We start from the raw sequence: 168,146 nt of genomic DNA on the forward strand, positions 1-168,146 counted from the left end.
GAAGATTATATAGCGGACCAAATAAGTTTGAAAGAGTATATAAACCCATTTACTGGGAAAAAGAATAAAAAATAAAAAGAAGAAAGAGGCGCTTTAGCGTCAATTGAGAATGTAGTGCAGCTGTCGGACATTCAATATGCACAAGGTGCATTGCAGGCAACAGCCCCTTATAGGGGCAGAGCAAACCACCAGCTAAGCTGGTGGTTATGATTAGATTATTTCAATAAATTGAATTTTAAAAATATTTAAAACTCTTTACAAATTCTTAAAATAGTGTATAATATTATTGTTGTGGTAAAGATATGCGCCTTTAGCTCAGTTGGTAGAGCAACTGACTCTTAATCAGTGGGCCCAGGGTTCGAGTCCCTGAAGGCGCACCACTTTTTTAAATTTAATATGCGCTTTTAGCTCAGTTGGTAGAGCAACTGACTCTTAATCAGTGGGCCCAGGGTTCGAGTCCCTGAAGGCGCACCATCTAATCCGGGATTGACTCGGATTTTTTTGTTTTAGAAAATAAATTATCTTAAAAGATCAATATATATGATATAATAAAAAAAGGAGGATTAACATGAAATCAATTTTATCTGTGGTATGGAAATACAAAGGTTTTACGTTTTTATTTTTCGTATTTGTAGCTATACTAATGATTATAGTGCATTTTTTACATAATAAATTACACAATAAACAAAAAAAATATATATTCACAACTGCTATTTTTATTTTATCAGCTGTTCTTTTTGTAATGTCGATGTTGTCGATTTTAAATAAATTTGGACTTACATTGTTAATGATGTTTACTTTTACATTTGCATCGGCTGTAATTTGCTTAGCGTATTCTTTGATTTTGGATATTATAAATCCTATTCCTCAAAAGAAAAAAAGCTTAGAATTTCGCAATATAATTGAAAAATTTGACAGATTAGTTGAAGAATCTAGGAGTACCAAACAATGAAAATAGGCGCTTTTTTTGATATTGATGGAACAATAGCTAGAGATTCACTAATGATTGAGCATTTCAAAAAATTAGTAAATTTTGAAATAATAGATCAAAAATTATACTACGAAAAAGTTTATCCAGCATACCAAAAATACGAAAAAAGAAAAATCGACTATGATGAGTATCTCAATCAATTGGTTGATGTGTATAAGTACAAACTCAAAGGATTTAGTAGCGAGTTCAATGAATTTATATCTAATCAAGTAATCAGCCAAGTTAAAGAGAAAGTTTACAGATATACCCGTGAGATGATAGAATTTCACAAAGAAAATAATCATCTGATATTTTTTATTTCAGGAAGCCCTGACTTTTTGGTAAAAGAAATGGCTGAGAGTTATGGCGTAACAGAATACAGAGCATCCTTGTATTTGAAAAAATCGGGAATGTACACTGGAGAAGTGGTGCCAATGTGGGATAAAAATAGTAAAAAGGCTGTAATTGATGAAATTGTTCAACGTTATGATATTGATGTCGATAATTCATACTGCTACGGTGATACTTCTGGTGATTTTTCTATGATTAATATGATGGGAAAACCAACAGCGATTAATCCTACAAAAGAGCTATTTGAACTTATCAGAGCAAACGAAAAAATAAATGAAAAAACCAAAATAATCATTGAAAGAAAAGATGTAATATACGATTTTCCTAAAAATGGTAAAATTTTAGATATTTAAGAAGCGTAACAGACTCTCTTCACAGTTGTGAGGAGAGTTTTTTATATGCAAAGACCACAGAAGAATTTTGAAGTTCATCTGTGGTCTAAATTTTTGTTCTAATTTTGTTTGAAATAATTTTTGTCGTATTTAAAAGATCTAACAAGTTTTCCTATTTGGAATACTCTGTTATTAGGATCATTTGGCATATCACATGTCATCAAAGAAAGAATAGGTTTATTATCATAATTTTCAATTCTATAGTCTTCTAACATGTAAAACGCATACGAGTCAGTAACTTTTCTATCTACGATTTCATATTCGTAGATGTTCTTCTTATCTGTAATGTAAACTTTAGTACCTTTAGTTAAATCATACACTTTACTAAACAAAGAGCCGTTTCTTTTCATGTAGTGACCTGTTAGTGTGTAATTTTTTTCTCCCATTTTTTGATTTTCTTTCATTGTGGCTGCACCACTTAATAAGTGTTCGTCAGTTACTCCACGATGAATAGGTAAACTCAAATTATAATCAGGGATAATAATTTGTCCAATAACATTTTCTCCGCTTATAGCTGTAAAATTAAACAACGATGTAGTTGTGCTAATGGAGTTTACAGCGTCAAAGTCGTTTTTGAATTCCTTTTTGTTGTTTTGTTCCATTTCTGTGGATGATATATCTTTACTTATATCATTTTCACTATAATAGGTAGGTATTAATCTGGCTGCGAAATATAAAGCAAATAGCAGAATACCTATCGTCATTAAAAAAATTCCAAATTTCTTTCTCATATTCATCCTCTTTAATTTTTATTACGTAGAGTATTTTAACATATATTTAAATTTAAGTAAATATCAATAAGAACGTATATTCAGAACGTATAAAAACATTGAAAGCATCATATATAAAAGATATTATTAATGTAGTGGAATGAAAGTGGAACAAAGTGGAGGGAAAAATGTTTATTAACGAATATTTTCATAATATTGACTCAAAAGGTCGCGTTATTATGCCCTCAAAGTTTAGGGATGAAATAGGAGAAGAATTCTACATTACAAAAGGTATGGATGAATGTCTTTTCGTATATCCTGTATCTGATTTTATCCAAATGACTGAAAAGCTTAATAAATTGTCATTAACTAGAAGACAAGCAAGAGCGTTTTCAAGGGTGTTTTTCGCTGGTGCTAGTAACCAGGAAATTGATAAACAAGGAAGGTTTTTGATTCCGCAATCCTTGAGAAACTATGCAGATATCAAAAAAGAAGTTGCCATTATTGGAGTATCTAATCGTATTGAAATATGGGATAAGGAAAAATGGGAACAATATTCTAATGACTCTTCATTAAACTATGACGATTTAGCTGATGATTTAAATGATCTTGATTTGTAGGTGAATTATGGAATTCAAACATGTGCCAATTTTATTAAATGAATGCATCGAAAATTTGAATATTAGAGACGGTAAAATTTATGTGGATTGCACTGTTGGAGGCGCTGGACATTCCAGAGAAATTGCAAAAAGAATTGGGAATGGTAAGCTAATTTGCTTTGATCAAGATGAAGACGCATTAACAGTGGCGAAAGAACGCTTAAAAGAACATGGAGATAAGGTTATCTTTATAAAGGATAATTTTAAAAATATAAAAAGTGATTTACAAAATATAGGAATTGAAAAAGTTGATGGAATATTAATGGATATAGGTGTTAGCTCTTATCAAATAGATGTAGATAGTAGAGGATTTTCTTATATGCACGATGCGGTTTTGGATATGAGAATGGATCAATCTAATCCGATTAGTGCCAAGGATATTGTCAACACGTATTCACAAGAAGATTTAGAAAATATTATTTTCAAATATTCAGAAGAAAAATGGGCTAAAAGAATTGCTGAATTTATATGCAATGAAAGAGAAGTCAAACCTATTAATACTACTTTTGAATTAGTAGAAGTCATTGAAAAAGCGATTCCTAAAAAAGTAAGAATGAATCAAAAAGGCCACAGTGCAAAGAAAACTTTTCAAGCAATTAGAATTGAAGTTAATAAAGAATTAGACGTTTTAGAACAAGCAGTTGGAGATTGCATAGATTTATTGAATCCTGAAGGTAGAATTTGTATAATAACGTTTCATTCTTTGGAGGATAAAATTTGCAAAGATATTTTCAAACAAAGACAAAAAGGTTGTATATGTCCTCCAGAAATTCCAGTATGTGTTTGCAATCATAAGCCTGAAATTAAGATTATTACTAGAAAGCCGATAGAGCCTTCAACAGAAGAATTAAAACAAAATTCTAGGGCTCGAAGTGCAAAGTTAAGAGTAGCTGAAAAGATTATTTGATAATTATATGATTTGATTAATAAATGGAGACAAAAATGGGTAATGCACAAAGAAAAATTGAAGTTTTTCCACAGTATGTAGAAAAAAAAGAATTTGAAGTCAAAAAAATTGAACAAACAAAAAAATTAAATAGACCTAGTAGGAGAACAAATCTTTTTTCTACTTTTAATAAAGTAATGATATGCGTGGTTATTTGTTTATCCATTTTGGTGATGAATCGTTATTCTAAGATTCAAAGCATGTCCAGTGAATTAAAAGAAGTAAAAAATCAAGTAATGCTTACAGAAGGCAACCGAGATGTGATAAAATCTAATATAGAAAGTAAATTAACTAATAAAAATATTGAAGAAATAGCAAAAAATAATTTGGGTATGCAATTTCCCGAAAATGCTCAAATTATGTACTTAAAATTAGAGGAAAAATAATGAGAAGGCGCAATTTAAGCAAAGAAAAAATCAATAAAAATTTCAATAAAAACTACAATTCTCGTATTGTAGTTTTATTTTGTATATTGACAATTATTGTATTATTAATAGTTGGCAAACTGATTTATTTACAATTGACCCCTGCTGGAGATAAATATCGAAAACTTTCAGCAAAACAAAGCACCAATACTATTAATATTGATGCTGAAAGAGGAAAAATATTAGATACAAATGGTGAGACATTGGCAGATAATGTGGTATCTAATAATTTGTATGTAAATGCTACTTATTTAAACGATCAATCGAAATCAAACTTAATTGATTCGTTAGGAAAAACTTTAAGCATGAAACCTGAAGAACTAAGAAAAGTTTTAGATAAAAAGAAAACAGTTCTAGTTAAACCTTCATTATCGAAAACAGAAATAGAAAACATAAAAAAACTACCTATTAGTAATCAGAAATTTATTAGCATCGTTTCTGAGAAAAAGAGATATTATCCGAATAAAGAAATGTTAGCACAAGTTTTAGGATTTACAAATGTAAATAATGATGGTGTTGTCGGATTGGAGAGCTTTTATAATGCTAAATTAAAAGGTAAACCAGGAAAAAGAATTCTGAACAGTTCAGTTAATCGATCGATTGATTTATCAGATGATAGTTCTGTGATTATTAATCCAGAAAATGGATATGATTTAAAAACAACTATAGATAGTACTATCCAAGGCTTTGTAGAAGATAGTTTAAAAGACATAGAAAATAATTTTAAACCAAAATCTGCGACGATAATCGTTATGAATCCAAATAATGGAGGTGTTTTGGGTATGGGATCTTTCCCTAATTTTAATCCCAATGATCCTAAAACTCCGCTTTTAAAAGATCAAATAAATGAATTAAATGATTTAAAAAAAGAAAATGATCAAGATAAAATCAGTAAATTTTATTTTAATATGTGGGAAAACAAAGCAACTTCATGGACTTATGAACCTGGAAGTGTATTTAAAACTATAACTAGTGCAGCTGCAACTGAAGAGCACACCGCAACACAAGAATCACATTATTTCTGTAATGGATTTATTAGAGATATTCCAGGTGTTGTCATAAGATGTGAAAGATATTGGAATCCCCATGGCGACGAAACATTCCAAGAAGCTTTCAACAATTCTTGCAATATTGCATATGTAAATATTGGTAGAGATTTGGGAAAAGCAAATATGCAAAAATACGTAAATGGATTTGGTTTTAATCAAAAAACAGATATTGATTTACCGGCTGAAGAATTGGGAATAGCTCCGAAAAGCGTTAAAGACATCGACGCAGCAAGACTTGCTACTCTTTCTTATGGTCACGGTATTTCAGCAACGCCGATTCAAATGATAACTGCTTTAAACTCAATAGTAAACGGTGGAATGTTGATAGAACCACATGTTGCAAAGGAATTTATTTCAAAGGATACAAAAAAGATAGAAAAAGTTCAGCCAAAAGTAAAAAGACAAATAATTTCAGCACAATCTTCAAAGCAAATTAATAAAATGTTGCAAGGAGTTGTAGACGATGGAAGTGGTAAAAAAGCTGCAATTCAAGGATTTGGAATCGGTGGTAAGACGGGAACAAGTATAAAAATCGAAGACGGCAAATACACTGACAGTAAAACAACTGCATCATTTTTTGGATCTTTTCCAACAGATCACCCGGAATACACTGTTTTAATTGTTGTAGATGAGCCTCAAAGAAAAAACGGCGGAAGTGCTGTATGCGCACCTTCTGCAGGAAAGATTTTTTCAAGAATTATCGAATATAAGAGAATAAATAAAACCAGACTGGATGCTGACGATTCAGATAAGGTTACTGTTCCAGAATTAGAAGGGCTTACATTGAAGTTAGCAGTTGATAAATTAAATTCGTTGGGATTAAAGTCTAAGGTTACAAATTCAAATTCGAATTCAAATTCAATTGTAAAATCTCAAGAAACAGCTGCATATTCTAAAGTGAATAAGGGAGATATAATTGAACTTACAACAGGAAGTGTTGAGGACTCAATGATTAGAATTCCTGAAATAGTAGGATTCACAGTTGAAGATGCTGTAGATACTTTAGAAAAATACGGTATTAAAAATATCGAAATCAAAAATGGTAAAAAAGGTAAAGTAGTAAAAACTGATCCTGAAGAAAACAAATTGATGGATCCAAAATCTTACATTAAAATTTATACTGAACAAGAGAAAAATACTGAAGAATAATTTTTTCGTGTGGTATAATAAATACTTATGAGGTATAAAATTGGACATAATTAGTGTTCATTATTTAAGGAGATAAATATGAATTTTAAAAGTGAAATTTTAATGTCGATGTTATTATCAATTGTAATTTCATTGATATTAGGAAAGTTTATAATCAAGATTTTAAGACAAAAACATATTGGTCAAGAAATCAGAGATGACGGCCCCAAATCACACTATTCGAAAGCTGGAACACCAACTATGGGAGGTATTATATTTATAATATCTACGTTGATTACGGTGATTGTATTTAGATTATTTAATAGTGAAGTTTTGTTGGCGATATATGGAATGCTTGCATTTGGAGCAATTGGCTTTATAGATGACTTCATGAAATTAGTAATGAAGCGTTCATTAGGATTAAACGAAAAACAAAAACTTGTGTTACAACTTTTGTTTTCCATCATAGCTTGTTTTTTGATAAAACAAGTGAATCCGAATTTCACAAAACAAGTCATTCCTTTCTTCCATAAAACAGTAGATTTTGGAATAATAACTTATCCATTCTTGATTTTCGTAATGATGGGAACATCTAATGCTACTAATCTTACTGATGGATTAGACGGACTTGCAACTTCTGTATCAATTCCCGTGTTCATTGCTACAAGTATTATTTTGTATAACTTAAATTCGACAGCTAGTATATTCAGTATTATCTTTGCAGGAAGTCTATTGGGATTTTTGGTGTATAATTCAAATCCAGCTAAAGTTTTTATGGGTGATACAGGTTCGATGGCTATAGGTGGCGCTTTGGTTATGATTATGGCTATGTACGGTTTAAGTTTGTACTTAATCATTTTAGGATTTGTGTACATGATTGAAGTATTATCTGTAATAATTCAAATGACAAGCTACAAATTGAGAAACAAAAAAAGAGTATTTTTGATGAGCCCAATTCATCATCATTATGAATTAAAAGGCTACAAAGAACAAAAAATAGTATCAACTTTTATGGTTGTATCAGTAATTACAAGTTTAATTACACTAATAGATATATTGTAGGTGAATTATGGAAAAAATATTAGTATTTGGATTAGCCAGAACAGGAATATCAGCTCTAAAAACATTAAAATTAAAAGAATATGATTTGGGAGCTATCGATGATAATATTGACGAAGAAAAAACAAAAATATTAAAGGAATTAGACGTTCAAATAGAATCAATCGATACTATTGATAAATACGATATTATTTTAAAAAGTCCTGGCATTAGAATGGATAATCCAGTGATATTGAAGGCTAATGAATTAAGTATCGAAGTTGTGAGTGATTTGGAATTGGCGCAAAGAATTTTTGATGATATTAAAATTGTTGCTATTACTGGCACGAATGGGAAAACAACTACAACTTCGTTGATGACTAAAATGTTGAATGATTCAGGAAGAAAAGCTATTTCAATAGGAAATATTGGAGTAGGAATGTTATGGGAAATCTACAACAGCGACAAGGACACATATTTTGTTATTGAATGTTCAAGCTTCCAACTAGAAAGCACGAAAAACTTTAAACCACAATATTCTTGCATAATCAATATAACTCCAGATCATATTGATTGGCACGGAAGTATGCAAAATTATGTAAACGCTAAAAAAAATGTATTAAAAAATCAAGACGATAATTGTTATACTGTACTTAATGTTGATGATGAATACTACGAAGAATGCAAAAAATTTACAAAATCAAACGTATATGATGTATCGACTTCAACCGATGTTAAAAAAGGTTCATTCATAAAAGGCGATTCAATATATTTTTCTGATTCAGATTGTAATAAAATAATTGATTTAAAAGATGTTAAATTAATAGGCTATCATAATTATCAAAATGTTCTATTCTGTGTTACTTTAGCAAAGTTGATAGGTATTAATGATGATAGTATCAGACAAACTTTAATGACTTTTTCTGGTGTAGAACATAGACTAGAATTTGTAAGGGAAATGTCTGGAGTAAAATACTACAACGATTCTAAGGGAACTAATGTAGATGCTAGTGTTAAAGCAATAGAATCTTTTGATAAGAATGTTATTATATTAGCTGGTGGATACGACAAAAAAGTAAGCTTGGATAATTTTTTCATAGCTGGTAAGAACAAATTTAAAGCGTTGATTTTAATGGGTCAAACTAGAGATTTGTTTGAGAAAAAAGCAAGAGAATATGGATTTGAAAATATATTTTTGGTAGATGATATGAAACAAGCTGTTAATCGAGCTAATAAAATAGCCGAAAGTGGTGACGTGGTGCTACTTTCTCCTGCTAGTGCAAGTTGGGGAATGTACAATAACTATGAAGAAAGAGGAAACGAATTTAAAGAATTAGTTAATAATTTGCGAGGATAGAAGCATGAAACTTTCAAAAGATGGGAAAGGTATCTTGTATATAACAATTTTCCTGACGATTTTTGGAATAATTATGGTACTAAGCTCAAGTTGGCCAACCGCAGTTAGTGAGCATAGAGCTTGGTATTATTATGGCCTAAGACAGGGGATTTTTGCTTTGCTTGGTTTTATTTTCATGAAATTTACAAGTGTATTTAATAACGAAAATTACAAAAAAAATGCATTATGGATATTTATTTTTGCAATATTATTGTGTATGTTGGTCTTCACACCGTTGGGAAAAGAAATAAATTACGCAAAACGTTGGATCAAGATTAAATCGTTTAGCTTTATGCCATCGGATATTCTTAAATTTGCATCGATTAACTTAGCAGCGGCTATTGTATCGCAAAACATCAATAAAATAAAAACCTTCAAAGAAGGATTTTTAAGAATGATTATATTAGTTGCGATATCGGGAGGAGTTGTTTTTATGCAACCTGATTTATCAACTGCAATAGTAATCATAGGAAGTGTATTTTGCGTATTCATGGTTAGCGGTTTAAATATTAGATATATTGTGTCTACTTTTATAACTGCTCTTGTTTTTGGATACGTAGCGATATTTAAAGTAAAAATAGGATACAGTAGAATTGACAGGATTATAGCTTTTATTGATCCGTTGGGAAATTTAGAAGATCAGGGATGGCAATTATCCCAATCGTTAGCTGCTGTATCTAACGGTAGTTTTCTGGGCAGCGGATTGGGCATGAGTAAACAGAAATTTTTGTATTTGTCACAAGCACACAACGATTTTATCTTTGCGATTATTTGTGAAGAATTTGGATTTTTGGGAGCTTTGATTTTAATTATTGCTTACTTTGCATTCCTAGTTTTTGGAATTAGAATTGCGATGAAAACAAAACAAATTTATTCAAGATTATTGGTTTCTGGAATACTTTTCGTAATAGGAATACAAGCTTATGTTAATATGACAGTGGTTACAGGATTAATTCCTCCAACAGGATTGACGTTACCGTTTATATCTTACGGTGGAACATCGTTGATGATTATGTTGGCATTAGTAGGAATAATTTTAAATGTAGACAGAAACAATGAAGAGGAGAGACAATGAATATAATAGTATCTGGCGGCGGAACTGGTGGACATATATATCCAGCCATTTCATTAATTGAAGAATTAAAAAAAAGAGATGAAAACAATAAAATACTTTATGTAGGAACTGAAAAAGGATTAGAAAGTAGCATTGTTCCAAAATTGGGAATAGATTTTAAAACTATACATGTTAGAGGAATTCCTAGAAAAATCAATGCGAATTCATTTAAAGCTTTAAAAGAGTTATTTAAAGGATTAAAAGAAGCAAATAAAATACTTAAAGAATTCAAACCAGATCTTGTTATTGGAACTGGTGGATATGTGAGTGGTCCAATTTTATATAAAGCTACTAAAACTAAAGCAAAGGTAGCTTTTCACGAACAAAATAGCTTCCCTGGAGTAACTAATAGGATACTATCAAGATATGTAGACAGATATTTTGTAACATTTGAAGAATCTGTTAAATACTTTAAAAATCAAGAAAAAGCAGTGGTAACGGGCAATCCAATCAGAAATAGATTTACTGATATTGAAAAAAATAAAGACGCAGCAATTGAACAATACAAAATATCGGATAATAAAAAAGTTGTATTCATATTTGGCGGATCAAATGGTTCTGAAATATTAAACAAAGCAACACTTGATATGGTTGATAAAATATCTAATCAAGATGTATTTGAGGTAATTTTAGCCACAGGTAAATTAAATTACGATGAGTTTATACAAAAATCAGGAAATGACATTAGAAATTTACACATCTATCCATATATAGATGACATAGATAAAGCTTATTCTGTGTCTGATTTGATCGTTACAAGTAGTGGGGCTATAACACTAGCTGAATTATCATTCTTGGGAAAAGCGTCAATACTTGTTCCAAAAGCATATACAACAGAAAATCATCAAGAACACAACGCAAGAGCATTTGAAAAAATAGGAGCAAGTAAGGTTATATTGGAAAAAGACGTGAATGCTAATACCCTATTTGACCAAATAAATGAAATACTAAGTGATGATAAATTGTTAGAAGAACTATCAGAAAACTCGAAGAAAATGTCTTATCCAACTGCTTGTAAAGATATTGTAGATGAACTTTACAGATTGGTAGAACAAGATGAGAAAGCATAGAGTAGTAATTATTGTAGCAATATCGCTATTGATTGGACTCATAGCGTATTTATGTGCTACACTTGACTATTTTTCAATAAAAAAAATCACAGTTAAAAACAATAAAATAGTAAAAATATCTGAAATACAAAATTATGCTAATTACTCATTAGGAGAAAATATTTTTAGATTTAATAAGAAAAAATTACAGGAAAAGATTAATAAAGATATTTATATTAGAAATGCAAATATCAAGAAGATTTATCCAAATACTATTGAAATAACAGTGGAAGAGGCAAATGATATTTGTTATTTTGAAGTTGGAAAAGATAAAATTTTCGTAGATTCAGATTTTAAAATTGCAAAGAACAAGGATAGAATAGACTATTCAAAAATTGTTAAAGTTGTTGGAGCTAATGAAAATCTGTTAAAAATTAGTAATTTAAAGTCAGACGAAAAATTTTATGAGTTTTTGTATAATCTTTATTCACACAAAATTTTAGAACAATTAACTGAAATTAACGTCGTAAATTCAAACGATGTAACCATGGTTACAAAAAACGAAATAAAAGTGTTTTTTGGAGATTTAAATGACTCAGAGAAGAAATCAAATAATATTTCGAAGATTTTAAAAGAAATTAGTACTAAAAGTATAAACACAAAAATGCTAGATACTAAAGATCCTCAAAAACCATTTTTGATAAAAGAAAATCCAGAACAAACTGAGTAATTACAGTTTTGGAGCTTGCTTAGTAAAAAAGATTCTATAAGATGCATAAAAAATATGGTGTATTTATAATACATTGGTGTATTATCAGTTTTATGATTTAAAAATTACATCACACTCAAAGAAAAAGCAATAAACTGTAAAAATGTTATAGATACAAAGAAAAATCGCTAAATGTAGCCGGAAACAAATAAATATAACGAAAATTATACTACAAGTACAATACAGATAAGAAGTGAAGAAACGCTAAATGTCATTAAAAATATTGTTGAACTTGTAGTATAATTAAGTTAAAGAGATTAAAAGGAATTTTAATTACAAATTAGGAGGATGTTATGACTTTTGATATGGAACTAGAAGATAATGATTTAGCCAAAATCAAAGTAATTGGTGTTGGCGGCGGCGGAAATAACGCCGTAAAGAGAATGAAAGAAGAAGGTTTGCAAGGTGTAGAATTTGTTGCAGTTAATACAGACAAACAAATTTTAAATAATTTAGATATTAATACTAAATTGCAAATTGGAAGCAAGATTACAAAGGGTTTGGGAGCCGGAGCTAATCCTGCAGTTGGTATGAAAGCTGCTGAAGAAAGTAGAAACGAAATCGAAGAAGCACTTGACAAAACAGACATGGTATTTGTAACTGCTGGTATGGGTGGTGGAACTGGTACTGGTGCTGCACCAATAGTTGCACAAATCGCAAAAGAAAAAGGAATACTTACAGTTGGTGTTGTAACAAAACCATTTACATTCGAAGGAAGAAAAAGACAAATGCAAGCTGAACAAGGTGTTGAAGCTTTGAAGGGAAAAGTTGATACTTTGGTAATTATTCCTAACGATAAATTGTTACAAATTTCAGACAAGAGAACTACAATGTCTGAAGCTTTCATGATGGCTGACGAAGTTCTTATGGACGGTATTCAAGGCATCTCCGATTTAATCGCTGTACCTAACTTAATCAACTTAGACTTTGCTGATGTTAGATCAATTATGTTAAACCAAGGTATTGCTCATATGGGTATTGGTAAAGCAAACGGAGATAATAGAGCAATGGAAGCTGCTAAACTTGCAGTTAAATCTCCTTTATTAGAAACTTCAATTGGTGGAGCAAAAGCTGTGTTAATTAACGTTACTGGAAAAGAATTAGGATTATTCGAAGTTAATGAGGCTGCAGAATTAATTAGAGAAGAAGTAGATCCAGATGCTAATATTATATTTGGTGCTGGTATCGATGATTCACTAGGAGATGACATCAAGATTACTGTTATTGCAACAGGATTTGATTCTGACAATCCAATGGCTAACAAATTAAAATCAAACAAAAAAACTGATTCAGTTTCTCAAAAATCAGAAGAAACTTCTGAAAAAGATCACGACGATATAGAAATACCTTCATTCTTGAAGAGAAGAGGATTCTAATGAAATGTCCGTTCTGTAATGCATCTGATACAAAAGTTGTAGATACTAGAGCATCGGAAGATGATAAGATAGTTAGACGAAGGAGAGAATGTATTTCTTGTCACAAAAGATTTACCACTTATGAAAGATATGATTTTAATAACCTTACAGTGGTAAAAAAAGATAAAAACAGAGAAGCTTTTGATAGGGATAAAGTGTATCGTGGAATGAAAAAGTCTTGTGAAAAAAGACCTGTTCCAGATTCAGTGTTGCTTGAGGCTACTAAAGAGATAGAAGTTGAATTAACACATAGCAATAAAAGGGAGGTAGATTCATCTGAGATAGGTGAATTAATAATGAAAAAGCTTAAGAAGATTGACAAGGTGGCATATATTCGTTTTGCTTCTGTGTATAGAGAATTTACAGATGTTAAATCTTTTAACGAGGAAATATCAAAATTAGATAATGAATAAGGTCGGGTAATTATCCGGCCTTTAATTTTTATTTAACGATATTTAGTTTTTGTGGTAAGATATAAATAAAATAAATGTTAAAGGGGAAATATTTTGGATTTATTTGAATATAATTTACAATTACAAAAAGAAAATAGTTCGCCGTTAGCAAATAGACTCAGACCTAAAAGTTTGGATAAGTATTTTGGTCAATCCCATGTGGTTGGTGAAGGAAAGCTTTTGAATAGGTTGATAAAGGCTGATAAAATTCCTTCCATGATTTTTTATGGTCCTCCTGGAACTGGAAAAACAACATTGGCAGAAATAATCTCAAATCAAACTAATTCATTGTTCGAAAGATTATCTGCTATTTCTAGTGGAGTTAAAGATATTAGGGAAGTCATCTCAACTGCAAAAAATAATTTGAGCATGTATAACAAAAAGACTGTTTTGTTTATAGACGAAATTCACAGATTTAATAAATCACAGCAAGACGCACTTTTAGGATATGTTGAAGATGGAACAATTACTTTGATAGGTGCCACTACAGAAAATCCATTCTTTGAAGTTAACAAGGCTCTTTTATCTAGATGTCAAATTATTGAGTTAAAACCGTTGACTGATACAGATATTAGAAATATCATAGAAAATGCTCTTACAGAAGATAAAAAGATAAGAGAAATGAACATTCAAATTGATGAAAAAGCTATTGATGTTCTTGTCAATTCTGCAAATGGAGATGCAAGAAGTGCCTTGAATGCTTTGGAAATTGCAGTCGAAAGTACAGACCAAGTTAATGGATGTTTGATCATAGATGAAGATGTGATTAAAAATTCAGTATTTAAACCTGTGTTAAAATATGACAAAGAAGAAGATCACTATAATGTAATATCGGCATTCATTAAATCTATGAGAGGTTCTGATATTGACGCAGCTTTGTATTACTTAGCAAGAATGATTGAAAGCGGAGAAGATCCCAAATTCATCGCTAGAAGAATGGTGATTTTCGCATCAGAAGATATTGGTTTGGCAAATCCTGAAGCTTTAACTGTAGCCATTAATGTGTTCAACGCAGTTAATTTAATAGGATTACCAGAATGTAGGATAAATTTATCGAATGGTGTAATATATCTTGCATCTAGTGAGAAATCTAATACGTCTTATGTCGCAATTGACAAGGCTTTGGAAGATATTCGACAAAACAAGATTTACGATGTTCCTAGTCATCTAAAAGACGCACACTATAGTGGGGCAAAATCATTGGACAGAGGAATTGGATACAAATATCCACATAACGATGATTCATATCAACAATATTTACCAGACGAATTGAAAAATCAAAAATATTACGATCCAAAAGATATTGGATATGAAAGCAAAATATATAAAAAAACGAGGAGTAAAGAATGATATTAATTAGAGATTTGATTAAAGATTACGAAAAGTATTCTGACAAAGAAGTTGAAGTTGGAGGTTGGATTAAAAACTCAAGATTCAGTAAGAATGTTGGTTTTATTGAACTAAACGACGGAACTTTTTTCAATCCAGTTCAAATAGTAGTAGGAAAAGATAATGAAGATTTTGAAAAAAGTGAAAAACTAAAATTAAGTTCAGCAATTATTGTCGTAGGTAAATTAGTTTTGACTCCAAATTCTAAACAACCATTTGAAATTCAAGCATCAAAAATTATAGTAGAAGGGGAATCTACAGATGATTATCCACTACAAAAGAAAAGACACACTTTTGAATTTTTGAGAACAATATTACATTTAAGACCAAGAACAAATACATTTAATGCTGTATTTAGAGTTAGAAGTAGATTGGCGTTTGCTATTCATAAATTCTTTAATGAAAGAGGATTTGTATATGTTCATACTCCAATAATAACAGGCAGTGATGCTGAAGGTGCTGGAGAAATGTTCAGAGTTACAACATTAGATTTAGATAATATTCCAAAAGATGACGATGGAAATGTTGATTTTTCACAAGATTTCTTCTCAAAATCTACTAACTTAACAGTAAGTGGTCAATTACAAGCAGAAGCTTATGCATTAGCATTTAGAAATGTGTATACATTTGGACCAACTTTCAGAAGTGAACACTCTAATACTCCTAGACATGCTGCAGAATTCTGGATGATGGAACCTGAAATATGTTTTGCTGACTTGGATGATGTATGTAATTTGGCTGAAGATATGGTTAGATATATCATAAAAGATGTTATGGAAAATTGTGAAGAAGAAATAAAATTCTTCAACAGTTTTGTAGACAAGAACTTAATTGAAAGATTGACAAAAGTTGCAAACAAATCATTCAAAAAATTAACTTACACTGAAGCTGTTGAAATTCTACAAAAATCAGGAGAAAAATTCGAATATCCTGTTGAATGGGGAATGGATTTACAAACAGAACACGAAAAGTATTTGAGCGAAAAAGTTGTAGATGGTCCAGTATTCGTTACTGATTATCCAAAAGAAATCAAGGCGTTCTACATGAGACTTAACGACGACAACAAAACAGTTGCAGCAACAGACCTTTTAGTTCCAGGAATTGGTGAATTAATTGGTGGAAGCCAAAGGGAAGAAAGATACGAATTGTTAGATAAGAAAATGGATGAATTAGGATTCAACAAAGAAGAATACAAATGGTATCTTGATTTAAGAAAATACGGCGGAGTAAAACACGGTGGATTTGGATTAGGTTTCGAAAGAATGGTAATGTATATGACAGGAATGTCAAACATAAGAGATGTCATTCCATTCCCAAGAACTGTTGGACATTGTGAATACTAATATTGAATTTAATTCTATGATGTGATATCATAGTAATAAGTTTTTATAATAATATTTGAATAAAAGTAGTAAATAATTAAAAATTTTCAGAGAATTGATGGTTGGTGCGAATCAATATTTGAGATTATTGAACTTGTTTATTAATAGAATATTCGTATATCTGCGTTAAAGATTTGAGTGGGATTAACCAATAAGAGTGGTACCGCGGAATTTTATTTCGTCTCTTCTATGTAAGAGGCGAATTTTTTATTATTTGGAGGTAAAAATGGATAGATATAATCCGAATTCAATTGAGAAAAAGTGGCAAAAATATTGGGAAGAAAACAAAACTTTCAAGACTTCTGATGACAAGTCAAAAGAAAAATTCTACGCATTAGTAGAGTTTCCTTATCCTTCTGGACAAGGACTACACGTAGGTCATCCAAGACCATACACTGCATTGGACATCGTTTCAAGAAAAAGAAGAATGCAAGGATATAATGTTTTATATCCAATGGGTTGGGATGCATTTGGACTTCCTACAGAAAATTTTGCTATTAAAAATAAAATAAGACCAGAAATTGTTACTGAAAACAACATCAAAAACTTCAAAAGACAAATGCAATCAATAGGTTTTTCTTTTGATTGGGATAGAGAAATAAATACAACAGACCCAGATTATTATAAATGGACTCAATGGATTTTCATCCAAATGTTTAAAAAAGGACTTGCTTACAAAAAGGAAATGCCAATTAACTGGTGTCCTTCATGTAAAACAGGACTTGCAAATGAAGAAGTAATTAACGGTCACTGCGAAAGATGTGGCGGAGAAGTAATCAGAAAAGTTAAGAATCAATGGATGCTTAAGATTACTGAATACGCTGATAGACTTATAGATGATTTAAAAGATGTCGATTATTTGGATAGAATAAAATCGCAACAAATCAACTGGATTGGAAGATCATACGGTGCAGAAATTAATTTTCCTATAAAAGAAGTTGACGAAAAAATTACTGTCTTTACAACAAGAGCAGATACTATATTTGGTGCAACTTACATGGTTATTTCTGTTGATCATCCTTTGATTGAAAAGTATAGCGATCAAATTAAAAATATTGAAGAAATCAGAAGTTACAGACAAGAAGTTGCTAAGAAATCGGAATTGGAAAGAACAGATTTATCTAAAGAAAAGACAGGATATAAAATTGATGGATTAACAGCGATTAATCCTTTGACTAACAAAGAAATTCCTGTTTATGTATCAGATTATGTATTGATGACTTATGGAACAGGTGCTATTATGGCAGTTCCTGCGCACGATGACAGAGACTATGAATTCGCTAAAAAATTCAACATTGAAATGATTCCTGTAATTGAAGGATCCGACATAGAAAATTCTGCATTCACCGAAACAAACGAAGGAAATCTTATTAATTCTGAATTCTTAAATGGTTTGAGTGTAGACGAAGCAAAAGAAAAAATGTATGAATACATTGAAGAAAAAGAAATAGGTCACAAGAAAACAAACTATAAATTAAGAGACTGGGTATTTTCTAGACAAAGATATTGGGGAGAACCAATTCCATTGGTTTATTGCGAACATTGTGGATGGGTTCCTTTGGAAGAAAAAGATTTACCATTAGTATTGCCTAAGGTTGATAATTATGAACCAACAGATAATGGAGAATCACCACTATCTAATATAGATGAATTTGTTCATACAAAATGTCCAAAATGTGGTAGAGATGCTGTAAGAGAAACTGATACTATGCCACAATGGGCAGGATCTTCGTGGTATTATTTGCGATATACTGATCCACACAATGATGAAGCGATAGCAAGTAAAGAAAATTTAGACTATTATGTTCCAGTTGATTGGTATAACGGTGGAATGGAGCACACTACACTTCACTTATTGTATTCAAGATTTTGGCACAAATTTTTGTATGATATTGAAGTAGTTCCTACAAAAGAACCATATATGAAGAGAACTAGTCATGGAATGATTTTAGGTGATAACAACGAAAAAATGAGTAAGTCTCGTGGTAATGTAGTAAATCCGGATGATATCGTCAGAGATTTTGGTGCAGATACTTTGAGATGCTATGAAATGTTCATTGGAGATTTTGAAAAATCAGCTCCCTGGTCTGAAAATGGGGTTAAAGGTTGTAGAAAATTCTTGGATAAAGTTTGGAGAACGCAAGAATTAGTTGATGGAGATTCTAATTTTGAAAAAATGGAAACTTTGGTTCATCAAACTATTAAAAAAGTTTCAGAAGATTATGAAAACTTGAAATTTAACACTGCAATCGCTCAACTTATGACATTATTAAATGAATTCAACAACTTAGATAAAATTTCCGAAGAACAATTCAAGATATTCTTGATATTATTAAATCCAGTTTGTCCACATATCACAGAAGAAATTTGGCAAAGAATGGGATATGAAGGATATGTTCACGAAGCTAGTTGGCCAGAATATGACGAGTCGAAAACTATTTTGGATGTAATAGAGCTTCCTATCCAAGTAAATGGTAAGCTAAGAGCAACTGTAGAAATATCTAGAGATGCTTCTGAAGATGAAGTTTTTGAAAAAGCTATTGCTGATGATGTTGTGGCAAAATATCTTGAAGGCAAAAACGTAGTTAAGAAAATTTATGTTAAAGGTAGAATTTTTAATATAATTGTAAAATAATTTTGGTAATAGTAGATTGAGTTTTCTTAATCTACTATTATTATTGCAATAGGATATTTACACAACTATTTTACTATGATAAAATTTATCATAAATAGGAGGGCTTATGAGATTATCTACGAGAGGAAGATATGGACTTGCGGCTATGATATATTTAGGCAAAAAATATGGAGATAATCCAGTTAGTTTGAATGAAATATCTAAAGCCACAGGACTTAGTAATAATTATTTAGAACAACTTATAAGAGAATTGAAAAAACAAGATTTGGTGATTTCAGTCAGAGGTGTGCAAGGTGGTTATTTATTGAAAAAATCTCCAAAAGAAATTTCAGTGGCTGAAATTTTGGAGTGTTTGGAAGAATTTTTTGGAGTGACAGAATGCTCTGTAGTTCCAGGACTTTGTTCAAGAGAAGACACTTGTCCATCTAGGCTTATTTGGACTCAAATGCACGATGATATGATTAACAGCATTAAAAACGTGAGTTTGCAAGATTTAATTAGCAAAGAGAAATAGATATGCTTATTAATTCTGAATTTTTGCGAAATGCATTAATATTTATAACTATTATTTTCATGGTTTTTGGAACTTATTTTCTGATTACTGTGGGAAATAGTAAAGTAGACGAAAAATACAAAATTGTATTTAATTTTCATAAAATAAAAAAGACTACCATATTAATACTTATATTGCTGGGAATTGCAGCTTTATTTTCAAAATATCCAATCATATATCATACAATTAATACTTTATTGATAGGAATAGTGCTTTCATATATTATAAATCCTTTGGTAAAATATATTGAAAAAAAGGGAGTTAAAAGGTCAATAGCTATTTTAATCATTTACGTTATAGTAATCCTCTTGATTATTTTATTGGGGATGATTGTCGTTCCACAAACTATACAACAAATTAAAAAAATGATAATAAGCTTACCTGGCTTTATGTCGGATATTTCTGTTAAACTAAATGCTATCAACAATAAAATATTTAAAGAATATCCTAACGTCAGCAAAATTATGTCCAATGCAATGCAAACAATTAACCAAAAGCTTGGAACTATCCAAACTTCTATACTGGACAAATTATCCCAAACTGGAGATGTTACGGGAAATATATTCAGCAATTTACTCAGAATTGTTTTAGTTCCAGTTGTAAGTTTTTATATGTTATTAGATAAAGAAAAGTGCATTGATTTTATTATGGGATTTATACCGAATGAAAATAAAGATAAATTCTTGAGTATTTGTTCTGATATGGATAAAGCTTACAGTGAATTCATTCGTGGTAGATTAATTATGGCAATTTTCGTTGGAGTATTGACTGCTATTGCATTAATCATTATGAAAGTCGATTTTGCAATTATAATTGGAATACTTACTATGGTAGGAGATATTATTCCGTATATTGGTCCTTTTATAGCGGTTACTCCAGCCTTTATCTTGGCTTTTTTGGACAGCCCTTTAAAAGCAGTGGTTGTAGTAATTGTGTTCGTTTCTATTCAATGGGTTGAAAATAATATTTTAGCTCCTAAATTATTAGGTTCAAAAATTGGAATTAATCCATTGTTAGTAATTGTTAGTTTGATTATAGGTGGAGGAATGTTTGGAGTTGTAGGTATGATTCTTTCAGTTCCATTCGTTGCTACAGTTAAAATATTATATTTACATTTTAAAGATAAGATTAAAATGTTTTTTAAAAATTAGTGAGGTTATAATGAAAGATTACGGTTTAAATGAAATTAGAAAAAAATTCTTAGATTATTTTGGGGAAAGAGGACATCTTGTTATCAAATCATTTCCTCTTATACCACAAGATGATAAAAGTCTTTTACTTATAAATGCTGGAATGGCACCTTTGAAAAAGTATTTTACAGGTGAGAAAAAATTAAAAAAAGACAGGGCAACATCTTCACAAAGATGTATCAGAACAGCAGATATTGACGAAGTAGGAAAGACTCAAAGGCATGGTACATTTTTTGAAATGCTCGGTAATTTCTCTTTTGGAGATTATTTTAAAAAAGAAGCCATTACATGGGCTTGGGACTTTTTAACAAATGAATTAGAAGTTCCAAAAGATATATTATGGATAACTGTATATGAAGAAGACGAAGAAGCCTATAATATTTGGGTAAATGAAGTAGGAGTAAGTCCAGAAAGAGTTGTTAAATTAGGAAAAGCTGATAACTTCTGGGAATTAGATCAAGGACCTTGTGGACCCTGTTCAGAAATTCACGTAGATAGAGGATTTGAATTTGACCCTAGAGAAGATGCAAAACCAGGTGATGAGGGCGAAAGATTCTTGGAAGTATGGAATTTGGTATTCACACAATTTAACAAAACTGCTGACGGAAAATACGAAAGAATTGCTCATCCAAATATAGATACTGGTATGGGTCTTGAAAGAATTACAATGGTTTTGGAAAATGCTGATAATATTTTTGAAATTGGACTTGTAAAAGATATAATCAAAACTATTGAAGAAATTTCAGGCGTAAAATACAAAGAAAATCATCAAAACGACGTATCAATCAGAATTATTGCTGACCACGTACGTGCCATGACATTTTTAATATATGATGGTGTTATTCCAAGCAATGAGCAAAGAGGATATGTACTAAGAAGACTTATAAGAAGAGCTTGTAGACACGGAAAATTGTTGGGAATAAACGACAGTTTTATAGAAAAAGTTATAGATTCTTGCATTAAAGTTTATGAATCTGGATATCCTGAATTAAAAGAAGAAAGAGATAGAATTGTAAAAATAGCTAATGCTGAAGAAAAGAAATTCCAAGAAACTTTGGATTTAGGCTTGAGCATTTTAGATTCTATGTTAAAAGAAACTAATTCAGATGTATTCAGTGGAGAAAATGCATTTAAATTATATGACACTTATGGATTCCCTATAGATTTAACTAAGGAATTGGTTGGTGAAGTCAACAAAACTGTAGATGAAGATGAATTCAAAAAATTAATGGAAGAACAAAAAGAAAGAGCCAGAGGATCAAGAAATGAATCCAATATGGGTTGGTCTTCTGACAAAAAATATGGCGAAGGACTTCCTGAAACAAAATTTGATGGATATGATTCCTTAAAAGATGAAAGTGAAGTTATCGAAATCTACGGTGAAAATGATAATAATTTAAATGCTGAAGATATGGGTATAATAGTATTAGACCGTACAACTTTCTATGGAGAAGGTGGAGGTCAAGTAGGTGATAAGGGAATTATCTATAATGATAATTTCAAAGCTGAAGTTTACGACACGAAAAAAACTGGAAAGAAAGTATTCTTGCATTACGTAAAAGTTATCGAAGGAAGCTTAAATGTAGGCGATAAAGTTACAATCGAAGTAGATGAACTTAATAGAAGAGATATTATGAAAAATCACTCTGCTACACACTTATTGCATCAAGCATTAAAGGATGTTGTAGGAGATCACGTAAATCAAGCTGGTTCTTATGTTGATGGAGAAAGATTAAGATTTGATATAACGCATTTTGAAGCAGTTACTAAACAACAATTAGAAAAAGTTGAACAAATTGTAAATGAAAAAATAGCTCTAGGTATTCCTGTTAAAATTGATGAAATGTCATTAGAACAATCTCAATCAATTGGAGCTAGAGGTCTTTTCGAAGATAAGTATCAAGATGTTGTAAGGGTTGTTCAAATGGGAGATTATTCTAAAGAATTATGTGGAGGAACTCACGTAAGGACAACAAGTGACATTCAAATGTTAAAAATACTTTCTGAATCAAGTGTAGCTGCAGGTGTTAGAAGAATTGAAGCAATTACTGGTCGTGCAGTTTACAAATATTTAAAAGAAAGAGATAGTTTGATTGATACTGTTAAGCATTCATTAAAGGCATCTAATGAAGATGAAATCACAAGAAGAATTGAAATGAACACTGAAGAAATTAAAGAATTGAAGAGAAAACTTAAAGATATAACAAATAAGGATTTATCTTCAAATATTGATTCAGTCATTGAGGACGCTGTAGACATTGACGGCACAAAAGTTTGTGTATTTGCGTTAAGTGGTTTGGACAATAATTCTTTTAGAGATTTTGGAGAAAATATAAAATCAAAATTAGAAGATGGTGTTGTAATACTAGCTAATTCGGATGAATCAAAAGTATCATTTATAACTTTAGTAACGGACTCAGCAGTTAAGAAAGGTGTATTTGCCGGAGATATTGTAAGAGAAGTTGCCAAAGTATGCGGTGGTAATGGCGGAGGACGTAAAGATTTTGCACAAGCTGGCGCAAAAGATAGTTCCAAAGTTGATGAAGCACTACAAAAGGGAATTGAAACAGTAAAATCAAAAATTAATGCTTAAAGGAGGCAAAAAATGGAAGGAAAGGATTTAAACCATACGGTTAGATTTGAGGCATCAAAACTTGAACAGAAATCAATAAAGGAAACTTTGAAGAAAGTTTACCTAGCTTTAGAGGAAAAAGGGTATGATCCTAAAAATCAAATTATTGGATATATATTATCAGGAGATCCTACTTACATTACAAGCTTTAATAATGCGAGAAATTTGATTAGACAAATAGATCGAGATGATTTATTGGGAGAAATGTTAGAAGTTTACTTGAACGAAATAGATAAATAGAGGATAATGTAGAGCTGTTACTTGTAACAGCTCTCAAAATATGTAAATAATTATGGAAAGATATATTGGACTTGATGTGGGAGATAGAACTATCGGTATCGCGATAAGTGATCCATTTTTATTGACTGCCCAATCATTGATGACTATTAAGAGAAAAAGCAAGATTGAAGATATAGAAATCATAAATGATATAATCAAAGAAAAAGAAGTCAGTAAAATTATAGTAGGACTACCTAAAAACATGAATAATACTATTGGCCCTCAAGCTAAAAAAGTTAAAACATTTGTAAAAGAACTAAGAAAACACACTGATTTGGACATAGAATATGTTGACGAGAGACTAACAACTGTCAGTGCTACAAGAGTATTGATAGAACAAAATGTATCAAGAAAAAAAAGGAAAGATGTAATTGATAGTGTTGCAGCTACTTATATTCTGCAAACTTATTTGGATATGGGAAGATGATTATGGAAACTATAAAATTATACGATGAAAACAACAATGAAAAAGAATTTAAAATAATCAATACATTTGGTATGGACGATGATAATTATTGCGTATTAGAAGATGTATCAAATGGTGAGAATGTTATTTTGAAATATATTGAAAATGATGAACAAGTTGAATTTATTGGGTTAGAAAACGAACAAGAATTAAACGATGCTATCGAAATATACGAAGATCTAATGAATTCACAAAAGGAGCAATAATGAACATAGAAACATTGAAAACTAGGCTAATTAATGCCGGATACAAAGTTACTAAGCAAAGAGAAGTAATTTTTGAAGCATTGTTAGAAAATATGGATTCACACCTATCTCCGGAAGAATTGAACGAAATAGTAAGCAAAAAAGATCCGGAAATTGGTATAGCTACGGTTTATAGAACTTTATTAATTTTTGAAGAACTTAACTTGGTTTACAAGTTAGATTTTGATGATAAAAGATATAGATATGAATTGGTTGATGAGGATGAAGACCATCACCATCACCATATAATATGTACAAATTGTGGTAAAGTTGACGAAGTGAAATACGATTTATTGGAAGATATCGAAAAGCAAATCAGCAAGGATTACAACTTCGATATCCAAAATCACGATTTAAAGTTTTATGGGATATGTTCTGATTGCCAAGAAAAAATTAAAAATGAGGAGAAATAAATGGCAAAAAAGAATATTGATAAATTAAAAGTTATTCCACTAGGAGGACTTAACGAAATCGGAAAGAACATGACAGTAATTGAATACAAAAATGATATTATTGTTGTGGATTGTGGAATGACATTTCCAGATGAAGAAATGTTGGGAGTTGATATAGTAATCCCAGATATTTCTTATCTAGAAAAAAATAAGGAAAAGATCAGAGGTATTGTAATTACTCACGGCCACGAAGATCACATCGGAGCAATTCCTTATGTATTAAAAAAATTAGATGTTCCTGTGTATGGTACAAAACTTACAATGGGACTTTTAGAAAATAAAATATTGGAGCACAAGTTAAGCTTGAAGTCACTTCATACGGTCGACTACAAAAAATCAATAAAACTTGGGGCATTTAGCGTAGAATTTGTAAAAGTATGTCACTCAATTCCTGATGCTGCAAGTTTATCAATAACAACTCCTGTGGGAGTTTTGTTCTTTACGGGTGATTTTAAAATTGACTACACTCCAATTGATAACAATAGAATGGACTTTGGTAGAATAGCTGCTATAGGAAACAAGGGTGTACTTGCACTTTTTGCGGATAGTACAAATGTTGAAAGGCAAGGTTATACTTTAAGCGAAAAAAGCGTTGGAAAAACATTTATTAATTTATTTGATGATGCACCTGCTAGAATAATTGTAGCTACATTTGCGTCTAATGTCCACAGAATTCAACAAGTTATTTCAGCGGCTGAACATTTCAATAAGAGGGTGGCGCTTTCGGGTAGATCAATGATTAACACTGTTAATGTTGCGCGTGAATTGGGATACATTAAAGTTAATGAAAAAACTATTATTGATATAAATGATATCAATAGGTACCGTCCAAACGAAATAGTTCTTCTAACAACTGGTTCTCAAGGGGAGCCTATGAGTGCAATGACAAGAATGGCTAATGGAACTCATAGAAAAGTTCATTTGGATCCAACGGATACAGTTATTTTATCTGCAACACCAATTCCAGGAAATGATAATCAGGTTAGCTCAGTTATCAATAAATTAATGGAAATGGGAGTAAAAGTTATTTATTCTTCATTGGCTGATGTGCACGTAAGTGGACACGCTTGTCAGGAAGAATTAAAGTTGATGCATTCATTAGTTAGACCTAAATTTTTTGTTCCACTTCATGGTGAAATGAGACATTTGAAATGTCATGCGAATTTAGCACTTAATCTTGGAATGAAAGAAAAAGATATAGTTATCGCTGATAATGGTAATACTATAGAATTTACAAGAAAAAGTATTAACCTTGTTGACACTAAATTTGCAAGTAATATTTTAGTAGATGGACTTGGAGTAGGCGATGTAGGAAATGTTGTATTACGAGATAGACGACATTTATCAGAAGATGGACTAATAGTTGTAGTAATTACTTTAGATGCTAGAAATAAAGAAGTTATAGCTGGTCCTGACATCATTTCAAGAGGATTTGTATATGTTAAAGAAAATAATGATTTAATGGAAGATTGCAAATTTGTTGTCCAAAAAGTCCTAGATGAATGTTATACAAAAAATATATATGACTGGTCTACTCTTAAACACAATATAAGAGAAACACTAAAGAAATTCTTGTATCAAGAAATTAAGAGAAATCCAATGATATTGCCAGTAATAATGGAGGTATAATATGGAATATAAGAAAAAAGCTGAAGAATTAGCACAAATGTTGAACAATTCTCAAGAGTTTCAAGAGCTCAAAAAACTTCACAAAGAAGTTTATAAGAAGAATGAAACTAACAAAAATATGATAGATGATTTTAAAAAGCATCTTTTTGAGTATCAATTAAAAATTCAACAAACAGGAAAAGAAGATCCTGAAGATGTACAAAAACTTCAAAACTTACAAAATATTATCATGACAAATCACGATATAGCAGCTTATTTACAAGCAGATGCAAGATTTTCTATGATTTTGAAAGATGTCTACGATGCATTAGAAGGTGGCATAAAATTAGAAGATGAATAGCATTGTAAATGAACAACTACAAGATTATTTAAGACAATTATCAAAAAGTAACGATGAAACTATTTTAGAACTAGAAGAATTTGCTAAGAACAATCATATACCGATAGTTGAACCAGAAGTTAGACAGCTATTAAAGATGATTTTACTGACGGAACAGCCAAAATCTATTTTAGAAATAGGCACAGCTATTGGATATAGTTCAATTGTCATGAAAAAAACATGTCCTGATGCAAAGATTACCACAGTTGAAAATTACGAAAAGAACGCAAATTTTGCCAGAGAAAACTTTGAAAAGTATGGCTATGACGATATCGAATTAATATTTGGAGACGGATATGAAGTAATGAAAAATATGGATACAAAATTTGATTTGATATTTATCGATGCTGCTAAAGGACAATATATAAAATATTTTGAAGAAGCTGTACGATTATCTAACAAAAATTCAGTTATTGTATGTGACAATGTTTTGTTTAGAGGAATGGTATGCGAAAAAGAATTCTATGAACATAGACACAGAAAGATAACAATTGTTAAGAGATTAAGAGAATTTTTAGAAATTATTTCTGATAGTTCAAAATACGATACAACTATAATTCCAATAGATGATGGAATGAGCATAACTAAATTAAAATAGCGATAGTCGGAAGTCTATGATTTCCGACTATTTTTGAGGAGATTAAATGAAAAAAGTTGAATTATTAGCACCAGCAGGTGATTTAGATAAATTAAAAACAGCCATAGACTATGGCGCAGATGCAGTGTATATGGCAGGTCCTGACTATGGTTTGAGAACTGCATCTAAAAATTTTACATTAGATGATATGAAAGAAGCAGTAGAATACGCTCATAGTAGAGACAAGAAAATATATATAACTATGAATATATTAGCCCACAATGACGATTTGGAAGGGATTGAAGATTACATTCAAAGCTTAATCGATATTAATGTAGATGCACTTATTGTTTCTGATCCAGGAATTTATTCTATTATTAGAAGTATTAATCAAGATATTGAAGTTCACATGTCAACACAAGCATCTGTGACAAATTTTAGAACAGTAAAATATTGGATGGATCAAGGAATCAAAAGAATTGTGTTAGCTCGTGAATTATCTTTGAAAGAAATTCAAGACATCAAGAAAAACATTCCTGATTCTGAATTAGAATGTTTTGTACACGGAGCTATGTGTATGTCTTATTCAGGAAGATGTTTATTGAGTAACTACATGACAGGAAGAGATGCTAACAGAGGGGACTGTGCACAAGCTTGTAGATGGAAGTACAGACTTGTTGAAGAAAAAAGACCTGGAGAATATTTCCCAATCGAAGAGGATGAGAAAGGAACTTTTATTTTCAATTCAAAAGATTTGTGTATGATTGAGCACTTAGATAAATTAATTGCAGCAGGAATTGATAGTTTGAAAATAGAAGGTAGAGTAAAGAGTCAATATTATGTAGCTACGGTAGTTAGAAGCTATAGGATCGCCATCGACAAGTACTATAATAATGAATTTGATGAACAAACAGCGAAGAGACTTTTAGAAGAGATAAAAAAAGTTTCTTATAGAGATTTTACTACAGGATTTTTTGAAAAAAAACCTGATGAAAATGACCAATTGTACGAATCATCTTCTTATATTAGAAAATATGATTTTGTAGGGTTATTATTAGATTATGATGAAGAAAGTAAAATTGCTACTTTTGAACAAAGAAATAGAGTTTTCGAAGGAGACGAAGTAGAAATTTTTGGCCCAGAAGATGGGTTTATTACAACTAAGATTGAAAAAATGTATGATGAAAAAATGAATGAAATTGAAGTGGCAAATAAGGCTCAACAAATTTTTAAAATTAAGATTGATCAAAAACTTCAACCGAATTCTATGATGAGAAAAAAGAGCGATAATTAATTTTGGAATGTAAATTATACTATGATATAATCAGATTATGAAAACGAAAAAACTTAACAAAAAAGAAATTTTTATAATAATTATTTCTGTTTTATTATTAGTATTTATTGTTCACAATTTATTAGGTTTTTTATTCAAACGAAACCTATATCTTGTGAACGATATTTCAAAAATAAAAAACGAAATAAATGTAAATGCTCTTGTTCTAAAAGATGAGTACATTTATTTGAACGATGTGAATACGAAAGCAGCTGAAAATGTCAAATATCCTGTGGGATCTAATGTAATAAACGTACCGAAAGACATCAATTTACAAATGAGTACGAAATATATAGATGATAAATTGAATGATTTGGAAATAAATCACAGCGATAAGACTACAAGTAAATTTGAGATAAAAGATACAGACATTAAAACACTATCAAATTCGATAAGAAATAGAAACTTTGATGATAAGTTTTTATCTGAATATGATAAGAAAAAGAATATCACAGAAGAAGAGTATTTTCATTCTAAAAAAGAATTAGAGATATTGAAACAGGTTTTAAACTCAAAATCATCTACAGTTAAAACAACAGTTAGTGGAGTGTTAAAAAACAATATTGATAACTATGAAAACTTTGTAGGATATAACTCTTCAAGTATTCTAGGTAGTGATTTTTATTTAAGAGATATTGATGAAAATTATACTACTCAAGGCTTATCAGTTGTTGATAGTATGAATTTATCGCTGGTATTTGATGTGGAAAGTTCTAAGTTGAATCGAAATTTGAAAAATAACGACGAAATTGAAATCAATGTTGACAAAAACGGTTATTCAGCGCACATAAAAGACATAAAAGTAAATGGGAATATCATTACAATAGTATGCGATATGAATGATGGTATTAATGATTTAATGAATAAAAGATTTGTGCCTATAACTGTGATTGATAAAAAAACAAAAGTATTCAAAATACCTAAAAAATCAATTATTACGAAAGATTCTACACAAGGCGTTTACATCAAAAAAGAAACAGGAATTATCAAATTTGTAGCTGTAAAAGTTTTGAAAACTGACGATAAATTTGCCTACGTTTCAACGGGCACTGATGGACAGATTGATGTTAATAACAGAAAAGTAAAAACTTTGGAGCTATACGATTATATTGTCAAAAATCCAAGATTTGTTAAAGAGGGGGAACTTTTAAAATAATGAGTATAAAAGATAATCTAAATGAAGTTAATAAAAATTTGAAAAAATTCGCTTCTCATGGAGAAACACCACATCTTATTGCTGTTACAAAAACTGTGGACATTGATAGAATTAAAGAAGCTATTGATTGTGGAGTAACTGATATTGGCGAAAACAAGCCCCAAGAAATGAGCTGGAAATATGATGAATTAAAAGATTGTGTTAATTATCACATGATTGGTCATTTGCAATCTAATAAAGTAAAAGATGTTGTAGGAAAAGCTTGTTTGATTCATTCATTAGATAGAATGAGTGTTTTAAAAGAAATAGAAAAAAGAGCTGGTGCAATTAATAAACCACAAGATTGTTTGATTCAATTAAATGTTGCAGAAGAAGAGCAAAAATCTGGTTTATATCTTGATGATTTGGATTCTTTTATTGAAGAAATAGAAAAAACAGAGTTCGTCAAAGTAAAAGGATTAATGAGCATTGCTCCATTTGCAGAAGATCCAGAAGAAATTAGATGGGTTTTCAAGAAAATGAGAGAAATTTATGATAAAATAAAAAATACAGAATACAAAAATATAGAAATGAAATACTTATCAATGGGAATGAGCCATGACTACAAAGTGGCGCTTCAAGAAGGATCCAATATGGTAAGGGTTGGAAGCTTTATTTTTGGTAAAAGAAATTACAATTAGGAGGACATTATGTCATTTATGAATTCATTTAAAAAATTAGTAGGGGTAGAAGACGATTACGACGAATATTACGATGATGAATACTACTATGATGACTCAGATCATGTTGAAGCTGAATCAAACGATTATGAACCAAAACAAAATTACGAAACAAAAAACAATATAGTAAGCATGAATAATTCGACAACTAAACCTGTGGAATCAAAACCTTTAAATAGAGTTAAAATCAATATTCACGAACCAATCAGTTTTGATGATGCACCAAAAGTGATTGATGTTATACTAAAAAACGAGGTTGCTGTATTAAATATTGAAATGCTTGAAAAAGACGTAAAACAAAGAATATTTGATTTTGTTAGTGGTGCTATTTATTCACTTGATGGTAAAATGCAAAAAGTAACTAAAGATATTTTTGTTTTGGTACCAAAAGGGGTAGAAATAGACGGAAAGATTAAGGATCAAATCACAAAAAATAATGGATTTTTCCAATTATGATAAATGGATTTAGTATTGTTAATTTTTTCTTAACCATTTTGAAGCTAATAGAATGGTCGATATTTATTAGAGTTATATTGTCTTTTGTTCACATATCAAGAGACAATGCCTTAGTCGATTCGATTTATTTGGTTACTGATTATATAATGTATCCTGCCAAGAAACTTTTAAATATGTTTGGACTTGATAGAGGCATTATAGATTGGTCTCCACTAATCACATTGATATTTCTTCAAATTATTGGATCGTTAATAGTAGGATTGATTTAAAATGAGTTATGAATTAAATTACATTCAAGATATAGAAATTAAAAAGACTATCGATAGATTTATTGATAGTCTTATTTCAGTTAAAAGGACAAAAACTATCTATGCAACTGATTTTATGAATCCTAAAGAAATAGAGTATGCTACTTCAATATTGAACACAGAGACTGATGTAGGATATATGGTTACAAATTGTCCTGTAAATTGTGAAAATAAGATTATTATAATGTGGGATAGATATTGCTACTCGGAAGAATATATCAATATGTTCGATTACATTGGCCTTTTGGAAATACAGACTGATCAGGAAATAACACATAGAGATATTTTAGGAGCTGTATTGAATTTAGGAATTAATCGTGAAAAAATTGGAGATATTTTTACACATAATAAAAGATTTTATCTTTGCGCTACAAATACTATGATTAAATTTTTAAATTTGAATTTAACAAAGATAAAAAAGTTCAATATTTCGACATCAATTATTGAAGAAAATATAGAAAAAGATGAAGAAATGTTTAAATCATTTACAGGAATTATTAATTCAGAAAGATTGGATTGCTTGGTTTCTGAGATGGCAAATATTTCCAGGAAAGATGCTCAGATTATTATAAAAAACAAGAAAATCAAGCTTAATTATGAAGTAATATCCAATACAAGCAAATCAGTTGAAGAAAATTCTCTTGTTTCAATAAGAGGATATGGTCGATACAGGCTTTTAGAATATTTGGGAAGCACAAAAAAAGACAAATTGAGAATAAAATATATTAAATACATTTAGGAGTAAAAATGGTTACTATTTTAATGATGATTTTGGTAATTGGCTTGGATCATTTAACAAAATACATGGCAATTTCTCTAAAAGAAGGAGATATTATCATTTTTGATAAATTTTTGAAGCTTACTTACCTTGAGAATAGAGGGGCGGCATTTGGAATTCTTGAAAATAAGAAAATTATTTTAATGATAATAACATTACTAATAATTGGATTTGTAATTGTTTATATTTTTAAGAATTACAAAAGTTTGGTTAGTTTTGAAAAAGTAATATACGGGCTACTTCTTGGTGGAGCATTGGGCAATCTTATCGACAGAATTTTCAGAGGTTATGTCATCGATTTTATTTCTGTAAGATTACCTTTTAATTATGATTTTCCAGTGTTTAATGTGGCAGATATAGCTGTTGTTGTATCGTGTATATTACTTGTAATATTTAGCTTAAAAGGACAGAAATAATGAGTGTTAATATAGGAAATAGCTGGGATGAATTACTAAAAGATGAATGGGACAAGGATTATTATAAAAAAATTAGGGAAGTTTTAATTCACGATTATCAAAATTATAGAGTATATCCTGATATGAATTATATTTTTGAAGCGTTGAAATTAGTTCCATTTGAAGATTGCAAGGTTGTGATTTTAGGTCAAGATCCATATCACAATCCTAATCAAGCTCATGGACTTAGTTTTTCAGTTAAGCCAAATGTTAAAACACCTCCTTCATTGATCAATATTTACAAGGAATTGCAAAGTGAATTTGGTTATCCAATTCCAAACAATGGATATTTGATGAAATGGGCAAAGCAAGGAGTTTTACTATTAAATACTTCCCTTACAGTAATTGAAAACAAACCAAATTCTCATTCAAAAATTGGTTGGCAAATTTTAACGGATAAAATAATAGAATTATTAGGGAATTCTGATAGACCGATAGTGTTTATATTGTGGGGAAACAACGCTAGAATGAAAAAAGATTTAATTAAAAGCAAGAATGCACTTATATTAGAATCACCACATCCTTCTCCGTTTTCGGCGAATAGGGGATTTTTTGGTTGCAATCATTTTATTAAAACTAACGATTATCTAAAGGACAACGGACTTGAACCCATTGATTGGAAGATAGAAAACATATGATGTACGAATTTTTAATTGACGATTCTAACCAAAACATAAGATTGGATGTTTTTTTGGCTAATAAAGTTGAATTGTCCAGAAGTGAAATTCAAAAACTTATCGATGAAAAAAAAGTGCTAGTAAATGAAAAAAATCAGAAAAAAAATTACAAGTTAAATTTGAACGATAAGATTAAATTTGAATATGAAAAACCTGATAAAACTATAAAACCACAGCAACATGTTTTGGATATCGTGTATGAAGACGATTATCTTGCGATTATAAATAAAGACAAAAATGTAATAGTTCATCCCACAGAAACTATATATTCCGATACTTTAGTAAATTATTTGATGTCTAATTTTGAAAAATTGAGTGATGTTGACGGAGATTACAGAATGGGAATTGTCCATAGATTAGACAAAGATACTACAGGACTAATAATTATTGCAAAAGACAACGATACGCATTTAAAATTAAAGGAGATTATTAAAAATCACGAAATTACAAAAACTTATTTGTGTATTGTTCATGGAAAAATCGGTGAATGCGGAACAATTGAAGAATATATGACTAGAAATCCAAAAGATAGAAAGAAGATGATGATTTCAGACGAAGGAAAATTATCTATTTCTAATTATGAAAGACTTGATTATAATGACGATTATTCCCTTGTAAAAGTCCAAATCAAAACGGGCAGAACTCATCAAATTAGAGTTCATATGAATTATATTCATCATCCGATTTTAGGTGACAAATTATATGGATTGAAAAAAGAAAAAATACTTTTTGACAGTCAAGTCCTTCACGCATACAACCTACAATTTATTCATCCTCAAACTCACGAAAATATCAATGTGATAGGGGATTTGAAACAGGATTTTATTACAGCTATAAAAAAAACAAACCTAGATTACACAAAAATACCTTCTAAGTTATAACTTAGAAGGTTTATTTTTATACTTCGGATAGCTCTTCTCCCAAATCCTTGTTACTGAAATATATACTTAACATATTTGGTCCGGTGTGAGCTCCTATTACACATCCTAAAGGACATTTAACAATTTTCTTGAAATCAAAATCTTCTTTAATTTTTTCAATAAGTAGATCTGCTTCATCTTCATCTTCGCCGTAACAAACATAAAGTGTTTGATTTAAATTTACATTGTTATTGCATTTTTCAATCATTAAATTCTTCATTTTAATAAAAGTTTGTTTTTCGCCACGCGCTTTTTCTACAACATATAAGCTACCATCATTTTTATCCACACTCATTACAGGTCTTATATTCAACAATGATCCCATAACTTTTTGAGTCTTAGATAATCTTCCACCTCTGTACAAATACTCTAAGTTAGTAACTGTAAAAATATGCTCTTGTTCGCAGATTATTTCATCTAATTTATTGTTTACTTCTTCAAATGAATAATTTAATTCTACAAGTTTGAGTGCTTTGTTGATAACGGAAGTTTCTCCGGAACAAGCACAAAGAGAATCCTTAACTATTATTTTATAATCTTTGTTTTCTTCTAATAATGCATTCATTGCCATTGTAGCAGTTTGGAATGTGCTAGTAAGTCCACTAGATAATGTAATACAGATTACGTCATTTCCAGCTTCCAATTCATCTTTAAATGATTCATAGTAGGTCTTATATGGAACTTGGCTAGTTTTGAATACTTCTCCATCTTTCATTCTAGAAAACATATCTGAAGAATTAATGGTTTGACCTTCTATGTATTCTTTATCAGAGCTAATAACTGGCATATTCAGTATTATTAAATTTTCATTTTTATTAGAATCTGTTATTTGACAAGCAGAATCCGTGATTATTTTTATAGACATTCTTACCTCCAGATAAGTATTGTTTTTTTATTGGTGCTGTTGAGAGGGATCGAACCTCCGACCTATTGATTACGAATCAATTGCTCTACCAACTGAGCCACAACAGCATATACATTTATTATAAGCTTAAGAATACAATATTTCAAGATTATTACAATAATGAAAATCAATAGGAAATAATAAAAAATTATGATAAAATACTATTCATATTCTAGGAGGAATAATGAAAAACAAGAAATTAATAAGAAAAAGAGTTGGAATATTCTTGCTAATGATAGTTTTTTGCTCCTGCTTAATAATAAACTATTCTGAAAATTACTTTTCTTTTTCTAGAAAAATCACTCATCATAAAAGTGAATTAGAAGATAATGAGTTGAAAACTTTAAATAAATTAGAAAAGGATTTGGTTGAATTCAAGAAAGTTGGGGCTTTGAAGATTACAGAAGATAATATTTTTTATCCAACTCACAAATCTAAAATATCAGAAAGAATGTTAGAGGTTGCATTAGAAGGTACTGATTTAAAAGGCAACGCACATTCATTCATTAAAGTAGAAAAGAAATACGGTGTGAACGCCTTGTATTTATTAGCTATAGCAAATCATGAATCTGATTTTGGACAAAGTAGAATAGCAAAGGACAAAAATAATTTGTTTGGATTCAATGCTGTTGACTCTGATCCTTACAACGGAGCAAGTCAATACAATTCACTTGATGAAGGAATTCAAGATATTGGCAAAAAAATCAAAATATTGTATCTTAGCGATAATGGAAAGTATTTTAATGGTTATAATTCTTACGCTATGAACAAAAATTATGCAAGTGATAAAAATTGGGGAGAAAAAGTCAATAATCACATGATTCTAATAGCTGAAAAGATTTTATCAAGCTATAAATAATAAAAAGTGAGAGAAAAACATGAAGAAATTTTTACTGGGATTAATAATACTAATATTATTAACAAGCTGTGACAAAATCATTCAAACAGAAAATCAAAATAATTTGTATGAAGTAGTCAGAGTTGTAGATGGAGACACTGTAATATTAAATATAGATGGACAAAAAACGAGAGTAAGACTTATAGGAATTGATACACCAGAAAGCGTGGCAGAAGATAAAAGTCGAAATGTCAAAGAAGGCAAAATTGCAAGTGAATACACTAAAAACTTGTTAGAAAATAAAAAAGTCAGGGTAGAATTCGATGATGAAAAAGAGGATGTATACGAAAGAAAGCTAGGTTATGTATTCTTAGATGATGAATTTATTAACGAAAAATTACTAAAAGAAGGAATGGCAAAATTATACACTAAGACAACCAATCAAAAATACTCTGAACGATTAAAAAAAGCCGAAGAATATGCAAAGGATAATAAAAAAGGTTTCTGGAAAGATTTTTATATAAATGATCCAAATTTATATGTAAAATACACCGATTCTAAAGGTAGAGGAATGATAAAGGGAAATATTAATAGTAAAGGATTAAAAATATACCACATGCCTAATCAAGAAAGTTATGAAGATGTGAAAATTAACTTCAAAAAAGGTGAGAAATATTTTGTAACAGAAAAAGAAGCACAAGATGAGGGATTTTCAAAATCTTCAAAATAATACTTGCAAAATAAAAAACACGATGCTATAATAATAAAGTCAAGTTCACTTGAAATAAATTTTACAAATGCTTGACAATCATATTTTATTATGGTATACTTATAAAGTAGTCAATTGAGGCTATGGTGGATGTAGCCTAGTTGGTTAGGGCGTCAGTTTGTGGCACTGAAGATCGAGAGTTCGAATCTCTTCATCCACCCCATAAGCAGGAATGGCGGAATTGGCAGACGCGCTAGACTTAGGATCTAGTGTCTTTGACGTGGGGGTTCAAGTCCTCTTTCCTGCACCAAATTATATCGACTCAATTCAAATGATTAAATCATTGGAATTGAGTCTTTTTTGTTTGATATATAATTTAATTGATTTCACATTTAATGATAAAACGTAACAATAAACGTAACAATTTTTATTGGTATGATTTTAATTTTTATGTTTTGATTTCTCTAATAAAATTTAACTATTACTTAATACCAGAAACGAAAATAGCCCAGGTAAAGATTTTTACCTGGGTTTTAAAATTTGCAAGAAAAAAAGATAGCTTTAAAAGCTATCTTGTATATGGTGCCGGAGGCGGGACTTGAACCCGCACGGTGTTGCCACCGCTGGATTTTGAGTCCAGTACGTCTGCCAATTCCATCACTCCGGCTGACTTTATAAGTATAGCATAAAGTAAAAACAATGTAAAGGAATTTTTGTAAAAATTTGAAATTAATTTATTAGTCTTTGAGATTTGGCTTATTTTGTTTAGTTTTTCTTAATAATTTTGTAGACTTTGAACGCTTGATTTTGTGCTATAATCAATGTGAACGGAGGATAATAATCTATGAAAAAAATTACAGTTTTTTTATTAGCTATTTTACTTTCATTATCATCAACTATCAGTTTTGCTGGTGAAATAGACACCAAGGTTGTTGATGAAAAGTGGGGTAAGCCAACTTTTGTGTATGGTGAAAGCTTAGATAAATCTCAAATTAGAAAAACAAAAGGACTTTTAAATATTGAGGATGACAGTAATATTAAGTCGGTTATGGTAACTTATAATGATTTATTGAAATACATTGGAGGAGATGATTCAAATCCAGGAAGTATGATTTCAAGCGTTTTGGTTAAAAAAGAAAACAAAAATAAAGGAATAAAAGTCAATATAACAACACCAAAAAACATTACATTAATTACCGAAAAACAATATGAAAATGCTGCAATTACAGCAGGTGTAAAAGACTGCACAATAATGGTGGCTGCAGTGAGACCAGTAACTGGAGAATCAGCTCTTACTGGTGTATTCAAAGCTTTTGAGTCAAATGGTGAAAAGCTTGATAGTGACAGAATAAAAGTTGCCCAAGAAGAATTAGAAGTTGTTAGTGATATTAATAAAGAAAACAAAGATAAAGGTGACTTTAATAGAGACAAATTAAATGATGTCATTGTTGTAATAAAAGATAATATTGCGAATATAAATATCAACAACAATGGTCAAGCTCCAACTCTTGAAGAAATTAAAAAGATTGTCAACGACGCAATCAAAGAGAATAATCTTGAAAATGTAATCACAGAAGATCAAAAACAAGAATTGGTAAATTTTTTCGAAAAATATTCTAATGTGAAATCTATTGATTCAAAAGATATTAAGGATGAATTGTCTAATATTTCTGGTAAAGTTATAGAAGGCGCTAAGGATATTTATAAAAAGGCAGAAGACGCAGGTATTATTGATAAAATAATTAACTTTTTCTCCTCAATTATAAAATCAATTGCAGATTCTTTTGATTCAAATAAATAACAAATTAAGAGGCTTTTTAGTCTCTTTTTTTAATTTTAAGATATAAGAAATAATATCAATCCAACTTGTAATCATTACAAAATATGATATAATTAAATTGTAAATTAAATAGGAAAGGATGATTATTTATGTCATTAATTAAAAAACACGTTGAAGAATTTAAAGTTCCTGCTTATCACAATGAAGAGCTTAAAGAAGTTTCTAGTGAAGATTTAAAAGGTCACTGGTCATTATTGTTCTTCTATCCAGGAGATTTTACTTTTGTATGCCCTACTGAACTAGAAGACTTACAAAACCTATACTCAGAATTTAAAGAATTAAACTGTGAAATTTATTCTATCTCTACAGATTCAGAATTTGTTCACAAAGCATGGCATGATAAATCTGAAAAGATTAAAAAAATCGAATATCCAATGTTATCAGATAGAGCATTTGTTTTATCAAAACAATTTGGTGTTTTAAAAGAAGCTGATGGTCAAAGTCAAAGAGGAGCTTTCTTGATCAATCCTGATTTAGATGTTGTATTATACGAAGTATCTGCTGATGGAATTGGTAGAAATGCACACGAATTATTAAGAAAATTACAAGCTGCACAATATGTAGATAAATACGGGGATCAAGTTTGTCCAGCAAACTGGGCACCTGGTCAAGACACTTTAAAACCAGGAATTGACTTAGTAGGTAACTTATAAATAGCAAAACTAGCTGTAAAATTACAGCTAGTTTTTTAAATTATTTTCAATCTCTATGATGTCTTTTAAAAATTGGGATGAATCAACCTCAACGGAATTTCTAGTTTTTGGAGATAATAGGGTTAATTTGTCCTTAGCCCTAGTCATAGCTACATAAAACATTCTTCTTTCTTCTTCAAATATATTTTCGTAATTCTTGTTGTTGGAATCAATATTTGTAGGAAACTCACCATCTATCAAATCAATAATGAATACTTCATCAAATTCCAAACCTTTTGCAGAATGTACAGTTAATAAATTTAGATTACTAGTATGTTTTATAGAATCCTTTTGGATTTTCTTTAAATTTTCAATTTCATTGATAAAATCTTCGTAGCACTCACAATCTTTAAACAAATATTTATATATTTCAGTCAAAAGGTCTAATGATATCTTTTGGTTTTGGAGTAGAACACTGTCCTCAATATATGTTTTGTAATCAATATCATTCATTATGATATCAATTTTCTTGGAACCTTTTGCTCTTTTTATTCCTGAAAAAAATGATTTTAAGTCCATAAATCTGTCTACATAATACCTACTCAGAGTTGAATCATCCAAAAGGCGATCTAAAATAGGCATTGATTCATCGTAAGTTTCAAGTTGATTTATGGAGGTTTTTTTAATGTAGCTGTTTAGTTTGTAATAAATATCTCTAAAAAGTCCGACAGATGTTTTGTTTTCAGAAAAAGCAATCATTTTTAAAATATCATTGAGTACAAAATGATTGTAAAAATCATCTTTTTGATATCTAGAGTGAAAATTAATATCTTGATCGTGTAAATACTTCGTTAGAGCTATAGAAGAAATATTCTTTCTGTACAATATAGCAGTCTTTTTATCAGGATTTATATTATTTTTTAGATAAGAAAACATGGACAAAAAGTTTTGAGGAAATTTTATTATTATTTTCTTATCTGATGATTTTGTGGATGTAACATCTTTATTGTATCGATTTTTATTCTGTTTTATAAATAGGTTACTTGCGTTAACTATTTTGTCCGTACATCTGAAATTTTGGTCGATATAATAAATACTAGCATCTGGGAAAATCTTATTAAAATCTAACAAATAGCTAGGATCTGCGCCTCTAAAAGAATAGATTGACTGGTCGTCATCTGCTACAATAAACAAATTATTTTCAGGGTAGGCGATTTTTTTGATTAATTCAAATTGAATTTTTGAAGTATCTTGTCCTTCGTCTACTTGAAAAAATTTATACTTACGTTTAATTCTTTTTAGTATATAATCATCTTCGTTGAGTATCTCAAATGATTTTGTAAGCATATCATCAAAATCAATATAAAAATTATTTTTCTTAAAGTTTTCATACTCTAGGTATATTTGTTCAAAATTTTCAATATCGAATTTTGGAAAATCTTTTATTATCATCATATTTTTACAATATCCATAGTATTGCAAGAATTTTTCGACGTCTTCATCCTTAGAGTTTGTTTTATTGATTTTTCTTATTATATTTCTTATAACAAGATATTTATTGATATCATTATTGGATTCAAGAATTTTAAATATTCTATTATTCATTTTATAATGTAGTTTAATAATATAGTAGCAAAAAGAATGAATCGTGGAAAAATAGGCAGATTCTGTTTCTGGAAATTTTTCAGAAAATCTTTCTTTCATATCTACTGCTTGAGATTTGCTAAATGTTATTGATAAGATACTTTTTGGATCAATATTGTGAACTTTTTCCAAGTATTTTATTCTATTAAGAAGTACGGTAGTTTTACCGGCTCCTGGAACTGCCAATACTAATGCAGGGGATTCAAAATGAGAGATTGCTTTTTGCTGATTTTCAGTAAATTTCATATTATCACCTTTAATTATTATATCAAAATGTTTGTGATTATTCGCAATTTGTAGTATTATTTAATTATAAGATTTATGATAAGGGGTAAGTAAAATGTCAATGAATGAATTTTTAGAAAATAGAAAATCCGTAAGAGATTTTAAATCAAAAAATCTTAGTGATTCAGATTTAAAAAAAGTTGAATCTATTATTTTTGAAATAAACAATTTTGCAAAGAAATACGACGTTAATTTTAAATTATACAAAGATGGTTCTGTGGTTTACAATGCTCTTGATGGAGAAGGTGGATACGAAGGAACTATGATTAAAGCTAACCATTATATCGCAATGGAAGCTGACAAGAATAATGAGTTATCAATGATATTTGGTGCATTTTATTTTGAAAATTTAATCACAAAATTAGATGCATTAAATGTAGGAAGCTGCTGGGTGACTATATCTAATGCTTCAGAAGAATCCAAAAAATCAGCTTTTGGAGATAATTCTAATGTAGATTTCTTACTTGCTATGGGATATGCTCCAAATGAATTTGGATTTGGTAAGAAGAAATTTAGCTCAAGAATTGGTGTTGAAGAATTTGTTTGTGACAAATCACTTTCTACTCCAATCGATATAGATAAATTACAAAATTATGGATTGGATGAGTTATTTAGTTATTTGAGATTTGCTCCTTCAACTAAAAACGAACAACCATGGAGATTTGTATTAAATGATGACGATTTTGATTTGTATATCAAGGATTACAAAGGAATAGAAAATTTAATAGATGCAGGAATTGTGATGTACTATTATACAGAATTAGCTAATTATAATAATATTGATGCAAATTGGACTGTTAAAGAAGAATTAAACGATAAAGACAATTGCAAATACATCGCATCAGTTAATTTTTAATTAAGAAAAAAAGCCTTTTTAAGGGCTTTTTTAATACATAGCGTTATATTTGAAGGAGGATAATGAAATGAAGAAAAAGTACTTACTATTAATGTTAGTGGGGTGTTTAATTTTGGCTAGTTGTGCAAAAAATGAAAAACAAAATACTGAACAAAAAGCAGAAAAGAAAACAGAAGAAAAGACAAATAATGAAAACATAAGCTTATTTGCAGCAGCTTCATTAGAAGAATCATTAGCGAAAATTATTCCTGAATTTGAAAAAGAAAATAATGTTAAAGTAGATGTTAACTTAGCAAGTTCAGGAAAATTACAAAAACAAATCGAACAAAAAGCTCCTTGTGATGTTTTCGTTTCAGCAGGACAAAAACAAGTTAAAGCTCTTGAAGAAAAAGAACTTGTAAAAGATTCAAAAAGTTTATTAAAAAACAAGTTAGTTATTGTTAAAAACAAAGAAACTGATGTTACAATTTCTAAAATTGAAGATTTGGAAAACATTAAAGGTAAAATTGCTGTAGCAGAATTGGAAACTGTTCCAGTAGGACAATATACAAAACAAAGTTTGACTCATTATAATTTATTGGACAAGCTTCAAGAAAAATTTGTATATGGTAAAAATGTTAAAGATACTTTGAGATTTGTTGACAGCAAGGAAGTTGAAGTTGGATTTGTTTATTCTTCTGATGCTGTAACTGATGATAAGGTTGAAGTTGCTTTTAATGTTGATGAAAGTTCTCACAAACCTATTATTTATCCGATAACTAAAACAACTTACTCTAAGAATACCGAAATGCAAAATAAATTGTATGAATTTTTACAAAACGAATTATCAGCAAAATATTTCAAGGAAGCAGGTTTTGAATCTAGCCATGAATAATGATATTATGATGCCTATTATTATTTCATTAAAGGTATCCATAATTTCAACTATTATTACGTCTATTCTATCAATATTTATTGCATGGATGATGGTAAAATTTAACAAGAAAAATGGTAGTATATTAGAGGCAATTATCACATTGCCTCTTGTTTTACCACCATCAATATTAGGGTATATACTTTTAATTGTAATAGGGAACAATGGATTAATTGGGAAATTTTTTTATGATAATTTTGGATGGAGTGTTATTTTTACTTGGAAAGCGTGTGTTATTGCGTCTGTAATAGTTTCGTTTCCACTTATGTATCAAAACTGTAAAGCATCTTTTCAAAGTATAGACAAGAAAATTTTGAATGCAGCAAGAACTATGGGGGCTAGTGAATGGAAAATATTTTTCAGAATAGCAATTCCTTTAGCTTATACAGGAATAATTAGTGGTTTGGTACTTGCTTTTGCTAGAAGTTTAGGAGAATTTGGAGCGACTATGATGGTTGCTGGAAATATTCCGAGCAAAACTCAAACAATTCCATTGGCGATGTACTACGCGGTTGAACGTGGTGATAAAACAACGGCAAATACTTTAATGGTTGTTGTTGTAGTATTTTCATTTTCATTGATATATTTCTTGAATAGATGGATAGAAAAGAGAAGGAATAGAAATGCTGGAGTGTAATATTGAAAAAAAATTAAATCATTTTATACTGAACGTGGATTTTACAGTAGAAAATGAAATTTTGTGCATAATGGGTGAGTCTGGAAGCGGAAAAACATCTATTTTAAACTCGATCGCAGGTTTATTAACTCCGGATAAAGGAGAGATTATTCTTGATGATAATATTTTGTTTTCAGATAAAATAAATTTAAAACCACAGGAAAGAAAAATTGGATATGTTTTTCAAGATTACGCACTATTTCCAAATATGAGTGTTAAAGACAATATTTTCTTTATGAATCCTGACATAAATTATACAAAGTTACTTATAGAAAAACTAGGAATTGAATATCTTTTGGGAAATTTTCCAAATACTTTATCAGGTGGAGAAAAACAAAAAGTTTCAATAGTTAGAGCGTTAGCAAATAAGCCGCGTTTGCTATTAATGGATGAACCTTTCAGTTCAATTGATGAAAAATTTAAGAATAAATTTTATGAAGAATTAATCGAAATCAAAAAATCATTGGATATTCCAATTATCATGGTTACCCATAATAGAGTTGAGGCAGAAATTTTATCTGATAGATTAATTTTTATTGATAAAGGGAAAATTGTAAAATAAACGTTAAATACAATAATTAGGTAGTTTTTTATCATTTAGGGTATAATATAGATAGGAAACAACCAGGAGGTATTTAATGAAAATAAAGCAAAAGGTACTTAATATCGTAAATTCTAATGATTATATTCCTTTAACTTTTGATGAATTATCTTCAAGATTAAATATTGAAAAAAAAGATAAGAAAATTTTTCATAAGATTATTAATGAACTACAAAAAGATAAGAAAATTTTACTTGATAAAAATTCTAATATAATTCCAATTACAGAGCAAAAAGCATATCCAGGTACAATTCAAGGATCTGGAAGTGATTTTTGCTATTTTATTCCCGATGATGAAAGCATTGACGATATATTTATAGCCAAAAAAGATTTAAATGGCGCAATCCACAAAGATAAAGTTTTAGTTACAATAACTGTAGATAAAAAACCAAACAGAAGTCCTGAAGGGAAAGTTTTACAAATTTTATCCAGAGAAACAAAAAAACTTGTGGGAACTTTTGATGAAGCAAAAGGTTATGGTTTTGTAATTTTAGATGATAAAAAATACGGGTTCGATGTTTTTGTCCAATCTGGTAATAAAAATGGGGCGAAAAACAACGATAAAGTCGTAGTCAAATTAATTAAAACTCCATCTAAAAAACACAAAAATCCAGAAGGAGTTATAGTTGAAGTCTTAGGAGGAAAGGACGATCCTGGAATTGACATTTATTCTATAGCAAAGACTTTTAAATTACCGTATGAATTTCCCAAAAAAGTAAAAGAACAAGCAAAGGAAATAGAGCAACAGGTGGATGAATCAGAAAAGAAATCTAGAATTGATTTTAGGGATTTGTTTACTGTGACAATTGATGGATCTGATGCAAAAGATTTTGACGATGCCATTAGTATTACTAAAAAAGATGATAATTTCATACTATATGTTCACATAGCGGATGTGAGCCATTACGTTAGAAAGAATACTGCACTAGATAAGGAAGCTTTTAGAAGAGGAACAAGTGTATACATGTTGGATAGAGTAATTCCTATGTTACCTACAGAATTATCTAATGGAATTTGCTCATTAAATCCTAATGAAGACAGGCTTTGTTTGACAGTTAAAATGGAAATTTCGCCAACAGGAAAAACTCTTGACTACAAATTCTATGAATCTGTTATAAATTCTGATTATAGATTAGTCTATAAAAATGTGTCAGACTTTTTGGAAAACATAGAAAATCCTTATGATGATGAAAAACTCACGGATAATTTATTACTAATGAAAGAATTGTATGAAATTCTAAGTGTTAGAAGGAAAAATAGAGGAAGCATCGACTTTGATTTTCCAGAAACTAAAATTATTTTAGATGAAAATTCTAAAGTAGTTGATGTTACAAAAGATGAAAGAAGAATTGGAAATAAATTGATTGAAGAGTTTATGCTGATTACAAACGAAACAGTGGCAAGTCATTTTGGATATTTGGATAGACCATTTTTGTACAGAGTTCACGAAGAACCTGACGAAGAAAAGGTGAATACTTTTAAAAGAATTTTGTCTAATTTTGGTTACCATTTGAAAGGTAAGAATTTGTATTCAAAAGATTATCAAAGAATTTTAAATGAACTAGATGGCAAACCTGAAAAACCTCTATTATCTTCGCTTTTATTAAGATCTATGCAAAAAGCTGAGTACAGCCAAAATCCTAGTATTCACTTTGGACTTGCATCGATGTTCTATACGCACTTCACTTCTCCAATCAGAAGATATCCTGATTTATTTATACACAGAATTGTGAAGAATTTTATAAATCATAAGCCAGATACTAATAACGAAAAAGAATTCATGAAATATATCAAAGACATCGCAAAACAATGTTCAGCAACTGAAAGAAGAGCTGAAGAAGCTGAGAGAGAAGCTATTGATATGAAATCTGCGGAATATATGCAGCAACACATAGATGAAGAATTTGAGGGAATTATTAGTTCGCTAACAAAATTTGGAATTTTTGTACAACTTGACAACACGATTGAAGGTTTAGTACAATTTCAATCTATGATAGATGATTATTATGTATTTGACGATAAAAACTACACGGTTTATGGAGAAAGAACTAAAAAATCGTATCATATTGGACAAAAAGTTAAAGTTAAAGTTATAAATAGTGACAAAGATAAACGTCAAATAGATTTTGAATTTGTAAATTAGAAAAGGAATACAATGAGTGATATAAAATTATTAGCAAACAATAAGAAAGCACGTCACGAATATTTTATCGAAGATGTGTACGAATGTGGAATTGAACTGAAAGGAACTGAAGTAAAATCTATCAAAAAAGGGAAAGTTTCCATTAAGGAAAGTTACTGCATGATAGAAAACTCAGAAGTTTTTGTTTATTCTATGAATGTAAGTCCGTACACAGAAGGAAATATTTTTAACGTGGATAGTTTAAGAAAAAGAAAACTTTTAATGCATAAATCTGAAATCAGAAAATTAATCGGAAAAACAAAAGAACAAGGTTATACTTTGATACCTCTAAGAGTTTATGAAAAAAATGGACTTGTAAAAGTAGAGATAGCTCTTGCAAAAGGTAAGAATCTATACGATAAGAGAGAAACTTTGAAAAAACGTGACGATTTGAGAAATATGCAAAGAGCAATGAGAAGATAAGGAGTAATAATGAGCTTTGACGGAATTGTAACAAAAGCGATAGTAGACGATATAAAAGGAAAATTAATCAACGGGAAAATCAGCAAGGTTAATCAACCCGATAAAAACGAATTGGATTTAATTATCTATAATAACAAACAAAATTATAAACTTCTTATTTCTGCATCCTCATCTTTACCGAGGATGCATTTTACAAATGAAAATAAGAAAAACCCAATTGAAGCGTATAATTTCTGTATGCTGATGCGAAAATACTTACAAGGAGCGGTTATAACTGATGTTTATCAAGAATCGATGGATAGAGTTGTTAGTATTGACATCAATAGCAGAGACGAAATGGGTTATGACATGAACTACACATTAGTTGTAGAACTTATGGGTAAACATTCCAATATAATTTTAATTGAAAAAGAAAGTAAAATGATTGTAGATGCAATTAAGCGAATTAGCTTCGATACAAAAAGCATCAGACAAATACTTCCAAAAACCAAGTATTCGTGCTTGGAAGATGATAAGATAAATATTCTACAATCGGATGATCTTCCAACGGATATTGCAGAAGGAACGACTAAACTGCAACAAGTTTTTTATAAAAATTACACAGGATTTTCTCCAACTATTTCAAGAGAAATATGTCTGAGAGCAGATTTGGATTTTAACATAAGACTTGAAGATTTGACTGAAAATGAAAAATTAAGATTTAATCAAGCTTTTATTGAAGTTAGAGAAGCTATCAGAAATTGTGATTATGATTATTCTATAGTCATCGATGAAGATGAAAAATTAAAGGATTTTCATGTAATTAAATTAGAAAAATACGGATATCAAAAGAAAAACTTTGATGATATTCACGAAATGTTGGATTATTATTATAAAAAACACAGTTCAAACGATTCAATTACACAAAAATCTTCGCACTTGAAGAAAATCGTTTCAAATAAAATTCAAAGAAATTCAAATAAATTGAGCAATTTAACTGTAGATTTGCAAGAAGCTAAGAAAAGGGATATTTACAAAGTTTATGCTGATTTGATAAGTTCAAATATGCATTTGATTCATAAAGGCGTGGATAAAATAAATGTACAAAATTTCTATGATGAAATGAACCCAATTGAGATTCCATTGAATCCAATAAAATCTGGAAATGAAAACGCACAAAATTACTACAAAAAATTTAGTAAATTAAAAACTAGAGAAAAAATGATTACACAAGAGCTTCCTCTTATAAAACAAGAGAATGAATATCTTCTACAACTTCTAGAAACTTTGGAGAGAGTAACAGAGTATCAAGAACTATCAGAAATTAAGGATGAGATAGTAAAAATAGGTTTGATAAAAAAATCTAAGAAAAAAACTGCAAAAGTAAAACCATCAAAGCCAAGACATTTTGTAACAGAAAATAACGTTGATATTTTTGTAGGTAAAAATAATTACCAAAATGATAATCTAACTTTGAAACAAGCTAATAAAGAAGATATTTTCGTTCACGTAAAAGATATGCCAGGTTCACACGTCATAATGCGAAACGAAAACTTGACTGAAGAAGACTACGGCATTGCTTGTTTCTTAGCGGCGTATTTCTCCTCAATGAGTAAAGAAAAATACGTTGAAGTTGATTATACCGAAAAGAAAAATGTTAAAAAAGCTAAGGGAGCAAAACCTGGAATGGTGTTTTACAATAATTTCAACACTGTTAATGTCGATATGAGTTCTTATGATATTGACAAAATCAAAGAAATTGTTTAAAAATTGTAATAAATCATTGTAAATTCTTAAATATTAATATACACTAACAATATCAGAGGAGGCGATAGAATGAAGTCTATGACAGGATTTGGATCTTCTAGTTTGGAATTGGAAGATTGCAGCATAGATATTGAAATCAAATCTGTTAATAATAGGTATTTGGATTTCAATTTTTCAATGCCGAGTTATTTGAATTTTATGTTGGAAGACATGAAATCATTAATCAAAAACAAGTTAAAACGTGGAAGAGTTGATGTTTATATCAAAATTAAAAAATATCAACTATCAGTTGACAGTGTGGATATCAACTATGAATTAGCTCAAAAAATCAAGGAAAAGCTTGATTCATTAAATCAAAAGTTAGATATGGCATCAGATATCAATGTCAGGGATTTAGTAAAATATGATGATGTAATGTCATTTACTTACAAAGATTTAGATAATGAATTTTTACACGATAATATTTTAAAAGTTTTAGATGAAGCTGTGAATAAAATATATTCGATGAGATCTATTGAAGGCGATAATTTGATGGAAGATTTATCGACCAATCTATCAAAAATAGAAGAACAAATATCTAAAATATCAAGCTTGACTGAAAATAGTGTAAAAGAATACAGAGAAAATTTATTTAATAAAATATCTGAATTGTTAGATGAAGAAACAATTGATAAGGACAGAATGTGCTTGGAAGTTGCTTTAATGGCTGACAAAGTGGACATTAACGAAGAATTAAAGAGATTTGATTCTCATATAGTTCAATTTAAATCAGCAATGGATATGAAAGATTGCATAGGACGTAAATTGGATTTTATAATTCAAGAAATGAATCGCGAAATCAATACAATTTCTTCGAAATCGAATGATGAATCTATTTCTGTTTGCGTTATTGAAGTTAAAAGTTTGATTGAAAAATTGAGAGAACAAGTACAAAACATTGAATAGAGGGAAAATGGAAAGTTTAGGTATAGGATTTTCAAATTTAGTAAATAGCAACAGGATTATTGCGATTGTTAGTCCCGAAACAAATCCAATTAAAAGAATTGTTCAAAAAGCAAAGGAAGACAATAATCTTATCGATGTTACTTTTGGTAGAAAAACTAGAAGCGTAATAATTATGGATTCAAGTCATGTTGTGTTGAGTTGTCTTCAACCAGAGACTTTACAAATGAGATTAGATAAATCAAATAATAAGGAAGATTAATATGAGAGACGGATTTTTATTAGTTGTTTCTGGTCCATCGGGAGTTGGAAAAGGAACTGTTTGTGAAAAATTAATATCACAAAAAAATGATATTGTATATTCTGTATCCGCTACAACAAGGAAGAAGAGGCCTTATGAAATAGACGGAGAAAATTATTATTTTTTGAGTTTAGATGAGTTTAAGAAGAAAATAGAGCAAGGAGATTTCATTGAATATGCTAATGTGCACAATAACTATTATGGAACTCCAAAATCCTTTGTTTTTGATCAAATAAATAAAGGAGAAATAGTTATTCTAGAAATTGATGTTCAAGGAGCATTAAAAGTAAAAGAAAACTATCCAGAAGCTGTTTTTGTATTCATTCTTCCACCAGATTTGATTGAACTTAGGAGAAGAATTGAAGGAAGAAATACAGAAGATGAAGAAACAATTAATATTAGAATGCAAAATGCCAAGAAAGAATTGAGTTTTATTGATGAATATGATTATGCAGTTATCAATGAAGATGTTGACGAAACTGTAAAAAATATTGAAACTATAATCGATGCAGAAAAATTTAGAGTTGTAAAAGGAGAAAAATATGATTAATCCATCATTTAAAAAATTATCAGAAATAAACAATAGTAGATATGCACTTTGTGTAATGGTAAGTAAAAGAGCAAGAATGTTAATAGACGGTAAAGACACAAAACTAAAGAAAGCAAAAGCTCAACCAGTTACTACAGCTTTAGAAGAAGTTATGGAAAAAAAGGTTTGGGAAAACAAATCAAATGAGTAAAAATATTCTTTTAGGTGTTACTGGAGGAATTGCTATTTACAAGGTTGTAGATGTTGTAAGTAGACTAAAAAAACTTGACTATAATATCAAAATTATAATGACTGATTCAGCTTGTGAATTTGTAAGTCCAATGACATTTGAAACAATTGGAAAATGCGATGTTAAAAACAAAATGTTTCATAACAATTCACACAAGGTTGTTGAACATATAGAGCTTGCAAAATGGGCAGATTTGTTTTTGATTGCACCGGCAAGTGCAAATACTATGGCTAAAATAAATTATGGTATTGCAGACGATCTGCTATCATCTACAGCACTAGCTTATACCAAGCCAATAATGTTTTGTGTAAGTATGAATACCAATATGTTGAATAACCCAGCTACACAAAAAAACATCGAAGATTTGAAAGAAAAGGAACACTTAATTATAGGTTCAAATAGCGGAATGCTCGCTTGTAACACAAAAGGAGATGGAAGATTAAAGGAACCTTGGGAAATTGTTGAAGAAGTCGAAAAATACTTTTGCGAAAAAGATTTAAAAGGAAAGAAAATTTTGATTACAGCCGGAGCTACAGTTGAAAGAATTGACACTGTACGATATATAACGAATGATTCTAGTGGGAAAATGGGATATTCGATTGCGAAGAAAGCTTTTATGAGAGGGGCCAATGTGACAATTATTTCTGGAAAAACAACAGCAGAAAGTCCATACGGTATTGAAAACATCAAAGTGGAGTCTGCTATTGAAATGAAAGAAAAAATCGAAAGTTGCATCGACAATTTCGACTGTTTAATTATGGCTGCAGCAGTAAGTGATTTTAAAGTAAAAAATAGAAAAGATTTAAAAATAAAAAAACAAGACGGTATCAATTCATTAGAATTAGAAGAAAACCCAGATATTTTGAAATCATTAAATAAAAAAGATGGTCAAACCTTTATAGGATTTGCGGCAGAAACAAATAATTTATTAGAAAATGCTAAGAAAAAGCTAGATAAAAAAAATCTAGACTTTATAGTATTAAACGATGTATCGAAAAAAGACATTGGATTTAATTCAGAATACAATAAGGTAACTGTAATCAGCAAAGATAATATATTAGAAATTGATAAGAATACAAAATTAAATATCGCAGATAAGATATTGGATTTGATAAAGTAGGTAAACATGTATATTGATGTTATTTTTAGAAACAAATCAAAGATGACTAACAGGCTATACTCATATTATTCAAGTGAAGATGTAGAAGTTGGAATGAGAGTTATAGTACCTTTTGGAAAATCAAATATTAACAAATTAGCGCTAGTGGTTAGAATTAATGATAACCCTAAACAAGATATTGATTACAAAGAAATAATATCAGTAGTAGATTTAAATCCTATTGTCACTCAAGAATCGATAGATATTGCTTTTTTCATGGTTGATAAATATTTAAGCGACTATAGCTCTGCTTTTCAAACTATTTTGCCACCTGGTAACTTTGAAGAATTAAAAGAATATTTCACTGCTAATGATAAGTTAGAAAATGTAGATGAAGATTTGTACAATATTCTTAAAACCAAGAAAGAATATTCTGAAATTAAAGAGATTTCAGACATTAGCCATAAAAAGCTAATGGAGTATGTAAAATCTGATTTTTTGAAAATGGATTTAGTATACGATCAACAAATCACACCAAAACTATTGAAATACGTCAAGCTTATAGAAGATAATCCGGTAATTTCAAGAAGAGCAAATGCCCAACAAAAAATAGTTGATATGCTCAAAACTAAAAACAACATGCTTTATAGTGAGCTTCTAGCAAAAACTAATACGACTTCAAGCGTAGTAAAAGCGCTGGAAGAAAAGAAAATTGTTGAAATTTATTTCAAAGAAGTTGACAGAATTGTTGTGGATGATACAAAAACTTATCAAAAAATAAAACTAAATTCTCAGCAAGAAGAAGCCTACAATTCGATTTTAGAAAATCAATTCAATTTGTTACATGGTGTAACGGGTAGTGGTAAAACAGAAGTGTATTTGCATTTTGTTGAGAAAATGTTAGAAGAAGGAAAAGATAGCATAGTTTTGGTTCCCGAAATTTCATTGACTCCGCAGACTATTGAAAGATTTGAGGGAAGATTTCCTGGAAAAGTTGCGATAATTCATTCTAAGCTAAATGTTAACGAAAAATTCGAACAATTTCGAAAAATGTATAATGGAGAATACAAAATAGTAGTTGGAGCTAGAAGTGCAGTATTTTCTCCGTTTAAAAATTTAGGATTGATAATAATTGATGAAGAGCATGAAACAAGTTATGTAAGTGAAAAAAATCCTAAATATAACGCTATCGATATTTCCAGATTTAGAGCAGAATATAATAGCGCTAAGCTTTTATTGGGATCAGCAACTCCTGGTGTTGAAGAATACAGCAAAGCTTTAAAAGGTGAGTACAACCTTATAGAAATGAACAAAAGAGCAAATAATACAAACCCTGTTGAATGCACTATTGTAGACATGAGAAAAGAACTCGAAACTGGGAATATGAGAATGTTCAGTAAAGTTCTTCTCAATAAAATTCAAGAAAATTTGAACAACAAAAAACAAACTATTTTGTTTTTAAACAAGAGAGGTCACACTTCTTTTATTTCATGTAGAAGATGTGGATATGTACTAAAATGTGATAGCTGTGATGTTTCAATGACATATCACAAAACAAAGAATAGGTTGATTTGTCACATGTGTGGTAGAACCGCATTAAAGCCCAAAATATGCCCCAACTGTGGTTCAAAATTTATAAAAGAGTTTGGAGCAGGAACTCAAAAATTAGAGGAAGAAACAAGAGAGCTTTTTCCAGATGCACGAATTGCACGAATGGATAGGGACACTACAAACACAAAAAAAGATTACAAAAAAATCTATGATATGATGAATAATCAAGAAATAGATATATTAATTGGGACACAAATGTTGTCAAAAGGATTTGATTTTCCAAATGTAACACTAGTCGGTGTAATGGCTGCAGATATTAGTTTGAACTTAGGAGATTACAAATCAAACGAAAAAACATTTCAATTGATAACTCAAGTAGCCGGAAGAGCCGGAAGAGCAGAATATGATGGAGATGTAATAATCCAAACATATAAGCCTGATAATTTTGCTATCACATCAGCGGCACTTCATGATTACAAGATGTTTTATGAAAAGGAGATCAAGCTAAGAAAATCATTTAATTATCCTCCTTTTTTCAGAATATTAAACATAAATATTTCCAGTAGAAGCAGAAATGTTGCTATGAAAAAAATCAATGAGATATCGAATTATGTCGCTGCTCTGATTAGAAAATACAAATTATCTACAACATTGATAAATGGTCCTCATCCTTCTCCAATAGAGAGAATTAATAATATGTACAGGTTTGATTTGTACTACAAATTTCCAAATGGAGAAGATAGAATAATAGAAATAATTAAAAAAGTTTTGATAAATAATGAATACAATATTAACTTAGAGGGAATAACACTCAAAATAACGTTAGATCCTCAAAGTTATTTTTAGGAGATAATATGGCATTAAGACAAATAAGATTAGAAAATGATCCAATCTTGAGAAGAAAATCAAGAGAGGTTGAAAAAATAGATGATAGAATCAAACAAATCGTAGATGATATGTTTGAAACAATGTATGAAAATAATGGGATAGGATTGGCTTGTGTTCAAGTTGGAATGCTTAAGAGAATAGTAGTAATCGACATGCAAGATGAAGACGGTAAAATGGTTCTAATAAATCCTAAAATTGTAGAAAGATCAGACGAAAAACAAATTAATGTTGAAGGTTGTCTTTCAGTTCCTGGTAAAAATGGATATGTTGAAAGACCTAAAACGGTTACTGTAGAATACACTGATTTAGATGGAAATATTCAAAGAAAAACTGCCACTGATTACAAAGCACATTGTTTTTGTCATGAATTGGACCATCTGGATGGCGTATTGTACACTGATAAAGTTTTGGATCTTACTGATGAGGAGATTGAGAGCTTAAATAATGAAAAATAAAATTGTATTTGCAGGATCACCAGATTTTGCTGTTGAAAGTTTACAAAGATTATATGACAATCCCAATAACGAAATTCAATTAGTAATATCACAACAAGACAAAAAACGAAACAGAAATAAGTTTTCACCTACAGCTGTTAAGAAAAAAGCTATGGATTTGGGAATAGATGTTATTACTCCACAAAATATAAATGACGATGAAGTTTTTAATTTATTAGATAGCCTTAATCCTGATTTTATTGTAGTTGTAGCTTATGGGCAATTAATCAAAAAAAGAATTTTGGATAGATTTAAAAATAAGATTTTAAATGTTCACGCATCAATTTTGCCCAAATACAGAGGAGCTTCTCCGATAAATTATTCGTTACTAAATGGTGATAAAGAATCTGGTGTAAGTATTATGTTAGTTGAACAAGGACTTGACACTGGTGATGTTTTAGCTGTAGATAAAATTGAGCTTGACAAAGACATTATGCTTGAAGAATTACATGATAAATTAATGATAATGGGTGCTGATTTAATAGATAAAGTTATCAATGATTATCAAAAATATTTCGATTCAAGAGAAAAACAAAATGAAAATCAAGCATCTACAGTAGGCAAAATTCAAAAATCTATGGGTGAAATTAATTTTAATGAAAAAGTAGATGTAATTTACAATAAATTTAGAGGATTGACTCCTTGGCCAGGTTTGTTTTTTAAATTAAACGATAAAACTGTAAAAGTTCACAATATCAACATAATAGAACAATATAATGATAATAAGAATGGGGAAGTTGTAAAAGTAGACAAGAATGGAATAAAAGTTGCTTGTGAAGATGGATTTATAATTATCACAAGATTACAACTTCCAAATAAAAAACCTCTGAACGTTAGCGAATATTTGAATGGAAATTCATTTGAAGAGGGAATAATTTTGTAGGAGGAATCATTGTTTAATTTTTATTATGATAGAACTATGCTACTTTTAATTCCGGCTTTGATATTGGCGTTTTACTCACAAATCAAAGTCACTCATACTTTTGATAAGTATAAGAAAATTACTAATTCAAAAGGATTGACTGGAAAAGAAATGGCAAGAGTTTTACTTGATTACGAAGGTTTGTCTGATATAGAAATAGTAAATGTTCAAGGAAGCTTGACAGATTACTATGACTCATCAAAGAAAGTTTTGGCTTTATCAGATGCAGTGTATAATAGTCAGTCGATTTCAGCAGTTTCTGTAGCAAGTCACGAAGTAGGTCATGCGATTCAAGACAAGGAAAATTATGGTTTCTTGAGATTTAGAGAATCTTTGTTTCCTGTTGTGAATTTTGCATCGAAGTCAGTTTGGATTTTAATTTTACTTGGATTTATGTTTAGTATGAGACCATTAGTTGAATTTGGCATTATTTTGTTTTCAGCGACTGTTTTATTTCAACTAGTTACATTGCCAGTTGAGTTTGATGCTAGTAGCAGAGCGATAAGAGCTTTATCAAATGGACTATTAGCTGATGATGAAATAGAACCTGCGAAACAAGTTTTAAAAGCAGCTGCATTAACTTATATTGCAAGCGCTTTGGTTTCACTGTTACAATTGGTAAGATTAATACTAATATCAAGAGATAGAGATTAAAAATTAATGTAGATTGAACCTAAGGTTAATCCTTTTAGGTTCAATTTTTTTATTTTTGATGTTTTAGTGTAAAATATATTATGTAATTAAAATAATTAAAAGAAATGAGAGATTATGAATATTAGAAACGAAATAATTAATATTACCAATTCAATTAATAATAAATCAGGATACTCTTCTGAATTATTAAAGACTTATGATTATGATGATTTGGACAAAAGAGATATCGCGTACATTAAAAGGTGTGTATTTACAGAAATTGAAAATAGATTTTTTATAGATTATGTAATATCTAAGTGTAGCGATTTGGAATTGAATAAGCTGGATAAAATTGTTCTGGAAATCTTACGAATGGCAACTACAGAAATACTATTTATGAAAACGGCTGATTATGCCGTAGTAGACGAAGCAGTAGAATTGGCTAACAACTTAACACATTATAAAGATTATGTTAATGCTGTTCTACGAGAAGTTTGCAGGATTAATTTGGATGAGGAAGATTTAGAAGATGAAGTAAAATTCTCCATAAACAAAGAATTACTTAAGATGTTGAACAAGTCATATTCTAAAAAAACTGTAAAAAAACTTCTAAAATCATTCTTTTACAAATCTGATTTTGTAATTAAACAAAATAAATTGAAAGAAAATAATTTAAAAATTAACTTAGAAAAGCAAGGATTTGTATTAGAAGATCATCCTTTTTTAACAGATAGTTTTATCGTAGAAAATCCCGAATCGATAATAGATACGAACGAATTTAAAGAAGGTAAATTTATTATCCAAGACGGTTCTTGTAGTTTGTGTGCAGAGATTTTAGAGCCAATGGAGAACTCCGTAGTTCTTGATATTTGTGCTGCTCCTGGGTCAAAATCATGTAACATTCAAGAGATAACAAATAATAAATCAATTATTTACTGCAATGATATTAATGAGAATAAAATAGATAGAATAAAGGAGAATGTGTATAAATGTGGAGTTGAAAATGTTCAATACTTGAACTTTGATGCAACTATTTTACAAGAAGGTTTGATAAATAAATTTGATAGAATTCTTGTGGATGCACCTTGCTCTGCAACTGGAGTTATCAATAAAAATCCAGAGATAAAGTTGTTCAGAATAAAAAAAGATGTAGAAGATTTAGTTGAAATTCAAAGAAGAATTCTTGAAAATTGTGAAAAATATCTTAAAAAAGGTGGTGTCTTAGTCTATTCTACATGCTCTCTTTTAAAAGAAGAGAACGAAGAAAACGTAGATTATATTGAAAACAAATTAAATTTAAAAAGAGAAGATATTGTTTTTTATGGAGATAAAAATGAATTTATAAAACTTATGCCATTCCAAAAAGGAACACAGGGATTTTTCATTTCAAAGTTTGTAAAAGACTAATAGATTACAAAACTTGAGATTTTTGATATAATTTAGATTGGTGAATAATATGCAAAATAAAATTGTCTTGGAAAATATGACTGTCGATGAGCTGAAAGAATTTTTTGTGAATAACGGAGAAAAATCTTTCAGAGCATTGCAATATTTTCAAGCTATTCATAAAAATAGAATATTCAATCCTGACATGATGACTAATTTTTCTAATGATTTAAGAGAAAAACTAGACAACTACAATGATATAAAAAATTGTTCTATTATCCAAAGGATTGATTCAAAATTAGACAACACGAAAAAGTATTTGATAGAGTTAAGTGATGGTAATATCGTAGAGACGGTGTTTATGGAATATAAAACTCACACTTCAATATGCTTATCAACACAAATTGGTTGCAAAATGGGATGTAAATTTTGTGCATCGACAAAGAAAAGTTTCGTAAGGAATTTACAACCTTATGAAATGTGTGCTCAGATATATTTGGTAGAAAATGATTTGGGTATACGAATTAACAATATGGTATTAATGGGAATAGGTGAGCCATTAGATAATTATGATAATGTTGTAAGATTTATTGATCTGATTTCGAATAAAGAAGGACAAGATATGTCTATTCGAAATATAACATTGTCTACATGTGGATTAGTCGATAAAATAATTAAACTTGCAGATGAAGATATAGGTATAAAAATAACTATTTCACTTCATAATCCATTTGATAATGAGAGAAATCAACTAATGCCTATTGGAAACAAATACTCAATTGAAGAAATTCTAGATGCTTGTGACTATTATTTTGATAAAACCAAAAGGCGAATTGGATTCGAATATACTGTAATTGAAAATGTAAATGATTCAAAAAAATACATGGACAAGCTAGTCGGTTTATTAAAAAATAGAAACTGTCTTTTGAACTTGATAACATTAAATCCTATCGAAGAATTTAATCAAAAATCTCCAGATAGAAACAAGATGATGGAGTTTATGAATTACATGAATAAAAACAATGTTAATACAACAATAAGAAGAAAACAAGGCATTGATATTGATGGAGCCTGTGGACAATTAAGAATTAACAATATGACTAAAAGAGGTGTGAAATGAAATATGCTTCAAACACAGACATTGGATTGGTAAGAAAGCTTAATGAAGATTATCATATGAATTATATTACAGATGATTTTAGCTTGCTTGTTGTGTGCGATGGAATGGGTGGACATAAAGCTGGTGAAGTTGCAAGTAAAAAAGCTGTCGAAACAGTTATAAACTACGTAAAAGAAAACGAAAATGAAAAAGATTACGAAAGCACATTGCGTAAAGCTATAATTTTAGCAAATGAGGAAGTTTACAAAGACAGTGAAAATAATACTGAACATCGAAATATGGGCACAACGATAGTTGCTTGTTTAGTTCATGATGATAATGCTATTGTTGCAAATGTTGGCGATAGCAGATTGTACTTATACAGGGATGAAGAATTAAAGCAAATAACTGTAGACCATTCTCTTGTGAATGATTTATTATCATCTGGAACTATTACTGAAGAAGAAGCTGTTGATTTTGCACAAAAAAATGTTATTACAAGATCTTTAGGAATTCAAGATACTGTAGATGTAGATATTTTTAACGTTGAGCTTGTTAAGGGTGATTTGATATTAATGTGTACAGATGGTTTGACTTCACAATTAGAAAATGAAGATATAGTTGATATTATTAAAGAAGAATCAGATTTGGATAAAATAGCTCAAAATTTGATTGATGAAGCAAATGATATCGAAGGTATTGATAATATAACTATTACGCTTTATTTATATGAAGGGGAAAATTATGATAGGTAAAGTTTTAGGCGATAGATATGAGATAATAGAAGAAGTCGGCGTTGGCGGGATGGCCAAAGTATACAAAGCTTTGGACACTGTTTTAAACCGATATGTCGCTGTAAAAGTATTAAAAAATGAATACATGGAAGACCAAGATTTTCTGAGAAAATTCGCTATGGAAGCACAATCTGCTGCATCATTGACTCATGCAAATATAGTAAGTGTGTTCGATGTTGGAAGTTCATATGTAGATGGTCGCAAATATAATTACATCGTAATGGAATATGTTGATGGTAAGACATTAAAAGATATAATCGATGAAAAACAAATTTTGCCGATTGAAGATATCGTAAATTATGGAGTTCAAATAGCAAGTGCATTAGAATGTGCTCATAAGAATGGAATAATTCACAGAGACATTAAGCCACATAATATGTTAATTGATAAATCTAATAATTTAAAAGCTACAGATTTTGGTATTGCAAGAATTTCTTCGTCTGCAACATTGACATATACTTCAACTGTTTTGGGAACTGTTCATTATATTTCACCAGAACAAGCAAAGGGTAAATTTATTGATGAGAAAAGTGATATATATTCATTAGGTGTTGTATTGTACCAAATGGCTACAGGTGAAGTACCATTTGACGCACCAAATGCAGTTGGAATTGCATTGAAACACATTCAAGATCCATTGGTACCACCTATAAATCTTCGACATGATTTACCACAAGGGCTTAATGACATTATAGTTAAAGCAATGGCAAAAGATCCTAATGATAGATTCAAATCAGCGACAGAATTAAAAGAAATGTTGAAGAATTATCAAAGCTATTCCTCTGATTTGTATCAAAAAACCACTAAGAATCCAATTATAAAAGAAAATGATGAACAACCAGAAGTAAAAGAAGCTGTTTATAAAACTCCTAAACAATCTTCTACAAAAGATAACAAAAATAAATCTAAAAAATTTATGTGGATTCTATTGCCTGTACTTTTAGCAGCATTGGTATTTGTTGCATTTATATTCGGCAAGAAATATATAAACAAGAATAAGCAAGACCTAGTTTTAGTTCCTGCATTGACTGGTTTAACCGAAAACGAAGCATTAAATAAAGCTAAAGCAAATAATTTAATTGCTGTTGTTTCAGAATACAAGACTGAAAGTAATGTTGAACCAGGAAAAGTATTAGAACAAGATCCAGAGTCTAGTACAGAAGTAAAAAAAGGAACTATTATAAAATTAGTTGTAAGCAAAGGTGAGGAACAGGTATCTGTACCTAATTTATCAAATATGACTATAGAAAATGCTAAAATCCAACTCAATAAATTGGGCTTAGAAATTGGCGAAATAACTAAAGAAAACAGCGATAATTTTGAAGCTGGAAAAATTATGCAACAACATCCGGATGCAGGAACTAGCATAAATAAAGATTCCAAAGTTGATGTTGTAATTTCTTTAGGTAAAAAAGAAGAGCTAGTAGAAATGGTTGATTTAATAGGGACTGATATTAGTCAAGCTAGTAATAAATTAAAATCAATTGGACTGAATATAGGAAATATTGAAAAGAAATTTAGTAATTCATACGATACAAACCAAGTTATATGGCAACAATATGATGCGGGAAAGAAACTTAAAAAAGATAGTTCAATTGATGTTATAATCAGTAAAGGTAAAAAGGAACCTGAAATGATTGATAAAGTATTCAGAATAAGTAAACCTGTAGAAAAAGGGATTTACACAGTAACTATCAAAGATGAAACTGAAAACAACATTATCTATGAAGAAAACCATGACGCTTCTGAAGGAGATATAAGAATTAAAGTAAAAGTAAAACCTAATAATGATATTAAAGTCTATATTAATGGAGAATTAGTTAATGTCGGATAAAACAGGTGTTATTACTAAAATTCAAAGAGAATTATTTTACGTAAGCATTGGAAACGAAGTGTATCCTTCGAAGGCAAAGGGGAATTTTAGGAACAAGAAAATTACTCCAGTTGTAGGCGATAAAGTAGATATAAACGTAGAGAATGGTCTTGGATTTATTTTAAAAATACATCCAAGATCTGTACTTTTACACCGCCCTGAGGTTAGTAATATAGATAAATGTTTCGTTCTAAGTAGCATTAAGTCACCTAATATTAATCTAATGTTACTAGACAAATACTTATTAATGATTGAGAAAAACAACATTGATTGCGTCATTGTATTTAATAAATCTGATTTGGTATCTGAGGATGAGAAAAAATTTTATGCTGATATATACAGAAATAGTGGGTATAAAGTAATATTCAATTCAAATGAATCTTCAATTACTAATGAAGAGTTATTAAATGAATTCAAAAATCATATTAGTTGTGTCATTGGTCCTAGTGGGGCAGGGAAATCCAGTACTTTAAAAAAATTATTTCCGAATGAGGATTTTGTTTCTGGAAAAATTAGTGATAAAACTCAGAGGGGAAAACAGACGACGAGACACATTGAAATTAAAATGGTAGATGATAATACTTACGTTTTGGACACACCAGGTTTTAGTTCTTTTGATTTGTCTTTTTTAGATGACAAATTTGAGATCAAAAATAATTTTATAGAATTTAGAAAAAACAGTTCAAAATGTAAGTTCAATAATTGTGACCACATTAATGAACCAAAATGTGAAATAAAAAGGCTTGTTGAAACTGGAGAAATATCTCAAAGTAGATATGGTAATTATTTGAATATAGTTGAAGAATACGAAAAAATTAGGAGGTATTAATGGCTAATTTAAGTCCATCTTTGTTGGCTTGTAACTTTTTTGAGTTAGAAAAGAACTTAGATATACTAAAAAACAATGGAATAAAATATTTACACTTAGATGTTATGGATGGTAATTTTGTGCCAAACATTTCTTTTGGGCCAGCCATTATAAAACAAATAAGAGAAAAATATCCGGAATTTATTCTTGATTGTCACTTGATGGTTAATAAACCAGAAAATATTATAGATGACATGTTGAATGCTGGGGCGGACATAATTACTTTTCATCCAGAATCAACTTTTCATCCTCATAGAATTATTCAAACTGTTCATAAAGCTGGAAAAAAATGTGGATTAGCACTTAATCCATCCACAGGATTAGATTGTTGTGAATATATTATAGATGATTTGGATATAATACTAGTAATGAGTGTCAATCCAGGATTTGGAGGACAATCCTTCATAGAAAGTCAATATTCAAAAATAAAAGATGCAAGAAAAATGATTGAAAAATCACAAAAAGATATTATATTGGAAGTTGATGGAGGGGTAAAAACTTCTAATGTCGATAAAGTGTTAGAATCAGGGGCTAATCTAATTGTAAGTGGTTCAGATGTTTTTAATCAAAATATAGAAACGCAATTAGATATTTACAATGAAAAATTATAGTAACAGGAGGATATATTGAACAAAAATTTGAGATTTATGGTTGAAGGAGCTATCACTTTAGCTCTGACAGCTGTGCTAAACAGTATTGTTATTTTTAAAATGCCAAGAGGGGGATCTGTTTCTTTGGCTGGATATGTTCCAATTTTATTATTTGGACTAAGATGGGGACTTAAACCAGGGATTGTAATTGGTTTAATGTATGGAATTTTAGATAGTTTTGTCGACCCTTATGTTATTCATCCAATACAATACTTACTAGATTATCCAATAGCATACATGGCTTTAGGTCTATCAGGATTAGGATGTAATAATGAAACTTTGAGCGGTAAAATTAATTTTAAAATGATTTTAGCATGTGTATTTGCTGTTTTAATGAGGGGAGTGGCTGCTATTTTAAGTGGTTATGTATTCTTCAAAGACACATTACCAAAAGATATACCTGCTTTACTAGGTTCATTCTTGTATAATATTACCTACATTGTTCCTAATGGAATTATAGCGATAGTTGTCATATTAATTTTAATTAAACCTGTATCAAAGGTAAGTAAAAAATGATTGGTTTGATTTGTTGCGCTGGTGAATTATCTGATAAGAATCTTTTTGAAGAATATTATAAAAAGTCTGATTTTAAAATAGCTGTAGATGGTGGAACAAAATATTTCACCGATTATCACAAAGATTTTGATTTCGCTATAGGAGATTTTGACTCTGTAAATACTAAAGATAAAGCTTTTCTAGAAGAAAACAACAAGATTCTTGAAAAATATAATTGTAAAAAAGATTTTACTGATTTTGAAGCCGCAATAAATATATTAATCGAAAAAAACTGTAATACAATATATGCTTTTGGGGCAACAGGAACTAGATTAGATCACACAATGTCGAATTTAATTTATTCAAAAAGATGCTTTGAAAAAGGGATTGAACTTATTTTTATTGGTAACAATAATATAATTAAATTCTTAGGAAAAAGCACCGATTGTGTTATGAAATATGATTATATTTCTATTGTAGTATTATCGAATAATGGAATGAAAATTAGATTAAAAGGTTTTGAATACGACAGTGAATTTTTAGATGTTGATTTTTGTTCAACTTTGACGATTAGCAATAAAATAAAAGATAAAAAAGCATATATAGAATTAATAGAAGGATATGGTCTTTTGATTGATTCTAGAGATTAAAAAAGAGTCGAATTTTCGACTCTTTGTTTTATTCTTCTTCTGTTGTTTTGATAAATTGAGGTCTTTCAACTAAACCTGATCTTAAGCATCTAGTGCATACATTGATTCTTTTTGGTTTTCCATCAACTAAAGCTCTAACTTTTCTGATGTTAGGTGCCCAGCTTCTATTTGAAGATCTTAAAGAAAATGATCTATTATTTCCGAAAGTTCTTGATTTACCACAAATTTCACATTTTTTGGACATAATTACACCTCCTGGTTCTTTTTCAAATGTCTCTTGATATTATAGCATATTTTAAAACTGAATTTCAAGCTTTTAGAGCTAAAATATGTTATAATAATATAGTATTAATATGTAAATTAGAATCTTAAACACTAAAAGAGTATAATATAATTAATTAGGTATCACAAATAGGAGGTAATATGACTACTAAAATTGATAACGAATATGGTTCAATATTAATATCAGATAATATCGTTAGAACTATTGCTAGTGAAACAGCCATGACTTGTTACGGAATTGTTGGACTAGCTTATAAAAATTTATCAGATGGATTTTTAATGTTACTCAATAAAGACAATATGAGTAAGGGAGTAAAAGTTTATACAAAAAATAATAAAATTGTAATAGATTTGACTGTAGTTTTGGAATATGGTACTAAAATTGCTGTGGTTTGCCAAAATATTATTGATACAGTTAAATATAGTGTAGAAAATAAAACTGGTCTTGAAGTTGAATGTGTAAATGTTCTTGTTCAAGATATGAGAATAAACGAAGAAAAATAGGGGGCACAATGAAGAATGACGCAACACTGTTCAAGAATTGCCTTCTAGCGGGATTTAAGAACTTAGAAAATAAAAGAGAAATAGTAAATAGCTTAAATGTTTTTCCAGTTCCAGATGGAGATACTGGTACTAATATGACATTGACAATTAAATCAGCTATTTCAAAAGTTAATGGCGTAGCTGATGTGAGCATTGCAAATTTAGCTAAAGCTATGAGTGATGGTTCTCTGATGGGAGCTAGAGGGAATTCTGGTGTAATTACTTCTCAAATCATGAGAGGTTTTTATAATGGATTCAAAGATTATACTGAATTTAATATATTTGCATTAAGAGATGGATTTGTAGAAAGTTATAAAACTGCTTATAAAGCCGTAATGAAACCAACAGAAGGAACTATTCTTACAGTTTCTAGATGTATGGGTGAGTTTGCTGATCAAAATTATCAAAATTATGAAGATGTCAAAGAATTTTTGACAGATATTATTTCTGAAGGTAACAAGGCACTTCTTAAAACTAAAGAAATGTTACCTGTTTTAAAAGAAGCCGACGTAGTTGATGCGGGTGGACAAGGATTAATGCTATTCTTAGAAGGTGTGTTAAATTACGATAACGAAAAATTGATTTCAGAAACAATAATTGACGAATCTTCTAGAACTATTAATGAAAATACGAATGTTGTATCAGATGAAGAAATAGAATTCGGATATTGTACTGAATTTTTTATAATGACTGATGCAGATGAAAATTCATATAGATCAAAATTAGAAAACTTTGGTGATTGTTTACTAGTTGTAAAAGGTGATGGAGTAATCAAAACTCATATTCACACTAATAATCCAGGTAAAGTTTTAGAAATTGCCATGGAATTAGGCGCTCTAAGAGATATCAAAATAGATAATATGAGATTACAACATCAAAACTTGCATTCTACTGAAGAAGAAATTAGTCAAGCTTCTACTAAACCTTCAGAACCAGAAAAAGATTTTGGATTTGTAGTGGTTAGCAGTGGTAAAGGATTCAGTAAAGTTTTCGATATGTTAAATGTGGATGAAGTGATTACTGGTGGTCAAACAATGAATCCATCAACTGAAGATATAGTCAATTCCATAGAAAAAGTTAATGCAAAGACAGTTTTTGTATTCCCTAACAATAAGAACATCATATTATCAGCTAATCAAGCAAAACAAATAGTTGATAAAAAAGTTTTCGTTGTAGAAACAAAAGCCGTACCACAATCTATTTCGGCTCTTTTAGCTTTTAACGAAGAAGCAAGTGCAGAAGAAAATTTTGATAGCTTTAATGATGTAATATCAACAGTGAAGACTGGTGAAGTTACTTTTGCTGTAAAAGATTTAAATATGTCAGATATAAAAGTAAAGAAAGATGACATTATAGGTCTTGACCAAAAGAATATCAGAGCGGTTGGTAATGATATCAATAAAGTTTCAATGGATTTATTGAGACAACTAATTCAAAAAGACGATTCATTGGTTACAATTTATTACGGTGAAGGCTGTGATGAAATGGTTGCTAATAAGTTGAAGGATAGTTTGGAAGAAGAATATAAAAACATTGATATTGAGGTTGTTGAAGGATCTCAACCTTTATATTACTATGTATTTTCAATAGAATAATTCCTTACAAATAATTACAGATAATAGATCGATTTTCATCGGTCTATTATTTGTATGTTTAATGTAGGGATTTTTTTGTGTGGTGAGTTATGCAATTATCAGAAATAAAAGGAATAGGAAAGAAAAAATTAGAAGTTTTAAATTCCATGGGTATTTTTGATGTTAATGATTTATTGAATTATTTCCCATATAGATACGAAAATAGAACGGTCATTAAAAACATTATAGATACAAGAGATGAAGAAAGCTGCGTTATAAAAGTTAAATTTATTTCAAAACCTGTAACTAAGTATCTTAGAAGGAATTTAAATTTAACATCTGCTATTGCTTTTGACGATACTTCTAAAATCAGTGTGTCATGGTTTAATCAGCCTTTTATCAGAAATCAAATTTTACCAAACACTACCTACTACTTGTATGGGAAAATAAATAGAGTTCAAAATCAATTTAAGATATCCTCTCCAATTTTAAGTAAATCTTTTGGTGGGAAATTGGGCATTATTTATCCAATTTATAAAGTAAAAAAAGGCGTTACAAATAATGATATGATTAAATTCATTGATTTTGCTATTAAACATTGTATTGATGAAATTAAAAATGTTATTCCTTATAGTATGATTAAAAACTACGATATTGAGAACAAAAGAAATGCAATAAAAAACATACACAAACCTGTAGATTATGCACAATTTAAAAGAGCTAGGACTGCTCTTGTTCTTGAAGAAGTTATTATAATGCAATTGGCAATGAAATCAATGAAGACAACACTCAACGAACAAAATTATATAAAATTTAAAACGGACGAAAGCATAGATATTTTCATAAAATCTCTGAAATTTGAACTTACAAAAGGACAGTTAGAAGCAATTAAAGATATTGAAAGTGATATGACATCTGAAAAGAGAATGAATAGATTGGTTCAAGGAGATGTAGGAAGTGGAAAGACAATAGTAGCTGAAGCAGCGATATTCAAATCATATTCAAGTGGTTATCAATCAGCTTTTATGGCTCCAACAGATATTTTAGCGACACAACATTATGAAAGCCTATCTGATGATTTTTCAAAATTTGGGCTAAAAGTTTGTTTATTAAAATCTGATTTAACAAAATCGGAAAAAGATTCTGTTTTAGAAGGAATAAAGTCGGGTTATTTTGATGTCATAGTTGGTACACATGCAATAATTCAAGATTTTGTAGAATTTAAAAAGCTTGGACTCGTAATTACCGATGAGCAACATAGATTTGGTGTAGGTCAAAGAAAGAAAATTTCAGACAAGGGACAAAATCCAGATGTTCTTGTAATGACAGCTACTCCGATTCCAAGAACTTTAGCACTTTCTTACTACGGGGATTTGGATATCTCAACAATAAATGAAATGCCTAAGGGTAGAAAAGTAATAGAAACATATTCTGTTGGATTTAGTTATGAAAAAAGAATAGCAGCTTTTATCAGAAAACAAGTTGAAAATGGGTTTCAAGCTTATGTTGTGTGTCCATTGATAGAAGAATCTGAAGCATTAGATTTAGAAAATGTAACAGAACTTTACAATAGGTTATCTAGTGAATATTTTTCTGATATAAATGTTGGAATGTTACATGGTAAAATGAAATCTTCGGAAAAAGAAGAAGTTATGAAAGATTTTGTAGACGGGAAAACAAAAATATTGGTATCTACAACAGTTATTGAAGTTGGCGTTAATGTCAAAAAAGCAAATTTAATTGTTATATATAATGCAGAAAGATTTGGACTTTCACAACTTCATCAACTAAGGGGTAGAGTGGGAAGATCTTCAGATCAATCTTATTGTATTCTTATCAACAATGCACATTCAGATGAACAAATGGAAAGAATGAATATTATGGTTAAGACGAACAGCGGATTTGAACTGTCACAAAAGGATTTGATGATGAGAGGTAGTGGTGATTTGTTAGGAACTAGACAATCAGGGATACCACTTTTAAACATAGCAGACCTAGAAAAAGACTATGAATTGATAGAAAAGGCTGCTGTTATAACTGATTATATATATACGAATGATCTATGCAAAACTAAAGAATATATGTATTTGGATGAAGAAATTAATAAGTTTAAAGATAAATTACTAGAAAATGTTATTTTTAATTGAGGTGAGAAATGAAAGTTATTTCAGGAAAAATGAGAGGTATGAACTTAAATACCGATTTAGATAGATTTACAAGACCGACAGAAGGGAAAATAAAAGAAGCTATATTCAGCGTGATTTTTCAAGTAAAACCTAATTCCAAAGCATTAGATTTATTTGCAGGAAGTGGAGCAGTTGGAATAGAGTTCATAAGTCGTGGATGTGATTTAGTAGTATTTAGTGAAGCTTCTAATGATAATATAAAATGCATCAATGAAAATATTGAGCATACAAAATCACAGGAATTCGCAAAAGTCTTTAAAGGTGATTTTAAGAAAAATTTATTAAATATCAGAAGACAAGGATTAAAATTTGATTATGTTTTTATCGATCCGCCTTATGAAAGATTAAATTATTACAAAGAATCAATTCAGATGCTAATAGATAATGATCTTTTAAATGATGATTGTCTTGTAATATTAGAATCCGAAAAAGAATTGTCTGATGAATATTTCAAAAATTTGAAATTAGAAAAACAAAAACAATATGGTAAAAAGAAGAATATATATTTTTTGAGGAATGATAATGAATAAAACAAAAGTATTATATCCAGGTAGTTTTGATCCGATTACAAATGGACATATGGATATTATTGAAAGAAGCGCAAAAATTTTTGAAGAAGTAAATGTAGCTGTTGTGAAAAATATTCAAAAGAAAAGCACTTTTTCACTTGAACAAAGAGTTCAGATGATTGAAAAAGCATGTAACCACTTATCTAATGTAAGGGTTCATCAATTTGAAGGATTGACTGTAGATTTTGCAAAACAAATAGGTTGTAGTACAATTATAAGGGGACTACGTGCTGTGAGTGATTTTGAATCAGAAATGCAAATGTCTTTGGCTAATAAGAAGTTAAATAATGAATTAGAAACATTGTTTTTAGTTGCAGATGGCAAATATGCATTTCTCTCGTCTTCTATAGTTAGAGAGATAGCTTCCTATGGCGCTGATATATCAGAACTTGTTCCAGAAAATATCATTGACGATATAAAGGATAAATTTAACGATAAATAAATGCTTTATCTTGAATTAATTTGATATTTTTATTATAATAATTGTAAGAATAATTAGCTCAATGCAGGAGGGTTACATGGATATTATTAAGTTAATAGAAGAAATGGAAGACATACTTGATGAAGCATCAACAGTTCCATTTTCTAAAAAAGTTATGGTTGAAAGAGAAGAACTTCTATCAGTTTTAAAAGATATGAGAGAAAATTTACCAGAAGAAATCAAACAAGCTCAATGGACTAATGCTGAAAAGAATAGAATTATCGATGAAGCTAACAGAGAATCTGAAAATATTAGAACTCAAGCTTACAAAGAAGCAGAAAAAATAGACCAAGAAGCTCGAAACAGATTTGAAACAATGGTAAATGAACACGATGTTACTATTGCAGCTCAAAAAAATGCAGAAGAAATTACTTCTCAAGCTGAAAACAATGCTAGACTATTAAAGAGTCAATCTATCCAATATATCGATGAAATGTTGGAAACAACTCAAGACAAATTGAACAATCTATTGGAAGAATTACAAGAAAACAGAAATGAATTAAAAGGCTAATAAAAAGCTTGGTAGTTTTAAATGACTACCAAGCTTTTTTAAGTATTATTTTAATAAATTATCTGCAAATTTTTTGATATCAGAAGTAGAATTTTCATCTGGTGTATCATAGCAGATTACAGTATCAATAACGTTTAAATTATTTTTCATACATCTTTCTTTCCAAAATCCCATCCATTCACCGTTGTTCCATTCATAAGAACCAAAGAGAGCAATTTTTTTATCATTTAATGTATTTTCTAAATCGGAAAACATGGGTTCAAATGAAGTATCTTCTAGTTCTTCATCACCCATAGCAGGGCACCCAAAAGCAATGACATCGAAATTGTCAATATCGTAGTTTTTATAATCATCACTAAATACCATTTCGACTTTAGATCCTTTTGACTCACATTCTTCTTTAATAATTTGAGCCATTTTTTCAGTGTTACCAGTTTGAGACCAGTATAAAATTAATAAATTCATAATTTACTCCTTAAAATAATTTATTATATCAAACAAGTTATTTCCTTGTAATGATAATCTTTTTGTTACGAGCTTAGCATAGTCATATTTTTTAAATATATCTTTTGCCTTTTCCACATCAGAATATACTTTCCACCTTCCAGAAATACATTCATTTTTTCCGTTGTAATTAATAAATCCAAGCACATCCTCGTAAGGATACCCTAAAAAAAATCCGATTTCATGAGGAAATTCATTTTCAAGTAATCTTTTCTTTAAAAAATTTATGCTGCTATTAAAATTATCCGCAGGATAACCATAACTTTTCAAAGCATTTTGCAGCCTCTTATCATTATAGTTTTCTATTAAATTGTAATTTATTAAGTACAGCAACAACTTTTTTCTAGTTTGCTTTAAAATAATTAAGCTAAAATTATATTCTGATAATTTTTCGTTTAATTTTAATATGTCTTCAAATATGCTATCTGTATAATCAACATTTATCATATTTGCAAATTTGAGATTACTTAGTGTGGGATAACAATGTTCTAATAATATGTCTTGTAACATAACCACCTCTATAATAAGTATTGATAATTGATATCATAAAAAGTATAGCACATGATTTTTAATAAATCAATACTGATTATCAATTAAATTCAAAGAAATTTGTGGTATAATATCTTTGTGCAATAATGATATATGAAGTATCTTGATAATATCGAATGTCTATGTTATATTTTATATATCAACTTAATTGAAATGAGGTGGATAAATGAAGACTATTTTTTCAGTAATTTTAGTTATTGCCAGCATTGTAATAATAATTGCAGTGATGAGTCAAGAAACTAAATCAGAAGGGATGGCAGCGTTAACAGGCGAAACTAATGTCGGTGGACATGGTGGAAGATTAACTAAGGATAATTATATTAACAGAGTTGTTATTGTATCATCAGTTATATTCTTGGTTTCAGCTTTGGCGTTAGCATATATAAAATAATTTAATAGTTGAAAGGAGTAAATCATGGACAATATGTATTACTATTTAGCTATTGCAGCAGGTATTATCGCTTTATTATTTGCTGCAATAAAATTTAGTAGCATAAGTAAAAAAAGTGCTGGTAATGAAAGAATGAGGGAGATATCTGGATTTATTCACGACGGAGCAATGGCTTATCTTTCTCGCCAGTACAAAGCACTTATTATTTTTGTTGTTATAGTATGTGTAATTCTAGGTGTTGCAATCGATTATAAGACAGCAATTTGTTTTTTAGCTGGTGCAATATTTAGTGTACTTGCAGGTTACATTGGTATGCAAACTGCAACAAAGGCAAACGTTAGGACAGCTAACGCGGCAAAAGAAGAAGGAATGAATGGAGCATTAAACGTAGCATTTTCTGGTGGAGCAGTAATGGGGATGTGCGTTGTTGGATTAGGAATTTTAGGTATAACTCTTTCTTATATTATTTTCCAAGATGCTGAAATCGTTACTGGATTTAGTTTTGGTGCTTCTTCTATAGCTTTATTTGCCAGAGTTGGTGGTGGTATCTATACAAAAGCAGCCGATGTTGGTGCAGACTTAGTTGGTAAAGTTGAAGCAGGTATTCCTGAAGATGACCCTAGAAACCCTGCAGTTATTGCAGATAACGTTGGGGACAACGTAGGTGATGTTGCTGGTATGGGAGCTGACTTATTCGAATCTTATGCGGGTAGTATTTTATCAGGTATTACATTAGGTTTATTAGCTTATAAAGAAGCTGGTGTATCATTTGCAATAGCAATTGCAGCGTTAGGTGTTATTGCATCTATTATAGGTGTATTTACAGTTAGAGGAGGAAAAGATCCTCAAAAATCTTTAAATACAGGTACAATTATCAGTTCTATTTTAGCAATTGCTGGATCTTTCTTCTTATCAAGATCTATTCTTGGCAGTAATAATGCTTTCTTCTCCGTATTAGCTGGTATATTGGTTGGATTGATAATTTCACAATTTACAGAATACTATACATCTGAAGATAAAAAACCAGTTCAAAAAATTGCCGAAGAATCAGAAACAGGTTCTTCTACAAATATTATCTCTGGTTTGGCTACAGGAATGAAATCAACTACTGGTCCAATTATTGTAATAGCTATTGGTATAATAGTTTCATTCTTTGCATCAAATGGTGCAACGAATCCTACAGAGGGATTGTATGGTATCGCAGTAGCTGCAATCGGTATGTTATCTACTTGTGGTATGACAATTGCGGTAGATGCTTATGGTCCTATAGCAGATAACGCTGGTGGTATTGCTGAAATGTGCGAATTACCAGAAAATGTAAGAAATATTACAGATAAATTAGACTCAGTTGGTAATACTACTGCTGCAATTGGTAAAGGATTTGCAATTGGTAGTGCTGCATTGACAGCATTAGCATTATTTGCATCATATACTGCTGTAGTAGGTTTGAAACAAATCGATGTTACAAGTCCAGAAGTTGTAGCTGGTATGTTTATTGGTGGTATGTTACCATTCTTGTTCTCAGCATTGACTATGGATGCTGTAGGAACAGCTGCAAATGATATGATTGTTGAAGTTAGAAGACAATTTAAAGAATTCCCAGGAATTATGGAAGGTACTCAACAACCTGATTATAAAAAATGTGTGGACATTTCTACAGGTGCTGCATTAAGACAAATGCTTGTTCCAGGTTTGTTAGCCGTAGTTTGTCCTGTTGTTATGGGATTCTTGTTAGGGGCAGAAGCTTTAGGTGGACTTTTAGCAGGTTCACTTGTAACTGGTGTATTAATGGCAATATTCATGTCAAACAGTGGTGGAGCATGGGATAATGCTAAGAAATATATTGAATCAGGTCAACACGGTGGAAAAGGATCAGATGCTCATAAAGCAGCTGTAGTAGGAGATACTGTTGGGGATCCATTCAAGGATACTTCAGGTCCATCATTAAATATTTTAATTAAATTGATGACAGTAGTATCACTAGTATTCGCACCATTGATTGCTCAACATGGTGGACTAATACTAAACTTATTCTAAAAGATAGAATATTTTTAGTATTTAAAGTGTTTTTCTAAAACACGAATTGAATTAAAAGATTTTAAGCGGAATGTTATCTGTATATCGCAGAAAACATTCCGTTTTTAATTTTGTTTTATTTTAATTCAAAATTATTGTATAATATTATTATCTATAATTTTAGGAGGAATAAATGGACGAAGTCGGGCCCAATCTTATTTTAGAATTGGTTATTTTATTGATACTCATAATAATTAATGCTTTCTTTTCAGCAAGTGAAATAGCAATAGTATCTTGTGACAAAAACAAGCTTAGAGTTATGAGTGATGATGGAAATGAAAAGGCAAAATCTGTCTTAGAACAATTTGAAAAACACACAAAATTTTTGTCTACTATTCAGGTGATTTTAACTTACATTGGATTTGTTGCTTCAGCAATATGTGCATCTAGTTTAAGTGTCAGTTTGAGTCAAAAGTTAATATTTTTAGGATTAAATAAATCTGTAACTTATTGGATATCGGTGTGTATTGTACTTATTGTTTTGTCATTTTTGTATATTTTGTTTGGACAATTGATTCCTAAAAGAATCGCTTTGAGTGTAGCGGATTCTTTTGCATTATTTTCAATTAATGCTGTGAGATTTATTTACTTTATTTTAAAACCATTTGTTTTCTTACTTTCTAAGTCAACAAAATTTATACTAAGTATAATTGGAATAAAAACTTTGAATGTGGAAAGCAAAATAACTGTTGAAGAAATAAAATCAATGGTTGAGGTCGGAAAAGAACAAGGAATTATTAATTCAAATGAAAAAGATATGATTGATGCAGTTATTAACTTCAATGAAAAAACAGCTGAAGAGATTATGACAGCAAGAACAGAAGTATTTGCCATTGACCTTGAGGATTGCATTGAAGATTATTTAGATAAATTAATGGAACTTAAATTTTCAAGGATTCCAATATATGAAGGTGATATCGATAATATACTGGGCATTATTTATATTAAGGATTATATGAGTGAAGCTTACAAACATGGATTTAAAAATGTTGATTTACGAAAAATTTTAAAACCAGCGTATTTCATATCAGAAACTAAAAATATCAATGATTTATTCTCAGATATGAAGAAAAAAAGAATTCACATGGCAATCTTAATAGATGAATATGGTGGTTTTTCAGGAATTGTATCGATGGAAGATTTAATAGAAGAAATAGTTGGTAATATCGAAGATGAATACGACCATGAAGCCCCTGATATTATTCAGGTTGACAAGTTTAATTATATAGTAAAAGGTAGTACTTCCATAAAAGAAATTAATTCTAACATTGGACTTGAGATCGATGAGCTATCGGATGATTATGATACATTAGGCGGTATGTTAATTAACAGGTTAGGATATATACCTGAAGATGGATTCAAAAGAAAAATAGAAATAGATGATGTTTTGTACAATATAATTTTTGTGGAAGATAAAAGAATTAAAAAGGTAAAAATTACATTACCTAAGAACTTTTTTGAATAGGTGATTAAATGATTATTATAAAAAATAAAGATGAAATAGAAAAAATGGATATTTCTGGAAATGTCATTTCAGGAATGCATGAAGCTTTGCGAGAATTCGTTAAACCAGGTTTGACCACAATGCAAGTTAATGATTTTTGCGAAAAATTTATTAGAAGCAAAGGAGCAATACCAGCTCAAATAGGATTTGAAGGGTTCCCGTACGCTACATGTTGTTCTGTAAATGATGAAATATGCCATGGATATCCATCTGATTATGTTTTAAAATCTGGGGACTTGTTAAAAGTTGATACAGTAGTTGAATTGAATGGTTGGATGAGTGATTCCTGTTGGAGCTATGCAGTTGGTGAAATAGATGAAGAGACTCAAAAACTTATGGATGTTACTAGAGAATGTTTGTATGAAGGAATTAAATTAGCCGTAATAGGTAATAGACTAGGCGATATAGGAGCTAAAATTCAGTCCATAGCAGAAACTAATGGCTATTCTGTAGTACGAGAATTCACTGGCCACGGAATCGGCAGAGGTATGCATGAAGATCCAATGGTTCTTCACTATGGTAAAGAACACAGAGGTCTTAGATTACAAGAGGGAATGGTTTTAACTATTGAACCAATGATAAATATGGGAACTCATAAGTTGAAAATTGATAAAAATGGATGGACAGCTAGAACTATTGACGGGAAAAAATCATGCCAATATGAACACACATTAGCTATCACAAAAGATGGTCCAAGAATTTTGACTAAACAACAAGGACAATAGAATAAAGAGAATATTTTGAGAGTTTCCTCAAAATATTCTCTATTTTTTTATTACTGGAAAATTATAAAAATCATTAACCTTTTTTGTAGAATAGATTAGTCTACTGACTTTTATATCATATTCAAATAATTTTTTGTAATTATCAGATAAATTTGAAAAATCTCTGTTCAAAGAATAAATTTTACAATTTTTATTAATTGTGGACAAATCGAAGTTTTTTTTGAATCCCAATAGGCGAACAGCTTCAATATCTGCATTTACGATATCATCCACAAATTTTTTATCCACTCCTAAAATATAATTTAAAATCAATCTTTTAAGTCGATTTTGGGTATATTTTTTATTTTTTATGTTTTCAAAAAAATCATCATAATTTTCATTCAATGCTTTTGATAGAAGATTTTCTAATCCTTTCTCATAACCCGTTATATTATCCAATTCAGATTTTTCCACAAATAATTTATAAGATAATATGTCTAAAAGTTTTTTGTTAGATTGAATAGAATTGTTTTTTAGATATTCGTAAGTTAAGGATGGAATTTTGTCTTTGAATTCTTCTAATAGTTTTAAATTAGATCTAATAGAAGATGCACTATAAGAAATACTTTCAATAGAACTTGAATTGTATTCGCTATTGACTCTTCTTATTGGCAGAATTTTACATTTAGAGTGTAGTTTATCTAATGATTTCATATATTCCAAAGCAAGAATGTTATTTGATTTGAAGATTTCATCAGAATGATCAGTATAGTTTTGCTTTGAAAATTCCATTATGTTTTTATTATATGAATTATTTTTGTTTTCTAGTATAAACTGTTTAATATTAGCTTCATTTTCTAATAGAAAATCTTTGTATGAAATAAGATCTTCTATTTCTGTTTCAACTCCAAAAGAAACATAATCACATCCAATAGTGTCTATTATTTTAATAGCGTAATAGCTGAAATTTTTTGCTGATTGTAAAGAAAATACAGAAGGAAGTTCAATAACACAGTCTATTCCGTATTCCAAAGCAATTTTAGTTTTATAAAGTTTGTCTAAAATAGAAAAATCACCACGTTGTACTACATTTCCACTCATTATTGCAACTATGTTTGCTTCTGGGAATTTCTTTTTGATTTGTTCTATTTGATGTAGATGTCCAAAATGAAACGGATTGTATTCACATACTATAGCTACATTCATAATTATTGATTCCTTTCATATACTTTTTTCTTATGTTGTATTATAATTGATATTGGTAATATAGTAAACAAAAAGGGGTAGATTTTATGGATATAAGATTTGTTAAAGGCAATATTTTTGAGCTACAAAGCGATGCAATTTTATATTTTATCGAAAATTCACTTCTGGAAGAGAATTCAAAAAAATTAGTTGAGAAAGCTGGAGAAAGAATTTTAGAACCTCTTACAAAAATAAGTGGAATAGAAAAAGGAGAATGTAAAATCATTCCTGCTTTTAATATAACTTCAGATTATGTGATATTGGCAAATTTGCCAGAAGATTTAAGAAATAACAACAAAAATATTTTCAAAAATCTAATCTATAATGTTTTTTGTGAAATGAAAAAATTCGAAATTCATTCGCTTAACATAGATTATTCTTTTTTAACTGAAAAATATTCTAGTGAATTTGTTAATCTTATAAATGAAGTTATAGACGAAAAATCGTTGAGAATTAGCGATTTCCTTGTATTTATGTGCAAAAGTTAATAATTGACTTTTAACTTAAATTACTCTAAAATAATATTATGTCCAATAACGAAAGGTAGTGATTAATATTTTTCCAGAAACTCATAAGAGAATTGTTAGAGAAATAAATCAAGACATTAAAGATTCTTATGGAATCAATTTAAATATAAAAAAATTAGAATGGGGAGCTGTTAGTCCAGATATTTTACCAAAATACAAGCTGATAGCACATTACAAAGAAGAAAGTATAAATTATATTGTAAAAGAAATTATCACTATAATTTATCTTTTTCAATTTACAGATTTAACAAGATTGAACTCATTGCAAAATAAGATTTTGAGTACAAAACTTGGAGTAATAAGTCATTATCTAAGTGATTATGTGTGTCTTCCACACGCAAAAAGATGGAGGTGCAATCAACACCTTAAAGATCACATGAAATACGAAAGAGTTTTGAATAAGTTGGCACAAAATCATATATTTGACAAAAAGGCAATAATAACAAGTCAAATAAGCATAGACAATGATGAATGTGTGATGTTAAAAACACTGGTTAAGAATTATATTGAAGATATAATAGATGAATACAGCATTTCAGAAGATAAAACTAGAGATTTGGACTTTGCGTACGGGTTGAATTATTCTATTTTCTGTTTTATCTTTGAAACTATTGAAGTATTCTCTACAGAAAGATACTATCAAAAGTCCTTTGTTTTTTAAATATAATTAGGAGTAGAAGTTATGTATAAAGCTTACAATACGAACAATTTAAAGAAAAAGCTTGAGAAAAAATTTCTTTTCGAAGATGATTTATTAGCTTTATACTTAATGCTTGATATTGTTCAACAAGAAAACAAAATACAACCTTGTTATGTCAAATATAATGCTCTTAATAAAATTTACAATGTTTTAATTAATCATTTGTCGTATAGAAATGACAGAGAAAATATTATTAAAGCTATTTTTGATTTAATCTCAGAAGATATTAATAAAATTGAATTCACATATTATCTTCAAGCTTATACTGAAGGCTTTAATAATAAGAATATAAGTGATGAGTTGGAGTTTTATGCATTAAGACATATTCCAGCATCTACGATTAAAAAATCGGATATTCTTCTTCATAATACTGAAAGCAGAAGTGCTAAGTTTTTAAAAAATAAAATGATTAGTTCAATTAAAAACAAATCTAATGCATTCAGAGTACAAGATTCAATAATAGATAATTATTGCGAAAACATCTTAAAAGACAAGATATTTAGCATTAATAGCAAGATGGACAAACAGTTAGTGATGAAATCTATTAATGATAGTGTAGTGATTTCTGAAGAAAAATTTTTGAATATGTGGCAATTGGAAAATTTGTACAAAAAAATTGTTAAAACTTTGAAAACTGTTTTAAATAATTCTATAGAAGATGCATTGTGGTATGGGTTAAATGACAGAGTATTACAAAGGTATAAGTAAATTGTAAAGTCAGATTTAAATTGTTGTAAAAAAATTTGACAAAACAAATTTAATCGTTTATACTAGTAAAGTAATGTTTGATACATTAAGCCCAGATAGCTCAGTCGGTAGAGCAAAGGACTGAAAATCCTTGTGTCGCTGGTTCGATTCCGGCTCTGGGCACCAAAATGTGTGCGGAAGTGGCTCAGTGGTAGAGCATCGCCTTGCCAAGGCGAGGGTCGCGAGTTCGAGTCTCGTCTTCCGCTCCATATGGCGACATAGCCAAGTGGTAAGGCAGAGGTCTGCAACACCTTCACCCCCAGTTCAAATCTGGGTGTCGCCTCCAAAGGAAAGTTTATTATAGACTTTCTTTTTTTTTATATGTAAAGGAGTTAATATGATTTTTATTGATTTATTAAAAGATGAGTATATTGATCAATTATCGGATTTTGTATACAAACTGAGAAATAATTTTTTATTTCAAAATAAGTTTGATTCAAATTTGGCGAAAAATAGAACAACAATAATTAAATCTTTGAAAAAACAAATATCTAGAAAAAATCATTTCGTGATTTTTGAAGAAACTAAGTTAATAGGGTATTTAGTGTTAGATTTAGATAATAAAGAGTTGCTAATTAAAGAGATATATTTAGATAAAATTAATAAATCAATACTTTTTAAAATTTTTAGATTTTTAATGGATTATGCACTATCAAACTTATTTGATATAATTAAATTTAAGTTCAATGGATTTATTTTTGATGAAATTATAAAAGAACATTTGGATGATCAAAATAGATTAGAAATAAAGAATGATATGTTTGTTGAATCTCATAATAAATTTGCGATAATTAGTTTTAAAGCTAAAAAAGGCTTGATAAAATTTTTAAAAGGCAATGATTATGAAGTTATTTACAGTTTCGATAGTAAAAAAATGGATGAAAAAGTTAGTGACCATGTAGATATGCAAATTAGGAAAATAAATGAAAATGCATTCGTTTGTACTCAAGAATCGTATTTTCATTATAGGGCATATCTTCCAAATTATATAACATTATACGTAACAGAGCTTGAGATAACGAACACATATCCGAAAGATTGCTTGTTAAATAACTTTTCAATTGAAAATCATTTAGTATGTAATAAAAAATCTGTAGATCCTATTATTTTGAAATTTCTTAAAGATGAGAAATTAATAATGGTAAAACAAGGATACTCCAAATGTTCAACAATAGTTACTGATAAATTTGTGATTACCAGTGATAAATCTATATATAATAGTGTTCAAAAACAAAGTATTAAGGCTTATCTGATAGATGCCGGTGAAATAAAACTAGAAGGTTATGATACAGGATTTATTGGTGGAACTTGTGGATATTGTGATGATTTAGGGATTGTTTTTTATGGCAATCTTGAAAAATATAAATTTAAAAATAAACTTATTGAAATTTTAGAAAAAGAAAATATAAAATACTATTATACAGATGATGATGATTTTATAGATCGCGGATCTATAATCTTTAATAAATAGGAGGTCAATTATGATTCAACCATCTACATTACCAGGGATGATGGAACTTCTTCCTGAAGACCAAATGGTGTTTGATACAATTAAAAGAAGAATAGAAGATGTTTTTATTAAAAATGCATTTTTTTCAATCGATACACCTGCCATAGAAAAATTAGATGTTTTGCTATCAAAAGGTGGAGGAGAAACAAGTAAGCAAGTATATAGAATTGATAGTAGTAAGAAAAATCAAGGATTGAGATTTGACTTAACTGTGCCACTTGCAAAATACATTTCAATGTACATGCAAGACTTAGCATTCCCATTCAGAAGATATCAAATAGCTAAGGTGTATAGAGGAGAAAGAAATCAAAAAGGAAGATATAAAGAATTTTATCAATGTGATATAGACATTATAGGAAATGAAAAATTAAGCTTATATAATGATGCAGAAATAGTAAAATGCATGTATGAAGCTTTAAAATCAATAGATGTTCCAGATTTTGAATTTCAATTTAATAACAGAAAAATATTGAATGGATATTTCTCTAATTTAGGTATTGAAGACTTTGAATCATGTTTGAGAATAATTGACAAATTAGATAAAATAGGAATAGATAATGTAAAAGAAGAATTATCTAAGCTAAAATTGGAAGATGAAAAAATTGATTCGATTTTAAATTTCTTAAAAATTGATGGAACTAACCAGGAAATTATCGAAAAACTGGAATCATTGAGTATCGATAATGAATTATTTGTTTGTGGTCTGGATGAATTGAAATTTGTATATGAAGATATTTTATCTTTGGGGGTTAGTCCAGATAATATTAAAATAAATTTATCGATAACTAGAGGACTTGATTACTACACAGGTTCAGTATTTGAAACATTTTTTAAGGAATATCGTGAAATCGGATCTATATGTTCTGGAGGAAGATATGATAGTCTGGCGAATAATTTTACTAAAAGCAAGTTGCCTGGTGTAGGAATGAGTATCGGCTTAACGAGATTATTCTATCAACTTCAAGAATTAAATTTGGTAAAAGGTCAACAAAATAATTTTGATTGCATCATTATTCCTATGAAAGGTTACGAAAAAAATGCAGTGAAGTTGATGAATGATTTGAGAAGTTCTTCTGTTAGATGTATGAGTTATCTTGAAGATGATAAATTAAAAAAGAAATTTAATTATGCTGACAAATTATCCGTAAAATATGTTATAATAATAGGACAAGATGAAGTTGAGCAAAATAAATTCACTTTACGAAATATGGAAAATGGTAATCAAGAATTATTAGAACTTAACCAAATTATTGAAAAGTTAAAATAAAGGCGATGAAAAATCCCAGTAAGCATATAAGAACTTTCAGAGAGAGTAAAACTTAGGCTGAAATTTTACTTAAGAGATCAGTATGCTGAATACTAATTTGGAGCCTATTGTCAAATGAGAAAAAATTAGGGTGGAACCACGAGACACTTGTCCCTATCGGGATGAGGGTCTCTTTTTTATTAGGAGGTATTTATGTTTGAAGTAAGATTAAAAGATGGATCCGTAAAAGAATTTGATGAAGAAATAAGTTTATTAGATGTTTGCAAATCAATTTCTGAAGGATTAGCAAGAGACTGTGTCGGAGCAGTTGTAGATGGTAAAATTATGGGTTTAATGGAAACTATTGATTCTGACTGTGAAGTTCAATTTGTAAAATTTGATGATGAAGAAGGAAAACAAATTTTCTGGCATACTTCATCGCACTTAATGGCTTATGCTATTCAAAGATTGTATCCAAATACAAAATTTGCAATTGGGCCTTCAATTGATTCCGGATTTTATTATGATTTAGATACAGATCATAAATTCGTACCAGAAGATTTAGAAAAAATTGAAGCCGAAATGAAAAAAATAGTTAAGGAAAATCCTAAATTAGTAAGGGTTGAAATTTCAAGAGAAGAAGCATTGGAAAGATTTAAGAAAGAAGGTCAAGATTATAAAGTTGACTTAATAGAAAATCTTGATGAAGATGCTACAATTACATTGTATGAAATGGGAGACTTCGTTGATTTGTGTAGAGGACCTCATTTATTAGAAGTGAAAAATATTAAAGCATTTAAATTATTATCAATTGCCGGTGCATACTGGAGAGGTGATGAAAATAATAAGATGCTTCAAAGAATTTACGGAATTTCATTCCCTAAGAAAAAATTATTAGACGAATATTTGGATAGAATGGAAGAAGCTAAGAAGAGAGATCACAGAAAAATCGGTAAAGAAATGGGGCTATTCTCAATTCAAGAAGAAGGACCGGGTTTCCCATTCTTCCATCCAAATGGAATGGTTGTGTTAAATGAACTAGAAAAATTCTTGAAGGAACAACTTTTAGATAGAGGATATGGTCAAATCAAAACTCCATTGATTTTGAACGAAGATTTATGGCATCAATCAGGTCACTGGGATCACTACAAAGAAAATATGTATTTCACTCAAATAGATGGCGATGATTATGCAATAAAGCCAATGAACTGTCCAGGATCAATTTTAGTTTACAAAGATGAATTGCACAGCTACAGAGAGCTTCCAATTAAAGTTGCGGAACTAGGTCAAGTTCACCGCCATGAATTATCAGGTGCATTGCATGGCTTATTTAGAGTTAGAACTTTCGTACAAGATGATGCACATGTATTCTGTTTACCTGAACAAATAGAAGAAGAAGTAACTAAGATTATAGATTTCTGTGATTATATTTATTCTAAGTTTGGTTTTAAATATGAAGTTGAATTGTCAACTCGTCCAGAAGATTCAATGGGGTCAGATGAAGATTGGGATTTAGCAATCAATTCACTTAAGAGTGCATTGGAACATAAAGGTCTTGAATATAAAATTAATGAAGGTGACGGAGCTTTTTATGGACCTAAAATAGATTTCCATTTGGAAGACGCAATTGGTAGAACTTGGCAATGTGGAACTATTCAATTAGATTTCCAAATGCCAGAAAGATTCGATATGACTTATATCGCAAGTGATGGATCTAAAAAACGTCCAGCAATGATTCATAGAGCAATTTTAGGTAGTGAAGAAAGATTTATGGGAATACTAATAGAACACTATGCTGGGAAATTCCCATTATGGTTATCACCAGTTCAAGTAGAAATTCTTCCTATTAGCGATAAATTCAATGATTATGCTTATGAATTACAACAAAAAATGAAAGCACATGGATTGAGAGTGAAGGTTGATGATAGAAGTGAAAAAATCGGTCTTAAGATCAGGGAATCTCAATTGAAGAAAGTGAACTATTCATTAATAATTGGACAAAATGAAATTGATAACAACGAAGTATCAGTAAGAAAAAGAGATCTCGGAGATGTAGGATCTAAAAATACTGATGAATTTATTGATGAATTAGTAGATGAATATCAAAATAGAAAATAATTCTATAAAGAAAGCTTATTTTACAATATAAAAATTTGCTCTGAATTTCTCAGAGCAAATTTTTAATAGAAGGAGGTAAAATGTACAAGAAATTTTATTGGTTTCTAAAATATTACAAAAACAAATTAATTCTTGCTATTACATTTCTTTTATTAAGTGACCTGGTCGGGTTAATTCCTCCATATATAACAGGGAAATTAACCGATAGAGTATTAAACAATTCGATTGAATTAAAACCTTTTTTAATTATACTTTTAATTGATGTTTTAGTAATAGGAATTAAATATTTTTTTGCAATGGGATGGTGTTACTACACATTCAGAGCATCAAATGAAATAGACTATGTAACTAGAAACAGACTGATGGATAAATACTTAAACGAATCAATGAAATATTTTCAAACTTTCAAAACGGGAGAACTAATGAACAGAGCTACTGGAGATGTAAATAGTTTAAGTGATTTGATGGGATTTGGAACTCTTACATTTTTTGATTCTACAGTATTTCCTTTGTTTATAATAATTATAATGATGGTCGTCGTTGACGTTCGTCTAACACTTGTTTCTATAATACCTCTTCCTATATTAGCATTTTTGTGTTTAAAAATAGGTAAGAAAATCCATGAAAAATACTCAATAGTTCAATCAACATTTGATAAGTTAAACAATAGTGTACTAGAAGATGTTGAAGGTATTAGAATTATAAGAGTTTTTGGGATAAAAGATGCTAGATATTTTTCGTTTCAAAATCGCTCTAAAATGTTAGTTCAAAAAAACATGGATGTTGTAAAATACAGAGCAATGATGGCTCCTTTTCAAAGAATAATTCCAGCGATAACTTTTGTTATAGCAATTGGATATGGAACGTTCTTAATAAGTAAGAATCAAATATCTGTTGGTCAATTGGTATCTTTTACTTATTATTTAAACATGTTAATTTGGCCAATGTATGCATTAGGAAACTTCATAAATGTATATCAACAAGCCGATGCATCAATGGATAGAATTGATAATATACTTGATTATGAAGATGACTTAGATTTAAACGAAGATTACAAGGAAATTGATGATATAGAAAGTATTAAGTTTGAAAATTATAGTTTCAAATATCCTTACTCCAAAGAATTTGCACTCAAAAATATTTCTTTTGAATTTAAGAAAAATATGAGGGTGGCTATTGTTGGAAAGACAGGGTCAGGAAAGTCAACTATTCTTAAACAATTATTATTCTTGTATCCAAGACAAGATGAATTTGAAATCAATGGGAAATACACGAATTTGATTAATTTGAAATCAGCTAGAGATAATATGGCATATGTGTCTCAAAAAAGCATGATTTTTTCGGATACAATAAAAAATAATATAAAACTTTCTAAGATAGAAGCTACAGATGAAGAAGTGATTAAAGTATCTAAGAGTGCGGATATTTATAAGGATATTGTTGATTTTCCAGATAAATTTGATACTTTGTGTGGTGAAAACGGACTGTCGTTATCTGGAGGTCAAAAACAAAGAATTTCATTAGCGAGAGCTTTATTAAAAGACTCAAACTTGGTTGTATTAGACGACTGTTTAAGCGCATTGGATACTCAAACTGAGAAAAATATTTTAAGAGAGTTAAAAAAACTTAATAAAACCGTAATATTATCAACTCATAGATTAAATCAGATTGACGATTTTGATTTAATAATAGTAATGAAAGATGGTCAAATAAGTGAGATGGGTACTCATTCGGAATTAATGGAAAACAAACAATGGTATTACAATCAATATAATATCCAATTACTAAGGGGCAGATATGAAGAGTAAATTAAGAAATAAATTTGTATCAGAAAAACTAAAAATGTATTCCATGAAGCAATCCAAAGAGTTGGTGATTGGATTTGTGTTTTCCTTATTAAGAACTTCTATGGAAATTTTGGGCCCAATTGTAATAGGATTTGTATTAAATGAGTATGTCGCTAAGAATAATATGGTTGGTAATTTTTCATCAATTATAAAATATTTGGCTATTTATTTGGTAATTTACGTTGCGTGTGGAATTTTCAGTAACTTGAGTATGATTTATTTTGAATTGGCAGCAAACAACGTAACATATTTTGTACAAAATGATATATATAAACATATCAATGAATTACCTATAGAATATTTTGATAATTTGGCAGCAGGAAGTATAGTTTCAAGAATAACTAATGATACTATGAGATTGAAGATAATGTTTCAATTAATTCTTGCAGATATTACAACTGCTACGATAATGATAGTTGCAATATATATTATGATGGTTGTAACAAATATTAAAGTGTCTTTGATGCTTCTTATATTGTTCCCATTGGTTTTCTTAATATTTTATGATTATAGATACAAGTCAGCAAAACATAACAAAAGAATTAGACATTTAGTTAGTAAAATAAATGCAAATATTAATGAAAATATTAATAATATGGAAATAATTCAAGCTTTAAATGTCAAGAAAACTATAAAGAATAAATTTGATAAAATTAACAAAGAAATTTTTGATAATAATTTGGCTCTTACAAAACTGAGAAGTTATGGTGGATACAGGGCAATTGATATAATTGGTTTATTATCAACAGTTATAATTTTATTTTATTTTGGATATGGTCAGATAACGAAAAGCTATCCAGTTACGGTTGGAGGTCTTTATATCATTATTGATTATACTTCAAAGATATTTTCTAATGTTAGTGTAATTGTTACAAGATTTGGAGATATGGAACAAGCTTATGCATCTGCAAGCCACATATTCGATATCATGAAATTAGATACAATAGAAAAATCAGATGGTGTGATTGATGGCCTAGAAGGAAATATCGAATTTAAAAATGTTTATTTTGCTTATGATAAAAATGATGTATTAAAGGATGTTTCATTTAAAATACCAAAATCAACTAGTGCGGCTTTTGTAGGAACTACAGGTAGTGGAAAATCTACAATACTGAATTTAATATTGAAGTTTTACGATGTAAAAAGTGGTGAAATTTTAATTGATGGAGTGAACATCAATGATTTAAATGAAGATATATTGAGAGAAAACTTTGCTGTTGTATTACAAGATCCATTTCTTTTTGAAACTACATTAAAAGAAAATATTACTCTTGATAAGGATTATACTGATGAAGAAGTAATTACTGCTTTGGAAGAGTTAGGATGTTATACTTTGCTAAAAAAAGGTTTAAACGAACTTATAAAAGAAAAAGGATCCAATCTTTCGCAAGGAGAAAGACAATTGATTTCTTTTGCCAGAGCGTATATTAGAAATCCTAGAATATTAATTCTAGATGAAGCTACATCAAATATTGATACCGAAACAGAGCAAATTATCCAACAACCACTAGAAAAATTAAAATATTCAAGAACTACATTGATAGTTGCTCACAGATTATCTACAATTAGAAATGTAGACAAAATTTTTGCCCTATCTAATGGTAAAATAATAGAAAGTGGAACTCATGATGAGCTATTGCTAAAAGATGGTTTCTATAAACAAATGTACGATGAGCAATCATCCATTTAAAGGGGGATTAATGGACAAAAAACTAAAATACATTAGGACAGCATACACTATCATATTTACAATTATTGTCTTATATATAGTAAGGAACAATTTTATAGCACCTAATCACATCTTTAAATATAAGATTTTTTTGAGTATTGGACAAAAATCACAAATTGTATTATTTGGGCTTTTAGTATTTCTTATTTCATCAATTTCCTATTTTTTATATAATAAAAATTTTGATTTCAAGGATATAAAAAAGTATTGGGTCTTAGAATCGTTAAGAAAATTTGTGTGGATAAAGGGAATAGAATCAGTATTTATCGGTGAAGATGAGTATAAGGATCAGAACTTAAACAAAAATATTTCTAATTTTATTGCTTTATCTTTAATTAGTATATTCACGATATTTTTAATGAAACCAGAATGGACACTATTTTTGGTTTATTTAGTAATATTGGTTATTGGTATTTGTGTTATTTATTTTAAAAACAAATGTCCATATTATTTAGATTTTGCTGTAAAAGATAATATAAGTGTCAAAAGAAAAGTTTTATCAGTAGCATATGAAACTGTTGTTACAATATGCAATATATTATTTTTCGTTTTTGTGATAAAACAATTTACTAATGTAAATATTTCAAGTTTGGTTCTTATTTATTGTGTTTCTAATGTTTTTGGGCAAGTGAGCTTGATGCAAGATGGCTTCGTTGTATCAGATTTAATAGAAATACACTTTTTATGCAAATTGATTGAACCTAGAGCAGCGATAATTGCTATCCTGATATACAGAATTGTAAGTAGCGTTATTCCATGGATAATTTCATTAATTATGATATTAAGAAAAATCTACGACAATTACAATACTGATCATTATAAGAAACAATTTGCTTTTAATATTCTATCGATTTTTACGCTAATCGTTGGATTGATCTTATGCTTAAGTGTTGCTACTCCATCTATGTTATTAAGAATAAAATTTTTGAGGAGATTTGTTAAGAAAGATGTAGTGATTTTAGCCAGATTCATAACACTTACATCAGGTGGGTTACTAATACTTCTTTCACAAGGAATAAAAAAATCGGTTAAAAAATCTTTTTATATAGCGGAAGCCGTATTAATAGTTTCTGTATTTTCAACATTATTAAAAGGATTAGACATTGAAGAATCAATTATTACCTTACTGTTGGGAATTGTAATGTATATTATGAAGGATGGCTTTACAGAACAAGCTATCAAAATAAAGCCAAAATATTTTATAAATACTATCGGTAAATTATCAGTTGTCACAGTATTATTTATATTTATTAGCAATACTGTTCGTAAGGTAAATTTTCTGACATCACATAGAAAATATTCTTTAAATTATTTGGTTGAGAACAAGAGATATATACTTCTATATGTTTTATTTGTTTTGATATTATCTTACCTTGCTCAATATACGCGAACTAAGAAGATCACATTTACAAAATTAACAGATGAGGATTTTGATAGAATCGATAAATTCTTGGAAGAATTTGGTGGAAATGAATTTAGTCATTTAGTTTATTTGAATGATAAAAATGTTTATTTTGACAAGACAAATACTGTAATGATAATGTATCGCCCGGTAAAAAATAGCGTTATAGTATTAGGTGATCCAATAGGTAAGAAAGAAAATTTCGTTGAAGCAATTGATGATTTTATAATTTATTGCAATGAATATCACATGAATGTTTGTTTTTATGAAATAAATGGAGAAAATCTTGAATTATACTGTGATCAAGGTTTTAGATTCGTAAAGGTTGGACAAGATGCAACTGTAGATTTAACTCAATTTTCTTTAGTAGGAAAGAAAAATAGAACTTGGCGACATGTTCTTAATAACTTCGATAAAGGTAATTATGAATTCAAAGTTGAAGATCCGACCGATAACCTGTTATCTCAAATGAAAATTATTTCAGATAAATGGTTAGGAAATAAAAATGAAATGGGATTTAGTTTAGGATTTTTTGACGAATATTATCTGAAAAGAACAAAAATTGCATGTATTTACAAAGAAGGTGAATTACTCGCTTTTGCAAATCTTCAGCCTTTTTATGATGATAAAACACTTTCTATAGATTTAATGAGATATGATAGATCAAATGAAGATGGGTTGATGGATTTTATATTTATCAAGTTGATTTTATGGGGCCAAGAAAATAATTTTGAAAAATTCTACCTAGGAATGGCACCTTTATCTAAAGTTGGAGATAAAATTTATTCAAAGAAGAAGGAAAAAATTCTAAGTATTGTTTACAATACTCAAAATAAGATATATAATTTTAAAGGTTTAAGAAATTACAAAGATAAATTTAAGCCCAACTGGTCGAATAAATATATAGCATATACTTCAGACTTTAATTTACCATATATTTTAATTAATGTTGTAAATTCAAAGAAAAAATAGTTGACAAAATGTTCAACATAGTATACAATATTTGTTGTTGATAAGTAGAGATATCCGCTCTCACCTTATAATTTCGAATTCATAAGGTTAAAATTTAATTTGATTATTAATTTTTGGCGGGTATTTTTACCCGCCATTATTTTTTTGGAGGTGAATAATATAAAAGACTTAATGATTAATGAGGAGATAAGATCTTCTAAAGTTAGATTAATCGATGACGAAGGTGAACAAATAGGTGTAATTCCTATTAAAGAAGCTTTGAAAATGGCTGAAGATAAGCATCTGGATTTAGTAAATGTAGCACCAAATGCCAAGCCACCTGTATGCAAAATATTAGATTATGGAAAATACAAATATGATGCATTAAAGAAAGAAAAAGAAGCGAAGAAAAATCAAAAAGTAATTAACGTAAAAGAAATAAGACTTTCACCAAATATTGAAAAACACGATTTAGAAGTTAAGGCTAATCAAGCATCCAAGTTTTTAAGCAATGAAAACAGAGTAAAAGTTTCTGTTAGATTTAGAGGTAGAGAACTTGGTCATAAAGATTTGGGTAAGGAAGTTCTTGATAAATTTTATGAATTAACAAAAGATGTAGGACAAATAGAAAAGAAACCTTCTATGGAAGGTAGAATGATGATAATGTTTATGGGTCCTTTGACTGATAAAGAAAATTAGAGGGGGAAATAATATGCCAAAAATGAAGACACATAGAGGTTCTGCTAAAAGATTTAGAAGAACTGGTACAGGTAAGTTAAGAAGATATAAAGCTTATGCAAGTCACTTAACAGGTAAGAAATCTGCAAAGAGAATTAGAAACTTAAGAAAAGGTACAACAGTTAGCGATGCAGATATGAGAAGAATCGATAAAATGATTCCTTAGTTAGAGGGGGAAATATAAATGGCTAGAATTAAACGTGGTACAAATAATAGAAAAAGACATAAAAAAGTATTAAAACAAGCTAAAGGATATTACGGCTCAAAACATACATTATACAAAACAGCTAACCAAGCTGTAATGAAATCATTAGCTTATTCATACGTTGGAAGAAAAAGAAGAAAAAGAGATTTCAGAAAATTATGGATTGCTAGAATTAATGCAGCTACAAGAATGCACGATTTAAGCTACAGCAAATTTATGCACGGATTAAAAGTAGCTGGTGTTGACTTGAACAGAAAAGTTCTTGCTGACATGGCTGTTAGAGATGAAAAAGAATTCGCTAAATTAGTTGAATTAGCAAAAAACAATTTATAAAATAAAAAGCTTAAGTTGATTTATATCATACTTAAGCTTTTTTTAATATAGTATTAATTTCGTTTTCATTTGAATTTATTAGCTTTAACTTTTTATCACGAGTTAGACTTTTTGTTTTAATTTCTAATTTTAATGCATCACTTTTATTATCAATTCTTTTCATAAAAACATAGTTTACAGGAAGCCTTGCCCTTGTATATTTACTGGCTTTACCTTTATTGTGCATTTTAATTCTTTTTAGAAAATCATTGGTAATACCTGTATATAAACTTTTATCAGCACATTCTAAAATATATAAATAATACATTAATACATACCACTTACTTGTTTTGCAACGTCATAGCTGAAACCTTTTTGCAGCAAGAAAGTAACTATTTTATTCTTTAAATCATAGCCTTCATGTTTTTCTTTCCAAATATTGATTTTAGTTTCAACTATTTGAGTTGCTTTGTCTAACTCCATATTATATCCAAAGACATCTTCCAAATAATCTTCATAAATTCTTTTATCAATACCTTTTTGGTATAAATCATTGATTATTCTTCTTTTACTGTAATTTGTTAGATTAATTTTATCATTGATAAATATCTTTGCATAGTTATAATCGTCTAGTAAATCTAGGTTTTTTAATTTAGTAATTACTTCATCAATAATTTCTATGCTAAATTTCTTGGATTTTAATTTTGTAATTATTTCTTTTTCAGTTCGTAATTTATATGATAAAAAATTAAGGCTGATTTCAAAAGCTTCTGTAAATTTTGAGATATTCAATAAATGAGTATATAGTTCATCATCTATTGTCATTTCGTTATGAATTTTATATCTTTCAAAATCATTATAACTTAGTAAAAAACTTTCTTTTGTATCAGTCTCAATTACGAACTTATCTTTTTTATCATTGAACTCAATATTTTTTATTATCATTTTATCTCATGTTCATTATTACATTTAGTATAAATGGAGCAACCATCATTGCTACTAAAATAATCGCTATAACTTGAGCTAATTTTTGCTTTTTCATGAAATTCACCTCTATGATATTCTAACACAAAAACATATATTTGCATATTTTAAAATAATGCTATAATATATTTATAAAAATGGAGGTAATTATGGCTGATTTAAAATTTGAAATAGTAGAAAGAATTGGAGTTTTATCCACAAAAGCTAACAATTGGAATAAGGAATTAAATATTGTAAAATGGTCTGATTACGATGCAAAATACGATATTAGAGAATGGAATCCTGATCATTCAAGAATGAGTAAAGGTCTTACATTCACAGAAGAAGAATTAAGAGTATTACATGCATTAATAGAAGATGAATTAAAACAATTAGATTCAGAAAAGTAGGATAAATTTTGAAGTTCATACATTCAGCTGATTTTCACTTAGGCATGAAATTTGAAAAATCTTCAATTCCTCAATCTATGTCTAAAATTAGAAGACAAAGAATTTGGACATCTGTTGAAAAATTAATCAAATATAGTATTGATGAAAATGTAGATTATATTTTTCTGTCTGGAGATTTGTATAATTTGGAAAATTTTAGCCTAAGTGATATGAATCGTTTAATTGATCTATTTTCTAGAACAAATTCACAAATTTGTATTATAGGTGGAAATCACGACCCTATTTATAAAGATAATTTATGGGATATGGTAAATATTAGTGATAATCTGAATATTTTCAAAAAGGATACTCTTGAAAAAATAGAATTTGATGACACTGATGTTTATGGGATAAGTTACAATAAAAATAACTACGATTTCGTGAACATTTTTGATGATTTAAAATTAGACAAGCTAAAAACTAATGTTTTAATGATTCATTCTGATTTATTAAATGATAACAATTGTTATATGTTTTTTGATCAAGATAAAGTAAATAATTTGGGTTTTGATTATGTGGCTTTAGGTCATATACATAAACCGACTATTTTTAATGATAAATTTGTGTATCCAGGTTCTATTGAACCATTGAGTTTTAAAGAAAAGGGGATGCATGGTGCTGTTATTGGAAGTATAGTTGATAATAGACTTGACATCGATTTTTTAGATTGTTCTGAATCAAACTTCAATGAATTTGACTATAATATATCAAATAAATTTAGCTATTACGATTTGGTAGGTTCATTGTCAAAATGTTTAGTTGAAGATAAGAAAAACTACATTAGAATTAATTTAAAGGGACAATTAGAAGAAGGGTTTGATTTAGATATAGATTCTTTACAAGAAAGCTTAAAAAAATATTGCGAATATGTAGAAATAATTGACAACACAGAATCTAATATAAATTTGGATAAAATTTATGAATTTAACAGAAATAATGTGTTGGGTTATTTTATTGAAGAGACGAAAAACTTGGATCAAGAAAATCCTGTGGTTAAAAGAGCAATTAATTTAGGAATTAAGTCCTTAATGGAGAATAGTTTATGAAAATTATTAGATTAGATTTGATATCATTTGGCAGATTTAATAATTACACAATTGAGTTTGGAGAAAAATTTAATCTAATTTACGGGTTAAATGAGTCAGGAAAGACCACTATATCCAAATTTATAGAAGGTGTATTTTATGGATTTGTTAAACCTTACTTAAAGAGAACTGTATTTACTGAAGACTACGAAAAATATCGCCCTTGGAATAGTGAAAACTATGAGGGCAGTATTTTAGTGGAAAAAGATAATAAGAGATATGTAATTTATCGTAATTTTAAAGAAAAATATTTTAATATTTTCAATGAGACTACTGGTAATAACGAAACTGATCTAGATGGTTTTAATCAAGATAATTTATCATTTCCGGGTGAATACTTTTTTAAAATGCCTTCAGATATCTTCAAATCAACTGTTTTTTCAAATTTAAAAGAATTAGATGCAGAAGATAAGAATGTAAGTTCTATTGTTGATATGCTATTGAATTCATCAGATAGCAATAATGATTCTGTTTCATTTAAAAAAGCACTAGATAATCTGGAAAAGATGAAATCAAATATTGGGACTAAACAATCTAAAGCTAAACCGTTGGGGAGTTTATATCAAAAAAAGTTTGATTTAGAAGATGAAATCAAAAATATTAATAAAGACAAAAAAGAATATGAAGATAGTTTAAATAAGCTAAATGAGTACAAACTTAGACACGAAAAACTGCTTCTAAATAAAGAAAAATTAGCTAATTTGCACAAGAAGAACGATATAGAAAAAATAGAAGATGCAAAAAACTATAAAATGCAGATTTTAAAAGAAAAAGCAAGTTTATTAGACAGAGTATCAAAGATTAAATACATCAATGACATTGACGAAGATGATGTTAATAATTTGGAATATCAAAATAAATTATTAAACGATAATAGAATTACATTTAATGAGTTATCGAAGGAAAAGAAATTATTAAGTAAGGATTACTACCAATTAAAAGCAAAGCTTAGTAATTATGAAACTATTAGAGATTATATTGATGAAATGAATAATTTAATTGAAAAATTAAATGGAATTTCTAAATTAAAAATCAAACTATCAATTATTGGAATTATATTTACAATAATTGTTGCAGGAATGATTTATATGATGGGGGATACAAAAGAAATAGTTATTGCTCCTGTATTATTTGTTCTTTATTATATTTTAGTTAGTATATCCAATAAATTTCAGAAATTATCATACAATCGTCAATTAAATAAGATTGTGCAAAAGATTAATCAAATTACTAACATGAGATACAAAAGCTACAATGAAATAATTAATGATTTTAGATATGACTCAAATATGGAGAAAAGCATTGATTATTTAAACAAACTTGAGGGACAACTTCAAGATATTGACTCAAGACTAGATTCTATTATAAATGAAGATGAAAGCTCCAAATCAAAGATTAATAATATTTTATCGTCATCAAGAAATTTGAAGAACATAGATGTTGAAGATTATAGAAGGAAAAAAATAGAGTATGATCAATTGATTGATAGAATTTCAGATAAAGATGATCAACTTCAAAAGATATCATCTGAATATGATTTTAGTATTTTATTAGAAGATATTAATTCAGATTCAATAAAACTTGAGGATAATGATATAAAAGATATCAACTTACTTAATAAAGAAATTGACGAATCTATTGAAGAAAATGCGAAATTATTTGAAAGGACAAAAATACTTGAAAAATCTGTAAATCTTCTGTTGGAAAAAGAAGAAAGATTAGCAGATATTAATGAGAATATTCAAAAATACGAAAATGAAATTACATCTATAGAATTGGCTATGGATTTGATTAATAAAAGCATAAATAAACTACACAAAAATTTTATACCTAGAATTAACAAGAAGGTTTCAGAAATGATGGCTTATTCAACTAAAGACAAGGATAGATTCAGAGTTGATGAAAATTTAGATGTTAGCATTTATGATGGAGTAAAATTTTACGAACAAAAACATTTAAGTTCTGGAACATTTGACTTACTTTCTGTTTTTATTAGAATAAGTGTGCTTGAAGAATTAATGGGTCTTGATTATTTGATGATTCTAGATGATTGTTTTGTTCAATTAGATGATGTAAGATATAAGAAATGTCTGGATTTGTTATTTAAAATCTCAAATAGTAATCAAATAATACTTTTTTCTTGTCAAAATAGAGATGAGCAATTATTGAATGAACTAGACATAATATATAAGAAAATTGAGTTAAAGTAATTATGATATATGCAATAGGTGATTTACATCTGGATTATACAAAAGAAAAATCAATGGATGTGTTCGGTGATAATTGGGATAATTATGAAGAAAAGATATTTCGTAATCTAGAAAAATTAAATGAAGAAGACATTATACTTATTCCAGGAGATATTTCTTGGGCAATGCAACTAGATGATGCTTTTGTGGATTTGAAAAGAATCGATAAGAGTCCAGGCAGAAAGATTTTAACTAGAGGTAACCATGATTATTGGTGGTCTGGTATAAGCAAATTAAGAAAATTAGATTTAGAATCTATTAAATTTATTCAAAATGATTCATTGGATTTAGGAAATATCAATATATGTGGATCACGAGGATGGCTTGATCCAACTAGCAAAGAAGCTACAGAAAAAGATGAAAAGATTTTTCAAAGAGAAATTTTGAGAGTGAATATGAGTTTAGAAAGTGTCCGAAATAACAACGATATTATTATGATGCTTCATTATCCTCCTTTTGATATCAATAAACAACCTAATGCGTTGTTTAATTGTTTGAAAAATTATAATGTTACAGATTTAATATATGGACATTTGCACGGATATGGACATCAAAATGTCGTCGAAGGAACAATAGACGGAATACATGTACATTGTGTGTCCTCGGATTATATTGATTTTAAAGTTAAGAAAATTAGGGAATAAAATGGAAAAAGAATTAGAATGCAAGGTATTTACTGATGATTTTAATGGTTTGATGGATAAAGCTATTGAAATGGGAGCTAAAATGATTGCTCATGAAATTCAAGAAAATATTTTAATTGAATCTAATAATTTTGATTTAATTGATAGTAGTGATTATCTTAGAATTAGAATTTCAAAAGATATTTTTAATAATGAAAACAAGAAATTTCTTACTTACAAGAAGAGAGTTAATGATACAAACGTTAGACATTATGATGAATATACTATAGAGTTTGATAGCGAAGAAAACTTGAAACAAATATTAAAATTTGTTAAATTGGATAAGCAATCTTCATCTAAGAAAGAAAGAAAATCTTTTGAGTTTATGGATGCAAGACTGGATTTTGATTGCTGGGATAAAGATTTTTATTCGTATCCATATTTAGAAATTGAAGTAAAAAATGAAGAACATTTAAATGAGATAATAAATAAATTAGGAATAAATAAAGATCAAATTTCAACTGAATCTATAAGTGAACTAAGATCTAAATTACAAGAAAGTTAACAGAAAGGATAGACTTTTAATGGCAAACAAAAAGCTAGTGGTAGTAGAATCTCCAACTAAAGCAAAGACAATTCAAAAAATGTTAGGGTCAGGATATAAAGTTGTAGCTACAATTGGTCATTTAAGAGATTTACCAAAAAGTAAACTAGGCATAGATATAGAGAATGATTTCGAACCACAATATATTAATGTGCGTGGTAAGGCCAGTGTAATCAATTCTTTAAAAAAAGATTACAAAAATTCTCAAAAAATATTCTTGGCAACCGACCCTGATAGGGAAGGAGAAGCTATTTCTTGGCATTTGTGCTATTTATTAGGTATAAATCCAGAGGAAGAAAATAGAGTAAAATTCCAAGAGATAACTAAAGACTCTGTAAAAGAAGCAATAAAAAAACCTGAAGCTATCGATTTAAAATTGGTAGATGCTCAACAAGCAAGAAGGGTTTTAGATCGTATAGTAGGTTACAGCATTTCTCCATTATTATGGAAGAAAGTTAAATCTGGACTAAGCGCCGGTAGAGTACAGTCTGTAGCCTTAAGACTAATTTGTGAAAGAGAAAAAGAGATAAGAGAGTTTGAACCAGAAGAATACTGGTCTATTCATGCAAATTTATCAAAAGACAAATTGGAATTTGATTCTGAGCTATATTATTCAAAAGCCGATAAATCTAATAAAATCTACATAAAAAACAAAGATGAAGCCGATAAAATTTTAAATGATTTATCTGAGAAATTTGTTGTAGATTCTATTAAGCAACAAAAAAAATCTAGGAAACCTTACGCTCCATTCACAACATCCACACTTCAACAAGAAGCCTATAAAAAGTTGTATTTTCAAACTTCTAAAACAATGAGAATAGCTCAACAGTTGTATGAAGGAATTAGTTTGGGTAGCGAAGGGTCAGTAGGTTTGATTACTTATATGAGAACGGACTCAACAAGAATTTCTCATGTTTGCGTGAGTGATTGCCTAGATATTATTAATGATCTTTACGGAAAACAATACGCCACAAAAGGTTATGATTATTCTAAAAAGAAAAAAGGATCACAAGATGCCCACGAAGGTATTAGACCTTCATCAGTAAAAAGAAAACCGAATGAAATAAAAAAATATTTGACTGATGATCAGTACAAATTATATAAATTGATTTGGGAAAGAACTGTTGCTAGTCAGATGAAAGATGCACGTTATCTATCTACATCAATAGATTTTGATAACAATGGTTATACTTTTAGATCTAATGGTAACGTGGTGATTTTTGATGGTTTTACAAGAGTATATTCTTTAAATACTAAAGATAGCGAATTGCCTGAATTAAAGGAAAAAGAATCTATAACTTCAAAAGAAATAGAATCTAAACAACATTTTACTAAACCAAAACCTAGATACACAGAAGCAAGCCTTGTAAAAACACTTGAGGAAGATGGCATTGGTAGACCAAGCACTTATGCATCGATTATAAGCAGCATTTTGTCTAGAAATTATGTTGAATTAAAAGAGAAAAAATTTTACACAACAGAAATCGGAGAAAAAGTTTGTGAATTTGTAGTTAAATATTTTGATTCAATTATTAATGAAAAATTCACTGCTGAAATGGAGAATGAATTAGATAATATTGCTGAAAACGACGTAGAATGGAAAAAAGTAATAAGAGATTTTTATGATGGATTTAATGAAGATTTAATCAATGCAAAAAATGCACAAGATAAATTTAAAGTTAAAGACGAACCAATTGGACGTAAATGCCCTGAATGTGGCAGTGATTTGGTAATAAAACATGGAAGAAATGGGAAATTTATCGGATGCAGTGCTTTTCCTGATTGCAAATATACGGAAACTATTGTAAAAGATACAAAAGTAAAATGCCCAAAATGTGGTCACAGAATAATAGAAAAAGTATCTAAAAGAGGTAAAGTTTTTTATGGATGTGAAAATTATCCAAATTGCGACTTCGCTTTATGGGACAAGCCTACGGGTGAAAAATGTCCTGAATGTGGCAGTTTGCTAATTCATAGAAAAAATAGGCGAGGAGAATCTATCCTATGTTCTAATGAAAAATGTGATTATAAAAAGCTTGAAAAATAAAAATATATATGATATACTTTTAAGGTAAAACACACAGTCGATGATACAGATGCAGTTGCTTAATTGTCGCATTTGTAGATGAGTCGTCTGGAGGAAAAAAACGGAGGTAGAAAAATGTCAGTAGTATCAATGAAATCATTGTTAGAAGCTGGGGTTCACTTTGGACATCAAACAAGAAGATGGAACCCAAAAATGTCAAAATTTATATTTACAGAAAGAAATGGAATCTATATTATAGATCTTCAAAAAACTGTAAAACAAATTGATGATGCTTACAATTATGTAAGAGACATCGTTGCAGATGGTGGGGAAGTTCTTTTCGTGGGAACAAAAAAACAAGCTCAAGAAGCAATCGAAACAGAAGCTAAAAGATGTGGACAACATTATGTAAGCCAAAGATGGTTAGGTGGTATGTTAACAAACTACAAAACTATCAAAACAAGAATTAATAGACTTCACCAATTATATGAAATGGAAGAAGATGGAACTTTCGATCTTTTACCTAAAAAAGAAGTTAGCCAATTAGAAAGAGAAAGAGAAAAACTAGAAAAAAACCTTGGTGGTATTAGAAAAATGACAAAAATGCCAAGTGTACTTTTTGTAGTCGATCCTAAAAAAGAATACATTGCTGTTCACGAAGCAAAAATATTAGGAATACCAGTTGTAGGTATCGTAGATACTAACTGTGATCCAGACGAATTGGATATTGCTATTCCTGGTAACGATGATGCAATTAGAGCGGTTAAGCTTTTAACTTCTACAATTGCTGATGCTGTTATTGAAGCAAATCAAGGTCGTGAAGATTCAGAAGAAGTTTATTCTGAAACTGAAAATGATACAGAAGAATCTGAAAATGAAGAATCAGTATCAGAAGAAGATTTAAAAGAATTTGTTGAAAATTCTGAAGAACAATCAGACGAAGAATAATAAAAAATAAGCGACGGTTAAACTGAAAATTGAATAATTGTTTGACAGTCGCTTTTTAATTTAATTGGAGGTAATAAAATGGCACAAATTACTGCTAGTATGGTAAAAGAATTAAGAGAAAAAACTGGCGCAGGAATGATGGACTGTAAAAAAGTCCTATCTGAAGCAGATGGAAATATTGAAAAAGCAATTGACATTTTGAGAGAAAAAGGACTTGCAGGAGCAGAAAAAAAAGCTGGAAGATTGGCATCTGAAGGTATTGTTGAAACTTATATTCATGGTGGGAAAATTGCTGCTATTGTTGAAATCAATAGTGAAACAGATTTCGTTGCAAAAAATGAAGAATTCAAAAACTTCGCAAAAGATATAGCAATGCAAGTTGTAGCATCAAATCCGAAATATGTAAGTCGTGATGAAGTACCAGCTGAAGAAGTAGAAAAAGAAAAAGAAGTATTAGTTCATCAAGCTATGAATGAAAACGATGGAAAAAATATTCCTGAAGACAAAGCAAAAATGATTGCTGAAAAGAAAGTTGAAGGAAGAATTAACAAATTCTACTCACAAATTTGTCTATTAGAACAACCATTTATTAAAGATCCTAATAAATCTGTAGAAGAATTATTAACAGATTTAATTGCAAAAATAGGTGAAAACATTAAAATTCGTAGATTTTCTAGATTTGAAGTTGGCGAAGGTTTAGAAAAGAAAAACGAAGATTTTGCTGAAGAAGTAAAAAAACAAATGGGTCAATAAAAATTATTGCTGCAATTTCATATTGCAGCTTTTTTTTATTTTACATAATATCATATTGATTTTAAAATGCTAATTTGGTATGATTAATTAAAGAAAACCTTATTATTAATTAGGAGGAAATTTTGAGTTTAAAATATAAAAGAGTTCTACTAAAATTAAGTGGTGAAGCTTTAAGTGGTGATCAAGGACATGGATTAGACGATGATATTATAGAAAATATCTGCGATTCTATAAAAGCCGTTCACGAGGAAGGATTGGAAATTGCAATTGTTGTAGGTGGTGGAAATTTCTGGAGAGGAAGATCATCTAAAATTGATAGAGCCACATCGGACTCAATGGGCATGTTAGGAACGACAATCAATGCTTTGAGATTGCAGGCATCATTAGAAGCAAAAGGTATTCAAACACGTGTACAAACAGCAATAGATATGAAACAAGTTGCAGAACCTTATATTAGAAGAAGAGCAATTAGGCATATTGAAAAAGGTAGAATTGTAATTTTTGCTGCTGGAACAGGTTTACCATATTTTTCTACAGATACAACAGCTGCATTAAGAGCGGTAGAAATTAATGCTGATGTTATTTTAGCAGGGAAAAGAGGAACAGATGGTATATACGATTCTGATCCTAATAAAAATAAAGATGCAATTAAATACGATAAACTTACTTATATCGATATTTTGAACAAAGGCTTAGGCATAATGGATGCAACAGCGACATCACTTTGCATGGAAAACAATATGGGATTAGTTGTATTTGGTATTGATGATCCTAAAAATATAATTAGAGTTTCTCATGGAGAAAATATTGGAACAATTGTTGAGGGGGATAAAAATGAGTAAACAAATTTTAAAAGATATGGAAGCAAAAGCGGATAAAACATTACATGCATTAAGGGAAGAATTAAAAACAGTAAGAGCTGGACGTGCGAATCCTAGCATATTAGATAATATTATGGTAGATTATTATGGTACTTCAACACCTTTAAAACAAGTTGCTACTATTTCTGCTCCAGAGGCTAGATTACTTACAATTCAACCATGGGATAAATCAATAATGAAAGAAATTGAAAAGCAAATTCAAGCATCTAACTTAGGAATTACTCCTTCAAATGATGGTAGTATTATCAGATTACCATTTCCACAATTAACTGAAGATAGAAGAAAAGAATTGACAAAAGTAGTAAAGGAATATGGCGAAAAATCTAAAGTCACTATAAGATCTATAAGAAGAGATTTTGTTGACGATGCAAAAAAAATGGAAAAGAATGCTGAAATATCTGAAGATGAATTACACGTATTATTAGATGATATTCAAACTTTAACAGATAAGTTGACGAAAGAAATTGATAATATTGTTACAGATAAAGAAACAGAATTAATGGAAATCTAAATCGTAATATTTAATTTAAAATCTATTCAGAATATGAATAGATTTTTTGTTGCATGTAAATTCTTTTATTAAAATAATCTATATAAAAGTAGGAGGAATCGAAAATTATGACAAAAATGTTACAATTATTACTTTTTTGAAACTTATTTGTAACTTTTTTGTTGAATTTACTTGACATATTTTTTTTATTCTTTTAATATTATCTTAGGATGTATTAGGAGGAAGTTAATATGAACAAAAAAGGACTTGGCCTATCTATCGGATTGGCTTCAGTCATAGCTGTAGGAACTTTTGTATCGCCTTATTTAAGTTCCACAACTTTAATAGGAGACAATAATATTGAGTCTAATCAATCAAATGATTCAAAATATTCAGTTGCAATAAAAAGCAATGATGAATTGACTCCAAATGCTGAAAAAGAAGAAAAAGAGAAAGCTCTTAATGAAATAAGAAACTCACAAGTAAGAAACGTATTAAATGATTCCACAAGAACTATATCTAAAGAATCTAAAGAAGAAATTAATTCTGAAGTAAAAGAAGTTAAAGCGAATAAACAAGAATTAAAGACTTCTGCTGAAAATAACGTTTCTACATATAAACAAAATAGTGAAAAAGTAGATACAAAAAAAGATGAAGCTAAAAAAGTAGAATTATCTACTGCAAATGTTGGAAAAATTTCAAAAGATAATGAGAATTCAAAATCTAGCTTAAAAAAAGAAAAATCTGAAGTCGCTTCATTAACTCTTTCAAGAAACTCTGAAAATGAAGAAGAAAAGATTTATTCAAATATAACAAAATCTACGACAGGTGATTTATTTGTAAGAGAAAAAGCAGATAAAGAATCTGAGGCAATAGGTGTTTTACCAAAAGATACTAAAGTTGTTGTTAAAGATGATAGCAATAAATCGTGGGCAAAAATAAGCTATAAAAACAAAGAAGCATACGTAAGTAAAGACTTCTTGACGAATGAAAAATCAAATAAAAAAGTAGTTTCTGAAGCTAAAAAACAAGTTTCAAAAAATAATCCTGAAGTTAATAAAGTAAAATCAAATTCTGCTGAAAAGTCAGTAGATATGTGGGTAAAATCTCCAGTTTATATAAGAAGTGAAAAATCAATCAGCTCTAATAAACTAGGTGTATTAGAGAAAAACGCTAAAGTACAAGGTGTAGTTGAAGATGGATGGTTCAAAACTTCTGTAAATGGAAATAATGGTTTTATTAGTATTAAATACTTGCAAAATAGTAAAATTGAAGAAAAGCAAAATGATAAACTTCAAATTTCAGAAGCAAAGAAGAAAGAACAAGTAAATAAATCAAATTCCACTAAATTTGAAGGAACTAACTATACTGGATATGTAAAAGAATCTGTTAATGTTAGGGATAAAGACAGTATGGATTCTAATGTAGTTTCAGTATTGAAAAAAGGTACTAAAGTTAGTGGCATCAAAGGAAATTATTGGTTAAAACTTTCTGAAGGAAGATATGTTTCTGTAAATTATATTCAAGACAGTAAAGTTGAATCAAACCAAACAAAAAACACAGAAGTTAAAGATTCTTACAAAAAAGATTCTAACTCTAAGGTTGTAAGATCAAATGAGGGTGGTTCTGGCAGTGCTGTAGCTCAAGCAGCTTATAATTATTTGGGAGAAAGATATGTTTGGGGTTCTGCACAACCAGGAGTAGGATTTGATTGCTCTGGATTAACTAGTTATTTATATAATAAAGTTTGCGGAATTTCTCTTTATAGAAATTCAGCTGCACAATCAAATAATGGATATCCTGTAAGTAAAAGCAATTTGAAACAAGGAGATTTGTTATTCTTTAGTACAAATGGTTCAGGAAGTATTTCTCACGTTGGGATTTATGTTGGTAATGGCAAAATGATTCATGCTTCTACACCATCAACAGGTGTAATTATTTCAGATATTGACTCAAACTATTACTCAAATACATTTGTAACAGCAAGAAGAATCTTAAACTAAAATCATAAGCTATTGGCATTTGATGCCAGTAGCTTTTTTTATTAGACGAATTGCTTGTGCATATGATATTATAGAGTATATAGATATAAGAGGCGCACTATGAATTTCAATTTTTCTAAAGATAAAATTTTAATTGGTATAGCAATAATTCTTTTAGCTGGTTTTGGTTACTATAAATCTAATTCAGATAATTTGAATGACAATCAAATTCAAGCTTTTGTTGATACAAAATCAACAGAAAGCGTAAATAAGCAGTCTGAAAATAGTGCACCAAACAGCGAAGATAATTCTACTAAGATGTGTCAAATAGATGGTTGTGTAAACAAACCTGGTGTCTATCATTTTAAAAAAGATGATAGAATTAAAGATATCGTTGAATTAGCTGGTGGATTTAAACAAGATGCGGATACGAAAAGTGTAAATTTGGCGATGAAGCTAAAAGATGAGATGAAGATCTATATTCCTTCTAAATCAGAAACTTCAAAAGAGCAAAACAATGATACACAAAGCTCTGATATAGTTACTATAAAAGATAGTAACTATAGTAATCTTGTAAATATTAACACTGCTGATAGTAATAAATTGCAAACATTACCAGGTATTGGACCTTCCAAAGCTAAAAAAATAATAGAATTTAGAGAAAAAAATCAATTTAAAAAAATTGAAGAAATAAAAAATGTGGATGGAATTGGCGATAAAACTTTTGAATCATTGAAAAGTTTAATAACTATAGATTAAAGGAGATAAAAAATGTTAGACAAAAAGTACAAAACAATTAAACCAGAAGATGTCAAATTAACTGAGTTTACTCAAACAGCTGGATGTGCAGCAAAGATAGGACCTGGTAAATTAGCTGAGGTATTAAGTCACCTTGAAAAAGTAAATGACGATAATCTTGTAGTAGGATTAGATACAAGCGATGATTGTGCTGTTTATAAAGTAAGAGATGATTTATGTTTAATTCAATCTCTAGACTTCTTTACACCGGTTGTTAATGACCCATATACATTTGGTCAAGTAGCTGCGGCAAACTCTTTAAGTGATTTATATGCCATGGGTTCAGATCCATTGTTAGCTTTAAATATTGTTTGTTTTTCTGATTGTATGAATCAAGATATTTTAGTTGAAATTTTAAAAGGTGGTGCTGATAAGGCTAAAGAAGCAGGATGTCTGTTAGTTGGTGGTCATACAATTCAAGATGATGAACCTAAATATGGATTGTCTGTGACAGGAATCAATCATCCAGATAAAGTTTGGGCCAACTCTACAGCTAAAGTAGGTGACGTAGTTGTATTAACTAAAAAATTAGGTGTAGGAATTGTAAATACTGCTATAAAAGGTGGAATGGACAATCAAAAATTATTTGATGAAGTTATCAAATCTATGTCTACATTGAATAAATACGCTAAGGAAGCATGTGATGGACTAGAAGTTCATGCTGCTACTGATGTAACAGGATTTGGTTTGTGTGGTCATGCACTTGAAATGGCTAAGGGATCTGATTTAACAATAGAAATTGATTCACAAAACTTACCTATTTTCGAAGGAGTAGAAGAATTCGTTAACTTAGGATTAGTTCCAAAAGGAGCTTACGATAACAGAAATTTTATCAGAAATGATGTAAAAATCAGCAAAAATGTTAGCAGCTTCATAGATGATTTGGTATTTGATCCTCAAACATCAGGTGGATTATTAATTGCATTATCTAAGGAAGATGCTGATAAACTTGTAGAAAAACTACATGAATCTGGCCAAGTTGGAAATATAATAGGAAGAGTAAAGGAAAAAACAGATCACTTTATTGAAGTAATCTAATCAATCTTATGAAACTTAGAATTCTGTTAGTTTTTCCATCTAATGTATATAAAGATGAGATCATTTTGAATTTTTCTAATGATGAAAATTATGAAGTTTCAGAATGTTCTACAATTGAAGATGCACTTGAAAAATTAAAAAAAGGTTACTATGATTTTTTGCTTTGTGATATGAATTTTTCGGATGGTACGGGCTTAGATTTCAAAAAAGAAATCAGCAAACTATATTCTATTCCGACGATTTTTGTTAGTGACGAATCAGATGATATGAAAAAAATCTTAGCGTTAGAATATGGCGCAGATGATTATGTAGTTTATCCATTTAATATGCTTGAATTGAAAGCAAGAATTAGAGCAGTTCTAAGAAGAACAAAATCAGACTTAGTAAATGATAGTAATAAAACAAATATTTTACAAATCGGTGAATTTGAATTTAATTTAATATCAAGAACTGTAAAAAGATATGGTCAAGATATAGAATTAACAGGAAGAGAATTTGAATTGTTATATGTACTTGTTTCTAATAAAGATAAGGTTCTTTCAAGAAAAGAATTGGCTGCGAAATTATGGGAAGATGCACAATCTCATATCAGGACTGTTGATGTTCACATTAAAAGATTGAGAGAAAAAATCAAAGACAACGAATCATTAATAATTAGAACAAAATGGGGAGAAGGATATTACTTCTCATCAAATACAAAAGTTTAAACTGCTTTTAAAAAAGCAGTTTAATTATTTATGGAGGAAATATGTATCAAACAGATATACCAAAAAAAGATCAATTAATGGCAAATATAATCACAAACGTGGGAGAAATAAAAATTTGTTTGTTTGAAAATGATGCTCCAAATTGTGTGGAAAATTTTGTAACTCATGCACAAAAAGGATATTATGATGGAACTATTTTTCATAGAGTCATTAAAGATTTTATGATCCAAGGAGGAGATCCACAAGGAACAGGCTATGGCGGAGAAAGTATTTGGAAAAGGCCTTTTGAAGATGAATTTTCGGATAATTTAAAAAATATAAGAGGAGCATTATCTATGGCTAATTCTGGACCAAACACTAATGGATCTCAATTTTTTATCGTTCAAAACACTTCAATTAGAGAAGATTATATTAAATATCTTGACGAATGTGATTTGAACGAAGAACAAAAAGAATACTATAAAAATAATGGTGGTTGTTTTTGGTTAGATGGAAAACATTCTGTATTTGGTCAGGTTTATAGCGGGATGGACATAGTAGATAAGATTTCTAATGTAGATACTGATTTTTCAGATAAACCGTTAGACGATATTATAATTAAATCAATAGAAATTTCAAGGAATTAGTATGCATCAATATAGAGGTAAATTAATAGTGCATACTGGTTCTATGTTTTCCGGAAAAACATCTAGTCTTTGGAAAGAAGTGAATAGGTTTAAAATCGCTAAGTACAATGTAGTCGTGTTTAAACCAAAGATGGATTCCAGATATTCTAAGGAAAAAGTAGTAACACATGATAAAAACGAAATTGAAGCAATAAATGTCGATAATATTGACGATATAGTTGAATACACAAAAACTCATGACGTAAATGTCATTGCTATAGATGAAGTGCAGTTTATTAATTCAAAAGCAGATCATTTTGTAAGACAAATAAATTATCTTTTGGAAAAAGGATTTACAATTATTGCTGCTGGGCTTGACATGGACTATAAAGCCAAGCCATTTCAACTTGTTAAGGAGTTATTGCCTATATGTGATTACGTTGAAAAACACCACGCAGTGTGCGCTGTGTGTGGAAATGATGCATGGGTAAGTTATCGTATATCAGACGATAAAAACAGAATACAGTTAGGGGCTAGTGAGGCATATATGCCATTATGTAGAAAACACTACATTGAAAAAATGAATGAAAAGAAGCTAACAGAACTACAAACAACATATTTAGATAAAGATAAAAAAAATAAAAACACAATTTAGTTATACTAAATTGTGTTTTTTCTATTCTGGATAGATTAAATTTTCTGTTTTAATAGAATTTAGAACCTTCAAGTACTTATCAGAGTAGAATTTTGCCATATTTAAATTCATATCTGAATAGTTGCCACAGTCCTTTGCTGATTGACCAGGTATATCGCCTTCGTAATTAGATATAAATTCAAAGAGTTCTTTAATTAAGTCTACGATATCTTCAGATTTTTTATCTCCGACCAAGATTAGATAAAAGCCTGTTCTACAACCCATAGGACCAAAATAAATAACTTCATTTTCAAGTTTATTTCTTAAAAATGTAGCGGCTAAATGTTCTATTGCGTGAACTTCTGCTGTATTCATAACAGGTTCTCTGTTAGGTGCAGTTATTCTCAAATCAAAAGTAGTTAATACTTCATTGTTTAAATAATCTTTTCTTGATACATAAATTCCAGGTAATAATTTTAAGTGATTAATTTTAAAACTTTCTATTTTATTCATATTTCCTCCTAAATGAAATTCAATGGGTCTTTTTGAATTGATGAAGATATAATCAATCCTATTGAAATTAAGTTGATAATTTGAAATGTTCCACCATAACTAAAAAATGGCAATGGAATACCAGTTATAGGCATTACACCAATAGTCATTCCAATATTTTCAAATATGTGGAATAAAAACATTGCTGTAAATCCAATTGTCAATAATTTTGAGTATAAATTATCTGAGTTTTGAGCAATAACCACACATCTATAAAGCATTAAGGCATATAATAAAATCAATATAAATCCACCGATAAATCCAAATTCTTCAACTAATACCGCAAAAATAAAATCTGTTTGCTTTTCAGGAATAAAATTATATTGACTTTGTACTCCATTTAAGAAACCTTCACCAGTCAATTTTCCTGATCCTATTGCTATTTTACCTTGAAGAGCTTGCCATCCAGTGTTTGATAAATCTCTTTCAGGATGAACAAAATTTAATATTCTATCTCTTTGAAACTGATCTAGTCTCAAGTATAAAAAAGGTAAACTAACTATTCCTAAGACAATTGCTCCTATTAAATATTTCCAATCAATTCCAGCTGTGAATAACATAACGATTATTATAAATGTATACACCATTGCTGTTCCTGCGTCTGGTTGTTTTAAAATTAGAGCTACAGGAATAAAAGCAAAAATTAGTATTTTTAATAAAGTTTTGGGGTTATTCAGGCTGTTCTTGTTAGATTCAATAATATTTGCAAGTGAAATAATAAGAACTATCTTCATTATTTCAGAAGGTTGAAAATTTATTGGTCCAAACTTAAACCAACTTCTTGCGCCCCATTCATCACCAACACCAAAAAATAAAACTAAAACTAGTAAAACATTGCAAATTATGTACATTGGAATGTTAAGTTTTTTTATTATGTGGTTGTCTAGTGATATTATAAAAAAAACAACAATTATTCCTATAATTGTAGCTATTAATTGTTTTCTGAAATAATGATTTGAAAGACTTGATCCAGCGCTATATAATACTACAAGACCGTAAATAATAAGTATTAAAACGCTGATAATTAGAGTTTTATCTATTTTTGATATATTTTTTTTGTTAATATTAAACATGTCTCACTTCCTCATCTAGTATTATAACATATTAAATATGAAGGTGTGATATAATAATGACTTGGAGGTAATTATGAACAGAATAGGGTGCCATTTATCTACATCAAAAGGACTTCACAAAACTATAGAACAATGCTTACAAATAAATGCTGACACTTTTCAATTCTTTCCTCGTAATCCAAGAGGATCTAAGTCTAGATTAATTCCTGATAAAGAAATAGAAAAATTTTTGGAGCTTAGGGAAACCCGTGATATAAATAATATTGTGTGTCATGGAGCATATACAATGAATTTATGTAGTGATAGAGAAGATTTAAGAGAATTGGCGATTCAGCTTATAAATGAAGATATGAAAAAAATTAAAGATTTGAAAATTGATAAGTACGTTCTTCATCCAGGAAGTCATAAAAATCAAGGAATTGAGAAAGGACTTAATTTGATTGTAGAAGGCTTGAATCAAATAGATGTTTCAAATGGTCAGATGATATGTATAGAAACTATGAGTGGAAAAGGTAGTGAACTTGGATGTGATTTAAACCAAATTGCATATATTATTAGTAATGCAAGTATTCCCTTGTATGTTTGTATAGATACTTGCCATTTATTTAGTTCTGGAATTAGACTGGATAGTTTTGATGATTATCTTGATGAATTTGATAAGTTAATTGGTATTGAGAAAATAAAAGTAATTCATTGCAATGATTCTATAATGTCATTTGGAGCAAATAAAGATAGACATGAAAAGTTTGGTAAGGGATTGATTGGAGAATCAGACCTTTTTAATGTAATCTTTAATGAAAGGTTAGAGGGCAGACCAATAATATTGGAAACGCCTAACGACTTAGATGGATATAAAATTGAAATTGAAGAATTAAGGAGAAAGTTTCATGAGTTACGAGAAAATTAATAAAATTTTGGATGATTTAGATAGCTTATATCCTAATGCAAAAGCAGGTTTAGATTTTACTACTCCGTTCGAATTATTAATTGCCACTATTTTATCAGCGCAATGTACAGATGTTAGGGTTAATAAAGTTACAGCTGTTTTATTTAAAGAGCACAATACCCCTAAAACAATATTAGACTTAGGAGTAGATGGATTAGCAAAATACATCAAAAGCTGTGGACTATACAAGACAAAATCAAAAAATATCATAAATACATGTAATGTTTTATATCATGATTACGACTCAAAAGTTCCAGATACTATTGATGAATTAATGAAATTACCAGGAGTTGGTAGAAAAACCGCAAATGTAGTTGTAAGCAATGCATTTGGAACACCAGCTATAGCTGTGGATACTCATGTTTTTAGAGTAACTAACAGAATTGGAATTGTAAATGAAAAAGACGTATTGAGTACTGAAAAGGCGTTGATGCAAGAAATACCAAGAGACAGATGGTCAAAAAGTCATCATTTATTTATTTGGCATGGCAGAAATCTATGCAAGGCTAGAAATCCAAGATGTGAAGAATGTATATTGAATGACAGATGTAAATTTTACAACTCTTAATTAAAAAAACTATTGACAGATATCTTTTTTGATGTTATTATAGTGAAAATAAATCAAAGGAGATAGTTATGTTAAAAAATAGAAATTTAATTAACGCAGATGATTTTAATGTAGAAGAGATAAACGAAATATTGAATTTAGCAGAAGAAATTATAAAGAGTCCTTCTGATTTTTCTAATTTATGTAATGGAAAAATCTTAGGGACTCTTTTTTTTGAGCCTTCAACAAGAACAAGATTAAGTTTTGAATCAGCAATACATAGATTAGGTGGAGATTGCATAGGCTTTTCAGAAAGTGCAAGTTCATCGACATCAAAGGGTGAGTCTTTGGCTGATACAATAAGAACAGTGTCAAATTATACAGATATAATTGCGATGAGAAACCCAAAAGAAGGTTCCGCAGTTTTAGCTAGTTCTTATGCAGAAGTTCCATTGATAAATGCAGGTGATGGTGGACATCAACATCCAACTCAAACTTTGACAGATTTGTTGACAATTTGGATGACTAAAAAAAGATTGGACAACATGACAATAGGATTGTGTGGAGATCTAAAATTTGGTAGAACAGTCCATTCTTTGATAAAAGCTATGTCAAGATATGAGAACAACAAGTTCGTCTTAATATCTCCTGAAGAACTTCAAGTGCCTGATTATATTAAGATATTTTTAAAATCAAAGAATATAGAATTCAAAGAAGTTGAAAAAATGGAAGATGTAATCGGTGAATTAGATGTTTTATACATGACTAGAGTTCAACGTGAAAGATTCTTCAATGAAGCAGATTATGTTAGATTGAAAGATTCATATATCTTAGATAATGATAAAATGAAATTAGCTACAGAAGATTTAGCTGTTCTTCATCCATTGCCAAGAGTAAATGAAATAGCTACAGAAGTTGATAGCGATCCAAGAGCAGTTTATTTTAAGCAAGTTAGATACGGTGTAATTGTTAGAATGGCGTTAATATTGAAATTATTAGGGGTGAGATAATGTTAAACATTAATAGTATTGAAAAAGGTATTGTAATCGATCATATCAAATGTGGAATGGGTTATAAAATATTCCAACTTTTAAAGTTAGACAAGGCTGATTATACAGTAGCATTAATCATGAATGCACAATCAGGTAAATTGGGAAGAAAAGATATGATCAAAATCGAAAATGTTATAGATATAGACTTTGATATACTTGGAGTATTCGATGATAATATGACTGTTAATATAATTGAAAATGAAAAAATAAAAGAAAAAATCAGCTTAAATTTACCAGAACATTTTGAAGGTTTTATTAAATGTAAAAATCCTAGATGTATAACTCAATCTGAAAGAAGTATCGTACAAAAATTTAGTTTAGTTGATAAGGATACTAGAACCTATAAGTGTGATTATTGTGATCACTTATATAACGTGGAGGAATAATGAAACTGCTGCTTAAAAATTGTCATATTATAGATAAAGATAAAGATATTTTTGCTGATATTTTAATAGAAAATGGTAAAATAAAAGCAATAGGAGAGATATTAGAAGAATGTGATGAAATCATTGATGTAAAGGGAAAAATTGTAATGCCAGGATTCATAGATTTGCACACTCATTTCAGATATCCCGGTCAAGAAAATAAAGAGGATTTATATACTGGTAGTCTGTCAGCTCTTGCTGGAGGCTACACAAGTTGTAATTTGATGGGAAACACTAAACCAGTTGTGGATAATAATGAAATCTACAATCAAATTATAGACAAATCAAAAGAAATTGATCTAATAAATATATATCAATGTATGGCCACAACAAAAGATTTAAAATCTATAGAAATGATTAATTTTGAAAAAGCAGATAATAATATCAAATTCTTTAGTGAAGACGGGAAAGGTATAACAGATTCTTTACTAGCCTTTAATATTTTTACGGAAATAGAAAAAATAAATAAAGGTATAATGGTACATGCAGAAGACCATAATCTAACAAAGATTTCTACAAGGTATGCAGAGGATTTAGAAACAATTAGAGATTGCTACTTAAGCTTAAAAACAGGATGTAGAGTTCATTTTTGTCACGTTAGCACTATTGACTCATTAGAAGCGATAAAATTCTACAAAGAAAAAAATGCACCAATTACTTGTGAAGTTACTCCTCATCACATATATATGAAAGATAGTGATTTTAGAGTAAATCCTTCAATAAGAACTCAAGACGATATAGATTGCATAATAAAAATGATAAAAAATAATACAGTAGATGCTATTGCAACAGATCATGCTCCTCACACTAAAGAAGATAAAGATAACGGTGCATGTGGAATGATTGGACTTGAGACAGCGTTTAATATTGCATATAAAGTGTTGCATGAAGAAAATGATATATCATTAAACAAAATATCTGAATTAATGAGTTACAATCCAGCTAAGATATTAGGAGAAAATAAAGGTGCTATAAATCCAACATACGATGCTGATCTAGTTATAATTGATATTGATAAAGAAATCAAAGTAGAAAAATTTAATTCAAAATCAAACAATTCTCCTTTTATTGGCGAAAAGTTTAGAGGCAGTATTGAGATGACAATTGTAAATGGAAAAGTTAAATTTGAGAAAGGGGCTAAAAATGATAATAGATAAGCTTTCTGAAAGAATAAACGAAAGATCCATAGTATGTGTAGGACTAGATACTAGTACAGATTATGTACCAGAAAATATGAAAAAAGGAAAGAAAGTTAGCGAATATTTATTTGATTTTAATAAGGAAATCATAGATAATACAAAAGATTTAGTAGCATGTTTTAAAGTTCAAATTGCATACTACGAAGCACATGGCATAGAAGGATTAATAGCTTACAAAAACACTCTTAAATATCTTAAAGATAATGATTTAATATCTATTGCCGATGTAAAAAGAGGAGACATTGCAAATACAGCCAAAGAATATGCAAAAGCACATCTTGAAGGTGATTTTGAAGCTGACTTTATAACAGTTAATCCATTCATGGGATATGATACTTTAGAACATTACTTACCCTATCTTGAATCAAAAGAAAAAGGAATATTTGTATTAATGAGAACATCAAATCCAGGTTCAAAAGATATTCAATATAAGGATTATAAAGGCCAACCACTATACTATGAGATAGGCGACAATTTGAATAAAATTGCCAAAGAATATATAGGACAATGTAATCTAAGTTCTTTAGGATTTGTAGTAGGTGGAACTCAAACTGAAAACGCAAATAAAATCAGAGAGAGATATGAAAATATAATGTTCTTAATTCCAGGATACGGTGCACAAGGAGCTAAACCAGAAGACATAAGAGTTTACCTTGATAACTTTAAGAAAGGAATTGTAAATTCGTCTAGAGGTATAATATTAAATTACAGAAAGTTTGATGATGGAGAAGAAAATATCGGTAAATATGCTAGAAAAGCTGTAGAAGATATGAGAAAGGATATTTACGGTGAATAAATATATCGATTCTGAAATAATATTTAATGAAGAAATTAGCGATGGAATTTTCAAATTGGTTTTAAAAGGAAAATTCCAAGGTGATCCTGGTCAATTCTATATGTTAAGAGCTTGGGATGAATCACCACTTCTTCCAAGACCACTTAGCATTTGTGATTTGGATGAAGAAAGTATAACATTTTTATATACTGTCGTAGGCAAAGGAACATCAATAATTTCTTCAATGAGAGTTGGAGAAAACATCAAAATTCTTGGCCCGTTAGGAAATGGATTTGAATTACATCCAGAAGCAAAATGTGCTATAGTTGCTGGGGGGATTGGAATCGCTCCAATGAAATATTTGTCAAGAAAATTGAAAAATGTAGATTTGTATGTTGGATATAGAAACACAACATACATGGAAGATGAGATTTTAAACAAAAACGAAACAATAATTTCCACAGAAGATGGATCAATTGGGTCAAAAGGATATATAACAGAATACGTAAAAAATGACTATGATTATATTTATGCTTGTGGTCCAAATCCTATGATGAATTCTTTAAAGAAAAGAAATCTTGATGCGACAGAATTTTACTCATTAGAAGCTCACATGGCCTGTGGAATAGGAGCGTGTTTAGGATGTACTGTTCATACAACTAATGGACTTAAAAGAGTTTGCAAAGATGGTCCTATTTTTGAGAAAAACGAGGTGATATTTGATGCTTAAAACAAACTTTTGCGGCGTTGAATTTAAAAATCCTGTTGTTGGAGCTTCGGGCACATTTGGATTTGGAAGAGAATATGAAAACTTTACAGATCTAAATAAATTAGGAGGTATCTCTACAAAAGGATTAACTATTCAACCTAAAAATGGAAATACTGGTTTAAGAATCTATGAAACACCGTCTGGAATCATGAATAGTATAGGATTACAAAATCCATCTGTTCAAGAATTCATTAATAGGGATCTGGACTATATGTTATCTTTGGACACTGTTACCATTGCAAACATTGGTGGCTCTGATATAAAAAGTTATATTGAAGCGGTTGAACTTATATCAAGCACTGATATAAAAATAATTGAGTTAAATATTTCTTGTCCAAATGTTAAAGAAGGTGGAATGGCTTTTGGGATAAAATGTGATGTAGCACAAAAAGTTGTATCGGAAGTAAGAAAGCATACTGATAAAGTTTTAATGGTAAAATTATCTCCTAATGCTAATGATATTGTAGAAATGGCAAAGACTTGTGAAGATTCTGGAGCAGATGCTCTTAGTCTTGTTAATACTTTTAATGCATTAGCTGTGGATATTAATAAAAGAAAACCTGTATTTGACAATATAACTGCCGGTCTTTCGGGACCTTGTATAAAACCTATAGCTTTAAGAATGTGTAGAGATGTATGTAAAAATGTAAAAATTCCTGTTTGTGGTATGGGTGGAATTCAAAATTACAAAGATGCATTAGAATTTATTATGGTAGGTTGTCACTTGGTTCAAGTTGGTACAGCAAATTTTGTTAATCCAAATGTTATGGTTGAAATAGCAAATGGTATGGAAAACTATTTAAAACAAAATAATTTTAAATCAATAAACGAAATAAGGAATATTATTTAGGAGGAAAAAGATGGATAGGGTTGTTGAATTATTGAAAGAAAGTAATGCATTATTAGAAGGTCACTTCTTATTGTCATCTGGAAATCACAGTGATAAGTATTGTCAATGTGCAAAATTATTACAATATCCAGACAAAGCTGAAGAAGTAATTAAAGTTATTGCTGATAAGCTTAAAGATGTTGAATTTGATACTGTTGTTGGACCTGCCATGGGTGGAATAATTGTAGCTTATGAACTAGGAAGACAATTACATAAACCAGCTATATTTACTGAAAGAAAAGATGGTAAAATGTGTCTTAGAAGAGGATTTGAAGTAAAAAAAGGTGAAAAAGTTATTATCTCAGAAGACGTTGTAACTACTGCAAAATCTTCTTATGAAACAAAAAAAGTTTTGGAAGAATTGGGTGCAGAAGTAGTAGGAATTTGTTGTCTAGTAGATAGAAGCGTAAACCTTGATATTGATTTACCATTATATAGCGCAACAAAAATCGATATAGAAATTTTTAAACCGGAAGAATGTCCTTTATGTAAGAAAGGAATAGAATTGGTAAAACCTGGTTCAAGAGAAATTAAAACAAAATAGTTTATTAAAAAATAAGCCTAATTTGAAGATTTCTTCATGAGATATTCAAAGATAAAGGCTTATTTTTTGTGTAAGAAAAAATCAAAATATGATACAATAATTAAGAATAAACTAAAAGGAATTGAAAATGGATTTATCAAATTTAGATCGAGATAGGCTGCCTAAACATATTGCCATAATAATGGATGGAAATGGAAGATGGGCTACAAAACGAAATAAACCCAGAGTTTTTGGACATAATGAAGGGATGAAAAGAGTTGTTGACGTTGTTGAAAACTCTTTAAATATCGGAATAAAATATTTGTCATTGTATGCTTTTTCAACAGAAAATTGGAAAAGACCACAAAAAGAAATAGATTTTTTAATGCAAATACTCATTAAATATATAGATGATCAATTAAATAAACTAGTAACTCAAGGAGTTAAGATTAATATTTTGGGAGATATTAGTGTATTGCCCGAAAAAGTAATTCAAAAGATAGAATACGCATTGGATTCGACGAGAGATAATGATAAACTTATTCTAAATATTGCTATTAATTATGGGTCAAGGCAAGAGATATTAAAAGCTGTGAATACTGCGATAAAGAAGGGAGTAATCCTGACTGATGATGAGTTCTCAAATCTTTTATACACGAGAAATCAACCGGACGTTGATTTACTGATTAGACCAGGTGGAGAAAAAAGACTAAGCAATTTCTTGCTTTATCAAATGTCTTATGCAGAGCTTTATTTTTCAGATATATATTGGCCGGATTTCAAGTTAGAATCACTTATCGATGCGATTTATTGGTACCAAAACAGGGATAGAAGATTTGGTGGATTGAAATGAAATTTTTAAAAAGGACATTAACCGGAATAATAATTTTATTGTTATCTATTTTTTGCGTTTCTAAAGGCGAAATTTATCTTTTAATTATGAATTTATTCCTAAGTACTGTTGCAATTTACGAACTAGAAAATGTAATTAACAAGGATTATTCCAATAACATTAACATTAATAATTTGATTATTAATGTATTATTTAATGTTAGTTTTAATTTAAGCGTTTATTTTAAGAAGGAATTATTCGCGATAGCTTTATTGTGCAGTTTTAGTTTGATAGAATTGACTTTATATACCATTTTTGACAAACCTATCAAGGAAGTACTAAATAACTATTTTATGCACATATATATTACGATTACTTTTTCGTTAATGTATTTTATTTCTGGAACTGAATATATTTGGCTTATCTATATATGTTCTTGGGGAACAGATACTGCAGCATACTGTACAGGAATGTTGTTCGGCAAACACAAATTGACAAAAATTAGCCCTAAAAAAACTATTGAAGGAGCAATAGGTGGAATAATAGGAAGCATGATAATTGGTGCTATATTTTCTATATTTTATGGTAATTTAAATATTGCTAAGATAGTTATTATCGCTTTCTTCGGTTCTATTATATCTCAAATTGGTGATATAAGCGCTTCTAAAATTAAAAGAAAAGCCAATGTGAAGGATTTTGGTAATATTTTTATAGGACATGGTGGAGTAATGGATCGATTTGATAGTTTTATTTTTGTTTTACCTTATCTTTCAATTTTATATTGTTTAGGGCTATAATTAGGAGGAAATGTGATTACAATAATTTCATCAATAATAATATTTTTACTTGTAATTTTAATACATGAATTTGGACATTTTATCGTAGCAAAAATGAATGGAGTCTCCGTTTTGGAATTTTCAGTAGGTATGGGACCAAAACTTTTCCAAAAAGAATCGAACGGAACTCTTTACTCTTTGAGATTGTTACCTGTAGGTGGTTATTGTCAACTAGAAGGGGAAGACGAAGAAAACGACAGTCCGAATTCTCTGAATAATCAATCTCCGTTTGTAAGACTTAAAGTCATTTTAGCTGGTGCTATTATGAATTTTATATTAGCTTTTATATTGTTAATTTTACTAATGTCTGTAAGTAGAGTTAGTACTGAAGTATCTGGTGTATTGGAAAATTCACCTGCATATTCTTCAGGAATACAAGCAGGAGATAAGATTGTATCTATAAATGGGAAAAATATAAATGATGGAGAGGAATTATTAAAAAATATCAAAGAATCTCAAGGTGATTTGGATATTAGAGTAATAAGAGATTCTCAATCAAAGAACATAAAAGTCACTCCAAGATTGGAAAATAATGTTAGAAAAATTGGAGTAAACTTTCAAGAAGAATATAATATTAAAAATTTTAGTTTAATAAAAGGCTTTAAAAAGGGCGTCATAACTTTTCTTAATTTGACAGGCATGTTATATAAATTTCTAGGGATGCTTATAACTGGTCAATTAGGTTTAGGAGGAGTTAGTGGACCTGTTGGTGTGGTAAAAGAGATTGGTAATGCTGCAAAGACTGGAGTTGCCAATTTAATTTTCTTATTGGCGTATATTAACATTAACTTAGGTGTATTTAACTTATTACCCATTCCAGCTTTAGATGGTGGAAGAGCGATATTCATACTAATTGAGATGATATTTGGCAAAAAAATATCTCAAGAAAAAGAAGGCTATATACACATGGTAGGATTAATTTTGCTTTTAGCATTAATCGCCGTAGTTACAATAAAAGATGTTATTAAATTATTTTAAATGTTTTGATTAGGCCTGTATGGGCCTTTTTAAATTTGAAAGGTGAAGTAATGAAAAGAGAAGATACTAAAAGAATTTACGTAGGAAATGTTGCTGTGGGAAATGGAGCAAGAGTTACAGTTCAATCTATGACTAATACCGATACAAAAGATGTAGAAAGTACTGTAAAACAAATTAAAGAATTTGAATCTGTAGGATGTGATATTTCCAGAAGTGCAATTAATGACTTAGAAGATGCGAAGGCGATACCAATTATAAAAAGCATGACGAATATACCATTCGTTGCTGATATTCAATTTCATCACAAATTAGCAATAGCTGCAATTGAAAATGGGTGCGATTGCATTAGAATTAACCCTGGAAATATTGGTGGAATAGATAGAGTCAAAGAAATCGTAGATTGTTGCAAACATCATAAAATTTCCATGAGAATTGGAGTAAATAGTGGATCTGTCAATCAAAAATTCATTGACAAATATCATGGAGTAAATGTGGATTCAATATGTTATAGCTGCCTTGATCAAATAAGAATGATAGAAGATATGGGATTTGACGATATCAAATTATCATTAAAATCTTCTAATGTTAATATGTCAATAAAAGCTTATGAAAAAATGTCAGAGTTATGTAATTATCCTCTACATGTTGGTATAACAGAAGCAGGTCCTTCTAATAAAGGAATTATCAAATCCAGTGTAGGAATAGGAAATATTTTGTCAAAAGGAATTGGAGATACTATCAGAGTTTCTTTAACTGGTGATCCTAAAGAAGAAATCATTGTAGGAAGACAAATTTTAATGAGTTTAGGTTTATTAAATGAAGGAATTGAAATAATTTCATGTCCAACATGTGCTAGAACCAAGATTGATTTGATAAGTCTAGTGAATGAAGCTGAAAAAAAATTGGATAAAATAGATAAACACATTAAAGTTGCTATTATGGGTTGCGTTGTAAATGGACCAGGAGAAGCAAAAGAAGCTGATATTGGCATAGCAGGTGGAAATGGAGTAGGCTTAATATTTAAAAAAGGGGAAATTGTACGAAAAATTAAGGAAGAAGAATTATTAGATGTATTAATTGAAGAGATAGAGAGGTTATAAATGCATTTATTACTCAACGATGTATTAAAGAAAATCGGCCTAAAATATGATTCAAAATACCCAATTTATATTGATAAATTAACTTATAATAAGGATAATGATGAGTTAGATTGTTTGATAAACATTCAAAAAGATGAGAGTAAGGACTCCTTGTCAGAATTTATACAAAAAGACTTATTAGATTTTATCGCAAAAATTAATATTGATTATACAGAGTATGAAGATTCGAAAATCAATTTTTCAAAAGATGCTTTGATTAAAATTTTAAAAACAAGTGATTTTTGTGAATATTCTTCTTGTATTGATTTTAAAAATTCGAAGATAAACGATTCAGAAATTTCACTTATTTTTAATTTTGAGCAAATAAGGGATAAATTTATATCGGATCAAAAGGATAATGAGTTAACAAAATTAATAAATAAGACATATAATTTAAATTATTCTGTCAAATCTGAAATTGTTGAGTTAAAGGATAACGATGATTATAGACAAAATCTTATTGAGTATGATAATTCAATTCGAAAAAAAATAGCAGAATCAATAAAAGATACTCCAAAGCAAGAAAAAGAAGAAGTTAAAAAAACGGGAATAAAATGTGGTAAAGATATAACCAAGTCTCCAATAAAAATCAAAGAAATCATAGAAAATGAAGATGATACTTGTATCAGAGCTGAAATTATTGATGTAGATGTCAGAAGTATAAAAGATGGAGAAAGTTTTATTATTTCTTTGGATCTAAGGGATGAAAGCGGAGCTATTTTCGCAAAGAAATTTTTGAAGAAAAAAGAATTTGAAGCATTTGGTGATAAATTAAAATCTGGAGTTTACCTTTTATTAACAGGAAGGTTGGAATTTGATAGATTTACTTCTGGAAAGTCTTTCTCAATAAAACAAATGCAAGAAATTGAGAAGCCAGAATCTAGAAAAGATGAATATGAGAAAAAACGTGTGGAATTACACATGTATTCTCAAATGAGCCAACTAGATGGATTTATTGACTTGGATGAATGCTGTAAAACTCTAAAAAAATGGGGACATACAGCGCTAGGTTTAACAGATAAATCTGTAGTTCAAGGTTATCCACAATTGTATGATGCTTGTAGCAAAAATGGACTAAAACCACTCTTTGGTATGGAAGCAAAAATAATAGAAGATGATTTCAGAATAATAACAAATCCTTATAATTCTATGAATTTGCAAGAATTTGTAGTTTTTGATATTGAAACTACTGGATTATCAAATGCAACAGAAAAAATCACGGAAATTGGTGCTGTAAAGATTGTTGGCAATCAAATTGTTGATGAATTCAATCAATTAATCAACCCAGAAATTCCAATACCAGAAAAAATAACAGAATTAACGTCTATAACAAATGAAATGGTAAAAGATATGCCTAAAATAGACGAAGTATTACCTGAGTTTTTGAAATTTGTCGGAGATAGCACTTTAATAGCACATAATGCAGATTTCGATATGGGATTTATCAAGAAAAATTGTCTTGATTTGGGAATAAATCCTGTAAGAACATATATTGACACACTAGCGTTTGCAAGGGCATTGGAACCTCATCTCAAAAATCATAAACTTGATACTTTGACAAAAAAATACAATGTAAATTTATTCAACCATCATAGAGCTTGTGATGATGCAAGGGCGACGGGAGAAGTATTTATTTGTATGGTCAAAGATCTTGAAAAAAGAGGAGTTAAATTTGATATAAATATAAATAAAATGGATTCTGAATGGAGCATTTCAAAAAGAGAATCTCATACTGCGACAATATACGCCCAAAACTTAGTTGGATTAAAAAACTTATATAAGCTTGTGACTGCTTCTAATTTAAAATATTTTTACAGAGAAGGCGGAATACCAAAATCTGAATTGAATAAAAGAAGAGAAGGTCTTGTAATAGGATCCGGAAACGAAGATGGAGAATTAATAAAAGCAATACTTGGATTTGAATCAGATGAAAAATTAGATGAAATTATTTCAAGGTATGATTTTTTGGAGGTTCAACCACCGATTTATTATGATGGAGTAAAGTCAAAAAGGATGAGCTTTAACTTAAAGAGTTGTGAAGAATTAACTAGAAAACTATATGATTTATCAAAAAAGCACAATAAACCTCTTGTTGCTGATTCTTATGCAAAATACTTCGAAAAAACGGACTATATTTTTAGAAATATAATATTAGAAGGTCAACCTAGAAAAATTTATGGCGAAAAATTCCCTACGTTGTTTTTCAGAACTACTGATGAAATGATGAATGAATTTAGTTTTTTAGAAAAAGATGTGGCTGAGGAAATAGTAATAGATAATACCATAAAAATTTCAGAAATGCTAGATGATATTAAGCCAATACCAGATGGAACTTTTCCACCAGTTATTGAGGGATCTGATACAGAATTAAGAGAAATGACGTATAAAAAAGCTAGAAGTATATATGGAGATGATTTACCAGAAATTGTTGAAAGTAGATTAGAACGTGAGTTATCATCAATTATCTCAAATGGTTATGCTGTATTATATATTATCGCTCAAAAATTGGTAAAGAAAAGTAATGAAGATGGATATCTAGTAGGTTCCAGAGGATCTGTAGGATCTAGCTTTGTTGCGACAATGGCTGACATAACAGAAGTTAATCCTTTAATTCCGCATTATATTTGTGAGAATTGCAAACATTCTGAGTTTATACATGATGAAAATATAGGTTCAGGAGTGGATCTTGAAGATAAAATTTGTCCAGTATGTGGACAACCATTAAAAAAAGAAGGTCATAATATACCATTTGAAGTTTTCTTAGGATTTGATGGCGATAAAGAGCCAGATATTGATTTGAACTTTGCTGGGGAATATCAACCGACTGTTCACAAATATACTGAAGAATTGTTTGGGGAAGGTAAGGTATTCAGAGCTGGAACTATTGGTACAATTTCCGACAAAACAGCTTATGGGTATATAAAAAAATATTTTGAAGATAAAAACGTATATGTTAATAATTCAGAGATAAAATATTTGCAAAGAGGAATCTTGGGAGTTAAAAGAACTTCGGGGCAACATCCAGGTGGAGTAATGATAGTTCCAAGAGATAAAGATATTGAAGATTTTTGTCCAGTTCAACATCCTGCGGATGATGTTAACAGTGATATAATCACTACTCATTTCAATTATAAGTCTATAAGTGGTAGAATTTTAAAGCTTGACTTGCTTGGACACGATGTGCCAACAATTATAAAAATGTTGTCGGATATGACAGGAGTGGATCCATTAACTATTCCTATGGATGATAAGGAGACAATGAGTATTTTTTCTTCAATAGATGCTTTACACTTTCAAGAATTAATTGATGGACTAGATATTGGAACATTAGGAATACCTGAATTTGGTACAAACTTTGTAAGAGGAATGTTGAGAGATACAACTCCAAAAACTTTTTCGGAATTAGTTAGAATTTCTGGATTGTCTCATGGCACAAATGTATGGTTAAATAATGCACAAGATCTAATAAGAGATGGTGTTGTCGAATTGAAAGATACTATCTGTACAAGAGATGATATTATGATTTATCTAATAAATAAGGGCCTTGAAAAGAAAAGATCATTTAAAATAATGGAAATAGTAAGAAAAAATAGACTTCTTGATGAAGATACTCTAAATTATATGACCGAAAATGGTGTTCCAGATTGGTACATTGAATCTTGTAAAACTATTGAGTATCTTTTCCCGAAAGCCCATGCTGTAGCTTATGTTATGATGAGTTATCGAATTGCTTATTTTAAAGTACACTATCCAGAAGCTTTTTATTCAACATTTTTTACTATAAAATTACAAGATTATCCTGGTGATGTTATTGTAAGCGGATTAAGTGCAATTAGAGAAGAAATGCAATCATTGAAAGATAAGTACAAAGAATCCAATTCTAAGATGACAGCAAAGGATAGTAACAAATACTCTGTATTAGAAGTAGCAGAAGAAATGTATTGCAGGGGAATAAAACAATCAAGAGTTGACTTGCATAAATCTGACAAGGCTAGGTTCAAAGTATTAGAAAAAGGATTCATTCAGCCTCCTTTTAATGCACTAGAAGGGGTTAGCGACGCAAACTCTATTGCTATTTTTGAAGAAATACAAAAAGGTGATTTTATTTCAAAACAAGATTTTACTATGAGAACGAAAGTTAATAAAACAGCTTTAGAAATACTAGAAAACCACGGTGTTTTAGATGGTTTACAAAATGAAAATCAAATAAGTTTATTTGATTTTTAGTGATATGTTATAATTAGATAAATGGAGTGATTATGGATAAACATTTAATTTACAAAACTAATAATGAAAAATTAATAACTTTTATTTTTGGTCAATTAGAAAAAAACGCAAAAAAAATTGAAGAAGCTTGTGATGTTATATTAAAGATTTCTGAAGAAGGTATTCTAATTAGTGGTTCTGATTTGAATATTGAAAGTGCAAGTAATCTTTTAGAATCATTAAATACACATACTTTATCTGGGAACGAAATAGCAGATCAGGATTTGGATTATTTGCTTTCTAACTTAGAAAAAATAAAACAAGAAAATATTTCAAAAATTAAGGACTATGTAATTTGCTACAATTCAAAAGGTAAACCTTTAAAGCCAAAAACTGTAAATCAAAGAAACTATGTTGAAATGATTAATAAAAATGATATTGTTTTTGGAATAGGACCTGCAGGTACAGGAAAAACTTACTTGGCAATGGCTATGGCAATAAATGCATTTAGAAATAACGAAGTAGATAGGATAATTTTAACTAGACCAGCTGTAGAAGCTGGAGAAAGTTTAGGATTTTTGCCAGGAGATCTTCAAGAAAAAATTGATCCTTATCTAAGACCTATATATGATGCTATGTTTGATATATTAGGTTATGAGAATTTTGAAAAATTTAAAGATAGAGGATTGATAGAAGTAGCACCATTGGCATATATGAGAGGTAGAACTTTAGATAATGCATACATTATATTAGATGAAGCACAAAACACTACCAATGAACAAATGAAGATGTTTTTAACTAGAATAGGATATGGTTCAAAAGCTATAGTAACGGGAGATATTACACAAGTTGACTTACCAAGAGGTAAAAAATCAGGGTTACTAGTTGCGACTAATATTCTTAGAGACATAAAAGGAATAAGCTTTTTAGAGTTTGAAAAAACAGATGTTGTAAGACATCCACTTGTACAAAAAATTATTGGAGCTTATGAAAAATTAGATAACAATAGGTCGAATTATGATAATACAGATAAGTAATAGACAAGATGATTTTCAAATTGATGATGAATTAAGATTTGATATTGAAAATTCAATAAAAATATGTTTGCTTCAAGAATTAAATGATGATAATTATGAGATATCTTTGTCATTTGTTAGTGAAGAAGAAATTAGAGAACTTAATAGAGATTATCGCAATAAAGATAGTGTAACTGATGTATTGAGCTTTCCTTTGGAAGATGATTTTCAAATTCAAACAAATCTTTTGGGTGATATTATTATATGTTGCAATAGAGCTGTGAAACAAGCTAAAGAATACAATCATTCTATCAAAAGGGAAATTGTGTATTTGGTTGTTCATTCTATGTTTCATTTGTTGGGTTATGATCATATTGATGAAAGTGACAAAATTATTATGAGAAATAAAGAAAAATCGGCCTTGAAAGAAATAGGTATCTATAAAGATGAAGAATTTAAATAGTAAGTTAAAAGATAAAAATATTTCTAAAAACACATCTTTTATTACTAGTTTTCAATATGCAATGGATGGAATTATTCATTGTTTGAAAAATGAAAGAAATTTTAGAACTGATATTTTGATGACTGTTCTGGTTATGATTGCATCATTAATGTTTGACTTATCAAGGGTAGAAATGGCTTGTTTGTGCATAACTATAACATTCATATTAATGGCAGAAATGATTAACACCGCCATTGAAACGATTGTTGATTTGATTTATGACAAATACGACGAGAAAGCCAAAATAGCAAAAGATGTTGGAGCAGGAGCGGTATTACTAGCTGCTTTTAATTCTATTTTTGTAGGTTATTTTATGTTTTATGATAGAATTGTTCCTCTTAGTCATACAGCAGTTATCAAATTACAAAATTCACCAACGCATTTGACATTTATAGCTTTGATTTTGGTAGTTGTTATAACTTTAGTTCTAAAAAGTTTTATATATCAAAATAAATGGACATATTTGCAAGGTGGAAGCGTAAGTGGTCATGCATCTGTTTCTTTTTGCAGTGCTACAATCATTGCCCTTTTAGCAAATAATACATTAGTGACAATACTATCATATTTTATAGCTTTTTTGGTTGCAGAAAGTAGAGTAGAAGGAAAAATCCATACACTAAGTCAAGTTATAGTTGGTGGCATAATTGGGACATTAGTGGCAATATTATTATTTAAAGTAATTATTTAGGAGTATTATGGAAATTAATAAAATGTATAAAATTGCTTTGCAATATAAACAAAACGCATACACGCCATATTCTAATTACAACGTAGGATGTTGCGTCAAAGACATAGAAGGGAACTATTATGGAGGTTGTAATATTGAAAATGCTTCATTTAGCCCAACAATTTGTGCAGAAAGAACTGCAATTTCAAAAATGGTATCTGAAGGATTTAAGTTAATAGATACTATTTTAATAATTGGAGATTCTGATTTCACTTATCCTTGTGGGGTTTGCAGGCAAGTGATTAAAGAATTTTCTAATGAAGCTACAAAAATAATAATAGCTAAAAATGAAAATGAGTATAAGATTTATAATATTGAAGATTTATTACCTCATGGTTTTAGTGGAGATGATGTAAATGTTTAAATCTGGATTTATTTCAGTTATAGGCAGAAGTAATGTAGGAAAATCAACTCTTTTAAATAGAGTTCTAGGAGAAAAACTAACGATTATTTCTGACAAACCTCAAACTACAAGAAACAAAATACAATTGATATATACTGACGAAAATATGCAAGCAATATTTTTAGATACCCCAGGAATTCAAACACCAAAAAATAAACTCGGAGATTATATGCTCAAAGTTTCGATGTCAACTTTGAATGAGGTTGATGTTATAACATATATTGTAGATACTACTGAAGAAATAGGAAAACTAGACTCTGAAATTATTGAGAAATTAAAATTAGTTGATACAAAAATAATTCTATTAATCAATAAAATAGATAAAACATCAAGTGATAAAGTCAATGAATTAGTAGAAATGTACAGTAAAGTTGGAATATTTGAAGAAATAATTCCAATAAGCGCATTGAACGGAGATAATGTAGAAGGATATTTAACTTCTTTAAAAAATAATTTGCCTGAAGGTCCAATGTATTATGACAAAGATAGCGTAACTGATCAACCTATTAGACAAATTGTACAAGAACTAATTAGGGAAAAGGCCCTAATGAATTTATCTGATGAATTACCACATGGAATAGCTATAACTATTGAAAAATTCAAAGAAAGACAAGACAGGAATTTAATTGATATAGATGCTACTATTATTGTTGAGAAAAAAAGTCATAAAGGCATGGTAATTGGGAAAAAAGGATCAATGATTAAAAAAATTGGAACTGATGCCAGAATTGATATTGAACAATTATTAGACGCTAAAGTAAATCTGAAACTATGGGTTAAAATAGATGAAGAATGGAGAAATAAAGATTCTAGATTAAGGTATTTGGGTTACAATTAATGGAACAAGATTACATCAAGACACAAGCTATTGTGTTGGAGCATATAATTTATGGAGAAAATTCTATAATTTTGAATGTTTTCAGTAAAGAAGAAGGTATTATTGGGATTTTCATCAATAATATTAACTCCATGAAATCAATTATAGAATTTAATGTTCTGTCAGTGAACGATTTTACCTTAAAAAAAGGAAATCAATTCTATTATTTAGTGGATTATGATTTAATTAACTCTAATTTTAATATAAGAACTAACTATAAATCAGAATTATTTAGTTTGGTTATAGTTGATTTAATAAAGTCAATTTTTTACAATGAAGTATGTAATGCAAAAGTATACTCTTTAATATTGAAAACAGTAATATTCTTATCAAAATATTCAGATAATCAGTATGCTTTAATTAATGCGTTTATTTTGAAGCTAGTATCATATCTTGGGTATCAACCAAGTATGTTTTATGAAAATAGTCATAACAGGTTTTATTTAGATGGCGGATTTGTAGATTCCGATGGAGAATACTACCAAATAGACAACTTACATGCAAAGTATATGATATACTTAATGAAAAATAGGTATGATGATATAGTTAATAAAAAGTTTGAATCTATAAATGAAAACGAAATTTTAAAAATTTTGCTAAAATACACGATGAACAATTTTGGAATTGAATATTTGGGGTCATTAGGCTACCTTGAATATTTGTAAGGAGAAATAATGTATAACTTATTAATAGATATAGTGACTAATAATATTCCTGAGAATTTTATAGGATTTATAAATAGATCGCTTGACGAAAAAATAAGAAAAGAATTAAAAAAACTGCAATTAGTATATTCAAATATAGATTTGGATACAATAAAAGATCATTTTTTTATTTACATTACTAATATAGAAAATCCAGGATATACACTAGAAGATTATGAAAATGTAATAAATAAAGCTATTGATTTGATAAATTTCAAGTACAAATATGATTCAGAAAGTTTATCATTTAGAGAGTCTATCTTGTACATTAAAATTTTTAATGAAAAAGAAAATAAAACAATAGAATTCAAAGGCTTAAAAGAAGATAAAGATGACAGCTTAGTTAATTCTTCTACTTTTAACAATTTTTCTTCAGAGTTACTAAAAAACCAAATAATATTAAAAAAAGAAGAAAGATTACAATCATTTGAAAAAAGCGCTAATAAACTTGCTAGAGCAAATGGTTGTTCAATCATTAATAACAAAAGCATACTCAACGAATACGCGAATAAATTTGATTATCCTGTTAGCATTGAAGGATCATTTGACGAAAAATATTTATGTATCGATAAATCAATACTTTATACAGTTTTGATGGAAAATTTTACAGTATTACCGATGGAATTTGATAACGGAAATAGTTCAAACTTTTTTGTTTACGCGAAAAACAAGAATTCTGAAGATTCCCAAGCTTTGATTCAAGAAATTAATAACAAATTAGAAGAAATAGATAATTTGATAAACCAAAAATCAGATAGAAAACTTGAAGACTTTGTTGAGGATTTGAAAACAGTTAATTATATCAATAATTATGGTAACTTTTATGACAAAACTCAAAGACTAATAAAGATATCAATTGAATTATGTAAAATGCTTTCAGTTAGTCAGGAAACTATTGATTCTGTTAGAAGGATAGCATTTTTATGTAAAGCGGATAAAGCTACTGAAATTGTGCAAAAATGTTCTTATTTACACGGGTTAATTGGAAGATTGTATGCTAAGTCTGATGGTGAAGATAAAATTGTTTATGAAGGAGTATATGAACACATAAAACCTAGATTCATATCCGAAAACATTCCAAATTCAACTGCTGCTAGAATTGTTGCAATTTCTGACAAAATGGAATATGTTATGTCTTACATAATATCTAATAGTGATGATAATTTTAAATATAATTATAAATTACGAAAAACAATAACGTCTGTTATTTCAATAATACTTAAATCAGAATTAGATTTTAATTTAAGTGATTTTATTACTAAAATTTTATATGTATTTCTCCAAGACAAGGGAATAGTAGATTATGAGTATTTTGAAAAAAGTATAAAAGAAATTATTCTTGATGTTTACAGAGATGAATGTATAAAATTAGGTTATGATTTTGATGAAGTTGATGTGATAAATTATGATACTTTGAATATCTTTAAATCAAATCGTTTATTGACTAATCTTCATGAGTTAAATACAAAAAATAACGGTAAGTTAATGGCTCAAATTCTAAAGATGTTGGAAGTAAACTCTAATGAGTGCAAGTATACACCGATGGAATTAGATAACAATAATTTATGCAATTTATTAGAGAAATTAGAAAACTGTTCTGTTGAAGATTTACCTTTTTATAAATTAATTTTCAAAGGTGTATTTAAGAAAATAAATTAAGGAGAATATTATGAATAAAACCATGGTAGTTATTTCTGATTCTACAGGTGAAACAGCAAATCAAGTTTTAGATGCTGTTAAAGTTCATTTTGATATTAAAAATGTTAGAATAAAAAAATTCTCAAAAATTATTAGAAGAGAACAGATTGATAAAATATTAAACGATATTAATGGAGAAATTCTAATATTTTCAACAATCGTAAATCGTGATTTGCTAAATTATTTGATTGAGAAAACAGAAATGAATGAATCGATTTATTTAGTAGATGTTTTATCATATCCTATTTTAGTTTCAAGTAAGTTTTTTAAGCAACAACCTAAATTTGATGTAGGATTGAATAGAAAAGTTGACCAAGAATATCTTGAAAAGATGGAAGCTTTAGAATTTGCCGTAAAATACGATGACTGTAAGGATAAGTTTGGTATTCTAAAAGCTGATATTATATTAATAGGGGTTTCAAGAACTTCAAAAACTCCATTGAGTTTGAACTTAGCATTTAAAAATTATAAAGTATGTAATATTCCAATTTTACCAGAAGTCAAAGTCCCTTCTGAATTATTTCAAGTTGACAATAAAAAGATTATTGGTTTGATTATTGACTCTGATAAACTTAATAATATCAGGGAAAATCGAATGGCTAAAATTGGTTTGCAATTAGGCTACTCAGATGATTCAAGAATAGAAAAAGAGCTTGATTATGCAAAAGAAATTATGAACAAGATAGGCTGTAAAATAATTAATGTTACCGATAAAACAATTGACGAAACCTCAAATGAAATAATTTCATATATTGATAATAATAGTAAAATTTAAGTTCTCGTTTTTTGAGAGCTTTTTTGTTTTAGCTATTAAATTATGATAAAATATTAGGAGAATACTGGAGGCAAATGTGGAAAATAATAGATACGAAATTCAAAGAAAAATAAATGAAGACAAATTTTCTACGACATTTAAAGCATACGATAAAAAATTAAATAGATATCTTAGTTTCAAGGAATATAACGACAATAAATATTTTGATACATTAACAAATAGTTTAAAATCTTTATCAAACTTACATCATCCTAATATTCTGGAAATGTATGATTTAATGATTAGTTCGGATGATAAGTGTTTTTTAACTTATGAGTTTTTTGACGGAATATCATTGGATAATTTGTTCAAAAGAAAGGATGTTTCAGAATCTTTTTTATTAGATATTTTGAGAAAAATTTTACTTTCATTAATTTATTCAGAAAATAATGGAATATTTTTTGGGAATTTACGAATTTATAATATGTTAGTAGATGAAAATAATAATTTTAAGATTGATATTTTCAAAAACTTCGATGGTGAAAACTTTGGTAATAGTGAAGCTCAGTTAAATCATAATATTAACCTAATATTAGAAATTTTAGAAAATTCTAATATAGATATTGAAAATAGTAATTTGAATAGTTTTTATCAAAATTTAAGAAACAACTCTTATGATGATACACAAGGTATTATGAAAGATTTAAATAAAATCGATAATTATAAAATGACAGGTTCAAATAATGAATATATAGATAATACAATTAAATTAGATTTAAAAAATGAGCATGAGAAAAATATGTCATATAAAATAGATGAAAATTTATTTGAAGAAGAAATTAAGAACAAAAAGAAATCTCATAATTATCTTAAATCTTTCTTAGTGTATTTTACATCTGTATTATTAGCTTTTTTTGCTGCTGCAGCAATAATTTTTTACTATAATTCGAGGCCAAAAGCACCTGACTATGTTGGAAAAAACCTAAGACTTGCTGTTGATCAAGCTACAGCGAATGACATTGAATTAGTTGTGGACAAATCAGTAAGCGTGGATAAGTCAGATTTTAATAAATATGTAGTTATTGGTCAGAGCCCAAAAGTTGGCGATAAGCTTTTATTTAAGAAAAAAATTAAGGTAGAACTTGGATTAGAAAAAGAAGATACTATGATTAATTTAATAGGTTTAAATTTGAAAAAAGCTAAAAAAGAGCTTTCTAATCTTGGTTTAAATGTTAAGAAAGTTAGATACAAAAAAAGCTCAGTATATGATGAAGGTGTAGTAATTGACCAAAGCATTGAAGCTGGTAGAAATATTAAAAATGGAGATTTCATTACTATAACTGTAAGTTCTGGTAAAGCAAGAAAAACAGAAACGGTTGAAGATGAATATACTCCACCTGAAGAAAATGAAAGACCTAATGAAGATGAAACTGATAATTCTAGTGTAGATAATAATGATTCAAATTCTAATTCAGATAGTAATCAAGAATCCGATAATGAAAATACTAGAAAAAACAATAATAACAGTGGGGAATAATATGGAGTATTTTTCGATTTCATATAAAGGTGATATTAGAGAAAAAAATGAAGACTACTATAAAAATGAAACTTTCAAAGATTCTCAAATATTTTTAATAGCAGATGGTATGGGAGGATGCAAATACGGGGAAAAAGCTTCTGAAATTGCTGTTGAAGAGTTTTTGATTTGTTTTAAAAATCATTACGATGAAAAACTTACCATGAAAGATCTAATTTATGGATCAATTCATCATGCAGGTTATAAAATTTTGGATTTCTCAAAATCAAATAATTGCCTAAATAATATAGGAACAACATTCTTAGCCACTATTATTAAAGAAAATACAATGTATTTATTCAATGTTGGAGATAGCAGAGCTTATTTACAAAATGAATATGGTTTTTATCAAATATCAAAAGACCATGTTGTAAAAAATAATGAAAATCTTAAAAATGCTATAACAAGAGGACTTGGCTTTTTGAGTATGGATAAACCTGATTATCTTATTAAGGAATTAAACTCTGATGATCAAATACTTATGGCTACCGATGGTTTTTATAAATTCATTGATAATAGTAGTATTGAATATATTTTGAAATCAAACTTAACCGTAAAAGAAAAATGCAATTCATTATTAGAAAATGTAATTAATAAATCCGATGATAATATAACAATTACATTAATTAAAATATAAAAATTATTTATAAGCTATCGAATATCGATGGCTTATATTTTATAAAGGAGATTTAAATGGAAGAAAACAATAATAAATTAGCTTCAAATTCTTATGTTAATTTATTTATAAATAGACACGGACATGCTCCGACTTATTCGATAATTACACATGGTTGTCAAATGAACGAACATGATTCCGAAAAAATCAAAACATTACTAGAAAATATGGGATTTGAACAATCTGATGAAAAATTAGATGCAGATTTTATTATTTTTAATACTTGTTTGGTAAGAGAAAATGCAGAAATGAAAGTCTATGGGCAATTGGGAGCATTGAAAAACTTAAAAAGAGAAAATCCAGATATGCTTATTGCAGTTTGTGGATGTATGATGCAAACTGGTCCAGCGAGAGATATAATTAGAGAAAAATATCCACAAGTAGATATAGTATTTGGAGTAAATAACATAAATTCATTACCATATCTTATAGATAGACACCTAAGCAGTGGAAAATTAGTTGTAGATATTGAAAGAAAAGATGATATTGACGAAGATATTGCTATCAAAAGGGACAATGAATATGTTGGATATGTAAATATAATGACAGGATGCAATAACTTTTGCACTTATTGCATAGTTCCTTATGCAAGAGGGAGAGAACAAAGTAGATCTGTTGAAAGTATTTTATCCGAAGTGAAAAGAATGGTAGATCAAGGATATAAAGATATAACTTTACTTGGACAAAATGTAAATTCTTACGGAAAAACTCTTGAAAAACCGGTTACGTTTACGGAATTATTAACTAAGGTCAATGACGTTGAAGGACTTGAAAGATTAAGATTTTTAACAAGTCATCCTAAAGATATTTCGGATGAACTAATCGAGGCGATGGGTAAATTAGATAAAGTTTGCGAAAATATTCATCTACCATTTCAAGCAGGATCAAATTCGGTTTTAGAAAGAATGCACAGAAGATATACTAAGGAATCTTATTTGGAAAAGGTAGAAAAATTAAAGAGAAGCGTAAAAGGAATTACTTTTTCAACTGATATTATAGTAGGATTTCCAGGAGAAACAGAAGAGGATTTTCAAGACACTTTAGATGTGGTTAGAAAAGTTGGATACGAACAAGCTTTTACATTTAAATATAACAGAAGACCGGGAACAAAAGCTGATTTATTCGAAGATCAAGTTGATGAAGATGTAAAACAAGATAGATTAGAAAGACTTTTGGATGTTGCTTATCCTATTTTTTACGAAAAGAACAAATCGTACCTTGGTACTATACAAGAAGTATTAATTGAAGGGAAAAGTAAGAATAATCCTGAAGTAATGACAGGAAGAACTAGGACATTTAAATTAGTAAATGTTAAATGCGATAAATCTTATATAGGGAAATTAGTAAATACTAAAATTGTAGATTTTAATTCTTTTGCATTAACAGGGGAAATGGTGGAATAATATGGGTTATACTCCTATGATTAAACAATACAAAGAAATAAAAGAACAAAACAAAGATTGTATATTATTTTTTAGATTAGGAGATTTCTATGAAATGTTCTTTGAAGATGCTTTATTAGCTTCCAAAGAACTTGAAATTGTTTTGACACAAAGAGACTGTGGAGAAAACCAAAAATGTCCAATGTGTGGCATTCCTTACCATGTTAGTGATGTTTATATCAATAAATTGGTATCAAAAGGATATAAAGTTGCTATATGTGAGCAACTAGAAGATCCTAAATTAGTAAAAGGTTTAGTGAAAAGAGGAATTATTAAAATCTATACCCCTGCCACAGTTATAGAAAATGAAAATTCTGATACTGGAAATTTTAATTACTTGATGAGTATTTCAAAAAAATCAAATGAAGTAGCTATTTCGTATATAGACATCTCAACGGGTGATGTTTCATATACGAATACTACATCTGATGATATTTATAAAATAATCGAAAATGAGATTTCAAAAGTTACTCCGAAGGAAGTTATATTTAATGATTATGAGTTTTCAGCCAAATCATTAGAAACGATAGCAACTAAGTTTTCTATTGTATTAACAACTGTTAATAATAGCACTAATTCTTTAGATTTCATTAATAGCAAGATAAAATACGATAATAGCAACAGTGAAACAACTAATATTTGTGTTGCGAATTTATTAAAATATGTGTTCAGATATCAAGAGGATTTAGTTCATATCAATAGCTCTAGTAAATATTATATTAATGAGTTTATGGAGATTGATTCTAATAGCGTTATTAATCTAGAAATTCAAAAAAACTTATATACAAATTCTAAAAATGGTAGTTTGTTCGGAGTATTGAATCATACAAAAACATCTATGGGATCTAGACTATTGCATAGTTATCTAGAAAGACCATTGATGGATAAAGAAGAAATTCTAACTAGACAAAGTAGGGTTGAAGAAATTTTTGAAGATTATGAGTTATTAGTTAATTTAGAAGATAGTCTTGATGGTATATACGATTTGGATAGGTTGATAGCTAAATTATCATATAAAAGTGCCAATGCCAAGGATTTAATCGCTTTAAAAGTTTCTATTGAAAAGATTCCATATTTAAAAACTCTCTTAAATTGCAACAAGAAAAACATACAATTAATAGGAGAAAAATTAGATGATTTAGGAGACATATACGATTTGATAGACAAATCAATAGTTGATGATCCTCCAGTAACTTTGACAGAAGGAAATTTAATAAAATCTAATTTTTCTAATGAATTAGATCAATTGAGATACAACAGAGTTAACGGAAAAAATGAATTAGTAGAATATGAAATGTCTGAAAAAGATAGGTTAGGAATTAAAAACTTAAAAATTGTTTTCAATAAAAAACTTGGTTACTTCATTGATGTAACCAAATCTAACTTAAATAAAGTTGGAGATGATTACGAAAAAAGACAAACATTAACAAATTCTTCGAGATTCAAAACCAAACAATTAGAAGCTATAGAATCAAAAATTTTAGATTCTGAGGATGAGATATTTGAACTTGAATATAAAATATTTGAAGATATTAGAAAAATAATTCTAAAAAATTTATCTAGAATAAAAAAATCAGCTGATTTGATTGCAATCATTGATGTATCAAATTCACTTGCTAAATGTGCTTACTTGAATAATTATATTAAGCCTGATATCAATACTTATGGATTAATTGATGTACTAGAATCAAGACATCCTATAGTGGAGTTGAGTGTGGGCCAATCTGAGTTCATAACTAATGATATTTTAATAGGATCTGGGAAAAATGATATACAGTTAATTACTGGCCCTAATATGAGCGGTAAATCTACGTACCTTAGACAAGTTGCCTTGATTTGTATATTGAATCAAATTGGTTCATTTGTACCTGCTACAAAGGCTAATATTTCGATTGTGGACAAGATTTTTACAAGAATTGGTTCAAGCGATAACTTGTTTAAAGGTGAATCTACCTTCATGGTGGAAATGAAAGAAATGAGCAACATTATTAAATATGCAACTTCAAATAGTTTATTAGTTTTAGATGAAATAGGTCGTGGTACATCAACATTTGATGGATTAAGTCTTGCTTGGGCTATCGTTGAATATATTTCAAAGAATATAAAAGCAAAAACTTTGTTTGCAACTCATTATCATGAACTTACAGAACTAGAAAAGAAGTTGAATAATCTTATCAATATGAAAGTCGATATAAAAGAAACTAATGACTCTATTATATTTTTAAGAAAAATTACTAGAGGTTCAACTGATAAAAGCTATGGTATTGAAGTAGCTGAATTAGCCGGAATGCCAAAGGCTCTTATAAAACGAGCAAAGTCAATTTTAAAAGAAATTGATAAGGAAGACACTAAAATTGATTTACCAATTGCAGATTTTGCCGTTCAAAACGATGAGAATGATGAAAAAAACATCCATGAATTGGAAAACTTCAAGGATGAAATTCAAAATATTAACATAAATGAGATTACTCCACTTCAGTCCCTACAACTGTTGAATGAGCTTGTTATTAAAGCTTCGAAATTAGGTGATAAAGATGATTAAGTTATTGTCAGAAGATACAATTCAAAAAATAGCAGCAGGTGAAGTTATTGAAAGACCTGTTTCAGTTATCAAAGAGTTGGTTGAAAACTCTATAGATGCTGGAAGTGATACCATTGTTGTAGAAATTAAAAATGGTGGAAAAGATTTTATATCTGTTAGCGATAATGGTTCTGGGATTGATAAAAATGAAATAGAATTAGCGTTTAAAAGACACTCAACTAGTAAGCTTGAAAAGTTTGATGATTTGTATGATATAAGGACATTAGGTTTTAGAGGAGAAGCTCTAGCTAGTATTCTTGCTGTGAGTAAACTTTCTGTAAGTACGAGAACAAAATCAGAAAAAATTGGGAAGAAAGTTGAGTTTAGAAATTCAAAGGTTATAAGTGAATCTGATGTTGCAATGAATGTCGGAACTAAAATAGTAATCAAAGATCTATTCTACAATGTACCTGTAAGAAAAAAATTTATGAAGACAGACCAGACAGAAGCAAATCTAATAACAACTACAATGTACAAATTTGCTATTTGCAACACCGATGTTTCTATTAAATACATTAAAGATAATAAAACTTTGTTTGAAACAAAAAAGAATTCTTCAATTAGGGAGAATATCATTAACTTATTTGGCACTTCATTGTCCAATAATTTAATAGATATCGATATAAATTCTAGAGATTACAAAATCCATGGCTATATTTCAAATAATAATTTGTATAGAGCTAATAGACAAATGCAATATATATTTCTAAATGGTAGATTTGTTAAATCTGAAGATATTAGAAATACAGTAGAATCTAATTATAAATCTGTAATACCTAATGGGAGATTTCCATTATTTTGGCTGTTTTTTGAAATAAAACCTAAGCTTGTAGATGTTAATGTTCATCCCAATAAACAAAAAGTAAAAATTTCTATTTTAGATGAAGTATTGGAAGAACTTAACAAAAAAGTTAGATTTTTATTAGAAAATAATGCAAGCATTGCAAATATTAGTCAATCAATTCCTGACGAAGATAAATACAAAGATTTAAGAAGGAATTATTTTGAATCTGATTCCAATTTAATAAATTACAAGTATGATAAGGTATCAGAGCCAACTTCTTCTTATAATCTTTTCAATGATAATTCAAAATTAAGTAATTTTAGAAATATAAAATACAATGATAAGTCAGAAGATATTATCAGAAATCCAAAAACTACTGAAGATTTTTTTGCTGGTAACAAGATAGTAAATCAAAATAATTTATTTAATAAAGATAGTGAACAAATTAAAGTTGAATCTTCTTTAAAAAAATATGAAAAATTTGATATACTAACAGTTTTATTCAAAACGTATATTTTAGCTAAGGATGAGTTTGACAGTAAAATTTATTTATTCGATCAACATGCCTGTCATGAGAGAATTAATTATGAAAAATTAACAAAACAAATGCAAGAAAACGAAGTAGTATCACAAAATTTAGCTTTTCCAGTTAATATATCTTTAACTGATGAATTAATGGAAATATATGTGAATAACAAGAGTATATTTGAAGAATTGGGATATGAAAGTGATGTTTTTTCAGATGATTCCGTTGTTATTCGTGCTGTTCCATATTTATTTGGAAATTCAAATGCTGAGTTTTTATTTACTGATATTTTGGATACAATTGCTAAGAATTCAAATGATCCTTTTGACGTAATAGAGTCTAAAGTAATAAAGAGATCTTGTAAAATGAGCGTAAAAGCCGGCGATACATTAAGTAACTTTGAAATAATTAAACTTTTAGAAGATTTATTTAAATGTGAATATCCATTAACTTGTCCTCATGGAAGGCCAACTTTTATTGAAATGAATGAAAAAGATTTAGAAAAAATGTTTATGAGGATAAAATGAAAAAAAAATGTATTGTAATCGTCGGACCTACTGGAGTAGGGAAGACCAGCTTAAGTATTTTTTTAGCAAAAAGTTTAAACAGTGAGATTATTTCAGCAGATTCTATGCAAATTTATAAGTATATGGATATTGGTACTGCAAAAGTTGAACCAAAATATCAGAAAGAAATAAAACATCATTTGATAGATATAGTTGAACCGAATGAGAATTTTAATGTAGAACAATTTCAAAGTCTTTGCATAGATAAAATTGAAGAAATTTCAGCTAAAAATAAAATTCCAATTATTGTTGGAGGTACAGGACTATATATCAATTCTATAACACATAAATTAGAATTTAACACTGTTAAATCTGATGAAAAATTAAGATATGAATTGGAAAATATTGCAGAATCACAAGGCAATCAAAAACTCCATAAAATGTTGGAGGATATAGACCCTGAGTCGGCAAGTAAAATTCACACGAACAATGTGAGACGTGTTATTAGAGCAATTGAAGTATACAAGCTTACTGGCCATAAATTTAGTGAAATAAACGACAAATTCGATCATTATAACGATGATTATGATTTTTATATAATTGGATTAAATGATGATAGAGAGATACTTTATAAAAGGATAAATCAAAGAGTAGATGAGATGATCGATGAAGGCTTTATGGCTGAATGTAAATATATTTATGAACTGACAGATGGAAATTCTCAATCAATTCAAGCTATAGGTTACAGAGAAGCTTTCATGTATTTAAATAATGAAATCTCTTTTAAAGATATGGTTAGTTTAATGAAAAAAAATAGCAGAAAATATGCTAAGAGACAGTTAACTTGGTTCAGACAAGATGAAAGAATTCATTGGATGAATTTGGAAGATTTTAATAAATTTGAAGATATTGAAAAAAATTGTTTGGAAAATTTGAAAGAATGGTTATATGATAAAAGATAAAATAAAAGAATGGTATGATGTAGATGATTTTAGCTATGATACAGTCATAGAAAGTAATAATCAACTATCAGATAGATTTAAAGAATTGGAAAATTTGGAGTTTGTTAATCAACTTAAGGTTTTGAAAGCTTTCCAAGACAATAAGTTACAAGCTACTGATTTTGCATCAACAACTGGATATGGATATGGAGATGTTGGAAGAGATAAATGTGAAGCGATTTTTAGGGATATTTTTAAGGCAGAAGACTGCCTTGTTAGACCTTCAATTGCTTCTGGAACTCACGCATTGAGCTTGTTAATGAAAGGCGTATTATTGCCTGGAGATAAGTTATTATATATTACGGGTTTGCCTTACGATACATTACAAGAAGTTATAGGAATCGAAGGCAATTCTCCATGTAATTTGAAAGAATTTGGAATTGACTTTGACTATGTTGATTTGGTAGATAATAATATAGATTTGGAAGCTGTAGAATCTAAAATAGACTCTTCGGTAAAAATGGTTGCTATTCAGAGGTCAACAGGATATAGCTTAAGAAATGCTATTAATATTGAACAAATTGAAAAAGCAGCTAAATTTATCAAAGAAAAATTTCCAGAAATAATCATAATGGTTGATAATTGTTATGGGGAGTTTACTGAATACAAAGAGCCTATTGAAGTTGGATGTGATGTTATTGCTGGATCTTTGATAAAAAATCCAGGTGGAGGAATAGCTCTTTCTGGTGGATACATTGCTGGTAAAAAGTCTATTATTGATAGGGTAGCAAATACTTTAACTGCACCAGGAATAGGGAAGGAAGTAGGAATAACTTTTGGTACTACTAGAAATACATTACAAGGATTATTCTTAGCTCCTAAAATTACGATAGAAGCTATGAAATCAGCATTATTATTTTCTCACGTCTTTAAAAAATTAGGATTTAAAACAATTCCAGATGTAGAAGATAAAAGAAGTGATATAATTTGTGCGATTATTCTAAAAAACGAAGAAAGAGTTGTGGAATTTTGTAGATCAATTCAAGAGTCATCTGTCGTAGATTCACACGTAGTTCCTTATCCTTGGGATATGCCAGGATATGATGACAAAGTTATAATGGCATCGGGAAGCTTTATCGATGGTTCTAGCATAGAGATTTCAGCTGATGGTCCGTTAAGAGAGCCATATGTAGCTTATTTTCAAGGGTCATTGAGTTATAATCAAGCATTACTTGCTTGTATGAAAGTTGTTAAGAATTTAAAAAATAAAAATCTAATTTAAAATGACAAAAGCCCTCTAATTATTGTGATAATTAGAGGGCATAGTTTTATTTAATAAATTGTTCTGTATAAACCAATAACTTTTCCTAAAATTTCTACATCTTTTACAATAATGGGATACATCGTTGAATTTGAAGGTCTTAATTCAATATGATCTGAATGTCTGTAAAATCTTTTGACTGTTGCTGATTCGTCCATTAATGCAACGACAATATCACCATTGTTAGCAGTATTTTGTTTGCGAACAATTATTTTATCGCCGTTTAATATTCCGTCTTCAATCATAGATTCTCCTTGGACTTTCAAAATAAAAACTACACCTTGTGATGTATATTCAATAGGAAGAGGAAATGTATCTTCGACATTTTCTATAGCTAAAATCGGCATTCCAGCTTGAACTTTTCCAACAATAGGAACATCTATAGTTTCTTTTTTTATTTCGTTTTCTTGTTCTTCATAAACACTATCTATAATTTCTAAGGCTCTATTTTTTAAAGGATCTCTTCTTAAATAACCCTTCATTTCTAATTTCAAAATATTATTATGAACAGTTGATGTAGAATTGATATTCAAACTATCACCAATTTCACGAATAGCAGGGGGATATCCTTTGTAATCTATATATCTTTTTATAAATTTTAATATTTCTATTTGCTTAGAGGTTAAATCATCGTACATTAATATACTCCTTTTCTATTCTTTTCTTGATTATATCATATTTCTTCAAGAAATGAAACATTTGTTTTCTTTTTTTATAGAACATAAAAATTTTTCTTGACATACAAGAACATATGTTGTAGAATAAAGCCATAGAACATATGTACAGAAAATAGTTTCTGAACGGGAGGAAATATGAAAAAATATAAAATTACAAATAAGTTCAAATTTTTTAGATTTATATCGATTTGTTTTGTAGCATTGTGTTTGATGACTCTAGCATTAACGTCTAATCTTAGTTATGGTAATTATCAGAATCAAGAATATAACACTGAGTATTATATAGTAGAACCATCAGATTCATTATGGAAAATTTCCACAAAATTCAAACCAGATAATATGAGTACAAGACAATTCATATCAATAATAAAACAATATAATAGATTTATAGAAGGTAGCTCAATTAAAGTAGGCGAACATTTGAACATACCTTTAATAAATAAATAAGATACTGTTATACTCCTAATACTATCTAATAACAGTAATGAAGATCAAGCACATGTCTTGATCTTTTTGTTTTTCTTAGTTATTATTTTTTAAATCGTTGTTTAAGGTATTCAGTGGGTTTTTATTTACCGCACTTCTTAAACTGTTATTATCTACATGGGTGTATATTTGTGTGGTTGACACTGATTCATGTCCTAAAATCTCTTGCAATACTTTTATATCGACATTACCATATTGATACATTAATGTCGCTGCTGTGTGACGTAATTTATGAACACTGTATATACTAGTGTCAAATCCACCAACTTTTAAATAATGTTCAATTCTGTACTGTATAGCACGATTACTCATTCGATTTCTTTTTTTACTAATAAAAAGAGCGTCATTATCTATTTCTGGTCTTATTTTAAGATAATTATCTAAAGCATCTAAACACATATCATTTAGATAAACAGTTCTTTCTTTGTTTCCTTTACCGATGACTCTCAATGTATTTGTTTTTATATGATCAATATTTATGCTGCTAAGCTCAGATAGTCTCATTCCACAGTTTAAAAATAATACTGTAATACAGTAATCACGAGCTTTTATTTCTTCATCTTTTTCACGTAATATAACTTTAAGTAAATTTAATGATTCATCAAGCGTGAGATATACTGGTTGTCTAATATTTTTTTTCGGCGAATCTAAAAGTTCTGCAGGGTTTATTATATCTAATTTTCTTATATTGATAAGATACTTATAAAAAGTTCTTATACTAGAAGTTTTACGGCTACGTGTAGATGAACCATTGGATCTGTTATGGTCTAAAAATCCCATAAAAGAGTGCAAATCAATAACATCGATATTTTTGAAAAAATTCAAATCTACATCAGAAGAATCAATCTTAACAATATCATCAAATGATTTTAATTTTATATTTTGCTTACGCGCTAGAATGTATTTAATCATTAAATTGATATCGTAAGCATATTCTTTAACTGTGTTTGACGAACGTCCTTTAATAGTTTCTAAGTAGTCTAAAAAATCCATAAGTATCATAGGATAGCTATTCATAGTACCTCCAAAATCCATAACCTTAATGTCACAAAATTATTATTTTGTGACATTATCATTTTATCAAAATCATCCTCTATTGTCAAAAAAATATAGCAAATTTTATTTGCTATATTTTTTATGATCTGATATGAAATTGTTTAAGTTTTCTAATCCTTGTTTAATATCTTCAATACTTGTTGCATAGCTCATTCTAATATATTTATCATCTCCAAAAACAATACCTGGTACGAATGCAATATTATATTTCGAAAGCAATTCATTACATAATTCTAAAGAATTATTAATGGTACTATTATAAAATTGATCCATTTTAATAAATACATAGAATGCTCCTGTTGGATAAATATATTCTAAGTTAAATTCATCTAGTTTGGATACTATATAGTCTCTTCTGGACTTAAATTCACCAATCATTTGCTCTACTTCATCAGATTCGTCTTTTAACGCTGTTAAACCGGCTATTTGGCTCAATGTATTCGCGTTTGATGTAATATGTCCTTGAAGTCTTTTTATGAGCTTAGAGACCTCCTTAGAGCTACAAGAATATCCTAACCTAAATCCAGTCATTGCATAAGCCTTTGAAAAACCATTTATTGTTATAGTTATCTCATTAATTTCATCAGATAATGAGCCTATACTTATAAATTCTTTATCATATGATAATCTTTCGTAAATTTCATCAGATATAATATAAATATTATTATCAACTGCCCAGTTACCAATACTAAGTAATTCTTCTTTTGAATAAATAACTCCTGTAGGATTAGAAGGATTATTTAATATAAGACACTTAGTGTTTGAGTTTTTATATTGGTTTAATATATCCACATCGACTTTGAAGTTTTCATTATATGGTAAAATTACAGGCTTACAATCAGTGAGTTTACACATTTCTGGATAACTTAGCCAATATGGTGATGGTATGAGAACTTCATCATTAGGGTTTGTTAACGCAAATAAACTATTGACAATTGCTTGTTTAGCCCCAGTAGATACTACTATAGAATCTTTATCACATTTAATATGATTAATATTATTAAGTTTTAAACTTATTTCTTCTCTTAAATCTGGTATTCCACCAGTATCAGTATATCTAACTACTCCATTATCCAAATACTTTATTGTTTTATCAATTATATATCTTGGAGTTTTAAAGTCTGGTTCGCCAACAGTAAAGTTATAAACTTTAACGCCATCATTTTTTAATTTATTAATTTTAGCACTCAATTCAAGTGTTAAAGATGGATTTATACTGTTAATTTTTTTTGATAGCATAATCGCTCCTTAATTCATGTAGTTTTTTTATAGATTCAAAAGTTGAATAATTTAATGCGAAATTTCCCATTAAATATTCTTTATCAAATTGTTTTCCATGACAGTCACTTCCTGCCGTGTATAGTAACTTGTTTTTTAACGCTATATTCAAGTATTTTTTAATATCAGTAAAAGAATGTTTAGAATTAATTACTTCAATTCCATCAATACCCATTTCTATGATTTCATTTACTATATTATCATCATTCAATGTTATAGGATGTGCTAAAATACATACACCGTTAGCTGATTTTATAGAATTAATAATGTTTTGTAGTGATGTGAAGCTTTTTTCGACATAGCATTTACCTTTTGGAGATAAATATTCGTTAAAAGCTTCATTTTTATTTTTACAAATATTAATATCAACTAAATATTGAGCTAAATTACTTCTAGAAAAAACTCTGTCTTTACTATAATTCAGGACTTTATCCTTGTCAATTTTTATTCCAATTTTCGCAAAATTTTTTTCAAAAATATCAAGTCTTTTTGCTCTATCATTTATAGCTAATTCAGATATTTTTTGTAATTTTTTATTGGACCTATCTACATAGTATCCTAAAATGTGTACTTCTTTGTTTTTATAAGTTATTCCAAATTCTACAGCTTTTATGATGTTAGCATTACAGAATGCGGTATTAGATGGCATTAGTATATCATGATCAGTAATAGCAATTTTATCAATAGAATTTTTATTTGCATTATATTGAATTTCTTCAATGCTTAATCTTCCATCACTTTCTGTGGAATGTACGTGCATATCAATCATTTTTAAATCCTTTTAAAGTTTTTCATATTAGAAGAAGGTCAACAAATGTTGACCTTCTAAGTTAATTCTTATTTTGCGTAATCAGATACCCTATTTTCTCTTATGACATTTACTTTAATTTGTCCAGGATATTCTAATTCACTTTCAATTTTATGAGCTACATCTTTTGCTAATATAACCATAGAGCTTTCATCAATAACATCAGGTTTTACCATGATTCTAATTTCTCTACCAGCTTGTATAGCATAAGAACTTTCAATACCATCAAATGAATTAGCTATTTGTTCTAGATTTTCTAATCTTTGGATATAGTTTTCCATAGATTCACGTCTAGCTCCAGGTCTTGCTGCGGATATTGCATCAGCAGATTGAACTAATATAGATTCGATACATGTTGGTTCAACATCACCGTGATGAGCCTCAATACAATTAATAACATCTTTTGGCTCTTTAAATCTTTTAGCAGCGTTAACGCCTAGTTCAACATGAGGTCCTTCGATTTCGTGGTCAATTGCTTTTCCTAAATCGTGTAGTAGTCCACCTCTTTTAGCTAATTTAACATTTACTCCTAATTCACTTGCAAGCATTCCAGCGATATTGGATACTTCGATAGAATGTTTAAGAACATTTTGACCATAACTTGTTCTGTAATGAAGTTTACCAAGAATTTTAATTAATTCTGGATGTAAACCATGCACATTTGTTTCATCACAAGCTTCTTCACCTTTTTCTCTTATAGTATTATCTACCTCTTTTCTGGCTTTTTCAACCATTTCTTCAATTCTAGTAGGATGGATTCTTCCATCAACAATAAGTTTTTCCAAAGCAATTCTTGCGATTTCACGTCTTACAGGATCAAAAGCTGATAATACAACAGCTTCTGGAGTATCATCAATAATCAAATCTACGCCTGTTAAAGTTTCGAAAGCTCTTATGTTTCTACCTTCACGACCAATTATTCTGCCTTTCATGTCGTCATTAGGTAAATTAACGACTGATACGGTAGATTCTGCAACTTGATCTGCAGCATACCTTTGAATTGATGTACTAATGATTTCTCTTGCAAATTTTTCAGATTCTTCCTTAGTTTTGGATTCGATTTCTTTAATAATAGCAGCTTGCTCACGTATTGTTTCAGTTTTAACTCTTTCAAGAACAATGTTTTTAGCTTCGTCACTTGTTAATCCTGCAACTTTTTCCAATTCTAATTCTTTTTCATCTATTATGGATTGAATTTTTTGTTGCATATCATCAGCTTTCTTTAATTCTGAATCTAGCTTTTTATGCTTCTTTTCTAATGATGCATTTTTTCGTTCTAAATTTTCTTCTTTAGAATTAAGTCTATCTTCTTGACGACTGATTTCTTTCAATCGAGATTTGTTTTCTCGATCCAAATCACTTTTCATCTTAAAAATTTCATCTTTTGCTTCTACTAATAGTTCTTTCTTCTTAGTTTCAGCATCTTTGTTTGCATCTTCAATTATTTTAACAGCATAATCTTCAGCACTTCTGATTTTTTTCTCGGCCATGCTTTTTCTCAAAAAGAAACCTATTACAATACCTAAAATTGCAGCAATTATAGCAATTATTAAAGATGTCGCGGTGCTCATAAATACACCCCCTTTATTCAATTTTCAATATTCATTAAATAAATCTTTTGGATAAATTTACTCTTTTAGTGTAGTACAAATACCGTTGATTGTCAATATTTAGATATATAATAGAAAATTATATAACATCTATTTCGGATGTGTTATTTCTATTTGTAATTCTATAGTTTATATCTCCGATAGCTGATAAGTGAGCGTTATGGGAAATCATTATAATTTGTTTATTGTATTCCTCACTGATCTCATTGATAAAATTTGCTACATTGTGTATATAGTCTTCACTAACATGCTTACAAGGTTCATCAAGTACAATAATATTGGCAAGATTATTTTCATATAGCATGATAAAAGAAATTCTTAGTGCCAAGGAAACTATATCTACTACTCCACCACCTCTAGCATCGACAATATCGTAGGTAAAAGTTTTAATCTCACCATCAATATCTAAGCTTTCTTCTATAAAAAACTTGGCAGAAGGATTGTTGTTTTTGATTTTTATTTCGATTTTAAAATTCATTTCTTTTTCAAAGATATAACTTAAACATCTACTTACAAGGTTTTCTATTTGAATTTTGGCTTGTTCTCTTGAATATTCTGAAGTCTTATCATAAAGCATTTTTATGATTTCAAGTTTTTCTATTTGCTTTTCAAGAGCATCAATGCTTTTTTTTGTAGCTAATATTTCTTCTTCTATTGATTTTTTTACCGCTAATTCACTTTGATACTTAATTTCCATAGAAGTGATTTTGGATTGAATTTGAGTTAAATCAATTTTTTGCATCAGGAAGAAGCTCCTCAGCTTTTTGTAAATCTTGTTCGATTTGATTTTGTAGTCTAGTAATTTCTGATTCAAGATTTTCAGGATCTATATTTAATTCTTTTAACTGATTAAGTATATCTTCTTTTTGCTTTTCTAAACTTTCTAAGGCGATTTCAGCTCTATTCTTTTCTTCTTTAGCTTTATCAAGTCTTTCTTTTATGTTGTTAAAACGTTCATTAGTATTCATTATTTCCTTAACTCCTTTACTATTCGAGTAACATGATTTTCATCTATTTCGCTTAGACAAAATGGACATATTTTTTCTTTGTAAAGATTTTCTTTGTATTTATTTATCAAGTCATCTATTAAAAAATTACATTCAGCTAATTCTTTAGTATTCTGTTGATAATTCTCTTGTTTTTCATCTAAGGTGTTTTTTATTATTTTTAATTTGGTTAACAATTCGAAAGCATTGTTAATATTTAATAATATAATTTGTAAGTTATTAATAGATTTCAATTTATCTAATTTATCATTTTGGTCTAAAATGATTTTATTAATTTTTAGATATGAAATATTAAGTTTATATAGTTGTATATATTTTTCTTTGTTTTTATCAATTTTATTTATTAATTCTGATACTTTAGATGTATTAATACTTGTTAATACCTTACTATTATTCTTTATTGCTAGGTTAATTTTAGAATAACTTTCATTCAAATTAGATAAATGATTTAAAATTTGGATATCATTTTGAGTATTTAATAAGATGTCATAGGATTTATGCACTTGTTTAAATTTTTCTAATTTACTTTCATAATTTTTAAAACTACTATTTACATAAGTAAATCTTTCATGTAATGGTTTTAAAAACTTCAATAGAGTGAGATTTTTATCGATGTTATCAATAATTTCTGATATCAAATCCGTATATATTAAATTATTCAATTTTACATTACTAGATTCGATACATTTAATTATTTGCTGATAATACTCATATAATTGATAAAGTTTTGAGAAAGAAGAAATATTATCTTCTGTATTCTGCAAAGTTTCTGAACAAATATCTAGTCCTTTGTAGTTATCTAAGTATTTATAACCATTTTTAATCCTGACATTTAATTCAGAAAGTTTAATGGATAATGTTTTCAATATATTTAATTTTTCAGAATTTTTGGCTAAATTATTGTATAGAACTTTTAGATTGTCAATTTTTATTTTATCTTCATTTAAATAATTATATTTATTTAAAGATTCTTCTTTTTCGTTGATAAAACTTTTTTTAAAATTTAATTCTCCTTTTGTGCTTTTTATTTCTTTTGAGACATTTCTGGATGCATTATCCAGTATGTCAATATTTACTAATTTTCCAATTGCATTTGCCTTTGTAGAATCTGTTTCGGACAGCAAAAATGAATTTTCTAATTGAGAAGCAATTAAAATATTGTATTTTTCGTTCAAGAGATTAACTTTTTTAAAAAGAAAATCATCTTGAATTTCTGATGGTATTTCTCTACCGAAATTTTCATATTTCTTAATATCTTCACTATCAGGATTGTTTTTAATGTAGTAATAATTAGTATTACCTTTTCTACCTCTTAAAATAAAATTGCCGTTGTTAAATACAATTTTGACTTCAACATTATTATATCCATTTCTGATTAATAAATCAGTTGTGTAATCATTGAATAAGACCCATGATAGAGCTCTAATTAAGGCAGTTTTTCCACTATCAGAAGCACCTGTAATTAAGTTTACTTTTTCTGAAAGCTCAAAATGACCTTGTTCGTATGACTGAAAATTAGTTAAATATATATCGGTAATATACATTATTCTATTCTCCTTATGGCTTCATCAATGATCTCTTCATCTATTTTCATTTCTCTTCCTATGGATTTTAAATTGTTATTGATGTCTATAATCGGATTGCTTGATAATTTTGAAAGTCTTTCTTTTATATCCAGTAGGCTTTTGTTTTTAATCGAATACGGGTTTATTTTATCGTCGGAAAAAATTTCACCGCTATTTTTAGCACTTTTTAGAAAAATTTCTTCAATTTTGATATCATCTTTTGTAAGTTCGATTATCAAGACCTTAGGTCTTCTTTTTCTTTCTGATTCAGTATTAGTCATTCTAGCAATACTTCCTGGATTTGAGAAATACTTTTCATTGACCTTTACAGTCTTAAATCCAGTATGATAGTGTCCACTTAACACAATATCACAATCAGTATCCATAATTTGATCGATTAAAGTATACTCAATTTGTTCAATAAATTTCTTATACAGTAAAAAACTGTGTATCATTAGTATATGATAGTCTATATTATCCAGTCTTTTCGGATAATAATGAGATTTATCTGATGAATCAATATCATGAGTATATGGTTGGCCAGAGATTTGAACTCTCAAACCATCTTTTTCAATTATCTTAGGCTTATCTTCTTCAATTAGTTCCAATACATCTAATGAATTGTATAGTCCCATCATAGCTCTATCTATAGAGTTTGGATTATAACCATATATATCATGATTCCCGCTTATTATATGAATTTTCTTCGGAAAAGTTTGAAATAATTTACCAAATTTAGATGCTGTTTTTATTCCAACATCTGCTTTATCAAACAAATCTCCACCGTGAAGTATCATGTCAACATTTTTTTTTATTGATATTTCCCTTATTTCTTCAATTTTTTTATAAATAGAATCTTCATAATCATCTATTCTAGATCTAGGATTCCTAGATTTTATATGTGTATCTGTAAAAAATAATATCTTCATCATAGAAATAATGGGCAAGTAATACTTGCCCTAGTCTAATTCATCCTCACTTATTTCGTTATTCGATTCGTCTTTTATATCATCGTTATTTTCTGTTTTGATAGCCTCTGAATCCTCTTTTGATCTTAATCCATAAAATTCATAAGTTTTATCGATAATTTCTTCTAGTATTTTTGGATTTTCTTCTAAAAATACTTTAGAGTTTTCTCTACCTTGTCCTAATTTTTCATCTTCATAACTATACCAAGCTCCTGCTTTTTTTACAACTTTGCAGTCAGTGGCTAAATCTAATATTGTACCTATTTTAGAAATACCTTCTCCGTACATAATGTCGAATTCTACTTGTTTAAATGGAGGTGCTACTTTGTTTTTGACGATTTTAACTTTAGTACGATTTCCAACAATATCGTCACCTTTTCTGATAGCTTCTCCCCTTCTAATTTCAATTCTAACTGAAGAATAGAATTTTAAAGCTCTACCACCCGTTGTAACTTCAGGATTACCAAACATTATTCCAACTTTTTCTCTAAGTTGGTTAATGAATATAACTGTACAATTGCTTTTTGAAATAACACCTGTTAGTTTACGTAAAGCTTGAGACATTAATCTTGCTTGTAGACCAACATGGCTATCTCCCATATTGCCTTCTATTTCAGCTCTTGGAACTAGTGCTGCAACAGAGTCAATTATAATAATATCTACAGCAGAACTTCTCACAAGAGAATCACATATTCCTAAAGCTTGTTCACCTGTATCTGGTTGTGAAATGATAAGATTGTCTGTATCTACACCTAAGTTTTTAGCATAAATTGCGTCTAATGCATGTTCAGCATCTATAAAAGCTGCTGTTCCACCCATCTTTTGCGCTTCAGCAACTACATGGAGTGCTAAAGTAGTTTTACCAGAAGATTCAGGTCCATAAATTTCGATTACTCTACCTCTAGGCAGACCACCTATTCCTAAAGCAACATCCAAGTTTATAGCTCCAGTAGGAATAGCTTCTATATCTTTTTGGACATGATCTCCAAGTTTCATTATAGAGCCTTTTCCGAATTGTTTTTCAATGCTTGCAAAAGCTTCTCTTAAAGCTTGATCTTTTTCAGATCCATTAGCAAAATCCATGACTACCTCCTAAAAAATTAAACAGAACATAAGTTCTTGTATTTATTATACCACAAACCAAAAAATAATTATATATTTTTTAAATCTAAAACATTAACATTCTTATAAATATAATCACATAAGCTGATTACAGTTAATACAATCGAAATATAATATAGGTACATGTCTAAAGCAAATCCCAATTTATCCCCGGTATTAATCAAAATCAAAACAATAGCGATAAATTGAGTCATCGTTTTAGATTTTCCCCAGTAGCTTGCTGCTAAAGTAACTCCGTTAGATGCAGCTAATATTCTGAATCCACTAATAGTAAGTTCTCTTAATACAACTATAACCACGCTCCATGCAGGAACTTTTCCAAGTTGAACTAAAACAATCAATGCACTGCAACTCAACATTTTATCAGCTAATGGATCCATGAATTTACCAAATGTAGTAACTAAATTTTTCCTTCTAGCGAGTTGACCATCAATAAAATCTGTTATTGCAGAGATTATAAATATTAATGCAGGTATATAATTGTCTGTTTTGAATACCAGTAATGATGCAACAAAAAATGGTATTAAAATAACTCTTAATGTTGTGAACTTATTTGCAATATTCATTTCAATCACGTCTTTCTAAATAATCTTTAGGTATTAAAATTTTTCTAGGTTTGCTTCCCTCACTAGGACCAACAATACCTTTTTCTTCCATTTGATCTATTATTCTTCCAGCTCTAGCATACCCTATTTTTAATTTTCTTTGTAATAAAGAAATTGATGCAGAATCTTCATTCAAAATAATTTCTACAGCATCTGTAAATAAAATATCTGTATCGTCATCTTCAAGATCAATACTCTCTGATTTATCTATGTCTTCTATAATTTCTTCTTTATAATTAGTTTCATTTTTATTTATTAAAAATTTAACTACATTGTCCACTTCTTCATCAGATATAAAAGCGCCTTGAACTCTACTAGGTTTTGCCATTGATGAAGGGAAAAATAACATATCGCCTCTTCCTATAAGCTTTTCTGCACCAGATTGATCTAGAATAGTTCTAGAATCTATTTGGCTACTAACAGCAAAAGAAATTCTAGACGGTACATTTGCTTTTATTGTACCAGTAATAACATCCACTGTTGGTCTTTGAGTTGCAATGATTAGATGGATACCACATGCTCTAGCCATTTGTGCTAGTCTGCAAATAGCATCTTCAACATCATTTGCTGAGACCATCATTAAATCACTTAATTCATCTATTATAATAACAATATAAGGTAGTTTTTCAAGTTCATCATTTTTATTTTTCTTATTATACGCTTTGATATCTCGAACGTGATTTTCTGAAAATATTTGATATCTTCTTTCCATCTCTCTTACAGCCCAATTTAAAGCGGCGCTTGCTTTTTTAGGATCCGTAACAACTGGAATAGCAAGATGTGGAATATTGTTATATATGCTCAATTCTACAACTTTTGGGTCAATTAATATGAGTTTTACATCATTTGGATTTGACTTATACAAAATACTCATGATTATTGTATTGATACAAACGGATTTACCACTACCTGTAGCTCCTGCTATAAGTAAATGAGGCATTTTATCTACAGAAGTTACAATACATTTTCCAGAGATATCTTTTCCTAATGCTATTGGCATTAACGATTTTTCTTTTACAAAATTGTCAGACATTAAAATCTCTTTTAACATTACAGAATTTTTAACATCATTTTCTACTTCAATTCCCACTACAGATTTGCCAGGAATTGGAGCTTGAATTCTAATTCCACTAGTAGCCAATGAAAGTGATAAGTCATCTGCTAGATTAACTATCCTTGAAACTTTGACACCTGCTTTAGGCTCTAATTCGTAGCAAGTAACAGTAGGACCTCTATCAATTTGAACAACAGTAGCATCTATTGAAAAGTTTTTTAGAGTTTCTTCAATCATCTTTGCTTTTTGTAATACAGAATCATCATTGTCTTCCATGTATTCCGCATTTTTTAAAAGCTCTAATGGAGGAAAAGTATAATTACTTTGTCCAGAAAATTCACCAAAGTCTATAACAGATAGTTGTTCTCCAGATTCTTTTTCATTAGATTTATAATCGTTGAGTTTTGGTTTTGGGGGTTCAGAATCTATTGATTTCTTCAAATCAGATTTCTCTTTAATAATTGAATTTTTAGAAATTCTTTCTTTTGTAGGTTTATTTTGCTTAATCTCATGCGATTTTTCGATACTTTTATTTTTTTTGTTCTTTTCATTTTTTGTTTTTATATCTATAAATGTCTTTTTAACAAAAGCAAAAAATTTTTGAAATAACTCTTTTAAAGTTAAATTCATTATTGCAGATATTAAAAACAAAGAACAAAAAACAAGTGCAACATATAAACCTATGTAGCCTATAGCCATGTTTAGTATTGATGCTATAATAGCTCCTATTACTCCAATACCACTATATTCATTCGCTAAATTTAAATTCAAATCAATCCTTTGATTAATATTAAGATTTGGATAGTTTGATATATTAATTAAACTCATTACAAAAATTGAAGAAACAGCCAATATATAAGTAATTTTTCTTAGTTTATCTCCATGGTTTATATCAGAAATCGTAGATATAGTATACAGTATACCTAATGATATAAAAACATATGAAAAGATGCCAAAAGTATTGAAATATATATTTTTTACAATAATTCCCAAAACACCAACTCTACTACTAGCCATGAATATAAGTGAAATAATTAACACTAATATAATTATTAATTTTTTTGAAGAGTTAGCATTTTTTTTGCTATTAGATTTTGATTGAGTTTTGTTTCGTGATTTAGTATTTCTAGCCATAATTAGTAGCCTGTATGGCCAAATCCGCCATCATTTCTATCTGTAGCATCTAATACTTCAACTTCTTCGAATTCAATATTTTCGTATTTTTGTAGTATCATTTGACAAATTCTATCCCCCGATGAAATTGTATATTTTTCATTCGACAAATTGACTACAGGAATTCTTAATTCTCCTCTATAATCACTGTCTATAGTGCCAACGCAATTTATCAGAGTTATTCCATGCTTAATACTCAAACCACTTCTTGGTCTGATTTGAACCTCATAACCTTCTGGAATTGCAATATATATTCCAGTAGGTACAAGAGTTCTTTCAAGTGGTTTTAAAGTTATATCATTTTCCGTATAAGCTCTCAAATCCATACCACTAGACCCAATTGTTGAATATTTTGGTAGAGGGTTATTAGATTTATTAATAATTTTAACTTTCATAATGTCCCCTTTCAAAAATATAGTTGAGTAATAAAATTACTCAACTATTAATTATTTATCTTCTGTATTTTGATCTTCAGATTTTTTATCAAAATTCTTTTTTTCTTTTCTTTCTGGTTTTGGTAAAAGAGCTTTTCTGGATAATGTCATCTTACCTTGGTCATCTATATCCATAAGTTTTACCATAATTTCATCGTTTTCTTTTAAAACATCTTCAACTTTATTAGTTCTTTCATGAGCTATATTAGAAATGTGAAGAAGACCTTCTTTTCCAGGTAATATTTCAACAAAAGCACCAAAATTCATAATCTTAGTAACTCTTCCTAAATATTTTTCACCAATTTCTGGTTCTCTAACTATTTCTTTAATCATATCTATAGCTCTTTGTGCACTTTCAGTGTTTTCACCAGCTACTGTAATTTTACCATCATCTTCAGTATCTATTTTAACGCCGGTTTCATCAATAATTTTGTTTATGACTTTTCCACCTGGTCCAATAACTTCTCTTACTTTTTCAGGTGCAATATTAATTACCATAATTCTAGGAGCATACTTTGAAATTTCTTTATTTGGTTCACTTATACATTCGTTCATTAACGATAATATATGAAGTCTACCAACTCTAGCTCTTTCTAAAGCTTCAGTTAATATTTCTTCAGAAATTCCTGTAATTTTAATATCCATTTGCAATGCAGTTATACCATCTTTTGTACCTGCAACTTTAAAATCCATATCTCCTAAGTGATCTTCCAAACCTTGAATATCGGAAAGAATTACAACATTATCATCTTCCTTAATCAATCCCATGGCAATACCTGCAACAGGTTCTTTTATCGGAACACCTGCATCTAGTAAACTAAGAGTTGAACCGCATACAGATGCTTGAGAACTAGAACCGTTTGAACTTAAAACTTCAGATACTACTCTTATTGTGTAAGGGAATTCTTCTTCTGATGGAATTACAGGTAATAGAGCTCTTTCAGCTAAAGCTCCGTGACCAATTTCACGTCTACCTGGACTTCTTAAAGGTCTTGCATCCCCAACAGAGTAAGGTGGGAAGTTGTATTGATGCATATATCTTTTATCTTCTTGTTCAATTAGTCCATCTAGTACTTGTGCATCAGAAGGAGTTCCTAATGTTGTAACAGATAAAACTTGAGTTTGACCTCTTTTAAACAGACCTGAACCATGTGGTCTTGGCAATATATCAACATCACAAGTTATTTCTCTAATTTGATCAAGTTTTCTATTATCAGGTCTGATATGATCTTCTAATATTAAACGTCTTACTTCTGATTTTTCTAAATCATCGTATATAGTAGAAACTTTTGAAGCTATACTTTCATCATATTTTTCAACAAAATGATCTACTACGCTTCTTTTGAGAGTATTAATGTGATCTTCTCTATCTAATTTATCTTTATTAACTGTAATTTTCTTCAAATCTTCAATGCAGAATGATTTAACTTCTTCATCTAACTCTACATTTTTTTCTGGCTGAATGAATTCTTGTTTTGGCTTACCACATTCTTTTTGAATTGACTCAATAAATTCACATATTTTTTTAATTTCTTCATGTGCTCTAAGTATAGCTTTTAATACTTGTTGTTCAGTAATATTATTGCATCCAGCTTCAACCATCATAATAGCATCTTTAGTACCAGCAACAGTTAATTCAAGATCTGATTTATCTCTTTGTTCTTGTGTTGGATTAATAATAAATTCACCATCGATCATTCCTACGGCTACAGAACCAGTAGGTCCTAAGAAAGGAATATCTGAAATGCTCAATGCTATAGATGAACCTATCATAGCTAAAATATCAGGAGTATTGTCTTGATCCACAGAAAGTGCAGTAGCTATAACTTGTACATCGTTATGATATCCTTCTGGGAATAATGGTCTTAATGGTCTATCTATTAATCTAGCAGTTAATGTAGCCTTTTCACTAGGTCTACCTTCACGTTTAATAAATCCTCCTGGAATTTTTCCGACAGAATAAAGTTTTTCTTCAAAATCGCATGTTAATGGGAAGAAATCAACTCCCTCACGTGGCTCTTTTGATCCTACAGCAGTAACTAGAAGTACAGTTTCTCCAGATTGAATTAAACATGCTCCATTAGCTTGTTCAGCAACTTTTCCAATCGTAACTTCTATTTTTTTACCGCATAAATCATATTCGTATTTTTTTATCATATATTCTCCTTATAAATAAAAAGAGCGGAAAAACCCGCTCTTTAAATTATCTTCTAATGTTTAATCTTTTAATTAAATCACGGTATCTTTCAATGTCTTTATTGCTAAGATAGTTAAGAAGATTTCTTCTTTTACCGATCATTTTGAAAAGACCTCTTCTTGAATGGTGATCATTCTTATGAGACTTTAAATGTTCAGTTAAGTAGTTTATTCTGTAAGTCAATAAAGCTACTTGAACTTCTGGAGAACCAGTGTCTCCTTCTTTTGTTTGGTATTCTTTGATTATTTCTTCTTTGATTTCTTTGTTGTACATAATTTCCTCCATAAAATTTAATATTCACCATTACAGCGATATCGTTGAGGTTTCGAATATCAATGTAACAGTAGTACTTATTTATATTATCATATAATCTTGTAATTGTAAATCTAAATCTTGGTTTTTTGCAAAATTATAATCGCTTTTTAATTTATTGATAAGTTCAATCTCAGAATTAAATTTTACATTATCTCTTATTTTTTTTATGAATACTAGCGTTAATTCTTTTCCATACAAATCACCTTTAAAATCTAATATATGAGTTTCAATTTTAACATCATGTTCATCGTATGTTAGATTTTCTCCTATTGATGTTATACCTTTGTATAATTTGTTATCATAAATAACGTTAGTATAATAAACTCCTGCTGCTGGTATAATATATTCTTTGCATTCCAAATTAGCAGTAGGATAACCTAAATTTCTTCCTCTATGTTTCCCGTCAATTACAACTCCCTTAATGCTAAATGGTCTGTAAAGCATTGAATTAGCATTTTCAATTTCTCCATTTATTAAAAATTTGCGTATTGTTGTCGATCTAATAGGGACACCATTAATAAATTGGTCATCTATAATATAGAGTTTATAATTAAAAACTTTTTGGTAATTTTCTAAAGTAGATACATTACCAGATGCACTAATGCCAAATTTGAAATCTTTGCCAACAACTAAATTTTTGAAACTAGTATGTTCTTTCACATAATCTAAAAACTCTTCAGGTTTTAAGGATAAAAAAGCTTTATCAAATGACTTGATTAAACAATAATCTACATTCATTCTTCTTAAGAGATTGATTTTATCATCCATTGTTAATATATTTTTAAACTTACCATCGTCTAAAACTTCTGAAGTATGTGACTTGAATATAATAACACCTGATTTACCTAAGCTAACACATTTATTTATAAGTTTTTGATGTGCTAAATGTAATCCATCAAAATTTCCTAAAGTAATAGCATCAATATTAATTTTTACGTTATCTTTGTCTAAATCAATTATTTGCATATATCAAATACCTTATTCATTTTTAAAATATTATCTTCAATACTACCAATTCCAATAAATTTATTATTACAAATTACTTTAATATTATCAATGTTTTCATGGTTTATATTTATTTTAACACCATTGGTTATTTTTTTATATAAATTATCATCAAGTTCGATAGATTTCATTTCTGTCAAACTTTCATAGACTGAAAATGATACATCTCCAATGTTACATTTTCTAAGCGATTCTATTTTTACTGAATCTTTTATGTCAAAACCTCCAGAATTTACTCTGATAAGAGATTTCATATATGCTAATCTATCTAATTTTTTAGCAATATCTTCAATCAAAACTCTAATATACGTTCCCTTAGAACATTTAACTTTGATTATACAAGAATTTTCTAGAAGATATAATGGTTCTATATTATAGATTGTAATTTTTCTGGATTTTCTCTTAATTTCCTTGTTTTCTCTTGCGTATTCATAAAGTTTTTTTCCATTTACCTTAACTGCGGAATACATAGGAGGTACTTGGTCAATGGTTTTACCATTTAAATCATCTAAAATTTCCTTTAATTTTTCTTTATCGTATGTTTTCTCTGAAAAACCTGTGACATTACCTGATAAATCAAGAGTATCTGTACTTGTTCCAAAACACATTTCAAATATATATGTTTTACCATATTCCATTAGATATTCTGTTATTTTAGTTCCTTTTCCAACGCCTAATAACAAAACTCCGGTAGCATCAGGATCTAGAGTACCAGCATGTCCAATCTTCTTAGTTTTTAAAATTCCTTTACATATAGAAACAACATCCTGAGAGGTATATCCTTTTTCCTTAAAAACATTAATTACGCAATCCATATCTATCAATTTCTTCTTTAATTTTATTTAACACTGCGTCATAATCACCGGTAATTTTAGTGGCAGCAGCATTCTTATGACCGCCTCCACCAAGATTTTTGGCAATTGATCCTACATCAATATTTCCTTTGCTTCTGAAACTAACCTTGTATTCATTTTCAGTTTGTTGTTTAATTAATACTGATATTTTGATTTTGTCAGTATCTCTGAAAGTATTAATTACACTATCAATATCTGAAATTTCAACATTATACTTATTTAATTGATTTATCATTACAAAACCAATTGCAACATGATCATTATAAATTTCAGTCTTGGATAAGATTTCATTTTCTAATAGTTGTGCTTCAAATTTTTTTGATTGATAAATTAATTCGTTGATTTTCATCATGTCTGCGCCATATTCAACTAATTTAGAAGCTTTAGCTAATGTATCAGCAGTTGTAGCAGAATATAAAAATCTTCCAGTGTCAGTTGATATTCCAGTTAAAAGTGACATCGAAATTTCTTCATCAATTGGTAAACTTACTTCGTTAATTACATCAAATACTAATTCACAAGTTGAGCTATAACCTTTTTTAACAATGTTGACGTCACCGTAAAACTCATTACTTTGATGATGGTCAATATTTATTCTGTATCTTGCTTTATTAAATAAATCATCAATATTACCCAATCTCTCATAATTAGCACAATCTAGGCATATTATCATATCAATATTAATATCTGTATTTTCTGATAGCAATTCCAAATTTGGCAAAAATTTTAAATTTTCAGGAATTTTGTCAAACTCAATAGGATAAACTTTTTTTCCTAAATTGAGTAAACTTTTTGATAAAGCAGTTAACGAACCTAAGTTATCACCATCTGGGTCTAAGTGAGAAATCAGAGCAATTGAACTTGCTTCGTTCAATTGCTCTTTAAATTTCAAGATTTCATCATTAATCTTCATTATAGTTTTCCTCATGAATTGATTTTATTAGATTTTCAATATGCATACTTTGCTCACTTGTTTCATCAATTTTGAAAATCAGTTGTGGTACGTGTCTTAAATCTACACTTTCACCAATTTGTTTTTTTAAGAATCCTTTTGCTTTGTTCAATCCTTCAAGAGTTTGTTTTTTCTTTTCATCATCGCCTATTACAGCTATATATACTGTAGCAAAACTCAAATCATTTGTTACTTTTACGTCAGTAACAGAAACATTTAGTTTGTCAATTCTAGGATCTTTTAGTGAATTAATTATAGAACTTGAAATAACTTTTTTGATTTCTGATGAAATTCTTCTTACTCTTTTAATATTCATAATTCTCCTATCTTTGTACTTCGTTTAGTACATATGCTTCCAGTACATCTCCTGGTTTAATGTCATTATAATTTTCTAAGCCCATTCCGCCTTCATAACCTTGAGTTAATTCTTTAACATCGTCTTTATATCTCTTCAATGAAGAAATAGGACCTTCAAAAATTAATATTTCATCCCTTAATAAACGAACCACAGCATTTCTAGTTACTTTTCCTGTGTTTACATAAACGCCGGCAACAGTACCTACTCCTGGAACTTTGAACGTATCTCTAACTGTAGCTCTACCTAAAACTTCCTCTTGATATTGTGGTTTTAACATACCAGTGATTGCATTCTTTACATCTTCTATAGCATCATATATAACTCTATAAGTTCTTATTTCTATAGATTCATTCTTTGCCATATCCAAAGCCACTTGAGTTGGTCTTACGTTAAATCCGATTATTATCGCACTTGATGCAGATGCTAAGTTAACATCAGATTCAGTAATACCACCTACTGCACCGTGAATAATATTAACCTTGACTTCATCGTTACTTAGTTTTATTAATGATTGTTTAATGGCGTCAATCGTACCTTTAACATCAGTCTTTATTATAATATTAAGATCTTTAGTTTCTCCGTCTGAAATTTTGCCAAATAATTCGTCTAAGTTCATAGTTGAAGAAGACTTGATTTGTTCTTCACGGTTATGATCTTTTATTTTTTGAGCATAATTTCTAGCTTCTTTTTCATCTTTTACAGCATATATCATATCGCCAGCTTCAGGTACTTCGTTTAAACCTAAAATCAAAACTGGTGTTGAAGGACCTGCCTTTTTAACTTGCTTACCTTGATCATTAAACATGGCTCTGATACGACCACTTGCTTGTCCACTAAATACCATATCAGAATGTTTTAAAGTACCCTTTTGAACTAAAATTGTAGCAGTTGGACCTCTTCCCTTGTCTAATTGTGCTTCAATTACTGTACCTACAGCAAGTCTATTTGGATTAGCTTTTAACTCTTCCATTTCAGCAACCATTAAAATCATTTCAAGTAATTCATCAATACCTTCACCAGTTCTAGCAGAAACTGGGACTAAAACTGTATCTCCACCCCAGTCTTCAGGTACCAATCCATTTTCAGCTAATTCAGTTTTTACTCTTTCGATATTAGCATTTTCTTTATCTATTTTATTAACAGCTACAATTATTGGAACGCCAGCAGCTTTTGAGTGATTTATGGCTTCCACCGTTTGAGGCATTACACCATCATCTGCAGCAACTACCAATATTGAAACATCTGTTACTTGTGCTCCTCTGCTTCTCATTGCTGTAAAAGCTTCGTGACCTGGTGTATCTAAGAATACTATTTTTTTGTCGTTAACTCTAATAGTATACGCACCAATATGTTGTGTAATTCCTCCGGCTTCTCTACCAGCTACTCTAGAATTTCTAATTCTGTCAAGTATAGATGTTTTACCGTGGTCAACGTGTCCCATTACAGTGATGACAGGTGGTCTTTCTTTTAAATCCTCATCTTTATCTTCAAAATCTAGGTTAAACACGTCATCGTCATCAAAATCTTCGACTTCATCTTGTTCAACGATAACATTGAATTCACCAGCTACTAAACTTGCAGTATCAAAATCAATTTCTTGGTTTTGATTTGCCATTATACCTAATTCCATAAGTTTCATTATTAATTCACTAATAGATACACTTATTTTTTCAGATAAATCTTTTACTGTGATTGTAGGTTGAATAATAAATTTCTTAGGTTCTTTTGATTCATTTTTGATGACTTGTTCTTTTTTATTTTGATTATTATTTTTATTATTGTTGCTGTTTTTGTTATTTCTATTATTCTTATTATTGTTAGAATTTTTGTTTTTATTATTTTTAAAATTCTTATTCTTTTTCTTATCATTAGAATCATGTTTTTCATTCATTTCAGATTTGTTTTTGTGTTTTATCTTATCGAAATGAGATACAGATTCATCATCTTTATTTCTTGGATGCTTAGGTTTAAATCTTTTTTTAGAATTATTATCTTGTTTATTCGTTTCTGTATGTGATTTATTTTCTAGCTTTGCATTTGAGTCTTTATTTACAACTTGTTTATTTTCTTTTTTTGAATTACTGTTATTTTGATTATTTTGAACTTTTTTTGGTTTTTCATAAAAAGATTTAACTTTTGATATTTGGTCTTTATCTAATGTTGACATGTGACTTTTAACTTCAATTTTGTTCTCTCTTAATTTGTTCATTAAGTCTTTTGTTGAAACATTTAATTGTTTTGCCAATTCGTATACTCTTATCTTTTCCATACAAAGACCTCCTTTTGATTAATCTTCTACATGGTTAATTAACTCCTCATATATAAGTGCGTCTACATCTGTTTTTAAAACCTGACTTAGTCTTCTGTTTTTCTTTGCCTTGTTTATGCATTTTATATCCTTGCATAAATAAGCTCCTCTGCCATTTTTCTTGTTTGTCAAATCTACGGAAACTCCGTCATCTTTATTAAAAACAACTCTTATTAGTTCTTCCTTTGGTTTATTTTCACCACAAACAACACATTTTCTTAAAGGAATTTTTTTAGTTTTCATTTAATACTCCAAAACTTAAATACATTTAATTTTCAGAATCTTCTGCAATTTCAGTGTTTTCGGAATCTAAAGAATTATTGTCTTCAGTATCCTCAATATCTTCAATTTCTTCTATATCATCTGATTCATGATATTTAATTTTATCAAATACTTTGTCTTTATCTTCATCTCTAACTTCAATACCATTAGATTCTAGAAAATCTACTTCTCCATCGAATTCAACAGACAAGCTTCCATCTTCATAAGATTCTAGGTATTGGTTAAGCCCTTTGATGTCTATTTTCCAGTTAGTTAACTTAGCTGCAAGTCTAGCGTTTTGTCCTTCTTTTCCTATAGCTAGAGACAATTGATCTTCTGAAACAATTACACGGCATATTTTTTGAGCTTCGTCAATGAATGTCGCTATTACTTCAGATGGACTTAAACTATTAGATATGAAAGTCTTAATATCTTTTGACCATATAACAATATCAAGTTTTTCGCCATTCAACTCATCCACAATAGACTTAACTCTGGTTCCACTGAAACCTACACATGAGCCAACTGGATCGACATTTTCATCATTACTGAATACCGCAATCTTAGTCCTTGATCCAGGTTCTCTTGCAACGCTAAAAATCTCAACAGTTCCATCATTTATTTCCGGAACTTCTAATTCAAATAATCTTTTAATTAAAGAATTATCAGTCCTTGATAGTATTATTTGAGCTCCTTTTGTAGTGTTTTTAACCTCTTTGATGAAAAGTTTTAATCTCTTGTTAGGAGTATATTCTTCAGATTTTATTTGTTCTGAAACTGGTATTATACCTTCTACTCTACCCAAATCTATATAGACAATTCCACGTTCAACACGCTGAACTGTTCCAGTAATTATTTCTTTTTCTCTGTCAATAAATTCGTTATAAATATTATCACGTTCTGCATCTTTTAGCTTTTGAATAACAATATTTCTAGCAGTTTGAGCAGCTATTCTTCCGAAGTTTTTAGGTGTTATTTCAATTTTCACTTTATCACCTAAATCGTATTTACGTTTAATAGTCTTAGCTTCTTCTAAACTTATTTCAGTATTTTTGTCTTCAACATTTTCAACAACAGTTTTGATTGCATATAAATTCACCTTACCGTTGTCTCTATTTATGTTAACTTCTACAGAACTTTCTTCGTTTTCATGGTCTTGATAATCAAAATTTTTCTCATAGCTTTTAATCAATGCTTTTTCTAAAGCATCGAAAACAACTTCTCTTGGTATTTTTTTTGATTTTTCTAATTCATCAAGAGCCTTTATAAAATCATTGTTCATATATTACTATCAATCGAATAATGAAAGCTTAATCGATGATATATTACTCCTTTCAATTTTAATTTGATTTTTTTCTAATTCCAAAGATATTTCTTGATCATTGAAATCTTTTAAAATACCTTTGAACTCTTTCTTACTATCTAATTTTTGATATAAATTTACTATTACAACATTCCCTAAATTTTTTTTGAAATCTTTATCTCTAGTGAATGGTGTAGTTATATCTACTGATGCAATTTCTAAATAATAGGGATCTGAAATAGGATCTATTTCGTCTAGTTTGTCAGTTATTCTATTATTTATTAACTCACAATCATCAATTGATATTAGACCTTCATCCTTTTCAATGTAAAAAGTCAAAATATTTTTCCCATTTTGATTTGAATATTCTACATCATAAAAGTCTATTCCAGTATCTTCAATTAAAGGACTGAGGTCATTATTCATAAGTTCCCTAAGATATTTCTTATTCATATATCTCCTTTTCGTAAATTATTTAAATAAATAAGAGTGGGATTCCCCACTCTTAGCCACAATTTATTCTAGACATATTGTATCATAATTAATCATAATAATCAAACTATCTTCTATTTCTTAAAGACAAAGGCTTATCAATTATTTCTTTCATAATGATAGCTTTTTTTAATTCATCTTTATGTTTAAATTCATCATTAATCTCAACTCTAATAAGTTCTAATTCGTCGTTTTTTCTTCGAAAAAATCTTTATCAATTAATTTTTGATTTTCTTTTCTATTATTAGTTTGCTCAAAATTATCGATATTATTTTGATTGTATTGAGAATTGTTTGATTTATTAGAAGATAATTTCGTATTTGATTTATCTTTTCTTAAATCTTCTAATGTCTTTTTCTTACGATAATTCTTACGGTTAAAGTTTTTTTGGTAATGTCTTGAATTACTAATGTGAATAAAATAATTAGCAAAAAACTTTACAACTATTATCGTAATTACAAGAGATAGAAAAGAAAACATTACTTATCATCCTCTTTAATTTTTTCGCTATTTCCAGAAATAGCTTGTCTCATCTCAGTATCACTTATAATATTTTTCATATTATAATAATCCAAGACTCCCAAATTACCAGATTCTAAAGCTTTAGCGATAGCTAGAGGAACCTTTGATTCACTTTCAACTACTTTCGCTCTCATTGAACGAACTTCTGCTATCATTTCTTGTTCTTTTGCAACAGCCATAGCTCTTCTTTCTTCTGCTTTAGCTTGAGCAATTCGTTTGTCAGCTTCTGCTTGATCTGTTTGTAGTTTTGCTCCGATATTTCTTCCTACATCAACATCCGCAATATCAATTGAAAGTATTTCAAATGCAGTTCCTGAATCCAATCCTTTGTTCAATACAGTTTTTGAGATTGAATCTGGATTTTCAAGCACAGAGGTATGAGATTCTGATGAACCTACAGTAGTTACAATACCTTCACCAACTCTAGCTATTATAGTTTCTTCTCCGGCACCACCAATTAATCTTTCAATATTTGCCCTAACAGTAACTTTTGCTTTAACTATAACTTCAATACCGTTCATTGCTACTGCAGCAATGTTTGGAGTTTCAATTACTTTTGGATTAACAGAAACTTGTACTGCTTCTAAAACATTTCTACCAGCTAAATCAATAGCTGCTGCTCTCTCAAACTCTAACTCAATATCTGCTCTTTGAGCAGCGATTAATGCATTTACTAAAGTATTTACATTCCCACCTGCTAGATAATGCGCTTCAAGTTGATTAGTAGTTAGATTTAATCCTGCTTTTGTTGCTTTAATAAGTGGATTTATAATGTTTTTTGGAATAACTCTACGTAATCTCATACCAATTAATTGTGAAATTTTGACGTGGACTCCTGAAAACTGAGCAGTAACCCATAAACCTACAGGAACTAACGAAAAGAATACTAATAGCAAAATAACTATTAATATAGGTACTAAAAATGGAATTTCAAATGGCATTTTACACTCTCCTTACTATTATTTTAAAATCTTTTATTTCACTAACAACAACCTCGCAACCTTTTGGAATAAAATCTCCCCTAGTAATAGCGTCAATATAATCACCATCTATTTCGATTTTGCCGCTCGGTCTTAAAGGTGTTATAGTAATTCCTTTTTTGTTCAAGTATTTTTTTGATGACTGAGTAAATGATTTTGAATTAGTTTCTTTTAAAACAAATTTATTGAATTTACTTGAGTCAAAATCTTTACTTAAAAATACTAATATAAACAAAATATCAATTGTTATAGCAATAGCTACTGTTAAAAATGCTAGGTACAGATTATTAATAATCATGCTTATTCCTACAATCATTGATAAGACACCCACAATTCCAGCAATAAAACCACCTGGAACTATTAGTTCTAATCCAACGAATAAGAGCCCTATTAAAAATACTAATATCCCCACTATGTTGATATCACCGTGATTATAATAAGACAAAATAAATAGAACAGAAAAAACAGCAGTCAGTACACCGTATTTAATCTTCTTGTTTGATAACATAAGCAGTGTTATACAAATAAATGTTACTGCTAAAAAAATCATACTTAGAATATGATTAGAAAATATATCCATAGAAAACGATAACACCTCCTAAATATCTTTATAACACAATTATACACTAAACAAAGCAATCATAACCACCAGCTTAGCTGGTGGTTTGCTCTGCCCCTATAAGGGGCTGTTGCCTGCAATGCACCTTGTGCATATTGAATGTCCGACAGCTGCACTACATTCTCAATTGACGCTAAAGCGCCTCTTTCTTCTTTTTATTTTTTATTCTTTTTCCCAGTAAATGGGTCTATATACTCTTTCAAACTTATTTGGTCCGCTATATAATCTTC

General features: G+C 29.1%; 168 protein-coding genes, 9 tRNA genes, 3 pseudogenes and 2 other annotated features. Of the genes and pseudogenes, 139 read left to right on the forward strand and 41 right to left on the reverse strand.

The annotated features are described in order from the left end of the window. The 5 genes and pseudogenes from B9N53_RS09555 to B9N53_RS02365 form a co-directional block, all read left to right on the forward strand. Positions 1 to 75: pseudogene (locus B9N53_RS09555) on the forward strand (IS200/IS605 family transposase); the annotation flags it as partial. Between the two features lie 229 nt (positions 76 to 304). Next, positions 305 to 380: transfer RNA gene (locus B9N53_RS02350), tRNA-Lys, on the forward strand. Between the two features lie 18 nt (positions 381 to 398). Next, positions 399 to 474: transfer RNA gene (locus B9N53_RS02355), tRNA-Lys, on the forward strand. Positions 475 to 568: 94 nt separating this feature from the next. Beyond that, positions 569 to 952 (forward strand): hypothetical protein, encoded by a 384-nt coding sequence (locus tag B9N53_RS02360; RefSeq protein ID WP_094203515.1) that lies wholly within the window; start codon positions 569 to 571, stop codon positions 950 to 952. Beyond that, positions 949 to 1,674 carry an HAD family hydrolase gene (locus tag B9N53_RS02365; protein WP_002836215.1) on the forward strand — a complete coding sequence of 242 codons (726 nt, stop codon included), beginning with the start codon at positions 949 to 951 and terminating at the stop codon, positions 1,672 to 1,674. Before B9N53_RS02360 ends, B9N53_RS02365 begins: the two co-directional genes overlap by 4 nt. A 98-nt stretch (positions 1,675 to 1,772) precedes the next feature. Here the strand turns inward: B9N53_RS02365 and B9N53_RS02370 are convergent, their stop codons facing one another. After that, a complete protein-coding gene (locus B9N53_RS02370) occupies positions 1,773 to 2,444 on the reverse strand; it encodes a class A sortase (protein WP_094203516.1) in 672 nt (223 codons plus the stop codon). Between the two features lie 167 nt (positions 2,445 to 2,611). Here B9N53_RS02370 and mraZ point away from each other — a divergent pair, with 167 nt between their 5' ends. The 33 genes from mraZ to B9N53_RS02535 all read left to right on the forward strand — a co-directional run bounded on the left by mraZ (position 2,612) and on the right by B9N53_RS02535 (position 34,434). Continuing rightward, entirely contained in the window at positions 2,612 to 3,043 is a 432-nt protein-coding gene (gene mraZ, locus B9N53_RS02375) for a division/cell wall cluster transcriptional repressor MraZ (protein WP_094203517.1), read from the forward strand. A gap of 7 nt (positions 3,044 to 3,050) precedes the next feature. Next, positions 3,051 to 3,989, forward strand: coding sequence for a 16S rRNA (cytosine(1402)-N(4))-methyltransferase RsmH (gene rsmH / locus B9N53_RS02380; RefSeq protein WP_094203518.1), 939 nt, complete (start codon positions 3,051 to 3,053; stop codon positions 3,987 to 3,989). Positions 3,990 to 4,024: 35 nt separating this feature from the next. Continuing rightward, positions 4,025 to 4,414 (forward strand): hypothetical protein, encoded by a 390-nt coding sequence (locus B9N53_RS02385; RefSeq protein WP_035109460.1) that lies wholly within the window; start codon positions 4,025 to 4,027, stop codon positions 4,412 to 4,414. Next, positions 4,414 to 6,651, forward strand: coding sequence for a penicillin-binding transpeptidase domain-containing protein (locus B9N53_RS02390; RefSeq protein ID WP_094203519.1), 2,238 nt, complete (start codon positions 4,414 to 4,416; stop codon positions 6,649 to 6,651). The genes B9N53_RS02385 and B9N53_RS02390 overlap by 1 nt, the downstream gene beginning before the upstream one ends. Positions 6,652 to 6,729: 78 nt before the next feature. After that, positions 6,730 to 7,692, forward strand: a complete 963-nt coding sequence (gene mraY / locus B9N53_RS02395; RefSeq protein ID WP_002836221.1) for a phospho-N-acetylmuramoyl-pentapeptide-transferase — start codon at positions 6,730 to 6,732, stop codon at positions 7,690 to 7,692. Positions 7,693 to 7,699: 7 nt separating this feature from the next. Then, entirely contained in the window at positions 7,700 to 9,025 is a 1,326-nt protein-coding gene (gene murD / locus B9N53_RS02400; RefSeq protein WP_094203520.1) for a UDP-N-acetylmuramoyl-L-alanine--D-glutamate ligase, read from the forward strand. A gap of 4 nt (positions 9,026 to 9,029) precedes the next feature. Continuing rightward, positions 9,030 to 10,139: an FtsW/RodA/SpoVE family cell cycle protein gene (locus tag B9N53_RS02405; RefSeq protein WP_094203521.1), complete on the forward strand. Its 1,110-nt coding sequence runs from the start codon at positions 9,030 to 9,032 to the stop codon at positions 10,137 to 10,139. After that, complete coding sequence (murG, locus tag B9N53_RS02410; protein ID WP_094203522.1) at positions 10,136 to 11,248, forward strand: undecaprenyldiphospho-muramoylpentapeptide beta-N-acetylglucosaminyltransferase; 1,113 nt, start codon at positions 10,136 to 10,138, stop codon at positions 11,246 to 11,248. The genes B9N53_RS02405 and murG overlap by 4 nt, the downstream gene beginning before the upstream one ends. After that, positions 11,235 to 11,957 carry a cell division protein FtsQ/DivIB gene (locus tag B9N53_RS02415; protein ID WP_094203523.1) on the forward strand — a complete coding sequence of 241 codons (723 nt, stop codon included), beginning with the start codon at positions 11,235 to 11,237 and terminating at the stop codon, positions 11,955 to 11,957. The genes murG and B9N53_RS02415 overlap by 14 nt, the downstream gene beginning before the upstream one ends. 332 nt (positions 11,958 to 12,289) lie before the next feature. After that, positions 12,290 to 13,372, forward strand: a complete 1,083-nt coding sequence (gene ftsZ, locus B9N53_RS02420; RefSeq protein ID WP_094203524.1) for a cell division protein FtsZ — start codon at positions 12,290 to 12,292, stop codon at positions 13,370 to 13,372. Then, positions 13,372 to 13,824, forward strand: coding sequence for a transcriptional regulator NrdR (gene nrdR / locus B9N53_RS02425; protein WP_002836229.1), 453 nt, complete (start codon positions 13,372 to 13,374; stop codon positions 13,822 to 13,824). Before ftsZ ends, nrdR begins: the two co-directional genes overlap by 1 nt. A 93-nt stretch (positions 13,825 to 13,917) precedes the next feature. Next, positions 13,918 to 15,213: a replication-associated recombination protein A gene (locus B9N53_RS02430; protein WP_094203525.1), complete on the forward strand. Its 1,296-nt coding sequence runs from the start codon at positions 13,918 to 13,920 to the stop codon at positions 15,211 to 15,213. Further along, positions 15,210 to 16,595: an asparagine--tRNA ligase gene (gene asnS, locus B9N53_RS02435; RefSeq protein ID WP_094203526.1), complete on the forward strand. Its 1,386-nt coding sequence runs from the start codon at positions 15,210 to 15,212 to the stop codon at positions 16,593 to 16,595. Before B9N53_RS02430 ends, asnS begins: the two co-directional genes overlap by 4 nt. A 47-nt stretch (positions 16,596 to 16,642) precedes the next feature. Beyond that, positions 16,643 to 16,823, forward strand: a binding site (T-box leader). A gap of 37 nt (positions 16,824 to 16,860) precedes the next feature. Then, positions 16,861 to 19,269 (forward strand): leucine--tRNA ligase, encoded by a 2,409-nt coding sequence (gene leuS / locus B9N53_RS02440; protein ID WP_094203527.1) that lies wholly within the window; start codon positions 16,861 to 16,863, stop codon positions 19,267 to 19,269. A gap of 106 nt (positions 19,270 to 19,375) precedes the next feature. After that, the gene (locus B9N53_RS02445) at positions 19,376 to 19,783 is read left to right on the forward strand and encodes an RrF2 family transcriptional regulator (RefSeq protein WP_002839398.1); all 408 of its coding nucleotides are present in this window, start codon (positions 19,376 to 19,378) and stop codon (positions 19,781 to 19,783) included. 2 nt (positions 19,784 to 19,785) lie between these two features. After that, positions 19,786 to 20,973 (forward strand): AI-2E family transporter, encoded by a 1,188-nt coding sequence (locus B9N53_RS02450; protein WP_094203528.1) that lies wholly within the window; start codon positions 19,786 to 19,788, stop codon positions 20,971 to 20,973. Between the two features lie 10 nt (positions 20,974 to 20,983). Further along, on the forward strand, positions 20,984 to 23,605 hold the full coding sequence (gene alaS, locus B9N53_RS02455) for an alanine--tRNA ligase (protein WP_094203652.1): 2,622 nt from the start codon (positions 20,984 to 20,986) through the stop codon (positions 23,603 to 23,605). A gap of 12 nt (positions 23,606 to 23,617) precedes the next feature. Next, positions 23,618 to 23,884 (forward strand): IreB family regulatory phosphoprotein, encoded by a 267-nt coding sequence (locus B9N53_RS02460; protein ID WP_002836238.1) that lies wholly within the window; start codon positions 23,618 to 23,620, stop codon positions 23,882 to 23,884. 52 nt (positions 23,885 to 23,936) lie between these two features. After that, positions 23,937 to 24,350, forward strand: coding sequence for a Holliday junction resolvase RuvX (ruvX, locus tag B9N53_RS02465; RefSeq protein WP_094203529.1), 414 nt, complete (start codon positions 23,937 to 23,939; stop codon positions 24,348 to 24,350). A gap of 2 nt (positions 24,351 to 24,352) precedes the next feature. Further along, entirely contained in the window at positions 24,353 to 24,595 is a 243-nt protein-coding gene (locus tag B9N53_RS02470; protein ID WP_094203530.1) for a DUF1292 domain-containing protein, read from the forward strand. Then, positions 24,595 to 25,047 carry a Fur family transcriptional regulator gene (locus B9N53_RS02475; RefSeq protein ID WP_094203531.1) on the forward strand — a complete coding sequence of 151 codons (453 nt, stop codon included), beginning with the start codon at positions 24,595 to 24,597 and terminating at the stop codon, positions 25,045 to 25,047. Before B9N53_RS02470 ends, B9N53_RS02475 begins: the two co-directional genes overlap by 1 nt. Then, a complete protein-coding gene (locus tag B9N53_RS02480; RefSeq protein WP_094203532.1) occupies positions 25,048 to 26,715 on the forward strand; it encodes a ribonuclease J in 1,668 nt (555 codons plus the stop codon). A gap of 1 nt (position 26,716) precedes the next feature. Then, on the forward strand, positions 26,717 to 27,055 hold the full coding sequence (locus B9N53_RS02485; RefSeq protein ID WP_094203533.1) for a YlbF family regulator: 339 nt from the start codon (positions 26,717 to 26,719) through the stop codon (positions 27,053 to 27,055). Further along, entirely contained in the window at positions 27,048 to 27,692 is a 645-nt protein-coding gene (locus B9N53_RS02490; RefSeq protein WP_094203534.1) for an O-methyltransferase, read from the forward strand. The genes B9N53_RS02485 and B9N53_RS02490 overlap by 8 nt, the downstream gene beginning before the upstream one ends. A gap of 46 nt (positions 27,693 to 27,738) precedes the next feature. Next, positions 27,739 to 28,965 (forward strand): peptidase U32 family protein, encoded by a 1,227-nt coding sequence (locus B9N53_RS02495; protein ID WP_094203535.1) that lies wholly within the window; start codon positions 27,739 to 27,741, stop codon positions 28,963 to 28,965. A gap of 37 nt (positions 28,966 to 29,002) precedes the next feature. Then, positions 29,003 to 30,160: an HlyD family efflux transporter periplasmic adaptor subunit gene (locus B9N53_RS02500; RefSeq protein ID WP_094203536.1), complete on the forward strand. Its 1,158-nt coding sequence runs from the start codon at positions 29,003 to 29,005 to the stop codon at positions 30,158 to 30,160. After that, positions 30,160 to 30,840, forward strand: a complete 681-nt coding sequence (locus B9N53_RS02505) for a YggS family pyridoxal phosphate-dependent enzyme (RefSeq protein WP_094203537.1) — start codon at positions 30,160 to 30,162, stop codon at positions 30,838 to 30,840. The genes B9N53_RS02500 and B9N53_RS02505 overlap by 1 nt, the downstream gene beginning before the upstream one ends. 9 nt (positions 30,841 to 30,849) lie before the next feature. Then, complete coding sequence (locus B9N53_RS02510; protein WP_094203538.1) at positions 30,850 to 31,335, forward strand: cell division protein SepF; 486 nt, start codon at positions 30,850 to 30,852, stop codon at positions 31,333 to 31,335. Next, entirely contained in the window at positions 31,332 to 31,604 is a 273-nt protein-coding gene (locus tag B9N53_RS02515) for a YggT family protein (protein WP_094203539.1), read from the forward strand. Before B9N53_RS02510 ends, B9N53_RS02515 begins: the two co-directional genes overlap by 4 nt. Position 31,605: 1 nt before the next feature. Then, positions 31,606 to 32,382, forward strand: a complete 777-nt coding sequence (locus tag B9N53_RS02520) for a YlmH/Sll1252 family protein (RefSeq protein WP_094203540.1) — start codon at positions 31,606 to 31,608, stop codon at positions 32,380 to 32,382. 8 nt (positions 32,383 to 32,390) lie between these two features. Then, positions 32,391 to 32,837, forward strand: coding sequence for a signal peptidase II (gene lspA / locus B9N53_RS02525; protein ID WP_094203541.1), 447 nt, complete (start codon positions 32,391 to 32,393; stop codon positions 32,835 to 32,837). After that, positions 32,837 to 33,514, forward strand: coding sequence for a uracil-DNA glycosylase (locus tag B9N53_RS02530; protein WP_094203542.1), 678 nt, complete (start codon positions 32,837 to 32,839; stop codon positions 33,512 to 33,514). The genes lspA and B9N53_RS02530 overlap by 1 nt, the downstream gene beginning before the upstream one ends. Next, positions 33,511 to 34,434, forward strand: coding sequence for an RluA family pseudouridine synthase (locus B9N53_RS02535; protein ID WP_094203543.1), 924 nt, complete (start codon positions 33,511 to 33,513; stop codon positions 34,432 to 34,434). The genes B9N53_RS02530 and B9N53_RS02535 overlap by 4 nt, the downstream gene beginning before the upstream one ends. 16 nt (positions 34,435 to 34,450) lie before the next feature. Here the strand turns inward: B9N53_RS02535 and B9N53_RS02540 are convergent, their stop codons facing one another. After that, positions 34,451 to 35,338, reverse strand: a complete 888-nt coding sequence (locus B9N53_RS02540; protein WP_094203544.1) for a DegV family protein — start codon at positions 35,336 to 35,338, stop codon at positions 34,451 to 34,453. 31 nt (positions 35,339 to 35,369) lie between these two features. Next, positions 35,370 to 35,445: transfer RNA gene (locus tag B9N53_RS02545), tRNA-Thr, on the reverse strand. A gap of 116 nt (positions 35,446 to 35,561) precedes the next feature. On the opposite strand from B9N53_RS02545, the gene B9N53_RS02550 reads away from it, so the two are divergent. The 4 genes from B9N53_RS02550 (at position 35,562) to B9N53_RS02565 (ending at position 37,234) form a co-directional block, all read left to right on the forward strand. Beyond that, on the forward strand, positions 35,562 to 36,236 hold the full coding sequence (locus B9N53_RS02550) for a glucosaminidase domain-containing protein (protein WP_094203545.1): 675 nt from the start codon (positions 35,562 to 35,564) through the stop codon (positions 36,234 to 36,236). A gap of 19 nt (positions 36,237 to 36,255) precedes the next feature. Further along, on the forward strand, positions 36,256 to 36,945 hold the full coding sequence (locus B9N53_RS02555; protein ID WP_094203546.1) for a thermonuclease family protein: 690 nt from the start codon (positions 36,256 to 36,258) through the stop codon (positions 36,943 to 36,945). Between the two features lie 125 nt (positions 36,946 to 37,070). Continuing rightward, positions 37,071 to 37,147 (forward strand) — tRNA-His (locus B9N53_RS02560). A 3-nt stretch (positions 37,148 to 37,150) separates the two neighbouring features. Then, a tRNA-Leu gene (locus B9N53_RS02565) sits at positions 37,151 to 37,234 on the forward strand. A 270-nt stretch (positions 37,235 to 37,504) separates the two neighbouring features. On the opposite strand, the gene B9N53_RS02570 is transcribed toward B9N53_RS02565, so the two are convergent. Then, positions 37,505 to 37,591 (reverse strand) — tRNA-Leu (locus B9N53_RS02570). A gap of 177 nt (positions 37,592 to 37,768) precedes the next feature. On the opposite strand from B9N53_RS02570, the gene B9N53_RS02575 reads away from it, so the two are divergent. Both B9N53_RS02575 and B9N53_RS02580 read left to right on the forward strand, forming a co-directional pair. Continuing rightward, the gene (locus B9N53_RS02575; protein WP_094203547.1) at positions 37,769 to 38,725 is read left to right on the forward strand and encodes a DUF1002 domain-containing protein; all 957 of its coding nucleotides are present in this window, start codon (positions 37,769 to 37,771) and stop codon (positions 38,723 to 38,725) included. A 128-nt stretch (positions 38,726 to 38,853) separates the two neighbouring features. After that, entirely contained in the window at positions 38,854 to 39,417 is a 564-nt protein-coding gene (locus B9N53_RS02580; RefSeq protein WP_094203548.1) for a redoxin domain-containing protein, read from the forward strand. Between the two features lie 27 nt (positions 39,418 to 39,444). Here the strand turns inward: B9N53_RS02580 and B9N53_RS02585 are convergent, their stop codons facing one another. Continuing rightward, positions 39,445 to 41,286 (reverse strand): ATP-dependent helicase, encoded by a 1,842-nt coding sequence (locus B9N53_RS02585; protein WP_094203549.1) that lies wholly within the window; start codon positions 41,284 to 41,286, stop codon positions 39,445 to 39,447. Positions 41,287 to 41,386: 100 nt separating this feature from the next. Between B9N53_RS02585 and B9N53_RS02590 the strand changes: the two genes are divergently transcribed. The 24 genes from B9N53_RS02590 (at position 41,387) to B9N53_RS02705 (ending at position 64,146) form a co-directional block, all read left to right on the forward strand. Further along, positions 41,387 to 42,181 carry a nitroreductase family protein gene (locus tag B9N53_RS02590; protein WP_242432389.1) on the forward strand — a complete coding sequence of 265 codons (795 nt, stop codon included), beginning with the start codon at positions 41,387 to 41,389 and terminating at the stop codon, positions 42,179 to 42,181. A gap of 67 nt (positions 42,182 to 42,248) precedes the next feature. After that, entirely contained in the window at positions 42,249 to 43,055 is an 807-nt protein-coding gene (gene modA, locus B9N53_RS02595; protein ID WP_094203551.1) for a molybdate ABC transporter substrate-binding protein, read from the forward strand. Beyond that, on the forward strand, positions 43,048 to 43,731 hold the full coding sequence (modB, locus tag B9N53_RS02600; RefSeq protein ID WP_241684723.1) for a molybdate ABC transporter permease subunit: 684 nt from the start codon (positions 43,048 to 43,050) through the stop codon (positions 43,729 to 43,731). Before modA ends, modB begins: the two co-directional genes overlap by 8 nt. Further along, entirely contained in the window at positions 43,718 to 44,332 is a 615-nt protein-coding gene (locus tag B9N53_RS02605; RefSeq protein ID WP_094203553.1) for an ATP-binding cassette domain-containing protein, read from the forward strand. Before modB ends, B9N53_RS02605 begins: the two co-directional genes overlap by 14 nt. Before the next feature lie 76 nt (positions 44,333 to 44,408). Continuing rightward, positions 44,409 to 46,514 carry a ribonuclease R gene (gene rnr / locus B9N53_RS02610; RefSeq protein WP_094203554.1) on the forward strand — a complete coding sequence of 702 codons (2,106 nt, stop codon included), beginning with the start codon at positions 44,409 to 44,411 and terminating at the stop codon, positions 46,512 to 46,514. Between the two features lie 12 nt (positions 46,515 to 46,526). Then, a complete protein-coding gene (smpB, locus tag B9N53_RS02615; protein WP_094203555.1) occupies positions 46,527 to 46,976 on the forward strand; it encodes an SsrA-binding protein SmpB in 450 nt (149 codons plus the stop codon). Positions 46,977 to 46,985: 9 nt separating this feature from the next. Then, on the forward strand, positions 46,986 to 48,722 hold the full coding sequence (locus B9N53_RS02620) for an Rqc2 family fibronectin-binding protein (protein ID WP_094203556.1): 1,737 nt from the start codon (positions 46,986 to 46,988) through the stop codon (positions 48,720 to 48,722). A 69-nt stretch (positions 48,723 to 48,791) separates the two neighbouring features. Next, on the forward strand, positions 48,792 to 49,667 hold the full coding sequence (locus tag B9N53_RS02625; RefSeq protein WP_094203557.1) for a YicC/YloC family endoribonuclease: 876 nt from the start codon (positions 48,792 to 48,794) through the stop codon (positions 49,665 to 49,667). Positions 49,668 to 49,674: 7 nt separating this feature from the next. Then, on the forward strand, positions 49,675 to 49,926 hold the full coding sequence (locus B9N53_RS02630; RefSeq protein WP_002838275.1) for a DUF370 domain-containing protein: 252 nt from the start codon (positions 49,675 to 49,677) through the stop codon (positions 49,924 to 49,926). A 1-nt stretch (position 49,927) separates the two neighbouring features. Continuing rightward, complete coding sequence (gmk, locus tag B9N53_RS02635; RefSeq protein WP_094203558.1) at positions 49,928 to 50,515, forward strand: guanylate kinase; 588 nt, start codon at positions 49,928 to 49,930, stop codon at positions 50,513 to 50,515. After that, positions 50,508 to 50,705 carry a DNA-directed RNA polymerase subunit omega gene (rpoZ, locus tag B9N53_RS02640; RefSeq protein WP_094203559.1) on the forward strand — a complete coding sequence of 66 codons (198 nt, stop codon included), beginning with the start codon at positions 50,508 to 50,510 and terminating at the stop codon, positions 50,703 to 50,705. Before gmk ends, rpoZ begins: the two co-directional genes overlap by 8 nt. Then, positions 50,698 to 51,864 (forward strand): bifunctional phosphopantothenoylcysteine decarboxylase/phosphopantothenate--cysteine ligase CoaBC, encoded by a 1,167-nt coding sequence (coaBC, locus tag B9N53_RS02645; protein WP_094203560.1) that lies wholly within the window; start codon positions 50,698 to 50,700, stop codon positions 51,862 to 51,864. Before rpoZ ends, coaBC begins: the two co-directional genes overlap by 8 nt. A gap of 6 nt (positions 51,865 to 51,870) precedes the next feature. Further along, a complete protein-coding gene (priA, locus tag B9N53_RS02650; RefSeq protein ID WP_094203561.1) occupies positions 51,871 to 54,240 on the forward strand; it encodes a primosomal protein N' in 2,370 nt (789 codons plus the stop codon). 8 nt (positions 54,241 to 54,248) lie between these two features. Then, the gene (gene def, locus B9N53_RS02655) at positions 54,249 to 54,737 is read left to right on the forward strand and encodes a peptide deformylase (protein ID WP_094203562.1); all 489 of its coding nucleotides are present in this window, start codon (positions 54,249 to 54,251) and stop codon (positions 54,735 to 54,737) included. Continuing rightward, on the forward strand, positions 54,727 to 55,659 hold the full coding sequence (fmt, locus tag B9N53_RS02660; protein WP_094203563.1) for a methionyl-tRNA formyltransferase: 933 nt from the start codon (positions 54,727 to 54,729) through the stop codon (positions 55,657 to 55,659). Before def ends, fmt begins: the two co-directional genes overlap by 11 nt. 9 nt (positions 55,660 to 55,668) lie before the next feature. Further along, entirely contained in the window at positions 55,669 to 56,352 is a 684-nt protein-coding gene (locus tag B9N53_RS02665; RefSeq protein ID WP_094203564.1) for a zinc metallopeptidase, read from the forward strand. 114 nt (positions 56,353 to 56,466) lie between these two features. Next, positions 56,467 to 57,738 (forward strand): 16S rRNA (cytosine(967)-C(5))-methyltransferase RsmB, encoded by a 1,272-nt coding sequence (gene rsmB / locus B9N53_RS02670; RefSeq protein WP_094203565.1) that lies wholly within the window; start codon positions 56,467 to 56,469, stop codon positions 57,736 to 57,738. Between the two features lie 49 nt (positions 57,739 to 57,787). Continuing rightward, entirely contained in the window at positions 57,788 to 58,837 is a 1,050-nt protein-coding gene (rlmN, locus tag B9N53_RS02675; protein WP_094203566.1) for a 23S rRNA (adenine(2503)-C(2))-methyltransferase RlmN, read from the forward strand. After that, on the forward strand, positions 58,834 to 59,571 hold the full coding sequence (locus B9N53_RS02680; RefSeq protein WP_094203567.1) for a Stp1/IreP family PP2C-type Ser/Thr phosphatase: 738 nt from the start codon (positions 58,834 to 58,836) through the stop codon (positions 59,569 to 59,571). Before rlmN ends, B9N53_RS02680 begins: the two co-directional genes overlap by 4 nt. Further along, positions 59,561 to 61,444, forward strand: coding sequence for a Stk1 family PASTA domain-containing Ser/Thr kinase (gene pknB / locus B9N53_RS02685; protein WP_094203568.1), 1,884 nt, complete (start codon positions 59,561 to 59,563; stop codon positions 61,442 to 61,444). Before B9N53_RS02680 ends, pknB begins: the two co-directional genes overlap by 11 nt. After that, complete coding sequence (gene rsgA / locus B9N53_RS02690; protein WP_094203569.1) at positions 61,434 to 62,312, forward strand: ribosome small subunit-dependent GTPase A; 879 nt, start codon at positions 61,434 to 61,436, stop codon at positions 62,310 to 62,312. Before pknB ends, rsgA begins: the two co-directional genes overlap by 11 nt. Continuing rightward, the gene (gene rpe, locus B9N53_RS02695; protein ID WP_094203570.1) at positions 62,312 to 62,962 is read left to right on the forward strand and encodes a ribulose-phosphate 3-epimerase; all 651 of its coding nucleotides are present in this window, start codon (positions 62,312 to 62,314) and stop codon (positions 62,960 to 62,962) included. Before rsgA ends, rpe begins: the two co-directional genes overlap by 1 nt. Before the next feature lie 15 nt (positions 62,963 to 62,977). Next, positions 62,978 to 63,517, forward strand: a complete 540-nt coding sequence (gene thiT, locus B9N53_RS02700) for an energy-coupled thiamine transporter ThiT (protein WP_094203571.1) — start codon at positions 62,978 to 62,980, stop codon at positions 63,515 to 63,517. Beyond that, complete coding sequence (locus B9N53_RS02705) at positions 63,514 to 64,146, forward strand: thiamine diphosphokinase (RefSeq protein WP_094203572.1); 633 nt, start codon at positions 63,514 to 63,516, stop codon at positions 64,144 to 64,146. Before thiT ends, B9N53_RS02705 begins: the two co-directional genes overlap by 4 nt. A 28-nt stretch (positions 64,147 to 64,174) precedes the next feature. Here the strand turns inward: B9N53_RS02705 and rpmB are convergent, their stop codons facing one another. Then, the gene (gene rpmB / locus B9N53_RS02710) at positions 64,175 to 64,390 is read right to left on the reverse strand and encodes a 50S ribosomal protein L28 (protein ID WP_002836298.1); all 216 of its coding nucleotides are present in this window, start codon (positions 64,388 to 64,390) and stop codon (positions 64,175 to 64,177) included. Between the two features lie 179 nt (positions 64,391 to 64,569). Between rpmB and B9N53_RS02715 the strand changes: the two genes are divergently transcribed. From B9N53_RS02715 to B9N53_RS02740, 6 genes are all read left to right on the forward strand, one after another. Beyond that, on the forward strand, positions 64,570 to 64,932 hold the full coding sequence (locus B9N53_RS02715; protein ID WP_002836299.1) for an Asp23/Gls24 family envelope stress response protein: 363 nt from the start codon (positions 64,570 to 64,572) through the stop codon (positions 64,930 to 64,932). An 8-nt stretch (positions 64,933 to 64,940) separates the two neighbouring features. Beyond that, the gene (locus B9N53_RS02720) at positions 64,941 to 66,566 is read left to right on the forward strand and encodes a DAK2 domain-containing protein (RefSeq protein ID WP_094203573.1); all 1,626 of its coding nucleotides are present in this window, start codon (positions 64,941 to 64,943) and stop codon (positions 66,564 to 66,566) included. Between the two features lie 89 nt (positions 66,567 to 66,655). After that, a complete protein-coding gene (gene recG, locus B9N53_RS02725; RefSeq protein ID WP_094203574.1) occupies positions 66,656 to 68,692 on the forward strand; it encodes an ATP-dependent DNA helicase RecG in 2,037 nt (678 codons plus the stop codon). A gap of 8 nt (positions 68,693 to 68,700) precedes the next feature. Beyond that, complete coding sequence (gene rsmD, locus B9N53_RS02730) at positions 68,701 to 69,261, forward strand: 16S rRNA (guanine(966)-N(2))-methyltransferase RsmD (protein ID WP_002836302.1); 561 nt, start codon at positions 68,701 to 68,703, stop codon at positions 69,259 to 69,261. After that, positions 69,254 to 69,742: a pantetheine-phosphate adenylyltransferase gene (coaD, locus tag B9N53_RS02735; RefSeq protein WP_094203575.1), complete on the forward strand. Its 489-nt coding sequence runs from the start codon at positions 69,254 to 69,256 to the stop codon at positions 69,740 to 69,742. The genes rsmD and coaD overlap by 8 nt, the downstream gene beginning before the upstream one ends. Before the next feature lie 76 nt (positions 69,743 to 69,818). Next, a complete protein-coding gene (locus tag B9N53_RS02740; protein ID WP_035109473.1) occupies positions 69,819 to 70,292 on the forward strand; it encodes a hypothetical protein in 474 nt (157 codons plus the stop codon). Positions 70,293 to 70,337: 45 nt separating this feature from the next. On the opposite strand, the gene B9N53_RS02745 is transcribed toward B9N53_RS02740, so the two are convergent. After that, positions 70,338 to 70,757, reverse strand: a complete 420-nt coding sequence (locus B9N53_RS02745; RefSeq protein ID WP_094203576.1) for a flavodoxin — start codon at positions 70,755 to 70,757, stop codon at positions 70,338 to 70,340. 3 nt (positions 70,758 to 70,760) lie between these two features. Beyond that, positions 70,761 to 71,306, reverse strand: a complete 546-nt coding sequence (locus B9N53_RS02750) for a DUF3793 family protein (RefSeq protein WP_094203577.1) — start codon at positions 71,304 to 71,306, stop codon at positions 70,761 to 70,763. 205 nt (positions 71,307 to 71,511) lie between these two features. On the opposite strand from B9N53_RS02750, the gene secG reads away from it, so the two are divergent. From secG to map, 4 genes are all read left to right on the forward strand, one after another. Next, positions 71,512 to 71,736, forward strand: a complete 225-nt coding sequence (gene secG / locus B9N53_RS02755; RefSeq protein WP_002836307.1) for a preprotein translocase subunit SecG — start codon at positions 71,512 to 71,514, stop codon at positions 71,734 to 71,736. Positions 71,737 to 71,760: 24 nt separating this feature from the next. Next, positions 71,761 to 73,773 carry a sodium-translocating pyrophosphatase gene (locus B9N53_RS02760; protein WP_094203578.1) on the forward strand — a complete coding sequence of 671 codons (2,013 nt, stop codon included), beginning with the start codon at positions 71,761 to 71,763 and terminating at the stop codon, positions 73,771 to 73,773. Positions 73,774 to 73,945: 172 nt separating this feature from the next. Next, entirely contained in the window at positions 73,946 to 75,277 is a 1,332-nt protein-coding gene (locus tag B9N53_RS02765) for a hemolysin family protein (RefSeq protein ID WP_094203579.1), read from the forward strand. A gap of 8 nt (positions 75,278 to 75,285) precedes the next feature. Then, positions 75,286 to 76,041 (forward strand): type I methionyl aminopeptidase, encoded by a 756-nt coding sequence (gene map / locus B9N53_RS02770; RefSeq protein ID WP_094203580.1) that lies wholly within the window; start codon positions 75,286 to 75,288, stop codon positions 76,039 to 76,041. A gap of 39 nt (positions 76,042 to 76,080) precedes the next feature. Here the strand turns inward: map and B9N53_RS02775 are convergent, their stop codons facing one another. Then, positions 76,081 to 77,226: a nucleotidyltransferase family protein gene (locus B9N53_RS02775; RefSeq protein WP_094203581.1), complete on the reverse strand. Its 1,146-nt coding sequence runs from the start codon at positions 77,224 to 77,226 to the stop codon at positions 76,081 to 76,083. 86 nt (positions 77,227 to 77,312) lie between these two features. Here B9N53_RS02775 and B9N53_RS02780 point away from each other — a divergent pair, with 86 nt between their 5' ends. From B9N53_RS02780 to rplT, 15 genes are all read left to right on the forward strand, one after another. Then, positions 77,313 to 77,753, forward strand: coding sequence for a hypothetical protein (locus tag B9N53_RS02780; protein WP_094203582.1), 441 nt, complete (start codon positions 77,313 to 77,315; stop codon positions 77,751 to 77,753). 58 nt (positions 77,754 to 77,811) lie between these two features. Continuing rightward, the gene (locus B9N53_RS02785; protein ID WP_094203583.1) at positions 77,812 to 78,453 is read left to right on the forward strand and encodes a zinc dependent phospholipase C family protein; all 642 of its coding nucleotides are present in this window, start codon (positions 77,812 to 77,814) and stop codon (positions 78,451 to 78,453) included. Between the two features lie 21 nt (positions 78,454 to 78,474). Beyond that, positions 78,475 to 79,200 (forward strand): hypothetical protein, encoded by a 726-nt coding sequence (locus B9N53_RS02790; protein ID WP_094203584.1) that lies wholly within the window; start codon positions 78,475 to 78,477, stop codon positions 79,198 to 79,200. Positions 79,201 to 79,289: 89 nt separating this feature from the next. Beyond that, positions 79,290 to 79,365, forward strand: a tRNA-Phe gene (locus B9N53_RS02795). An 8-nt stretch (positions 79,366 to 79,373) separates the two neighbouring features. Continuing rightward, a tRNA-Gly gene (locus B9N53_RS02800) sits at positions 79,374 to 79,448 on the forward strand. A 3-nt stretch (positions 79,449 to 79,451) separates the two neighbouring features. Continuing rightward, positions 79,452 to 79,525: transfer RNA gene (locus B9N53_RS02805), tRNA-Cys, on the forward strand. A gap of 51 nt (positions 79,526 to 79,576) precedes the next feature. Continuing rightward, entirely contained in the window at positions 79,577 to 80,710 is a 1,134-nt protein-coding gene (locus B9N53_RS02810) for a DUF6873 family GME fold protein (RefSeq protein ID WP_094203585.1), read from the forward strand. A 10-nt stretch (positions 80,711 to 80,720) separates the two neighbouring features. Then, entirely contained in the window at positions 80,721 to 82,016 is a 1,296-nt protein-coding gene (gene hisS / locus B9N53_RS02815) for a histidine--tRNA ligase (protein ID WP_094203586.1), read from the forward strand. Positions 82,017 to 82,208: 192 nt separating this feature from the next. Continuing rightward, positions 82,209 to 84,113: a threonine--tRNA ligase gene (gene thrS / locus B9N53_RS02820; RefSeq protein ID WP_094203587.1), complete on the forward strand. Its 1,905-nt coding sequence runs from the start codon at positions 82,209 to 82,211 to the stop codon at positions 84,111 to 84,113. A gap of 80 nt (positions 84,114 to 84,193) precedes the next feature. Continuing rightward, complete coding sequence (locus B9N53_RS02825; RefSeq protein ID WP_094203588.1) at positions 84,194 to 85,921, forward strand: ABC transporter ATP-binding protein; 1,728 nt, start codon at positions 84,194 to 84,196, stop codon at positions 85,919 to 85,921. Continuing rightward, the gene (locus B9N53_RS02830; RefSeq protein WP_094203589.1) at positions 85,911 to 87,650 is read left to right on the forward strand and encodes an ABC transporter ATP-binding protein; all 1,740 of its coding nucleotides are present in this window, start codon (positions 85,911 to 85,913) and stop codon (positions 87,648 to 87,650) included. The genes B9N53_RS02825 and B9N53_RS02830 overlap by 11 nt, the downstream gene beginning before the upstream one ends. Before the next feature lie 10 nt (positions 87,651 to 87,660). Next, positions 87,661 to 90,063 (forward strand): bifunctional lysylphosphatidylglycerol flippase/synthetase MprF, encoded by a 2,403-nt coding sequence (gene mprF, locus B9N53_RS02835; RefSeq protein ID WP_094203590.1) that lies wholly within the window; start codon positions 87,661 to 87,663, stop codon positions 90,061 to 90,063. 36 nt (positions 90,064 to 90,099) lie between these two features. Further along, positions 90,100 to 90,211 (forward strand) — a sequence feature (ribosomal protein L20 leader region). A 23-nt stretch (positions 90,212 to 90,234) separates the two neighbouring features. Further along, on the forward strand, positions 90,235 to 90,741 hold the full coding sequence (infC, locus tag B9N53_RS02840) for a translation initiation factor IF-3 (RefSeq protein WP_002836327.1): 507 nt from the start codon (positions 90,235 to 90,237) through the stop codon (positions 90,739 to 90,741). A 13-nt stretch (positions 90,742 to 90,754) separates the two neighbouring features. After that, positions 90,755 to 90,946, forward strand: a complete 192-nt coding sequence (gene rpmI / locus B9N53_RS02845) for a 50S ribosomal protein L35 (protein ID WP_002836329.1) — start codon at positions 90,755 to 90,757, stop codon at positions 90,944 to 90,946. A gap of 18 nt (positions 90,947 to 90,964) precedes the next feature. Beyond that, positions 90,965 to 91,318 (forward strand): 50S ribosomal protein L20, encoded by a 354-nt coding sequence (gene rplT / locus B9N53_RS02850; RefSeq protein WP_094203591.1) that lies wholly within the window; start codon positions 90,965 to 90,967, stop codon positions 91,316 to 91,318. A gap of 31 nt (positions 91,319 to 91,349) precedes the next feature. Here the strand turns inward: rplT and B9N53_RS02855 are convergent, their stop codons facing one another. Together B9N53_RS02855 and B9N53_RS02860 are read right to left on the reverse strand one after the other, a co-directional pair. After that, on the reverse strand, positions 91,350 to 91,625 hold the full coding sequence (locus tag B9N53_RS02855; protein ID WP_002836332.1) for a GIY-YIG nuclease family protein: 276 nt from the start codon (positions 91,623 to 91,625) through the stop codon (positions 91,350 to 91,352). Next, positions 91,625 to 92,242, reverse strand: a complete 618-nt coding sequence (locus B9N53_RS02860; protein WP_094203592.1) for a regulatory protein RecX — start codon at positions 92,240 to 92,242, stop codon at positions 91,625 to 91,627. The genes B9N53_RS02855 and B9N53_RS02860 overlap by 1 nt, the downstream gene beginning before the upstream one ends. A gap of 188 nt (positions 92,243 to 92,430) precedes the next feature. Between B9N53_RS02860 and B9N53_RS02865 the strand changes: the two genes are divergently transcribed. From B9N53_RS02865 to B9N53_RS02940, 16 genes are all read left to right on the forward strand, one after another. Further along, entirely contained in the window at positions 92,431 to 92,670 is a 240-nt protein-coding gene (locus B9N53_RS02865; protein ID WP_094203593.1) for a YdbC family protein, read from the forward strand. Between the two features lie 8 nt (positions 92,671 to 92,678). After that, positions 92,679 to 93,755 (forward strand): metallophosphoesterase family protein, encoded by a 1,077-nt coding sequence (locus B9N53_RS02870; RefSeq protein WP_094203594.1) that lies wholly within the window; start codon positions 92,679 to 92,681, stop codon positions 93,753 to 93,755. Further along, positions 93,752 to 96,004, forward strand: a complete 2,253-nt coding sequence (locus B9N53_RS02875) for an ATP-binding protein (RefSeq protein ID WP_094203595.1) — start codon at positions 93,752 to 93,754, stop codon at positions 96,002 to 96,004. The genes B9N53_RS02870 and B9N53_RS02875 overlap by 4 nt, the downstream gene beginning before the upstream one ends. Positions 96,005 to 96,006: 2 nt before the next feature. Continuing rightward, complete coding sequence (locus B9N53_RS02880; RefSeq protein WP_094203596.1) at positions 96,007 to 96,687, forward strand: metallophosphoesterase; 681 nt, start codon at positions 96,007 to 96,009, stop codon at positions 96,685 to 96,687. Between the two features lies 1 nt (position 96,688). Next, the gene (locus tag B9N53_RS02885; RefSeq protein WP_094203597.1) at positions 96,689 to 97,231 is read left to right on the forward strand and encodes a class IV adenylate cyclase; all 543 of its coding nucleotides are present in this window, start codon (positions 96,689 to 96,691) and stop codon (positions 97,229 to 97,231) included. A 19-nt stretch (positions 97,232 to 97,250) separates the two neighbouring features. Then, complete coding sequence (gene topA, locus B9N53_RS02890; RefSeq protein ID WP_094203598.1) at positions 97,251 to 99,317, forward strand: type I DNA topoisomerase; 2,067 nt, start codon at positions 97,251 to 97,253, stop codon at positions 99,315 to 99,317. 114 nt (positions 99,318 to 99,431) lie between these two features. After that, complete coding sequence (gene rpsB, locus B9N53_RS02895) at positions 99,432 to 100,244, forward strand: 30S ribosomal protein S2 (protein WP_094203599.1); 813 nt, start codon at positions 99,432 to 99,434, stop codon at positions 100,242 to 100,244. A gap of 78 nt (positions 100,245 to 100,322) precedes the next feature. Further along, positions 100,323 to 100,997 (forward strand): translation elongation factor Ts, encoded by a 675-nt coding sequence (gene tsf / locus B9N53_RS02900; RefSeq protein ID WP_094203600.1) that lies wholly within the window; start codon positions 100,323 to 100,325, stop codon positions 100,995 to 100,997. 122 nt (positions 100,998 to 101,119) lie between these two features. Next, positions 101,120 to 101,839, forward strand: a complete 720-nt coding sequence (pyrH, locus tag B9N53_RS02905) for a UMP kinase (RefSeq protein WP_094203601.1) — start codon at positions 101,120 to 101,122, stop codon at positions 101,837 to 101,839. After that, positions 101,832 to 102,389: a ribosome recycling factor gene (gene frr, locus B9N53_RS02910; RefSeq protein WP_094203602.1), complete on the forward strand. Its 558-nt coding sequence runs from the start codon at positions 101,832 to 101,834 to the stop codon at positions 102,387 to 102,389. Before pyrH ends, frr begins: the two co-directional genes overlap by 8 nt. Positions 102,390 to 102,619: 230 nt before the next feature. Then, the gene (locus B9N53_RS02915) at positions 102,620 to 104,371 is read left to right on the forward strand and encodes a C40 family peptidase (protein WP_094203603.1); all 1,752 of its coding nucleotides are present in this window, start codon (positions 102,620 to 102,622) and stop codon (positions 104,369 to 104,371) included. A gap of 99 nt (positions 104,372 to 104,470) precedes the next feature. Then, a complete protein-coding gene (locus tag B9N53_RS02920) occupies positions 104,471 to 105,109 on the forward strand; it encodes a helix-hairpin-helix domain-containing protein (RefSeq protein ID WP_094203604.1) in 639 nt (212 codons plus the stop codon). A 12-nt stretch (positions 105,110 to 105,121) separates the two neighbouring features. Beyond that, positions 105,122 to 106,186: a selenide, water dikinase SelD gene (gene selD / locus B9N53_RS02925; RefSeq protein ID WP_002836350.1), complete on the forward strand. Its 1,065-nt coding sequence runs from the start codon at positions 105,122 to 105,124 to the stop codon at positions 106,184 to 106,186. Between the two features lie 8 nt (positions 106,187 to 106,194). Continuing rightward, complete coding sequence (locus B9N53_RS02930; RefSeq protein WP_094203605.1) at positions 106,195 to 106,893, forward strand: response regulator transcription factor; 699 nt, start codon at positions 106,195 to 106,197, stop codon at positions 106,891 to 106,893. Between the two features lie 41 nt (positions 106,894 to 106,934). Next, positions 106,935 to 107,519, forward strand: coding sequence for a peptidylprolyl isomerase (locus B9N53_RS02935; RefSeq protein ID WP_094203606.1), 585 nt, complete (start codon positions 106,935 to 106,937; stop codon positions 107,517 to 107,519). A gap of 1 nt (position 107,520) precedes the next feature. Then, positions 107,521 to 108,153 (forward strand): thymidine kinase, encoded by a 633-nt coding sequence (locus B9N53_RS02940; RefSeq protein WP_094203607.1) that lies wholly within the window; start codon positions 107,521 to 107,523, stop codon positions 108,151 to 108,153. A 21-nt stretch (positions 108,154 to 108,174) separates the two neighbouring features. On the opposite strand, the gene B9N53_RS02945 is transcribed toward B9N53_RS02940, so the two are convergent. Both B9N53_RS02945 and rodA read right to left on the reverse strand, forming a co-directional pair. After that, positions 108,175 to 108,645: an S-ribosylhomocysteine lyase gene (locus tag B9N53_RS02945; RefSeq protein ID WP_094203608.1), complete on the reverse strand. Its 471-nt coding sequence runs from the start codon at positions 108,643 to 108,645 to the stop codon at positions 108,175 to 108,177. A gap of 8 nt (positions 108,646 to 108,653) precedes the next feature. Further along, positions 108,654 to 109,757 carry a rod shape-determining protein RodA gene (gene rodA, locus B9N53_RS02950; protein ID WP_094203609.1) on the reverse strand — a complete coding sequence of 368 codons (1,104 nt, stop codon included), beginning with the start codon at positions 109,755 to 109,757 and terminating at the stop codon, positions 108,654 to 108,656. A gap of 73 nt (positions 109,758 to 109,830) precedes the next feature. On the opposite strand from rodA, the gene B9N53_RS02955 reads away from it, so the two are divergent. The 29 genes from B9N53_RS02955 to B9N53_RS03095 all read left to right on the forward strand — a co-directional run bounded on the left by B9N53_RS02955 (position 109,831) and on the right by B9N53_RS03095 (position 141,868). Beyond that, positions 109,831 to 110,664: a deoxyribonuclease IV gene (locus tag B9N53_RS02955; RefSeq protein WP_094203610.1), complete on the forward strand. Its 834-nt coding sequence runs from the start codon at positions 109,831 to 109,833 to the stop codon at positions 110,662 to 110,664. Further along, complete coding sequence (nth, locus tag B9N53_RS02960) at positions 110,645 to 111,271, forward strand: endonuclease III (RefSeq protein ID WP_094203611.1); 627 nt, start codon at positions 110,645 to 110,647, stop codon at positions 111,269 to 111,271. The genes B9N53_RS02955 and nth overlap by 20 nt, the downstream gene beginning before the upstream one ends. Before the next feature lie 68 nt (positions 111,272 to 111,339). Further along, positions 111,340 to 112,260 carry an aspartate carbamoyltransferase gene (pyrB, locus tag B9N53_RS02965; protein WP_002836362.1) on the forward strand — a complete coding sequence of 307 codons (921 nt, stop codon included), beginning with the start codon at positions 111,340 to 111,342 and terminating at the stop codon, positions 112,258 to 112,260. Then, positions 112,260 to 112,688: an aspartate carbamoyltransferase regulatory subunit gene (locus B9N53_RS02970; protein ID WP_002836363.1), complete on the forward strand. Its 429-nt coding sequence runs from the start codon at positions 112,260 to 112,262 to the stop codon at positions 112,686 to 112,688. The genes pyrB and B9N53_RS02970 overlap by 1 nt, the downstream gene beginning before the upstream one ends. Then, positions 112,688 to 113,884, forward strand: a complete 1,197-nt coding sequence (locus B9N53_RS02975; protein WP_094203612.1) for a dihydroorotase — start codon at positions 112,688 to 112,690, stop codon at positions 113,882 to 113,884. Before B9N53_RS02970 ends, B9N53_RS02975 begins: the two co-directional genes overlap by 1 nt. Continuing rightward, positions 113,871 to 114,722, forward strand: coding sequence for an orotidine-5'-phosphate decarboxylase (gene pyrF, locus B9N53_RS02980; RefSeq protein WP_094203613.1), 852 nt, complete (start codon positions 113,871 to 113,873; stop codon positions 114,720 to 114,722). The genes B9N53_RS02975 and pyrF overlap by 14 nt, the downstream gene beginning before the upstream one ends. Further along, the gene (locus B9N53_RS02985; protein WP_094203614.1) at positions 114,715 to 115,431 is read left to right on the forward strand and encodes a dihydroorotate dehydrogenase electron transfer subunit; all 717 of its coding nucleotides are present in this window, start codon (positions 114,715 to 114,717) and stop codon (positions 115,429 to 115,431) included. The genes pyrF and B9N53_RS02985 overlap by 8 nt, the downstream gene beginning before the upstream one ends. Then, positions 115,424 to 116,320: a dihydroorotate dehydrogenase gene (locus tag B9N53_RS02990; RefSeq protein WP_094203615.1), complete on the forward strand. Its 897-nt coding sequence runs from the start codon at positions 115,424 to 115,426 to the stop codon at positions 116,318 to 116,320. The genes B9N53_RS02985 and B9N53_RS02990 overlap by 8 nt, the downstream gene beginning before the upstream one ends. Positions 116,321 to 116,330: 10 nt before the next feature. Continuing rightward, complete coding sequence (gene pyrE, locus B9N53_RS02995) at positions 116,331 to 116,903, forward strand: orotate phosphoribosyltransferase (protein ID WP_094203616.1); 573 nt, start codon at positions 116,331 to 116,333, stop codon at positions 116,901 to 116,903. Positions 116,904 to 117,030: 127 nt separating this feature from the next. Next, the gene (locus tag B9N53_RS03000) at positions 117,031 to 117,735 is read left to right on the forward strand and encodes an isoprenyl transferase (RefSeq protein WP_094203617.1); all 705 of its coding nucleotides are present in this window, start codon (positions 117,031 to 117,033) and stop codon (positions 117,733 to 117,735) included. Next, positions 117,732 to 118,511, forward strand: a complete 780-nt coding sequence (locus B9N53_RS03005) for a phosphatidate cytidylyltransferase (RefSeq protein ID WP_094203618.1) — start codon at positions 117,732 to 117,734, stop codon at positions 118,509 to 118,511. The genes B9N53_RS03000 and B9N53_RS03005 overlap by 4 nt, the downstream gene beginning before the upstream one ends. A 12-nt stretch (positions 118,512 to 118,523) precedes the next feature. After that, positions 118,524 to 119,528, forward strand: coding sequence for an RIP metalloprotease RseP (gene rseP, locus B9N53_RS03010; RefSeq protein ID WP_094203619.1), 1,005 nt, complete (start codon positions 118,524 to 118,526; stop codon positions 119,526 to 119,528). 50 nt (positions 119,529 to 119,578) lie between these two features. Then, entirely contained in the window at positions 119,579 to 120,628 is a 1,050-nt protein-coding gene (gene ispG / locus B9N53_RS03015; protein WP_094203620.1) for a flavodoxin-dependent (E)-4-hydroxy-3-methylbut-2-enyl-diphosphate synthase, read from the forward strand. Next, on the forward strand, positions 120,629 to 124,894 hold the full coding sequence (locus tag B9N53_RS03020) for a PolC-type DNA polymerase III (protein WP_094203621.1): 4,266 nt from the start codon (positions 120,629 to 120,631) through the stop codon (positions 124,892 to 124,894). Between the two features lie 32 nt (positions 124,895 to 124,926). Further along, positions 124,927 to 125,910 (forward strand): PhoH family protein, encoded by a 984-nt coding sequence (locus B9N53_RS03025; protein WP_094203622.1) that lies wholly within the window; start codon positions 124,927 to 124,929, stop codon positions 125,908 to 125,910. Further along, positions 125,891 to 126,352 carry an rRNA maturation RNase YbeY gene (gene ybeY / locus B9N53_RS03030; RefSeq protein ID WP_094203623.1) on the forward strand — a complete coding sequence of 154 codons (462 nt, stop codon included), beginning with the start codon at positions 125,891 to 125,893 and terminating at the stop codon, positions 126,350 to 126,352. The genes B9N53_RS03025 and ybeY overlap by 20 nt, the downstream gene beginning before the upstream one ends. Further along, positions 126,336 to 127,079 (forward strand): diacylglycerol kinase, encoded by a 744-nt coding sequence (locus tag B9N53_RS03035; protein ID WP_094203624.1) that lies wholly within the window; start codon positions 126,336 to 126,338, stop codon positions 127,077 to 127,079. Before ybeY ends, B9N53_RS03035 begins: the two co-directional genes overlap by 17 nt. 7 nt (positions 127,080 to 127,086) lie before the next feature. Then, positions 127,087 to 127,482: a cytidine deaminase gene (gene cdd, locus B9N53_RS03040; RefSeq protein ID WP_094203625.1), complete on the forward strand. Its 396-nt coding sequence runs from the start codon at positions 127,087 to 127,089 to the stop codon at positions 127,480 to 127,482. Next, positions 127,475 to 128,359 carry a GTPase Era gene (era, locus tag B9N53_RS03045; RefSeq protein ID WP_094203626.1) on the forward strand — a complete coding sequence of 295 codons (885 nt, stop codon included), beginning with the start codon at positions 127,475 to 127,477 and terminating at the stop codon, positions 128,357 to 128,359. The genes cdd and era overlap by 8 nt, the downstream gene beginning before the upstream one ends. Beyond that, the gene (gene recO, locus B9N53_RS03050; RefSeq protein ID WP_094203627.1) at positions 128,359 to 129,063 is read left to right on the forward strand and encodes a DNA repair protein RecO; all 705 of its coding nucleotides are present in this window, start codon (positions 128,359 to 128,361) and stop codon (positions 129,061 to 129,063) included. The genes era and recO overlap by 1 nt, the downstream gene beginning before the upstream one ends. 9 nt (positions 129,064 to 129,072) lie before the next feature. Continuing rightward, positions 129,073 to 130,761: a glycine--tRNA ligase subunit beta gene (locus tag B9N53_RS03055; RefSeq protein WP_094203628.1), complete on the forward strand. Its 1,689-nt coding sequence runs from the start codon at positions 129,073 to 129,075 to the stop codon at positions 130,759 to 130,761. 10 nt (positions 130,762 to 130,771) lie between these two features. Next, positions 130,772 to 131,575, forward strand: a complete 804-nt coding sequence (locus tag B9N53_RS03060) for a pyruvate, water dikinase regulatory protein (protein WP_094203629.1) — start codon at positions 130,772 to 130,774, stop codon at positions 131,573 to 131,575. A 76-nt stretch (positions 131,576 to 131,651) separates the two neighbouring features. Further along, the gene (locus tag B9N53_RS03065; protein ID WP_094203630.1) at positions 131,652 to 133,091 is read left to right on the forward strand and encodes a PASTA domain-containing protein; all 1,440 of its coding nucleotides are present in this window, start codon (positions 131,652 to 131,654) and stop codon (positions 133,089 to 133,091) included. Between the two features lies 1 nt (position 133,092). After that, entirely contained in the window at positions 133,093 to 133,767 is a 675-nt protein-coding gene (locus B9N53_RS03070; protein WP_094203631.1) for a protein phosphatase 2C domain-containing protein, read from the forward strand. Between the two features lie 56 nt (positions 133,768 to 133,823). Then, positions 133,824 to 135,209 carry a tRNA (N6-isopentenyl adenosine(37)-C2)-methylthiotransferase MiaB gene (miaB, locus tag B9N53_RS03075; protein WP_094203632.1) on the forward strand — a complete coding sequence of 462 codons (1,386 nt, stop codon included), beginning with the start codon at positions 133,824 to 133,826 and terminating at the stop codon, positions 135,207 to 135,209. 1 nt (position 135,210) lies between these two features. Then, positions 135,211 to 137,790 carry a DNA mismatch repair protein MutS gene (gene mutS, locus B9N53_RS03080; RefSeq protein ID WP_094203633.1) on the forward strand — a complete coding sequence of 860 codons (2,580 nt, stop codon included), beginning with the start codon at positions 135,211 to 135,213 and terminating at the stop codon, positions 137,788 to 137,790. Then, entirely contained in the window at positions 137,783 to 139,666 is a 1,884-nt protein-coding gene (gene mutL / locus B9N53_RS03085) for a DNA mismatch repair endonuclease MutL (protein ID WP_094203634.1), read from the forward strand. Before mutS ends, mutL begins: the two co-directional genes overlap by 8 nt. Beyond that, positions 139,663 to 140,607: a tRNA (adenosine(37)-N6)-dimethylallyltransferase MiaA gene (gene miaA, locus B9N53_RS03090; protein ID WP_094203635.1), complete on the forward strand. Its 945-nt coding sequence runs from the start codon at positions 139,663 to 139,665 to the stop codon at positions 140,605 to 140,607. The genes mutL and miaA overlap by 4 nt, the downstream gene beginning before the upstream one ends. Next, positions 140,594 to 141,868, forward strand: a complete 1,275-nt coding sequence (locus tag B9N53_RS03095; RefSeq protein WP_094203636.1) for an aminotransferase class I/II-fold pyridoxal phosphate-dependent enzyme — start codon at positions 140,594 to 140,596, stop codon at positions 141,866 to 141,868. Before miaA ends, B9N53_RS03095 begins: the two co-directional genes overlap by 14 nt. Before the next feature lie 50 nt (positions 141,869 to 141,918). Here the strand turns inward: B9N53_RS03095 and lexA are convergent, their stop codons facing one another. Then, positions 141,919 to 142,545: a transcriptional repressor LexA gene (gene lexA, locus B9N53_RS03100; protein ID WP_002836400.1), complete on the reverse strand. Its 627-nt coding sequence runs from the start codon at positions 142,543 to 142,545 to the stop codon at positions 141,919 to 141,921. A 174-nt stretch (positions 142,546 to 142,719) separates the two neighbouring features. Here lexA and B9N53_RS03105 point away from each other — a divergent pair, with 174 nt between their 5' ends. Beyond that, positions 142,720 to 143,031 (forward strand): LysM peptidoglycan-binding domain-containing protein, encoded by a 312-nt coding sequence (locus B9N53_RS03105; RefSeq protein WP_094203637.1) that lies wholly within the window; start codon positions 142,720 to 142,722, stop codon positions 143,029 to 143,031. A 75-nt stretch (positions 143,032 to 143,106) separates the two neighbouring features. Here B9N53_RS03105 and B9N53_RS03110 read toward each other — a convergent pair whose 3' ends face one another. The 27 genes and pseudogenes from B9N53_RS03110 to B9N53_RS09565 all read right to left on the reverse strand — a co-directional run. Further along, positions 143,107 to 144,087, reverse strand: coding sequence for a tyrosine recombinase XerC (locus B9N53_RS03110; RefSeq protein ID WP_094203638.1), 981 nt, complete (start codon positions 144,085 to 144,087; stop codon positions 143,107 to 143,109). A gap of 102 nt (positions 144,088 to 144,189) precedes the next feature. Beyond that, positions 144,190 to 145,365 carry a pyridoxal phosphate-dependent aminotransferase gene (locus B9N53_RS03115; RefSeq protein ID WP_094203639.1) on the reverse strand — a complete coding sequence of 392 codons (1,176 nt, stop codon included), beginning with the start codon at positions 145,363 to 145,365 and terminating at the stop codon, positions 144,190 to 144,192. Continuing rightward, positions 145,346 to 146,173, reverse strand: coding sequence for a PHP domain-containing protein (locus tag B9N53_RS03120; protein WP_094203640.1), 828 nt, complete (start codon positions 146,171 to 146,173; stop codon positions 145,346 to 145,348). The genes B9N53_RS03115 and B9N53_RS03120 overlap by 20 nt, the downstream gene beginning before the upstream one ends. A gap of 68 nt (positions 146,174 to 146,241) precedes the next feature. Further along, positions 146,242 to 147,783, reverse strand: coding sequence for a ribonuclease Y (gene rny / locus B9N53_RS03125; RefSeq protein WP_094203641.1), 1,542 nt, complete (start codon positions 147,781 to 147,783; stop codon positions 146,242 to 146,244). A gap of 118 nt (positions 147,784 to 147,901) precedes the next feature. Continuing rightward, complete coding sequence (locus B9N53_RS03130) at positions 147,902 to 148,564, reverse strand: chromosome partitioning protein ParA (RefSeq protein ID WP_094203642.1); 663 nt, start codon at positions 148,562 to 148,564, stop codon at positions 147,902 to 147,904. Beyond that, positions 148,551 to 148,790: a hypothetical protein gene (locus tag B9N53_RS03135; RefSeq protein WP_002836410.1), complete on the reverse strand. Its 240-nt coding sequence runs from the start codon at positions 148,788 to 148,790 to the stop codon at positions 148,551 to 148,553. Before B9N53_RS03135 ends, B9N53_RS03130 begins: the two co-directional genes overlap by 14 nt. Next, on the reverse strand, positions 148,790 to 150,373 hold the full coding sequence (locus B9N53_RS03140; RefSeq protein WP_094203643.1) for an AAA family ATPase: 1,584 nt from the start codon (positions 150,371 to 150,373) through the stop codon (positions 148,790 to 148,792). The genes B9N53_RS03135 and B9N53_RS03140 overlap by 1 nt, the downstream gene beginning before the upstream one ends. Continuing rightward, the gene (locus B9N53_RS03145) at positions 150,373 to 151,326 is read right to left on the reverse strand and encodes a metallophosphoesterase family protein (protein ID WP_242432391.1); all 954 of its coding nucleotides are present in this window, start codon (positions 151,324 to 151,326) and stop codon (positions 150,373 to 150,375) included. Before B9N53_RS03145 ends, B9N53_RS03140 begins: the two co-directional genes overlap by 1 nt. A gap of 27 nt (positions 151,327 to 151,353) precedes the next feature. Then, the gene (gene recA / locus B9N53_RS03150) at positions 151,354 to 152,445 is read right to left on the reverse strand and encodes a recombinase RecA (RefSeq protein ID WP_094203644.1); all 1,092 of its coding nucleotides are present in this window, start codon (positions 152,443 to 152,445) and stop codon (positions 151,354 to 151,356) included. A 68-nt stretch (positions 152,446 to 152,513) separates the two neighbouring features. After that, a complete protein-coding gene (gene pgsA / locus B9N53_RS03155) occupies positions 152,514 to 153,050 on the reverse strand; it encodes a CDP-diacylglycerol--glycerol-3-phosphate 3-phosphatidyltransferase (protein ID WP_035109504.1) in 537 nt (178 codons plus the stop codon). A gap of 1 nt (position 153,051) precedes the next feature. Continuing rightward, positions 153,052 to 155,277, reverse strand: coding sequence for a DNA translocase FtsK (locus B9N53_RS03160; RefSeq protein WP_094203645.1), 2,226 nt, complete (start codon positions 155,275 to 155,277; stop codon positions 153,052 to 153,054). Positions 155,278 to 155,279: 2 nt separating this feature from the next. Next, positions 155,280 to 155,711 (reverse strand): dUTP diphosphatase, encoded by a 432-nt coding sequence (gene dut, locus B9N53_RS03165; protein WP_094203646.1) that lies wholly within the window; start codon positions 155,709 to 155,711, stop codon positions 155,280 to 155,282. Between the two features lie 51 nt (positions 155,712 to 155,762). Next, on the reverse strand, positions 155,763 to 157,907 hold the full coding sequence (locus tag B9N53_RS03170) for a polyribonucleotide nucleotidyltransferase (protein WP_094203647.1): 2,145 nt from the start codon (positions 157,905 to 157,907) through the stop codon (positions 155,763 to 155,765). Between the two features lie 46 nt (positions 157,908 to 157,953). After that, positions 157,954 to 158,220 (reverse strand): 30S ribosomal protein S15, encoded by a 267-nt coding sequence (gene rpsO / locus B9N53_RS03175; protein WP_002838220.1) that lies wholly within the window; start codon positions 158,218 to 158,220, stop codon positions 157,954 to 157,956. 81 nt (positions 158,221 to 158,301) lie between these two features. Then, positions 158,302 to 159,228 (reverse strand): bifunctional riboflavin kinase/FAD synthetase, encoded by a 927-nt coding sequence (locus B9N53_RS03180; RefSeq protein WP_094203648.1) that lies wholly within the window; start codon positions 159,226 to 159,228, stop codon positions 158,302 to 158,304. Then, complete coding sequence (gene truB / locus B9N53_RS03185; RefSeq protein WP_094203654.1) at positions 159,219 to 160,082, reverse strand: tRNA pseudouridine(55) synthase TruB; 864 nt, start codon at positions 160,080 to 160,082, stop codon at positions 159,219 to 159,221. The genes B9N53_RS03180 and truB overlap by 10 nt, the downstream gene beginning before the upstream one ends. Then, entirely contained in the window at positions 160,066 to 161,034 is a 969-nt protein-coding gene (locus B9N53_RS03190) for a DHH family phosphoesterase (RefSeq protein ID WP_094203649.1), read from the reverse strand. Before B9N53_RS03190 ends, truB begins: the two co-directional genes overlap by 17 nt. Next, on the reverse strand, positions 161,024 to 161,389 hold the full coding sequence (rbfA, locus tag B9N53_RS03195; protein ID WP_002836426.1) for a 30S ribosome-binding factor RbfA: 366 nt from the start codon (positions 161,387 to 161,389) through the stop codon (positions 161,024 to 161,026). Before rbfA ends, B9N53_RS03190 begins: the two co-directional genes overlap by 11 nt. 7 nt (positions 161,390 to 161,396) lie before the next feature. After that, positions 161,397 to 163,598: a translation initiation factor IF-2 gene (gene infB / locus B9N53_RS03200; protein ID WP_420485233.1), complete on the reverse strand. Its 2,202-nt coding sequence runs from the start codon at positions 163,596 to 163,598 to the stop codon at positions 161,397 to 161,399. Further along, positions 163,572 to 163,700: pseudogene (locus B9N53_RS09560) on the reverse strand (translation initiation factor IF-2 N-terminal domain-containing protein); the annotation flags it as partial. The gene infB and the pseudogene B9N53_RS09560, both read right to left, overlap by 27 nt. An 18-nt stretch (positions 163,701 to 163,718) precedes the next feature. Continuing rightward, the gene (rnpM, locus tag B9N53_RS03205; RefSeq protein ID WP_002836430.1) at positions 163,719 to 163,982 is read right to left on the reverse strand and encodes an RNase P modulator RnpM; all 264 of its coding nucleotides are present in this window, start codon (positions 163,980 to 163,982) and stop codon (positions 163,719 to 163,721) included. A 25-nt stretch (positions 163,983 to 164,007) separates the two neighbouring features. Then, positions 164,008 to 165,282 carry a transcription termination factor NusA gene (nusA, locus tag B9N53_RS03210; RefSeq protein WP_002836432.1) on the reverse strand — a complete coding sequence of 425 codons (1,275 nt, stop codon included), beginning with the start codon at positions 165,280 to 165,282 and terminating at the stop codon, positions 164,008 to 164,010. Between the two features lie 9 nt (positions 165,283 to 165,291). After that, positions 165,292 to 165,756, reverse strand: a complete 465-nt coding sequence (rimP, locus tag B9N53_RS03215) for a ribosome maturation factor RimP (RefSeq protein ID WP_002836434.1) — start codon at positions 165,754 to 165,756, stop codon at positions 165,292 to 165,294. Between the two features lie 219 nt (positions 165,757 to 165,975). Next, positions 165,976 to 166,275: a hypothetical protein gene (locus tag B9N53_RS03220; protein ID WP_242432390.1), complete on the reverse strand. Its 300-nt coding sequence runs from the start codon at positions 166,273 to 166,275 to the stop codon at positions 165,976 to 165,978. Next, complete coding sequence (gene floA, locus B9N53_RS03225; protein WP_002836436.1) at positions 166,275 to 167,258, reverse strand: flotillin-like protein FloA; 984 nt, start codon at positions 167,256 to 167,258, stop codon at positions 166,275 to 166,277. The genes B9N53_RS03220 and floA overlap by 1 nt, the downstream gene beginning before the upstream one ends. 1 nt (position 167,259) lies before the next feature. Then, positions 167,260 to 167,877 (reverse strand): NfeD family protein, encoded by a 618-nt coding sequence (locus tag B9N53_RS03230; RefSeq protein WP_094203651.1) that lies wholly within the window; start codon positions 167,875 to 167,877, stop codon positions 167,260 to 167,262. A 194-nt stretch (positions 167,878 to 168,071) separates the two neighbouring features. After that, positions 168,072 to 168,146 (reverse strand): annotated as a pseudogene (locus tag B9N53_RS09565) (IS200/IS605 family transposase); the annotation flags it as partial.

The organism is Finegoldia magna, assembly GCF_002243175.1.
GTDB lineage: Bacteria > Bacillota > Clostridia > Tissierellales > Peptoniphilaceae > Finegoldia > Finegoldia magna_J.

Bases quoted from the DNA above. Each gene is read 5' to 3' on its own strand.
- B9N53_RS02360 (WP_094203515.1), top strand. From the start codon at position 569: ATGAAATCAATTTTATCTGTGGTATGGAAATACAAAGGTTTTACGTTT.
- B9N53_RS02365 (WP_002836215.1), top strand. From the start codon at position 949: ATGAAAATAGGCGCTTTTTTTGATATTGATGGAACAATAGCTAGAGAT.
- B9N53_RS02370 (WP_094203516.1), bottom strand. From the start codon at position 2,444: ATGAGAAAGAAATTTGGAATTTTTTTAATGACGATAGGTATTCTGCTA.
- mraZ (WP_094203517.1), top strand. From the start codon at position 2,612: ATGTTTATTAACGAATATTTTCATAATATTGACTCAAAAGGTCGCGTT.
- rsmH (WP_094203518.1), top strand. From the start codon at position 3,051: ATGGAATTCAAACATGTGCCAATTTTATTAAATGAATGCATCGAAAAT.
- B9N53_RS02385 (WP_035109460.1), top strand. From the start codon at position 4,025: ATGGGTAATGCACAAAGAAAAATTGAAGTTTTTCCACAGTATGTAGAA.
- B9N53_RS02390 (WP_094203519.1), top strand. From the start codon at position 4,414: ATGAGAAGGCGCAATTTAAGCAAAGAAAAAATCAATAAAAATTTCAAT.
- mraY (WP_002836221.1), top strand. From the start codon at position 6,730: ATGAATTTTAAAAGTGAAATTTTAATGTCGATGTTATTATCAATTGTA.
- murD (WP_094203520.1), top strand. From the start codon at position 7,700: ATGGAAAAAATATTAGTATTTGGATTAGCCAGAACAGGAATATCAGCT.
- B9N53_RS02405 (WP_094203521.1), top strand. From the start codon at position 9,030: ATGAAACTTTCAAAAGATGGGAAAGGTATCTTGTATATAACAATTTTC.
- murG (WP_094203522.1), top strand. From the start codon at position 10,136: ATGAATATAATAGTATCTGGCGGCGGAACTGGTGGACATATATATCCA.
- B9N53_RS02415 (WP_094203523.1), top strand. From the start codon at position 11,235: ATGAGAAAGCATAGAGTAGTAATTATTGTAGCAATATCGCTATTGATT.
- ftsZ (WP_094203524.1), top strand. From the start codon at position 12,290: ATGACTTTTGATATGGAACTAGAAGATAATGATTTAGCCAAAATCAAA.
- nrdR (WP_002836229.1), top strand. From the start codon at position 13,372: ATGAAATGTCCGTTCTGTAATGCATCTGATACAAAAGTTGTAGATACT.
- asnS (WP_094203526.1), top strand. From the start codon at position 15,210: ATGATATTAATTAGAGATTTGATTAAAGATTACGAAAAGTATTCTGAC.
- leuS (WP_094203527.1), top strand. From the start codon at position 16,861: ATGGATAGATATAATCCGAATTCAATTGAGAAAAAGTGGCAAAAATAT.
- B9N53_RS02445 (WP_002839398.1), top strand. From the start codon at position 19,376: ATGAGATTATCTACGAGAGGAAGATATGGACTTGCGGCTATGATATAT.
- B9N53_RS02450 (WP_094203528.1), top strand. From the start codon at position 19,786: ATGCTTATTAATTCTGAATTTTTGCGAAATGCATTAATATTTATAACT.
- alaS (WP_094203652.1), top strand. From the start codon at position 20,984: ATGAAAGATTACGGTTTAAATGAAATTAGAAAAAAATTCTTAGATTAT.
- B9N53_RS02460 (WP_002836238.1), top strand. From the start codon at position 23,618: ATGGAAGGAAAGGATTTAAACCATACGGTTAGATTTGAGGCATCAAAA.
- ruvX (WP_094203529.1), top strand. From the start codon at position 23,937: ATGGAAAGATATATTGGACTTGATGTGGGAGATAGAACTATCGGTATC.
- B9N53_RS02470 (WP_094203530.1), top strand. From the start codon at position 24,353: ATGGAAACTATAAAATTATACGATGAAAACAACAATGAAAAAGAATTT.
- B9N53_RS02475 (WP_094203531.1), top strand. From the start codon at position 24,595: ATGAACATAGAAACATTGAAAACTAGGCTAATTAATGCCGGATACAAA.
- B9N53_RS02480 (WP_094203532.1), top strand. From the start codon at position 25,048: ATGGCAAAAAAGAATATTGATAAATTAAAAGTTATTCCACTAGGAGGA.
- B9N53_RS02485 (WP_094203533.1), top strand. From the start codon at position 26,717: ATGGAATATAAGAAAAAAGCTGAAGAATTAGCACAAATGTTGAACAAT.
- B9N53_RS02490 (WP_094203534.1), top strand. From the start codon at position 27,048: ATGAATAGCATTGTAAATGAACAACTACAAGATTATTTAAGACAATTA.
- B9N53_RS02495 (WP_094203535.1), top strand. From the start codon at position 27,739: ATGAAAAAAGTTGAATTATTAGCACCAGCAGGTGATTTAGATAAATTA.
- B9N53_RS02500 (WP_094203536.1), top strand. From the start codon at position 29,003: ATGAAAACGAAAAAACTTAACAAAAAAGAAATTTTTATAATAATTATT.
- B9N53_RS02505 (WP_094203537.1), top strand. From the start codon at position 30,160: ATGAGTATAAAAGATAATCTAAATGAAGTTAATAAAAATTTGAAAAAA.
- B9N53_RS02510 (WP_094203538.1), top strand. From the start codon at position 30,850: ATGTCATTTATGAATTCATTTAAAAAATTAGTAGGGGTAGAAGACGAT.
- B9N53_RS02515 (WP_094203539.1), top strand. From the start codon at position 31,332: ATGATAAATGGATTTAGTATTGTTAATTTTTTCTTAACCATTTTGAAG.
- B9N53_RS02520 (WP_094203540.1), top strand. From the start codon at position 31,606: ATGAGTTATGAATTAAATTACATTCAAGATATAGAAATTAAAAAGACT.
- lspA (WP_094203541.1), top strand. From the start codon at position 32,391: ATGGTTACTATTTTAATGATGATTTTGGTAATTGGCTTGGATCATTTA.
- B9N53_RS02530 (WP_094203542.1), top strand. From the start codon at position 32,837: ATGAGTGTTAATATAGGAAATAGCTGGGATGAATTACTAAAAGATGAA.
- B9N53_RS02535 (WP_094203543.1), top strand. From the start codon at position 33,511: ATGATGTACGAATTTTTAATTGACGATTCTAACCAAAACATAAGATTG.
- B9N53_RS02540 (WP_094203544.1), bottom strand. From the start codon at position 35,338: ATGTCTATAAAAATAATCACGGATTCTGCTTGTCAAATAACAGATTCT.
- B9N53_RS02550 (WP_094203545.1), top strand. From the start codon at position 35,562: ATGAAAAACAAGAAATTAATAAGAAAAAGAGTTGGAATATTCTTGCTA.
- B9N53_RS02555 (WP_094203546.1), top strand. From the start codon at position 36,256: ATGAAGAAATTTTTACTGGGATTAATAATACTAATATTATTAACAAGC.
- B9N53_RS02575 (WP_094203547.1), top strand. From the start codon at position 37,769: ATGAAAAAAATTACAGTTTTTTTATTAGCTATTTTACTTTCATTATCA.
- B9N53_RS02580 (WP_094203548.1), top strand. From the start codon at position 38,854: ATGTCATTAATTAAAAAACACGTTGAAGAATTTAAAGTTCCTGCTTAT.
- B9N53_RS02585 (WP_094203549.1), bottom strand. From the start codon at position 41,286: ATGAAATTTACTGAAAATCAGCAAAAAGCAATCTCTCATTTTGAATCC.
- B9N53_RS02590 (WP_242432389.1), top strand. From the start codon at position 41,387: ATGAATGAATTTTTAGAAAATAGAAAATCCGTAAGAGATTTTAAATCA.
- modA (WP_094203551.1), top strand. From the start codon at position 42,249: ATGAAGAAAAAGTACTTACTATTAATGTTAGTGGGGTGTTTAATTTTG.
- modB (WP_241684723.1), top strand. From the start codon at position 43,048: ATGAATAATGATATTATGATGCCTATTATTATTTCATTAAAGGTATCC.
- B9N53_RS02605 (WP_094203553.1), top strand. From the start codon at position 43,718: ATGCTGGAGTGTAATATTGAAAAAAAATTAAATCATTTTATACTGAAC.
- rnr (WP_094203554.1), top strand. From the start codon at position 44,409: ATGAAAATAAAGCAAAAGGTACTTAATATCGTAAATTCTAATGATTAT.
- smpB (WP_094203555.1), top strand. From the start codon at position 46,527: ATGAGTGATATAAAATTATTAGCAAACAATAAGAAAGCACGTCACGAA.
- B9N53_RS02620 (WP_094203556.1), top strand. From the start codon at position 46,986: ATGAGCTTTGACGGAATTGTAACAAAAGCGATAGTAGACGATATAAAA.
- B9N53_RS02625 (WP_094203557.1), top strand. From the start codon at position 48,792: ATGAAGTCTATGACAGGATTTGGATCTTCTAGTTTGGAATTGGAAGAT.
- B9N53_RS02630 (WP_002838275.1), top strand. From the start codon at position 49,675: ATGGAAAGTTTAGGTATAGGATTTTCAAATTTAGTAAATAGCAACAGG.
- gmk (WP_094203558.1), top strand. From the start codon at position 49,928: ATGAGAGACGGATTTTTATTAGTTGTTTCTGGTCCATCGGGAGTTGGA.
- rpoZ (WP_094203559.1), top strand. From the start codon at position 50,508: ATGATTAATCCATCATTTAAAAAATTATCAGAAATAAACAATAGTAGA.
- coaBC (WP_094203560.1), top strand. From the start codon at position 50,698: ATGAGTAAAAATATTCTTTTAGGTGTTACTGGAGGAATTGCTATTTAC.
- priA (WP_094203561.1), top strand. From the start codon at position 51,871: ATGTATATTGATGTTATTTTTAGAAACAAATCAAAGATGACTAACAGG.
- def (WP_094203562.1), top strand. From the start codon at position 54,249: ATGGCATTAAGACAAATAAGATTAGAAAATGATCCAATCTTGAGAAGA.
- fmt (WP_094203563.1), top strand. From the start codon at position 54,727: ATGAAAAATAAAATTGTATTTGCAGGATCACCAGATTTTGCTGTTGAA.
- rsmB (WP_094203565.1), top strand. From the start codon at position 56,467: ATGAATATTAGAAACGAAATAATTAATATTACCAATTCAATTAATAAT.
- rlmN (WP_094203566.1), top strand. From the start codon at position 57,788: ATGCAAAATAAAATTGTCTTGGAAAATATGACTGTCGATGAGCTGAAA.
- B9N53_RS02680 (WP_094203567.1), top strand. From the start codon at position 58,834: ATGAAATATGCTTCAAACACAGACATTGGATTGGTAAGAAAGCTTAAT.
- pknB (WP_094203568.1), top strand. From the start codon at position 59,561: ATGATAGGTAAAGTTTTAGGCGATAGATATGAGATAATAGAAGAAGTC.
- rsgA (WP_094203569.1), top strand. From the start codon at position 61,434: ATGTCGGATAAAACAGGTGTTATTACTAAAATTCAAAGAGAATTATTT.
- rpe (WP_094203570.1), top strand. From the start codon at position 62,312: ATGGCTAATTTAAGTCCATCTTTGTTGGCTTGTAACTTTTTTGAGTTA.
- B9N53_RS02705 (WP_094203572.1), top strand. From the start codon at position 63,514: ATGATTGGTTTGATTTGTTGCGCTGGTGAATTATCTGATAAGAATCTT.
- rpmB (WP_002836298.1), bottom strand. From the start codon at position 64,390: ATGTCCAAAAAATGTGAAATTTGTGGTAAATCAAGAACTTTCGGAAAT.
- B9N53_RS02715 (WP_002836299.1), top strand. From the start codon at position 64,570: ATGACTACTAAAATTGATAACGAATATGGTTCAATATTAATATCAGAT.
- B9N53_RS02720 (WP_094203573.1), top strand. From the start codon at position 64,941: ATGAAGAATGACGCAACACTGTTCAAGAATTGCCTTCTAGCGGGATTT.
- recG (WP_094203574.1), top strand. From the start codon at position 66,656: ATGCAATTATCAGAAATAAAAGGAATAGGAAAGAAAAAATTAGAAGTT.
- rsmD (WP_002836302.1), top strand. From the start codon at position 68,701: ATGAAAGTTATTTCAGGAAAAATGAGAGGTATGAACTTAAATACCGAT.
- coaD (WP_094203575.1), top strand. From the start codon at position 69,254: ATGAATAAAACAAAAGTATTATATCCAGGTAGTTTTGATCCGATTACA.
- B9N53_RS02740 (WP_035109473.1), top strand. From the start codon at position 69,819: ATGGATATTATTAAGTTAATAGAAGAAATGGAAGACATACTTGATGAA.
- B9N53_RS02745 (WP_094203576.1), bottom strand. From the start codon at position 70,757: ATGAATTTATTAATTTTATACTGGTCTCAAACTGGTAACACTGAAAAA.
- B9N53_RS02750 (WP_094203577.1), bottom strand. From the start codon at position 71,306: ATGTTACAAGACATATTATTAGAACATTGTTATCCCACACTAAGTAAT.
- secG (WP_002836307.1), top strand. From the start codon at position 71,512: ATGAAGACTATTTTTTCAGTAATTTTAGTTATTGCCAGCATTGTAATA.
- B9N53_RS02760 (WP_094203578.1), top strand. From the start codon at position 71,761: ATGGACAATATGTATTACTATTTAGCTATTGCAGCAGGTATTATCGCT.
- B9N53_RS02765 (WP_094203579.1), top strand. From the start codon at position 73,946: ATGGACGAAGTCGGGCCCAATCTTATTTTAGAATTGGTTATTTTATTG.
- map (WP_094203580.1), top strand. From the start codon at position 75,286: ATGATTATTATAAAAAATAAAGATGAAATAGAAAAAATGGATATTTCT.
- B9N53_RS02775 (WP_094203581.1), bottom strand. From the start codon at position 77,226: ATGAATGTAGCTATAGTATGTGAATACAATCCGTTTCATTTTGGACAT.
- B9N53_RS02780 (WP_094203582.1), top strand. From the start codon at position 77,313: ATGGATATAAGATTTGTTAAAGGCAATATTTTTGAGCTACAAAGCGAT.
- B9N53_RS02790 (WP_094203584.1), top strand. From the start codon at position 78,475: ATGTATAAAGCTTACAATACGAACAATTTAAAGAAAAAGCTTGAGAAA.
- B9N53_RS02810 (WP_094203585.1), top strand. From the start codon at position 79,577: ATGATTTTTATTGATTTATTAAAAGATGAGTATATTGATCAATTATCG.
- hisS (WP_094203586.1), top strand. From the start codon at position 80,721: ATGATTCAACCATCTACATTACCAGGGATGATGGAACTTCTTCCTGAA.
- thrS (WP_094203587.1), top strand. From the start codon at position 82,209: ATGTTTGAAGTAAGATTAAAAGATGGATCCGTAAAAGAATTTGATGAA.
- B9N53_RS02825 (WP_094203588.1), top strand. From the start codon at position 84,194: ATGTACAAGAAATTTTATTGGTTTCTAAAATATTACAAAAACAAATTA.
- B9N53_RS02830 (WP_094203589.1), top strand. From the start codon at position 85,911: ATGAAGAGTAAATTAAGAAATAAATTTGTATCAGAAAAACTAAAAATG.
- mprF (WP_094203590.1), top strand. From the start codon at position 87,661: ATGGACAAAAAACTAAAATACATTAGGACAGCATACACTATCATATTT.
- infC (WP_002836327.1), top strand. From the start codon at position 90,235: ATGATTAATGAGGAGATAAGATCTTCTAAAGTTAGATTAATCGATGAC.
- rpmI (WP_002836329.1), top strand. From the start codon at position 90,755: ATGCCAAAAATGAAGACACATAGAGGTTCTGCTAAAAGATTTAGAAGA.
- rplT (WP_094203591.1), top strand. From the start codon at position 90,965: ATGGCTAGAATTAAACGTGGTACAAATAATAGAAAAAGACATAAAAAA.
- B9N53_RS02855 (WP_002836332.1), bottom strand. From the start codon at position 91,625: ATGTATTATTTATATATTTTAGAATGTGCTGATAAAAGTTTATATACA.
- B9N53_RS02860 (WP_094203592.1), bottom strand. From the start codon at position 92,242: ATGATAATAAAAAATATTGAGTTCAATGATAAAAAAGATAAGTTCGTA.
- B9N53_RS02865 (WP_094203593.1), top strand. From the start codon at position 92,431: ATGGCTGATTTAAAATTTGAAATAGTAGAAAGAATTGGAGTTTTATCC.
- B9N53_RS02875 (WP_094203595.1), top strand. From the start codon at position 93,752: ATGAAAATTATTAGATTAGATTTGATATCATTTGGCAGATTTAATAAT.
- B9N53_RS02880 (WP_094203596.1), top strand. From the start codon at position 96,007: ATGATATATGCAATAGGTGATTTACATCTGGATTATACAAAAGAAAAA.
- B9N53_RS02885 (WP_094203597.1), top strand. From the start codon at position 96,689: ATGGAAAAAGAATTAGAATGCAAGGTATTTACTGATGATTTTAATGGT.
- topA (WP_094203598.1), top strand. From the start codon at position 97,251: ATGGCAAACAAAAAGCTAGTGGTAGTAGAATCTCCAACTAAAGCAAAG.
- rpsB (WP_094203599.1), top strand. From the start codon at position 99,432: ATGTCAGTAGTATCAATGAAATCATTGTTAGAAGCTGGGGTTCACTTT.
- tsf (WP_094203600.1), top strand. From the start codon at position 100,323: ATGGCACAAATTACTGCTAGTATGGTAAAAGAATTAAGAGAAAAAACT.
- frr (WP_094203602.1), top strand. From the start codon at position 101,832: ATGAGTAAACAAATTTTAAAAGATATGGAAGCAAAAGCGGATAAAACA.
- B9N53_RS02915 (WP_094203603.1), top strand. From the start codon at position 102,620: ATGAACAAAAAAGGACTTGGCCTATCTATCGGATTGGCTTCAGTCATA.
- B9N53_RS02920 (WP_094203604.1), top strand. From the start codon at position 104,471: ATGAATTTCAATTTTTCTAAAGATAAAATTTTAATTGGTATAGCAATA.
- selD (WP_002836350.1), top strand. From the start codon at position 105,122: ATGTTAGACAAAAAGTACAAAACAATTAAACCAGAAGATGTCAAATTA.
- B9N53_RS02930 (WP_094203605.1), top strand. From the start codon at position 106,195: ATGAAACTTAGAATTCTGTTAGTTTTTCCATCTAATGTATATAAAGAT.
- B9N53_RS02935 (WP_094203606.1), top strand. From the start codon at position 106,935: ATGTATCAAACAGATATACCAAAAAAAGATCAATTAATGGCAAATATA.
- B9N53_RS02940 (WP_094203607.1), top strand. From the start codon at position 107,521: ATGCATCAATATAGAGGTAAATTAATAGTGCATACTGGTTCTATGTTT.
- B9N53_RS02945 (WP_094203608.1), bottom strand. From the start codon at position 108,645: ATGAATAAAATAGAAAGTTTTAAAATTAATCACTTAAAATTATTACCT.
- rodA (WP_094203609.1), bottom strand. From the start codon at position 109,757: ATGTTTAATATTAACAAAAAAAATATATCAAAAATAGATAAAACTCTA.
- B9N53_RS02955 (WP_094203610.1), top strand. From the start codon at position 109,831: ATGAACAGAATAGGGTGCCATTTATCTACATCAAAAGGACTTCACAAA.
- nth (WP_094203611.1), top strand. From the start codon at position 110,645: ATGAGTTACGAGAAAATTAATAAAATTTTGGATGATTTAGATAGCTTA.
- pyrB (WP_002836362.1), top strand. From the start codon at position 111,340: ATGTTAAAAAATAGAAATTTAATTAACGCAGATGATTTTAATGTAGAA.
- B9N53_RS02970 (WP_002836363.1), top strand. From the start codon at position 112,260: ATGTTAAACATTAATAGTATTGAAAAAGGTATTGTAATCGATCATATC.
- B9N53_RS02975 (WP_094203612.1), top strand. From the start codon at position 112,688: ATGAAACTGCTGCTTAAAAATTGTCATATTATAGATAAAGATAAAGAT.
- pyrF (WP_094203613.1), top strand. From the start codon at position 113,871: ATGATAATAGATAAGCTTTCTGAAAGAATAAACGAAAGATCCATAGTA.
- B9N53_RS02990 (WP_094203615.1), top strand. From the start codon at position 115,424: ATGCTTAAAACAAACTTTTGCGGCGTTGAATTTAAAAATCCTGTTGTT.
- pyrE (WP_094203616.1), top strand. From the start codon at position 116,331: ATGGATAGGGTTGTTGAATTATTGAAAGAAAGTAATGCATTATTAGAA.
- B9N53_RS03000 (WP_094203617.1), top strand. From the start codon at position 117,031: ATGGATTTATCAAATTTAGATCGAGATAGGCTGCCTAAACATATTGCC.
- B9N53_RS03005 (WP_094203618.1), top strand. From the start codon at position 117,732: ATGAAATTTTTAAAAAGGACATTAACCGGAATAATAATTTTATTGTTA.
- ispG (WP_094203620.1), top strand. From the start codon at position 119,579: ATGAAAAGAGAAGATACTAAAAGAATTTACGTAGGAAATGTTGCTGTG.
- B9N53_RS03020 (WP_094203621.1), top strand. From the start codon at position 120,629: ATGCATTTATTACTCAACGATGTATTAAAGAAAATCGGCCTAAAATAT.
- B9N53_RS03025 (WP_094203622.1), top strand. From the start codon at position 124,927: ATGGATAAACATTTAATTTACAAAACTAATAATGAAAAATTAATAACT.
- ybeY (WP_094203623.1), top strand. From the start codon at position 125,891: ATGATAATACAGATAAGTAATAGACAAGATGATTTTCAAATTGATGAT.
- B9N53_RS03035 (WP_094203624.1), top strand. From the start codon at position 126,336: ATGAAGAATTTAAATAGTAAGTTAAAAGATAAAAATATTTCTAAAAAC.
- cdd (WP_094203625.1), top strand. From the start codon at position 127,087: ATGGAAATTAATAAAATGTATAAAATTGCTTTGCAATATAAACAAAAC.
- era (WP_094203626.1), top strand. From the start codon at position 127,475: ATGTTTAAATCTGGATTTATTTCAGTTATAGGCAGAAGTAATGTAGGA.
- recO (WP_094203627.1), top strand. From the start codon at position 128,359: ATGGAACAAGATTACATCAAGACACAAGCTATTGTGTTGGAGCATATA.
- B9N53_RS03055 (WP_094203628.1), top strand. From the start codon at position 129,073: ATGTATAACTTATTAATAGATATAGTGACTAATAATATTCCTGAGAAT.
- B9N53_RS03060 (WP_094203629.1), top strand. From the start codon at position 130,772: ATGAATAAAACCATGGTAGTTATTTCTGATTCTACAGGTGAAACAGCA.
- B9N53_RS03070 (WP_094203631.1), top strand. From the start codon at position 133,093: ATGGAGTATTTTTCGATTTCATATAAAGGTGATATTAGAGAAAAAAAT.
- miaB (WP_094203632.1), top strand. From the start codon at position 133,824: ATGGAAGAAAACAATAATAAATTAGCTTCAAATTCTTATGTTAATTTA.
- mutS (WP_094203633.1), top strand. From the start codon at position 135,211: ATGGGTTATACTCCTATGATTAAACAATACAAAGAAATAAAAGAACAA.
- mutL (WP_094203634.1), top strand. From the start codon at position 137,783: ATGATTAAGTTATTGTCAGAAGATACAATTCAAAAAATAGCAGCAGGT.
- miaA (WP_094203635.1), top strand. From the start codon at position 139,663: ATGAAAAAAAAATGTATTGTAATCGTCGGACCTACTGGAGTAGGGAAG.
- B9N53_RS03095 (WP_094203636.1), top strand. From the start codon at position 140,594: ATGATAAAAGATAAAATAAAAGAATGGTATGATGTAGATGATTTTAGC.
- lexA (WP_002836400.1), bottom strand. From the start codon at position 142,545: ATGTACGATGATTTAACCTCTAAGCAAATAGAAATATTAAAATTTATA.
- B9N53_RS03105 (WP_094203637.1), top strand. From the start codon at position 142,720: ATGAAAAAATATAAAATTACAAATAAGTTCAAATTTTTTAGATTTATA.
- B9N53_RS03110 (WP_094203638.1), bottom strand. From the start codon at position 144,087: ATGAATAGCTATCCTATGATACTTATGGATTTTTTAGACTACTTAGAA.
- B9N53_RS03115 (WP_094203639.1), bottom strand. From the start codon at position 145,365: ATGCTATCAAAAAAAATTAACAGTATAAATCCATCTTTAACACTTGAA.
- B9N53_RS03120 (WP_094203640.1), bottom strand. From the start codon at position 146,173: ATGATTGATATGCACGTACATTCCACAGAAAGTGATGGAAGATTAAGC.
- rny (WP_094203641.1), bottom strand. From the start codon at position 147,783: ATGAGCACCGCGACATCTTTAATAATTGCTATAATTGCTGCAATTTTA.
- B9N53_RS03130 (WP_094203642.1), bottom strand. From the start codon at position 148,564: ATGCAAAAAATTGATTTAACTCAAATTCAATCCAAAATCACTTCTATG.
- B9N53_RS03135 (WP_002836410.1), bottom strand. From the start codon at position 148,790: ATGAATACTAATGAACGTTTTAACAACATAAAAGAAAGACTTGATAAA.
- B9N53_RS03140 (WP_094203643.1), bottom strand. From the start codon at position 150,373: ATGTATATTACCGATATATATTTAACTAATTTTCAGTCATACGAACAA.
- B9N53_RS03145 (WP_242432391.1), bottom strand. From the start codon at position 151,326: ATGATGAAGATATTATTTTTTACAGATACACATATAAAATCTAGGAAT.
- recA (WP_094203644.1), bottom strand. From the start codon at position 152,445: ATGGATTTTGCTAATGGATCTGAAAAAGATCAAGCTTTAAGAGAAGCT.
- pgsA (WP_035109504.1), bottom strand. From the start codon at position 153,050: ATGAATATTGCAAATAAGTTCACAACATTAAGAGTTATTTTAATACCA.
- B9N53_RS03160 (WP_094203645.1), bottom strand. From the start codon at position 155,277: ATGGCTAGAAATACTAAATCACGAAACAAAACTCAATCAAAATCTAAT.
- dut (WP_094203646.1), bottom strand. From the start codon at position 155,711: ATGAAAGTTAAAATTATTAATAAATCTAATAACCCTCTACCAAAATAT.
- B9N53_RS03170 (WP_094203647.1), bottom strand. From the start codon at position 157,907: ATGATAAAAAAATACGAATATGATTTATGCGGTAAAAAAATAGAAGTT.
- rpsO (WP_002838220.1), bottom strand. From the start codon at position 158,220: ATGTACAACAAAGAAATCAAAGAAGAAATAATCAAAGAATACCAAACA.
- B9N53_RS03180 (WP_094203648.1), bottom strand. From the start codon at position 159,228: ATGCAAATAATTGATTTAGACAAAGATAACGTAAAAATTAATATTGAT.
- truB (WP_094203654.1), bottom strand. From the start codon at position 160,082: ATGGATTGCGTAATTAATGTTTTTAAGGAAAAAGGATATACCTCTCAG.
- B9N53_RS03190 (WP_094203649.1), bottom strand. From the start codon at position 161,034: ATGAAGATTAATGATGAAATCTTGAAATTTAAAGAGCAATTGAACGAA.
- rbfA (WP_002836426.1), bottom strand. From the start codon at position 161,389: ATGAATATTAAAAGAGTAAGAAGAATTTCATCAGAAATCAAAAAAGTT.
- infB (WP_420485233.1), bottom strand. From the start codon at position 163,598: ATGTCAACATTAGATAAAGACCAAATATCAAAAGTTAAATCTTTTTAT.
- rnpM (WP_002836430.1), bottom strand. From the start codon at position 163,982: ATGAAAACTAAAAAAATTCCTTTAAGAAAATGTGTTGTTTGTGGTGAA.
- nusA (WP_002836432.1), bottom strand. From the start codon at position 165,282: ATGAACAATGATTTTATAAAGGCTCTTGATGAATTAGAAAAATCAAAA.
- rimP (WP_002836434.1), bottom strand. From the start codon at position 165,756: ATGAATAAGAAATATCTTAGGGAACTTATGAATAATGACCTCAGTCCT.
- B9N53_RS03220 (WP_242432390.1), bottom strand. From the start codon at position 166,275: ATGTTTTCTTTTCTATCTCTTGTAATTACGATAATAGTTGTAAAGTTT.
- floA (WP_002836436.1), bottom strand. From the start codon at position 167,258: ATGCCATTTGAAATTCCATTTTTAGTACCTATATTAATAGTTATTTTG.
- B9N53_RS03230 (WP_094203651.1), bottom strand. From the start codon at position 167,877: ATGGATATATTTTCTAATCATATTCTAAGTATGATTTTTTTAGCAGTA.